Source organism: Microbacterium memoriense (assembly GCF_025398275.1).
Taxonomy (GTDB): domain Bacteria; phylum Actinomycetota; class Actinomycetes; order Actinomycetales; family Microbacteriaceae; genus Microbacterium; species Microbacterium memoriense.
The window spans coordinates 1-174,355 of the sequence record NZ_JAODOR010000009.1 but is presented as its reverse complement, the minus strand read 5'-3'; the positions used below and the strand labels follow the sequence as shown (position 1 = coordinate 174,355).

The following is a 174,355-nucleotide window of genomic DNA, read 5'->3' as shown; positions in this document are numbered from 1 at the left end:
GCCGGATGAAGGATGCCGCGATCGGGCGTCAGTCGATCAACAGCCGGTAGCCCCTGCCGGATTCGGTCAGCACGTGCCTCGGGGTCGCGGGATCGGCCGCAGATTTCCTTGAGCAGCGTCTGGCGCGTGACCAACGCGCCCGGGTTGCGGGCGAGGAACACCGGTATCCGTCACCTCTGCCGTGGGTGACCCGTTCGAGGAACTTGAGCAACCGGGCGCAGGTGACGATCTCCACGCCCATCCGGGCGGATGCCTCGTCCCCGCCCAGCAGGGCGAGTCATTCGCGCCGGTGTTGTACGGCGGGTCGACGTAGATGCAGCGTCTCCAGCGCATCGTAGTTCTCGCCCTCGATCACGACGTGCGCCGGCTTTTCTCCACCTCGGTTGATCTCGCCGAGCGGCGCCAGGCCGGGATAGATGGGGACGCTGAAGTCCTCGACCACGACCAGCTGACCTCGAGATCCTCCGGAAGGTGGCGCGTCGTCCTCGGCGGGTCGTGACACTCGATGTCGTGTCTCTGAGTGCTTGTGTCACTCAAAGCGGGTCTGTGTCGTCGCAACGCGTTCCCGACAGGCGTGTGTCGGGAACGCGGCGAGATGACACTGGATGTCACGTCTCCCCGGGGCTTCGGGTGCGCGCGGGGCGTCTTTGTCGTGACACTTTCCCGCTTGACGCTCGTGCTGGCTTGGCGGATCGCTAGGACGAGTTCGGTCGGGTGTCCGGCGTCAAGCCCGTTCGTGACGAATCATTGACGCTTGGATGGCCGCGACTGACGGCGGTTTCTCGTCCTCCCACACCTCTGCGTACACGCCGGCGACCAGAGGCCAGATTGTCTGGATACCGTCGGCAACAGTGTTGATCGCGTTGATCACGTGTCCAGTGAGAACGAAATCATGAGGAATGATCCGACCTGCGGCGTCCGTTCGGCCGAGTGGATCGGGAAAGCGCAGCGCCAACTGTTTGCCGCTGCGGCGGCAAAGCGTCGCTTCGTTCTCTGCTCCGACGAAAGCGCTGTCGTACGCCGACAATGGGTCTGGTTGCCCACCGTCGAGCAAGAATCGAAAGCCCCAGGATCGCCCTCTAGTCGCCCAAATAAGAGCTACCACTGGCTCTTCGCCAGGACACGTTCCTGGACACCGCGATCGAGGTCAAGCCGAAACTTTGTGACGGTGGCGGTGAGATAGTCCTTGTGTGCCAGCGACTGAGCATGGAGCTCCTCAAGCTTGTCCGTCCCCAGTTTGACCGCCAACGTGATGGCAGGAATGGTGCCAGGGGCAAGAATTGTCCCAACGTACGGAATCTTGGCGACGAGTCTTGCAACGGCTGGTGCGACCGTGACAGTGAGCACCTTCGCAATGTCATCAGCGCGGTTCACCAGCCCACCCAGCATCTTGATCGGGACGTTGAACCTGTCTGCCCATTGGGCCACCCGCTCAAGCGGAAGCAAGATCGCCACCGGCAGCACGAGGTCGAGGCCAACCCGCTTTGTGACCTCGATTCTGCCGGGCTCGAATCTCGCTGACGACAACAGAATGAAGTCTTCTCCCATAGACAGGGCTTCGGGAACCTGCACGAAACCCTTGACCGTCTCGTGCAGGGCCGCGAGATCACCGGCGGCGTTCTGGATGATTAGGTTCTCAAATCCGTGCACGTCGAGGGCGGGATGCAGATCAGCCTTTGACAGCGCGACGAGCCAGATGCGAGGAAACCGCGCCAATGGGGTCCCATCGACGAGGATGTCCTCCTTGAGCTTCTCCAGTCCTTCGCGGATCCCCCAGAACAGGGACTTGAGGTACTTTTCCTCCTCGCCCGCAAAGTCGATCAGCTTCTGCCCGTCGACGAGGAGGAGTGCGACGTCCGACTTCAGAAGGTTCCTGAACGTCTCGATCCGGCGAGACGCCTCTTCATCCGTGCCCGGCTCCTGCGTGAACCATTCGCCGGGGTAGTCATGCCAGACCAGGCCCAACTTGGTGGCCTTCGCCGCGTTTGGGGCGTCGTTCTCCTTCGGTTTCACGATGAAGGAGTAGGGCTTCGCTTGAAAGACTGTTTGCCGTGGGGCTTCCCCCTTCTCGCTCATCCGCAAGTAGTTCTGCCGCAGACTGTGACCCTGGGACGTGTCGTCCGCGAGCACACGAAACGAATTCTCGTCTCCGAATGAGGGTTCTTGTGTCGCACCGTAAAACGACGAGAGTAGAACGGTCTTTCCGCTTCCGCTTTCGCCGAAGACGGCAATCTCCTGCACCTTCACCTTCGATGCCACGCTAGATCCTGCCACCTTCGATAAAGAGCGATTGAGCCATGACAGAAGTATGGTGCACCGCTCCGACGCGCCAGCGCGGCTGTCCGGTTGTCGATCTCGTCGCCTCTGAGGCGCAGCACGGCTTCCTCCCGAGTGCGCCGTGTTCGAGACACCCACGACAGGGTCATCGGAACTGCCTCGCCTGCGTAGCCGTAATCGATGCCACCAGCTCCGAAGGCAACTCAACCACGACGACCTCTACGCCGAAATCGGCGATCGCACGAGCACCCCAGCCTGCACCGCCGGTGAACGGCTGCGCGGCAGCCTGATCGGCCATCAGGAGCAGCAGGCGTGCCGGGCGTGGCTGGATGTGCCCAGCGATCCAGGAGAGCTTGAGCGCATCTGTCAGCACCTTCTTGTGGTGCGCTGGCTTGGGGATACCCAACCGCGCCCACGACTCCACGAGCACTGTCCTTTCGGCGTCAGCGCCGTCGAGCTCGACTCGCGTTCCATCGTTCAGGCGGATCGTCGCCGGAGCGAGCACGACGCCGAGTTGCTCCGAGAGTATCTGCATCATCACGGCCTCGGCGGCGCGCTGAACGCCGCTATCGCTCGCGTGCGCCACTATGTCGTCGACCATCAGTCGCGGTCGCTCCGGGTGAGCTACTGCTTCTCCATCTCTACGGTCATCGTCACGCCCATCGCGGTCAGTTCGTACTTCAGCTTCCCGTCCTCGTAGGTGAACTTCTTCGAGTCGTCTCCTGAAGCCAGCAGCCCGGTCTCCATCTGTGCAACGTCGCCAGCGGATAGCCATGTGAATGTCTCGACAGCATCCGTGGGCGACTCGTACGTGCCGACCCAATACAGCGCCGTCGTGGAGTCCGTCTCATTGACCCAGTTGACCGTGATGAGGTCGCCGGCGATCGTAGCGGCCTGGTATGAGTCTGCCGAGTTCGAGTTCGTCTGCTTCCAGTCGCCTGCGAGATTCAGCGGCTCGGCCGGAGGAGCCTGTTCCTCGGCAGGCGCCGAGGCGGTGCTGCCACCCCCGCTGCTCTCAGTAGCCGAGGTTCCCGGGCTGCTCGAGCAGCCGGTCAGCAGGAACGCGACGATCACGAATGGGGCGAGGGCTCTGTGCTTCATGCTTTGGATACTATGGGCGCCCGGCGACGCTCCTCAGCATCGCGCGCATCCCGCCGCTGATCGTTCTCCAGCTGAGTCGCAGACCAGATCCCTCCACGCCAGGCGACGTCTGAGCCAACCGATAGCGTGGGGTTCATGCGAACTACTGGGGGATTGGCGGCGATTATCGCCGCGACGCTTCTGCTCACCGCGTGCGGCTCATCGAGTGAGCCGGCGGCGGTTGAGCCCGACACAGTAACCTCGGCGCCCGCCGAAGAGCCGGCGGCTACAGAGGTCGAGCCCTTGCCGTTCAACGCCAGCGGCTACCTCGGCGGCACGGCACAGCCCAACCTCGACGCGGGAGAGCCCGACGAGGTCTCGGTGGTGCAAATCGGCCCACTCGACTCGGCCAGCGGAACGCTGATCTTCGCGTTCCGCAACAACACGAGCGAAAGCATCTCGCACGTCGACTGGACCGCAACCGCACGCAGCGGCGGATCCATCGCGGCGACCGGAAGCAGCCAGGGCACGACGCCGGCTCAGCTTCAGCCGGGCGAGGCGGGCCTTTCCTACATCTACTTCGACAACGCCGACGCCATCCCGGCCGATGCCGAGTACGAGTTTCAGGTGAGCACGAGCGCTGCCGACACCAGCCCCTACAACACCGCGCCGCTGACCGTAACCGAGGCAAACGTGTCCGGCGACTCCATCGTGGGCGGCGCGACGAACGAGACGGGGGCCGAGACGACGGGCCCGTACAGCGTCGAGGTGTATTGCTTCGAGGGTGACACCCTCCTATCCAGCATGATCACCTTCGCTGAGCAGACCGATGAGATCCCGGACGGCGGAACCGTCACGTTCTCAGCGAACCTATTCGGCGATTCCTGCCCAACCTTCGTCCTCGGCGTCAGCGGATACTTCGCTTAGCAGCGCTCGTCCCACGGATGCTGCGTTGAGAGAACTGCACCAGGACTTCCACCCGCCGTCCACCGGGGAGTGGACGACACTGCTCGCCGCACCGACAGTTCCCGCACGTGAGCTGGGCCGCGCCGAGTTGCCGGATGCTCCGGGGGTCTACCTCTGGCAGAGAGACGGGCGACCGGTGTACGTCGGCATGTCCGCGAGCCTACGAGGCCGTGCGTGGGGCAAGCACCTCGGGGGCGGTGTTAGCCTCGCTGGCTCTTCGCTTCGTCGGAACGTGTGTTGGTTGCTCTTCAGCATTCCGCCGAACATCACGAGCGGGCCAGCCCGTCAGAAAGTCACCGCAGAGCAAGCGGCTGCGATCCGCGACTGGCTGCTTGGTTGCGACCTGTCGTGGCTCGAGGTTCCTTCAGTGACCGCAGCAGATGAGCTCGAGCGGCGTCTCAGAAGCGAGTACCTTCCAGACCTGAACCGCGTCTGAACCAGGTCTACATCGCGGGGCGTTCGTTGTGAGGGCGTCCGTCCTCGTCGGTAGGGTTCCAACGTGGGCCACAAAGAACCGATGACCATTGCGACGGCGCTGAAGCTGATCCAGAAGAACGAGCTGATCCTGCCGGCGATCCAGCGTGAGTACGTGTGGAAGCCGTCGCAGGTGATCAAGATCTTCGACTCGGTACTGCGTGGCTACCCGGTCGGCAGCTTTCTGTCCTGGAAGGTGCTCCCGGAGACGGTGAGCTCGTTCAAGTTCTACGGGTTCATGAGGGACTACAGCGGCTACGACAAGAAGCACAACCCGGTCGTCGACATCCCGACCGATCGCGAGGTGATCGCGGTACTCGACGGCCAGCAACGCCTCACTTCGCTGAACATCGGCCTTCGGGGCACCTATGCGTACCGGAACCCGCGTGCGTGGGCGAACAAGGCATGGTCGTATCCCGAGCGGCGGCTTCACCTGAACCTCCTCGGCGAAGCGCCGGAGAACGAGGCCGGGTTGAAGTATCACCTCGCGTTCCTCACGAAGGAACAGATCGAGCAGGCCGCAGCTGACGAAACCAAGAAGTGGTTCCCGATCAGCGACATCTTCGAAGCCGGCGAGGCCTTCCAGATGGCGCAGATCCCGGTGAAGTACGGCGTCGGCAACAATGCAAAAGCAGTCGAGATGATCAGCCTTCTCTGGCAGGAGGTGCATCACAATCAGAGCCTCCACTTCTACGAGGAGACCGATCAGGACATCGAGCGGGTCCTCGACATCTTCGTTCGCGTCAACTCGGGAGGCACAGTCCTCTCCTACAGCGATCTCCTGATGTCGATCGCGACTGCGCAGTGGAAGGAGAAGGACGCGCGAGCAGCAGTCCACGACCTCGTGGACGCGCTCAACACCACCGGCCAAGGTTTCGACTTCTCACAGGACACCGTCCTGAAATCGGGTCTCGTGCTCGCCGACGTCGGAGACGTCGGCTTCAAGGTCAAGAACTTCACAGCTGCCAACATGGCGACGCTCGAGTCCAAGTGGGACGAAATCAGCATCTCGCTACGCATCGCCGCCGAACTCCTCGCCGACTTCGGTCTCTCCGGCGGCACCTTGACGGCAGACAGCGTGCTCATTCCCGTCGCGTACTACGTGCACCGCCGCGGTCTCCCGCCGACGTACCGCGGGTCAGACAAGAAGCACGACCGCGAGGACCGCGCTGCGCTCCGATCATGGGTGCTACGTTCCCTCATCGCCCGCGGCGTCTGGGGGTCAGGCCTGGACACGCTCCTGCGCGACCTGCGGGACATCATCCGACTGGAGGGCGAAGAGGCATTCCCGCTTGTTCCGATTGAGCGAGCGATGGCACGTCGCGGCAAGTCGCTCGACGTCAACGACGCCCTCATCGAGGACATCCTTGGACTCGCATACGGCGGAGGCCGCACCTGGGCCGTCCTGGCCACACTGTTCGATCACGTCGACACGCGAATGCAGTACCACGTAGACCACATCTTCCCGAAGGCTCAACTCGATCAGCGCACACTAAGAGCGCTCAAGAGTGCGGACGGCACCCGTCGACTCAGCGATGCTGCCATCGACGACTTCGTGGGGAAACGGGATCTTCTCCCGAACCTGGAACTGCTTCCCGGGCCCGAGAACATCGGCAAGTCCGATGCCGCACCCGACACATGGCTCGTCGACCACTATCCCGGCGCCGACGAGTACGCTGCATTTCTCAAAGCCAACGCACTGCCGAACTCGCTACCGCACGACGTCGGCGACTTCCTCGCGTTCTTCGACTCCCGACGAGACATGCTCATCGCTCGCATCAAGAGCAAGCTCCAGACCCAGGGCGGCGTGGCCTCGGTCCCTGCGTTGCCGATCGACATCGACGCCGAGCTGGGTGAAGGTGACCTCGACGACTGACGGCGGCAGGTGTCAACACGCCACTTCGCGCATTCATGACATTGGCTGTCTCGTTGCCAACCCCGTGTTTCGCGTAGGGCGGGCGCAGACGCCTGTCTGACGCTGTAGCGCAAGTACCCTGCCGCGAGCGTGCGGCAGTGCGTTCGCTTTCGTGGTGCGGCTGCGCGTCCGGTGTCAGCGTGAACGTGTCATGGCGACCTGCTTACCGACGCCCGTTGTGTTGTACCGGAACCGAGCCATCTCCACCGTGACTGAGTACTGGTCGGCGATGGCGTCGACGCTGGCGCCGCGCCGGGCGGCAGAGACGAGCAGGTCGAGGTTCCGCGTCGCAAGCGTGTCGTGACCGGTGAGCACTCGGTAGTGCCAGCCGAGCGTCTCGCAGGTCTTAGCGGTTTCGTCGAACTGTAGACGCGTCGCGAGCTTCAGACGTTCCTCTGGGCGGACATCGAACAGCCCGTAGCTGCCGTCTGTGAACTGAGCCAGGAAGTCGGGGACGTGCGAATACCCCGCAAGGCGCGAACCGTGCCCAAAGGCGATCGCCATCGGCTGCGCCCACAGGCGCTCCACCTGTGCACCGAAGTCGAGCCATAGCAACTCCCAGCGCTCCTCCTGAGACTCGCACCAGACATGGCTACGCGTCCGCTGCCAGAAGTACATCGAGTTGGTGAAGCGATGCCGGACACCCTTCGATGTGCGGACACGCATTGGATCAATCGACGCCCAGTCCCGCTCTCCAACGTCTCGTGTGACGATCGCGTAGTCCTGGCGAACGGGGGATCGGACCGTGTCATCGATCGAGCGGGGCATCCAGTGGGTCTCCGTGTACGGCGAGCGACGCCGCACCGTGATCTGCTTCGCAGTTTCGACTGGACGCACCGGGACCTCCTGGCACCGGTCTATATGCGGAGAGGCGGGCGACGCGCGCGACTCGCGGAGCAAGTGACATTCCATGTCATCGAGCTCATGCCGTATGTCACGTAAAGAGCCGTTGTGTCACGCAAACGCGTTCCCGACAGGCGCGGGGGTTGACAACCGGCATCCATGGTCTTAACGTGCAACCAAATGGTTGTAGAAAGATTCCCACAGAACACCGAGCTGAGCGATGACGACACAGACCGTCTCTTTCACGCTCTCGCCGCCGCGACGCGACGCGATATCGTGCGCCGCACGCTCGTGGACGAGCAGTCCGTTTCCGCTCTCGCGGCAGAGTACGACATGTCGTTCGCGGCTGTCCAGAAGCACGTCGCCGTGCTCGAGGCGGCGCACCTCATCATCAAGCGGGCCGAGGGGCGCGAGCGCCTCGTCCGTGCAGACCCGACCATGATCGCCCGCGCCCGGGCACTTCTCGCCCGCTACGAAGACCTCTGGCGTCAGCGCATCGATCGCCTCGACGCGTTGCTCGCTGATCCGCCACTCGCACCATCCACGACTGGAGACTGACATGCCCGTCACCGATATCTCGACCGATGCCGAAAACCTCACCATGACCCTCACCGCCGACTTCGCGGCGCCGGTGAGTCGCCTCTGGTCGGCATTCACCGACCCGCGCCAGCTCGAGCGCTTCTGGGGACCTCCCGGATGGCCGGCGCGTTTCACCGCGTTCGACCTGCGCCCCGGCGGCCGCGTCGACTACGCGATGACGAGTCCGCAGGGTGAATCGTCCCGCGGTGCGTGGGAGGTGCTCTCGGTGACAGACGGCACCGGCTTCGACGTGCTCGACTCGTTCGTCGACCCCGACGGCAATCCGATGGAAGCGTTCCCGGCGATGCGCATGACCTTCGCCTTCGACGCGACGGATGCCGGCTCCCGCCTGACGAATGTCACCTACTTCACGTCGGCGGAGGCCCTCGAACAGGTCGTCGCGATGGGCGCCATCGAAGGCTCGCGCATGGCGATGAACCAGCTCGACGCTGTCCTGCTGTCCCTCCGGGAATACGCGCAGGGCAAGGGCACCCGCACCGAATTGCTCGACGACCAGCACGTGCGCATCACGCGGCTCATCGAGGGGCCGCGCGAGCTCGTGTGGCGTGCGCACCACGAGCCGGAGCTCATGCAGCAGTGGCTGCTCGGGCCGGACGGCTGGCAGATGGTCGAGTGCAAGCTCGGCGAGACCTACCGCTACATGTGGCAGCAGGGCGACGACGAATCCACGCGCTTCGGCTTCGAGGGCGAAACCGTACTGAGCGAGCCGACGTGGCGTGCCGTGACGACCGAGCGGATGATCGGGATGGATGCCCCCGGTACCCTCAATGACCTGCAGCTGTACGAAGAGGACGGCGCGACGCTGCTGACGCTCGTTATCGAATATGCCGATAAGGACATGCGCGACATGATCCTCGCGACCGGCATGACCGAGGGCATGGAGACGTCGTACGCGCGCCTGGAGGCGGTCCTCGCCGGGGTCTGACGCCCGCTCGAACCAGGCCGCGTGACCGGAGATCAGGCTTGCAGGCGGGCCAGCGCACTCACCGGCAGGGAGAGCAGGAGACCGAGGATGCCTCGGACCTGCTCTCGCTCGCCGCACTCGTGCGTGTCGTCCGGGGTCGTGTCGTCGTGTCGCATGTCGGCCAGGTTCGACAGCTCGGGGGATCTTGAAATGTTCTCGGCTTCGGGTGTCGAATCGGTCTCGTGCCGTTCGTTGTCTGGGTGACGTCGATATTCGGCGGCCACGAAAAGGAGCCTCCGTGCCATGACGACCGTCGACACGGCTCTCACCGTCACACACCGCGAGGAATGGACGCGCATCGTCGCGGGCCTCGCGCGCCGGTTCGGAGGGATCGACATCGACCCTTCCGCTCGTCGCGCTCCCGTGGGAACAGGAGAACTGACGGCGCCGAGCGCGCTGGTTGTCACCCCGATGGCCCCCTGCGCGCAGCGTGTAGGGGGTGCAGTCGGCGCGAACCGGCGCACTCGGCGCCGGGTGTGAGAGGCGACCGGTCAGGCCGGCGGCGCGATCGGTACGGCGGCGGCGTCGGCCTGGGCGGCGGGCGTCGCCGGCGGGCGGCGCAAGCGCTGGGCTTTCGAGGGGCGGATGGCGGGTACATCGCCCACGATCGGCACCGGCGTCCGGTAGAGGCGGAAGCCGTAGCGGACGAGCAAACCCACCATCACCATGACCTTGTTGCGCGGGCCGAGCAGGCTCGTGATGTGCACGAACAGCCACGCGAACCACGCCGTGAGTCCCGTCAGAGTGATGAGTTTCCGCAACAGCGGGATGCGTCCGATCCCCGGGATGCGGCGCAACACCGGGAGATTCGCGATCCCGGGCACCTCCCCGACGGCGGAGCGGCGACCGATGATGGCGAGCTGGCCCTTGTCGTAGTACTCGAACGGGACCGTGCCCTCCCCCTGGATCAGCCGCTGGATCTGGCGCGCAATGTGCTCGCCGCCTTGGATAGCGGGTTGGGCCAGTTGCGGGAGATCCTGAGGGGCAGCCGCGATGTCCCCGGCGGCGAAGATGCCGGGGAGGCCCTCGACCTGCAGATCGGCGCCGACGCGGATGCGGTCACCCTTGTCCAGCGGGAGATCCCACTGGCGGACCTCTTCGTGCGGCGCGACGCCGGTGGCCCACACCGTGAGCTCGGACGGGAGCACGGTCCCGTCGGCGAGGACGACGCTGTCGGGGCGTACTTCGGCGACGCCCGTCCCGAGCCGGAGCTCGACGTCGCGACGGCGAAGCTGCTCCAGCGCGTAGCGCCGCAGCTTCGGGGTGAACGGCTTCAGGATCTCGTCACCCCGTTGCAGCAGGGTGATGCGGAAGGCGTTGCCCTCGAGCTCGGGATACGCCGGCTCGAGCCCTTGGTCGCGAAGCTCGGCGAGGGCGCCGGCCATCTCGACACCCGTCGCGCCGCCGCCGATCACGACGACGCTGAGCCCTTTGCGCCGGTCGCCCTGCTGGGTCGCGCGCTCGAGACGCGTGAACAGGGTGTCGCGGATCGCGAGCGCCTGCGACCGCGAGTACACGGCGAAGGAGTTCTCCTTCGCGCCGGGCGTGCCGTGATAGGCGGTCGTGACACCGTTCGCCAGCACGAGATAGTCGTACGCGAGGGTTTGGCCGTCCAGCATTCGGACCGTGCGGCCCGCCGTGTCGATCTCCATGAGGTGTTCGTGGATGACATCGAGATTGGGTTGGCGCACCCGGAGGCTCCGGAGGAAATGCGTCACGTCGCCGGGGTTCAGCCCGCCGGTGGCGACCTGGTAGAGCAGCGGTTGGAACGTGTTGTACACGCGGCGGTCGATGAGGCTGACCCGCACGGGCGCCTTCCGGAGCGCCCGAGCCGCGCTGATACCGGCGAACCCGGCGCCGACGATCACGACGTGCGGGACGGATGCCGTCATGCGCGCACGAGGGCGTCTTCGAGAGCGACCCAGGCGAGCATCGCGCACTTGACCCGAGCGGAGAACTTCGAGACGCCGGTGAGGGCGGCCGCGTCCCCATAGACGTCTTCGTCGAGTTCGAGCTGTCCGCGCGAGCGCAGCGCTTCGCGGAAACCCTCGATGAGCGTCCGAGCTTCGTCGCGGGTGATGCCCTCCATCAGGTCGGAGAGCATCGATGCCGAGGCTTGCGAGATTGAGCACCCCGACCCTTCCCACGTCACGTCGCGGATCGTGTCGCCATCGGTCGCGACGCGTGCGCGCAGCGTGATCTCGTCGCCGCACACCGGGTTGCGCTGATGCGAGGTCGCCGACGCGCCCTCCTCGGCGGCGAGGCCGAAGTGCTGCGGATGCTTGGAGTGATCGAGGATCAGCTCGCGGTACAGGGTGTCGAGGTCGCTCATGATCCAGCTCCGAAGTAGGGACGGATGCCGCGGACCGCATCGATGAACTGCTCGATGTCGTCCTCGGTGTTGTACAGGGCCGCCGAGGCGCGCACCGACGCGGTGATGCCGAATCGGCGGTGCAGCGGGGCCGCACAGTGGTGACCGACGCGCACGGCGATGCCGAGCGAGTCGAGGTATTGGCCCGCGTCGTGCGCGTGGACGCCGTCGACGTCGAAGGACCAGAGTCCGACGCGCTCCACACCGGCGGCGTCGCCGAGGAGACGGATGCCGGGGATGTCGCGGAGCGCATCCGCCATCCGGTCGGCCAGAGCGCTCTCGTGCGCGTGGATCTGCTCCAGTCCCACGCCGTCCAGGTACTGGACGGCGGCGGCCAGGCCGATCGCCGGACCGATCGGCTGGGTGCCGGCTTCGAAGCGCTGCGGCGGCGGAAGGTATTCGGCGCTGTCGAGGCTCACGGTCGTGATCATCGATCCGCCGGTGAGGAACGGCGGGAGGGCTTCGAGCACGTCGGCCCGGCCGTAGAGCCCGCCGACGCCGTAGGGTCCGAGCATTTTGTGACCGCTGAAGACGGCGAGGTCGACGCCGAGCGTGGGAAGGTCGAGCGGCAGGTGCGGTGCGGACTGGCAGGCATCCATCACCGTCAACGCGCCGTGCGCCTGCGCCAGCGCGATGATCTCCGCGACCGGGTTCACGATTCCCAGCACGTTGGAGACGTGCGTGAAGGCGACGATGCGGGTGCGCTCGCCGATGATCTCGGCGGCGGCCTCGAGATCGAGCGTGCCGTCGTCGCGGACGGGGATGTGGCGGAGTACGGCGCCGGTCCGCGCGGCGAGTTCTTGCCACGGGATGAGATTGGCGTGGTGCTCGATCGCCGTCGTCACGATCTCATCGCCGGGCTGAAGGGCGAAGCGCGACGGGCCGCGGCCGAGCGTCGCATTGCCGATCGAGTAGGCGATGAGATTGAGTCCCATCGTCGCGCCGCTGGTCCACACCAGCTGCTCCGGCGCTGCGCCGACGAACCCGGCGACGGTCGCGCGGGCGTCTTCGAACAGATCGGTCGCTTCGCCGGCGAGCGTGTGTGCGCCGCGGTGGACGGCCGCGTTGGCGTGGGTGAGGAAGTCGCGCTCGGCATCGAGCACGGCGGTCGGCTTCTGACTGGTCGCCGCCGAATCGAGGTAGACGAGGGGATGCCCGTTCACGTCGACGCCCAGGATCGGGAAGTCCGCGCGCAGACGCGCGGCATCCAGTCTCGGCGCAGCGGTCTCGGGGTTCGCAGTGCTCACCTGTCTAGGCTACGCCCCGCGGCACGCCGGGGGTCCGGGTCAGGGCTCGTCGTCGGTGTGGGCGACCAGGCCGTAGGACGTGATGCGCCCTGCGCGGTCGTCGCCGGGGAGGGGGCGGGAGCGGCGGCCGTAGATCAGCTCGGACGAGTCGAGGAGCCACGGCACGAGGGTGATCGAGACGCCGTGGACGAGCATGAGCTGCTGTGCGATGCGCCGGGCGCGGCGGTTGTGCAGCAGGCTCTCCCACCAGTGACCGACGATGTACTGCGGCAGGTACACCGTCACGATCGACGAGCCGTGCTTCTGGCGGTACTGGGCGATGAACTCGGAGAGCGGACGCGCGTATTGCCGGTACGGCGACTCGATCGTCAGGAGCGTGATCGGCATGTCGTGCAGCTCCCAATCGGTCTGCACGGCGTCGGCTTCTTCCTGAGTCACGGCGATGTGGACCGCGATGGTCTTGCTGTGCTTGGCCGCCAGCGCGTAGTCGACCGCCTTCGCGACAGGCTTCTGCAGGCGGTTCACCAGGACGATCGCGACATCGCCGGTCGAACCGTAGTGGACGCTGTCGTCCATCTCGGTCTCGTGGCTGACATCGCGGTAGTAACGGTTCACGCCGATCATCAGGATCGAGAGGACCGGAATGGCGAGGAAGACGAGCCAGGCGCCGTGCGTGAACTTCGTGACGGTGACGATCAAGAGCACGAGCACCGTGAACGACGCGCCGAGTGAGTTGATCGCGAGCCCGATCTGGGCCTCGCGCCGCTCGGCTCCCTTCACGAAGCGGAGCTCCCGCCGCCAGTGCTTGACCATGCCGATCTGGCCGAGCGAGAACGACACGAACACACCGATGATGTAGAGCTGGATCAGGGTCGTCAGCTGCGCTTGGTACACGATCAGGACGATCGCGGCGGCGAGGCCGAGGATGATCATGCCGTTCGAGAAGACAAGCCGGTCACCGCGGGTGTTGAGGGCCTTCGGCGCGTAACCGTCGCGGGCGAGCACCGAACCCAGCAGCGGGAAACCGTTGAAGGCCGTGTTGGCCGCGAGGAGGAGCACACAGGCGGTCGCCGCCTGGATGATGAAGAACGGAATCGACCCGGCACCGAAGGTCGCGGCGGCGACCTGGGCCATGAGGCTCGGCTGCGGGTTCGTGCAGTCGAAACCGATCAAGTGGCACGGGTTCTCCGCGTAATGGACACCCGTCACGAGCGCGAGGGTCGTGAGGCCGGCGAAGAGCAGGATGGCGATACTGCCCATCAACACGAGCGTGGTCTGGGCGTTCCGCACTTTCGGCTGCCGGAACGCGGGTACACCGTTGCTCACGGCCTCGACGCCGGTGAGGGCCGAGCATCCGCTCGAGAACGCCCGGAGGATCAGGAGGATGACGGCCACTTGCGTGAGATCCTCGGCCTGCACCGAGTACTGGGCGCTCGCCGCGACGGGGGTGTCGCCCAACCCCCAGCGGACGAGTCCGGTGACGATCATGATCGCGACGGAACCGATGAACACGTACGTCGGGATGGCGAAGGCTTGCGACGCTTCGCGGACGCCGCGGAGGTTCACGACGATGATGAGGATGACGAAACCGACCGCGAGTTCGACGCGCCAGGGGTTCAGGTCGGGGAGGGCGGAGATGATGTTGTCGACGCCGGATGCCACCGATACGGCGACCGTGAGGATGTAGTCGACCAGCAGCGCCGACGCGACGACGACGCCGGACTTCTCGCCCAGGTTCGTCCGTGCCACCTCGTAATCGCCGCCCCCGGACGGGTAGGCCTTGATCAGCTGGCGGTAGCTCAAGACCACGACGATCAGCAGGGCGATCACGGCCGCGGCGACCCAGGGGCTGAACGCCAGGAACGCCGTCCCGCCGATCAGCAGGATCATCAGCAGCTCCTGTGGCGCATACGCGACCGAGGAGAGTGCGTCGGAGGCGAAGATCGGCAGCGCCATCTTCTTCGGGAGCAGCTGTCCCTCGAGTTCCTCCGTCGTGAGGGGGTCGCCGATCAGGATGCGTTTGGCGATCGGCGTCTCTTCGGACGCTCCCCGGCTTTCTTCAGTCACGGCGGGCGACACTACGCCTGGTGGCGGGTTCGCGCAATCCAATCCGCCGGGAAGTATCGACGCGCGTGAGGTTAGCCGCCCGGCGGAGTGAACCGGTAGATGACGTCGGTGACCTCGGTGCCGTCTGTGACGACCCGCACGCCGTAGGTGCGCGCACCGTCGACGAAGAAGGTGTCGCGATCGGTGCCGAAGAAGAGGATCGGGGGCGCGGTCGTGGATTCGCCGTCGGGGCCGAGGGCGCGGGCATCCGCGAGGCTCATGCCGATGTTCAGCCCGAACTCGGCGACGATCTTCACGTCGCCGACCTCGTTCGAGGAGAACGCCGCATACGTGGGGGTGTCGACCTGGTCACGCGGCTTGTTGCCCTCGCTCAACAGCACGTCGGCGAAGCGGAAACCATCCCAGCTGTACACCGTGTACGCGTAGGTACGGGAGTCGCCGGATTCGACGTCGGTCGTCGGTTCTGCGCCGATCGCCGCGGTCAGCGCGGCGATGGCGGGTTCGGCGGCATCCGCCCAGGAATGGGTGAACTCCGCACCGTCTTCGTTCTGCAGGGTGAAGCCGGTGGCGGAGAGTTCGAGGGTCGAGGTCGTGGCCGGCACGGAAGGGGTCGCGCTCGGTGTGCTGCTCGTCGCGGGCGGCGGGGGGACGGGGTTCGGCTGTGTGGTGCCGGCCGTGTCGGACGGACGCGTGAGGGCGATGCCCACGACGACGGCGACGGCCACCGCGAGGATTCCCGCGATGATGCTGAGGATCAGGGTCGATCGCGAGCGCGGCTCGCCCGGTTCGCGTGGTTCCCGCGCGGCTCGCGGTTCGCGCGGGGGCTTCGGTTCGCGCGGAGGTCGCGGTTCGCGCGGTTTCTTCGGTTCACGTGCGGGCTCCGGCTCGGAGGGCTCCTGCGGCCCGAAGAGATCGTCGAGGCTCATGCGAGGAACTCCTTCGCGGCGACCACCAGCGCATCCACTCCGCGCTCGATCGTGGGGTGCAGGATCGGCGCGAAGAACGGCGAGTGGTTCGTCGGGATGTCTTCGTTGACCGTGCCGCGGGCGACGGCATCCGCGTACTGCTGCGGATCGAGGCCGCCCCAGAACCAGAATACGAGAGGGACGTCCGCTGCACGGGCGAACCACGACACGTCCTCGCTGCCGGTGAACATACCGGGGTCGATCACGGTGCCGTCGCCGAACGCCCGATCGAACGCGGCGGTCAGGCGTGCCGTCGCAGCGGCGTCGTTGATCGTGGGTGGCAGCGAGTGGTCGACGCGGATGGTCGGGGGCTGCTCCGCACCGGATGCCGCGGCCTCCGCTCGGATCACCCGCTCCACCCGCGTGAGGACATCGGTGCGGGCCGGCTCGTCGGGGTAGCGCAGACTGAGTTCGAGCGTGGCCTCAGCGGGGATGATGTTGTTCTTCAGCCCCGCATGGATCGAGCCGACGGTCACGACGGCCATCTCGCGCGGATCGACCTCGCGCGAGACCACGGTCTGCAGGCGCATGACGGTCGCCGCCGCCATCACGATCGGGTCGATCGTCGCGTGCGGACGCGATCCGTGGCCCCCGCGGCCGTGGAGGGTGACCGTGACGCCGTCGCTCGCGGCCATCTGAGTGCCCGGACGCACGCCGATCGTCCCCGCGGGAAGGGGGGTGAGGTGCTGGCCGAGCACGATGTCGGGGCGAGGGAAGGCATCCAGCACGCCATCGGCGATCATGGCCTGCGAGCCGGCGCCGTATTCTTCGGCGGGCTGGAACACGGCGACGACGGTGCCCGACCACGCGTCGCGCGTCGCCAGGAGCTTCTCGAGCGCGCCGAGCAGCGCGGTGACATGCATGTCGTGGCCGCAGGCGTGCATCACCGGGACGTCGGTGCCGGCCGGATCTGTGCCGCGCGCTGTGCTGGCGTAGTCGAGTCCGGTCTGCTCGGCCACCGGCAGGGCATCCATGTCGGCGCGGAGCCAGACGATCGGTCCATCGCCGTTCACGATGCTCGTCGCGACGCCGGTCTTGCCGAGCCCTTCGACGAACTCGAGTCCGAGGGCGCTGAGCTCACGGGTGATGACCCCGGCCGTCCGCGTCTCCTGGAACGACAGTTCCGGGTGCCGGTGCAGGTCGATGTAGAGGGCCTCGAGGTCGATGCTCATACATCCGAGCCTACGCGTCGCCCCTGGGTCATCGCCTGTGGGCGCGGTCGGGCGGGGTCAGGTCGGCGGCGCGGTCGAGGCGCGGACGACCAGTTCGAACGGCAGCGCCGGCGCGGGTGCCGTGACGTCCTCGCCGACCGCGGCGAGCGCCGCGTCGGCCGCGGCCATGCCCTGCGCGTGCGGGAACTGCTCGATCGTCGTCAGCGCGAAGAAGCCGCTCAGATCGTGACCGTCGACGCCGATGACCGAGAGGTCGCGGGGGACCTCCTGCCCGAGCTCGCGCGCCGCGAAGACGGCGCCGAACGCGAGTTCGTCGGATGCCGCGAAGATCGCCGTCGGCCGTTCCGATCGCGACAGGAGTTCGTGCGCCGCGCGGTGGCCGCCCTCGATGGTGAAGTCCGCCCGCGCGAATCCGGCTGACTCGACCCCGGCATCGGCGAGGGCGGCGACGAACCCGCGATGCCGCAGCGTCGGGATATCGCCCCCGGCGTCGCGGGGATACGCGGGACCGATGTGTGCGATGCGGCGGTGTCCGAGGCCGAGCAGGTGTTCTGTCGCCGCGCGGCCGACGGCGACATCATCGACGCGCAGAGTTGCCAATTCCAGGATCGGCGTGCCGAGGCCGATGATCGGCAAACCGAGGGCCCGGAGTTCGTCGGTCTCCTCAGCCGACATCGCCAGCGACAGAACGATGACCGCATCCACCCGCCCGCGGCGGAGCGATGTTCGGAAGAGGTGTCGGCGCTGCGCGGGATCGTCCGTCGCGTTGTACAGCGTGATGTCGTAGCCGAGCGGCGCGAGCCGCGTCGCGATGCCGTCCAGCACTTGCGCGAAGAACCACTGGTCGACGAGCGGCACGAGCACGCCGATTGACCGCGTGCGTCCCGTCGCCAACGAGGATGCCGCGGCCGACGCGACGTAGCCGAGATCGGCGGCCGCCCGTTGCACGCGCGCCCGAGTCGCGTCGGACAGACGCCCGCGTCCGCTGAGCGCGCGCGAGGCGGTCGCCGCCGACACCTCGGCGCGGCGGGCGACCTCCTCGAGACTCGTCATCTCAGGCGGTCACGAGCCACACGGCCGTGTCGACGGGGAGCTCGGCGCCCGTGAACGGCTCGCTCGCCGCCAAGACCGTGCCGGCGGGCAGATCGACGGGTGTCGTGCCGGCGTTCGCGATGACGGTGACGTGACCGTTGCGGAAGGCGAGAACATCGTCGCCGTATCCGTCGAGCCATTCGAGAGTTCCGGCGCCGAGGCCCTCCGCGCGGCGGACGGCGAGCAGAGTCCGGTACACCCACAGGGTCGACTCGGGATCCGTCTCCTGCGCAGAGCGGGCGAGAGCGGCCCATTCGGCCGGCTGCGGCAGCCAGGCGGCACCGGTCGGGCTGAAGCCGTACGCAGGCGCGTCCGCACTCCACGGGATCGGGACACGGCATCCGTCGCGCCCGTAGCGCTCACCGTCGGTGCGGAACCACGTCGGGTCTTCGCGGGAGTCGTCCGGCAGGTCGACGACCTCGGGGAGGCCCAGCTCCTCGCCCTGGTAGAGGTAGGCGGAGCCCGGAAGGGCGAGCATGAAGGTCGTCGCGGCGCGCGCGCGACGCAGGCCCACGTCGGCGATCGGCTTGCCGGGCGACGACGGTCCGATGCCGTGACCCTGCGGATTCTCGGCCGTCAGGGCGAGACGCGAGGCGTGCCGCACGACGTCGTGGTTGGAGAGCACCCACGTCGCCGGCGCCCCGACGGCGGGGAACGCGCGCAGCGACTCGGAGATGACCTCGCGGATGGCGGCGGCATCCCATCCGGTCATGAGGTAGGGGAAGTTGAACGCCTGGTGCATCTCGTCCGAGCGCACCCATTCGGCGGTCCGGTCGACGGTCGGCAGCCACGCTTCGGCGCAGAGCGCGCGGTCGCCGTCGTACTCGGCGAGCACGCGGTTCCAGTCGCGGTAGATCTCGTGCACGCCGTCTTGACCCCAGTACGGCGCCTCGTCGTGGCCGCCCATGCTGTCGGCGTCGATCTCGGGGAGGTGGTCGGGCAGCCCGTCGGTCTTCACGAGACCGTGGGCAACGTCGACGCGGAACCCGTCGACGCCCCGGTCGAGCCAGAACCGAAGGATGCGGCGGAACTCTTCCTGCACCTCCGGATTCGACCAGTCGAAGTCGGGCTGGGTGGAGTCGAACAGGTGCAGGTACCACTGGCCGTCCGGCACGCGTGTCCAGGCGGGGCCACCGAAGACCGACTCCCAGTTGTTCGGCGGCAGGTCGCCGTTCGGCCCCGAGCCGTCGCGGAACATGTAGCGCGCGCGCTCGGCGCTGCCCGGCGCCGCCGCCAGCGCCGCCTGGAACCAGGTGTGCTGGTCGGAGCTGTGGTTGGGGACGAGGTCGACGATGACGCGGATGCCACGCTCATGCGCGGCGCTCCGAAGTGCGTCGAAGTCGTCGAGCGTGCCGAACAGCGGATCGACATCGCAGTAATCGGCGACGTCGTAGCCGGCATCCTTCTGCGGCGAACGGTAGAAGGGGCTCAGCCAAATCGCGTCGACCCCGAGCGAGACGAGGTGATCGAGACGGCTCGTAATGCCGGGCAGGTCGCCGATGCCGTCCCCCGACGCATCCGCGAAGGAGCGCGGATAGATCTGATAGATGACGGCGGTGCGCCACCATTCGGCGCCGGGGCGGCTTTCGCCGATCGGGGCACGCGTGCCCGCGGGCAACAGTTCGGTCTCACTCATGCGACCAGCGTAGCGCAAGCGCTTGCGCACGCTGCGATGCTCTCCGACGACTAACCTGGACCGGTGACTCCCGAGCTTGCGCACGCCTCTTCGCTCATCGCGTCGATCCCCGACTTTCCGGAGCCCGGCATCCTGTTCCGCGACATCTCACCGCTCTTGGCGGATGCCGCAGCACTGCGCACCGTCGTCCAGGCCGTGATCGAACCGTTCACCGGCAGTTTTGACGTCGTGGCGGGTGTCGAGGCGCGCGGGTTCATGCTCGCCGGTGCCGTCGCGATCGCCGCCGGCGTCGGCATGGTCCCGATCCGCAAAGCGGGGAAGCTCCCGCGTCCGGCCGCGGCCGTTTCGTACGATCTCGAGTACGGCACGGCCGAAATCGAGATGTCGGATGATCTGCCCGCCGGCACACGCGTACTGCTGGTCGACGACATCCTCGCGACCGGTGGTACCCTCCGCGCCGCGCAGGAGCTCCTCTCGCGCCTCGACTATCCCCTCGCCGGCACCGCCGTGCTGATGGAACTCGTGGACCTGGGCGGTCAGCGCGTCTGCGGCCCGGTGCACACGGTCTTCCGCGTCTGAGGATCTTCTCCGCCCCAGGCGGATTTCCGGCCGTGCGGCCAGTGTTTCAGCGGGGGAGCGGCGCATCCGGATGCGATACTCGGATGGCCTGAGACCGACAGAGAGGGCCCGCGTGACGACCACGACGTACGAACCGATTGTGCACATCACCTCGAGCACGGCAGCCGAGCTGCACGTCGGTGGCGATGTCGACGAGCTCTTCGCGTCGACGCCCGAAGGGCTGCGTGATCGCGTCGTCGAAGCCGTCCGCCTCCTGGCCGCGTCGGCCGGTGAACCGGTCACGGCGACCCTCGTCGACGGGGCTGCCCGCTGGCCGCTCATCGTCCACCCGGACGGCACCTACCTCGAGGCCCCTTCATTGTCCGATGCGCCGGTGCCGGATGCGTCGCCGATGTTCGAAGCGGATGCCGACCTGACCGTGCCGGCTTCTCCGGTGGCTGCCGCGACCGTCACGGCCACACCGGTCGATCTGACGCGCGAGCCGGAGTTCGACGCGCCGGAGCCAGTGGCGCCCGCGGTCTCTGAACCCGCCGCTCCGACCGGAGCGCTCCGCGGCTCCGGCATCCGTCGCGACCCCACTCAGCGAGTCACGCCGACGGTCGAGGACCTGCTCAACTCCCGCACGGATCGCACGCGCGAGCGCGCCACCGAGGGGTGGCAGGGCGCCGTGCGCCGCATGACGGGTGGGGCGATCTCGCCGCGACCCGGTCAGGTCGAGCGGTCTCGGCTCGACCGCGAGCGCACGGTTCAGCGGCGCCTCGACGCGCCGCGCACGATCGTGATCCTGAACCCCAAGGGTGGCGCGCACAAGACGACATCGACGCTGCTGCTGGCGGCGACCTTCGGCACCCAGCGGGGCGGGGCGACGCTCGCGTGGGACAACAACGAGACCCGCGGCACGCTCGGGTGGCGCGCGCAGAACGCACCGCATCACCGCACCGCGGTCGACCTGCTCGAACACCTCGACGGCTTCACCGAGCCGTCGCAGGCCAGCCTCGCCGCCCTCGACACGTACGTCCGCACCCAGGTCGACGCGCGCTTCGACGTCTTGGCCTCGGATGAGGATGCCGCGGCATCCTCCACGATCGACGCGGCCGCATTCGACCGGCTGCACGGGGTGCTCTCGCGCTACTACCGACTGCTCATCGTCGACACGGGCAACAATATGCGCGCGTCGAACTGGGTCGCCGCGGTCGCGGCCGCCGACCAGCTCGTGATCGTCTCGACGATCCGCGAAGACACCGCGGCCAGCGCCGCGTGGCTGCTCGACGGTCTGCGCGAGAAGGGATTCGATCAGAAGATCGACGACGCCGTGACGATTCTGGCGGCGCCGTCCGCTCGCCCCGACCGCAAGCTCGCCGAGCGACTGGAACGCCACTTCGCGCAGGTGACGTCGTCGGTCGTGCATGTTCCCTTCGACCCGGCGCTCGTCGACGGCGGGCCGATCGACTTCGACGCGCTGTCGGCCGAGAGCCGTGACGCCTGGCTCACGGTGGCCGCGGCGGTCGCCGAGCGGCTCTGAACCGGCACGCCGCCGTCGAGGACTCCGTGGGCGAACAGTCTCCGCTGGTCGAACCCGGCCGGCCGCTCACGGCGGACGAACGGGCGCGCTATCAGCGGCAGTTGGTGCTTCCCGAGATCGGTGAACTCGGCCAGCGGCGGCTCGTGAATGCACGTGTGCTCGTTGTGGGGGCCGGCGGACTCGGTTCGCCCGTACTGACGGCGCTCGCCGGCGCGGGCGTCGGAACCCTCGGTGTCGTCGACGACGACACCGTCGCGATCAGTAATCTGCACCGGCAGACGATTCACGCCGGCGCCGCGGTGGGCACCGCGAAGGTGGATTCGGTCGTCCGCGCCGTCGGCGAGCTGAATCCGCTCGTGACCGTCATGCCCTTCCGCGAGCGGCTGACGGCAGACACCGCTCGCGCGATCGCCCGCGGCTTCGACCTCATCGTCGACGGGGCAGACACGTTCACGACGCACGCCGATGTGGCCGCCGCGGCGGACGAGCACGGCATCCCGGTCGTGTGGGGATCGGCGCTCGGCTGGGACGGTCAGGTCGCCGTGTTCGACCGCACCGCCGGTGGCGTCGGGCTGGAAGATCTGTACCCCGTACTGCCGGCCGATCAACCCGGCGGCGCGTGCCAGGTCGAGGGGATCGTCGGGCCGGTATGCGGCGCGGTCGGATCGGTCATGGCGATCGAGGCGATCAAGCTCATCGTCGGCACTGGCCGGTCGCTGCGGGGGCGGATGCTGGTTCTCGACGCGCGCGACCAGACCTGGCGCGAGGTCGCGATCCGCCCGCGCTGACCCCCCGCGCCTCGCCGCGCGTCAGCCGACGGCGGGCGATGGGCGGGCGGGGGTCACCCGCCGGCGAAGGGGGGGAGGACGTCGAGCGCGCTTCCGGCGGGCAGCATCGTGGCTGGATCGGTCGTCGCGCGCGCGTCGACGAGGAAACTGCAGCGGGCGAAGACGCGAGCGGCGGTCGCCGGGTCGCGTGCGATCTCACTCACGTGGTGGAGGGCATCGGCGATCGAGCCTCCCGCGGGGACGTCGGTCTCCGGCATCCCGACGGCGGCCTTCGCCGCGGCGAACAGGCGCACGCGCACAGTCTCGGACACGCTCATCCTCCGATCTCGCTCATGCTCCGCGCGGGCGGCGCGAATCCGACTTGGTCGATGCCGTGCCCGAAAGGCTTGGCCCACATCGCACGCCGCCAGAGCCCTGCCAGCTCGTCATCGCCGGCGCCGGCGCGCAGAGCGGTCGTGAGCGACACTTCGTCGTGCGAGAAAAGGCACGCGCGGACCGTCCCCTGCGCGGTGAGTCGGGTGCGTCGGCAGTCGCCGCAGAACGGCTCGGTCACCGAGGCGATGATTCCCACGGTCCCGAGGGATGCGGCATCCGTCTGGCCGTGAGGATGCACGTGCCAACGCTCGGCCGGAGCACCCTCGCGGGGGGCCGCATCGGGCACGAGGGCGTAGCGCGCCGACAGGCGCTCGCGCACCGTCGCCGCCGTGACGAGGCCTGCCCGCCGCCAACTGCGATCGGCGTCGAGGGGCATCTGCTCGATGAAGCGCAGCTCGTGTCCGCGCGCGAGCGCCCACTCCAGCAACTCGGCCGGGTCGACATCGACATCCGGCACCAGCACCGCGTTGATCTTCACCGGGCCGATGCCCGCCGCGACCGCCGCGTCGATGCCCGCGAGCGTCCGGTGCAGCAGCGGCCGGCGGGCGATGCGCGTGAACGCGGCGTCGTCGAGAGCGTCGAGCGACACGTTGATGCGATCCAGGCCCGCGTGACGCAGGGCGACGGCACGGGACTCGAGCCCGATGCCGTTCGTCGTGAGGGCGATTTCGGGGCGCGGCTCGAGCGCGGCCGTGCGGGCGACGATCTCGACGAGATCGGGGCGCAGCAGCGGTTCGCCGCCGGTGAAGCGCACCGACGTGACGCCGAGCTCGCGCACCGCGATGCCGATCAGCCGCACGATCTCATCGGCCGACAGCAGGTCATCGGCGGGCGTCCAGGGCAGACCGTCCGCGGGCATGCAATACGTGCATCGCAGATTGCACCGGTCGGTCAGTGAGACGCGCAGGTCGGTCGCCGCGCGGCCGAACCGGTCGATCAGTCCCGGCGCAGCCGGTCGCGCAGCGGGGTCGATTGCGGGGCGGATTCCCGGCATCCCCAGCACGATGCTCATGCCCGGCACCGGTCGTGCCGTGCGGGCAGAGCGGGCATCGTGCCTCCGAAGGCGAGTGAGGGAGGTTCCACGGTAACAGCGCCACCGGGTGTCGGCGACGCGGGGGCCGGCGCCGGACGGCGGTACTCTCCGTGCATGAGGATTCGCCGCATCCGCGTCGTCGCCGCCCTCGCGGCAGCGGCGCTCGCCCTGACCGGGTGCACGGTCCCGGCCACCGCCGCGGCGGAGCCGACCCGAACCCTCACGGTGTTCGCTGCGGCCTCGCTCGGGGGCACCTTCACGGCGCTCGCCGCCGCGTTCGAGGCCGCGCACCCGGGCGTGCGAGTGAGTCTCGTTTTCGACGGATCGTCGGGGCTCGCGTCCCAGATCGTCGAGGGCGCGCCGGCCGACGTGTTCGCCGCCGCCAACCTCGTCACGATGCAGTCGGTGGTCGATGCGGGCCTCGCCGACAAGCCCGAGACGTTCGCGTCGAACGTGCTGGAGATCGCGACCGCGCCGGGAAACCCTGCCGGAATCTCGTCGTTCGCCGATCTCGCCGACCCGGGCCTCGTGCTGGTCGTGTGCGCACCGGAGGTCCCGTGCGGCGCGGCGACCGCCGCGATCGAGACCGCTACGGGCGTCGCGCTTCGCCCCGCGAGCGAAGAGAACTCCGTGACGGACGTGCTCGGCAAAGTGACCTCGGGCGAAGCGGATGCCGGTCTCGTCTACGCGAGCGATGTGCTTTCGGCCGGCGACGCGGTCACCGGCATCCCGTTCCGCGAAGCGGAAGGTGCCGTCGGTGAGTACCCGATCGCGGCGCTGCGCGAGGGGCCGCAGCCGGCGCTCGCGGCGGCCTTCGTCGAGTTCATCCTGGGCACCGAGGCGCAGGCGCAGCTCGCCGCAGCCGGGTTCCGGCCGGCGCCATGAGCCGACGCGATCGCGCCGCCGGCCTGCCCGGCTGGCTGTATGTTCCCGCGGTGATCGGGCTGTTGCTGGTCACGATTCCGCTGCTGGCGCTCGTCCTCCGCGCCGACCCCGCGCGGCTGTGGTCGTTGCTGACGCTGCCGAGTTCACAGGACGCGCTGTGGCTGAGCCTGCGCACAGCGGCGGCCAGCACCGTCGTGTGTCTCGTGCTCGGCGTGCCGCTCGGTCTCGTCTTCGCCCGCGCGCGGTTCGCCGGGCGCAACGTGCTGCGTGCGCTCGTGCTCGTGCCCCTCGTGCTGCCGCCGGTGGTCGGCGGCATCGCGCTGCTGTACACGTTCGGCCGACGCGGCCTGCTCGGCCAGGCGCTCGACGTGGCCGGCATCCATCTTCCGTTCACGACGATCGCCGTCGTCATGGCGCAGGTGTTCGTCTCGTTGCCGTTCGTCGTGCTCGGCATCGAAGGCACGGCCCGGAGCGCGGGCGAGCGGTTCGAAGGCATCGCCGCGACCCTCGGCGCCTCACCCTCCCGCGTGCTGCTGCGGGTGACGCTGCCGCTGATCGTGCCCGGACTCGTGTCCGGCGCCGTGATGGCGTTCGCCCGGAGCCTGGGTGAGTTCGGTGCCACGCTGGCGTTCGCCGGCAGTCTGCAGGGGGTCACCCGTACGCTCCCGCTGCAGATCTACCTGGTGCGCGAAAGTGACGCCGACGCGGCCGTCGCCCTCGCTCTCGTGCTGATCGTCCTGGCGATCGCGGGTGTGGCGTTGGCCTATCGGCCGGCGCCGCCACGCCGGGAGACACCGTGATCCGGTTGCGGGCGCGCATCGCCGCGCGCGACATCGACGTCGACCTCACGCTCGATGAAGGCGTGACAACGGCGATCGCCGGCCCCAACGGTTCCGGCAAATCGACCGTTCTCGCCGTGCTCGCGGGCTTGCTCGTGCCCGACGAGGGCGAGCTTGTGATCGGCGACGACGTGCTGATGGATGCCGGTGTCTTCACCGCCCCGCACCGCCGCGGGATCGTGCTGATGAGCCAGCGCGTGCTGCTGTTTCCCCACATGAGCGTGCGCGAGAACGTCGCATTCGGCCCGCGCAGCCAGGGCCGCTCCCGGGCGGATGCCCGCGCCGCTGCCGACCATTGGCTCGAGGAAGTCGGGATGACGGCGTTCGCCACGCGACGTGCGACGGCGCTGTCGGGCGGTCAGGCGCAGCGAGTCGCCCTGGCCCGGGCGCTCGCGGCCGAGCCGCGTATTCTGCTGTTGGACGAACCGTTCGCGGCCCTCGACGCCGCCAGTGTTCCGCCCATGCGTGCCTTGCTCGCGCGGGAGCTCGCCGATCGCACCGCGGTGATCGTCAGTCATGACACCGCGGATCTGGAGGCGCTCGCGGTGCGTACCGTCCGCCTGCGCGCTGGCCGAGTGACAGCGGACACCCCGATTTCCCCGCCGACGCAGGAGGACGTATGAGCAAGCCCCGACGCTCGGTCGCCGATCATCGCGCTGCCGTGGCGGCCCTGCTCGTCGCGGCCGGCCTTGACCCCGCAGCCCCCACTCGGTTGGGCGCCGAAGACCTGCCGCTGACCGCGTGCTCGCTCACGGGGGATCCCGCGCGGTGGCGGGGCCGCATCCTCGCCGACGATATTGCCGCGGCGACGTCGCTGCCGCTGTTCGACAACGCGCAGATGGACGGCTACGCGGTGCGCGCCGCCGACCTGACCGGCGCTACCGCCGATGCTCCGGTGAGCCTTGACGTGCGCCCCGCGAGTGTCGCCGGGGAGCCCGCGACCGGGCTCCAGTCGGGCCAGGCGGTGCCGATCATGACCGGTGCACCCCTGCCGGCGGGCGCGGACGCCGTGGTTCCGATCGAACACACCGATCCGCCGCGGTTCGGGCCGCACGCGCGCGTGCGGATGGCGGCATCCGTTATGCCAGGCACGTACGTGCGGCGTGCGGGGAGCGATGTCGCCGCCGGCGAGCTGCTGCTGCGCGCCGGTGATGCCCTCACGCCGGCCGCGTTCGGCGTGCTGGCTGCCGTCGGCGCACGCACGGTTTCGGTGCGCCGCCGCCCGAAAGTGCTGCTGACGGTGACGGGCCACGAAGTGCGCCAGCCCGGAGAGACGCTCGCTCCCGGGCAGATCTACGACGCCAACAGCTTCTCGCTGTGGTCGGCCCTGACGGAGGTCGGCGCCGATGTCGTGGTCGCCCCGTGCGAGAGCGACGAGCCCGAGCGGCTCCGCGCGGTCTTGCAGGAGCACCTGCCGGGCGCTGATTTGCTGATCACGGTCGGCGGGGTCAGCGCGGGTGCCCGCGAAGTCGTCCGCGACGTTCTTGCGCCGCTCGGGGTGTGGTTCGGGTCCGTCGCGATGCAGCCGGGAGGACCGCAGGGGCTCGGCACGGTGCCGACCGATGGTGGCGTGGTTCCCGCGATCTGCTTTCCCGGAAACCCGGTGTCGTGTCTAGTCTCGTTCGAGATGTTCCTGCGCCCGCTGCTGGCTGCGCTCGCCACCGGGTTCCCGCCCGCCGTACTCGCCCGCCCGGCCGCGCACGTGCCGTTGGCCGAGCCGCTCGTGTCGCCGCGCGACATGCATCAGGTGCGCCGTGGCATCGTGGATGCCGAGGGACGCGTTCGCGCACTCGGTGGCGCCTCGTCGCATCTGCTGCACGCGTACGCTCGCTCGAGCGTGCTCATTCACGTGCCGGCGGGGGTTGAGCACCTGGCCGCCGGTGATGATGTGGAGACCTGGAGGATCGATGGATGCTGCTGACGAGCACGGGCTCACCCACCAGCGCGCGGACGGCGCCGTGCACATGGTGGACGTCTCGGCGAAGCCGACGACCCGACGCGAAGCGACGGCGCAGGCTGTCCTGACGACGCGACCCGACGTGGTGGCCCGCATCGCCGACGGCGATCTCCCCAAAGGCGAAGCGATTGCGGTGGCCCGGATCGCGGGGATCATGGGCGCTAAGCAGACCTCGAACCTCGTGCCGCTGTGCCACCCGCTGCCGATCAGCGCCGTCACGGTCGAGATCACGCCGCGCGCGACCGACGTCCTGATCGAGGCGACCGTGGTCACGACCGGTCCGACGGGCGTCGAGATGGAGGCGCTGACGGCCGTCAGCGTGGCCGCGTTGACTCTGTACGACATGATCAAGGCGGTGGACCGCGCCGCCGTGATCGGGGAGATCGCGGTCGTCGCAAAAGACGGAGGCCGCTCGGGCTCGTGGCGGCGGCCGTGACGATCGCTGTCGTGCTGGTGTGCTCGACGCGCGCCGCCGCGGGGGAGCGCCCCGATCGCACGGGACCGGTGCTGGCGGGGTGGCTCACCGATCGCGGGTGGGACGTGGAGACCCGTGTCGTGGCCGACGGTCCGCCGGTCGGCGCCGCGCTGGCGCACGCTCTCGAGGGCGGCGCGCGCCTGGTGATCACCACGGGGGGCACGGGCGTTTCCCCCACCGACGCGACGCCCGAGCAGACGGCGCCGCACCTCGCGCGGCTGCTGCCCGGCATCGCCGAAGAACTGCGGCGCCGCGGCGCCCACGCGACTGCGCACGCCCTGCTCAGTCGCGGGCTTGCCGGAGTCACCGCGTCCGGGGCGATCGTCGTGAATCTGCCCGGTTCGCCCGGTGGCGTCCGCGACGGCATCGCGGTGCTCGATCCCCTGCTTGATCACCTCGTCGAGCAGATCGCCGGCGGTGACCACGCATGAACGCGCCGGAGCGCGTCTTGCGGGCGGAGATCACGGACGGCTCGATCGACGTGCGCGCCGTCTCGGACCTCGTCGCCGACGCGGCAGCCGGGGCTGTCGTCACGTTCGAAGGCGTCGTGCGCGATCACGATGGGGGCCGCGGGGTCGCCGCGCTCGACTACACCGCTCATCCGGCCGCGTCAGACGTCATCGCGACCGTGTGCGCCCGCATCTGCGCGGCACACGAGGGCGTGCGCGTGGCCGCCGTGCACCGCACCGGCCGGTTGCGCATCGGCGACACCGCGATCGTGTGCGCGGTGTCATCGGCTCACCGCGCCGCGGCATTCGCGGCGTGCGCCGAGCTCGTCGACGAGCTGAAGGCGCAGCTGCCGATCTGGAAAGAGCAGTACTTCACCGACGGCACGACCGAGTGGGTCGGGGCGCTCTGATCGCGCGCGCCCGTCACCGCTCGATGTCGGCGGTGAGCGCACGGATGATGCGGCGCGCGCTCACCGGGTCGTGATCACCGGTCGCGGCGACGCCGGGGGACGCGGGGGTGTCGAAGGACACGGCCTCCTCCCTGGCTCAGTCGACGCGCGCTCGGCTCACGTGGTGAGCAGTCCGGCGCCGAGCTCGACCGGGCTGCCGTCGATGTTGCCGACGATGCCACGGATGATGGCCGCACCGTCGGCGCCGCGCAGGCTCTCGTACCAAGCGGACGTGGCCTCGGGGTCGAACGCGTGCGTCTCGTACCCGCGCCGCCGGGCCCGCAGCACGAGGTCACCGGCCCGCTCGACCCGGATCTTCTCGTAGCGCTTCAGGGTATCCACGACGCTCACTGTGTTCGTGGCGAACGCGATGCCCAGCGCGAAGGCGTCTTCGAGTGCCGAGCAGGCGCCCTGCCCGATGTCGGGCGCCGTGTTGTGCGCCGCGTCGCCGAGGATCGCCACGCCACCTTTCGTCCACGTCTCGAACGGGGTGATGTCCCAGATCTCGACGCGGTTCAGCGACGTCGCCGGGTCGATCCCGTCCAAGAGGGCCTGCACGCCCGGTGCCCACCCCGCGAATGCGTCGCGCAGCGGCGCCGCACCGTCGGCGCGGTCGTAGGCGAGCCCCGCAGGCTGGGGGACGTCGAACCAGAAGTAGAAGCGGTCGTCGGCGACCGGCATGACCGCGGCGCGCTTGCCGTCGGCGACGTACGTCGTCCACGCGGTCGGGCGACCGATCGCCGGGTCGACCGTGACCAGGCCGTTGAAGTTGGTGTAGCCGGAGTATTCGCGCACGATCTCGGGAGCCCCGTCGGGCTGGACGTAGGCGCGGGTCAGCGACCGGGCGCCGTCGGCGCCGATCAGCAGATCGGCCGTGTCGGTGCTGCCGTCGGCGAACGTGACGGTGACCTGCTCGCCGTCGTCGGCGATCGCGACCATGCGCATGTTCAGTCGAATGCGGTCGAGACCGAAACGGTCCATGAGCGCTGCCTGCAGGTCGGCCCGGGCGACCGGGTACGGCTTCTGTCCGGAGACGGCCGTCACCGGAGCAAGCGAGAAGTCGCACAGGGTCTCGCCGCTGAAGCCGTCGAGGTAGACCATGTCGGCCATGTCGCCGCCGAGCCGGGTGACCTCGTCGGCGAGTCCCAGCCAGTTGAGCACCTTGACGCCGTTCGACCACAGTGACAGGGCGGCCCCGACGGGCTTGTTCTCGCGCATCTGGTCGTAGATGACGACGTCGTGCCCCAGCCGGGCGAGCGCGATCCCTGCGCTCGTGCCGCCGATACCTGCTCCGATGATGATGACCTTCATGCGCTCAGGCTAGGGCTCGGTTGTCAACGCCAGGTTTCGTACGGATGCCGTGACACCTCTCGTCTCACGAGCCGCGGTAGGTCGAGTAGCCGAACGGGCTCAGCAGCAGTGGCACGTGGAGGTGGGGGCGGTCTGCAACCGTGAAAGCGATCGTGACGTGCGGGTAGAACGTCTCGATCGCCCGCGCCGCGAAGTAGGGCCCGGTGGCGATGGTCAGCGAGTAGTCGCCCGGCGTGAGCACGTCGGGGCCGAGCGCGAGGCGCCCGTCCGCGTCGGTCGTTCCGGCCCCCAGCGCCTCACCGTCCGCGCTCGTGAGCGCCACCTCGACGCCGACCGCGGGTGCGCCGGCCATCGCATCGAGGATGTGAGTTGTCACATGGGTCATGTCAGTCCTCCAGGGTCGTGCGCAAGCGCAGCAGCGCGATTTCACGCAGTTGGCCGAGCGCCTCGGCCGCTTCGGTCTCGTCGTCGTTCGTGAGTCGTCGTCGTGCCTCCCCGAGCATCTCCTCGGCCGAGCGCCCGGCCGCGCGGATGAGGAAGACGCGGCCGAACCGCTCTTCGTAGTCCGCGTTCGCGTGCGCGATCGCCGCGGTGATGTCGTCGGATGCCGTGGACATCGCCGCCTGCTCGCGCCGGGAGGCATCGGCTTCCGCTCCGGCATCGACCACGCGCGCTCCGATGCGGGGATGGTGGGCGAGCGCCGCATCCAGATCGCTCCGCGACCACGCGCGCGCGAGCGTGTCGGCGCGCTCCGCGACGGCATCCACCGTCGCGTACGGCCGGGCGGCGGCGACCGCTTCGGCCCACGCCGGGATGCGGGCCCACACCGCGACCGTCTCGGCGGCGGTGGCGTCGTCGGCGGAATTGAATTCGGTGAGCTGCATGCCCCCGACGGTAGCGGTACGCGGTTTCACCGAGGTAACGAGCGGACCCAGCGAAACACGCGGGAAACGCAGTGTCGCTAGCGTCGAGAACGAGTTCCGAGATTTCCGAGAGGCGGTTCCGTGTCGCACGAGATCGTGGTGCGCGCTGAGCGCGCGTGGGTCGACGGCTTCTTCCAGCCGGCCGATGTCGTCGTTCGCGACGGGCGGATCGCGGATGTGCGCCGGCCGGACGGGCCAGCACGCGACGTGATCGAGGTACCGGCAGATGCCGTGCTCCTGCCGGGGCTGGTCGACTCGCATGTGCATGTCAACGAACCGGGCCGAACCGAGTGGGAGGGCTTCCGCTCCGCGACGCTCGCGGCTGCGGCGGGAGGCGTCACGACGATCGTCGACATGCCGCTGAACTCCATCCCGCCGACGACGACCGTGGCGGCCTTGGAGATCAAGCGAGCGGCGGCGGCGGCATCCGCTCACGTCGACGTCGGTTTCTGGGGCGGGGCCGTGCCCGAGAACCTCGGCGCCCTGGGACCGGTGCACGAGGCGGGCGTCTACGGGTTCAAGAGCTTTCTCGCGCCGAGCGGCGTCGACGAGTTCGGTCACCTCGATCGGGAGCAGCTCGATCGGGCGATGGCGGAAGTCGCGCGCCTCGGCTCGCGGCTGATCGTGCACGCCGAAGACCCCGACCTTCTCACCGGCGACGGCGCACTCGGCCCCGGATACGCCGCGTTCCTGGCCTCCCGCCCGCCCGCAAGCGAAGAAGCGGCGATCGACGCGGTCATCGCGGCTGCGCGGCGGCACGGCGCGCGCGCCCACATCCTGCACTTGAGCGACGCGCGGGCGCTGCCGGCAATCGCCGCGGCCAAACGGGACGGCGTCGACCTGACGGTCGAGACCTGCCCGCACTACCTCACGATCACGGCAGAGGAGATCCCCGACGGAGCGAGCGAGTTCAAGTGCTGCCCTCCGATCCGCGAGGCGGGCAACCAGGACCTCCTCTGGCAGGGGATCGTCGACGGCACGATCGACGCGATCGTCAGCGACCACTCGCCGTCGACCGTCGAACTCAAGCGATCGGGTGACGGCGACTTCGGGCTGGCATGGGGCGGCATCGCCGGGCTCCAGGTGGGGCTGTCAGCGGTGTGGACCGAGGCGCACACGCGCGGCATTTCACTCGAGACGCTGCTGCCGCTGTTCACGACCGGACCGGCGCGCGTGGCCGGTCTCACCGACGTCGGCGAGATCACGGTCGGCGCGCCGGCGCACCTGGCGGTCTTCGGCCCCGATGACACGCTGCGCATCGACGCCCACGCCCTGCAGCACCGCAACCCGATCTCCGCGTACGACGGCAGGCTCGTGAGCGGCCGCATCCGCGACACCTGGCTGAGCGGTGTGCGCGTGTACGACGCGGGCGCGAGCAGCGCCGGTGGAGCACCATGGTTTCGTCGGCTCCCCGCCGGACGGCTGCTGTCGAGAGGAACCCCGTGAGCGAAATCCTGCACCCCGGAGTCGGGCCGATCCCCGGCGACCACTATGTGCCCGCGTCGCCGGCGACCGTGCTGTGGGGCCGGCTCCCCTGCGAGACAGACGCCCCGGTGCTCACGGTGTCGGCGGGCGCGACGGTGACCTTCGACACCGTCAGCCACGAGGGAATCCTCCCCGATCAGGGCCAGGATCCTCTCGGCTACTTCACGGCGCACGGCGTGCCCCCCGAAGCGGTGCTGGCCGATGCGATCGAGATCGCGGCATCCGTCCCGCGTGATGCCGTCCACGACGGCCCCCACGTTGTCACCGGCCCGGTGTTCGTGGAGGGCGCGGCCGTCGGAGACCTCCTGAAGATCACGGTCGTCTCGCTCCAGCCGCGCGTGCCCTACGGCGTCATCTCCAACCGGCACGGCAAGGGCGCGCTCCCCGGGGTTCTGCCGCGCACACCCGAGAATGTGTCGGTCTTCACTCCGGTGACGGAGGGATCGGGCACGCTGCCGCTCGTCGAAGGCGGCGAGCGGGTCGTCACCTTCCCACTCGCGCCGTTCCTGGGCACGATGGGGGTCGCCGTCGCCGGCGGGGAGCGCCCGCACTCCGTGCCGCCCGGCGCACACGGCGGCAACATCGACATCAATCTGCTCGTCGAGCGCACGGTCTTGTATCTGCCGGTGCAGGTGCCGGGGGCCCTGGCCTACGTCGGCGATCCGCACTTCGCGCAAGGCGACGGAGAAGTGGCCCTCACGGCGCTGGAAGCTTCGCTGCGCGCCACGCTGCGCTTCGACGTCGTGCCGCGCGCAGCGGCGCTCGCCGCCTTCGGCGAGGTCACCGGTCCGCTCGTGCGCACGAGCGAATACCTCGTGCCGACCGGCCTGCACACCGATCTCGCCGAAGCGATGCGCCTGGCCGTCCGGGCCGCCCTCGACCTGCTGATCGCCCGTTACGGCATGGACGAACACCTCGCGTACGCGTACCTGTCCGCGGCGACCGACTTCGACATCTCCCAGGTCGTGGACATCGTCTGCGGTGTGCACGCCCGCATCCGCGAGTCGGACTTCGCGGCCGTCGAGACGGCGGACCCCGCATGAGCGAGATGCCGGCGGACCTCGCCGAGGCGTTCGAGGCGTACGAGCGGGCAATCCTCGCCGACGACCTCGATGCGCTCGACGCGGCGTTCGCGTCGGGGCCGCGGACGCTCCGCGGTGACGGGGCGGGGCTCCTCGTCGGGCACGACGTCATCAGCGCGTTCCGCAGCGTGCGCGGTGGAGTCCCGCCGCGCACGATCGAGCGCATCGAATACCGGCCGCTGGCCGAGGGCGTCGCGCTGATCGTGTCGGTCTCGCGCTACCGCGGCGGCGGCACGGGCCTGCAATCCCAGGTGTGGCAACTGATCGACGGATGCTGGCTGATCACCGCGGCGCACGTCTCGCCGCGCGCGCAAGCGCTCGACCGCTCGGTGTGGCGCGCGGTCGGCGACCCGCTCTGGCAAGGGGCCTGGGAAGGGCCGCTTTCCGGCCTCACCGTCGCGGTGAAAGATCTGTTCGCGATCAAGGGCTACCGCATCGGTGCGGGCAACCCGTCCTTCCTCGACTCGGCGCGTGCCGAGACGACGACTGCCCCGGCGGTGACCGATCTGCTGCGCGGCGGTGCGTCGCTGCGCGGCATCGCCCGCACCGACGAGTTCGCCTATTCGATCGCGGGCGACAACGCCCACTACGGCACGCCGCCCAACGGCGCTCTCCCCGGCGCTCTCCCCGGGGGATCGTCCAGCGGCCCCGCGTCGGCCGTCGCGACCGGCCAGGCCGACATCGCCCTGGCCACCGACACGGCGGGCTCCGTGCGAGTACCCGCGTCGTACCAGGGCCTGTGGGGCCTGCGCACGACCCACGACCTCGTTCCCCGGCAGGGGATGCTGCCGCTCGCGCAGAGCTTCGACACGGTGGGGTGGCTCGCCCGCGACGGCGACACGCTGCAGCGCGTCGCCGACTGGTGCCTGAGCTATGACGGGTCGGAGTCGACCGAGTCGGTGTACGGCGCATCCGCCGGGGATCTTCCGTGGCGGTTCGTCGTGCCGGTCGAGGCTCTGGACGCCGTCGAGCCGAACACCCGCGAGGCTTTCGAGGCGCTGGTGGCGGCATGCGACCTGCCCGTCGAACGCGTGCAGATCGGTGACCTCGACGACTATCTGACCCCGTTCCGCACGGTGCAGGGCGCGGAAGCGTGGCGCAACAACGGCGACTGGCTGCGGGCGCACCCCACAGCGGTCGGCCCGGCCGCCGCCGCGCGGTTCCGTGCCGCGGCGGCGATCACCGCCGACGACGAAGCGGCCGCGCGCGCGGCCCTCGCGCCTCTCCGCGACCGGCTGCAGGGTCTCGTCCACGACGCGGTGCTGCTGCTGCCGACCGTGCCGGGCCCGGCGCCGCTGCGCACGGCGCAGGGCGAGCGCGTCGATGCCGTCCGTCAAGCCACGCTGCGCCTGACCGCGCCGGCCGCCGTCGCGGGGCTCCCCGCACTGTCCGTCCCCCTTCTCACGGTCCCCTCGTCGCTCGGTCCGGCTCCGGTCGGCGTGTGCCTCGTGTCGCGGACCGGCACCGACATCGCCCTCGTGCGGCAGGGGATCGCCCTGCACGCTCGAGCAGCCAGAACGGAGTCCTCATGATCCCCGGCCCCCTCGACCCGCCCGCCCGCCTGCTGATGGGTCCGGGGCCGATCTCGGCGTATCCGAGCGTGCTGCGCGCCATGAGCGCGCCGCTCGTCGGCCAGTACGACCCGTTCATGACGTCGGCGATGGCCGAGACGCAGGAGTTGTATCGCGGCGTGTGGAACACCGCGAACGAGGCCACGGTGCTCATCGACGGCACGAGCCGCGCGGCGATCGAAGCCGCGATCGTCTCGCTCGTGCGTCCGGGTGACCGGGTCCTCGTCCCCGTCTTCGGCCGATTCGGGCACCTGCTGGCGGAGATCGCCGAACGCGCCCTAGCCGAAGTGCACACGATCGAGACGGACTGGGGTCAGGTGTTCCCGGCATCCGTCATCGAAGAAGCGATCGTGCGCGTCAAGCCGACGCTGCTCGCGCTCGTGCAGGGCGACACGTCCACGACGATGAATCAGCCCCTCGAAGACATCGGCGACATCTGCCGCCGGCACGGCGTGCTCTTCTACTCCGACGCGACCGCCTCGCTCGGCGGTAACGCGTTCGACGCCGACGCGTGGGGTCTGGATGCCGCGACCGCGGGCCTGCAGAAGTGCCTCGGCGGACCGAGCGGTTCGGCGCCGATCACCCTCAGCCCGCGGGCCGTCGAGGTCGTCACGGCCCGCCGGCGGATCGAAGCCGGCATCCGCGAAGCAGGCGACACGTCGTCGGCCGACTTCGTGCGCTCGAACTATTTCGACCTCGCGATGATCCTCGAGTACTGGGGCCCGCGACGCCTGAACCACCACACCGAAGCCACGTCGATGCTGTACGCCGCGCGCGAGTGCGCGCGCGTGCTGCTCAGCGAAGGGCGCGACGAGGTCGTCGCGCGGCATGCACTCGCCGGGCGCGCGATGCTCGAGGGCGTGCGCGGGCTCGGGCTGACGGTCTTCGGCGACGTCGCGCACAAGATGAATAACGTCGTCGCGGTGGAAATCCCCGACGGCGTGCCCGGCGATGCCGCCCGAGCCGCCCTGTTGGCAGACTTCGGGATCGAAATCGGCACGTCATTCGGGCCGCTTCACGGGCGGGTGTGGCGGATCGGCACGATGGGCTACAACGCGCGCAAAGACGCCGTGCTCACGACGCTGGTCGCGCTCGAGGCCGTGCTGCGCCGTTTCGGCGCTCGTGTTCCGGTCGGCGGCGGCGTCGAGGCTGCGGCGGGCGTCTACGCCGGGGCGGCGTGATGGCGCCATCCCGACTCCTGGCCGCAACGCCCGACGCCGTGGCGGCGGCCGCTCGCCGCGTCATGGCGCGCTGCGAAGAACTCGCCCGCGTCAGCGCGACGCCCGGCCAGATCGAACGCGTCTACTTGTCCCCCGAGCACGCCCGCGTGAACCGGCTCGCGGCCGAATGGATGCGTGAACTCGGCATGCGCACGTGGCAGGACGCGGCCGGTAACCAGGTCGGCCGCATCGGCGACCCCGCCGCGCGGGCGCTGCTGCTCGGGTCGCACCTGGACACCGTGCTCGATGCCGGGCGTTACGACGGCATCGTGGGGGTGCTGATCGCACTCGAGGTCGTGCGCCTGCTGCGCGTGCCGGCCGAGGACGGCTGGACGATCGATCTCCCGTTCGCGATCGAGGTCGTCGCGTTCTCCGACGAGGAGGGCACCCGCTTCGGCACGGCCTTGCTCGGCTCGTCGGCGGTCGCGGGCGCGTGGAACGACGCCTGGTGGACCCTCACCGACGCCGACGGTGTGACCTTGCGGCAGGCGTTTCTCGAGTTCGGACTCGACCCGGCGCGTGTGGGCGAAGCCGCCCGACGGCCCGATGAGCTGGTCGGCTATCTGGAGGCGCACATCGAGCAGGGCCCCGAGCTCGATCGCGCCGGAGAGCCCCTCGCCGTCGTCTCGTCGATCGCATCGGCACGCCGCTTCCAGTTCGTCGTCGAGGGCGAGGCGCGTCACGCCGGCGGCACGCCCTACGACATGCGGCACGACGCGCTGCTCGGAGCGAGCGAGGCGGCCCTCGCGGTCGAGCGCATCTGCGCTGCCGAACACCACATCATCGGCACGGTCGGGCGGTTCGAGGCGTTCCCCGGAGCCGTCAACGTGATTCCGGGAGAAACGCGGTTCTCGCTCGATCTGCGCGGCGAGTTCGACGGAGAGCGCGATCGCGTGTGGACGACGCTCGGGCTCGAACTCGACGAGATCATGGGCCGCCGGGGACTGCGCTGGCACGCCCGCGAGATCCACCGGGCCTCCGCGGTGTTCTGCGCGCCGCTCCTGCAAGACGTCGTGCGCGCGGGGATCACGGCGACTCTTCCCGCGCGCGCCGAGGACCCGCCCGTGATCTTCAGTCGCGCCGGTCACGACGGCATGGCGCTCGGCGCGATCACGAGCGTCGGCATGCTCTTCCTCCGAAACCCCGAGGGCATCAGCCACCATCCCGACGAGTCGGTAGGTGCGGGCGACGTGGCACACGGCATCCGTGCGCTCACCGAGTCGGTCCTGCACCTCGCCGCCGAGCCGCGCTGAGAACCGTTCCCGTCAGGCCCGCGCCGCGCCGTCAGGGGCGCACGGGTAGCGAGAGCGCTCCGGTCATCTCGGCACCGGGGGAAGCGTCGCTGCGCGTGGGCGGCACATAGTCGCGCAGCCGCGCGAGGGCTTCGCCCGGCTCGGTGGCCACAACCAGCATGTCGGTGTAGCGGGGGTGGGTGAACCCGCGGTCGCGCATGTTGGCAACGAAAGCCAGCAGCGGATCGAAGTACCCGTCGACGTTGAGCAGGCCGACCGGTTTGTCGTGGATGGCGAGCTGCGCCCACGTCCACTGTTCGGTGAGCTCCTCGAGGGTCCCGGGGCCACCGGGGAGCGCGAGGAACGCGTCGGCGCGATCGGCCATCAGCATTTTGCGCTCGTGCATCGTGTCGACCAGGACCAGTTCGGCGATGTTGTGGTTGACGTCTTCCCGGGCCTGCAGGGCCCGGGGGATCACGCCCGTGACGTGGGCTCCGGCCTCCACCGCGGCATCGGCCACGGTGCCCATGAGGCCGACGTGACCGCCACCGTAGACCAGCTGCATGCCGGATCGGCCGATCGCCTCACCGACCGCGCGGGCCGCCTCGACGTAGACGGGATCGAACCCGGGCGAAGAACCGCAGAAGACCGTGACCGTGAACCGTTCCATGGATCGACGCTAGATCCGTCGTGTTTCCGGCCCGTGACAGGGCGGAAACATCCGCTGGTTAGCCTTTCGAACATGTCTCTCCTGGTCACTCATGCACGACTCATCACCATCCCGGCGGGCACCGATGATCCCGGTTACATCGACGACGGGTGGATGCTGGTCGAAGACGGTCGCATCGCCGCAATCGGCTCCGGGACTCCGTCCGTCACAGCCGAGGAGACTCTCGACGTTGCGGGCGCATTCGTCGCACCGGGGTTCGTCTCGAGCCACTCGCACTTGTTCACCTCCGGGCTGCGCGGGCTCGGTGTCGCCGACACGCTCTACGGCTGGTGCGACTCGATGCTCGGCACGACGGCACACATGACGGCCGAGCAGATGTACTGGTCGACGCTGCACGGCAGCCTCGATTTCCTGTCGCACGGGGTGACGACCGCATACAACTTCACCGATCCGCTACAGGCGTGGGAATCGATGGTCGACGGTAAGCGCGTCGGCAACGCTCCGCTGCGGACGATCGAGTACCACACGCGGCAGGCCGACGGGTGCCTCGACGCCGGCATCCGTTTCGTCGATGCGTCCGGCATGGATGTCACCGTCGGCACGCGCGGCGACGTCTTTGACCGCTTCGCCGCCGAAGTCGCCCACACGCGCACGCTCGACCCCGCTTACGCGCTCGGCGCCTCGATCATGGGCCAAGTGCAGTGGTCGCCCGATCCCGAGGCCGCCGAACTCGAAGTCGAGGCCATGCGCCGGTTCGGCGTGACCAATCAGGCGCACTTCCTCGAGTCGCCCGAGGCGATCGAGCACCAGCAGTCGAAGTTCGCGCTGTATCGCGACGCCGGGGCGCTCGGCCTTGGGCTGATGTTCGGTCACTTCATCCAGACAACGCCCGAGATCATCGCCGAAGCTGTCGCGGGCGGCGCCTCGATGTCGTGGCAGCCGGCATCGAACGGACGCCTCGCTTCGGGCGTCGCCCTCGTTCCCGAAATGATCGACAGCGGCATGCGGGTGGGTGTCGGTCTCGACGATCAGGCCTGCACGGATGTCAGCGACCCCTGGCAGAACATGCGGATGGGCATCTACATGCAGCGGGCGCGCACGAAGGATCCGCTGTCGATGATGCCGGAGCGGATGCTGCGCCTGCACACGCTCGGCGGCGCCGAGATCATGGGCGTCGATGACCGCGTCGGGTCGCTGGAAGTGGGCAAGTTCGCCGACTTCGTCGTGGTCGACCCCCGTCACCCGGACGTCGGTCCGCTGTGGCATCCCGTGCGCTCGTACGTCCTCGCGATGAGCCCCCGCAACCTCGTCGGGGTGTACGTCGGCGGCACGCTCGTCAGCGACCGGGGGGTGTCGACCAACCCGCTCGCGGAGGAGGCATCGGCGCGTCTGCACGAACTGCCGGCGCAACTCGTCGGCCGCGGCCACCCGCACTGACGCCCGTCCCCACTGCTCACGATGCATCGGGCAGGCACAGACCGCACATAGCAAACGCATGGATGCGGGTGGTCGACTCTTCTCAGCCAGAGAAGGGCACAGACCATGAACCGACCGACCAAAATCACCGCGATGGTCCTCGCATCCACCTTGCTGCTCGCCGGCTGCGCCGCGACCGCCACCGACGATCTCGTCACGAGCGCGCAGACTTCGGACTCGAGCACGACCGCGACGACCGAGTCGACGTCGTCGACGACGTGGAGCGATAGCTCCGCCGACATCGACTGGAGCGCGCTGCCCACGACCGACGTCACCCTGACCGACGACGGGCTAGCCATCACCGAAGCCGGCACGTACGTTCTCACCGGCACGACGTCAGGCCAGGTGACGGTGAACACCGACGGCAACGTCCGCATCATCCTCAACGGCGCGACGATCGACAGCACGGTGGGCGCCGCCATCCAGGTCGACAACGCCGAGCTCACCGTCATCGAGCTGGCCACCGGCACGACCAACAGCGTCTCCGACGCGACGACCCGCAGCGACGAGGAGATCGACGGCGTGATCTACTCCGCCGATGACCTCTACCTCACCGGCGACGGCGCGTTGACGGTCACCGCGAACTTCGCCGACGGAATCGTCGGCAAGGACGACCTGTCGATCTTGTCCGGCACGATCGCCGTCACGAGCGTCGACGACGGCATCCGCGGCACCGATTCGCTGACCGTGGTCGGCGGCCAGATCACGGTGGATGCCGCCGGCGACGGCCTGAAGTCGACCAACACCACGGATGTGGGCGAAGGGCGCCTGACCGTCTCGGGCGGTCAGCTCACGATCACGACGGGTGACGACGCGATCAAGGCGGAACAGTCGCTGAGCATCACGGGCGGCACGATCGACATCACCGAGTCGGTCGAAGGCATCGAAGCGCCGGTCATCGCCATCGAAGGAGGCGAGATCTCGATCGTCGCTTCGGATGACGGCATCAACGCAGCGGTCTCGGACATCGTGACCTCGGGGCTCGCCATCACGATCTCGGGCGGCACGATTGACATCGCCATGGGATCGGGTGACACCGACGCGATCGACAGCAACGGCGACGTCACGATCTCGGGCGGCACGATCGCTATCACCGGGCAGTCCGGACAGTCGGGCGTCGACTTCGACGGCACCGGCACCCTCAGCGGAGGCACCGTCACGGTCAACGGCACGCAGGTCACCGAGCTCACCGGTCAGATGATGGGTGGCGGCGGCGGTCGCCCCTGACCCCACCACATGACACGACGGCCCCGGAGGACTCCGGGGCCGTCGTTCGTGCGGGGTGACTCAGCGGGGCGTTGTCATTCCCATTCGGGTGAGCACGATGTTCTCGACGATCTGGACGATGTTGTACAGCAGCAGCGTGATGATCGTGATGAGGGCGATCGAGGTCCACAGCTGAGCGAACTGCGCCTGGGCGTTGAACTTCATGATCGATCCACCGATCCCCGTTCCCGTCGACAGCCACTCGGCCAGGAGGGCACCGGTCACCGCTCCCGGCACCGACACGCGTGCCGCAGCGAACACGGAGGGCAGCGCGCCGGGCATGTTCACTTTGCGGAGCGCCGTGAACCGGTCACCACCGAAGACGTGCACGACGTCGAGACTCTGCTGACTGGACCGGCTCAGCCCGAACAGCACGTTGGCCAAAGCCGGGAAGAGCACGACGATCGTGCCGATCACCGCGACCGAGGCCGTCGTCCCCCGCCCCGTCATCAGGATGATCACGGGGGCGATCGACACGAGCGGGATCGTGCGCAGGAGCAGCACGAGCGGCATGACCCCCGCCTCGACGGCCCGCGACAGGCTGAACACGACGGCCAAGATGATCGCGATGAGCATGCCCACGGCGAAGCCGAGCGAGGAGTCGACGAGGGTCTGACCGACCAGCGGGAACATCTGCGCCCGGTGCTCGGCGGCATCCTCGTCCGTGACGAGGAACGCCCAGACATCCAGCGGACCCTTCGCGATATAGGGCGAGATTCCCGTGAAGCTGACGACCACTTGCCAGATCACGACGAGCACCAGGAAAGTGATCGCCGCGTTGCCGACCGAGCGGCGGACCGTTCGCCGCAATGCCCGGCGTCGTTCGGTTTTCAGTCGTGCCTGAGCGGCGGCATCCGCCGCGATCATGAGCTGCTGAGTCGGTTCGCTGGGCGTATCGGCGGAGACCGTCAGGCGCCGCGGCGTCATGTCGACTTCCCTGCCACCCACGGGGTGACGAGTGTGATCACCAGGCCGAACAGGCCGTAGGCGACGAGGGCGAACACGGCGCAGAGCAGGAACACCGACCAGACGCCCGCCGAGTCGAGCTGGCCCTGCAGGCGGATGAGGGTGGGCCCGACACCGGCCGTGATCGAGCCGAGGTATTCGCCGAGCACGGCGCCGAGGAAGGCGGTCGGCACCGCGATCTGGAGCGCGTTGAGGATCGCGGGAAGCGCGGCGACGACGCGGACCTTGCGCAGCTGCGTCCAGGCGTTGCCGCCGAAGACACGAACGACGTCCAGCGAAGCCCTATCGGCCGATTTGAAGCCGAGGATCGCGCCGACGACCGTCGTGAACACGCACACGAGCGCGGAGAGGAAGATCGCCGTCGCCGACGGATCACCGGGGTTCTTCGCACCGCCGAGGACGACGATCGAGATGCCGCCGACCGCCACGATCGGCAGACAGTAGGTGACCACGGCGATCTGGCTGATGACCGTCTCTGCGCGCGGGAAGACCAAGACGAACGTCGCAAGGACGAGCGCGATCCCGTTGCCCCACAGGTAGCCGAGACCGGCGGCCGTGATCGTCGGCTGGAACACGTTCCACGCGCCGGCGATGTTCCCCTGCACGAAGAGCCAGTCCACAACCGCCCACGGGGACGGAACGGGCGTGAAGGCTGTCCCTTCGCGCTGCTGAAAAGCCAGGAGCGAGAACAGCCACCACGCGAGAATCAGCGCTGCGGCGCCGATCACGGTGGCCAGCCACGCCGGGATGCGGGCCCGGGTCACCTCACGCCTCCGCTTCGGCGTGTCCGTCCGCGCCGAACAACAGCTCGGAGGCACGGTCGACGAGCGCGTGGAACTCGGGAGTGCGCATCATCTCGGGCGTGCGCGGGCGCGGCAGGTCGACCTCGATGATCTCCTTCACACGGCCGGGCCGGGGCGACATCACCGCGACGCGGTCGGCGAGGAAGATCGCTTCGCTGATGCCGTGCGTCACCAGCAGTGTCGTAGCGGGCTTCTCCGTCCAGATGCGCAGGAGTTCGAGGTTGAGGTTCTGGCGCGTCATGTCGTCGAGCGCGCCGAACGGCTCATCCAACAGCAGGACGGACGGCTTCAGCACGAGAGCCCGCGCGATCGACGCGCGCTGACGCATGCCGCCGGACAACTGTGCGGGCTTCGCGTTCGCGAACTCGCGGAGACCCACGAGGTCGATGAGCTCGTCGACGTACGCCGTGTCGACGGGGCGGCCGGCGATTTCAAACGGCAGCTCGATGTTCTTGCGGATGCTGCGCCAGGGCAGCAGCGCGTGATCTTGGAACGCGATGCCCAGCTCACTGTTGGCGCGCAACTGGTCGGGGGTCTCGCCGTCGACGACGACCGTGCCGGTCGTCGGGTGGTCGAGCGCGGCGAGGATGCGCAGAATCGTCGACTTGCCGCAGCCGGAGGGGCCGAGAAGGGCCAGGAACGAGCCCTTCTCGGTGTGCAGATCGGTGTCTTGCAGGGCGAGCAGCGAGCGTCCTCCGCGCAGGGCGAACGACTTCGATACTCCGGAGATCTGGATGCCGGTGCCCGAGCGGACACCGGCATCCAGGGTGTGTGTGGCGGTCATCTGGTTAGGGCAGGTAGTTCTTCAGTTCGGGGTTCTCGGCGTAGATCTCGTCGATGATCGTCGTGTCGAACAGGTCGTCGACCGACAGGTCCCATCCGGAAGCGGCGAGCGACGCGAGGGTCGACTCCTTCAGATCGTCGGAGATCGTGAACAGGCCGTTGGCCTCGGTCTCGCCGGTCGAAATGAGTTTTGCCTGCGCCTCGAGCCCGGCCCGAACCTTCGCCGGGTCGAGGTCGCCGAAGGTCAGGTCACCGGCGGCGGCCGACGCGTTGTAGTGCTCGACGACCTTCTCGATGGTGTCTTCGATCGGCTGCGTGAAGGTGTCGGTCCAGCCCTTGATCTCGGCGATCAGGAACGCCTTGATCAGCTCGGGGTTCTCGGCGAGGTACTGGTCGGTCACCGCGTACGACTCGGCGACGTAGGGCAGACCGTTCTCGGCATAGGCGAGGTTGGTGACCTCGTAGCCTGCCATCTCGACCGTGATCGCCTCATTGGTCAGGTAGGCCATGAAGCCGTCGACGTCGCCGTTCATCAGCGGAGTGGGGTCGAAGTCGACCGGAACGATCGTCAGCTCGTCTTCGGAGATGCCGTTGGCGGCCAGCAGCGCCTTGAAGACGGAGGCGTTGGAGTCCTGCACGCCGATCTTCTTGCCGATCAGGTCTTCGGGCGTCGCGATGTTCCCGCCGTCCTTGAGGGAAAGGATCGTGAAGGGGTTCGCCTGGAAGGTGGTGGCGATGATCTTCAGGGGCGCATCCTGTTCGGCAACGGCGGCGCCGATCGAGGCGGCGTCGCTCAGGGCGAACTGCACGCTGCCGGAGAGGAGCTTGGCGACGCCCGTGTCGGGCCCGGCAACACCGGTGACCGTGGAGAACCCGGCCTCGTCGTAGTAGCCGTTGTCCTCGGCGTAGTACTCGCCGGCGAACTCTTCGTTCTTGATCCAGGAGTACTGGATGCTGACTTCCCCGAAGTCGGCGGCTTCACCGGAGGTGGACGCGGCCGGCGTTGCGGTGTCGGACGAGCAGGCGGACAGCATGAGGGCGGCGGTTGCCGCCAGCGCCAGAACGGCCGCGCCGCGTCGGCGGGGCCTGTGAAGTGTGTGCATCGGGTCTCCCTGTGTGTAAAGGTGCACCCGCGACGTTAGGCCGTTCACATTTCGGGAGCTTGCGCGGTCCTGTTTCCGAGATGTGACGCGAGGCGCCAGACGCGGTCCCGACGGAACGGCAGCGTGTACAGACGAGCTCCGAGTGCGCGGGCGATCGCATTGCCGATTGCGGGGGCCACCGGGTTGTAGGGCGACTCGCTCATCGACTTCGCACCGAACGGGCCGAGATCATCGCTCGTGTCGGCGAAGTAGACCTCGGTCGTGGGGACGTCGGCGAACTGCGGCACGCGGTAGGTGCGGAACACCGGGTTCTCCACACGTCCCTCCGGGCCCACCATGACCTCTTCGTACAGGGCGCTGCCGATGCCCTGCGCGGCGCCGCCCTCGACCTGGCCCCGGCACTGCGCGGGATTCATCACGAAACCGGCGTCGGCCGACTGCACGGACTGCAGAATGCGGACCGTGCCGGTCTCGGGATCGATCGCGACCCGCGCGGCGTGCACATTGAAGGCGAGGGAGCGCTGATCGCCGAGCTCGCTGCCATCGGCGGTCAGCTCGCCGTCGGCCGTCAGTGCGGCGAAGCCGACGGTGCCCGCTGGAGTCTCGACGCCGTCCGGCCCGAGCCGGGCGTCCCCGACCGCCGTGCCGGTGAGGCTCGCCGCGCGCTCCCGCATCGTGCGCGCGAGAGCGAGGCAGGCCGCGTGCAGTGCTTTGCCGGCCACCGTGATCCCCGCCGAGGCGAAGGCGCCGGTGTCGTGGGCCACGGCATCCGTGTCGGCATGCCATAGTTCCAGCCGGTCGAAAGAAGCCGACAGGTCGGTCGCCGCGATCTGCCGGAGCACGGTCGTCGTGCCGTTGCCGAATTCGGCCGTCCCGGCACGCAGCAGGTACGTGCCATCGGCGCGGAGGGTCGCGGTCGTGTGCGCGATGTGGCCGAACGGGGCCATCGTCGCGATCATCGACGCCGCCATGCCTTCGCCGACGAGCCATCCCTCGGGAGCGGGAACCCCGTTGCCGCGGCGGAGGGCGTCTTGGGCGAGGTCGAGGCATTGATCCAAGCCGTAGCTGCCCCAGACGAGGTCGACGTCGTCGGGGTCGGCATCGGGATGCAGCGCATCGCCCTCGCGCACGGCGTTGATGCGGCGCAGGTCGAACGGGTCGATCCCGAGGCGCTCGGCGAGCAGGTCCATCGCCGATTCCACGGCGAAGATCACCTGGCCGAGCCCGTACCCGCGGAACGCCCCCGACGGCACGTTGTTCGTGTAGACGACTTCCGCGTCGATCCGCCGTGCGGGCACCCGGTAGAGCGTCGTCGACTCGGCGAGCGAATGGAACATGACGCCGCGCGAGTGATTGCCGTACGCGCCGGTGTCGCTGAGGAGATCGACGCGCAGCGCCGTCAGACGCCCGGTCTCGTCGGCGCCGAGATCGACGCGCACCCGCATCGGATGCCGGACGGCGGCCCGCACGAACTCGTCTGTGCGGGAGAACTCGTAGGCGACCGGCCGCCCGGTGCGCAGCACCGCGAGGGCGACGAGATCCTCCGTGAAGATCTCCTGCTTGCCCCCGAATCCGCCGCCGAGCCGTGCCGCATGCACGCGCACGCGGTCGCGGTCGAGGTCGAACAGGTAGGCGATCTCGTCGCGCGCGAGGAAGGGCACCTGGGTCGAGGAGCGGATGACGAGCCGGCCGTCGTCGTCGAGCCACCCGATCGATCCGTGCGTTTCGAGCTGGGCGTGGGTGACCCGTGCGCTCTGCCACGTGCCCGAGACCGTGACGGCGCTCGCTGCGAGGGCGGTATCTGCATCGCCCGTGCGTTCGTGGACGGCGGCGATGACATTGCGGTGCGCCTGATCGACCCGGTCCTCCGGCGTGCGGTCGGGGTGCAGCAGCGGCGCGCCGGGCTGACGTGCTTCATCGGGGTCGAAGACGGCCGGAAGCACGTCGTACTCCACCCGAACGAGTCGGCGGGCCGCGTCGGCGGCTTCGGCCGTCTCGGCAATGATGGCCGCAACGCGCTGACCCACGTGCCGGACGACCGTGTCGAGCATCATGGTGTCGTCCGGATCGTCCGTGCGGTGTTCGTGCCGCCCCGACGAATAGCGGCGCTGCGGAACGTCGTCGTGCGTGAAGATCGCCACGACGCCCGGCACGGCGCGGGCCTCGGTCGTATCGATGTGAACGATGTTCGCGTGCGCGTGTGGACTCGTGACGACCCGCAGCACGAGCGCCGCGGCCGCCGGATGATCGGGCGGCAGGTCGAACGTGAACGGCTCGCGACCCTGCACGATGCGTCCCGCCGCTTCGGGCCGTACGGAGTGCCCGACCGTCTCGGCCTCGGCCGCGGGGGCGGGTCCCGTCTCGCGGACCGCACCCAGGATCGCCTCGCGGATCGGGCGGTAGCCCGTGCACCGGCAGAGGTTGCCCTTCATCCGCCGATCGAGGTCGTCGAGATCTGACGCGCACAGTGTGGATGCCGTCACGCTCATCCCCGGGGTGCAGAACCCGCACTGGAAACCGAAGCCCGAAGCGAGTGCCTCCTGCACAGGATGCAGGTCATCTCCGGGCGCGAGGCCCGCAGCCGTCGTGACTTCGCGACCCTCGACACGCACGGCCGGAATCAGGCAGGAGTGGACGGGCGCGCCGTCGAGCAGCACCGAGCACGCGCCGCAGTCCCCGGCATCGCACCCCTTCTTGACCTCCGTGCGCCCGTTTTCACGCAGGAGCGTCCGCAGGCACTGACCCGGACGAGGGTCGGCCTGCACGGGTGCTCCGTCGACCGTGAATCTCATGACAGCTCCGTCCGGATGCGTTCGGCCAGCACGCCGCTGACGGCACGCCGCCAATCGGCCGAGCCGAGGGGATCGGTGTAATAGCCGTCCGCGGACAAGACCGCATCGGCCAACTCGTCGGCAGAGGGCAACTCGGCAAACCGCAGCACCGTCGGGGTGAGCGTCGCGGCGGTGACGGTGAAGACGCTCGCGCCGGAGTCGTCGACGCGGCCCGTGACGACCGCGCCGGAGCGGCCGAGCTCGGCCAGAGCGATCTTGTGCAGCGACGCCCGCGAGCGCAGTGCCGCCGCGGGGAGGAACACGGCGCGCAGCACGTCACCGGCGGCGAGGGACGTCGTGCCGTTGCCGGTGATGAGCTCGCTCACCGGCATCCGTACGTCGCCGCCTGGGCGCCAGATCTCCGCTTCGGCGTCGAGCGCGACACAGAGCGAGACCATCGCGGCGGCGGCGAACGCACGGCAGATGTTGCCGCCGACGGTCGCGGTGTTCCAGATCTTGAATGAGGCCAGCAGGGCATTCGCCGCATCGGGGACGAGCGAGGCCGCCCGCCAGTCGGGCGGCGCGTGCTGCGCCCAGGCGACCAGCGTCGCGATCGTGCAGGTCGCCGCGATCCGCAGGCCCTCCGCGGTCTCCTCGAGGTCGGGCCAATCCATGCCGGTCAGGTCGACGAAGGCGGTCGTCTCGGGCTGCGGCTCGCTCATGAGCCACGTGCCCCCGGCCATCAGCGTCTCGCCCGGCGCACACGTCAGGTCGGCGCGCGTGCGGGCGACACGGTACGTGCGCACCGTCGTGATGTCCATGACGACTCCTGGTCTGCACACCGGGCAGATCCCGGCGTGAAACGAGTGAAACAGACGTCCATTTCGCACGTGTTTCACGCATCGGCAACAGCCCCGCAACGTCGGACACCTACCGTGAGGGCATGCGTGAAATCCTGCCCGTCGCCGCCGAATGGGCGCGCGCCGGAACACCGTTCGCGGTCGCGACGGTCGTCGGCGTGGCCGGCAGCGCACCGCGCGACGTCGGCGCGAGCATGATCGTCTCGGTGGGCGGTGAGGTCTTCGGAAACGTGTCCGGCGGCTGCGTCGAGGGGGCCGTGTACGAACGCTGTCTCGAGGTGATCGATTCCGGAGATGCGCTCGTCGACCGCTTCGGCTACGGCGACGCCGACGCGTTCGCGGTGGGGCTCACGTGCGGCGGAGTGATCGAGGTGCTCGTGCGCGCCGTCCCGCCCGCTGGCCCGGCCGCCGCCGACCTGGTGCTGCTCGCCGAGCGGGACGCCCGAGCGATTCCCACGTCGTTCTCTCTCGTGACGGGCGGCCCGCACCTCGGGCGCGGCTATGTCGACGGAGGCCTCGATGCGGACGCCGAGGCCGTGACGGTGCACGTCGGGACGCCCCCGCGACTGATCATCGTCGGGGCCGTCGAGTTCGCCGTCGCGCTGAGTCGACTGGCCGTCGCCGCAGGAATGAAGGTGGATGTCGTCGACCCGCGCGATGTGTTCGCGACGGCGGAGCGCTTCCCCGGCGCCGAGGTCAGCGTCACCTGGCCCGACCGCTACCTGGCCGCGCAGCAGCTGGACTCCCGCACGGCGGTGTGCGTACTCAGTCACGACCCGAAGTTCGATGTGCCGGCGCTCCGCGAAGCGCTCGCCTCATCCGCCGGCTACGTCGGGGCGATGGGCAGTCGACGCACGCACGAAGACCGTGCGTGCCGGCTGATCGAGGCGGGCGTGTCGACGGCGGCGCTCGCGCGTCTGCGCTCGCCGATCGGGTTGGACCTCGGCGGGCGGACGCCCGAGGAGACCGCGCTGTCGATCCTCGCCGAGATCGTCGCCGACCGGCATGCCGCCACCGGCGGGCGCCTGTCGGAAGGATCGGGCCCCGTGCACGCGGCGTCGCCCCCTGCCGTCGGCCTGGCGCCGTCACCGTCCGTCGAGTGCACCTGGTGAGCATCTGCGGCATCGTCCTGGCTGCGGGCGCCGGCACGCGCTTTGGCGGGCCCAAGGCCCTCGCGCGCGACGAGACGGGTCGGCCATGGATCGACAGGGCCGTCTCGACGCTGTCTGCGGCGGGATGCGCCCCGATCATCGTGGCACTCGGGGCCGGCGCGGCGGATGCGACGCCGCTCGTCCCGGGCGGCGTGACGATCGTCACGGTCCACGATTGGGCCGAGGGTCTGTCCGCGTCGGTGCGCGCGGCTCTCGCGGTTGCCACCTCGACGGATGCCGCTGCCGCGCTCGTGATCCCGGTCGATGTGCCGGAGCTCCCGGCATCCGCGTGTCGTCGCGTGATCGCACATGCGGGGGAGGGAGACCCGGGTGCTGCGCTGTCCCAGGCGACCTATGCGGGGGCGCCGGGGCACCCTGTGCTCATCGGGCGGCAGCACTGGCCGGCGTTGACGGCCGGGCTGGCGGGCGACCGCGGTGCGGGGCCCTATCTGCGCGCGCAGGGCGCGGTGCCCCTGGAGTGCGGCGACCTCTGGCACGGCGGCGATGTCGACCGGCCGCGTCCGGTCGATCAGGTGCGGACGACGATGTTCTCTGGTTCTTCGCCGGCCAGCAGGTGACCGATCTGGCGCCGCACAAGCGCCGCGATCCGCGGGTGCATCGCGCTCGAGGCGCCGCCGACGTGCGGTGAGATGAGCACGCCGGGCGTGTTCCACAGCGGGTGATCCTGCGGCAGTGGCTCGGGATCGGTGACATCGAGCCCGGCGCGGATGCGGCGGGCGCTCGCGTGGCGCACGAGAGCGTCCGTGTCGATCAGCGGTCCGCGGCCCACGTTGACGATCAGCGCGCCGTCGGGGAGGGCCGTGAGCTCCGCCTCGCCGATGATGTGCCGGGTCGACTCACCGCCGGGGAGGCTGAGGATCACGATGTCGGCGGTGGGCAAGAGGTCGGCGAGTTCATCGATTCCGTGCACGTGGATGCCGTCCTCATCCCGCGCTCGCGACGCCACCGGCACGATCTCGGCCTCGAAGGGGGCCAGGCGGGCGGCGACGGCCTTGCCCACGCCGCCGTAGCCGAGGAGCACCACTCGCCGATCGGCCAGGCTCTGCGCGAACACGGGAGCCCAGGTTCCCGATTGCCCGTCCACCGCGAACGCGTCGAGATGCCGCTGGACGGCGAGCGTGAGCGCGACGGCAAGCTCGGCCGTCGACGTCTCATGCACCGTCGCGGCGTTGGCGAACGTGATGCCGGTCGGCAACATCTCCGCGATCCCCTCGTATCCGATCGACTGCCCCTGCACGAGGCGGGTCTGCAGATCGGCCAGCAGCGGCAACGCGCGATGGAGCGCCATATAGGGCGGCACGACCAGATCGATGTGCTCTCGCGGTGGTGCGGCATCCATCGGCCAGACGATCACCTCGACACCCTCGGGGAGCGGTTCGAGATCACGGGCGAGTTCGGGACGCGGCACGGAGACGAGAAGGGTCACCCTTCGACGCTACCCGGAGTAGCCTCAGCGCAGGAGGCGGCGATGATTCCCGAGATCAACTATTGGGCTGTGCTGATCGTGACGGTCCTGAGCATGGGGCTGGGGGCGCTCTGGTACTCACCGGTGATGTTCCTGAACCGGTGGGCGCGACTCGCGCGCATCGACCTGGACAAAAAGGGCGCACCGGTCGTGATCCCGATGATGGTGGCGTTCGCCGTGACGTTCTTGACGGCGTGGGTGCTCGCCGGATCCGTCGCGATCGCGTGGCATTTCTACGGCGGCGCGTACTTCGGATCGGCGGTCGTGACGGCGCTGACCCTGTGGGCGGGCTTCACGGCGGCACGGTTCATCACGCACGACGTGTTCGAGGGTCGCCCGTCGCAGCTGACGGTTCTCAACATCGGATTCGAGTTGGCGACGATCCTCATCATGGCGATCGTCATCGGGCTCTGGCCGCCGGTCGGCACGGTCTGACGCAACCGCAGCCGCAGCCGCAGCCGGCAGCGCGAGTCCACCCGCGCACCAGAATCGGATGGATGCCGCAGAACCGGCCGTGAAAGCGCCTTCCGGTCCGAATCCGCTGCCACCATCCGAATCCGCGCACGCGCAGGCGAGACGAGGGGATGCCGGAGAAGGGGCGCGCGGGGGCCCACCGCGTGCGGGCGGATAGGGTCGGAGCGTGACGCACGCGAGCATGCCATGACGCCGCCCCGTCGCACCGTGACCCTCGAGGCCGTCGCCCGTCAGGCCGGGGTATCGATGAAGACGGCATCCAACGCGGTCAACGGCACCGGGCGCATGGCGCCGGATACCCGCACGCGTGTCTTGGCCGTCGTCGACGAGCTCGGGTACAAAGCCAACGTCGCCGCGCGCAACCTCATGCGCGGGCGGACCGGCGCGATCTCGCTCGCCGTGCCGACGCTCAAGGCCGCGTACCTCGCCGAGCTGGCCGAAGCGGTGATCGAGGAGGCGCGCGCGCTGGACCTCGTGGTCTACGTGACGACCTACCCCGACGACGGGGTGAGCGGCTCGCGAGACTATCTCGCGCAGTTCAATCCGCAGCTCAGCGACGGACTGCTGCTGTCGATGGCCGAGCACGAGAAGCTCACCGAGACCGACCTGGATGTGGCATTCCCGCTGGTGTGTCTCGGCTCGCGCACGACGTTCGGCCGCGCCGATCGTGTCGCCAGCGACGACGTGATCGATGCGCGGACCGCGACGGAGTATCTGTACACGCGCGGTGCGACCACGATCGCGGTCGTCGGCGCGCACACGCCCTTCGATCCGGGAGCGATCGTGGATGCCACGCAAGGCAACGCCGAGATGCGCCTGCGCGGTGTGGTCGAGGCGGCGACCACGGCCGGACGTGCGATCGACCCTCGCCTGGTCGGTGTCACCGGGTATGACTGGACCATCGGGTCCGGCATGCGGGCGGCGCGGGCGATCATCGACGCGGGCGTCCCGTTCGACGGCCTGGTGTGCCTCAACGACGGACTCGCGATCGGCGCGATCTCCGCTCTCCGGGAGAGGGGAGTGCGGGTTCCCGAGGACGTGCAGGTGATCGGCTTCGACGACATCGACGAAGCGGCATTCCTCACGCCGCCGCTCAGCACGATGGACTCGCGCATCGACTGGATCGCCCGCACCGCGCTCGAACGTCTGGTCGCGCGCATCGACCGCAGCGACCAGGCGCCGATGGATCTGCTCGCGCGGTCGCGGCTCGTCGCGCGCGGAACGACGCGCTGACCACCCCTCTTGTTATCGATCACCCGAAGGCGCTATCCTCGCTGATACAGCGCTGTACCACCCTGCAACGACGGAGGACCGTTCAATGACGACCTTGACTGCCAGCCACATCCGAGGGAAGGCCGTTATCGCGGTCCTGCTCGCGGCCGTGCTCGTGATCTTCGGGCAGACGCCCGTGCACGCCGCGGTGACCGAGACGACGTCGGTGTCGTTCACCGACACCACGACGGTGCGCGGCACTCCGCTGAAAACCTTCTACTCCGGCACGTGGGGGAAGAACAGCACGCACACCTGGGCCAACGCCGGCGCGTCTTTCGAGATCGCGTTCACGGGTGAGACCGTTGTGCTCCTCGGACGCAAGGACGTCAGCAACGGCACCGCCGATGTCTTCGTCGACGACGTCAAGATCGGCACCGCCAATTATCAGGGCAGCAAGTCGAGCACGACGGTCGAGATCGCCCGCTTCGCGGGGCTGCAGCCCGGCGCACACGTGCTCCGGGTCGTCACGGTCGGCTGGATCAACCACGCCCGCGTCGATTTCACGACGACCGTCCAGATCGACGAGCGGGCGCTGCTGACGTCCGCCATCGACGGCTACGCCGACGCGGATGCCGCGGACTTCACCGCCGTCTCGTGGGCGCCGTTCGCCGCCGCCCTGTCGGCAGCCACGGCCGCACGCGACGATGCATCGGCGACGGATGCCGCGCTGGCCGCGGCACGCACGGCCCTGGAGAGCGCGGCATCCGACCGCGTGCAGATCTCGGGACTCCGCGACATCCTCGACCAGTACCGCACCCGCGTGCCGAGCGCGTACACCGCTGAATCGTGGGCGTCGTTCGCCGCCGCGATCGCCGCCGCCGACTCCGTCGCCACTGATGCGAACGCCACGGCAGCCGCCGTCGCCGCCGCGAAGACGACCGTCCAGAATGCCGCCGCGGCGCTCGTCGTGCTGAGCGAAGGCACCGCGGGATCGATCGAGAACAACCAGTTCTGGCTCGACACCGATGGCAACCCGATCTTCTCGCAGGGTGGGGGCATCTTCCGCTTCGGCGACACGTACTACTGGTACGGCGTGCAGTACACCGCTTCGCAGTACTACTACGACAACCCGAGCCGTATCTACAACCGCGCCGGCGACGTCGACTTCGAGGCCGTGACGGCCTACTCATCCACCGACCTCGTGAACTGGACCTTCGAGAACAACGTCGCCACGCGCGACACGAAGGTGAACATCCCGACCTCGAAGAACAAGCCGGGAACGACCTACTTCTCCGACATGAAGACGCTCGCCGATTCGGTCTGGATCGGCCGGCTCGGAGTCGCCTACAACGAGAACACCGGCAAGTACGTGCTGCTCACGCAGTTCGAGAACCCCGACCCGAACCGCGTCGACAACGCCGGCGTGCTCTTCCTCACGGGCGACTCACCCACCGCCGACTTCGAATACGGCAACCTGCAGACGGTTCTTCCCGGGGTCTACGACAACGGGTCGGGCTGGAACAAGGGCACGGGGGACCAGACGGTCTTCACCGACGACGACGGTCAGGATTACCTCGTCTTCTCGTACCGCAACGGCCGCGGCCGCACGTACGTCGCGAAGATCAGCAACACCGATTCGCTCTCGGTCGAGACGGCGACGCAGGTCTTCAGCGGCGCCGGCCGCGAGGGCAACGCGATGTTCAAGCTCGACGGGCAGTACTACGTCGCGAGCTCCGACCTGCACGGCTGGAACACGTCGCAGACGTACGTCGTCCGCTCGCTGAACGGCGAGATCCAGGGCGCGTACTCGAGCATGTACGTGATGCCGGGCACCGAGAAGGATTACAGCCACGTCACGCAGAGCGGCTTCTTCGTCACGGTGAAGGGCACCGAGCAGGACACCGTCATCTATGCCGGTGATCGCTGGGCGAACTTCGCGTGGAACGGTCTCGGTTACAACCAGTGGCTGCCGCTCAGCGGCACGGGCGCCGATGTCTCGTTCAACTCGCTGAGCCACTGGACGCTCAACGCGACCACGGGCACGTGGGATGTCGGACAGAACAACAACTACATCCTGAACCCCGATTTCGCTGCCGACCGCATTGCGGTCACGAGCGTGACCGGGTGGACGCAGGCGACGGATGCCTCCTCCTCCACCTCCGCGTTCGTCTCCAACCCGGGTCCGGGCGCCGATTCGAGCCGCTTCGCGTTGCGCCTGGGTTCGCCGAGTGCGTTCGCCGGAGATGTCCACCAGGACAACGAGGTTCCGGCCGGGATCTATACGCTCGCGCTGAAAGCCAACTACGCCGGTGGACTCGACGCGGCACAGGTCATCGTGACCGGTGCCGACGGCGTCGAGCACGTGCTCGAGATCCCCGCGGCCTCCGGCTGGGCATCGGCGAGCCTCGCCGACATTCCGCTCCCGGCGGGCACCGCACGGGTTGCCATCCGAGCCGCGGGCACGGGTGGGCAGTCGCTGACGGTCGACGGCCTGTCGCTGCGGCGCCAGGTGGTCGACGACTCGGCGCTGCGCGCACTGTCCGACGAGGTTGCCGGCCTGGTCGCCGACGACTATTCGGCGACGAGCTGGGCTCCCTTCGTCACGGCGCGTGATGCCGCGACCGCGGTTCTCGGCGTGCTCAGCACGCAGGCGCAGATCGACGCCGCCACGGCGACCCTCACCAGCACGCGCGACGCGCTCGTCAGCGCACTGCGCTCGGTGACCGTCGCACCGGGATCGCTCCTGGTGCCGCTGGGCGGGACCTTCGATCCGGCATCCGTCGTCGTCACCGGTACCTTCGCCGATGGCTCGACGCGGGCGCTGACCTCGGACGAGTACACGGTCGCCGGGTTCGACACGGCAACGGTCGGCGCGCGCACCGCGACGGTGAGCGCCGCGGCGGGTCTTGCCGCGACGGATGCCGCCGCGGTCGAGGTGGCGCTGCCGATCGAGGTCCTCCGGGTCTGGGCTGCGACCCAGACCTACAACACCGGTGAGGCCGTCATCTACGACGGCACTCGCTGGGTTGCCTCGTGGTGGACCAAGTACCAGAAGCCCGGCGACGTCTACGGGCCCTGGCAGCAGCAGATCACGGCATCCGACGGCACCGCCGTCTGGACGGCCTCGCGGATCTTCGTTGCGGGCGACGTCGTGGTGTCGGGCGATGCGCGCTACACCGCGAAGTGGTGGACGCGCGGTCAGACGCCCGGTGACGCGAACGGCCCGTGGCGTGTGATCGGCTGACGAGCTGGACAGCGGCGGTCGGGGTCTCCCTCGGCCGCCGCTCTCGTGCGCCCGCCCGCGCCGCGCCGCCGCGCCCGCCCGCCCGCGCCCGTGCATCAGATTCGGATGGATGCCGTGGATTCGGGCCGGAAGGCGCTTTCGGACCCGAATCCGGTGTCAATGTCCGAATCCGGTGGCGGTGGAGGTGATCCGGTGGCGGCGGAGGTGATCCGCAGCGGAATCGGGGTCAGACGGCGGCGGAGACCACCGCGGCGATGGCCGAGGTGAAGAACGTCAGGCCGTCGACACCCGATCGCATGGCGTCGGGAGTGTTCGGGCCGAAACCGGCCTCGACGGCGTGCTCGGGGTGCGGCATGAGGCCGACGACGTTGCCGCGGGCATTCGTGAGTCCGGCGATGTCGTCCAGCGATCCGTTGGGGTTCACGCCGACGTAGCGGAAGGCCACGAGGCCGTCGCCCTCGATCTGCGCGAGCGTCTCGGCGGAGCAGATGTAGCCGCCGTCGGCGTTCTTCAGGGGAATCGTGATCTCCTGGCCGACCTCGAATCCGCTCGTCCACGCGGTGGACGCGTTCTCAACGCGCAGACGCTGGTCGCGGCGGATGAACTGCTGGTGCGCGTTGCGGATGAGTCCACCCGGCAACAGGTGTGCCTCGACGAGCATCTGGAAGCCGTTGCAGATGCCGAGGATGGGCATGCCGGCGGATGCCGCATCCTTCACTTCGCTCATGATCGGGGCAAGCGCGGCGATCGCGCCGGCGCGGAGGTAGTCGCCGTAGCTGAAGCCACCCGGCAGGACGAGCGCGTCGACACCGTCGAGGTCGTGCGATCCGTGCCAGAGGGCGACTGGCTCCCCGCCGGCGAGACGGATGGCGCGCTGCGCGTCGCCGTCGTCGAGCGATCCGGGGAACGTGATGACCCCGATGCGGGCGGTCACTCCACGACCTCGATGCCCACGACATCCTCGATGACCGCGTTGGAAAGCACGTCGTCGGCCAGCTGACGCACCGTCGCGAGCGTCGCTTCGTCGGCGGTTTCGACCGTCAGCTCGAACCGCTTGCCGATGCGGACAGAGGAGAAGCCTTCGACACCGAGTCGGTGAAGCGCACCGGAGACCGCCTTCCCCTGCGGGTCCAGCAGCTCAGCCTTGGGCATGACGTCGACGACGATGGTGGGCATGAAGAGCTCCGAATAATCGCGGGAACGGGGACGGTGCCCATTCTACGGGGCGGACACCGCGATTCCCGATCTGCGTCGTTGCGGGCTGTTACCGAACCGTGACCGCATCATGGGAGCGCTCCCTTGACATTCGTGGGAGCGATCCCATAGCGTCGAGATCGTCCGGTGAGAACGCTCCCAGAAAGTCCTGGGGACAGGGCGCGCAATCCATGCACCAGCAACACACCACAAAGGAGTGACACGTGAACACACGCGCACTGCGTCGCATCGGCCTCGTGGCCGGCGTCGCGACCACGTCCGCCATCGTCCTGGCCGGCTGCGCCGGAAGCAGCGACGCTGCCCCGTCCGGCGACGCGGGTTCGGGAGAGAAGATCGAGCTGACCCTCGCCACCTTCAATGACTTCGGGTACACCGATGAACTCCTCCAGGAGTACATGGACGCGAATCCGAACATCACGATCGTGCACAACAAGGCTGCCGAGTCCGGTGACGCCCGCGCGAACTACTTCCAGAAGCTCGGCAAGGAAGGTCTGGCCGACGTCGAGGCCGTCGAGATCGACTGGTTCGCCGAGGCGATGCAGTACTCCGACCTGCTGGCCGAGGTTCCCGACAGCGCCAAGGGCCGCTGGCTCGACTGGAAGGAAGCTGGCGCCACCGACGGCGACGGTCGTCTCGTCGGCTTCGGCACGGACATCGGGCCGCAGGCCATCTGCTACCGCGCCGACCTCTTCGAGGCGGCCGGCCTCGCATCGGCTCCCGCCGACGTCGCCGCGCTCTTCGAAGGCGACTGGAACAACTTCTTCGACGTGGCCGACCAGTACAAGGCAGCCACCGGCAAGCCCATGATCGACGCGGCGAACTCGGCGCTTCAGGGCATCGTGAACCAGATGGAGTTCACGTACACCGAGCCCGACGGTACGGTCATCGCGACGGAGAACCAGGAGATCGAGGACGCGTACAACCTCGTCGTCGAGCGCGCGATCCCGAACGCCGCATACTCGGGCCAGTGGAGCGACGACTGGAACGCCTCCATGGCCAACGGTGAGTTCGCCGCCATGCTCTGCCCGGGCTGGATGCTGGGCATCATCTCCGGCAACGCACCCGAGGTCACCGGATGGGAGATCGCCGATGTCTTCCCGAACGGCGGCGCCAACTGGGGTGGTTCGTACCTGACCGTCCCCGCGAACGGCAAGAACGTCGAGGCCGCGCTGGCACTCGCCGACTGGCTGACCGCTCCCGAGCAGCAGGCCAAGACCTTCGTCAACGCCGGCCAGTTCCCGAGCGCGATCGACGCGCAGAGCGACCCTGCGATCACCGACTCGACGAACGAGTTCTTCAACAACGCGCCGACTGGTGAGATCTTCGCTGCCCGTTCGGAGGCCATCACGGTCACCCCGTACAAGGACGCGAACTACTTCAAGTACCACGACGCACTGCAGAACGCGGTGAACCGCGTCTTCGACGGAACCGAAGACCAGACCACCTCGTGGAACACCTGGGTCGCAGAGGTCAACGCCTTCTGATGACCTGAGAGCGCGGGTCGCGCCCTCCGGTGCGACCCGCGCTCTCTTCTTTCTCCCTCACCACGCCGACAACGGAGCCTCACGTGACTGCGACCGAAACCCGCCCCGGGAAGACACCCGAGAAGCGCCCTGCGCCGGATCGGCCAAAAACCACCATGCCGTTCTCGCAGAAGCTGAGCCGGTGGGACCTCAAGTTCTCGCCCTACCTCTACATCTCGCCGTTCTTCATCATGTTCGCGATCATCGGGATCTTCCCGATCGGCTTCACGGCCGTGATCTCGTTCCAGGAATGGGATCTCGTCCGCAACTCCGGCACCTTCGTCGGGTTCGACCAGTACGCCTGGATCCTGAACGACCCCAAGTTCTGGACGGCGCTGCGCAATACCTTCAGCATCTTCTTGCTTTCCACCGTGCCGCAACTGATCCTGGCGATCTTCATCGCCGCGATGCTCGACCGCAACATCCGCGCGAAGACCTTTTGGCGCATGAGCGTTCTGCTCCCCTTCGTGATGGCGCCCGTCGCCGTCGCGCTGATCTTCAGCAACATGTTCGGTGACAATCACGGTCTTGTGAACAACACCCTCACCAACATGGGCCTCGACCCGATTCCGTGGCACAAGGACCCGTTCTGGAGCCACATCGCGATTGCGACGATGGTCAACTTCCGCTGGACCGGCTACAACGCCCTCATCCTGCTTGCCGCGATGCAGGCCGTGCCCCGCGAGTACTACGAGGCCGCGACGGTCGACGGCGCGAACGCGTTCCGCCAGTTCCTCAGCATCACGCTCCCGTCGTTGCGCCCGACGCTCATCTTCGTCATCATCACCTCGACGATCGGTGGCCTGCAGATCTTCGACGAGCCGCGCATGTTCGACAACACCGGTCAAGGTGGGTCGGCACAGCAGTGGCTGACGATCACCCTGTACCTCTACAACATTGGTTGGGGCGAGTTCAACTTCGGCCGGGCGGCTGCCCTCGCGTGGATCCTGTTCATCATCATCGTCGTCATCGGTCTGATCAACCTGTTCATCACCCGTCGCCTCGTCCGTGACGAAGGCACCCGAGGCGCCTCCGCGTCCCGCCGCGCACGGAAGGGAGCCCAGCGATGAGCTCTGTCAGCACACCGCCCCTCGCCATCGTCGACGAGGGCATCCCGAATGCCGCCGGCCGCAGGCGCAACGAGCGCACCACGAAGATCCGCGGCGTCCGCGCCGGGTTCTGGGTGTACATGGGTCTCGGCGTCGTCGCGGTGTCGGCGATCTTCCCGTACTACTGGTCGTTCCTGATCGGTTCGGGGGATGCGTCCACGATCAACGATCCTGATATGTCGTGGATCCCCGGCGGCAATTTCATCGACAACGCGCTCTCCGTCATGAACGACCCCGCGGTCAACTTCTGGTTGGCCCTGTGGAACTCCATCTTCAGCTCGACGGTCATCGCCGCCTCCGTCGTCGTCTTCTCGACCCTCGCCGGCTGGGCCTTCGCCAAGCTGAAGTTCAAGGGCGGCACGTGGCTGCTCGCGTTCGTCGTCGCGACGATGGCGGTCCCGATGCAGCTCGGTGTCGTGCCGCTCTACATCCTGTTCTCCGACCTCGGGTGGACCGGCAACATCGGAGCGGTCATCGTCCCCGCGCTCACGAGCGCGTTCGGTGTCTTCTGGATGACGCAGTACATCGGCCAGGCGGTGCCGGATGAGCTCATCGAGGCGGCGCGCGTCGACGGGGCCTCGCAGTTGCGCACCTTCTGGACCGTCGGAGTGGTGGCGGCGCGACCGGCTGCCGCGATGCTCTTCCTCTTCACGTTCGTCGGAGCGTGGAACCAGTTCTTCTGGCCGTTCATCGTGCTCGACCGTCAGAGTCCGACGCTCCCCGTCGCGCTGTCGCTGCTGCAGGCGAACTACTTCGTCGACTACTCGATCGTGCTCGCCGGCGTGCTGCTCGCGACGATTCCGCTCATCCTGCTCTTCGTCTTTGCGGGGAAGCAACTCGTCAGCGGCATCATGGCCGGCGCGGTCAAGGGCTGAGCGCGGGAGACGATTCCATGAGCACCATTTCACGCGAGGAGTCTGCGCTGATGTCGACCACCGCGCCACGGTCGTTCCCGACCGGGTTCCTGTTCGGCGCAGCAACAGCGGCGTACCAGATCGAGGGCGCGGCCTTCGAGGACGGACGTACGGCATCCATCTGGGACGCGTTCAGCCGCGTGCCGGGCGCCGTCATCAACGCGGACAACGGTGACGTCGCGTGCGACCACTACCACCGCTCCCGCGACGACGTCGCCCTGATGAAGGATCTCGGCCTCGACACATATCGCTTCTCCGTGTCGTGGTCGCGCGTGCGCCCCGACGGGGGTCCGGTCAACGCGAAGGGGCTCGACTTCTACAAGCGGCTGGTCGATGACCTCCGCGGCGCCGACATCATCCCGTGGCTGACCCTCTACCACTGGGACCTGCCGCAGGCGATCGAAGAGCGGGGCGGCTGGACCGTGCGTTCGACCGCCGAGCAGTTCACGGAGTACGCGCTGTCGGTGCACGATGCCCTCGGTGACCGCGTCGAGAACTGGACGACCCTGAACGAGCCGTGGTGCTCGTCGTTCCTCAGCTACACGGCCGGTGTCCACGCTCCGGGACGCTACAGCGTCACCGACGGTGTGCTCGCCGCGCATCATCTCCTTCTCGGGCACGGGTCTGTCCTCCGCGAACTGCGCGAGCGGGATGCCGCCCTGAAGCTCGGGGTGACGCTCAACCTCACGGTGGCCGAGCCGGCAGATCCTGCCGTGCCGGGCGACGTCGATGCCGCACGGCGGATCGATGGGCAGTTCAACCGTTGGTTCCTCGACCCGATCTTCCGCGGGCAGTATCCGGCCGACACGATCGAGGACATCCGCGCGGTCGCACCCGAAGCGATCGATGCGCTCGACGCCGCCACGTTGCCGGGTGACCTCGAGACCATCTCGCAGCACCTCGACGCGCTGGGGGTGAACTACTACCACGGTGAGTTCGTGGGGGCGACGCCCGACCCGAAACCCCCCTTGCCGGGCGATGCGCCCACCGACCGCGTGGCGGCATCCCCCTTCCCGTCGCACGAGCACATCTTCTGGCACGAACGGGGCCTGCCGCGCACGAGCATGCACTGGGAGGTGCAGCCGGCCGGTCTCACCGAGCTGCTCCAGCGGGTCTGGACCGAGTACGCGCAGCCGGTGGGGACCGCGCTGTACGTCACCGAGAACGGCGCCGCGTTCGACGATGTGCTCGAGGGAGATCGTGTGCACGACGCAGAGCGCGTCGACTTCCTCCGTGATCACCTCGGTGCGATCGTCGATGCGGTGGATGCCGGAGTCGACGTGCGCGGATACTTCTACTGGTCGTTGCTCGACAACTACGAGTGGGCGTGGGGGTACGAGAAGCGCTTCGGGATCGTGCACGTCGACTACGACACCCAGGTGCGTACGCCCAAGGACAGCGCACTGGAGTATCGTCGGGTCATCGCCGCCCGAGCGATCGACGTTCCTCCACCAGTGAAGTAGCCACCCGTGACCATCGACACTTCGCGCCCTGCCGCAACGATCGAAGAGGTCGCGACGGCGGCCGGCGTGTCTCGGTCTACCGTGTCGAGGGTGGTGAACGGGTCGACGTCCGTTTCGCGGGCGGCGTTGGATGCCGTCACCCGCGCAATCGCCGACCTCAACTACGTGCCCAATCGTGCAGCCCGTTCGCTGGCATCGCGGGCCACGATGGCGATCGCACTCGTGGTGCCCGAAGACACGACACGCTTTTTCGGAGACCCGTTCTTCGCCGCGGTCGTTTCGGGCATCAACGCCCGGCTCGGGAAGTCCGACTACGTCCTGAATCTCATCATCGCGAGCGATGATCCCCGTGACAAGACGACCGCGTACGTGCGCAGCGGAGCGGTCGACGGGGCGATCGTCGTCTCGCACCACACGAGCGACACGTTCATCGATCGGATCGCCGCCGCCGTCCCCGTTGTCTACGGCGGGCGGCCCGTGCGGGAGCGTGAGCGCGACTTCTACGTCGACGTCGATAACGCCGCCGGTGCCCGTGATGCCACTCGCTACCTGCTGTCGAAGGGGTATCGGCGCGTGGCGACGATCACCGGTCCGCTCACCATGCCGGCCGGCGTCGACCGTCTCGAGGGATACCGCGAGGCGCTCGCCGAGGCGGGCCTTGAGCCGGTTGCCGTCGCCGACGGCAACTTCACGACTGATGGTGGTGCGGCAGCGATGCAGCAGATCCTCGACGGGGGAGCCGAGTTCGATGCGCTCTTCATCGCGAGCGACCTGATGGCCCGCGGTGCGCTCGCGGTCCTCGGTCGTGCCGGCATCCGCGTGCCCGAAGACGTCGGCATCGTCGGCTTCGACGACTCGCCCGTCGCCACGAGCGTGAACCCGCAGCTCACGACGATGCGCCAGCCCTCGCGTGAGCAGGGCGAAGAGATGGCCGACATCCTGCTCTCGCTCCTCGCCGGCGGCACGCCGCCGCATGTGACGGTGCTCGAGACCGAACTCGTGGTGCGCGCCTCGGCGTGAGGATGCCGGGCGGTCAGCCCACGTTCTCGGGGTCGCCGCCGAGGGGGCCGATCGGCACGATGGGGCCTCCGTCGTCCGCTCCCGTCCGGCGCGCCCGCGCGATCGCGTTGCCCACGTGGTAGATCACGAGCGCTGCGACCGTGGCGATCACGATCGCACCGAAGCTGAGCGTGCCGAGGTTCATCGTGAACCCGGCGATCGCGATGACGAACGCGACCGCGACCGTGTATTGATTCACGGGGCGCGAGAAGTCGACCTGATTGTCGACCCAGATCTTGATCCCGATGACACCGATCAGGCCGTAGAGCGCGGTGGTGATGCCGCCGAGCACACCGGCCGGCATGGCGAAGATGACGGCGCCGACCTTGGGGGAGAACGCCAGGAGGATCGCGAATGTGCCCGCGACCCAGTAGGCCGCCGTCGAGTAGACGCGCGTCGCTGCCATGACACCGATGTTCTCGCCGTACGTCGTCGTGCCCGAACCGCCGAAGCCGCCCGCGATCGTCGTGGCGATGCCGTCGGCGATGAGCGCACGGCCGGTGCGCTTGTTGACGGAGGGGTCGCCGGTCATCGTCGCGACGCCGCGCACGTGGCCGACGTTCTCGGCGATGAGCACCAGGATCACCGGGAGGAACATGGGCAGCATGCTCCACCCCACCGGGTCGCCGAACGCCGGCACGTGGAACTCGGGGAGACCGATCCACGCGGCACTCTCGACACCGGAGAAGTCGACCCGGCCCAGCAGCGCGGCCACGACGTAGCCGAACACGACGCCGAGGAAGATGGAGATGCGTCCGAGGAATCCGCGGAAGAAGACGGCGAACAGGATGCTGGCGGCCAGCGTGATGGTGCCGAGCAGCGCATCCTGCTGGAAGTTCTGCCAGGCCACGGGCGCGAGGTTGAGCCCGATGAGCGCGACGATCGCGCCGGAGACCACCGGAGGCATGAGTTTTTCGATCCAGCGCGTCCCGGTCGCCTGCACGAGGAATCCGACGCCCGCGAGCAGGACACCGCTCGCGAAGACACCGAGGAGGGCGCGGCTGATCTGCTCAGGCGAGTCGAGAGCGGCGCCGTCGCCCGGCCCGAGCGCGAGGATCGGCGCGATGAAGGCGAACGACGACCCGAGGTAGCTGGGCAGGCGATTGCCGGTGAGGACGAGGAACAGGAGCGTGCCGATGCCGGAGAACAGCAGCGTCGTCGACACCGGGAACCCGGTGAGGAGCGGCACGAGGAAGGTGGCGCCGAACATCGCGACGACGTGCTGCGCACCGATCGCGATCGTGGACGGCCAACCGAGCCGCTCGTGCGGCTTGACGACGGCGCCGGGTGCGACGGTGCGGCCGTCTCCGTGCAGGGTCCAGGTGGGCATGCGAAAGCTCCTCGTTCGATCGGGGGATGGCCTGAGATCAGGCTATCTGAGAGCGCGCTGTGAGCCCGGGATCGCCGCTCCTATGCCGTGAGCTTCTCCAGCAACTCGCGGTACTTCGCCGCGGTTCGCTCGACGATCTCCGCCGGCAGCTCCGGCGGGGTCCCCTGCTTGTCCCAGTGCGCGGCGAGCCAATCACGCACGATCTGCTTGTCGAAGCTCGCCATCCGCTCGGCCGGAGTCGTGCCGGTACGCCAGGCCTCGGCATCCCAATAGCGCGACGAATCGCTCGTGAGCACTTCGTCGGCCAGGGTCAGGATCCCGGCATCGTCCAGACCGAACTCGAACTTGGTGTCGGCCAGGATGAGTCCCCGGGCCTCGGCGACGCGAGCCGCACGGAGGTAGATCTCGAGCGAGACATCGCGGAGCTCCGTCGCCCGCTCGAGGCCGACGAGCTCGATCGTCTGATCGAACGAGATGTTCTCGTCGTGCTCGCCGAGCGGCGCCTTGTAGGCCGGGGTGAAGATCGCTTCCGGCAGGCGGTCGCCATCGGTGAGCCCCGGAGCGAGGGGGATCCCGCACACGGTGCCGTTCTCCTGGTACTCGACCCAGCCCGACCCCGTCAGATAACCGCGCACGACACACTCGATCGGCAGCATCTCCAGGCTCTGCACCAACATCGCGCGCCCGGCGACCGCGTCGGGGATGAGGTCCTCGACATCGTCCGAGGTCGGCGAAAGGCGGTGCGACGGCGCGAGGTGGTTCGGGATGCGGCGTCCCCCGTCGGCGCCGGCGAGCTGATCGAACCACCACAGGCTCAGGGTGGTGAGCAGTTCGCCCTTCTCCGGGATGCCGGGGGAGAGCACGAAGTCGAACGCGCTGACGCGGTCGCTCGCGACCACCAGCATCCGACCGGCGGTGGCGTCGTCGCGCGCGCCAGGGCGGTAGAGATCGCGCACCTTGCCCGAGTACGCGTGGGTCCAGCCGGGCAGGTCAGCAGTGGTGGTCACCCGTCCATTATCTCGCGACACCGGCCGCAGCGACCGGCGTCGTCATGCACCCGTGACGACGACCTTGCCGACTCTGTTCGTCCTCTGTCCTCGCGCATAGCCGCCGCATAGTCACCCCGCTCACACTGAACGCATGTTCCCCGAACCCGACGAGACTCCGCACGGCCCCGCATATCAGGGGCGACTGCTCCCTCGCCCCGAGGACGAGGTCGTCGATCAAGGTGCCGGATTCGACCTGCAGACTCTGGTGAGTCGGCGGGGCATCCTCGCGGTCGTCGGGTTGGGGCTCGGCGCCGCGACGCTCGCAGCCTGCTCCGCCGGGACCTCCGCCGCGGTCCCCACCGCGACCGCAACGCCGACGCCGACCGGAACCCCCACGGGCGGGGCGACCGCTGTCGCGACCGCGTTGCCCGGCGCCGAGATCCCGGATGAGACCGCGGGACCCTTCCCGGGAGACGGCTCCAACGGGCCCGATGTCCTGGAACAGTCCGGCATCGTGCGCAGCGACATCCGCGCCAGCCTGGGCGGTGGAGCGAACGTCGACGGGGTGCCGCTCAGCTTCACTCTTCGGATCACCGATATGCACAACGGCGATGCACCGTTCGTCGGCGCTGCCGTCTACGCCTGGCACTGCGACGCAGTCGGCCGGTACTCGATGTACTCCGACGGCGTGACGGAGGAGACCTTTCTCCGTGGCGTGCAGGTCGCCGATGCCGACGGTCAGGTGACCTTCACCTCGATCGTCCCCGGGTGCTACACCGGGCGCTGGCCGCACATCCACTTCGAGGTCTACCCGAGCGTGAGCGACATCGCCGACGCGACGAAAGCCATCGCCACGTCGCAGCTGGCGGTGCCCGAGAGCATCCTCGGCGGCGTCTACGCACTTCCGGTCTACGACGGTTCGTCCCGCAATCTCGCCCAGATCTCGCTCTCGAGCGACAACGTGTTCGGCGAGGATGGCGGTGCGTTGCAAGTGGCGACGGTCACCGGAAGTCTCGAGACCGGCTACGCGGCCGCGCTCGTCGCCCGCGTCGATACGGCGACCGCTCCTGCGGCGGGAGGGATGCCGGGCGGCCAGCGCTGACGATCCGAAGGGAGCCTCCCTCGATCGCTACCCGGGCCCCGGGCCTCGCGGGCGCCGAGCGCGCTGGTTCCTGCCGACCGCACCGGATGCGTGCGGAGCCGGACCGGCGCACTCGCGCGCAACCGGCGCACTCGTCGAACGGGCGGGGAACCCTCCGGGGTGATCAGGTGGCGACGCGAGCCGCGATGTCGGTGCGGTGGTGGGAGCCCTCGAGGGTGATCTCGCCCAGCGCATGGTAGGCGCGTTCGCGCGCTTGTCCGAAGGACTCTCCGGTGGCGACGACGCTGAGCACACGTCCGCCGGTCGCGGTCAGCGTGCCGCCCTGCACCGCGGTCGCGGCGTGGGCCAGGTGCACTCCCGGGAGGGATGCCGCGGCATCCGTCCCGCCCAGCGGCCGACCCGTGAGGGGGGATTCGGGATAGCCCTCGCTCGCGAGGACGACCGTGACCGCCACGTCCGACGAGAAGGTCGGCGCCGGCTCGTCTTCGAGGTGCCCGCTCGCGGCCGACATGAGCAGGCGTGAGAGCGGCGAGCTCAGCCGCGCAAGGACGACCTGCGTTTCGGGGTCACCGAAGCGCGCATTGAACTCGATGACCTTGATACCGGCATCCGTCAGGATCAGACCTGCGTAGAGAAGCCCCACGAACGGGGTGCCCTCGGCGTCGAGCGTGCGGATGACCGGTTCCGCCACCGTCCGGGTGACCTCCGCGACGAAGGCCTCTTCGCTGCCGAAGTCGTCCGCCAGCCAGGGCAGCGGGGAGTACGCCCCCATCCCGCCCGTATTGGGCCCGGCATCGCCGTCGTACGCACGCTTGAAGTCCTGCGCGGGGCTCAGCGCGCGCACGGTGTCACCGTCGCTGACGAAGAACAGCGAGACCTCGGGTCCGGAGAGGAACTCCTCCACGAGGACCGGGCCGGTGACGAGGTACGTGTCGGCATGCGCGAGTGCCGCGGTGCGGTCGTCGGTGACGATGACGCCCTTGCCCGCGGCGAGGCCATCGGCTTTGACGACGTACGGCGCGCCGTACTCATCGATCGCGGCCTCCACCTCGGTGCGGGTCTGCGCGCGCACGGCGCGGCCGGTCGGGACGTGCGCGGCATCCATGATGCGCTTCGCGAATGCCTTGGATCCCTCGAGCTGGGCGGCCGCGCGGCCGGGTCCGAACACCGGGATGCCGCGCGAGCGGAGTGCGTCGGCGACGCCGGCGACGAGGGGCGCCTCGGGGCCGATGATCACGAGGTCGATGGCCTGGGTGTTGGCGTATTCGGTGACGTCGGCGGGGCTGTTGGGATCGAGGTCCGGAACCAGGGTCGCGTCGTCCGCGATGCCCGCATTGCCGGGAGCGGCGAACAGGGCGTGCCCGGCATCCTCACCCTTCAGGGCGAGAAGGATGGCGTGCTCGCGAGCACCGGAACCGAGGACGAGAATGCGCACGCGCCCAGCCTACCGACGGGTGTCCCGATCGCGGCGGCGCCTCCAGGGCTCGGCTCACCGCTCACCACGTCCCGTATTCAGTCCGGACGGGCGCCGCCTCGACCTGAATCCGCGGAATCCCGGGGACCCCGTGCCGAGCCCGAAGCGGCCGGACTGAACACGGTTCAGGGCTAGCGTGGGAGACATGGCGCGAATGATCTCAACCGAGGACGGCCGCGCGGCGCTCGCCGCCGTCGCGAGCACGGAGGCGCCCGCCCGGACCGACCTCGCGACCGCCGTCCGCTACCTGCTGCAGTTGTTGGTCGAGAAGGCCCCGGGCAACTCGGTCGAGGTGCGCGTGCCGCCGTTCGGGGCCGTCCAGGTCGTGGAGGGCCCGCGCCACACTCGGGGCACTCCGCCGAACGTCGTCGAAACCGACCCGCAGACCTGGATCGCCCTCGCGACCGGGGCGCAGTCGTGGCCGGATGCGGTGGCCTCCGGCCGGGTGGTCGCATCGGGCACACGCGCGGATCTCACCGGGCTCGTGCCGCTACGGCCATAGCTCGCACGACCGCTTCGCTCGCGCCCGCCGCGCGAGCCCCGCGGGGTGGGACAATAGGGGCATGACCTCGTCCGCGACCCACCAGATCGAGTCGGCACAGCTGCGCCGCAGCCCCCGCTACGGGGTATTCCTGGCGCTCGGCGTGGTCGTCGGCATCCTGGCCGCCCTCATTCTGACCTTCGCGTTCGGTGACGGCGAGGGGACGAGCGCCGCGACCGGCGTCAGGTACACCACCACGCAGGTGTTCGGGTTCCTGTGCCTTTTCTGCATCCCGATCGGGATGGCGCTGAGCGCCGGCGTCGCCCTGATCTTCGACCGTGTGCTGTCACGCCGCGCCCGTGACGTGCGTGTGTCGCACGACCGGATCCACGTCGAACCCGAGGGCACCGACGCCGTCTGATCAGGCGATATCGGCGATGATCGGGCCGATCGCCGCATCGAAGGCCGCGATGTCGCTGCGGAGGCCATCGGTCACCGCGACCGTCAGTGACCCGATCCACCACACGCCGCGTTGCGTCAACGGCAGCACCTGGACGTTCAACTCGAACGAGTGCGCGCGGCGGCCGACGTGCCGCTCGTGCTGGGCGATCGCGCCCGCGTAGGCGCGATACGACGTGCCCGTCCCGGTGCCGAGACTCGCCCGGTAGCGGTCGTGAGCACGGCGGGCGTAGGCGACGGCATCCTTGCCGTGCGGCAGGATCGCGGCGTGCAGCTCGGCGAAGCCCTCGGTGGGGAGCGCGATGAGCATGTCGAATCCGTCGACCAGCTCCAACGGCACGGGCGACGGATGCGCTTGCGGCTCGACGGTTAGTTCCCAGAACCCGCGCCACTGCTGCTCGAGCGTCGAGGTGTCGTCGAACTCGTGCGGATCGCGCGGTGCGAGCCCCCGCAGATGCGGCAGTTCTTCCGGAAAACGGATGCCGAGGACCTGACGCAGATGGAGCGCAATCAAGACGGGCAGGCCGGCGTCTTCACGCACAACCCACTCCGGTCCCCCCGCCGCGCTCATGCCAGCCATCCTAGGGCGGGGGTGCGTCGCGCGGCGGGCTCCCGCTCAGCGACGGGACGGTAGGCTGGCGGTGTGGCACAGGCCTCCGCGAACCCCTATTCCGAAGCTGGCGTCGATACTGCGGCGGGCGATCTCGCCGTCGAGTTGATGAAGTCGGCCGTCCGACGCACCCATGGGCCCGAGGTCCTGGGGGGAGTGGGCGGTTTCGCCGGCCTCTTCGACGCGTCGGCGATCCGCTCCTATGACAAGCCGCTGCTGGCGACGTCGACCGACGGGGTCGGGACGAAAGTCGCGATCGCCCAGGCGATCGACAAGCACGACACGATCGGGCAAGACCTGGTCGGGATGGTCGTCGACGACATCGTCGTGGTCGGCGCGCGGCCGCTGTTCATGACCGATTACATCGCGTGCGGCAAGGTGTTCCCCCAGCGCATCGCCGACATCGTCCGCGGCATCGCCGAGGGCGCAACCGCGACGGGCACCGCGCTCGTCGGTGGCGAGACGGCCGAGCACCCGGGTCTCCTCGGCATCCACGACTACGACGTCGCCGGGGCTGCCACCGGAGTCGTCGAGGCCGACAAGATCCTCGGCGCCGAACGCGTACGGACCGGAGACGTCGTGCTGGCGCTCGCCTCCAGCGGTCTGCACTCCAACGGCTACTCGCTCGTGCGGCACATCGTCGCCGGTGCGGGCATCACGTACGGAGATCACGCGTCGGACTTCTCACGCACGTGGGGCGAAGAGCTCCTCGAGCCGACGCGCCTGTACACCCTGCCGCTGCTGCGGCTCATCGATCAGTTCGGTGACGCCGTGCACTCGCTCAGCCACGTGACCGGTGGCGGCATCGCCGCGAACCTCGCACGCGTCCTGCCGCGCGGGACGTGGGTCGACCTCGACCGCGCGACCTGGTCGCCGCCCCCGGTCTTCCGCGTGCTGGCCGACCTCGGGTCGCTCTCGCTGGAGCAGACCGAGGGCACCTGGAACCTGGGCATCGGGTTCCTCGCGGTCGTTCAGGCCGAGCAGGCGGATGCCGCGGCATCCGCCCTCACCGCCGCGGGCATCACCACCTGGCAGGTGGGCGTCGTCGGTCACGGTCCGCTGCCGGACGGGCACTTCGAGCAGGGCGCCAAGGGCGTCGACGGCGGCGCTGTCCGCCTGGTCGGCGCATACGCAGAAACGGACTGAGCTACACCCATGTGCGGAATCGTCGGCATGGTCGGTCAGGGACCGGTCAACCAGGAGATCTACGACGCTCTGCTGCTCCTGCAGCACCGCGGGCAGGATTCCACGGGCATCGCGACAGCGGAGCCCAACGGCATCTTCCACCAGTTCAAGGCCAAAGGGCAGGTCCGCGAAGCGTTCCGCACCCGCGACATGCGCGCTCTCCTCGGGACGATCGGCCTCGGCCACGTCCGCTACGCCACCAAGGGCACGGCATCCAGCGAGGAAGAGGCCCAGCCCTTCTACGTCAACGCGCCGTACGGAATCGTGCTCGTGCACAACGGCAACCTCACCAATACGCGTGAATTGTCGGAAGAGCTCTTTCGCACCGACCGGCGCCACCTGAACACGAGCTCGGACACCGAGCTCCTCGTCAACGTCCTCGCCAACGAGCTCCAGTCGGCCATTTCCGGCCCCGAGCTCGACCCCGCTCAGGTGTTTCAGGCGGTCGAACGCGTGCATCAGCGCGTCGAGGGCTCGTACGCGTCGATCGCGCTCATCGCGGGGTACGGCCTGCTCGCCTTCCGCGATCCCTTCGGCATCCGCCCCCTGATCCTCGGCACGCGGAAGGATGGCGACGGAAAGTACGAGTGGATCGTCGCCTCCGAGTCGCTCGTGCTCGAGAACGCGGGGTTCGAGGTCGTCCGCGACGTCGAGCCCGGCGAAGCGGTCTTCATCGACCTCGCCGGCAATCTCCACACGCGCCAGTGCGTCGCGAACCCGCAGCTCGTGCCGTGCTCGTTCGAGTATGTGTACCTGGCCCGTCCGGACAGCGAGATGAACGGCATCTCGGTGTACGAGGCGCGGCTCCGCATGGGTGATCGCCTCGCCGACACGATCGCGAAGTACACCCCGAAGGGGTCGATCGACGTCGTCATGCCGATTCCCGATTCCTCGCGGCCCGCCGCGATGCAGGTGGCCCGCAAGCTCGGGCTCGAGTATCGCGAGGGCTTCTACAAGAACCGCTACGTCGGCCGGACGTTCATCATGCCCGGCCAGGCGGTGCGCAAGAAGAGCGTGCGCCAGAAGCTCAACGCGATGTCGAGCGAGTTCAAGGGCAAGAACGTGCTGCTCATCGACGACTCGATCGTGCGAGGGACGACCTCCAAGGAGATCATCCAGATGGCGCGTGATGCCGGAGCGGCTTCCGTCACATTTGCCTCGGCCGCCCCGCCGGTGCGCTTCCCGCACGTGTACGGCATCAACATGCCGTCCCGGCACGAACTCGTCGCCCACGGCCGGACGATCCCCGAGATCGCCGAAGAGCTCGGCGCCGACTACCTGGTCTACCAGGAGGTCGAAGACCTCAAAGCGGCGATCCTCGACGGCTCACCGGACGTCGAAGACCTCGATATGAGCTGCTTCGACGGCCGGTACATCACCGGCACGGTCTCGGAGGAGTACTTGGCCTGGGTCGAGGGGTCGCAGGAGTCCTGACCGCCCGGTCTCGCCGCCCGGGCGTACCGAAAGCAGGCTGGATGTGCCCTTCACGGACCCCTGCCCGGGGTGGGCGTCAATCGAGCCTGCTTTCCGCACCGCGGGGCGACGTTGCCGGGGCGGCGATCTGCGCGATGGGCCCGCGTCGGCGGGGCAGTTGCAGGCTGGATCGCGCCTTCCGGCCGCTCCGGGCGGAGCGAGAGTCGATCGAGCCTGTCACCCGCACCGAAACACGTCACGCGGCGCGCATAGACTCGAGCGAGTGACATCTGAACACGCCCGCCCGCTGTGGCGGGGGAGGGCTCTGGCTCTCGTCGGCATCGTCTTCGTCGCTTTCTCGCTGCGGTCGGCGGTCGCCTCGCTGTCGCCGATCCTCGCGGAGATCCAGGCCGACATCGCCGTGCCCGCCTGGGTCGTCGGACTTATCGGCACCGCGCCACCGCTGTGCTTCGCTCTCTTCGGGATCGTCACACCCGCTCTCGAGCGGCGATTCGGCCTCGAACGGCTCGCGATCACCGCGATGGTGGTCGTCATCCTGGGGCTCGTCGGCCGGGCGGTCGCTCCGGATGCCGGACTCCTCCTCCTGGGGACGGCCGTGCTGTTCGCGGGGGTCGGGGTCGGCAATGTCGTCGTACCTCCGCTAATCAAGCGATACTTCCCCGATCGGACCGGCCTGATGACCGGCCTCTATTCCGCGACCCTTGCCGTCGCCGCGTTCGTCCCGCCGCTCGTCGCGGTGCCGGTCGCCGACGCGGCCGGGTGGCGATTCTCGCTCGGGATGTGGGCGGTGTTCGCCGTCGTCGCGGTCATCCCGTGGTGGGCGATGCTGCAGCGCGAGCGCGTTGCGGCGGAAGGAGTGGCACCGGCTGTCGTGGAGGAGCCCGCACCGCGCGTGCTCGGGCGGCTCTTCCGGTTACCGATGGCGTGGGCGCTCGCGGCGACGTTCGTGTTGTCCTCGACGAGTGTCTACGCGAGCTTCGCGTGGCTGCCCGTCATCCTCGTCGATATCGCCGACGTCTCCCACGCCACGGCCGGAGTCTTGTTAGCGCTCTTCGGCGCTATGGGAATCCCCCTGTCGATCCTCGTGCCGATCGTGATCACGCGGTGGCGGCGGGTCGGCATCCTGTACGCGGGCGCGCTGATCGCCGGATTGACAGCGGTCGCAGGGCTCCTGCTGGCGCCCACCACGGCAACCGTGGTGTGGGTCGTGCTCCTCGGCATCCCACAGGGCCTGTTCCCCGTCGCGCTCGTGCTGATCCAGCGGCGCACGCGCACGCATGAAGGCGCCGTTGCGCTGAGCGGCTTCGTGCAGAGCTTCGGCTACTTGTTCGCCGCGACGTTCCCGCTGTCGTTCGCGCTCATCAATGACGCCACGGGACAGTGGACCATCCCGTTGCTCATGCTCGGCACGCTCATGCTGCTTGCCGTCCCCGCGGGGATCGTCGCTTCGCGAGCGCGCACGATCGAAGACGAATGGGAGCACCGCCATGGAGCATGGCGGTGAGCGAGACAGGCGTCAGGCTGTCTCGAGCTCCTCGTCGTCGTCGGCGTACTGATCCGCCCACTTGTCGACGTACTGGTCGTCGCCGGGGTGACCGAGTTCCTTTTCGAGCGCGGAGTAGTTCACGTTGTACGTGTCGTACTTGAGTTCGCGAGCAATCTTGGTGTGCTTCGCCTTTTGACGGCCACGCCCCATGCGAGACCCCCTCATTTCTGAGTCACGGACTGTGTGCACTGCCTGTGCCCACGGTCCGGTGCATTCACGATGCATTCACGATCCGGCACGAAGCCGGGAAGAGTAGCATTCAGGATAACACGGTGCCCCCGGACCCTCGCGGATCCGGCCGCTGACGGAGGGTTGACGATGACCGACGCCACGCATGACACGCCCGATTACGAGGCTGTGCCCCAAGGGGCGGTGATCGTGGGGGCTATTCCCGACCAACCTTCGCGCGTCCTGACCGAAGCCGCGCGCTACGCGCGTCTCTTCGGCGCGCCGCTGATCATCGCGCACGTGGATGTCACGCGCTTCATCACGTATGAGGACCCCGACGGCTACGTGCACTCCGCGCCGATCGACATGGACATCGCCTCAGGCGAGGGTCAGTTGACCTCGGTGAAGGATGCCGCGGCATCCGTCCTCGCCGACGTCGCCGTCGACTGGACCGTGTCGCAGCTTGTCGGCGATCCCGCGATGGCGATCAAACAGCTCGCCGAGCGGTCGCATGCGCGCTTGATCGTCGTCGGCACCCGCCGACGGGGCTTCGGCGAATCGATCCGCGAGTTCTTCACCGGATCGGTGGCTGCGCGTCTCGCGCACCGGCAGTCGCGCCCGGTGCTTGTCGTGCCGCTCGAAGAGCCGGCCGCCGACGACGAGGCGCTCTGGCCCGAGGGCTGACCCACACCCCCGTGTCCCACTTAGGGCGCGTCTTGTCCCACTTGTGGCTGGTTTCAGCGGTCAAAACCAACCACAAGTGGGACAAGGGGGCGCGTCAGCTGCGCAGCGCGCGCGTGACCTCGCGGGCCGCGTCGTCCAACGCGCGGACGAGGTCGTCGACGAGGGATGCCGACACCGAACCGCCGCGTGCGAGATGCGTGCGGAGGTCCGCGCGGATGTTGGCGCGGAACTCCGACACGGCAGCGTCGGCTCGGTGTAGTTGCTCGCGCGACGACACACGAGATTCGTCCACCGGGGGCGGGGAGGCTTTCGCCGACGAGCGCTCCTCGCGGGCCGCTGCCGCGAGGTCTGCACGCAGACTCTTCATCGCCTCGCGGACATTGCCCCGTACCTCATCGGCGATGAGGCGCACGCTGTCGGTGAGTCCAGCCTCGATCCCCTCGAGCTCGCCGGCACGCGCGCGGACTTCGGCCCGACCGGCATCCGTGATCTCGTAGACGGTCTTGCGCCCGTCGACGGACTTGGTCACGAGGCCTTCTTCTTCGAGCTTCGCCAGGCGCGGATAGATCGTTCCGGCGCTCGGGGTGTAGGTACCGCCCGTGCGGTCGGCGAGCGCCTGCATGAGGTCGTAGCCGTGCCGAGGCGATTCGTCGAGCAGATTCAGGAGGTAGAGGCGTAGGTCGCCGTGCGAGAAGACGGGCGCCATCTCACGCCTCCTCGGCGGATGCCGGCTGATCGCCCGCGTCGCCCTGACCTGTCGCCGGGGTCTCGGCGGATGCCGGCTGATCGCCCGCGTCGCCCTGCTGCTCGGCTGAGGTCGCCGGCGAAATCTGCTCGGCTGAGGCGGTTGCCACCGGCTCCGCCGAGGTCACGCGCCGCAGCACCGTGATCTCACCCGAGACGGAGTTCACGCGCACATCGGCGAACTGGCCGCTGAGCTCGCCGACGGAGTCGACGTAGTTGGTCGGCGTCGCGGTCGACCGTTTCACGCCGTCGACGTGGACTCGACCGCTGACGCTGCGCAACACGAAGTTCGCGGGGTATCCCTCGTCGAGCCGCACGGTCGTCCCGCCGCTGACGGAGTTGAGGTTCACGGTGCTCAGGGGCCCCGTCGAGTCGACGAGCATCGTGCCCGAGACGGTGTCGATGGATGCTTTACGGATCGTGCCGGTGGCGGCGACATCGCCCGAGACCGAGTTGGCCGAGAGCGCCCCGCTGAGCGCGCGCACCTGGACATCGCCGGAGACGGCGTTGACACTGAGGTCGCCGGAGAGGGTGTCGACGATGATGTCGCCGGACACGGTGTTGAGCCGGGCGCCAGCGGAGAGGCCCGACACGAGAGCGCTCGCCGAGACGACACCGAGGGTCAGTGCGATCTCCCGCGGGACGGCGACACTGATCTCGGCCTTGGGCCCGCCGGTGCCGAAATTACGGAACACCTCGAGGAAGTTGTCCCAGCGCAGCTGCGGGTGGTCGATTTCCACGACGTCTCCGGTCGCTTCGATGCGGAGGTCCTTGATCGTGACGCCGTGCACTTCGATGCGCACGCCGGGCTCGTCGTGCGCGACGACGTCGACCTGGCCGCCGACGAGGCCGACCTTCAGTGTGCGGATGCCATCGAGGTCGATGACGCGGGTTTCGCCGGGGTGGATGATCCACTTCTCGAGGCTCATGGTGCTCCTTGGTCTCAGCGCGAATCGAGATATATCGCGTCATGCGACAATAACACGATATATCTCGAGTTTGTCAAGACATCGCGCCTGATCTGGTTCAGCCTGCTTGCGGCACGCGCTGTCGAACCGTCCGGCCCACAATGGCGGCAGACGCAGAGAAGGGCCCCGCCGAACGGCGGGACCCTTCTCATGCGATGCGGGGGAAGGTCAGACCTTGCCGCCGCGCATCACTCGCAGCAGGAAGGCGATCAGCGCGATGACGCCGACGATGAGCGCAACCCACAGGAGCCAGTTGAGCGCGCTGCTCATGCCTCCGACGATGGCCAGCACGATAGCGACGACGATGATGATGATAAGAGCGATGTTCATGGCGGTGCTCCCTTTCTCCGGGTTCTCCGGGATCCGATGACCCCCCGACGATAGCGGGGGTTCGCAGATCGCGCGGACCCCCTTGCCCTCGCCGGTAAAAGTACGATAGGGCCGTTGTATGCCCTCTCGCCATACCCCCCGTATCTCTCCGTGCCGCGCCTGACGATCGTCCGTCCGGGTGAGGATGCCGGGTTCCGCCGCGCACGAGCCGGATCCGGCTTCCGCTACCTCGACGCCGAGGGCGCGGCCGTCACCGGCGCTGACGCGGAGCGGGCCCGAGCACTGGTGATCCCGCCCGCCTGGACCGACGTGTGGATCAGCGCCGACGCGTTCGGACACATCCAGGCGACCGGGATCGACGACGCCGGCCGGCGTCAGTACATCTACCACCCGCAGTGGTCCGCGCGCCGCGACAAAGGCAAATACGCCCGCGCTCTCGCGCTGGCCGAAGCCCTGCCCAGGGCACGCGCGCGCGTCACCACGTCGCTTCGTCGCCCGGACCTCGATCAGGAGCGCGTGCTGGCCGCCGCCTTCCGGCTCCTCGACAGCGCGGCGCCGCGGGTGGGATCGGAGACGTACCTGTCCAAACACGGGAGCCGGGGGCTCACGACACTCCGCCGGCGGGATGCCCTGGTCGACGGCGCCATGACGAGCCTCGACTTCCCGGGGAAGAGCGGCAAGCGTCAGAATCTGCACATCGACGACGCTGACCTTGCGGCCGCAATCGAACTGCTCGCGGCGGGACGGCCGGCGTCTCCGCTCTTGGCGTACCGCCGCGGCCGGCGGCGCGTGCCGCTGACGCCGAAGGACGTCAACGTGTATGTCCGCTCGATGACCGGCGGGAAATTCACCGCGAAAGACTTCCGGACGCTCCGGGGGACGATTCTGGCGGCCGACGCCCTCGCGCGCATCGGACTCGTGGATACCAAGACCGATCTGAAGCGGGCCGAGGTGCTGGCGGTGAAGGCCGCGGCGGAAGCGCTCGGGAACACCCCGACGGTCGCGCGCGGGTCCTACATCGATCCGCGGGTGTTCAGTCGGTACCGCCGGGGAGACCTGCTCGACACCGCCATCTCGCCGGAATCGGCGATCCGTGCGCTGCTCCTGGGGTGATCCGGCTCTAGCGTGAGGGCATGGCGTCGCCGCGATGGTTCTCGGGGAGGTCGCTGCTGCTGGTCATCGTGGGCGGCGCGATCGGTGTGGCCCTGCGTGCACTGGTGCTCGTGCCGCTCGGAACCGACGGGCATCCGCTCGTCGTTCCCGCCGTGACAGTCGTGATCAACCTCGCCGGCTCGTTCCTCCTGGGTGCGGTCGTCGGGCGGCTGGATGGCCGGCATCCTCACGTGCGGATGTTCTTCGGCACCGGAGTGCTCGGCGGCTTCACGACCTACAGTGCTTTCGCCGTGCAAGCCGTGACGACCGGCACGGCGGCACCCGTGATCGGACTGCTGCTGATTCTCGTGTCGCTCTTCGTCGGGGTGCTCGCGGCAGCGCTCGGGCTCGTGGTCGGGCGGCGCGCCGCCGGTGCGCCCGAGGACCGGGAATCTCCGGAGGGCGCCGAATGAACACCCTGGAGCTCGTGGCGCTCGTCGTCGGCGGTGGTCTCGGCGCAGGTGGGCGGTACCTCGCAGACGGCATCGTCATGAAGGGGCGGAAGGATGCGTTCCCCCTCGGCATCCTGCTCGTCAACATCGCCGGGTCGTTCGTACTGGGTCTGCTCACCGGCCTCGGCGCGGCGATCGCCCCGGCGTGGATGGCCATCGTCGGCATCGGCGTCTTGGGCGGCTTCACGACCTTCAGCACGGTGTCGGTCGAAACGGCGCTCCTGGCCCGACGTGGACGTCGGGACTGGGCCTGGATGAACCTCATCGGCACGGCGGTCCTCGCCATCGCGGCGGCGGCGCTCGGAGTCATGCTGGGCGGTCTCTTCCCGCGCTGAGCGCGCGTGATCACCGGCCGAAACCCCTGATCGCGCGTGCGAGAATGACGTGGATACATTTCTGTATCCACCCGCCCTGCACAGCAAAGGCCACTCGTGTCGAATCTCGCCGTCCTGAGCTTGAAGAACCGCGCCCTCATCGCGCTGATCACGATCGTCGCCGCGGTGTTCGGTGGCCTCGCCCTCACGAGCCTGAAGCAGGAACTCATCCCCTCGGTGGAGTTCCCACAGCTGTCGATCCTGTCGACCTACCCGGGTGCGTCTCCGGACGTCGTCAACAATGACGTGTCGACGCCCATCGAGTCGGCCATCCGTGGCATCCCGGGGCTCGAGTCGACGTCGGCGACCAGCACGACCAACGCGTCGATCATCACGGCGTCCTTCACGTACGGCACGGATCTCGCGACCGCCGAACAGAAGATCCTGCAGGCGATCAACCGCATCAGTTCGACGCTTCCCGAATCCGTCGAGCCCACCGTCGTCTCCTTCTCGATCGACGACCTCCCCGTCATCGCGCTCGCCGTCACCGGCTACGACGACGAGCAGACCATCCAGGCGCAGCTCGAGAACAGCGCGATCCCCGACCTCGAGGATGTTGCCGGCGTCAGTGCGGCATCGATCGTCGGCGGTCAGGGACAGCGCGTCACCATCACTCCCGACCAGGCAGCGCTCGCGGCGGCCGGATTCAGTCAAGCCGCCATCACCGACGCGCTCGACCAGAACGGCGTGCTCTTCCCGGGCGGCACGGTCACCGAGGGCGACCAGACCCTCACGGTGCAGACCGGCACGAAGATCACCTCGATCGACGAGATCACGGCTCTTCCGCTCGTGCCCACGTCGGCTGATCAGATCGCCGCCGGTGCCGTGACGATCGGTGACGTTTCGACCGTCGAGCTCGGTCAGGACCCGGTCACCTCGATCTCGCGCGTGAACGGCGAGCCGGCGCTCACGATCTCGATCACGAAGCTCCCGTCGGCCAACACGGTCGATGTCAGCCGCTCCGTCACCGCGCTTCTGCCGCAGCTGCAGGACTCGATCGGCAGCGACGCGACGTTCACGGTCGTCTTCGACCAGGCGCCCTTCATCGAGCAGTCCATCGAAGCGCTCGCGCAGGAAGGCCTGCTGGGCCTCTTCTTCGCCGTCCTGGTGATCCTGCTCTTCCTGATGTCGGTGCGGTCGACCCTCGTCACCGCGATCTCGATCCCGACGAGCGTGCTGATCACCTTTGTCGGCCTGCAGGCGTTCGGATACTCCCTCAACATCCTCACGCTCGGCGCCTTGACGATCGCGATCGGTCGCGTCGTGGACGACTCGATCGTCGTGATCGAGAACATCAAGCGCCACTACGTCGGCGATGCCGACAAACTTGCCTCGATCCTGCTCGCCGTGCGCGAGGTCGCCGCGGCGATCACGGCATCCACCATCACGACCGTCGCCGTCTTCTTGCCGATCGCGTTCGTGGGCGATGTGACGGGCGAGCTCTTCCGTCCGTTCGCGATGACCGTCACGATCGCGATGGTGGCCTCGCTCCTGGTGGCGCTCACGATCGTCCCGGTGCTGGCGTACTGGTTCCTCCGCCCCGGCAAGCCGATCCTCGACGAGCAAGGCAGAGCGATCGACCCGGAAGACCCGGCCGCCCCGCCGTCGAAGCTCCAGAAGGCCTACCTCCCGGTGCTGAACTGGACGCTGAAGCACTCGTGGGTGACGTTGCTGCTGGCCGTCCTCGTGCTCGCCGGAACGGCCGCTCTTGCGCCGCTCATGAAGACCAACTTCCTCGGCGACTCCGGTCAGAACACGTTCACCGTCTCTCAGGACGTGACGCAGGCGGCCAGCCTGGATGCCGAAGACGCGGCCGCGCAGCAGGTCGAGGCGGTGTTGCAGGGTATCGACGGGATCGAGACCGTGCAGACCTCGATCGGCTCGTCCGGTTCGGCGATCCGTGATGCGTTCTCCGGTGGGGGAGCCGGGATCACGTACTCGATCACGACCGACTCCGGTGCCGACCAGATCGCCGTCCGCGAGGACGTGCAGGCGGCGCTCGCCGAGCTCGACGACGTCGGCACGCTCACCGTGTCGGCCGGTCAGGGCGGTTTCGGGTCGAGCGACATCGAGATCGACGTGACGGCGCCGAGCGCCGACGCCCTGCAAGCCGCGACGGATGCCGTGGTCACCGCACTCGACAGCAAGGATGGGATCGGTCAGGTGACCTCGAACCTGTCGGCCTCGCTCCCGTTCGTATCGGTGTTGGTGGAACGCGATGCGGCGTCCGCACTCGGTCTGTCCGAGGTCGCGGTCGGCGGGCTCGTGGCCAACACGATGCAGCCGCGCCAGGTGGGCTCGGTCGAGATCGACGACACGTCCCTCACCGTGTATCTGAAGGCGTCCTCCATCCCCGCGACGATCGACGAGCTCAAGGGGCTCGAAATCGCCTCGGCGGCCGGCCTCATCCGCCTCGATCAGGTGGCGACGGTCGAGGAGAGCCAGGGGCCGATCTCCATCACGACCCAGCGCGGTCAGCGGACGGCCACCGTGACGGTCACCCCCTCCACCGACAACCTCACGGCCGCCTCCGCGACCGTGAACACGGCACTGGCGGACGTCGATCTGCCCACCGGCGCGGACGCCGAGCTCGGCGGCGTCGTCACGCAGCAGCAGGATGCCTTCGGCCAGCTGGGGCTCGCGATGCTGGCGGCCATCCTGATCGTCTACATCGTCATGGTCGCGACGTTCAAGTCGCTCCGACAGCCGCTCCTGCTCCTCGTCTCGGTGCCGTTCGCGGCGACCGGCGCGATCCTGCTGCAGATCGCGACCGGCGTCCCGTTGGGGATTGCGTCGCTCATCGGCGTGCTCATGCTGATCGGCATCGTCGTGACGAACGCGATCGTGCTCGTCGACCTCGTCAACCAGTACCGTGAGAAGGGGTTGAACGCGCACGACGCGACCGTCGCCGGCGGTGCGCGGCGCCTCCGGCCCATCCTCATGACGGCGCTGGCGACGATCTTCGCGCTCACGCCGATGGCGCTCGGAATCACGGGCCACGGCGGGTTCATCTCGCAGCCGCTCGCGATCGTCGTGATCGGCGGCCTGATCTCGTCGACCGTGCTCACCCTCCTCGTCCTCCCGACGCTGTACAACCTCGTCGAGGGAGCCAAGGAACGGCGCGCGGCTCGCCGCACCCAGGGTGACGTGGACCTCACGCCGGTCGAGACGAGTGACCTGCATCCGCGCCGCGCGGCGCGCGAGTCGCAGGGCGACTGACGTCGCGGGTCAGTCCTGTTCGGGGTCGGAGACACCCAAGAAGCGGATGAACACGGCCAGCCAGCCGAAGATCAGGGCGAAGACGATGATCTCGAACGCGGTGAGTCCGAAGTAGCCGATCGCGAACAGCACGATCGATACCAGGAGTGCGCCCAGGAACGCCCACGATGCGAGAAAGTAGGCGCGCGGGAGGCGGGTGAGGATCCACCGGCCGCCGACGAGCAGCAGCAGGTACATGAGGGCCATGCCGGATGCCGACAGATTGTGCATCCACATGTTCACATCGACCGGGAACACCCCGACGAGAGCGAGCATGACGCCCATGATCGCCAGGGCGACTGAGACGATGCGGGTGCCGCGCGCCGATTCGCCGAGGACGCCGAGGTCGTGCGCGACGTAGAGCGTGAACGTCGTCACGAGCAGGCCGCCCGCGATCAGCGTGCCGTTGAACAGGAAGCTCGACAGGTCGCCGAACGTCCCCAGCTGACTGAAGTGCAGGTGCCACCACTCCGGGTCGGAGGTCGTGATCATCGCCGAGAGCGTCCCGATCGCGATGAACGCGACGAGCAGAGAGGTGAGTCGCTGGGTGGTCATGCGAGACGAGGACAGGTACGACAGCCACCCGGCCATGCCCGTGATCACCGCCATCAGTACCGTGGTCCAGAACGTGTTGAGCTCGAGCCCGATGAACGCGCGGGAGAGGAGGGCGAAGAGGGCGAGTGTCGCGATCGCGGTGAGCGCGACGTGGGCGATGACGACCGACGCGGTGGAGATCACATAGCGGATGCTGGTGATCTCACGGCGCCATTCTTGACCGTCCGTCGTGCGGGAACGCCAGTATCCGAGCGCCGAGCTGACGCCGGCGGCGGTCGCGGCGGCAAGGGCCGTCCAGGCGGCGAAGCTCCACTCACCCCAGAGCGCCGTCGCGGCGCCGGTGAGGCCGATCACGAGACCCACGGCACCGCCGGCGATCCCGGAGATGCTCGCGGCGAGCAGAGCTTCGGCCTCCGCGCGCAGCGTGGGGTTCGGGGCGGGTGCGGCGACGTCGGGAGCGCTCATGGCGTCAGTGTAGAGCCGCCGGTGGGTGGGCCCGAGCTACAGCGCGGCCGTGATTCCCCACTCGAGTGTCCAGGTCTCGCCGGGCTCGATCCAGTGCAGATCCTCGCCGGAGTTGAAGGCATTGGCAGGCGCCGTCATCGGCTCGATCGCGAGCGCCACCGGCTGGCCGGGGTAGCGGTCGGTCGTGAACAACTGCAGCCGCGTGAAGTCCGGCCCCGCCCACAGCTCCACTGTCCGGCCGTCGGGCGCCGCGAGTACCGCGCGCACGCGACCCTCCGCATCCCGAGGCATGCCCGAATATGCCGTGTTGAGATCGAGGTCGCCGATACGGCGGGGCGTGCGCAGATCCGTGGCCTCGTCGACCGGATCGTCCGCGATCGGGATGAGCCGGTCGTCGATCACCGCGCGCAGCGGCGCGTCGAGCTGCACCGTGACGTCGGCCGTGTCGACGCCGCCGATGCACAGGTACGGATGCGTGCCGAGCGCGACCGGCGCGGGCTCCGCGCCGAGGTTCTCGATCGTGTGCGTCACCGTCAGGGCACTGCCGGAGAGCGCGTAGGTCACGGTCGTGCGCAGGTGGAACGGGTATCCGGTCTGCGGGACGATGTCGGCCGTCAGGGTGACGGCGTCGGATGTCTGCGACACCGGCTGATAGGACGTGAACCGCAGCAGGCCGTGCGAGGCGGCGCCGGTGGCCGGCTCGCTGACGGCGAGCTGATAGCTCTTCCCGTGCTGGGTCCAGGCGCCCTCGGCGACACGGTTCGGCCAGGGGACGAGCACGACTCCGGATGCCGCGGGTGTGGCGATCGTGTCGGCGTAGCGGGGAACGAGATCCACGCCACTGACCTCGAAGGCGCGGAGCGCGGCGCCGACGGTCGTGACTTCGACGCGGGCGTCGCCGTCGGAGAGGTGGAAGCGGGGTCCGGTGGGATCGGCGAGCGTGACTGTCACGGTGTCAGCGTACGCCGTGCCCGGCGCTCTCCCAGGAGCGACCGGTACAGTAGTGCGGTCGGCTCTGGACACCGCGCACGCGCGGATGGGTTTGTGAGTCTGTGGGGCCGATGGTGAGCGCCGCTCGGCGCGCATGAACCATCACTGAATGGCCCCCGGCCGACGAACGTCCGGGTTACTCCACGCCGCAGTTGCGGCCGCGCCGTTGCGCGCGCCAGGAGGCTGTTCTCGCCAGAACAACCCAGAAGGACACCACCATGCCCAAGAACAAGAAGCCGGCCGGCGGGCGCGCTCAGAACTTCGAGCCCCGCTACGGCAAGAAGACCTCCTACCAAGATGCCAAGCGTCGCCCCGGTCAGGCGTCCGCCGGTACCGCCGGCAGCAAGAGCCCGAGCCACCGCGGTTATCGCCCCGAGGCCGAGGACACGGCTCCCACCAAGCAGCGCTGGAACGCGCAGGAGCGTGCCGGCCGCGCGGAAGCCCGCGGCATCCGTGCGCACGCACAGGGTGACCGTCCGGCGCGTGATGGTCGGCCTGCTCGTCGTGACGACCGTCCCGCGCGTTCATACGACGACCGTCCCGCGCGCCGTGAGGCGCAGCCGCGCGACGACCGCCGGACGTTCGGTGATGCGCGTCCCTCGTACCGCGACGACCGCGCCCGTCGGGATGACCGTCCGGCCCGGTCGTTCGATGATCGTCCGCGTCGGGATGAGCGTCCTGCTCGGTCGAACGATGACCGCTCGTCCCGCTCCTATGGCGACCGCCCGCGTCGCGATGACCGTCCCGCCCGCTCCAGTGACGACCGTCCGGCCCGGTCGTTCGACGACCGCCCGCGTCGCGATGACCGCCCGGCCCGTTCGGCCGATGATCGTCCGGCCCGCCCGTACGGCGATCGTCCCACCCGTTCGTTCGATGACCGCCCGCGTCGCGATGACCGTCCGGCTCGCTCCAGTGATGACCGTTCGACCCGCTCGTATGGCGATCGTCCGGCGCGTCGCGACGACCGCCCGGCTCGCTCGTTCGATGACCGCCCGCGACGGGATGACCGTCCGGCTCGCTCCAGTGATGACCGTTCGACCCGCTCGTATGGCGATCGTCCGGCGCGTCGCGACGACCGCCCGGCACGCGCGTTCGATGACCGGCCGCGTCGCGATGCCGGCGACCGTCGTCCTGCGGGTGGCGGAGGAAACCGGTCGGATTGGCACGCCGACACGAAGGCGAAGGCTCACCGCGATCACGTGGACGTCGTCCACGAGAAGCTGCAGGCCGAGGCCGTCCAGGCCGAAGCGACCGAGGGTGTGACGTTCGGCGACCTCGGGCTGGGCGAGAACATCGTCCGGGTCCTCGCGGATCTCGGCGCGCCGTCCCCCTTCCCGATCCAGGCGGCCACGATCGCGCCGATCCTCGCGGGCAAGGATGTCCTCGCCCGTGGCCGCACCGGCTCCGGCAAGACCATCGCGTTCGGTGCCCCGCTCGTCGAGGCGATCCTGCGCAGTCAGACCGCCGGCAAGCGTCGCGAGTTCGGACGCACGCCCCGGGCCCTCGTGCTCGCGCCGACCCGTGAGCTCGCGCTGCAGATCGACCGCACGATCCAGCCGATCGCGCGCAGCGTCGGTCTCTTCACGACGCAGATCTACGGCGGCGTGCCCCAGGCGCGCCAGGTGGGTGCGCTTCGGAAGGGCGTCGACATCATCATCGGCACCCCCGGCCGCATCGAGGACCTGCAGGCACAGGGCAAGCTCAATCTCTCCGACGTGGAGATCGTCGTGCTCGACGAGGCCGACCACATGAGTGAGCTCGGATTCCTGGAGCCCATGCAGCGCATCCTCCGGCTCGTCAAGGACGGCGCGCAGAAGCTCCTCTTCTCCGCCACCCTCGACCGCGAGGTCGCGGCGCTCGTCGACGAGTTCCTCGTGGAGCCCGCCGTCTACGAGGTCGCCGGTGAAGACCAGGACTCGGGCACGATCGACCACCGCGTGCTCGTGATCGACCATCGTGACAAGGCCGAGATCCTCACCTCGCTCGTCGATCGTGCCGGCAAGACTCTGGTCTTCGCCCGGACTCGCGCGTACACCGAGATGCTCGCCGAGCAGTTCGATGATGCGGGCATCCACGCGGTCGCCCTGCACGGTGACCTGAACCAGGCCAAGCGCACACGCAACCTCGAGCGCCTGACGTCGGGGCGCGTCAGTGTGCTGGTCGCGACGGACGTCGCCGCGCGCGGCATCCATGTCGATGACATCGATCTCGTGATCCAGGCCGACGCGCCTGACGAGTACAAGACCTACCTGCACCGCTCGGGCCGCACCGGTCGCGCGGGTCGCACGGGAACCGTCGTGACCCTCATCACGCGCCAGCGCGAGCGGCGCATGACGGAAATGCTCGATCGCGCAGAGATCGATGCCCCGTTCGACAACGTCCGTATCGGCGACGATCTCCTCGAGGAGATCACCGGCCGTCAGGTGGATCCCGTCCGCGCCTGACCCCTGCCCGACCCGAATCGCCGCCTCCGCTTCCGCGGGGCGGCGATTCGCGTCGGTTCGCCGCGTCGGCCGCGCCGGTCAGACCTGCCTTATCGACTGCCCCCCTGAACAACTCCTGCAGCGCGCCCGGGCGGCAGCAGGCCGCGCTGCGGAATTCCCTGGCGCGGGCGCCGGGTCTGCCGCCCGCGCCGCGCAGCCTGCAGGAGTTGTTCAGGCGACCCGCCGCACACCCATCAGTTGACACGGAGTACTTTGGCGCTGTTCACGTCGGCCACCACCGAACCGCTCAATCTCCTCTCGGCGACCGCGCTGGCCGTGGTCACCGCGATCCCGTCGATACTGATCGGCGTCATCGTCGGCACCGCGTGTGGCCCGAAAGCGGCCATCGCGGTGACGCAGGTCGTGATGTTCCTCCTCGCGTTCGGCGGCGGGCTGTTCCTGCCGCCGGTCGTGTTCCCCGACTGGTTGAACACCGCGTCGATGTTCCTGCCGGTGCGCCAAGCGCGCGAGATAGTCATCGCGGCGGCGCTCGGCGACACGATTCCGGGCTGGGCGATCCTCGGCATCCTGGCGTGGGTCGTGGTGCTCGCGGTCGTGGCGATCTGGCTGTCACGCCGCGACGAGGGTCGTCGGTACCGCTGAGCCGTCGGCCCGGCCTGCTGATCCGACGCAGATTGTCGTGCCAGCCGTCTGGGGGAGGACCGTGTGCATCGGGTCGCCGTGCGGTGACGGGCCCGGCTCAGAAGAGGAGGGCCGGCGCCGGCCCCGTCGCGCGTACCGGACCGGGCGTGGCAGGGCGGATCTCGACCTCCTCCTCGACGCCACCGGCCATGGCGTACCGACGCAGGAGCGGCCGCACACGCGCGGCGAGGAGCTTTCGGTAGCCGACCGGCGCGTAGGCCGACACCCCCGGGTATAACCCGCGGTAGACCGGCAACAGATCGGAGCGCTCGCGCTCGAGCCAGCTCCAGAACCACGCTTTCGCGCCGGGGCGGAGGTGCAGCGCGCCGAACACGACCCGGGAGGCGCCAGCATCCTTCACCCGCCGCACCGCGTCCTCGAGCTGCCTCGGGTCATCGGTGAGGTGCGGCAGGATCGGCATGAGGAACACCGTCGGCCGGAACCCGGCGTCGGCAGCCGCGCGCACGGTCGCCAGCCGCGCCGTGGCGCTCGGCGTTCCCGGTTCGAGCAGCTTCTGCAGGTCGTCGTCGAAGACCGCTATCGACATCGCGATCGACACGGGAACGGATGCCGCGGCATCCGCAAGAAGCGGCAGATCGCGGCGCAGCAGTGTGCCCTTCGTGAGCACGGAGAACGGGGTCCCCGATTCCGCCAGCGCCGTGATGATCCCCGGCAGGAGCCGGTAGCGACCCTCGGCGCGCTGGTACGGATCGGTGTTGGTGCCGAGCGCCACCGGTTCTCGGTTCCACGTAGGGCGTGCGAGCTCGCGCCGCAGCACCCCGGCGACGTTGGTCTTGACGACGATCTCGCTGTCGAAGTCGCGCCCGCTGTCCAGATCCAGGTACTCGTGGGTCTTCCGCGCGAAACAGTAGGTGCAGGCGTGACTGCACCCTCGATAGGGGTTCACCGTCCAGTCGAACGGCATCGATGATCCGCCCGGCACATGGTTGAGCGCTGACTTCGCGAGCACTTCGTGAAATGTCATCCCGTGGAACTCCGGCGTCGTCACCGTGCGGATCAGCCCGCTGATCCCGGCGAGGGATTCGAGGCCGGGCAGGGCCGCATCGTCGACGTCACGTGTCGTCTGTCCTTGCCACCGCATCCCGACAGTAGAACATAGTAACGACAGTGAGGCAAACGCGAGACATCCGACATGGTACATTCAGCCGGATCCGACATTCGACGCGAGGATCGGGCGAGAATGGGACCATGCCGGATCCCGAACCGACACTGTCTCGTCGCGCCGCCCGGGTGCAGATGCGCACGGACGCCGCCGAACAGGCGCAGCACGCCCGGTCGAGCGTGACCGACCGGGTGCGGCGGGGTCTCGTGCTCGTCGCGGCGGCCATCCTGTTGGTGGGTGGTGCGGGCGCGGTGACAGCCGCCGTCGCCGGACCCCCGATCGTCGGAGAGGCCGCGCTCGGCGCCGAAGAAACCACGCCGCCGCTCCCCTCCGCCGCCCCGGCGACGTCGATCCCGGTGCCGGCGCAGAGTGCTGTGGCCGCGGCATCCTGTGACGATCCTGCGGTCGCGGCAGCTCTCGATGCGGGCACGGATGCCGACGTCGTCGCGGCGTTCGGGGGCGCGTCGGCGCTGCGTGATGCGGTTGCGAACGGTCGTGCGCCGTGCGTCTCGCTGTCGGATGCTGATCGCATCTGGGTTGTCGTCAACAAGCTCCGGCCATTGGATCCTCTCGAGTACGTGCCGGCATCCGTCATGCCGCCCGAAGGCATGCGGCGCACCGCAGACGTGCGCCTCCGGCCCGACGTTGCGGCCGCGTTGACCACCCTCGTGACCGCGGGTGCGGAGGAGGGCGCGGGTGAGATCGGGCTCAACAGTGCGTACCGGTCGTACTCCTCGCAGCAGCGCATCTACCGCGGATACGTGAACTCGCTCGGGCAGGCTGCGGCCGACCGCACGAGTGCTCGCCCGGGGTACAGCGAACACCAGACCGGGATCGCCGCGGACCTCGTCGCGTGCGCCCGCGGATGCGGGGGGATCGAAGCTTTCGGGGGCACGCCGCAGGCCGACTGGGTGGCCGAGAACGCCTGGCGCTTCGGGTTCATCATCCGCTACGAGGACGATCAGACCGACATCACCGGATACGAGTGGGAACCGTGGCACGTCCGCTACCTCGGTGTCGAGCTCGCCGCCGCGTATCACGACGGGGGGTTTCGCACGCTGGAGGACTTCTTCGGATTGCCCGCCGCCCCTGACTACGCGGGCTGAAACCCAGTACCATGGACGGTGGGATGCAATCCCACATTCTTCAACACTCGAGGACGAGAGGAAGGCGCACCATGGAGCGCGAGATCTATGACGAGGACCACGAGGCGTTCCGCGACGTCGTCAAGGAATTCCTGAAGCGGTATGCGACCGAAGAGAAGCGCAAGCAGTGGGATGCCGACGGAGAAATCGACCGGGCCACCATGCTCGCCGCGGGGGAGCAGGGCCTCATCGGACTCAGCGTGCCGGAGGAGTTCGGCGGCGCGGGGATGCTGCAGGACTATCGCTTCCGGGCGATCGTGCTCGAAGAGACGATCGGCGCCGGGCAGGGCTCACTCGCGGGTGCGTTCGGCATCCAGGACGACCTCGCCGTGCCCTACATCGTCCACATGGGCACGCAGGAGCAGAAGGAGAAGTGGCTGCCGGGGATGGCGACCGGCGAGATCCTCGGTGCTCTCGCGATGACCGAGCCCGGGGCCGGTAGCGACCTGCGGGGCATCAAGACGACCGCGAAGAAGGTGGAAGGCGGCTACATCGTCAACGGCGCGAAGACCTTCATCTCGTCGGGCAAGACTGCCGACATCGTCGTGACGTTCGTCAAGACCGGCGAGGGCAACCGTCCGGATGCGTTCAGCCTGCTGATCCTCGAGGACGGCATGGACGGCTTCGACCACAGCAAGAAGCTCGAGAAGATGGGCTTCCACGGGTGGGACACCGCCGAGATGTCGTTCGTCGACGTGTTCGTCCCCGAGGAGAACCTCATCGGCGGCAAGGAAGGGCTCGGTTTCATCCAGCTCATGATGAATCTGCCGCTCGAGCGCCTGTCGATCGGCGTCGCGGCGGCCGCGGCCGGTGAGGCGGCGTTCGTGTGGACGCGCGATTACGTGCTGAGCCGCGAGGCATTCGGCCAGCGCATCGCCGACTTCCAGAACACGCGGTTCCTTCTCGCGGACATGGCGACCACCGTCGATGTCATGTGGGCCTACAACGACCGCGCGATGATGCTCTACAAGGATCAGAAGCTCACCGCCGAGGAAGCAGCGAAGGTCAAGTTCTGGTCGACCGACCGCGAGGCCGAGCTCCTCGACACCGGCGTGCAGCTGCACGGTGGCTACGGCTACATCACGGAGTACCCGATCGCCCGCGCCTACCTCGATGCCCGCGTCCACCGCATCTACGGCGGCACGAACGAGATCATGCGCGACATCGTCTCGCGCCAGATCGTCGGCAAGCGCTGACCCTCTCTCGGTGAGCCACCCCGGATGCCGGGCGTTCCGTGAGCGGACGCTCGGCATCCGTCGTGTGCGGGCTCGATCCTGTGGCAGTTGCAGGCTGGATCGACCCGCAGCGTCCTTTTCGCTACCGAAAGGGACGAATCAGCCTGCTTCCAGCACGCGTCGGCGGCGAGGGGCGGGCAGCATCAGCCGAAAGTCCACGGGAAGAAATACCAGAGGACGCCCGCCGACGCTGCCCAGAACGCCAGGACGAACACCGTGTCGCGGGTGCGCCACGGCACGAGATAGCGCTCGGTGCGGTCGGGATGGGCGCCGAAGGCGCGGGCATCCATCGCGAGTGCGACGCGCTCGGCATGGCGAATGGCCCCGGCCAGCAGCGGCACGATGTAGCCCCACCAGCGCGCGAGCGCGGCGAACGGGCCCCGCCCACCGTGGGCTCCGCGCACGCGGTGAGCTTGGCGGATCACCTCGAGCTCATAGCCGAAGCGCGGCACGAAGCGGAAGGCGGCGAGCGCCGTGTACCCGATCCGATAGGGCACGCGCAGCTGCTGCACGGTCGAGCGCACGAGGTCGGGTCCGGTCGTGGTGAGCCCGGCGATGAGGGCGAGCGCGATGATCGCCGCGAGGCGCACACCGGTCGCCAGCCCGACCTCGAGCGCGCCGCCGTAGAGCGTCCAGCCACCGATCGTCAGCACGGCCACCGAGGTGTCGATGCGGGAGGCGTCCGTCCACAGCGCCATCCCGAGCCCCACGACGGCCGCCGCGACCGGCAGCGCGAGCAGAAGCAGCAGGGCGATGCGAGCGGTCAAGCGGGCACCGATCAGCACCACGAGATACGCGAGCGCGACGAAAGTGAGCGGCGTGGCCAGATCGCGCGCGAACACCAACAACGCCATCGCCGGAAGCGGCGCGACGAGTTTTGCGAGCGGATTGAGTCCGTAGAGGAACCTCCGCGACGGCGGGGCCGAGACCCAGGGGTCGATCGTCACGGCGCTCATGCGATGGTCCTGCGGGAATCGGTGGCGCGGGGGAGATCGCGCAGCCGGGTCACTCCAGACAGGCCGGGATGCCGGATGTCCGCGAACGCGCGCCGGAGCGGCGGCTGGCGCAGTCCTGCCGAGCGGAGGAGCGCGTCATCCGCGAAGATCGCAGCGGTCGAGTCGTCGGCCACGATCCGACCGTCGCCGACGACGATCGTGCGGTGCGCGTACTCGGTGACGAGCTGCATGTCGTGTGTGACGACGAGGATCGTGGTGCCCGCCTCGCTCAGCTCCCGCAGCAGGTGCATGAGCTCGTCGGCGCGTGCCCGGTCCTGCCCGAACGTGGGCTCATCGAGCGCGAGCACGGGCGCACCGGCGACGAGCGCCGTGCCGACCGACAGGCGACGCTTCTGCCCGCCGGAGAGCAGGAACGGGTGGATGCCGGCCTTCTCCTGCAGCCCGAAACGCTCCAGCATCCGCTCGGTCTGCACGCGCACGGCCGCGTCGTCGAGCTTCTGCCGGCGGAGCCCGTGCGCGAGCTCGTCGTACACGGTGTGCGCGATGAACTGGTGTTCGGGGTTCTGGAAGACGAATCCGATCTTCCGGGACAGGGTGCGCAGATCGGTGCGCGCGATGTCGATTCCGTTCACGCGGACGCGTCCTCGCGGCGGGGGGACGACCCCCGCGATCGCCTGCAGGAGAGTGGTCTTTCCAGCGCCGTTCGCCCCCACGATCGCGATGAACTCGCCCGCGCGCACGGTGAGATCCACGCCGTGCAGGATCTCGACACCCCCGCGGCGGATCGTCAGGTCCCGCACCTCGATCTGCGGTTGCGCGTCGGCGAGGACAAGGGGAGAGGAAATGTGCGCAGCAGAGGGCGAATTCGCGGGAAGCGAACCTCCCGAGGCGCCATCTCCTCCGGCGGGGTACGCGGATGCCGGCGGTTCGGCGGCGTCGAGCGCCGCGCGCAGTTCCGTGGGATCGAGGGGGAGCGGGTCGAGGTCCCAGCCGGCCGCGCGCAAGCGCAGCGCCGCGAGCGTCGCGACCGGAAGCCACACGCCGATGCCGTGCAATTCCGCCGCGCGGGAGCGCAACACGGCATCCACCGGGCCGTCGGCGATCGTGCGTCCGTCGTGATCGAGCACGACGACCCGGTCGGTGATCGCGATCGCCGCGTCGAGGTTGTGCTCGACCAGCAGGATCGCGCGATCGCCCGCGGCGACGAGCTCGCCCAGTGCCGCGTAGACCTCCTCGATCCCCTGCGGATCGAGATTCGCGGTGGGCTCGTCGAGGACCAAGAGCGGCGAGCCCATCGCGAGCGCGCAGGCGATCGCGAGGCGCTGCCGCCCGCCACCACTCAAGCGATCAGGGTTCTCGTGGCGGCGGTCCCAGAGGCCCACGCGACGCAGCGCGATCTCGGTCCGTGCGAGCACCTCCTCGACCGGCAGTCGCAGATTCTCGGGGCCGAACGCGACTTCATCGAGCAGCGTGCCGGTGACCAGTTGCGCATCCGGGTCTTGGAAGACCATCCCCACCTGGGTGCTGAGCTCAGCGACCGGCGTCGACGCGGTGTCGTGGCCCGCGACGCGCACGGCGCCGGTCATCGTCGCGGGGACCGCATGCGGGATGAGGCCGTTGAGCGCGAGCGCCAGAGTGGACTTGCCGGCACCGCTCGGGCCGAGGAGCAGGACGACCTCGCCACGAGCGACTTCGAACGTCGCCGATGCGGGTGCCGCGACGGTCGCGCCGTCGTGACGGATGCCGAGATCTTCGACGCGCAGCAGAGGAGCGGGCGCGGAAGTCACCCCTTTAACTTAGCCTCCCCTAACTCCGGGCGGGCATCGTCAGGCGCGGGCTGCCACCCCGGCCCGCCGCAGCGACGCCCCGATGCCGAGACCGAGCGCGGTCCAGATGACCGGTCCGAGCACCGAGATCGCGAGGTAGGCGATCTGCGCCCAGGGGGCGAGCTTGCCGAGATCGGCGACGAAGAAGACGACGACGGCGACGAGAGCGCCGATGATCACCGCCGAGATGAAGAAGCGCCAGGCACCCCACGCGCGATACCGCGTGAGCGCGGCGACACCCTCCTGGATCGCGCCGAAGAGCAGTGCCGTGCCGAGGAAGCGACCGATCCATGCCGGGTTGAAGGCGCTCGCGACGAGCGCCGCCATCAGGTGCGCGATGAGAGCGACCATCGGCCGCCGCAGGACTTCCTGCGCGATGATGCCGGGCAGCACGTGCGCGCCGAGCACGAGTCCGTACGCGAATGGCGCAGCCGCGAGGACCACGGGAGTCACGACTCCCGCGATGCCCCCGACGATGCCGGTCGCGACACCGATCGCCGCGCACACGAGGAGCAGGCGCGTCGACAGGAGCGTGCTTCGGGTCACCTGCTCAGACTAACGGGGCGCCCGACGCCGTCGGCCGTGAGAAAGCCTCAGGACAGGCCGAGGACGACGCGCCTGGGCGCATCAGTCGCGGCGTCGGCGGGGAGTGAGCCGGACGCCGGGGAGCGGTGGCGCCGGAATGCGCTCGTCGCCGTGGCCCACGACGTGGCCGAAGCGCTCGGCGGCCGCCTCGCCTTCCCAGTCCTCGCGGGCGGCGACGATCTCCTCGTGCGTGCGACCGACGAAGTTCCACCACATCACGATGTCGGACTCGAACGGCTCCCCGCCGAGCAGGAACAGCGTGACGTCGCGCTCGCCGGCATCCACGTCGATGGCGTCCCGACCGGTGCCGAGGTACAGCAGCGACTGGTCGGGAACCTGGGCGACGCCCGGCACGTCCGGATTGCCGGATACCGCGACGATCGCGTACTCCCAGGTCGCATCCAGCGGCAGGCGCACCCGCTCGCCGGCCGGAATGCACACCTCGGCGCCGGCGATCGGCGTATGCATCGTCGCGGGCGAGGCGACCCCGGCAAAGGTTCCCACCACGACGGTCGCGGTGGCGCCGCCGGACAGATCGACCACCGGCAGATTCTCATGGCGCTCGAAGTCCGGCCCGCCGTGGCGGCGCGATTCGGGCAGGGCGACCCAGAGCTGCAGGGCGTCGAGAGGCACCTCGCCGTCGCCGACGGAGTACTCCGAGTGGGCGATGCCATGCCCGCTCGTCATGATGTTCAGCACTCCCGGCCGCACGATCACGTCGCTGCCGAGGATGTCGCGGTGGCGCACCTCCCCGACGAACGGCCACGTCACCGTCTGCAACCCGATGTGCGGATGCGGCTCGACGCGCATGCGCGCGACCTGCGGGCCGAACCGGTCCAGGAAGCACCACGCACCGACCATCGGCAACGCGCGGTGCGGGAGGCTGCGGTGCACCTGCATCCCGCGGATGCCGCCGAGCGGCACGTCCCGCGCCTCCAGCAACAGGGCACGCGGACCGTCACCGCCGGACGCGGCCTCGCGCTCCGGCTCGGCCGGCGCGTCGAGCCGTGTCATTTGTCGGCGGCATCCACGCGGTCGCTGCCCGCATCGTCGGCTGTCGGCCGCCAGGCCACATCGAGGCCGGGGACGTCCGTTCCCCGCAGGTATTTCACGACGAACGAACACACCGGCACCACGGTCTCACCGCGCGCGGCGACGTCGGCCATCGCCTGCGCGACGAGCGTGCCGCCGAGGCCCCGGCCCGCGAAGGCCGGATCGATCTCGGTGTGCGGGAAGACGAGGCGGCCGTGGTCGTCGACATGGAACTCGGTGTACCCCGCGACCGTGTCGTCGAGGTGGATCTCGTAGCGGCCTTTGTCATCGTTGCGTATGACGGTGGGAGTGACGTCGCTCATGCTTCCACCGTAGGCAGGAGTGCGCCGTTCTGCCAGCATGGATGCCGTTCATCGCGGCATCCATGCCGTTCGTCGCACGCGGAGCGCCCCGCGGCACGGCCCTCGAACAGCGCTTCCTACCCTGAGGAGCACGCAATGACGCGCCCACAGGAGATCCAATGACTGCATCAACGCCTCCCCGCCCCGATCGGGGCGCCGCCGCCGTGGCCGGTGACGGCCCCGACTTCGCCACTGATTCGACGCTTCCCCCCGTCGCGGTGACCCCCGAGCAAGAGGCCCGCGACGGCCGCTGGACGCCGCTGAAGGTGATCATGTGGGTCGCGATCGCTCTCCTGGGTGGTGTGGCCTGGGTCATGCTCGCGGTCGTCCGCGGCGAGACCGTCAACGCGATCTGGTTCGTCTTCGCCGCGGTCTGCACGTATCTGATCGGCTACCGCTTCTACTCGAAGGTGATCGAGCGCTACATCACCCGCCCCGACGATCGACGCGCGACGCCCGCCGAAGTGAAATCCGACGGCCGGGACTACGTTCCCACGGACCGCCGCGTGCTCTACGGCCACCACTTCGCCGCGATCGCCGGCGCCGGACCCCTCGTCGGCCCCGTCCTTGCCGCGCAGATGGGCTACCTCCCCGGCACCATCTGGATCATCGTCGGTGTGGTCCTTGCCGGCGCGGTTCAGGACTACCTGGTCCTCTTCTTCTCCATGCGCCGCGGTGGCCGCACGATCGGGCAGATGGCGCGGCAGGAGCTCGGCCGTATCGGCGGCACCGCCGCGATCATCGCGTCGCTGCTGATCATGATCATCATCGTGGCGATCCTGGCGCTCGTCGTCGTCAACGCTCTGGGGGAAAGCCCCTGGGGCGTCTTCTCGGTGTCGATGACGATCCCGATCGCCCTGTTCATGGGTGTCTACCTGCGCTACCTCCGCCCCGGCAAGGTCAGCGAAGTCTCGATCATCGGCTTCGTGCTGCTGATGGCGGCGATCGTCGGTGGCGGCTGGGTCGCCGGCACCGAGTGGGGTCAGGCGATCTTCCACCTCGACAAGACCACGATCGCGTGGGGGATCATCATCTACGGCGCGATCGCCGCGATCCTCCCCGTGTGGTTGCTGCTGGCTCCGCGTGACTATCTCTCGACCTTCATGAAGATCGGTGTGATCGGTCTGCTCGCGGTCGCGGTGATCATCGTCCGCCCCGAGATCTCGGTTCCCGCCGTGTCGATCTTCGGCCAGAACGGGATGGGGCCGGTCTTCGCCGGACCTCTCTTCCCGTTCCTGTTCGTCACGATCGCGTGCGGCGCGCTCAGCGGCTTCCACGCTTTGATCGCTTCGGGCACGACGCCGAAGCTCATCGAGAAGGAGCGCCAGACGCGCTTCATCGGCTACGGCGGAATGCTCATGGAATCGTTCGTCGCGATCATGGCGCTCGTTGCCGCGATCTCGATCGATCAGGGCATCTACTTCGCCATGAACGCTCCGGCCGCCGCGACCGGCGGCACGGTCGAGGGCGCGGTCGCTTTCGTCAACTCGCTGGGGCTGACGGGCGTGAACCTCACGCCGGAGATGCTCATCGGCACCGCCGCCGACGTCGGCGAGGAGTCGATCGTCTCGCGCACCGGTGGCGCACCGACGCTGGCGCTCGGGCTCGCGCACATCATGCAACAGGCCCTCGGCGGTCAAGCGATGATGGCGTTCTGGTACCACTTCGCGATCATGTTCGAGGCGCTGTTCATCCTCACGGCGGTCGACGCCGGCACTCGCGTCGCACGCTTCATGCTGCAGGACACGCTCGGTCACGTGTTCCCCAAGTTCCGTGACGTCAGCTGGCGCCCCGGTGTGTGGATCTGCACGGCGATCATGGTCGCCGGGTGGGGCTACATCCTGATCCTCGGCGTGACCGACCCGCTCGGCGGCATCAACACGTTCTTCCCGCTCTTCGGCATCGCCAACCAACTGCTGGCGGCCATCGCCCTGGCGGTCGTGCTGTCGATCGTCGCGAAGCGCGGAAAGAGCTACGTGAAGTGGCTCTGGATCGTCGCGTTGCCGCTCGCGTTCACGGCCGTCGTGACGATCACGGCATCCTGCTACAAGATCTTCTCGCCCGTCCCGGCGATCGGTTATTGGGCGAACCACTTCAAGTACCGTGCCGCGCAGGATGCCGGGACCGACGAACTGGGAACCCCCGAGGTCGTCGCCGCGGTCATCCGCAATACGGCCGTGCAGGGCACCCTGTCGATCATCTTCGTCACGCTCTCGATCGTCGTGATCGCTGCCGCGCTCGTCGTGACCGTGAAAGCGCTCCGCGCCGGGGGTGGCGAGAACACCGAGGACACCCCGGTCGCCTCGCGTCGCTACGCGCCGGCCGGTCTCGTCCCCACCGCCTCGGAGCGCGAACTCGAGAAGCAGTGGGAGCCGATCCTTGCCGACGAGCGCAAAGCTCTGGCCCGACGGTCGCACTGACATGACCGACCACGCGGATCCGGTGACCCCCCGGACACCCGCGCGACGCACGCTGGACAGCGTCGCGCGGGTGGGCCGCGGTATCCGCTGGTACATGTCGAATCTCATGGGCGACAGTGCTTATGCGACCTACGCGGCGCATCACGGGCGGCACCATCCCGACGAGGCGCCGTTGACCGAGCGGCAATTCTGGCGACAGAAGATGGATGACCAGGACCGCAATCCCGGTGCGCGGTGCTGCTGACCCCGTTCGTCGGAGGCGACTGCCTAGGCTGAGCCTGTGACCGATGCCGCCGTCCTCGCCGCTGTGCTCGGCGTTGTCGGCGGCGTCGTGCTGACGGTCCTGCTTTTCCTGGCCCGGCGCCTGGCGAAAGGCCAAGCGGATCTCGGCGGCGACGCGGAACAGGCGACCTATCGTGCGCTGCACCTCGCGAGCCTCGCGGCTCCGCACTTGCGTGGGGGGCTCGGCGGACCCGATGTCCCTCGCGCCACGCGTCATCTCCGCGTCCTTCTGGGCGCCAGCGCGGTCGCTCTCGTCCGCGGTGACGAGGTCGTCGCCTTCGACGGGCACGGCGATGCCGCGTCGGAGGCGCTGGGCTCGGCGGCTGCACGCATCGCCGCGCAGGTGCGGGCGACCGGCCGCCGCCAGGTCTTTCCGAGGGCGACGGGTTCGACGGAGGGGCTCGAGGCCGTGGGCGCGCCGATCACGGTCGACGGAGAGATCACCGGGGTCGTCGTCGCTTTCGCCGCGCCCGTGCGAGCTCCGCTGGTGCGCGCGGTGGGGGAAGTTGCCGACTGGTGCGCCGCGCAGCTCGAGCTCGGCGAACTCGACGCATCGCGCAGCGCACTGGCCGAAGCTGAGCTGCGGTCGCTGCGCGCGCAGATCTCGCCCCACTTCATCTACAACGCCCTGACGGCGATCGCCTCCTTCATCCACACCGAACCCGAACGTGCGCGCGACCTGGTGCTCGAGTTCGCGGACTTCACCCGCTACTCCTTCCGCCGGCAGGGGGAGTTCACGACCGTCGCCGAGGAACTCGGCAGCATCCACTCGTATCTGGCGCTGGAGCACGCCCGTTTCGGAGACCGACTCCGCGTCACTCTGCGCATCGCCCCCGAGACGCTCGCGACCGTGATCCCGTTCCTCTCCGTCCAGCCCCTCGTCGAAAACGCCGTCCGTCATGGCGTCGAACCGGGCGAGGGTGGTGGCACGATCCTCATCGCCGCAGAGGATGCCGCGACCCACACCGAGATCACGGTCGAAGACGACGGTGTCGGCATGGATCCCGAGGCGCTGCGGGCGCTGCTGGGCGCCACCGACACGGGTGCCCATGTCGGGCTCCGCAACGTCGACACGCGCTTGCGGCAGCTGTACGGACCGAACGGAGGGCTTGTCGTGGAGACCAACACCGGCGCCGGGACGCTCGTGCGGATGCGGATCCCGAAGTCCCAACCCCAACATGAGGCGGCGCCGGCATGATCGATGTCCTCGTCGCCGACGACGAACGCCCCGCCCGCGACGAACTCGCCCATCTGCTCCGCGCCGACGCCCGGATCGGCGACGTTGTGACCGCGGTGTCCGGCGCGGACGCGCTGGAGTTGTTGTCGACGCGGGTATTCGCGGTCGCTTTCCTCGACATCCACATGCCGGGACTGTCGGGACTCGACCTGGCGCGCGCCGTCGAGACGCTCTCCACGCCCCCGCTGATCGTCTTCGTCACGGCCGATGAAGCCCGCGCGGTGGATGCGTTCGACCTGCGCGCGGCGGATTATCTGCTCAAGCCGGTGCGCGTCGAGCGGCTGCGCCGCGCGATCGACCGCGCCGTCGAGCTGAGATCACCCGCCGACGCGGGGGCGGATTCCCTCTCCGTCGATGAGGTTCTTCCGGTCACGGTCGGCACGACGGTGCGCTTCGTCCGCCGCAGCGACGTGCGGTGGGTACAGGCGCAGGGTGACTACTCCCGGCTGCACACTGACGACGGGACCGGACACCTCGTCCGGATCCCCATTTCCGAGCTCGACCAGAGATGGACGGGCGCCGGGTTCGTCCGCGTGCACCGGTCGTACCTCGTGCAGGCGGCATCCGTCAGCGAAGTGCGACTGACGGGCGCCGAGCCGACAGTCACGGTGCAGGGCATCGCCCTACCGGTGAGTCGGCGGCTGCTCCCGACCGTCCGCGAGGCCCTGGTCGGGGGTGGGCCGCGGTGAGTGATGCCCCCAAGCGCGTGCGGGTCACGGCGGCCGACGGCCCTCGGCGGCCCGCACCGGTCACGCGCGGTATCGCCGTACCGGATGCGCCGGTCGCGGAAGCGGATGCCGTGTATGCCCGGGCGCTCCGCACGAGTCAGCTGCGGCTCGCGCTCGGCACGATCGCCGGATTCCTGATCGTCACGGTCGCCGTCGCCGTCGCGATCACCGCGATCCCCGAGCTCGACCGCGTCACGCTCGCGGGTGTTCCGCTCTCCTGGCTGCTGCACGCGTTCGCGTTCTACCCCGTCATCGCGATCTTCGCGGTGCTCTACACGCGGGGAGCCACCCGCAACGAGCGCCGCTACCGGGCGCTGCGGGAGCGAGAGTGAACGCGACGCTCGACATCCTCGCCGTCGCGCTCATCGCCGCGGCGACCGTCCTGATCGGCATCTACGGGCTGCGTATCTCGCGGACCACGAGCGATTTCTTCGTCGCGTCGCGCACCGTCCGTCCCATCTGGAACGCGTCGGCCATCAGCGGCGAATACCTCTCCGCCGGGACTTTCCTCGGCCTCTCGGGGCTGGTGCTCCTCGATGGGGCCCGCGGATTCTGGTTTCCGATCGGGTATGCCGCGGGATACCTGCTCGTCCTCGTGTTCATCGCCGCGCCGTTGCGGCGGAGCGGCGCGTACACGATCCCCGACTTCATCGAAGCGCGACTGGACTCGACCGCCGCGCGCCGACTCACGAGCGTCGCGGTACTCATCATCGGCTGGCTCTACATCGTCCCGCAACTGCACGGGGCGGGCCTCACCCTGATGGTCGTCGCCGGGCTGCCGACGTGGGTCGGCGCGGTGCTCGTCGCAGTGCTGGTCGCCGGGACCGTCGCCGCTGGGGGGATGAAGGCCATCACCTACGTGCAGGCTTTCCAGTACTGGCTGAAACTCACGGCGCTCCTGGTGCCGGTCGTGCTGATCGGCTTCGCGGTGTCGGGCGGCCCCTACGAGCCGGATCCGCTCGTGGTCTTCCCACCATCGGCGGGACCGGCGGGCATCGACGCTTACGAGACGGCATCCCTGCTGTTGGCGTTGCTGCTCGGGACCATGGGGTTGCCCCACGTCCTCGTGCGGTTCTACACGAGTCCGACGGGTGTCTCCGCGCGGCGGACCACGGTGCTCGTGATCATCATGGTGAGCGTCTTCTACATCGTCTCGAGCATGATGGGGCTGCTCGCGCGTCGCCTGGCCCCCGACCTCGCCGAGCCGGGCCTGGCCGACACCGTTGTGCTCGTCCTGCCTTCGCGGGTGTTCCCCGGACCGGTCGGGGAGGCGCTGACGGCGCTCGTCGTGGCGGGCGCGTTCGCGGCCTTCCTGGCGACCTCCGCCGGACTCGTCGTGTCGCTGGCCGGTGTCGTCAGTCAGGATGCCTTCTCGGGCTCGGTGCGCTCGTTCCGCCTGGCAGCCGTCATCTGCGCGCTCGTGCCGTTGTCGATCGCGCTCCTCACGCAGCCCGCCGGGCTCGTCGCCAGCGTCGGTGTCGTGTTCGTCTTCGCCGCCTCGAGCCTGTCTCCCGTCCTCCTCCTCGGCGTGTGGTGGTCGCGCCTCACCGCGCGGGGGGCGATCGTCGGCATGCTCACCGGCGCCGTCACGTGCGGGCTCGCGCTGATCGTGCACTCGGCGATCGGCGGCGTCGGGCTGGCCGCGCCGTATCTCGCCCAGCCGGCTGCCTGGACGATCCCGCTCGCCACCGCGGCGACGGTGTTCGTCTCCCTCGCGGATCGTCGCGGCGCACCGGCCCGCGCCGAACGCTTCCTTGCCCGGCTGCACGCCCCGGAACGCACGGGCTGAGGTGGCGCCCCGCGGCGCGACCCGAGAGGATGGCCGCATGCGATGCGTCAGGGCGGTTCTCGCGCTGGGGCTCCTGGCCCTCTCCGGATGCGCGGCGGCGCCGCCGGCGCCCTCTCCGTCCGCGACGGCGGCATCCACCCCGACGCCGACCCCGACGCCCACACCGACTCCTGAGCCGGTCGATCCGCTCACCCTCGAGCAACAGGTCGGGCAGGTGTTCATGGTGGGCACGGACGTCTCGTCCGCGTCGCCCGACACGCTCTCTGCCGTGAGCGACCGACACGTCGGCAGTATTTTTCTGCACGGTCGGACGCAGGGCGGCGCCGCTGCGGTCACGCCCGTCGTCGCACAGTTCACGTCGCTCGTCTCCCCGCAGGCGACCGGCGGGATACCGCTCTGGGTCGCGACCGACCAGGAGGGCGGTGAAGTGCAGGTGATCCGCGGCCCCGGTGTCGACGACATCCCGTACGCGATCCGTCAGGCCGACGATCCGGCATCCGTCCTTCAGCAGAACGCCCAGCGCTGGGGTGATGGGCTCGCCGCCGCGGGTGTCGACATGAACCTCGCGCCGGTCGCGGACATCGTCACGAGCCACGACACCCGGTTCGACAATCCGCCGATCGGAGCCCTCGGACGCCAGTACGGCTACGACGCGCAGACCGTCGGCGCCGACGCGAGCGCGTTCGCCGCGGGAATGCGGGCCGCCGGCATCCTGCCGACGTTCAAGCACTTCCCCGGCCTCGGGCGCGTGACGGCCAACACCGACACGACGGCGAACGTCGTCGACGATGTGGTGGGGGCCGATTCGCCCGATGTCGAGGTGTATCGCGAGCTCATCGCCGGGGGCCCCTGCGTCGTCATGGTCGGCACTGCGATCTACTCCCGGATCGACGGGGCCAACCCGGCCGCGTTCTCGCCGACGGTCGTGACCGGGATCCTCCGCGAGCAGATCGGGTTCACCGGCGTGATCACGACCGATGACCTGTCCGCTGCCGCGCAAGTCCAAGGGACCCCGCCCGCCGACCGCGCCGTGCGCGCGATCGAGGCGGGGGTCGACCTCGTCCTCGTGTCGGCCGACCCGTCCCTCCTTCCGGTCATGTACGACGCCGTGCTGGCGCGCGCGCATGCTGATCCGGCCTTCGCCGCGCAGGTCACCGCATCCGCCGCGCGCGTGCTGGCAGCCAAGGCCTGGCGCGACTGACGGCGCGTGCCGCGGCTCCACCTGAACAACTCCTGCAGACCGCACGGGCCGCGCGGGTGGCCGGCCGGGACCGCGCGGCGGCCGTGCGCCGCCAAACCACCGGTGCAGGACTTATTCAGGTCGGGTGCATGTCACCCACCCCGCGTTGATGCCGCAGACTCGGAGGATGACCGAATCGCGCGCGCTCATGGAGGGCCTGGGGCCCGACACCTCTGCCGACGACGTCTACGACGCATTTGTGGGCTGGGCGACCGATCGCGACATCGCCCTGTATCCGGCGCAAGACGAAGCCGTCATGGAGCTCGTCTCGGGGGCGCACGTGATCCTGTCGACCCCGACCGGCACCGGGAAGTCGCTCGTCGCGATCGCGGCGCACGCGGTGTGCCTGGCCGCCGGGGGCCGCTCGTATTACACGGCGCCGATCAAGGCGCTCGTGAGCGAGAAGTTCTTCGCCCTGGTCGACATCTTCGGCGCGGAGAACGTCGGGATGGTCACCGGCGACTCGTCCGTCAACCCGGACGCTGCGATCATCTGCTGCACGGCCGAGATCCTCGCGAACATCGCGCTGCGGCAGGGCGAGGATGCCGTGGTCGACCAGGTCGTGATGGACGAGTTCCACTTCTACGGCGATCCCGACCGTGGATGGGCCTGGCAGGTACCGCTGCTGATGCTCCCGCGCGCACAGTTTCTGCTCATGTCGGCCACGCTCGGCGAGGTCTCGGACCTCGCCGCCGATCTCGAACGACGCACCGGTCGTCCGGTCGCCGAAGTCACCGGCGTCGAGCGCCCCGTGCCCCTGCACTTCTCGTACGAACGCCGCCCGGTGCACGAGGTGCTCGAGGCTCTGATCGAGCGCGGTGAAGCGCCCGTCTACATCGTCCACTTCGCGCAGGCGGCCGCGCTCGAGCGCGCGCAGGCGCTCGCCTCCGTGAAGCTCACGACGCGCGAGCAGCGGGACGCGATCGCCGAGGCGATCGGGGAGTTCCGCTTCACCACCGGGTTCGGCAAGACGTTGTCGCGCCTCGTCCGGTCGGGAATCGGCGTGCACCACGCCGGGATGCTGCCGCGCTATCGCCGTCTGGTCGAAACCCTCGCCCAACGCGGGCTGCTGCGGGTGATCTGCGGAACGGACACGCTCGGCGTCGGTATCAACGTCCCGATCCGCACCGTGCTGATCACCGCTCTGTCCAAGTACGACGGAACCAAGATGCGCCAGCTGAGCGCCCGAGAGTTCCAGCAGGTCGCCGGCCGCGCCGGCCGCGCGGGGTACGACCCGTACGGGAACGTCGTCGTGATGGCCCCGGAGTGGGAGATCGAGAACGCGGTCGCGCTGGCCAAAGCCGGCGATGATGCCGCCAAGCGGAAGAAGATCGTCCGCAAGAAAGCCCCCACCGGCGTCGTCAACTGGGGCGAGGGGTCGTTCGAGCGGCTCATCGTCGCCCAGCCCGAAGCGCTCGTCCCGCAGCTCAAACTCACCGCGGCGATGCTCATCAACGTGATCGGTCGCGGGGGAGATGTCTTCGGCCACGTCCGCTCGCTCGTCTTCGACAACCACGAGCCGCGCGCGCGTCAGTACGCCCTCGCGCGCCGCGCGATCGCGATCTTCCGGACGCTGGTGACCGCGGGGATCGTCGAGGTCGGTGACCACGGGATCCGGCTCACCGTCGACCTGCAACCGAACTTCGCGCTCAACCAGCCGCTGTCGCCGTTCGCGCTCGCCGCGATCGAACTCCTCACACCCGAGAGCGACCTCACCGTCGCAGAACGGCACGAACTCCACACCGATACGGCCGAATCCGGCGGAGATGGCGACATTCTGCGGACATCGGGCGGCATCGGCACGGGGCACTACGCGCTCGACGTCGTCAGCGTCATCGAAGCCACGCTCGATGACCCGCGCGCGATCCTCAACCAGCAGGAGTATAAGGCGCGCGGTGAGGCAGTCGCGGCGATGAAGCGCGACGGTATCGAGTACGAGGAGCGGATGGCGCTGCTCGACGACGTCACATGGCCGAAGCCGCTCGCGGGCTTGCTGGCACAGGCATTCGAAACGTTCGCGTCGAGCCAGCCGTGGGTGCGCGATTTCGAGTTGAGTCCGAAGTCCGTCGTTCGCGACATGTTCGAGCGCGCGATGTCGTTCGCCGAGTTCGTCTCGTTCTATCAACTGGCGCGGAGCGAAGGGCTCGTGCTCCGCTACCTGTCGGATGCCTACCGGGCGATCCGCCAGACCGTGCCGGCAGAGGCGCGCACGGACGAGCTGCTCGACGTCATCGAATGGCTGGGCGAGCTCGTCCGTCAGGTTGATTCGAGCCTGGTCGATGAGTGGTCGGCCCTCGTGAACCCCGCCGCCGATCCGGATGCGCCGATCGTCCCGCCCGCCCCGCCGTCGGTACTCACGAATCGACGGGCCTTCACCGTGCTCGTGCGCAACGAGCTGTTTCGTCGCGTGCAGCTCGCGGCGCTGCAGGACGATGACACCCTGGTCGCGCTCGATCCCGACGTCGACTGGCCGGCGAGGCTCGACGCGTACTACGACGAGCACGACCAGGTGCTGACCGGCGGTCCGGCCCGCTCGCCGCACTTGTGCCAGATCACCGAGGCTCCGGATGCCTGGCGCGTCGAGCAGACGCTGGATGACCCCGACGGAAACCACGACTGGCGGATCCGCGCCGAGGTGGATCTCGCGGCATCCGTCGAGGAAGGCACAGCGGTCGTCCGTGTCGTCGAGGTCGTGCGGTTGTAGCCCGGTCGGCGAGGCCGGTGCGCTGACCGGAGGCCGGCGCCGGCGCGCGCTCGCACGTCGGCCCCCGGGTGCACGTCGGCCCCCGGGTGCACAATGGCCGAGTGACGACCTACCTCGCGTTCCTCCGCGCCATCAATCTCGGCGCGAAGCGGGTGTTTCCGAAAGACGACATCCGCACGGCCGTCGAATCGGCGGGCTTCGACAATGCCGCGACCCACATCAACACCGGGAACGTCCGCTTCGACACGCGGCTGCGCTCCCGCGCGAAGATCGAGGAAGCCCTGGAGCGCGCCTTCCTCGCGGACCGCGGCTTCGAGGTTCCGACGATCGCGTTCTCGGTGGCCGAGTTCGCCGCGGTCGCGGCAGAGGGGGCCGCGTTGGATGCCGCGCATCCCGGCCTCGCTCGCCACTACGTCTACTTCGTCAAGGAGCCCCTTGACGAAGCACAGGTCGCAGCGGTCGAGGGCATGGCGTCGACGCACGGACAGATGGTCATCCGCGATCGCGCCGTGCACGCGCTGCTGACTCCCGGGTATCAAGACGGCGTCGTCGATCCCCTCCGCGCGGCGAAGCTGCTCGGTGTCACCACGAGCCGCGCCATGACGGTCGTCACGGCGCTCGCGGCCAAGTGGTGCTGAGTGGACTGATCACCAGGCATCCCAGGTGCCCGGCCGCGGTTGCGTGCGCTTCGAGCCGCTGAACGCGGGATCCATCGGGAAGCGCCCTCGGCGGTCGGCCCACGAGAGTTGCAGGAGGGGCACCGATGCTTCGCGTGGCCGTTGATAGTGCCGGTTGGCACCGAACGCGATGTCGCCGGGGTTCGGCACCTCTTCGACGAGAAGGCGTCGATCCCAGCGGGTGAGTTCGATCTCCATCCCGGGAAGCAAGCGCGCCCCGTCCAGGACGAGGCTCGCCGCCTCGTTGAGAACGGTAGCGAGCACCGGCATCCGGAGGCCGACGACCACCAACTCCGGATGCGCGATCCCGAACAGGCCGATCGTGTACGCGAACGGGAGTGAACCCTCGGTGGAGCACCCGCATCCGGGAACTGCACACGTCCCCCCGCCGATGATCTGCAGGCACACGCCGTGACAACGGATCGTGTCGGCGACGTGAGCGTCTTCTTGAGCGAGCCACGCCTGTTCCTGCGCGGTGAGGGGAGGTGGGGAGATGTCGGTCATGGTGGACCCCTTTCTTCGGTGAACGACACGGTAAGTGGGGCTTCCGACACGGAAAGGTAGAAAAGAGGAATGAAAGGGTAGAATCTCCACCATGAGCCTGAACATCAAGAACGAGGACGTCCACGCGGCCGTCCGGGAACTCGCAGATCGCCTCGGGGTGAGCCAGACGTCCGCCGTCGAGATGGCCGTTCGCGAGAAGCTGGGAGAACTCGAATCCGGAGACCTGCGCGCGGAGCGGTCGCAGAAGTTCCGCACCGCCCTGGCCGAGGCGCAGGAGGCGTTCGACGGTGTCGATCTGCGTCGTATCGAGGCCGAGCTCTACGACGAAAAGACGGGCTTGCCTCAGTGATCCTCGATTCCTCTGCCCTGATTGCGATGTTGCTGCGCGAGCCGAACGCGGATGCGCTGGCGGACGCGATCGATCACGCCGCGCACGTCGCGATCTCCGCTGCGACTCTTGTCGAGGCCGCGATCGTCGCCGACGGAACCCGCGATCCCGTCCGCTCGGCCCGTTTCGACGCGATCATCGACGGGTTGGCGCCGGAGATCGTGCCGCTCTCGGCGGAACACGCGGCACTCGCCCGACAGGCGTACCGCGACTACGGGCGCGGATCCGGGCATCCCGCGCGCCTCAACCTCGGAGATTGCTTCAGCTATGCGCTCGCGAAGCAGCGCCGCGAGCCGTTGCTCTACGTCGGGGAGGACTTTGCCCACACCGATATCGCGTCGGCGCTCGCCTGATCCTCCGCGGCGGGCGGATGCCGGTGTCCCCGGTCCCGGTTAGCCTGGACCGGTGAGTATGTCAGCCGATCCCTACGCCGATGTGCCGTGGGACGTCGACGATCTGACGCCTCCCGATGACCATGAGGCCCCGCCACCGCCGGAATTCGACGGCTACGGCGCTGCCCTCGCTCGCGTGACCCGCGATCAGCCCGCACCCGCGCGTCGTGAACAGCGTCCCGCGAGCTCGTCGCAGAAAGCCGCGCGCGTCTCCGTGACGGCGCCCGCGCGGCCAACGCAGCCCGATCGCCGTCCGCACACGGGTGCCGATCCGCGCGCGGTGTTGAAAGAGGTCTTCGGCTACGACGCGTTCCGCGGCGATCAGGACGACATCGTTCAGCACGTGATCGCGGGCGGCGATGCGGTGGTTTTGATGCCGACCGGTGGCGGCAAGTCGATCACGTATCAAGTGCCGGCGCTCGTGCGTCCCGGCACGGGGCTCGTGATCAGCCCGCTCATCGCCCTCATGCACGATCAGGTCGACGCCCTGGTCGCGAACGGTGTGCGCGCCGCCTACCTGAACTCGACCCAGTCCGCTCCCGAGCGGGCCGAGATCGAGCAGGCCTACCTCGCGGGCGAGCTCGATCTGATCTATGTCGCTCCCGAGCGCCTCAGTTCCGCCGCGACCACCCGTCTCCTGCAGCAAGGCCAGCTCAGCGTCATCGCGATCGACGAAGCGCACTGTGTGAGCCAGTGGGGTCACGACTTCCGGCCGGACTACCTCGCACTCGGCGATTTGGCCGAGCGGTTCCCCGGCGTCCCGCGGATGGCCTTGACTGCCACCGCGACGCGAGAGACGCACGCCGAGCTGACCGAACGCCTGCGGCTCCCCGACGCCCGCCACTTCGTCGCGAGCTTCGACCGGCCGAACATCCAGTACCGCATCGAGCCGAAGGTCGATCCGCGGCGCCAGCTCGTCCAGTTCGTCCGGTCCGCCGGCGAGGGCGTCTGCGGCATCGTCTACGCGCTCAGTCGCAAGTCGGTCGAGCAGACTGCCGAGTATCTCCGGACGCAGGGGATCGACGCGCTGCCCTACCATGCGGGGCTGGATGCCAGCATCCGTGCCCGCAACCAAGAACGCTTCCTGCGGGAAGACGGCGTCGTGATGGTCGCGACGATCGCGTTCGGGATGGGGATCGACAAACCCGATGTGCGCTTCGTCGCACACATCGACCTGCCGAAATCCGTCGAGGGCTACTACCAGGAGACCGGTCGCGCGGGCCGCGACGGCGAGCCCGCGGTGGCATGGATGGCCTACGGACTGGGCGACGTCGTCCAACAACGCCGTCTGATCGATCAGTCGCCCGGCGATCGCAGCTACCAGCAGCGCATGGGTCAACACCTCGACGCCATGCTCGCCCTCTGCGAAACCGTCGCGTGCCGACGGCAGAACCTGCTCGGGTACTTCGGGCAGTCCTCGGACCCGTGCGGCAACTGCGACACGTGCCTCACGCCGGCCGACACATGGGACGGCCTGGTGCCGGCGCAGAAGCTGCTCTCCACGATCATCCGACTCAAGCGCGAACGCAATCAGGCGTTCGGTGCGGGTCACCTCGTCGACATCTTGCGGGGAGCCTCCACCGAACGGATCCGGCAGCAGGGGCACGACAAGCTCAGTACGTATGGGCTGGGCTCCGATCTGAGCGACCAGGATTGGCGCAGCGTCATCCGGCAGCTCCTGGCGCGTGGCATCATCGTCGCGCAGGGCGACTACGGCGTGCTCGCCGTCGGTGACGAGGGTGCAGCGGTGCTGCGTGGCGAGTCGGCGGTGCCCCTGCGACGGGACGTGCTCGGGCGGGGTGGCGGGGCTGCGCGGGTGCGCAAGGCCGCGGCATCCGCCGACGTGGCCGAGGGGGACGTCGACCTGTTCGAAGCCCTCCGAGCGTGGCGCGCGGGCGTTGCGAAAGAGCAGGGGATGCCGGCATACATCATCTTCGGCGATGCGACTCTGCGGGCCCTCGCGGAGGTCCGTCCGCGGACTCTCGACGATCTCGACGGCATCACCGGGATCGGCGCGAAGAAGCGCGAGGCCTACGGCGAGGCGGTTCTGGCGGTCGTCGCCGCGGCGTGATCAGCCCTCGTCGGTGGTACTCAGTGTCACGAGCCATGGGTGTGGGTCTCATACAACGAACGCTGCGCACGGGTGCGCACCCGATTGTGAGGATCGGCAACGCGCTTGCTGGCGTGTTGTGCGACTCCTACGGTCGAGAGTGATCTTGTCTGCCCGCTCCCACAGAGAGTTCCGCCGATGACCGACGCCGCCGTCCGCCCGAAGAAGCCCGCCACCAACAAGCGCACGCCCGCCGGCGGGGCGCCGACCGCCGCGCATTCGGCCGCGGAGGCGCACGAGGCCCGTATCGACGTCGACACGGTGACCGATCTGCTGCTCGGCACGTGGGGCGACGTGCGCCTCGAAGCCCGGGAACTCATCAAGGACCCGGCGTTCTGGCGTATCGAGGGCCAACCGATGGCAGAGCACCGCGAGCGCACGCTCGGGCAGCTGCGTCTGCTCGTCGAGAACAACGGCTCGCGCCGCGCGTTCCCCAAGGAGTACGGCGGGCTCGAGAACAGCGGCGGCAACCTGGCCGGATTCATGGACTTGGTCCTTGCCGACCCCAGCCTCCAGATCAAGTCGGGCGTGCAGTGGGGCCTGTTCGGCTCCGCCATCTATCAGCTCGGCACCAAAGCGCACCACGACAGGTGGCTCCGCGATGTCATCGAACTCGACCTTCCGGGCGCGTTTGCGATGACCGAGACCGGTCACGGATCGGATGTCGCGGCGATCGGCACGACGGCGACCTACGACCCCGAGACCGAAGAGTTCGTCATCCATACGCCCTTCCGCGGCGCGTGGAAGGACTACCTCGGCAACGCAGCCCTGCACGGCAAGGCCGCGACGGTGTTCGCGCAGCTCATCACCGGCGGGGTCAACTACGGCGTGCACTGCTTCTTCGTGCCGCTGCGCGACGACGACGGCGCCTTCCTCCCCGGTATCGGCGGCGAGGACGACGGTGTCAAGGGCGGTCTCAATGGCATCGACAACGGTCGACTCCACTTCGATCACGTCCGCATCCCGCGGTTCAATCTGCTCAACCGCTACGGTGACGTCGCGGCCGACGGCAGCTATTCGAGCGAAATCTCGAGCCCCGGGCGACGCTTCTTCACGATGCTCGGCGCGCTCGTCCAGGGACGCGTTTCGCTCGACGGCGCGGCCACGACGGGCACCGCACTCGCGCTGTACATCGCGCTCACCTACGCGGGTCAGCGCCGCCAGTTCGACTCGGGATCGGGGAGCGATGAGGTCGTCCTCCTCGACTACGGCAAGCATCAGCGCCGTCTGCTTCCGCTGCTCGCGCAGAACTACGCCCAGTTCTTCGCCAACGACGAGCTGCTCCGCAAGTTCGACGCCGTCTTCTCCGGCCGCAATGACACGGCGGAGGAACGCGAAGACCTCGAGACTCTCGCCGCCGCGCTCAAGCCGCTGTCGACGTGGAACGCCCTGGACACGATCCAGGAATGCCGCGAGGCGTGCGGCGGTTCCGGCTTCCTCGCCGAGAACCGGCTCGTCGGGCTGCACCAGGACCTCGATGTCTACGTGACCTTCGAGGGGGACAACAATGTGCTCCTCCAACTCGTCGGGAAGCGCCTGCTCGCCGACTTCGCGAAGCAGTTCAAGGGAGCGGATGCGGCGAAGCTCGCGTCGTTCGCCGCGCGCCAGACGGCCGGCAAGGTCTTCCACGGTGCGGGCCTGCGCCAGTTCGGGCAGGCGGTCGCCGATTTCGGCTCGACGGCACGTTCGGTCGAGCTGGGGCTTCGCGCCGACCAGCAGCACGACCTGCTGGCGGGTCGTGTGCAGCAGATGGTGGAGGATATCGCCGGTCGGTTGCGCGCAGCATCCAAGGCGTCGCCCGCCGACGCGGCCGCGATCTTCAACGCCAACCAGGCGGAGCTCATCGAGGCGGCGCGGGCGCACGCCGAGCTGCTGCAGTGGGAGGCTTTCACCGATGGCCTGACCGCTGTCGAGGATGACGGAACCCTGCAGGTGCTCACGTGGCTGCGTGACCTGTTCGGGTTGTCGCTGATCGAGAAGCACCTCGCGTGGCACCTCATCCACGGGCGCCTGTCGACGCAGCGCGCGGCGTCGGTGTCGAAGTACATCGACCGCCTGTGCCTGCGGCTCCGCCCGCACGCGCAAGACCTGGTCGATGGCTACGGTTTCGCTCCCGAGCATGTGCGCGCGCCGATCGCCTCCGGTGCCGAGCAGGCGCGCCAGGACGAGGCCCGCGCCTACTTCGCCGCGCTGGCCGCGTCGGATGATGCGCCGGTGTCGGAGAAGTCCCTGAAGAAGAAGTAGCCCCCGGCCCGGCCGCCGGGGGATGCTGCCCCACCATCTCCGGCATCCCGCCCCGCCGTCCGGCACCATCTCCGCAAAATGTTGCGATCTCCGCAGCGATGAGTGGGTTGTGGTGCGGAGATCGCGACATTCTGCGGCGCTCGTGCGCGGGATGCCGGAGCCACGCGCGGGTGTCGCACCACGCCGCTAGCGTGGCGGGATGAGTGACCTGCTGATCGGACCGGATGGCCTCGCGCGCTGCGCGTGGGTCGGAGATGACGCCGAGTACCGCCGCTATCACGACGAGGAGTGGGGCCGTCCGCTCCGTGGGGATCGCCCACTGTTCGAGAAGACGGCGCTCGAGGGCTTCCAAGCGGGGCTGTCGTGGATCACGATCCTGCGCAAGCGCCCGCACTTCCGCGAGGTGTTCGCCGGGTTCGAGCCCGACGTGGTCGCGGCATTCGGCGACGACGATGTCGAGCGTTTGATGGGGGATGCAGGCATCATCCGCAACCGGGCGAAGATCCTCGCCACGATCTCCAACGCCCGGCTGCTTCTCGACATGGAGCCCGGCGAGTTCGACGCGCTGATGTGGTCGTTCGCGCCGGCATCCCACTCGCGTCCCGCATCGTTCGCGGAGGTTCCCGCAACCACACCGGCATCCGACGCGATGAGCAAAGCGCTGCGGAAGGCCGGCTTTCGCTTCGTCGGGCCCACGACGATGTACGCCCTCATGCAGTCTGCGGGCATGGTCGACGATCACCTCACGGGGTGCCATCGCGCGGACGCCTGACTCCACCGTGATCACACGGTGCGGATGTCGGCACCGGCGGGCAGACTGTGCGCATGGCCTCAGAGCACATCGCTGATTCGCACGAGATGATCCGCGTCATCGGTGCGCGGGAGAACAACCTCACGGGCGTCGATGTCGAGATCCCCAAGCGGCGCCTGACGGTGTTCACCGGAGTCAGTGGATCGGGAAAGTCGAGCCTCGTGTTCGGCACGATCGCGAGCGAATCCCAGCGGCTGATCAACGAGACGTATCCGACGTTCGTGCAGCAGTTCATGGGGCAGCTCAGCCGCCCGGATGTCGATGCGCTCGAGAACATCAGTCCCGCGATCATCGTCGATCAGGAGCGGATGGGCGCGAACGCCCGCTCGACCGTCGGCACCGCGACCGACGTCCACGCGATGCTTCGGGTGCTGTTCAGCCGGATCGGACAACCGCACGTCGGCTCGCCGCAGGCGTTCTCGTTCAACGTCCCGTCTGTCTCGGGAGCCGGCGCGGTGACGATCGCCGTGGGCAAGGACAAGGGCAAGAAAGAGCGCCGCTCATTCGAGATCACCGGCGGCATGTGTCCGCACTGCGAGGGCCTCGGCCAGGTGAGCGACATCGACCTCGACGAGGTGATCGATCGGTCGCGGTCGCTGAACGCCGGGGCGATCACGGTGCCGGGCTACAACGCCGACGGCTGGATGGTGCGCGGCTTCTCGGAGTCCGGATTCTTCGACGCCGACAAGCCGATCGCAGATTTCACCGAGGAGGAGCTGGCGGACCTCCTCTACAAGGAACCCGTCAAAGTCAAGATCCAGAACATCAACATGACCTATGAAGGGCTGATCCCCAAGCTCACGAAGTCGATGATGCAGAAAGACCGCGACAGCCTGCAACCGCATATCCGCGCGTTCGTCGACCGCGCCGTGAAGTTCATGCCGTGCCCGGAATGTGACGGCACGCGACTGAACGAGGGCGCGCGATCGTCGAAGATCGGCGGCGTCAACATCGCCGATGCCGCCGCGATGCAGATCACCGATCTCGCGGCCTGGGTTTCTGCAATCGATGACACCTCCGTCGCGCCGCTCGTCTCCGGACTCCGGCAGACGCTCGACTCATTCGTGGCGATCGGGCTGGGGTACCTGTCGCTCGACCGGTCCAGCGGCACATTGTCGGGCGGCGAGGCGCAGCGCACCAAGATGATCCGCCATCTCGGATCGAGCCTCACTGATGTCACGTACGTGTTCGATGAGCCGACCGCGGGGCTGCACCCGCACGACATCCAGCGCATGAACGCGCTGCTGCAAGGTCTGCGCGACAAGGGCAACACCGTCCTCGTCGTCGAGCACAAGCCCGAGGTGATCGAGATCGCCGATCACGTCATCGACCTGGGTCCGGGCGCCGGGCGCCACGGCGGGCGGATCATGTTCGAGGGTGACGTCGCGGGGCTCCGCGCCTCCGACACGGTGACCGGCCGGCACTTCGATCATCGCGCATCGCTCAAACCGCAGACCCGCGCCGCTACCACCCACCTCGAGATCCGCGGAGCGCGGCAGCACAACCTGCAGAGCGTCGACGTCGACGTGCCCCTCGGCATCCTCACGGTGATCACGGGTGTGGCAGGTTCCGGCAAGTCCTCGCTCATCCACGGCAATGTTCCGAGGTTCGACGATGTGGTGGTCGTCGATCAGGCGCCGATCCGCGGGTCGCGGCGCAGTAGCCCAGCGACCTACACGGGCATCCTCGACGACATCCGCAAGAGTTTTGCGAAGGCCAACGGAGTCAAGCCCGCCCTGTTCAGCGCGAACTCGGAGGGCGCGTGCCCTGCGTGCAAGGGCCTTGGCGTCATCATCACGAACCTCGGGTTCACGCAGAGCGTCGAGACGCGGTGTGAACTGTGCGAGGGCAGCGGATTCAGTGACGATGTCCTCGAATACACCCTCAACGGCAAGAACATCGCCGAGGTGCTGGCGCTGTCGGCCTCCGAAGCGGCGGACTTCTTCCCGACGGGCCCCGCGCACACGACGCTCGGGCGGATGGTCGATGTCGGACTCGGCTACCTCACACTCGGTCAGTCCCTCAACACACTCTCCGGCGGCGAGCGGCAACGGTTGAAACTCGCGATCTCCATGGCCAAGAAGGGGGCGATCTACGTTCTCGACGAACCGACGACGGGGCTCCACCTCGCCGACGTCGACAACCTCCTGGCGCTTCTGGACCGATTGGTGGATGCCGGCAACTCGGTCATCGTGATCGAGCACCATCAGGCGGTCATGGCCCACGCGGACTGGATCATCGACCTCGGTCCCGGCGCCGGCCGCGACGGCGGACGGATCGTCTTCGAGGGCACGCCCGAAGACCTCGTAACCGGCGGCGACACGCTGACCGCGCAGCACCTCGCGGCGTACGTCGGCCGCTGATCGGCCATGCGCAGCGCTGAGATCGGCGCATGGGCAGTTCTGCCCATCCTCACCGGTTGGGAGAGCACGCAACCCTGACGTAGTCTGTCTGAGTCATCGACACACCCAGTGTGCGCCTGCTTCAGCAACAGGTCCCGACGCCACGCAACTGACCGCCCGGGGGGAGCGAGCCCAAGTGAAGGCCTTTGCGTGGCTTCGCGCGCGTCCGCGCGCTGTTGTCTCAACGTCCGTCGTCACCGTGGCGGCGCTGACGGTCGGATTCTTCGCCGTGACCTACGACGGCAAACCGACCACCGAAGTCGACCTCAACGACGGCGGTGTCTGGCTGACCAAACAGTCGAGCCTGCTCGTGGGGCACTTCAACAACGAATCGCGCCTTCTCGACGGCGGCCTCCGGACCGCCTCAGCGACCTACGACATTCAGCAGTCCGCGGCGGAAGTCCTCGTCGTAGACACTGCCGATTCGACCATGACCGCCGTCGACCCGGTGCGTGTCGCGCTGAGCGACAACGCTGACCTTCCCTCCGGCTCCACCGTCGCGATGAACGGTGGCGTCGTCGCCGTACTCGACGCAGACGGGGCCCTCTGGGCCATGCCGTTCACGGCGGTTTCCGGTTTCCAACCGGCGTCGACCGATCCTCTTGCAGAACTCGGCAAGGGCGCTCAGGTCGCCGTGGGCCTCGACGGCGTGGTCCACGCGGCGTCGGCCGAGAAAGCGACGGTCACGACGTACGGCCCGAGCGGTGACGGCACAATCGCGCAGACTTCTGAGCGCGGTCTTGAGGGCGTCGCGAAGAACGCGACGCTCACTGTCACGGCGCTCGGTCCGGCCGGATACGTGCTCGACAGCGAGGCGGCGACCCTGTACGGCGAAGACGGCTCGCGCCGCGAGGTTCCGAGGGACGCGACCCTGCAACAGCCCTCCGACACGACGGACTCCCTCACGCTCGCCACCCCGACGGCTCTCGTGCGCGTGCCCGTGAACGGCGACGGCGAGCCCGTCACGGTCGACACCGGCGGCGCCGAGGGCACGGCCGCGACTCCGGTCTACGTTGCCGGGTGCGCATACGGCGCGTGGTCGGGGTCGGGTCGCTACGTCCGTGATTGCGCGGGCGAGACCGACGACCGCGCCGACGAGGTGCCCGGGATCGAGGCGACCAGCATCCTGCGCTATCGCGTGAACCGCGACGTGGTCGTGCTCAACGACATGTTCGGCGGCGCCGCCTGGATGGCGAGCGACAGCATGCAGCGCGTCGACAACTGGCAGGACATCACCCCGCCCGAAGGCGACGGTGAGGAAGAAGAGGAGACGACCGAAGAGACGGTCCAGACCACTCTCCCCGAGCGCACCGAGCAGAACACCGTGCCGATCGCCGTCGACGACCAGTTCGGCATCCGTCCGGGTTCGACCACCGTGCTCACGGTGCTCGACAACGACACCGACGCCGACGGTGACGTGCTCGTCGCCGCGGTCGAGAAGGTCCCCGGCTTCGGCCGTATCGAGCCGATCAACAACGGTGCGGCCCTCCAGATCACGGTCGATGAGGATGCGACCGGATCGACGAGCTTCACCTACGTCGCCGACGACGGGCGCGGGGGAACGGCGACCGCGAGCGTCACCGTGACGGTGAGCCCGTGGGAGGAGAACTCCCCGCCGGTGCAGAAGCGCACGACGCCGATCACGGTGGAGACCGGCGGAACCGCGTCGTACAACATCCTTCCCGACTGGATCGACCCGGACGGCGACGATATTTTCCTGCTCGACGTCGTTCCCGACGGCGGCGACGAGGCCGACTTCACGTCGGACGGGCAGATCACATACCGCGCGATCGGCGGCCTGCAGGGCCGCAAGGATGTCCCGGTCATCGTCTCCGACGGCGCGAACGACGGCAACGGCAACGGCGCCGGCATCGCGCGCTACGACATCCGCCCGCTCGGCACGACCCTCCCGGTCACGAACGCCGACCACGTCGTGACCCGCGTCGGCCGCTCGGCGACCGTCACGCCGCTCGTCAACGACACGAGTTCGGGCAGCGAACAGCTCCGCTTGACGCGCGTCGATGAGGTCGAAGGGGCGACGATCGTCCCCGACTTCACGGACAAGTCGTTCACGTTCGTCTCCGACATTGCGGACACCTACTACGTTCCCTACCTCGTTTCGGCGGGCCCGAACTCGGTGCCCGGTCTCGTGCGGGTCGATGTCCTTCCCGAGACCACGGAAGAACTCCCGCCGATCGCTGTGCGTGACATCGCGCTGCTGCCGGCGGGCGGCGAAGTGCTCGTCAACGTGCTCGCCAACGACACCGATCCGTCGGGCGGCATCCTCGTGGTCCAGTCGGTGGCGGTGGATGCCGGCTCCGGCGTGGCCGCTGCCGTGCTCGGGCACGAGACGGTGCGCATCAGCGACCTCGCATCGATCGATGCGCAGGTGCGGGTGACGTACACGATCTCCAACGGCGCGCAGTCGACATCGGGCGAGATCGTCGTCATCCCGATCCCCGCACCCTCCCGGCTGCGGCCACCCGTCGCCAACGACGACGAGGTGATCGTTCGCGTCGGCGACACGGTCACGATCCCGGTGCTCGACAACGACTACCACCCCAACGGCGACACCATCCACGTCGATCCCGACCTCGTCGAGCCTTTCATCGACCCCGCCGACGGCGAGGCGTTCGTGTCGGAGGATGCCGTCCGCTTCCGCGCCGGGCCCGAACCGAAGACGGTGTACCTGACCTACCAGGCCGTCGACTCGACCGGCCAGCGCGACGCCGGATACGTGACGATCCAGATCCTCCCGCGCAACGATGAGGCCAACGCCGCGCCCCGCCCGCGCGACCTCACGGCGCGCACGCTCAGCGGGTCGCGCGTGCAGATCCCGGTCGCGCTCGACGGCATCGACGAAGACGGCGACTCGGTCGAGCTCGTCGGCCTCGACCAGGCGCCGTCGAAGGGCCGGATCTCCGAGACCGGACCGAACTTCTTCGTCTACGAGGCGTTCGACGAGGCGTCCGGCGTGGATGCGTTCAGCTATCGCGTGCGCGACGCGCTCGGCAAGGAGGGCACGGCATCCATTCAGGTCGGTATCGCGCCCGCCTCGACGAACAATCAGGCGCCCTACGCCGTGCGCGACTCGGTCGTCATGCGGCCCGGACGTCAGGTCGCCCTGCCGGTGCTCGCCAATGACTCCGACCCCGACGGTGACGAGTTCGGATTCGCTCCCGATGACGCGCTCGCACTCCCCGAGGTGACCGGTCTCGACGCCGAGGTCGGGGGCGAGTATCTCTTGATCACGTCTCCCGACGAAGAGATGAACACGTCGGTGCAGTACTCGATCACCGACTCCCGCGGTCTGCGTGCGACGACGAGCGTGCAGATCACCGTGGATGAAGACGTACCCCTCTTGCGTCCGATCGCGCGCGACGATCGGGTACGCGCCGAAGACGTGCAGGAAAACGGTACGGCGACCGTCGCGGTGCTCGAGAACGACGACGACCCGGACGGCACCAAGAGCGCACTGGAGGTCACTCTCGGCACCGGCTCGGGCACCGCAACCGTCGGCCGCGAGGGCGTTGTGAACGTCACGGTCGCCGATGAGCCGCAGCTCATCACCTACACGGTGACCGATGAAGACGGCCAGACGGCGTCGGCGTTCGTTCGGGTGCCGGCAGTGCGCGAGCTCCCGCCGGCGCCGATCTCGACCACACCGGTCGAGGTGAACAGTGGCGAGACGATCGAACTGCCCCTCGCCGACTACGTGCGTGCCGCCGGCGGCAAGAGCGTTGTGATCACCGAGGCGGCGAAGGTCTCGGCGGTGCACGCGAACGGCGCGAGCCTCATCAAGGACCAGTCGACGCTCGTGTACACCTCGGCCGACCGTTACTTCGGCTCGGACGCCCTGACCTTCGAGGTCACCGACGGCACCGGACCCGACGACCCCGAGGGTCGCAAGGCCACGCTCACCATCCCGATCACGGTGCTGCCGCCCGACAACCGGCCGCCGACGATGGTCGGCGCGTCGATGAGCGTCGCACCGGGGGAGGATGCCGCCTCCCTCGACCTCGCGTCGCTCGCGACCGACCCCGATCCCGAAGACCAGGGCAACCTGCGCTTCACCCTCGTCGGCGGGGCCCCTGCCGGGCTCACCGCATCGGTCGACGGCACCACCCTCAAGGTCTCGGCGACGGCGGAGACGAAGAAGGGCACCCGGGCGCAGCTCACGGTCACGGCGGACGACGGCGAGACCGAGCCGGCGCGGGCGACCATCGCGGTCGAGGTCACGGCTTCGACCCGCGAGCTGGCGAGCGCGAACGACGACGTCATCGCCGAATCCGCGCAGGGCTCGACCGAATCCGTGCCGGTGCTCGCGAATGACGTGAACCCCTTCCCCGACACGCCCCTGAAGATCGCCGGGACAGTCCTGGAGACGGGGAGCGCCACGGTGCGACCGAATGGCGATCGGGTCGAGGTCACCAGCGCAGCCGACTTCGTGGGCACGGTCGTCGTCCGGTATCAGGTCCTCGATGCGACCGAAGACGTCGATCGCGCGGTCGAGGGGCGCATCCGGATCACGGTGCAGGGACGCCCCGACGCGCCTGGGAAGCCCGTCGTCACGACGGTGCAGAGCCGCACTGTGATCCTTGCCTGGACGCCACCGATCGACAACGGCACCCCGATCACGGGCTACACGGTGAGCTCGGTCACCGGTGGCTATACCAAGCAGTGCGCGTCGACGACCTGCACGCTGGACGGCTTGACCAACAACGTCGAGTACAACTTCGTGGTCACCGCGACGAACAAAGTCGGTGTCTCCGAGTCGTCGGTGCCCTCCGAGACGGCGCGCCCCGACGTGCGTCCCGACCCCCCCGCCCCGCCGACGCTCGCGTTCGGTGACCGGAGCCTCGACGTGTCGTGGACCGCACCCCGGACCGAAGGCTCGCCGGTCGAGACCTACACACTCGAGATCTCGCCCGCACCGCCGTCCGGCGTCGTGCAGAAGACCGGTGTCGTCGGCACCCGCACCGTGTGGGACGGCCTGGAGAACGGCGTCCCGTACCAGGTGCGCGTGCGCGCCCACAACCGCGCTCCCGAGCCCAGCGAGTTCAGCCCGTGGTCGTCGTCGATGGTCCCGGCGGCCCCGCCGGCGGCACCCGCCGCGCCGACCTCGAGCCTCATCGATCCGGTTGGCGAGCAGGCCCAAATCCAGGTCAACTGGAACCAGCCCGCCGCCAACGGAGATGCCATTTCGGGGTACGAACTGCGTGTACTCCAGGGCGTCGCGATCGTGGACACGATCGCGGTCGCCGCGGGGCAGACCAGTCAGGCGGTCGTCGTCGGCACCTCGACGACGAACTACACGTTCGATGTTCGCGCGCACAACAAGGCCGGGTGGGGGTCCTACAGCCCGGCGTCGGCGCCTCGGCGTGGCGTGACCGCTCCGACGGCGCCCACCGGTGTCGCCGCGAGCGAGGGCAACAATCAGGTCGGGGTCACGTGGACGGCCGGCGCGAACAATGGCGCCGCCTCGGGAGAAGTGCGGTACGAGTACTCCGTCGAAGGCGGCGGATGGCGCAGCGACTGGGTAAGCGGCGGCAACGGCGGAGTAGGCACGATCGGCAACGGGCAGGTGAACAACAACGCGACCTATACGATCCGCGTGCGCGCCGTCTCGACGGTCGACGGGTCGACGTTCGCGAGCGGCGCCTCGAACACGTCCAACGCGGTCGCGCCGTACGGTCCGATCGGCAACCCCGCCGCCGGCGCCTCGGCGAGCGGCACCAGCATCACGTTCTCGTGGAGCTCGCCGGGTCGCAACGGGCGCGACATCACAACGCAGGTCAACATCAACGGCGAAGGATGGAAGACCGTCGGCGCGAGCGGCAGTGAGACGCGCAACGTCGGGTACAGCGCGACGCGCGGGATCGACGTGCGCACCAGTGCGGCCGACCAGACGACGACGGCGAGCGCGTCCGCGAGAACGCAGGATGCGCCCCCGCCCCCGCCGCCGCCCACCCCCCGCGCCTACGTGACGCGCGGGGGCGGCGCTCCGGCCGGCAACTACTTCCTCGTGAACACGCAGGACTTTGCCGCCGGCAACTACACCTATAAGTGCTACGGCGACGGGTCGCAGTTCAACAACTGGGAAGGCCCGGTGTACCTGCCGGCCAATGGCAAGACCCAGCTGCAGTGCTATTGGGGCTATCCCGGCAAGAAGGTCTGGGTCGTCCTCAACGGCACGAAGTACGAAGAGACCATCTGGTGATCACCCCCCTCATTCCCCTCGCAATCAAGGACACGAAGACATGAGCATGACCCCCGACCAGGCAGCCTGGTTCCGCGACACGTTCACGCGTCTCGTCGACAACGTCGACATCGCCGTCATGGGCAAGCGCGAGGTCGTCGGCCTCGTGTTGTCGGCCATGTTGGCCGAAGGTCACGTACTGCTCGAGGACGCGCCCGGTACCGGAAAGACGAGCCTCGCGAAGGCGCTCGCCGCGAGCGTGCAGGGCACGAGCAACCGCATCCAGTTCACGCCCGACTTGCTGCCCTCCGACGTCACCGGCGTGACCATCTACGACCAGAAGAACCACACGTTCGAGTTCCACAAGGGCCCGGTGTTCGCCTCCATCGTGCTCGCGGACGAGATCAACCGTGCCTCGCCGAAGACGCAGTCGGCGCTCCTCGAGGTCATGGAAGAGTCGCGGATCACGGTCGACGGCGTCGCGCACGACGTGGGGCGCCCGTTCCTCGTCATCGCGACGCAAAACCCGATCGAGCAGGCGGGCACGTACAAGCTGCCCGAGGCACAGCTCGACCGCTTCATGATCAAGACCTCGATCGGTTACCCGTCGCTCGCGATCGCCGAGCGGATTCTCGCCGGCGCCGTCGACCGCAACCCCTCGGCGCAGCTCACGCCTGTGATCACGACCGGTGCCGTCGCCGACATGGCCGACCTCGCCGCCACCGTCCATGTCGACTCGGCCGTCGCCCGGTATGCGGCGCAGCTCGTCGAGGCGACGCGTGCCTCCGAGGCCACGCGCCTCGGCGTCTCGGTGCGCGGGGCGATCTCGATGATCCGCATCGCGAAGGTCTACGCGGCGTCTCAGGGGCGTCACTTCGTCGTGCCGGATGACATCAAGACGCTTGCGATGCCGGTGTGGACGCACCGCCTCGTGCTCGACCCCGAGGCAGAGTTCTCCGGGGTCAGCGCCGAGACCGTCATCGAACGCGCCGTGGCTTCCGTCGACGCGCCGCTCGCGAGGGCGTCGGCCTGATGGCGGCGCCGCCGCAGACCGAGACCCCGACGCGCCGCGCGCGCCGGGCTTCTGTCGCGCCCGCGGTGCCCACCCCGTCCGAGCCCGAAGCACCGGCTGAGGACGAGCGCGAGCGCCTCGTCTCGGCGGCCCCGCCGACGCGCGCCGAGCAGTGGCGCGAGCGCACCGAAACCGCCCTCGGCATCGCGTGGCGCGGCATCCGCCGGGTGACGGATGTCATCCGACCGCTCGGCTGGATCGTGCTCGCCCTGATCGCCCTGCTCTGGATCGTCGCTCTGACGCTCGGCTGGAAAGAGGTCATGGTGGCGGCCGCGGTCGCCAGCGCGATCGCGGCGCTCAGTATCGCGTTCCTGTTCGGCCGGACGACCTACGACATCCAGCTCGATCTCACCCGCAGTCATGTCGTCGTGGGCGAGCGGGCGGTCGGCGCGCTGACCCTGCACAACGCCAGCACGCGCGCGATGCTCCCCTCTTCCGTCGTGCTCCCCGTCGGGTCCGGTCGCGGCATCTTCCAGGTGCCACGACTCGCCGCCGACGAGACACACGAAGAGTTGTTCGCGATCCCGACGACGGCCCGCGGCGTGCTCACGGTCGGTCCCGTGAGTGTCCTCCGCGGCGACCCGCTCGGCCTCTTCGAACGCACACACGATCGCCGCCAAGCGGCCCTGCTCTACGTGCACCCCCGCACGCTCTCGCTCGACGGGCTCTCGCTCGGGCACCTGCGCGACCTCGAGGGGCTTCCGTCGCAGCAGCTCGCGCGCGACGACGTCTCCTTTCACGCGCTCCGCGAATACCAGCCCGGCGATGATCTCCGCCACGTGCACTGGAAGTCCACGGCTCGCGTCGGCAGCGTCATGGTGCGCCAATACGAAGAGACCCGGCGCTCGCACTTCATCGTCGGCCTCTCGACGGATGCCGCCGAATACCGCACGGACGACGAATTCGAGCTCGCGATCTCGGCCGCCGGGTCTATCGGCCTGCGCGCCATCCGGGATTCGCGGGTCCTCGAGGCCCGCACGCAGCACGGCGCACTCCGCGCACCGACCGGCCGCCGGTTCCTCGACGGGCTTTCGGCCCTCGAACACTCCCGTCCGCGCCAGGGGGGGATCGTCGCGCTCGCCGGATCGCTGGCCGCCCACGCCCCGCAGGCCGCGGTCGCCGTGCTGATCACCGGTGCCAACGCCGACGCCGCCGATCTCCGCATCGCGTGCGCGCGCCTGCCCTACGGTGTACGGGTGCTCGCGGTCGTCACGGATTCGTCGGTCGACTCACCGGGCCTTCGCCGCATCGGCGACGCGGACGTCGTCACGATCGGCGCTCTCGACCAGCTGCCGAGCGCAGTCCGGAAGGTGCTCTCGTGAACGCCCGGCCTCTGCTGCAGAGGGTCATCGATGTCGTCGCCATCGCCCTGCTGGTCACCGTCGCCATCATCGGCTTCGGCCCGACCTTCGACGGCCCGCAGTATCTCGTCGCGGGGTTCGGCGCGCTCGCGCTGGGACTCGCGATCGCCTGGTTCGGCGCCCGGTGGCGCTGGGGCGTCCTGCCGATCGCGGGCGCTGCCGTCGGGGCCTACTTCGTCTTCGGCGGCGCGCTCGCGCTGCCGCACACGACGTTGCTCGGCGTCATCCCCACCCTCGAGACGTGGCGTCAGCTCGCGGTCGGTGTCGTCACGTCCTGGAAGCAACTGCTGACGACCGTTCCGCCGGTCGCGGCATCGGACGGGCACCTCATGGTCCCCTTCCTCATGGTGTTGCTCGCCACGGTGATCGCGGCATCCCTCGCCCTCCGCATCCGCCAGGGCGCGTGGGCGTTGCTGCCGGCCGTCGCCCTGCTGGCCGGCCAGATCCTCCTCGGCGTCGCGACGCCCGCCGCCCCGGTGGTCCAGGGCATCCTGTTCGCCGCGGTCGCGGTCGTCTGGCTGGCGCTCCGCCACGCCTGGACGAACGACAGCGCCGCCGTCCGCATCGACACCGAAGCCGCCGATCCGGCCGCGACCCGCAGTTCCCGCACCCGTCGACTGGTCGCCGGCGCTGCCGTGCTCGCGATCGCGGCAGGAGCAGGCATCGCCACCGCGGCCTTCGCCACACCGCCCGTGCAGCGTTACGTCTTGCGCGACTTCGTCATTCCCCCGTTCGACATCCGCGACTATCCGAGCCCGCTGCAGGCGTTCCGCGGGATCGTCCGCGATGACGCCGACACGTCGCTGTTCACGGTGTCGGGTCTGCCGGAAGACGCCCGCATCCGCCTCGCGACGATGGACGCCTATTCCGGTGTCGTCTACAACGTCGCCGATGACGGCGCCGGGTCCTCCAGCGCGTTCACGCCGGTCCGCTCCAACATGTCGCCCGAGGCGGAGGGAGCCGAGACCACACTGCGCGTCGAGATCGGCGAGTGGAGTGGTGTGTGGTTGCCCGACGCCGGCGCGGTCCGCGAGTTCATCTTCGACGGTGAGCGGGGGAGCGAGATCCGTCGCGCCGCGCACTACAACGACGCGACCGGCACGGCTGTGACAACGATCGGCCTGCAGCCCGGCGACGGGTACACGATCGAGACGGTGATCCCGAAGATCCCGAGCGATGCCGCTCTCGCCGAAGTGCCCTTCGCGCCGCTGAAGATGCCGAAGCAAGAGGGCATCCCGGAGTCGCTGGCCGACCTGGCATCCAAGGCCGTCGCCGATGCCGAGACGCCGATCGAGCGTGCCCGCGCGCTCGAGAGTTCGCTGCACACCGACGGGTTCTTCAGCCACGGTCTCGCCGGCGATGTGCTCTCTCCCTCCGGTCACGGTGCCGCCCGCATCAGCGCGCTCTTCGCGGGCGATCAGATGATCGGCGACGACGAGCAGTACGCCGTCGCGATGGCGCTCATGGCGACCCAGCTCGGCATGCCGGCGCGCGTCGTGATGGGCTGGCATCCGAACGAGAACGATCAGGCCGGGAGCGTCTTCACCGCGACCGGTGACAATGTGCACGCCTGGGTAGAGATCGCGTTCGACGGCGTCGGCTGGGTACCCTTCGACCCGACGCCCTCCGAAGACAACGAACCCAACGACCAGTCCACGAAGCCGCGCGCCGACCCCAAACCGCAGGTGCTGCAGCCGCCGCCGCCCGCGCAAGAGGCCGCTGACCTGCCCCCGTCGATCGCCGACGACCGTGAACAGGAAGAGGACGAGGATGCCGGTGTCGATTGGCTCGGTCCGCTGCTGCTGTTCGGGGGGATCGGTGTGGGGATCCTCGCTCTGCTGGCGGCACCGTTCATCGTGATGGGCCTCATCAAGGGGACACGTCGCGCCCGCCGGCGGGCGGCGGCTCGCACCGCCGACCGCATCTCGGGCGGCTGGGACGAGCTGGTCGATTCGGCCGTCGACCTCCGCGCCCCCGTCGTCGTCGGAGCGACCCGCGCCGAGAGCGCCGCCGTCGTCGGCGCGGCGTTCACGCAGCCGCGGGTGGCGACTCTCGCTGAGCGCGCGGATGCCGATGTCTACGGTCCGGGTGACCCGTCACCGGAGGACGTCGAAACGTTCTGGCGCGAAGTGGACGATATCGTCGGTGAGATGAAGGGTTCCACGTCGTGGTGGCAGCGCGTGCGCGCTCGCCTCAGCCTGCGGTCGTTGCGTCGCGGAGGAGCGTCGTGAGCGTCGACCCCACCGGGTTCGCACGCCCCGCCGTGCTCGGCCGACGTGTCGGTGCGTACCTGATCGACGGCGCCGTCGCGTTCCTGATCTTGCTGGTGACGGCCGGCATCCTCGCCGGAATCTCGTTCGCCACCGAGGGGGCGTTCCCGGTGGTGCTGGCCAGCGTCGGCGCTTACGTCGTCAGCGCCGCGTGGTTCCTCGCGTACACGTTCATGCAGGGCGGCAACGGGTCGATCGGCATGCGGATCATGGGCCTCCGCCTTGCGCATGAATCCGACGGTGACGCCCTCGGATTCGGCCGCGCACTCGGGCGCAACATCGTCTGGGCGCTCGGCGCGGCGATCATCGTCGGCATGTTCTCCGCGCTGTTCGACGGGTCTCCGTGGCGCCGCGGCTGGCATGACAAAGCCGCGGGCGCAGTCATGACCGACATCGCCGGACGTAGCCCGATGGTGGCGCCGGAGCCGGTTGCCGAGGAACCCGTTCCGGCCTTCACCTCCGCCTCACCCACCGTCCTCCCCGAGGGACTGATCCTCCCGACACAGGCCGATCCTCAGCTCGACGGGTGGACCCCGGCATCCGCCCCCGCACCGCGGCCCGTCGTGCCTGCGGATGCCGGCGTCATCTCGTTCGTCCCCGGAGTCAGCGCCGCGGCGTCGGCAGCACCCACTCCGCGCGGCCCCGTGACCGACCCGATCGCCTCGATCGACGAGACGCGCCTGTCGACGGGCGAGCGACCGGTCGCACGACTCGTCTGGGATGACGGGACGAAGCAGGCGCTGTACGGACGGACCCTGTTCGGGCGGAACCCCGCGCCCGAGACCGGCGCCATGATCACTCCCGTGCGCGACGAGACACTGTCCCTGTCGAAGACGCACTTCGAACTCGCCCCCGACGCCGAACGCGCGCTGTGGGTCATCGACCGCCACTCGACGAACGGCGTGACGCTCCTGCGCGGAACCCAGCGTCAGGCGGCCGAACCGGGCGAACGGGTCCGCGTGCACGCGGGGGACGTGCTCGAGTTCGGCGACCGGAGCGTCCGCATCGAGGTCGCATCGTGAGCGATGCACCGATCGAGGTGCGCGCCGCCGCCGTCAGCCACACGGGTCTTCGCCGCCGCATCAATGAGGATTCGTACCTGGCCGAGGCGCCGCTGTTCCTCGTGGCCGACGGGATGGGCGGCCACGACGCCGGGGACCTCGCCAGCGCCGCCGTCGTCGCGGAGTTCTCGACGCTCGCGGGAGCCGCGAGCCTGGGCGTCGATCACGTGCGCGCGGCTCTCCGCCGGGCGCGAGCCCGGGTCGACGCGATCGACAGCGGCAGCCGCGCGGCCGGAACGACCCTCACCGGGGTCGTGATCGCCGAGGTCGGTGGCCTCGGATACTGGCTGACCGTCAACGTCGGCGACTCCCGCACGTATCGGTTCGCGGGCGGTCGCCTCGAGCAGATCAGCGTCGACCATTCGGTCGTGCAAGAACTCATCGATGCGGGGCTCCTCGACGGGGCGGATGCGGCCATCGACAGCCGCCGCAATGAGATCACCCGGGCGATCGGTGCCGGCAACGACGGCCAAGCCGACTACTGGATGGTGCCCGCCGAGCCCGGCGACCGCATTCTGGTGTGCTCGGATGGACTGTCCGGCGAGCTCGATCTCGACCGGCTCCAGACGATCCTCGCGGAGGAAGTCGACCCGCAGGATGCCGCGACGCGCCTGATCCATGAGGCGCTCTTGCACGGCGGGCGCGACAACATCACGGCGGTCGTTGTCGACGCAGTGAGCGTCGGCGGCCACGACGACCTGTATGACACGGCTCCGGCCGGTGCGCGGCGGGCCGATGCGGACGGCGATACGCGTCCCCGGCCACAGACAAGGGGAGACCGATCATGACCCAGGTGCGCTATCGCCCCGCCCCCGCGGACGTCACGGCGTGGCGGGTCGCCGTCGAAGGTTCGGCCCTCGCGGTGTTGTCCCCCGAAGTGACGGATCAGACTGCCGAAGCCGTGTGGCGTCGTGTGGGCGACGGCGGAATCGGCGCGGTGCTCGAAGCGCTCACGGGCGCGTTCGGCACGTCGCTGAGCGCGATCCCTCCGTTCGCGTTGGCCGTCGTCGAACCCGCCGGCGTGCGCGTCGCGGTCCGCGGCCCGGTCGAGATCATCGTGGACGACGAGGGCGGCACGCAGGGAGTCTCGGGCGAAGGCGTCGCGACGTGGACCGAGCGGTTCTTGCCCGGCGCGCATCGGCTCACGGTCCTCGTGGGCGCCGCGACCCCCGACGGCCCCGACCTCCCGATCCGTTCCGGCGTCGTGACCGCGAGCGCCGTCACCGTCACGCTCGACGCGGTTGCCGCGGTCTCTCCGCCCGTCGCCCCGCCGACGCGCGAGGTCCCGCGGCCGGTTGTCCCGGCATCCGTGCCGCCCGCGGACGCGCCACCCGCCCCGCCTGCGGAGGTTCCTGAGGAGACGGAGGTTGTCGAGGAGGCTGCACCGGCGATTCCCTCCTCAGAATCCGACATCTCCTCAGAAGGCGACGTCGAGGACGCCGAACCCGAGCTCGAAGCAGCATCCGCAGCGGCCATCGTGACCGAGGTTCCGTCGTCGCTGCCGCCGGTACCGGCCAGCGCCGACACGTGGATGCCGGCGGCTACCGAAGCCCCCGTCGTCGAGACACCGGCCGACGAATACGACCTGCTCTGGGGTGAGACCGTCGCCCGGCCGATCACGGCCGCGGCCGTCGTCGTTCTGGAGGCGCCGGAGGAGGGCGAGCCCGCCGCCGAGGCCTCCCCGGCCGCGCCGCTGCCGGCGCTCGGCGACCACGACGGGGAAACCGTCGCCGTCGCCGATGTCCGCGCGATGCGCGCGGCGGAGCGCGCGACCTTCGAATCGACAGACGCTGTCCCGGGACGGCGCCCTGCGCGCGGTCGGATCGTCCTCTCGACCGGACGGGTCGTCGAACTCGAGCGGCCGGTCGTCATCGGCCGACGCCCCAAATCGACCCGCACGTCCGGCGCGGAACTCCCGACGCTCGTCGCCGTGGACAGCCCCGAGCAGGACATTTCGCGCAGCCACGTCGAGATCCGCGCCGAGGGTGAGCATGTCCTGGTGACCGACCTCGACACCACGAACGGCACGCTGCTGCTGCGCGTCGGGCAGGATCCCGTGAAGCTGCACCCGAACGAGCCCACGATGGTCGTCTCCGGCGACGTGCTCGACATCGGCGACGACGTCACGGTGACCTTCGAGGAGATTCTGTGAGCGGTAAGCGCGCGCCCGCGGCGCCGCCACAACTGCCCGGGTTCACGTACGTCGACATTCTCGGCTCGGGTGGGTTCGCCGACGTCTACCTCTTCGAGCAGCAGCTTCCGCGCCGTCGCGTGGCGGTCAAGGTGCTCCTCCCCGATCGGATGGCCGGCGGCTCGGCCGAGCAGTTCGCCGCCGAAGCGAACGTCATGGCGCTGCTGTCGACGCATCCCGCGATCGTCACGATCTACCAGGCGGGAATGTCGGACGACGGGCGCCCGTACCTCGTCATGGAATACTGCCCGCGGCCGAACCTGCAGGTGCGCTCGCGATCGGGGGCTTTCTCGATCGCCGAGGCGCTGCGGGTCGGCGTGCAGGTCGCCGCCGCCGCCGAGACGGCGCACCGCGCCGGCATTCTGCACCGTGACATCAAACCGGCCAACATCCTGGTGACCGAGTACAACCGGCCGGCGCTCACCGACTTCGGCATCGCGACGACGGCCGAATCCGCGGAGTCCTCCGGCGGCATGTCGATCCCGTGGTCGCCGCCCGAATCGTTCTCCGACGACCCGGAGTCGGGCGTCGCGACCGATGTCTACGCGCTCGGCGCGACCGTGTACACACTCCTCGCCGGACACTCGCCGTTCGAGCAGCCCGGTGGCCGCAACGGCGGCGCCGACCTCATCCAGCGCATCGAGGGGCAGCCGCTGCCGCGTCTCGTGCGCACGGATGCGCCGGTGTCGCTGCAACTCGCGCTCGAGCGGGCGATGGCCAAGCGGCCCGGGGACCGCTTCGACAGCGCCGTCGCGTTCGCGCGCGCCCTCCAGCGCGTGCAGATCGAGCTCTCGCACTCGGTGACCCCGATCGACATCCTCGACGATTCGCCGCTCGCCGAAGAGGATGACGAGGCCGACGGCGAACTCACGCGCGTCCGCGGCATCGTCAGCATCGAGCCGCAGACGCATCCGGCAGCCGGACAGACGCGCAAACGTGTGGATGAGGTGCCGTCCTTCACGGATGCCGCCACCACCGCGATGGGGACGACCGGCGGTGCCGAAGAGACGATCCTCCGCGGCGGACGGGCGATCGCGTCCGTTCCGGTCGACGACACGACATCGTCGACCGTGCAGCGCGCGCGCCCGGCACCGGTCGAGGATGCCCCCGCCCCAGAAACCCCGGCATCCGCCCCCCGCTCGCGCCGTGCCCTGTGGATCTGGCTCGCCGTCGCGGCGGCGGCCCTCGTCGCCATCGTCGTCGGGGTGAGCCTCCTCGGCGGAACGCCGCCGCCGGCACCGCAGACACCGTCGACATCCGCGAAACCGCAGGACCCCGTGTCGGGCATCGTTCCGTCGCCGATCGATCTCGCCGGCACCGTCAGCGACAGCACGGCGACCTTCACCTGGACCAACCCCGAGCCGGAAGACGGCGACATCTACATCTGGTATCCCTACACGCTGACCGGCAACGGGGCATCCGACAGCGTCGATGTTCCGACCGTGACGCTGCCGGTCGACCCGTCCGGCACGACCTGCATTGCCGTGCAGCTCGTCCGTGCCGACGGGCGCGGCGGAGACGAAGAGCGAGTGTGCACCCCGTGACCGACGTGAACGAGACCATGCCCCCGCGCGCGGAGAGTCCTGCCCTCACGATCGAGTTCGCCGGTGAGCTGTTCACGGTGGCCCCGGGCGACCGCTTCACGATCGGCCGCGAGGGTGACCTGTCGATCGACGACAACCTGTTCTTGCACCGGCATTTCCTGTCGATCGAGCAGTCCGGCGATCTGTGGTGGCTCGTGAACATCGGCAGCCGGCTTTCGGCGACCGTCACCGACACCGACGGCCGGGTGCAGGCGCAGCTCGCGCCGGGCGCACGCCTGCCGATCGTCTTCGGCGTCACGACCGTCGTCTTCAGCGCCGGCCCGACGACCTACGAGTTGACCGTGCACACCCCCCAGCCCGCGTTCCGCGACACCCGGCCCGAGGCCCTGGGCGATGGGGAATCGACGATCGGATCGGTGCCGCTGACGCTCAGCCAGAAGCTGCTGATCGTCGCGCTCGCCGAGCCGGTGCTGCGCCGAGAGGGAACCGGGATGAGTGAACTGCCGACGTCTGCGCGGGCCGCCGAGCGGCTCGGTTGGACCCTCACACGCTTCAACCGCAAGCTCGACAATGTCTGCGACAAGCTCGACCGCCAGGGCGTGCCGGGGCTCCGCGGTGGGGTCACCGCATCGGCGACCAACCGTCGCGTGCGCCTCGTCGAGCACGCTGTCGCTTCCCGAGTCGTCACGCGCGACGATCTCGCCCTGCTCGATAGTCCCGGCGTCGCGGATGCTGCATCCGCCGACGCGGCCGATCGCCCGAAGGACGATGCATGAAGCTACGCACGACGCTCGTGAGGAGTGGCGGAGACGCCGAGGACGTCGTCATCACCGCCGACGCCGACGCCACGGTCGGAGACCTTGCCCGCACGCTCGTCGAGAACGACCCGCGCGGCGGAGGGAGCGTCGGCACGGAAGTGACCCTCGAGGCGTTCGGCACGATCGCCCAGGGCGCCGGGGAGGTCCTCGACGCCGAGGCGACGATCTCGCACGTGCAATTGGGCGCGGGCTCGGCCATCCGCGTCGTCCCGGCGGACTATCAACCGCGCCATGCGCTCGGTGAGGTGACGATCGTGTCGGGTCCCGGCGCGGGAACCGTGATCTCCCTCGATCGCGGCGTCATCACGATCGGTCGCGATCCGGACTGCGACGTCGTGCTCGATGACCCGCTCGTTTCCAAACGGCATGCGCGCCTCGAGATCGGCCAGGGCCGCGTCGAACTCGTCGACCTGAACTCCGCCAACGGGATCCTCGTCGGCGGGGCCCCCGTCACCTATCTCACCGCGACCGACGGTCGCATCGATGCGGCCCTCGGCGACACCCGCCTGCGGATCGTCGCCCGCACCGACACGGCCACCGCTGCTCCCGCGACCTGGCGTCAGGTGCGATTCGTGCGCTCGCCGCGCGTCGAAGCCCGCTATCTCGGGGAGGAGCTGCCCGGTACCGACCTCCCGAGCCCGAGCCAGCCGCAGGTTTTCCCGTGGCTTGCCATGATCGCGCCGGCGATCATGGGCCTCGTCCTCTTCCAGGTCACGGGGTCGACGATGTCGCTCGTGTTCGTGGCCGCCTCGCCCCTCCTCATGCTCGGCACCTGGCTCACGAGCCGCCTGCAAGCCCGCGCACAGCTGAAGGCCGCGAAGGCGCGCTTCGAACAGCAGATCACCCGCCTCCGCTCCCGACTCGAATCGGAGCGCGCCGCCGAGCACGACGTGCGCCGGGCCGAGGTGCCCGAGCTCGATCCCGTGTGCGCCGACGCGCTGGCGGCCGGTCCGCTGGTGTGGACGCGGCGACCGGAACACTGGTCGTTCCTGCACGTGCGACTCGGCGACGGCACCGCCCCGAGCCGCAACACCGTCGCCGAGTCCGCCCAGCGCGATGCGGCCATCCCGGAGTACGTCGAGCGCCTCGACGAGACCGTCGCGGAGTTCCGCACGGTCGATGACGTGCCGATCCTGGAATCGCTCGCCGAGGCCGGCGCGCTCGGTCTCGCCGGCGATAGCGCTCGGGTCTCCGACCTCGGGCGCGCGCTCATCGCGCAAACAGCGGGACTGCATGCACCCGCGGACGTCCGGATCGTCGCGTTCGTCGGTCCGAACTCGAAGACCGAACTCGGTGACCTGAAGTGGCTCCCGCACGTGTGGGCCGCCGAAGACATGCTCGGCACGGTGCCGGTCGCCGACAACGCCGCCACGGCGTCGCGGTTGTTGGCGCAGCTCGAAGAACTCGTCGATTCCCGGAGCAAGGCGCAGCAGCGATTGCGTGCGCTGAAGGCGACGGATTCCGCGACGTCCGCCGGCGCCGAAGTGGGGGAGTCCCGCGGTTCGCGCGACGACGTACCGCTTCCCGCGGTCGTCGTCGTGATCACCCCGGATGCCGCCGTCGACCGCGGCCGACTCATCCAGCTCAGCGAGCGGGCCGCGGGCACCGGCATCCTTCCCGTGTGGATTGCGCAGAGCGCCGCCGCTCTCCCCGCCGCGTGCCGCACCTGGGTCGAGGCGCCCGCCGATGCCCCCGCGAGCGCGCACTTCGTCCGTCTCGGCACGAGCGTCGCGCCACTGCGGGTCGAGGCTCTCGACGCCGCCCGGTTCGGCGTCGTCGCACGGGCCCTCGCCCGCCTGACCGACATCGGCGATGTCGCGGAGGATGCCGGCGACGTCCCCCGCACGATCCCGCTCCTGCAGCTCCTCGGGTCCGAAATGGCCACGAGCGCCGATGCCGTGATCGACCGGTGGACCCAAAATGCGTCGATTCGCGCGACACGTTCGGGCTCCGGCTACCAGCCGAAGCTCCGCGCGCTCGTCGGTCAGGGCGCGCAAGGCGCGCTGCACCTCGACCTCCGCCAACAGGGTCCGCACGCGCTCGTCGGCGGCACGACCGGTTCGGGCAAGAGCGAGTTCCTGCAGGCGTGGGTGCTCGGTATGGCCGCCGAGTACAGCCCCGAGCGGGTCACGTTCCTCTTCGTCGACTACAAGGGCGGATCGGCGTTCGCCGATTGCGTGAGCCTGCCGCACTGCGTGGGACTCGTGACCGACCTGAGCCCGCACCTCGTGCGCCGTGCCCTCACGAGCCTCCGCGCCGAGCTCCACCACCGCGAGCACCTCTTCAACCGCAAGAAGGCGAAAGACCTCCTCGAGCTCGAGAAGGCCGCCGACCCCGACACCCCGCCCGCGCTCGTCCTCGTGATCGATGAGTTCGCGGCGCTCGCGAAAGAGGTGCCGGAGTTCGTCGACGGTGTCGTCGACATCGCCCAGCGCGGGCGATCCCTCGGCATCCACCTCATCATGGCGACCCAGCGGCCCGCGGGTGTCATCAAGGACAATCTGCGCGCCAACACGAACCTGCGCGTCGCGCTGCGGATGGCCGACGAGACCGACAGTGACGACGTCATCGGCTCGAAGGAAGCCGCCCTGTTCGACCCGGGGATCCCCGGTCGCGGCATCGCCAAGACCGGCCCCGGGCGGATGAGCCTGTTCCAGTCCGCCTACGCCGGCGGGTGGAGCCTGCGAGCCGAGCCCGAAGCCACGGTCGAGGTGCGTCCGTTCCGTCTGGGCGACGCCCCCGCGTGGCAGAGCCCCGACACCGGCGAAGTCTCCAGCGACACCGAGGACCTCGGCCCCAACGACCAGCAGCTGCTCGTGGCGCGCTTCGTCGACGCGGCCGAGCTCGCCCGGATCGGCGCGCCCCGACGCCCGTGGCTCGACGAGCTCGCGACGACGTTCGACCAGACCAAGCTCACCCAGCGCACCGACGCGCGGCTCGTCATGGGCGTCGTGGACGTGCCCGAGCGCCAAGACCAGGTGCCGTTCTTCTTCGAACCCGACACCGAGGGACACCTCGCGATCTACGGCACGGGTGGCTCCGGCAAGAGCGTCGCGCTCCGTACGCTCGGCGTCTCGGCCGGCATCACTCCGCGCGGTGGCCCCGTCCACGTCTACGGACTGGATGCCGCCACCGGCGCGCTCCGCATGCTCGAGTCGCTGCCGCACGTCGGCGCCGTGATCTCGGGCGATGACACCGAACGCATCGAGCGGTTGTTCGGCATGCTGCGGGTCGAACTCGACCGCCGGGGCGACACGTACGCCGCCGCCGGGGCGTCGACCCTCACCGAGTACCGGATGCTGGCCGGTGCACCCGACGAACCGCGCATCCTGCTGCTGGTAGATGGTTTCGCCGCATTCCGGACCGCGTTCGAGGGCGTCCCCGGACGGGCTGACACCTATCGCCTGTTCCAGCAGGTGCTCACCGACGGCCGTGGCCTCGGCATCCACGTCGCCCTCACCGCCGACCGCGGCCAGAGTGTGCCGACGTCGCTACAGGCGACGATCCAGCGCCGCATCGTGCTGCGGATGAGCGACGAAGACGCGTACGCGATGCTCGGTGTTCCCCGCGACATCCTCGGGCCCACGGCGGTACCGGGCCGCGCGATCATCGATGACCACGAAGCGCAGATCGCCGTGATCGGGGGGACCGCGAGCACGAAGGAGCAGGCCACCGCGATCGACCGGATGGCCGAGGCTATGCGGCGTCGCGGCACGGCCGAAGCGCCCGGCATCCGGTCGTTGCCTACCGAATACCGCGTCGAGGAGCTCCCCGCCACGACGCCGAGCGGCGTCGCGATCGGATTGTCCGACCTCGACCTCGGGCCTTTCGGCATCGAGCCGACCGGCACGTTCATCGTGGCCGGCACGCCCGGGGCGGGTCGCAGTAACGCGGCGGCCGCGATTGCGGTGCAGACCCGCCGCGCGCATCCCGATGCCGCCGCGTTCTATCTCGGTGACCGGCGCTCTCCCGTCTTCACGGCGCTGGAGTGGACGGCGACGGCGGATGCCGGATCTGCCGCGATGGCCGTGCTCTCCGCCGCGGACGAGGCGGCCGACAAGGTCGCCGACGGCGGGCCGGTGCCGATCGTGGTGCTGGAAGGGATCGGTGAATTCGCGACCTCGATCGTTGAGATGACGTTGTCGAGTCTCGTCAAGCGCGCCGGTCGCGGCGAGGTGTTCTTCGTCGTCGTTGGCGAGATCTCGGAGTGGACCAGCAACTTCGGCCTGCTCGGTGAGATCAAGGCGGCCCGTCGCGGCGTCGTCCTCCAACCGGAGACGATCGACGGCGAGGTCGTGCTGAAGACCCCGTTCCCGCGCTTGGTGCGAGGAGAGCTGCCGGTGGGTCGCGGCATCCTGGCGCACCGCGGCAAGACCGTCCGCATCCAATTCCCGCTGATCGGGGAGGCATGAGGGGTCATGGGGAGTTCTCCCCATGGGTTTCTTCGCCGGCTCCGCATATCGTCGTAATCACAACAGACCTCCCGGCACATTGCCGGGCCAGATGAAGGGGGCCCTCATGGCCAATTTGAATGTCACCTATGACCAGATGAGCGGTGCCGCCGGACGCCTGCGCGACGGCCAGGGCGAGCTCGAGGCGACCCTGCAGCGCCTGCGTCAGCTCGTGGCCCAGCTCGTCCAGGACGGTTTCACCACGACGCGCGCCTCCGGCGCCTTCGACTCGTCGTACACCGAGTTCACCACCGGCGCGACCAAGACCGTTCAGGGCATCGAGGGCATGGCATCCTTCCTCGAGAAGGCCGCTCAGGCTCTGCAGTCCACGGACGAGCAGCTCGCCAGCCAGCTCGGCTCCTGAGGCTTTCCGCTCTCCGAGCGAGTCTCACCCGAAGGCGCTCACCGAGATCGGTGGGCGCCTTCGTCGCGCCCGGTGTGGTTCAGCGATGGGCCGAGGGCTCGCGCAGGCGAGCACGCTCAGGCGCGGGTATGGCCGAGCACCTTCACGATGACGCCGCGGCGGCGCAGCTCGGCGATCGTGCGAGACTCCTCGTCGACCGTGCGCCCGAGTGCGTGCTTGTCGGCGACGACGACGACATCGCCCGACTCGAGCCGCCCGAACAGTCGGGTGAGTCGCTCTGCCCAGCTTTCGCCGGTTTCGGGCGCGGGATGCCGGAAGCCTTCGATCGGCACCCCGAAGTCGGCGAGCGCATCGCGCTGGGCGATCACGCTCGGCAGATCGTCGCGGGCGACGACCAGGCCGACGAGCCGTGACCCGGCGGGGCGGGCGGCCCACCAATCGGTGCCCGACACGATGACCGGCACGGCTTCGGTGAGGGTCGGCAGGGACACCGACTCGGCGTAGTCGGCGGGTGCGCGGTCGTCGTCAGCTGGCATCGACATGCAGGCTCCTTCGTCGGGATGATCCATTGTCACAGGTCCCCGCGATCATTGCGGGCCGCAATTGTCGCGTGAGCCCCCTGGTGGCGACAGAAGCTGCCCGGTGTGCGTGTGCCGCGGGCGCCGCGGGTTGCGCATCAGCAGCGCCGACGTCCCGCTCAGTCGTCTTCGCGCAGCCGCAACTCGGTGCTCAACTGGTGGGCATCGAGCTCGGCGAGGCTGTGCCGGAGCGACCGGGTGCTGAACGTCCCGCCCGAACTCAGCGTGTCCAACCGTGTGCGCATGGCTTCGATGATTGCGATGCGCAGTTCGAGCATGTCCTGCGCGCCGACGGAAAACTCCTCTGTGATCGGCTGCGCGTAGCGCTGCCGCATCCGTTCGACGAGGTCTGAATCGAAAGCCGTGCCATCGCGACGCCTGAGCGCGGGGTCGTCGAGGGCGGATGCCGCGGCTGCGCGCAGCTGTTCCTCCAGGCGGTCCTTCTCGTCGTGGTCGTCCGCCGACTCATCGCCACGGTCGAGTCGGAGCTTCCGCACGACCCAGGGCAGGGTGAGCCCCTGGAGCATGAGGCTCACGAGCGCCACGAGGAACGCGATGTAGATGAGGGTCGGCCGCTCCTCGACCGACCGGGGAATCGTCTGTGCCGCAGCGAGGGTGACGACACCACGCATCCCGGCCCACACGATGATCGAACCGTGTTTCCAGCCGAGGGGTGAGGCCTGGTAGTAGTCGATATCTGCCAGAGCGCGCGCCACCCGCCGGCGCATGAGGCCGGTGCGGCGCTCGATCCGCTCCGGGGAGGGCTGTGCGCGAACCGGCGAACCGGGTCCCCCGCGCGAGGGGAAACCGTTCTCCGCGAAGGAGTCCAATCGGGCGTCGAACTCTTCGAACCGGGCGCGATCGGTGCCGTGCCGGCGCGCCCGACCGGCCCAGAGAAGGAACGCCACGTAGGCCGCCCGCACGACGAGCACGATCAACAGCGCGGCCAGCGCGACGAGCGTGGGGGACACGATGCCTTCGTGGCGGGCGAGGACGTCTTCCACGATCTGGTCGAGCTCGAGCCCCATGATCAGGAAGATCCCGCCCTCGAGCACGAGTTCGACGGTGCGCCAGTTCACTTCATCCGACAGGCGTTGCCCCGGTGTGAACCAGCGCTGGGCGCCTTGCCCCGCGACGATGCCGGCGACGACGGCCGCGACCAGGCCCGATCCGTTGAGATGCTCGGTCGGCAAGTACGCGAGGAACGGCACCGTGAATCCGATCGCCGTGCTGGCGCCCGAGCTGCCGACCCATGAGCGCAGCCGCAGCGCGAGGACGCCGACGACCGCCCCGATCACCAGGGCGATGAACACGGCCCAGAGGAAGCTCAACACCGCACCGCCGAACGAGAACGTGCCGGCGACCACGGCCAGCAGCGCCGTCCGCAGGAGCACGAGCGCGGTGGCATCGTTCAGCAGGCTCTCGCCCTCGAGCATGGTCGTGACCCGCGGCGAGATCCCGAGCCGTTTGGCGATGCCGGTCGCCACGGCATCGGTCGGGGAGAGGATCGCCCCGAGCGCGACGCCGAGCGCGAACTCGACGCCGGGGATCACAAGCGAGAAGAACCACCCCAGGATGAGCGCGGTCACGACGACCAGCACGACGGCGAGACCCGTGATGGGAGCGAGGTCCCGGCGGAACTCGATCGCCGGCAACCGCACGGCCGACGCATACAAGAGGGGCGGGAGGATGCCGACGAGGATGAGTTCCGGGTCGATCTCGGGCACGTCCACGAACGGCAACAGCCCGACGCCGAGGCCCAGGGCGACGAGCAACAGCGGGCCGGCCACACCGAGGCGCTGACCGAGCGCCGTGACGACGGCGACGGCGATCACGCCGAGCAGGATGACCAGCAGGAGATCCATCGGTCAGAGTGCGCCGAGCGCGCGCACGGCATCCCGCTCTGCGACGAGTTCGGCGACCGACGCGTCCAGACGCCCGCGCCCGCGCGCGTCGAGCTCGAGGCCCTCGACGATCCGATACCCGGAGCCGTCGCTCGTCACCGGGAAGGACGAGACGAGACCTTCGGGCACGCCGTACTCACCGTGCGAGACGACGGCGGCCGAGGTCGAGCCGGCCGGCGTGCCGAGGATGCTGTCACGCATGTGCGCGATCGCCGCGTTGGCCGCGGACGCCGCCGAGGAAGAGCCGCGGACGGCGATGATCTCGGCCCCGCGTTGCGCGACGCGGGGCACGAACTCGTCGTCCAGCCACGCGGCCGCCTGGGCTGCTCCGCCGAGGGCGTCGGCCAGCGCGTCGAGCGCGGGTCGACCGTCGACGGTCGCGTGCGCGACATCGGGGAACTGCGTTGCGGAGTGGTTGCCCCAGATCGTGAGGTCCCGGATCGCCGAGGGCGCCACCGCGAGCTTCGCCGCCAGTTGGGCGACGGCGCGATCGTGGTCGAGGCGGGTGAGGGCCCCGAACCGGTCCGAGGGGATGCCGGGGGCCGCCGCGGCGGCGATCAGCGCGTTCGTGTTCGCGGGATTCCCGACGACGACGATGCGCACATCATCCGCGGCAACGTCGCCGAGCGCCGCCCCCTGCGGCCCGAAGATACCGGCGTTCGCGGCCAGCAGATCGGCGCGCTCCATCCCCGCCGAGCGGGGACGCGCGCCGACGAGCATCGCGACGTTCGCACCATCGAACGCGACGCGCGGATCATCTGTGATCTCGACATCCTGCAGAAGCGGGAACGCGCAATCCTGGAGCTCGAGCGCGGTGCCCTCGGCGGCCTTCAGGCCCTGGGGGATCTCCAGCAGCCGCAGACGCACCGGTCGGTCGGGTCCCAGCATCGCGCCCGACGCGATGCGGAACAGCAGCGCGTAGCCGATCTGCCCTCCGGCGCCGGTGACCGTGATGGTGGTGGGCAGCGGGGGCAGCGAAGCGGCATCCATAGTCCTGAGCCTATTCCTCCCGCGAGACCGCACGCCGGGCCATTCCGGGCAGGTGGCGGGCCCACGCGGTACGGTGAGCGCATGACTTTCAACAGCAATGCCAACGTCGGGGGCAGCGGCGCGAAGAGGCGCGGACCCGGCGGTGGCGCGATCGCCGGAGGTGTGGGTGGCCTCGGCGCGATCGCCGTGATCCTCCTCCAGATCTTCACCGGTGGCGACTTCTCGAGCCTGTTGGGTGGCGTGGGCGGTGGGGCTCCGTCGGCGGGGTCGGAGACCGAGATCACCGACTGCGAGACGGGTGCGGACGCGAACGCGAACATCGACTGCCGTCTGGCGGCAGGCTCGAAGGCCATCAACCAGTTCTGGACCGGCGAGGTACAGGGCTACCGCCCGCCGCAGCTGATCATCGTCGACGGGTCGACGTCGAGCGCGTGCGGCACGGCATCCAACGCGACGGGTCCGTTCTACTGCCCGCCGGAGGAGACCGTGTACATCGACCCGACCTTCTTCGACGTGCTCGAGCAGCAGTTCGGCGACGATGCGGGCCCGCTCGCGCAGCTGTACGTGCTGGCGCACGAGTATGGCCACCACATCCAGCAGATCGCCGGAATCATGGATGCCCACCCCAGCAACGGCACCGGGCCCGAGAGCAACGGGGTGCGCATGGAGCTGCAGGCCGACTGCTTCGCCGGAGCGTGGGTCGCCGGCATGACCCGGCAAACCGATGAGAACGGTGTGCCTTTCCTCGAGTCGCCGACCGAGGAGCAGATCCGCGATGCGCTGGATGCCGCCGCCGCCGTCGGGGACGACCACATCCAGGAGCAGTCCTCCGGCCGCGTCAGTCCGGAGAGCTGGACGCACGGCTCGAGCGAGCAGCGTCAGCGCTGGTTCACGACCGGGTACCAGGGCGGCGTCGGTAGTTGCGACACGTTCGGCGCCCCGGGGAACGCACTGTGACCGTCGCCGATCTGGACGCGATCCTCTATCCCGAGATCGAGCCGTACGAGACCGGATTCCTCCTCGCCGGCGACGGCCAGCGCGTGTACTGGGAGCAGTCCGGCAACCCTGAGGGCAAGCCGGTCGTCTTCCTCCACGGCGGGCCCGGCGGCGGCACATCGCCCTGGCAGCGCCGCTTCTTCGACCCCGCGGTGTACCGCATCGTCTTGTTCGATCAGCGTGGATGCGGCAAGTCGACGCCCCACATGAGCGCTCCCGACGCGGACCTGCGCTTCAACACGACGTGGCATCTGGTCGCCGACATCGAGCTGCTGCGCCGCAATCTGGGGATCGAGCAGTGGCAGGTCTTCGGCGGCTCGTGGGGCTCGGCCCTCGCCCTCGCCTACGCGCAGAGTCACCCGTCGGCCGTGACCGAACTCGTCCTGCGCGGTATCTTCACGCTCCGCCGCCACGAGCTCGAATGGTTCTACGAGGGGGGCGCCGAGGCGATCTTCCCCGACCTCTGGCAGGACTTCGTCGCACCGATCCCGGTGCTCGAGCGCTCGCGCCTCATCGAGGCCTACCACCGGCGTCTCACCGACCCCGACCCGGCCGTGCACCTGCCCGCCGGGATGGCGTGGACGACGTGGGAGGCATCCACCCTGACGCTCCGGCCTGACCCCGACCTCGTCTCGGCGATGGCCACGCCCGAGGCGGCGGTCGCGTTCGCCCGCATCGAGAACCACTACTTCATGAACGAGGGGTGGTTGCGGCCCGGACAGTTGATCGAAGACGTTGCGGCGATCCGCGGCATCCCGGCGGTCATCGTGCAGGGTCGCTACGACGTGTGTACGCCCATCATGACGGCGTGGGACCTCCACCGAGCGTGGCCCGAAGCCGACTTCGTCGTGGTTCCGGATGCCGGGCACTCTGCGAGCGAGCCGGGCATCGCCGCAGCCCTCCGCGCAGCCACCGACCGCTTCGCCTGACCTGTCCTCCCTCGTCCCACTTCGGGCAGGGCTTGTCCCACTTCTGCCAGGGTGTGTCCCACAAATGGCTGGCCAGGCGACCGAATTGCGACCACTTTTGGGACATGGAACGCGGCGCTGCAGCGGCCGCGGCGGGCTGACCAGGGTGGCGACTGCTAGACTGGTCCCACTTGTAGCGCCGATCCTGGCGCTCTCGCGTCGTAGAACGCTTCCCTCGCCGCCCGGCTCTGACCGGATGATCGGCTGACATTCTTCGTACGGCGACCCTGTGCGCATCCGCGCAGAGGCCACCGATCCGGGCTTCGCTGCCCAGAAATCCGCCATGACTGATACTTCTTTCCGCACGCTCGGCGTGCCCGCCCCGCTTCTCGAGGTCCTCGCGAAGGACGGCAAGACCGAGGCGTTCCCCATTCAGGTCGACACCCTTCCCGACACCCTTTCCGGCCGCGACGTCCTCGGCCGCGGCAAGACCGGCTCGGGCAAGACCCTTGCCTTCTCGATCCCGATGGTCGCCCGCCTCGGCGGCGTCCTCGCCGGTGGAGCGCGCCGCCAGGGCCGCATCCTCGGCCTCATCCTCGCGCCGACGCGTGAGCTGGCCACCCAGATCAACGCGACCCTCGAACCGCTCGCCGCGGCCTACGGCCTGAAGACCACCACGATCTTCGGTGGTGTCAGCCAGACCCGCCAGGTGCAGGCTCTCAACGCCGGCGTCGACATCGTCGTGGCGTGCCCCGGCCGCCTCGAAGACCTCATGAAGCAGGGCTACGTGAAGCTGGATGCCGTGGAGATCACGGTCATCGACGAGGCCGACCACATGGCCGACCTCGGCTTCTTGCCGTCGGTCACCCGCATCCTCGACAAGACCCCCCGCGACGGCCAGCGCATGCTCTTCAGCGCGACGCTGGACAACGGCGTCGACAAGCTCGTCAGCCGCTTCCTGCAGAACGAGGTGTTGCACTCGGTCGACGAGGCCAACTCGCCCGTCGCTGCGATGACCCACCACGTGTTCCACGTCGAGGGTGCCGACGCGAAGAAGGAGCTCGTCCGCACGCTCGCGTCGGGCACCGGCCGCCGCATCCTCTTCATGCGCACGAAGCACCACGCCAAGAAGCTCGCCCAGGCGCTCACGGCGCAGGGCATCCCCTCGGTCGACCTGCACGGCAACCTTTCGCAGCCGCAGCGCGACCGCAACCTCGCGGCATTCTCGGCCGGCACGGCCAAGGTGCTCGTCGCGACCGACGTCGCCGCGCGCGGCGTGCACGTCGATGATGTCGAGCTCGTGATCCACGTCGACCCGCCCATGGAGCACAAGGCATACCTGCACCGTTCCGGTCGCACGGCGCGTGCCGGCGCCGAGGGGTCGGTCGTGACCGTCGTCCTCCCCGGCCAGGAGAAGGACGTCAAGGATCTCCTCCGCAAGGCCGCGATCACCGTGACCCCCACGCGCGTCACGCCGACGTCGCCCGAGGTCGCTGAGCTCGTCGGCCAGGTCGCCTCCTACGTCAAGCCCGAGCCGAAGGTCGAGCAGCCCCGTGGCGGCGGCCGTAGCCAGGGCGCCAACGCGCAGCGCAAGCGCGCGGCGCGCGATGACAGCGGACGCGCCGGCGGTCAGGGCCGTTCCGGCCAGGGCCGCTCGGGTGGACGCGGCGCTGGCGCTGGTCGTGACAACGCCGGTCGCTCGGCCGAGTCGCACGGTCGTCCGGCTGCAGAGCGCGCGGCGCGACCGGCGCAGCAGCCCGCGGCATCCGGCAACGCCCGGACCACGGGTCGCCGTGCCTCGACCGGCGGTGGCAGCAAGCTTTCGGTCGGCTCGGTCGTCCGCAGCAACGGCGGCGGTCAGCGCCGGGGTCGCTGACCTCTCACCTGAACAACTCCTGCAGCCGGCTCGGTTTCCGAGCCGGCTGCGCTGTGTTTCCGGGGCGCGCGCCGCGCGTTGAGACGCGGCAGCAGGAGTTATTCAGGCCGCGGACAGGAGCCAAGAGCGGTGTCCGAAGTCCGGTGCCCAAGTCCGGTGTCCGACCGCCGCCGCGTACCCAACGCAGGAGAACCTCCAGCTCGCCGAGCTCGCGTGGCCAATAGACCGTGCGTCCCTCGAGCGCGGACTGCGGCACGGTGTCGTAGTTCCAGTCGTAGCGGCCGCGGAACAGCTTCGAGAAGGCCGCGGGAATATGCAGTTCGACTGCGCGGTCTGAGGGACCGGCCTCGAGCAGCAGCACGCTGACCGTCGGGTCCTCGCTGAGGCGGGCGGCGAGCGCCGCCCCGGCCGAGCCGGCACCGACGACGACGTAATCCGCGTCGAGGGTGCGGGCGCTCACGCGCCGAACGCCTTGACGAGAGTGACCGCTATCTTCGGCCAGTTGCCGTCGATGCGGAACCGGGTGAAGCCTTCGCACACGGCCGCGCCGGTGCGTGAGGTCACGAACCACGGCGGCTTCGGCAACGCGGAGAAGGTCCCCCGTCCCAGCGAGCGCGGGAACGGCCGGAAGGGTCCGCGCACGACCGTGCGTTCGACCCCGTCCAGCAGGAGGGCGTTGTGCACGATCCCGATACCGCTCGGGGCATCGTCGAGCGTCCCGCCGGGAAATGCGCCCCAGGTCGCCGTCGGGGTGAGGAATCCGAAGGCCGTCCAGGCGTTGATCGCGACCGTGCCGTAGCGCAGCTCGACGATCGCCCGCTCGAAGTCCCTGCCGAGAGCGGCATGGGTCGCAGGGTCGATCAGGACGTTGGCACCCAGGGTTCCGGTCAGGCGCTCGTTCGCGTGCGCGATCGCCCTGTCGAGGAACTCCTGCCCGGTGCCCGGCAGATCGATGATCCCGAGCACGGGGGCGAAGTATTCCGTCGTCTCGAGCGCCGTCGCATCGGCGCCGTCCGTCTGGATGAATGCGCGTGTTCCGTCGCCGCACCATGTGGCGTCCGGGTAGGCGTCGCGCACGGCATCCATCTTTCCGTCGCTCTGCGGGTACCAGACCGGACGTCGCGGCGCGCGGTCGTAGGCGGTGCGCAGAGCCCGCAGGAACTCCTCGCGTTGCGGCCAGTCCGCGCTCAGCAGCACGACCTGACCGGCGATGCAGTTGTGGCCGCTGTTGTGCAGACGCATCGTGGCGATGTGCTCGGCCTGGTAGGTGAGGTCGGCCGGCGACCACTCGCCCGGGACCACGATGATCGGTGCGACGCCGCCGAGTTCCGCCGAGATCGGGACCTTGAGCTTCGGGCGTGACGGACGTTTTCCGGTGCCCCACACGATCGCGCGGAAGGTTGCTTCCGACCCGGTGATGTGGACGTGGTCGATGTCCGGATGCTGGGTCAGATACCCGCCCACATCCCCGCCGCCGCGCACGATGCGGAGGAACCCGGGTTCGATCAGCGGCGCGAGCGCACGTTCGAACACCGGCACGAGCGCGTCCTGCGTGGGGTTGACCTTGAGGATCGAGACCCGGTTGAACGCCATCAGCTCATAGAGCACGTCGAGGTACGGGATCGAGGTGATGTTGCCGGCGCCGAGCACGAGACCCACGCCGCCGGACGTGGCCGGTGCGCGCTGCGCGAGGCCCGCGGTACGGACCGCATCGGCCGCCGTGACACCGGGCGTGAGCCACACTTCGGTCGTGTAGCCCGACAGCAGCAGCCCATCCGTCGCGGAGAGCGGCGATGTGTGGACGACGGTCCGCCCACCCGGCGCGGTCCCGATCTTCACGGTGTCGAGCGGGCTCCCTCCGGCCACGAGCGCGGTGAGGGTATCGGCGTAGGCGTCGAGCGCGACGAGCGCGGCGTACGGCCCCGACAGCCACTCTTCTCCGCGCAGCGGATGCCCCGGTTCCAACCCCTTGGAGGTCGCGGCGACGTCGGCCCACTCCTCGGCGACGGCGGCTGCCGCCGCGCGCAACCGTCGCAGGAGCGTGCGGCGCTGATCGAGCGTCAGCAGGCTCCACGCGCGGGCGCCGGACCGGACCGCCGAGACCGCGTTATCCAAGGGCTCGCGCACGTCGCTGGTCAGATCTACGGGGGCGGTGGTCGTTGCAGCAGGGGTCACGGCGCTCTCCTTCGGGCGGACATCTCAGCATACGTCCCGGTGGTACGCCGTTCCGAGATCGGTGCTACTCGATGTCGTCGCGGCGCAGCCGGTAGCGCCCGAGCCAGACAAGACTCCCGAGCACGAGCGCCGCGGGCACCACGCTGAAGCTCAGCACGATCCCGGAGATCGCGGCATCCGGCTGCGTGGGGCTCTGGCCCGCGACGCTTTCGATGTACCCCGTTGCGGCGAGCGTCACCGCCAACACGGTGGCGCCGAGCGCGAACCCGGTCGTCTCACCCGCCGTCCACATTCCCCCGAATGCGCCCGCACGGCCCGGGCCGTGTCGCCGCGCGTCGTGACTGATGACGTCGGGGAGCATGGCCATCGGCAAGGACTGCATTCCGGCGTAGGCGATCCCGACGGTCGCGACGGATGCGTAGAGCCACGCGCCGGGTGCCCACAGGGCGAACACGGTCGTCAGCGCGGCGAGCGTGAACAGCACGCTGGCCGCGGCGAACGCCCGCTCTTTGCCGACCCGCCGCGCGGCGATGCCCCAGAGCGGCGCGGCGAAGAGCGCCGGCGCGATCAGGGCGACGAACAAGAGCGTGACGGCGTCCTCCGATCGCAAAACCCAGGTCGCCAGGTACTGCGCGCCGGCGAGCATGAGCCCTGTGGCGATCGCCTGCAAGAAGAAGGTGCCGAGCAGTGCGCGGAAGGGCTGGCTGCGTCGCAGTGATTCAAACCCAGCGCGGAAGTTGTCGCGGACGCCGCCGCCCGGAGTCGAGGCGTCCGGGCCGACGGGACGGATCGGTGTGTCCCCGACGGACTCCGCGGCGAGCTCTGCCGTTTCGGCCGCGCTCGTGCCGGCGGCGGCCATGGCGGAGCGCGGCCGGAGGCCCTGGCGCGCGACGGCGGTGGATGCCAGCATCCCGAGGCCGATGACGATACCGGCCACGATCCCCATCAGCAGATAGCCGGTCGTCGGGTCGCCGGTGGCACGGCGGAGGAGGGGGCCGCCCGCGCCGAAGAGCAGGATCGCGAACGTGAGCACGACGACGCGCCACGTGAGGAGTCTCGTGCGCTCGTCGTATCGGTCGGTCAGCTCGGCGGGCAGGGCGATGTAGGGCACCTGGAACAGGCTGAACGCGGTCGCCGTCAGCAGGAAAGCGATGAGCACCCAGATCGCGCCGACGGCGGGAGCGAGCCCCGGCGGCACAGCGAACGTGAGGGCGAACAGCACCGGCAGTGCGATTGCACCGATCACCATGAGACGTCGGCGTGATCCGTGCCGGGCGAGATCGCGATCACTCAGAGCGCCGATCACCGGGTCGACCAGGACGTCCCAGATCTTCGCCGCCGTGACGATGACGCCCGCCATAAGGGCGGCGACGCCCAGACTGTCGGTCAGGTAATACGTGAGGACGAGACCGGGGAGCGTCGCGAAGCCGCCGGTGCCGATCGATCCGGCCGCGTAGGTCGCGATGGTTTTTCGCGACAGCGGCGCGGCGGGGGTGGTCGCGGCATCCGTCCTCATGCGAGTCACGATAGCCGGGTCGCCGTGCGTTCCCGCTGACGGCGCGGGGTCAGATCAGTGCGAGTTCGCGCAGCTTCGACTCGACGTCGGCGTTCGACGGTTCGACGTGGTGCGACGCGTCGGGGTAGACGACGACGGGGATGTTCGTGCGGCCGGAGATCTCGCGCGCGACGTCCGCGGCATCCGGCTCGGCCACGAGGTCGACGTAGGTGTACGAGACACCCAGCTCGTCGAGCTGCTTCTTCGTGCGGACGCAGTCGCGGCACCAGTCGGCACCGAACATCGTGATGGTGGGCTCAGAGGAAGTCATACCTCTATTCTCCCCCCGCTGGGCAGCGTCGGCGCTCAGCCGATCAGTTCGGTGAGGTCGGCGACGCCCATACCGAAGTTGATGCGGATGCAGGGGAGCGCGAGCTTGTCGGAGCCGACCGAGACGTAGCCCTGCTCGATCGTGCGGGCCATGTCGAAGCCTGCCGCACGCAGGCCCTCCTTCGAGCGTTCGTCGTGGTGACCGAAGGGGTACGCCACGACCTCTTTCACGCCGCCGAGCGCGTCGGCCGATGCCTCCATGTCGGCGGCGATCTCGGCGGGCGTGAGATTCACCATTTGGCCTTTGCCGTTGGCGCCCGCGGTGTGCATGTTGTGGGTGTGCGAGCGGGGCAGGATGAACCGGTTCTGCTCCGCGACGCCGTCGCCCGTGATATCGAACGAGGTCGCCATGAGCTGTAGCTGCTCGTTGATCGGCGCGGCCATCGTGAGCCAGGTCGGGTCGGCGTCATCGTCGGTGATGATGACCGCGTGGTCCGGGAGGAAGAGGACACCGTCGATGAAGGCACTGAGCTCATCCCAGGTGGGCAGGTAGAACGCGCCGTCCTTGATGTGGTGCATGTGCGCGCGGTAGTCCTCGACGTACGCGAAGTTGCCGCGCAGCCAGCCCTCTTCGCCGCCCGGCTTGTCCGTGAACTGGTGGTACATGAGGAGCGGGACGCGCGCATTCTCCGCCGTGACGGCCTCCGGCGTCGTCCAGGCTCCGTAGAGCGTGGTCTGCTGCGCTGTGCACGCGACGAGGTCGGCGCCGTTGACGCGGGTCGCCGGGTTGCCGGCGTTCGCGGCCGGGTCCGCGGATGCGGCCGTCGCCGCGGTGGTGTCGGCGTACCAGCCCGCGAACACCCGCCCGTCTGCGCGCGGAATCGGCAGCAGCGAATAGAGCGCGTCCTGGGTCTGGAGTTGGGGATCGAGCGTCGTGCCGTCGAGGACGAACGACACGGCGCAGGCCGCCGGGTCTCCGGCATCGGCGAGCAGCTGTTCTGCGGCGGTCAGCGGCATCGGCGTCGGCGTCGGCGTCGTGGTTTCGGCGACCGGAGTGGATGCCGGCACCACCTCCGTCGCACAGCCCGTCACCGCGAGCAGCGATAGCGCCGCGCCCACCATCGCGATCCGCGCCAGAGCGCGCGTCATCGTCCCCATGTCGTGCCCTTTCGCAGTCCCGGGATCGACCCTATCGGGGGGCGGGCCGTTGCCTGTGAAATTGGACACCTGCGCGACCGGTCGGGGTGTAAGGATAGACGGGCTCGTCACCATGACCCGGCGAGTGATCTCGTTTCCCAGGGGGACACCATCAACCTGTCGATCATCGTGCCGACCTACAACGAAGCTCCCAATGTCGCGGAGCTCGTTCGGCGCACCACTGCGGCTGTCGTCGGGATCGACGCGGAGATCATCTTCGTCGACGACAGCATCGACGACACCCCCGACGTCATTCGGGAGGTCGCCGCGGCGGCCGCGATTCCGGTGCGGGTGATCCACCGTGATCAGGCGACAGGTGGACTCGGCGGCGCCGTGCTCGAGGGCTTCCGCGCCGCCTCGGCCGAGGCGTGCGTCGTCATCGACGGTGATCTGCAGCATCCGCCGGAGAGCATTCCGGACCTCTTCGCCCGGTTCGGCCAGGGCGATGTCGACGTCGTCGTCGCCTCGCGCTACGCCGCCGGCGGCGCGGCGCAGGGCCTGGCCGACAAGACCCGGGTGTTCGTGTCGAAGGCAGCCACGGCCGTCACCAAGGCGATGTTCCCCATTCGCCTGAAGGACACGACCGACCCGATGACCGGGTTCTTCCTGATCGACCGCAACGCGATCGGTCTCGAGGGTTTGCAGCCACGCGGGTTCAAGATCCTCCTCGAGATCCTCGCGCGCAAGACGCTGCGGGTCGCCGAAGTGCCGTTCGCCTTCGCCGACCGCTTCGCGGGTGAATCGAAGGCGTCCCTGCGGCAGGGCATCCACTTCCTCGCCCAGCTCACGGCGCTCCGCTTCGGCAAGATGTCGCTGTTCGCCGTCATCGGCGGTCTCGGCGCCGTCGCGAACGTCGCGATCGTCTGGGCGCTGACCTCCGCCGGAGTCGGGTACATCACCGCCGCCGTCATCGCGGCGGAAGTGACGATCATCGTGAACTTCCTCCTGATCGAGCGCTTCGTCTTCCACGACATGCGTCATGAGGCGTCCGGCGTCGGATCGCGGTTCGCCAAGTCGTTCCTCTTCAACAATGCCGAAGCCGTCATCCGCATCCCCATCGTCGCGCTGATGGTCTCGACAAGCCATATCTCGGCGGTCTTCGCGACGGCGATCACCCTCGTCGTGGCGTTCTTCGTCCGGTTCGTCTTCCACTCGCTCGTCGTCTACGCGCCCAAGAAACCGGGCGCGGCAACCTCGCCCGCCCGCGCCATGATCGTAAAGATCGACGAGCAGGCCATGCAACCCGGAGAACTGTAGGCACGGTGATGGATGCCGTGGCCACGCTCGTCGTGCAGGTCGCCATCACGAAGATCGACGCGCTCGCCGTGATCGCCCTCGCCGCAGACAGCCCGGTGCTGTCGCCGGGATCGGCGCGGCCCCGTGTGGCGCTGGACGGCGGGGCGTGGGCCGAGGTCGACGTCCCGAAGTTCGGTGAACCACCGCCGCTCGCGATCGATGTGCGCTCGCCGCTCGGCCTCGAGCACGCCCGACTCTCGGCGCTCACCCTCGCTGCCGCGCTGGAGCGCGAAGCCGGCTGGGTCGTGCACCCGGACTTTCCCGTCGCCTCCGGTCGCTGAAGCGCTACGACGCAGCGAGGGCGGCGCGGAGCGCGCGTTCCTCGTCATCGGAGAGCCCGGCCGGCCGCGGACCGGTGCGGAGATTCTCGAACGCGAGGGCGTCGGCGAGGGTGTCTTCGAGCGGGCGCGTGCGCAGCCCCGCGCGGATCGCGGCGGAGGAATCGGCGGTCGCGAAAAAGCGCCACTCGGGGTCGTCGATCCAGAGGGGGAGCGACGGAGAACCCATCCAGGCCGAGATTCCCTGCGCGGCCAGAACGGCTGCGGGGACAGGCCGTGCCGCCACGTCACTGTGGGCGACTCGTGCGGCGGTGGTGAGCACGTCGCCCAAGGCCACGGTCGGACCGGTCGCGTTGAACGTCCCGTCGAGACGGTGTGTTGCGGCGTGGACGGTCCATTCGGCGAGGTCGTCCACGTGGATCAGCGCACACGGAAATGTCGGATCGTCGGGGACGAGGACATCCGCCCCGGTGGGGTGAGCGAATCGCCACGGGTAGTAGCCGCTGCGGCCTGACGTGTCGCCCGGACCGGAGATGAGCCCGGAGCGGATGATCGTCGCGGGCGCATCGGCGGCCCGCACGATGTCTTCGCAGGCGACCTTGGCCGCACCGTAGGCCGACATGTCTTCCATGACGTCGCCGCTGAGTGGCGCGAGCACGGGAGAATCTTCACTCTGTTCTCGCCGGTCGAAGGCGGCGTAGACGTTCAGCGAGGAGATGAAGGCCCAGTGCCGCGTACGGAGGTCCCGCACGGCGCGTCGTACCTGCCCGGGATGCCGGGAGACGTCGACGACGGCATCCCAGATGCGGTCTGCGACGGGGGACAGCCCGTCGTCGTCATCGCGGTCGACAGTGACGAAGGAGGTTCCCTCGGGCGCAGGGGCGGTCCCGCGCGCGGCACACGTCACGGTGTGTCCGGAACGCAGTGCCGCCTCGGCGATCGCGCGGCCGAGCAGGGCTGTTCCCCCGAGGATCAAAATATCCATACCCGGAGTCAACGCCATGCCGGGGGCCCAGACCAGGGCGGTTCGCTGTCGGCTGACGCTCGTACTCTTCGGCGGACCCCGGGTCAATCCCCTTCAGTGCTTCACGCCCCGCGCGCACACTGAAGTCCTGTCGATGGGGAGGACCACATGACTCACGCACTCGTGCTCAACTGCACACTCAAGCCCTCGCCCGCCGCATCCAGTAGCGAACTTCTCGCCCAGCAGGTTCTCGACGCGCTCGCGGCCTACGACGTCTCGGGAGAGATCGTCCGCGTCGTCGACTTCGATGTGAAGCCGGGTGTGGAGGCCGATATGGGCGAGGGGGACGAATGGCCCGGCATCCGCGAGAAGGTGCTCGTGGCCGACATTCTGGTCTTCGCGACGCCGACGTGGATGGGCAACATGTCGTCGGTCGCTCAGCGCACGCTCGAACGATTGGACGCGGAGCTGTCCGAGACGGATGCCGAGGGTCGCCCGATCCTCGCCGGCAAGGTCGCGGTCGCCGCGGTCGTCGGCAACGAAGACGGCGCCCACGCGATCACCGCGGCGCTGTACCAGGGACTCGGCGACGTCGGCTTCACGATTCCGAGTCAGGGTGGCGTGTATTGGAACGGCGAAGCCATGCACACGACCGACTACAACGACCTTCCCGAGACTCCCGACAAGGTGCCGGGCACCACGCAGACGGTGGCCCGGCACGCCGCTCACCTCGCGAAGCTCCTCGCCGCTCAGCCCTACCCTGCGCCGAAGAACGGCTGAGCGCGCGGGACTACGGCGTCGGCATGCCGCCGTTGACGTTCAGCGTCTCGCCGAGCACGTAGCTGGATTCGGCGGACGCGAGGAACACGTACGCGGGAGCGAGCTCTGCCGGTTGCCCCATGCGTCCGAGCGGAGTGTTCTCGCCGAAGTGGGCGAGCTTCTCCTGCGGCTGTCCGTCGGTCGGCTGCAGCGGCGTCCAGATCGGTCCGGGCGCGACCGCGTTCACCCGAATACCCCGCGGCGCGACCTGCTGGGCCAATGCCTTCGTGAACGCGTTGATCGTGGCCTTCGTCGACGCGTAGTCCACGAGCACATCCGAGGGGGAGTACGCCTGGATCGAGGTGGTGTTGATGATCGTCGCGCCGGGCTTCAGGTGCGGCAGGGCCGCTTTCGTGATCCAGAACATCGCGTACACATTCGTCTTGAACGTGTCGTCGAACTGCTCGTCGTCGAGCGTCGTCAGGTCTTCATTGAAGATCTGCTTTCCGCCGTTGTTCACCACGATGTCGAGGCCGCCCAGGGTCTCGACAGTCTCGGCGACGAGTGCGCGGCAGTACTCCGGGTCCTTCAGATCGCCCGGGTAGGTGAGCACGGTCGCGCCGGCCTCCCGGAGAAGCCCCGCGATGCGTTGTGCATCTTCCTCTTCGGCGGGAAGGTAGGAGATCGCGACATCGGCGCCCTCGCGGGCGAACGCGATCGCGGTCGCCGCTCCGATCCCCGAGTCGCCGCCCGTGATGAGGGCCTTCCGGCCCGTCAGTCGGCCGGTGCCGCGATACGTCTCTTCGCCGAGGTCCGCCTTCGGTGTGAGTTTCGCGTCGAGCCCGGGCTCCGGCATCCGCTGCTTCTGCGGTTCGATGTCGGCGTAGAGCTTCGCCGGGTCGACGAGGGTGTACTGGTCGCGAGTCATGGTTCTCCTTCTCGTGGCGGTGCGGATGTTCAGCTGTCGCGCAAGGCGGCGATCAGCTCGCTCTTCTTCTGGCGGGAGTAACCGGTCAGGCCGATCTCCTTCGCCCTTTTGCGAAGGTCGGGGACGGTCCAGTCTTCGTAGTTTCCGGATTCGCCACCTTTGCGACCGATCGTCGAACGGCCTTCGGCCGCTGCGGCGTTGCTGATGCGCGCCGCCTTCTGCTTGCTGGCGCCGTCGTCCCGCAACTTCTCGTACAGCTCGGGGTCCTTCAGGCTGGCGTTGCGTCGTCCGGGCATGGCAGCTCCCTTCGATGACGTTGGGGATCTCCGTCGTCACCGAAAATACGGCGCGGGCGCGGCGGAGTGGAGGGGATTGCCAGGGTGCGATGAGGGTGCTAGCCACCGGCGTGCGCCAGAAGAATCCTTCATCGTCAAGGGGGCGCGGACGCCCCGGACACAGGCGTACGCTCGTCGTGTCAACCCGGCGAAGGGAGCTCTCGTGATGCGTTCGCTGCGAGGTGTGTGCGGTGCGCTCGCCGCGGCTGTGGCCGTCACCGTGCTCGCCGGATGCGGCATCAGCGTGCCGACCGATCCCCGCGGCACATTGGACCGCATCACCGGAGGAGAGCTGCGTGCGGGCGTGTCGCCGAGCGACGGGCTCGCGGTCGCCACGGGCGTCGGTGAGGATGCCGAGGTGTCCGGACCGCTCCCGTCGGTGATCGAGGAGTTCGGGGCGGACCGGGAGGCGACGGTGACCTGGACTGTCGGCAGCGAAGAGGACCTCGTCGACCTGTTGGAACGCGGAGAACTGGATCTCGCGATCGGCGGGATGACCGACGCGACGCCGTGGTCCGAGCGTGTGTCGGTCACGAGGGGGTACCCCGACCTGCCCGGAGCGGACGGCCGGCGAGTCGTCGTCTTCGTGCCGCTCGGGGAGAATGCGATGCAATCGGCCGTGGAGACCTACCTCGATCGCGAGGTCAAGTGATGCAATCGATGGGTCGTACCGACCTGCCGGCGGAGCAACGGCGGGCGCTGACGAGCGCGATCCGCTGGGAGTGGTTCACGATCGGCTACACCGTTGTCACGATCGCGATCATCGCGTTCGTGGTCGGCGGTTCGCAGGCGATGAAGACCGCGTGGATCGAGGACATGCTCTCGCTCATCCCGCAGATCGCGTTTCTGCTGTCGCTGCTGGTGATCCGGCATCCGCCGTCGCGGAGATTTCCCTACGGACTGCACCGGGTGATGGGTGTCGGTCACCTCGTCGCGGGTGTCGCGCTACTCGCGATCGGCGGAAGCCTCGCGGTCGAATCGGTGATCGGACTCGTCACGGCGGCGCATCCCGCGATCGGCACGGTGTCGCTCTTCGGGCACACGATCTGGCTCGGGTGGCTGATGGTCGCCGTCATGGTGCTGGTCGTGCCGGGGCCGTTCTTCTACGGGCACGCGAAGGCGAAACTCGCCCCCACCCTGCACAACAAGGTGCTCTACGCGGATGCCGACATGGCCAAGGCCGACTGGACGACCACGGTCGCCTCGATCGTCGGTGTGCTCGGCATCGGGATCGGTTGGTGGTGGCTGGACGGCGCGGCCGCCCTCTTCATCTCACTCGGCATCGTGTGGGACGGCGTGAAGAACTCCCGCTCGGCCGTGCTCGATCTGATCGACCAACGCGCGCGCACGCACGACGACACGAAGCCGCACCCGTTGGCCGATCGCATCGTGCGCGACCTCGAGGCACAGCCGTGGGTGCGGGCGGCATCTGTGCGGATGCGCGATATGGGCCAGGTGTTCCATGTCGAGGCCTTCGTGGTCCCCGAACGGAGCCGGGTGCGTCTCGACCAGATCGAAGCGGCCCGCCAGCACATCGCCGACCTCGACTGGAAGGTGCAGGATGTCGTGGTGATCCCGGCATCCACGCTCCCGCCGGAGACGCAGCGAGCAGCGTCTGGCGTGGGTGGTGGTGCTCCGTCCAGGTGAACGGGGAGCACGTTCACGCGCGACGGCCAGAAAGCACTCCCAGCGCTGCGGCAAGAGCGCCGAAGCCGGCCGGCGGCATGTCGAAAAGCCCCGCGGGGAGAGGATCAGTGACGTTCCAATCCACGCGGCGTCGAACGAGCTCCTCGTAGGCAGTGTCATGGGCGCGCAAGACGCCCAGCACGGTTTCCAGCGCCTCGGTGTCATCCGCGATCTCACGGAAGCTCGACCCCAGCGAGCGCGACGGCAGAGCCGCATCCGCCGGTGCCGCGATGACCCACGCGTGCGTCCCCGCGCCGACCTCGGCCGTTGTCCCGTCCGGCAGGTGCACCTCGGCGGTGGCGTGCGGCGCCGCCGATGTGCTCGCCCGGTTCGCGGGTCCGGAGGCGATCCACCTGAAGCACGCGCACGCGTTCACACCCGCCTGATCCGCACGCGTTTCGGTTCCCGTCGGCTGATGTCCGATTCGCCTGTGTGAGGGGTACCCCCGGAATACACCTCTCCGGAGGGACTCCCTCGAATGGTGACGAGGCGCTTTGCTGGAAACCATGACCCACACCGAACCTGCTTCCCCGGCGAAGGCCGGGATTATTCGCTATCTGAGGCAGAACCCGAACGTCACTCGCAAGTCGATCGCCGACGCGCTCAACCTCCCGCCCACGACCTTCATCGCCTACCTCGGAGATCTCGAAGATGAGGGATTCCTAATCGCGGATCCGCCCCGACCCAGCCGCCGAAAGGGTGAATGGCCCTCGTATCGAGTCAACGACGCGATTGTCACAGCGCTCTATTTGAGGCTCGGCCAGGAGATCGGCGAGATCTAGCGTGATCTCGGCGGGCGGTGCCCTTGGCATCGGACACTCGTTTGCGCTCGATGGTGGGGGTTGCTTGCAAAGCGTTCCGCCGGTGTCCCGCGCCGGACACGACGGAGCCGAGATTATCCAGGTGATCCGTTTGGTCGCGCGCGGAAGCTACGACGGCGTCGTGCGAACGGAATCCCCACGCCTGAGGTGAGCGCGGGATTAGTGCGCATCCAGGTCAAGTCGTTCAGAGTCAACGATTCCGAAGTGATTAGCGCGACAGGCGAATCCCCGTAGGGTTTCACTTCCCCCGCATCCTCGGCATCGAATGCATCGGCGTCCCCGACGCTGCCACCGAGAGCAGCACGCTGAAGGCCGGCGAGCCGGTCGCCACGACGATGGGGAGGGGTGGGTCGCGAGATCGATGGCAGCTACGCCGACGACGACGGGCTCGTTTCGGGAACGAAGGTGTTGCCTATGCGGCCGTACCTGTCGCAGACTGTGAGCTTTGCAAAGCGCCGGCGGAGTGCAAAGCGCGCCGTCCTCGCAGTCGAAGACCGGTGGTGGGTACCAACGCGACGTCGTCCCGGAATGACGTGATCCCCTCCGCCGCTCTTCGCCCGTGGACGCCTGCGAGGGGCGCTCACGACCCGCAGTCCGAGCGCCAGGGCAGGCGGAGCGGTGTGCGCCCATCACTCCGCGCAGGCCTGCCGGGCCGAAGGTCGCTTCACGCAGACGCCGGTCTGCGCTCTACCGATGAGTGCTCGGCGCTGGCATCGCCGCGGCCGAGGACGAACCGGCGGATGCCTAGTACTGCTGCTCCTCGGCACCATTCCTCGTTCGTTCCGGGCACCAATTCGATGCGGACTTCAGATGCGCGGGCGTCGCGATGCTCTGCCAGGCCGCGATGGATGTCGGCGCGCGCCACCTCGGCGAGCTCCACCCCCTCGCCGCCGATGACCACGAACTCGGGTGCCGTCAGGTTCGCCACCGCCGCGATGAGCTGTCCCAGCGCTCGGCCGGACCGGGATAGAAGCCGTGTGACGGTCTCATCTCCTCGTCGAGCCCGAGACATGATCTCCTGCCACGTCACGTCCTCGCCAGTGGCGAAGTGCACAGCGCGCTCGATGGACGGGATCGTCAACATCGCCTCCGCGCAACCCTGGTGGCCCTGTCGGCACAGGGGGCCGAGCGGATCGAGCGGCCAGTGCCCGACGAGGCCGACTCCCGAATCGGGGCTAGTCAGCGCCCGGCCATTTGCGATGCACCCGTAGCCCACGCCGATCCCCAGAGTAAGCGCGGCGAAGTTCGAGTGACCCGAGCCGACGCCGAACCAGTGCAGCGCGTCGACGAAGGCCTCGAGATCGTTCGCGCAGACGGTCGGACGCCCCACCGCATCCGCCGCCGCCGCCGCCAGCGGGACGTCCGTCCAACCGAGGAACGGTGCGGAGGCGATCGTCCCGTCGCCGTCGACGACCCCGCCGACGGCGATGCCGACCCCGTCGATAGGATGCCGCGACTCGGCGTCGTCGACGAGCGCGCCGATGATGCCGACGACGTCCTCGGGGGCTCCGGAATGCCGTCGTTCCCCGAGAGTGCGTACGACGTTCGCGCGCAGATCGGTGACCACGGCGAACAGGGAATCGCTGGCGAGCTTCACCCCCAGGAAGTGATGCGCTGCCGGGACGACGTCCAGGGGAGTGGTCGGTCGCCCGCGCCCCTCTATGACCTGGGAAGTCTCCGTCACGATCCCCGAGCGGATGAGTTCGGAGCTGATGCGCGTGAGTGTCGCGGGGGCGAGATCGAGCCGTCGAGCCAACTCTGCGCGACCCAACGGGCCGTGCAGCAGCACTTCGAGTGCGACGTCCTGCGTGAGCTGATCGCTCGGTTGCCACCCCATCGTGATTTACCTCCGTAGCCGAATATATCGCGCATCGAAGTCAGCGAGAAATTGGATCTTGCGCACGGTTTACTTCGTGTGCTCAAATAAATCATCGGCAACGACTGCCGCGTCGGAGAGGGCATCCCTCCGAGTACCACCTGATACTGGGAGATCTGCAATGAGGCATTTTCGTTCTGCGACGACGGTCGTCGCTCTGGTGGCGGCGGGTGCTCTGCTCGCCGGCTGCAGCGGTGGCGGCTCGCCGTCCGCGTCGGACAACGCGGTTACCCTCACTTTCTGGGGCACATACGGCAACGGCGGAAACAGCGCCCAGACCGACGAACTGGAGAACGAGTTGATCCCCGCGTTCGAGAAGGAGAACCCGGGCATCACCGTCGAGTACGTCGACATGCCGTACGACGGTTTGAAGCAGAAGCTCACGACCTCCGCGGCCGGCGGTGAACTGCCCGACCTCATCCGATCGGACATCGGCTGGGTCGCGCAGTTCGCCAAGCTCGGGGTCTTCAAGCAGCTCGACGGCACGATGCCCGGTTTCCAGGACCTCGCCGACGCCGTCTACCCCGGCACTTTGGAGACGACCTCATGGAACGGGCATTACTACGGCATCCCGCTGAACACCAACACCCGCGTGCTCGTGACCGACGCCGCCACGCTGCAGAAGGCAGGCCTCTCGGCGCCGCCGGCCACCTTCGACGATCTCGCGAAGCTGGCGGCGGGTCTGGACGGGTCGGGAACGTTCGCCTTCGCCGACAGTGGTCTGAGCGCCTGGAACGTCATGCCGTGGATCTGGTCAGCCGGCGGTGACATCGCCGATGCCGACCTGACCACGTCCACCGGCTACCTCGACAGCCCGGAGAGCGTCGCCGGCGTCCAGCTGCTGGTCGACCTGTATCAGAAGGGGCAGATCCCCAACCTCATCACCGGGAACACCGGCGCCACGGGCACAAGCGACGGGCTGCCGGGCGGACAGTACGCGTCGATTCTCGACGGTCCGTGGATGCAGGACATCTGGGCCGGACAGTACCCGGATTTCGCACCGGTCTATTCGCCGATGCCCTCCGGCGACGGCGGGTCGATCAGCGTCGTCGGCGGTGAGAGCCTTGTGGTGACCGAATCCACCGCGCACGCCGACGCCGCGTACAAGTTCCTGGAGTTCAGCCAGAGCGAGACCTTCCAGCTCGGCATGGCAAAGGCCGGCCAGATGTCCGTCAAGCCAGAGTTCGCGCAGAAGCAGGCTGACCTCGTGCCCTACTTCGCGACGTTCTCCGATCAGCTGGAGACCGCCCGCGCGCGCCTGCCCATTCCGCAGGCCGGCGAGGTGGACACCATCCTGAACGACGAGCTCGTGCCCGCCTTCGAGGGCAAGGTCACGGTGGCGGATGCGCTCACCGCTTCCGCGAAGAAGATCGACGCGCTCCTGGCCGACAACGGCTGATGACCCTCACCGCCGGCTCGCGCGAGGCAGCCACCGCTGCCTTGCGCGAGCCCTTCCCTCCGCGCCGTCGGCGCAAGCCGAACCTCACACCGTGGCTGTTCATCGCGCCCGGGGCCATCCTGTTCGGGGTGTTCATCCTGTACCCGATCGTTCAGGCGCTGCAGATGAGCCTGTACGACTGGAATATCCTGCGCGGTGCGGCGAGCGAGTTCGTCGGACTCGATAACTACGCACGCGCCGTGCAGGACGACCGCTTCTGGCTGAGCCTGTCCAACAGCGGCATCTACATGCTGTTCACCGTCCCACCGCAGATCATCCTCGGGCTCGCGGTGGCCATGCTGCTGCGCTCCAAGGCGCCGGCGCAGCCGCTGTTCCGCGTGCTCTTCTATCTTCCGGTCGTCACCAGCTGGGTCGTCGTCTCCCTGCTGTTCAAGTACCTGTTCGCCGATCAGGGCCTCGTGAACTGGGCACTCGGCGACATCCTGCCGCTCACCGACGGCAGCACCTCCTGGCTGTCGGGGCGGTGGACGGCGCTCGTCGCGATCTGCGCGCTGGGGGTGTGGAAGGGCGTGGGCTGGTCCATGATGATCTTCCTCGCCGCGCTGCAAGGCGTCCCGCAATCCCTCGAAGAGGCGGCCGCGCTAGACGGCGCGAACTGGTGGCAGCGGTTCCGTGCCGTCACGATTCCGGCGATCTGGCCGGCGATGCTGTTCGTCGTGGTCATGCTGGTCATTGGCGGCTTCAACGTGTTCACGTCGGTTCTGCTGATGACGGCCGGCGGACCGGGCGGTCAGACCGAGGTGGTCTTGACGTTCATGTACCAGCAGGCGTTCTCCAACCTCGACTTCGGGTACGGGGCCGCCATCGCCGTGCTGCTGACCATCGTGGTGTTCATCTTCTCCGTCGTGCAGCTTCGCGTGTTCCGCGACCGTTCCGACGAGGAGGCGTGATGAAGCGCTCGAGCGTACAGCGCCGCGCCCTGACCGGGATGCGGCTGGTCGCCCTGATCGTCGGCGCGATCGTCATGGTCACGCCGTTCCTGTACATGGTGTCGACGTCTTTCAAGCCGCAGGCCTACGTGCTGACGACGCCCCCGCAGTTCATCCCCGACCCGTTCACGTGGGCAAACTACGTGCAGGCGTGGACGAGCCAGGACTTCTCCCGCTACGCGCTGAATTCGGTGATCGTCGCCGTGGTCTCCACCGCGCTGTCGGTGCTGATCAGCTCGATGATGGCCTATGGCTTCGCCCGGTTCGAGTTCCGCGGCCGCGAAGTGATCTTCCGCATCATGCTGATCGGCCTGATGGTGCCGGCGATGATGCTGATCATCCCGCAGTTCGTGCTCGCGAAGTACTTCGGCCTCTTGGATTCGCTCGCAGGACTCATCGTGTTCTACGTGGCCGGCTCGCTGGCACTGAACGTGTTCCTGCTGCGCGGGTTCTTCGCGGCGATCCCGGGTGAGCTCGATCAGGCGATGCAGGTCGACGGCGCGAACGCGTGGACCCGATACTGGCGGCTGGCCATTCCGCTCGCCAGACCGGCCCTCGCCACTGCCACGATCTTCACCTTCCTCGCCAGCTGGGACGAGTTCGCGTGGGCCCTGACCATCATCAACAGCCCCGAGAACCGCACCCTGCCGATCGCGATCCAACTCTTCCAGGGACAGAACGCGACGCAGTGGGGTCTCGTCTTCGCGGCGTCCGTCATCGCGGTGATCCCGGTGATCGTCGTGTACCTCATCTTCCAACGCCACTTCGTACAAGGCCTCACCTCCGGGGCAGTCAAAGGATGACCGTGACCGACCTGACACTCCTGCCCGCCCGCGCCAGCTTCGCGCCGGGCGAGAATCTGCACGTGGAGATCCGCGGAGCGGCGCCGGTGGACGGCAGCCTCTCTGTGTGGCGGCTCGGCGAACTCGTCCATCGCCAGCCGGTCCGCCCCGGCGCTCTCCAGACGCTTCCCGACCTGACGCCCGGATGCTACGGCGTCGACCTCGAGCATGCGGGCGGCGTCGTCCGCACGGCGATCGAGGTCACGGACGATGCGCGCGCCCGGCTGCGCTATGGGTTCGTCGCCAGCTACGCGCCCGGCAAGGACGTCCACGCCGTCGCCGACCTCGCGCGCAGACTCCACCTCAATGGCATCCAGTTCTACGACTGGGCGTACCGGCACGCGGATCTTCTCGGTGGCGGCGAGCAGTACGACGACGCGCTGGGCCAGCCGATCACTCTCGAGACGGTCCGGGCGCTCGTGGACGCGCTGCGCGCAGCGGGTGCGGCTTCGTACGGGTACGCCGCGGTGTACGCGGTCGGTCCCGAGGAATGGCCGCGGTGGCAGCAGCACGCGCTGCTGCGTCCGGACGGGGAGCCTTATGCGCTCGGTGACTTCCTCTTCATCCTCGATCCCGCGTCACCGCCCTGGCTCGCCCACTTCGCACAGGATCTGCGCGCGTCGGTGGAACAGGTCGGCTTCGACGGTTTCCACCTCGACCAGTACGGGTACCCGAAGCACGCCGCCACCCCGGACGGCACCGCGATCGACGTGGCCGAGTCCTTCCATCGGATGATCGACGTGGTGCGCGACAACCTGCCGGACGCGCGGCTGATCTTCAACAACGTCAACGACTTCCCGACGTGGGACAGCGCGTCGGCGCCGCAGGACGCGGTCTACATCGAACCGTGGAAGCCGGTGCTCACACTCGGCGCGCTTGCTGCCGTGGCGACACGGGCGCGCGCGGTAGCCGGGGACAAGCCCGTCGTCCTGGCCGCCTATCAGCACGTGTACGACCAGGCTCCCGCCGACGCATCCGATCGTGCGACGGCCTTCACCATGGCGACCCTCCTCTCGCACGGGGCCACCCAGCTGCTGGCCGGTGAGCACGGCAGGCTGCTCGTGGACCCGTACTACGTCCGCAACCACGACGCCGAGCCGCGGACGCTCGAGTTCCTCACGCGCTGGTCGGATTTCGCGCTCGAGCACGATTCCCTGCTGCTGGATCCGCAGATCGTCGACGTGACCGCGTCGTACGTCGGCGACTACAACGACGACCTCGACGTGGCCTACGCCGACGTCGCCGTCGCCGAGACGGCGGTAGCGGGGGCGGTGTGGCGGCGGGTCACCCGTGCCGCCGACGGTCTCGTCGTGCACCTGATCAACCTGGCGGGGCAGGAGGACACCTCCTGGGATGCGCCGCGGAACGAGCCGGCCGCCACCGGCGACGGGGAGCTGCGCTTCCGACACATCCGCGGCCGGATGCCACGCGTGCGCGTCGCCGATCCCGACGCCGGCGGGCGCTTGAGCGATCTCGAGGTGCGTCTCGAAGAGAACCACGCCGTGGCCGTCCTGCCGCCGGTGCACATCTGGCAGGTCGTCCATGTCGCTCTCTGAGGTGCTCTTCCCCGGTGCGGACGTGCCGGCCTCGTCGCAGTGGTGGAAGAGCGCGGTCGTCTACCAGATCTACCCGCGGAGCTTCCAGGATTCCGACGGCGACGGGATCGGCGATCTGCAGGGTATCCTGCAGCGCCTCGATCATCTGGAACGGCTCGGCGTGGACGTGATCTGGCTCTCGCCGATCTACCCATCGCCGCAAGCCGACAACGGCTACGACATCAGCGACTACCAGGGCATCGACCCGGTCTTCGGCACCCTCGATGACTTCGACGAACTGCTGACGGCGTTGCACTCTCGCGGCATGAGGCTCGTGATGGACCTCGTCGTCAACCACACCTCCGACGAGCATCCGTGGTTCGTCCAGTCGCGGTCCTCGATCCACAGCGCCAAGCGGGACTGGTACATCTGGCGACCGCCGCGAGCGGGGCACGCCCCCGGCGAACCCGACCGCGAGCCCACGAACTGGGAGTCCTTCTTCTCGGGGCCGACGTGGACGCTCGACCCCGAGACGGGGGAGTACTACCTGCACCTTTTCGCGCGGAAGCAGCCCGATCTCAACTGGGAGAATCCCGAAGTTCGTCAGGCGGTGTACGAGATGATGCGCTGGTGGCTCGACCGTGGGGTCGACGGCTTCCGGATGGATGTCATCAACCTCATCTCCAAGAACCCGGACTATCCCGACGGACCCGTCCGCCCGGGTGCCGAGTACGGCGACGGATTCGCGCACTACTCCGCCGGCCCCCGCCTGCACGAGTATCTGCAGGAGATGCGCCGCGAGGTCTTCGACGGGCGCGGTTCACTGCTGACCGTCGGCGAGACGCCGGGCGTCACGAAGGACGCGGCGCCGCTGTTCTCCGACCCCGCGCGGCGCGAGCTCGACATGGTCTTCCAGTTCGAGCACGTGAGCCTCGACCACGGCAACGGGAAGTTCCGTCCCCGCGCGCTCGAGCCGGGGGAGTTGGCGGCATCCTTCACCGAATGGCAGGACGCGCTCGCCGACGCGGGATGGAACAGCCTGTATCTCGCAAACCACGATCAGCCCCGCCCGGTGAGCCGCTTCGGCGATGCCGGCGAATGGTGGCGGGAATCGGCCACCGCGCTGGCCACGGTCCTGCACCTGCAGCGCGGCACCCCGTACGTCTACCAGGGCGAAGAGCTCGGCATGACCAACGCACCCTTCCACGCGATCGAGGACTACCGCGACGTCGAATCGCTCAACTACTACGCGGACGCCGTGACGCGCGGAGAGAAGCCCGAAAGGGTGCTTTCGGGGCTCATGAGGATGAGCCGCGATCACGCGCGGACGCCCGTGCAGTGGGACGCCAGCGCGAACGCGGGATTCTCGACGGTCGTCCCATGGATTGCCGTCAACCCGAACCACCGTCACGTGAACGCGCAGGCGCAGTACGGCGATGCCGCTTCGGTGTTCTCCCACTACCGGGCGCTGATCGCTCTGCGACACCGGCTTCCCGTGGTCGCTGACGGCGACTTCGAGCGACTGGACGTCGGCGCGCCGGCCGTGTTCGCCTTCCGGCGCACCCTCGGCGCCCAGCGCCTGCTGGTGATCGCGAACCTGTCCTCGTCGGCGGTGACCCCGCACCTGCCCGAAGCTGAGCGCGAATATTGGCGCGACGAGCGTCTGATCTTGAACAACGTGGACGGCGAGGATCGTGCCGATGCCGCCCTGAGTCCGTGGGAGGCGAAGGTGTACGCCCGCTGACGTCGCTCCGGCGGGGACCAGCTCACCGGGTATGCCTCCAACGACGCCGGCCCGTGCCGCGCACCGATGCGCGGGAACCGCCCGGCCGTTCGAGCGGGACTCGACCAGTCAATCCATGACATAGATACGACTAGTATCTATGTCATGGATACGTTGGAGAGCGGCATCGCCGCAAGCTCGACCCGCGCGGTCGACACGCGCTCCGCGGCGGAGATCGCGTATCAGGTCGTCAAGCAGCGGATTCTGGACGGAGAGCTGCCCGGTGGGTCGATGGTCAGTGAGGGCTCGATCGCCGAGGCGCTCGGGATGAGCCGCACGCCCGTGCGTGAGGCATTCTTGAGCCTGCAGGCCGAGGGGTGGATGCGGCTGTATCCCAAACGCGGGGCCCTCATCGCCGAAGCCCAGCCGCGCGAACTCGAAGACGTCGTCGACGCCCGCGTGCTCATCGAGACGGATTCCGTGCGCCGAGTCGGTCGCGACAGCGAGCGGGCGCAGGGCCTCGTGGCCATTCTCACCGCCATCATCGAGCGGCAACACGCGGCCTTCGTCGCGCAGGATCTCGACGGACTCGCCGAAGCCGACACCGCCTTCCATGCCACCATCGTGGAGGCGGGTGAGAACGCCCTGCTGGCCGGATTCTTCGCGACGCTGCGGGACCGTCAACGACGGATGGTCACGCGCTCGCTCTGGCGGCGAGAGGATCGCACCGCGCAGGTGCTCGCCGACCATGAGCTGCTCGCACGCCTCATCGGCGATCGTGACCCGGATGCCTTCGAGGTGGCGCTCGCGCGGCACATCCGCAACACGCACCGGGATCTGCTGTCGTGAGCGCAACCGCCGAGGTTCCGACCGCCGCCGCCGCGTCCCGCGCTGCCGCGTCCCGCGCTGCCGCGCCGTGGCTGAGCGTGGGCGCCGCGCTGTTCACCGTCGCGTGGGGAGGGAACGAGTTCACCCCGCTGCTGGTCATGTACCGGCAGATCGACCAGATGAGCGCGCTGACGGTCAACGTCCTGCTCGGCGCCTACGTGCTCGGCATCGTGCCCGCGCTGCTGCTGGGCGGTCCGCTCTCAGACCGCTACGGCCGGCGCCCGCTCTTCGTGCCGGCACCGCTGATCGCCGTCGCCGGCAGCGCTCTGCTGGCGGTCGGCGCGGCCTCGGCGCCCCTGCTGTTCGCCGGCCGGGTGCTCTCGGGCGTCGCCCTGGGCCTGGTGATGGCGGTGGGGACCAGCTGGGTCAAGGAGCTCTCTGAGGCGCCGTTCGAACTCGACAGCGTCGACGGCCGCGGCGCGTCGCGTGCCGCGCTCGCGCTGACGTCGGGCTTCGCGCTCGGCGCCGGCGTCGCCGCCGCGCTCGCCCAGTTCGGCCCGCTGCCGGCGGCAGCTCCGTACGTGGTGCACATCGCCATCACCCTGGCCGCCTTCTTCGTGCTGCTGCGGGCGCCCGAGACCCGCCGGCGCCGCGTAGACGCCGCGCCGCTGCTCGATGACCTGCGCATCCCGACCGCAATGGACCGGCGGTTCCTGCTGGTGGTCGCGCCCATGGCGCCGTGGGTATTCGGCACGGCCGCCAGCGCCTACGCCATCCTGCCGGGGCTGATGATGTCGCAGGTGCCGGGCCTGGAGGTGGGGATCTCGGGCCTGCTGTGCGTGGTCGCCCTCGGCTGCGGCGTCGCCGTGCAGAAGCTCGCCGCCCGGATCGACTCGCCGCGCTCCGCGCGCGGCGTCGTCGTCGCGCTGGCGGTGACCGTCCCCGCGATGTGCCTGGCCGCCGTCGCCGTCGGCCTGCACTCGCTGCCCTGGGCGTTCGTCGCGGCCGCCGCGCTGGGCACCGCCTACGGCATGCTGTTGGTCGGCGGTCTGCGCGAGATCCAGCGCATCGCAGGACCCGACGACCTCGCGGGGCTCACCGCCGTGTACTACTCGCTGACCTACCTGGGCTTCTTCGTCCCGGCCATCCTGGCGGCGCTCGGAGCGTGGATCACGTACTCGACGATGTTCCTCGCGGGCTCCCTGATCGCAGCCCTCAGCCTCGGCGTGGTCGCCATGAGCGGGCGTCGCCACCTGCCGACCGGCTGATCCGGCGATCGCGGTGCAATGCCCCTGTGAGCCGCGGCGATCACACGGGTGCGAACCTGCCGAGCGCGAAGGCTTGGATCGCCAGGACGGCCGCTCCGCGCGCCCATTCGAGGTTGTCGCCGCTCGACAGGTCGATCGGGGGAGTGTGTGCTTGGGGTGCCCGGTGATCGCGGACGGACTGCAGCAGCGTCTGCCACCCGACTTCGGCGAGGCGCACGCCCTCTCCGGCAATGATGATGCGCTGCGGGAGGGTGAGATTGCACACCGCCGCGATCAACACTCCGAGACCACGTGCCGCGTCCTGGACGATCCGCAGCGCGGCGGGGTGGTGCTGGGCGGCGAGCTCCACGGCATCATCGAATGAGGTGTCGGCACCGAGTGCTTCGGTGGCGTAGCGGGCGATCGCGTCCGAATTGAGGAGCGCGGCGGCGCATCCGCGGTGTCCCTGCTGACAGAACGGCCCTGAGGGATCCATCGGCCAGTGCCCCACGAGGCCGATGCCGTAATCCTCACTGACGATGGGCTGTCCGTTGACGACGAGCCCGAAGCCGGTCCCGATGCCGAGCGTGATGACGGCGAAGCGGTCGTCCTTGCTCGCGGCGCCGAACCAATCCTCATACTCGCACAGCGCCACCACGTCGTTCTCGACGAGCGTCGGTGCTCCGGTCGCCGCCTCGATGAGGTCGGCGAGTGGCACGTCGCTCCAATCCAGGAATCCGGCGCTGATGACGGCACGTCGCTCATGCACGGCTCCGCCGATGCCGATCCCGACGCCAGTGATGACCCGTTCGGCTGATGCCGCGAGGTGCTGGGCTCTCACGAGTCCCACGACCGCTTCCGGTGTCCGCTCGTCCAGTGGCGCGATCGAGTCGGCCACGATGTCGCCGCGCATGTTCGTGACCGCGGCGATGATCTCATTCTCACGGATCTTCAGGCCCAGGAAGTGGTGCGTAGAGGCATCCACATCGAGCAGCCGCGTGGGCCGGCGCTCAGGCTCTCATCGGGGCGTCGCAATAGAGGTCAGGTCGCGATCCGCCACCGCATCAGCCGCGGGACGACATTAACTGCCGCGACGACCGCGCCAGTTTTCGCCGCAAGTTACACAGGTGATCGCAATCGGTGGCAAGACCGTCGAAATCGATCGTTTTTGGCAGGCGCATCAAGTTCTCGTCGGGCTCGCACCGCTAGAAGGACCGAGTCACGCGGGAATGCGCGAACCGACCTTGAGTTAGATACCCCCAGGGGGTATCTTTTAACCATGAACGGGTACAGCGACGGCAAGGCAGATCTCGCTAAGCGGTTGAGTCGCGTCGAAGGTCAGGTGCGAGGAATCGCACGGATGGTCGACGAAGACAAGTACTGCATCGACATCCTCACGCAGGTATCTGCAGCGACGAGAGCGCTCGAAACGGTGGCGTTGTCGCTGCTGAGCGATCATCTAAGTCATTGCGTGGCCGAGGCCAGCGCCGAGGGTGGCGAGGTTGCGGCAGAGAAGGTCCGCGAGGCTAACGAGGCCATTGCCCGTCTGGTCCGTTCATGACCGCCACATCTGTCTATTGAAGGAGCACACGATGACTGATCGCATTGAACTTGGCCTAAAGGACGCGAACGCTGGCTGCGCGTGCTGCGCCGTCCCATCGAACACCGAGGCGTCCGCACCGGCTGCGGCCTCATCTTCGTCCTCCGAAGAGGTTTTGGTTGCGGGGATGACGTGCTCGCATTGCGTGTCGAGCGTCAGTGAAGAACTGGCGGCTGTGGACGGTGTCGAGTCCGTCGACGTCGACCTGAACGCCGGCGGCACCTCCCGCGTGACTATCCACAGCGCAGCACCGGTCGATCCTGCCGCTGTGAGAGCTGCGGTCGAAGAGGCCGGGTATACCCTCGCGACCAGCCAGGCCTGAGTCGCTAACCTTCTGCACCCGGGCTCAACCGGGCGCATCTGAGCAAGGAATTCCGATGAGCCAGCACGACGAACACAGCCATCGCGCCGCACACGAGAACCACGGCGCGGCGCCGACAACGGAGCATGACCACGCGGCGATGAGCCACGATCACGACGCTTCGCCAGAACATGGCGGCCATGGTGGGCACGGCGGACATGGTGGGCACGGTGATCATGTGGGCCAGTTCCGGCGGTTGTTCTGGATCATGCTGGTCCTTGCGGTTCCGGTCGTCGGGTTTTCGATGATGTTCTCGATGCTGCTCGGATACCCGCTGCCGGACGCTGCGTGGGTCGGTTGGGTGTCCCCGGTTCTCGGAACGGTCATGTATGTGTGGGGCGGGGCGCCGTTCCTCACCGGTGCGGTGAGCGAACTCCGGGCCCGCAAGCCCGGCATGATGCTGCTGATCGCTCTCGCGATCACGGTCGCGTTCCTCGCATCATGGGGCGCGAGCCTGGGCCTGCTGCACCACGAACTGGACTTCTGGTGGGAGCTGGCCCTGCTGATCGTGATCATGCTGCTCGGTCACTGGATCGAGATGCGTTCCCTCGCGCAGACGACCTCAGCGTTGGATTCCTTGGCTGCGTTGCTGCCTGACGAGGCGGAAAAGATCGAGGGCGATACAACCGTCACGGTTGCCCCGTCTGATCTGCTGGTGGGTGACGTGGTGGTGGTGCGCCCGGGCGGGCGGGTCCCCGCAGACGGGCGGATCGTGCAGGGCTCGGCCAGCATGGACGAGTCGATGATCACCGGAGAATCCCGGCCCGTGCGCCGCAGCGACGGCGACCAGGTCATCGCCGGCACCGTCGCGACCGACTCCGGTGTGCGGGTGGAGATCACCGCGATCGGCGAGGACACTGCTCTCGCAGGTATCCAGAAGCTGGTGACCGAGGCGCAGAGCTCGTCGTCGCGGGCGCAACGGCTCGCTGACAAAGCTGCCGGGTGGTTGTTCTGGTTCGCGCTCGGCGCTGCCGCGATCACCGCGATCGTCTGGACGGTTGTCGGCATGCCCGACGCCGCGGTGATCCGCGCGATCACCGTGCTGGTGATCGCGTGCCCGCACGCTCTGGGCCTGGCGATCCCGCTCGTTGTGTCGATCGCGACGGAGCGGGCGGCTCGTGGGGGTGTGCTGATCAAGGATCGTCTCGCGTTGGAGAGTATGCGCACCGTCGACACCGTCTTGTTCGACAAGACCGGCACGCTCACCAAGGGCACCCCCGCCGTCACCGCGATCGACCCCGTGTCCGGCACCGATTCTGACCAGCTGTTGGCCTGGGCCGCGGCTGCGGAAGCCGACTCTGAGCACCCGCTCGCTCGCGCGATCGTCAACGCGGCGAAGGAGAAGAACCTCACGGTCCCTGCCTCGTCCGAATTCGAGTCCTCGCCGGCGGTCGGGGTCCGTGCGCGTGTCGATGGGCACATCGTGCAGGTCGGTGGGCCGTACATGCTCGAGCAGGAGAACGCCCAGGAGCTGGCGGTTGCCGATGAGTGGCGCAATGAGGGTGCGATCATCCTCCACGTCCTCGTCGACGGTCAGGTCGCGGGCGCACTGCGATTGGCGGATGAGATCCGCTCAGAGTCGCGTCATGCCGTCGAGGCCCTCCACGAGCGGGGTGTGCAAGTCGTCATGATCACCGGTGATGCCGACGCGGTGGCCGCCTCCGTGGCGGGCGAGCTGGGTATCGACCGGTACTTCGCCGGGGTGCGACCGGAGGACAAGGCCTCGAAGGTGAAAGAACTGCAGGGCGAGGGCCGCAAGGTCGCGATGGTCGGAGACGGCGTGAACGACGCCCCCGCGCTCGCGCAGGCGGATGTCGGTATCGCGATCGGCGCGGGAACGGACGTCGCGATCGCCTCGGCCGGGGTCATCCTCGCCAGCGACGACCCTCGGTCGGTGCTGTCGGTGATCGAACTGTCACGGGCCAGCTACCGGAAGATGAAGCAGAACCTCTGGTGGGCCGCTGGCTACAACCTGCTCTCCGTCCCGCTCGCGGCCGGCGTGCTCGCCCCCATCGGGTTCGTGCTCCCGATGTCCGTGGGGGCCGTGCTGATGTCCCTGTCGACCATCGTCGTCGCGCTCAACGCGCAGCTGCTGCGCCGGCTGGATCTCCGCCCGGACGCAGTAGCGGGTAAGTAGCAAGAAACGGTCAGGGTGACGGACGTAGGCTGAGGAGAACGGGAGGTGAGTATGTCGCTGATCAACGTCGCACAACAGGTGCGGGGACCGCGCACGCTCACCCATACCGTCTTGGCCGTCCTCGCGGTCGCGGTGGGCGTCATCGCGGGTCTGCTGGCGATGCACTCCTTCAACTCGCACGCGACAACTGCCGGCCACCACGACACCGTCGCTGTCAGCACGCAGGCCGATGTATCTGCCCATCACCACGACACGTCCGAAGCCGCCGCCGTGCCGGACTCACTTACGGCGGATGCGGGATGCGCGACGTGTGGGGGCGGGGACCCAATGACGTGGATGGCGTGCGTTCTCGCGCTCCTAGTCGCCACGATCCTGCTCGGGCGGATCGGGCTCGGCTGGCGGCACGCGACACTGATCGCAATACTTACGGCCGCGACCATGCGCTGGCCCGCCCGTGCCCACGCCCTTCCGCCACCCCCCTCTCTCACGGTTCTCTGCATCAGTCGCACGTGATAACGCGCTAGCCCGCTCTGCGGGCACGCACCCCTGGCACCGGCAGCAGCCGGGCCTCATCACCGACCCTTGGAGAACACTCATGAAGATTCGACCCGCGGCGATCGCCGCACTCACCCTCACTGCCCTTCTTGCCCTCACGGGCTGCGCCGGAAACACCGGTTCTGGCAACGGCATGGAAGGTATGGACCACGGCGGCAGCTCGTCCGCACCCGCCGAAACAGCGGACGCGAACGACGCCGACATCATGTTCGCCAGCATGATGAAGGAGCACCACGCACAGGCCATCGAGATGTCCGATGTCGTTCTCGGCAAAGACGGCGTCGATGAGCGCGTCGTCGCCCTCGCGGAAGAGATCAAGGCCGCTCAGGAGCCGGAGATCCAGAAGATGGATCAGTGGCTCGAAGACTGGGGCGCGGATATGGACAGCATGGAGGGCATGGATCACGGCAGCGGCATGATGTCCGAAGAAGACATGCAGGCCCTCGAAGATGCCACCGGTCCCGATGCTGGCCGTCTGTTCCTCGAGCAGATGATCCAGCACCACGAGGGCGCTGTCGACATGGCGCAGGACGAAGTCGACAACGGTCAAAACAGCGACGCCATCGCACTCGCTGAGACGATCATCGACACGCAAACCGACGAGATCGCCACCATGAAGGAGATCCTCGCAACTCTGTGATCCCCGGGGTGGGGTGCGGGGCTCCCGCACCCCACCTCGTGATCTGTTGCGCACACCATCATGCGAACCCTCAAGAAGCTCACGTTGCCCACTTTTCGACAGCGACACCGAGCGGCACTCACGCTCTCCACAACGATCGCGGCCAGCATTGTGCTGGCCGGCTGCACGGCACCCGCCGAGCCCACCACCGGGCACGACCACGCCGCGTCCATCAGCCACGTCCACGCGATCGTGCCTAACCCCTCCGAGGACGGATACCTCCTGGGTGCCCATGACGGGATCTACACGGCCACACCGGATGGGGAGGTCGGCTCGCGTATCGAGACGACCGACTTCGACGCAATGGGCCTCATCACTGTTGGTGATGCTCTCCTCGCGTCCGGGCATCCCGGACCGACCACGGCCCCAGAACTCGGCTCCCCCAACCTCGGAATCATCCGGAGCGACGACAGCGCCAGATCTTGGACGCCTGTCTCATTCACCGACGAGAAAGACTTCCACGTGCTTGCCGTCGGGAAGAACGACACCCTCTACGGGATCGCCTCGGACTCTGCGGAGCTCCTCCGCACTGACGACCTCGGTGAGACCTGGTCGGCGGTCGGAGAAATTCTGGCGTTCAGCCTCGTCATCGACAGTGAAGGGCAACTGATCGCCGCCACCCCAGACGGGGTGCAAATCAGCACTGATGAGGGCACCACTTTTACACCTCTGAACGAGGCGCCTGCGCTCTATCTACTCGCCGTGTCACCTGACGGCAAACGGCTTGTCGGTGTCGGTCGCGGCGGACAGATCTGGGCCAGCACAGGATCCAAAGCCGAGTGGGTTCCAGCCGGCGTCACTCATGGCTCCGCGCAAGCGCTCGCGACCACGAACGACGGTGACATCTTGGTCTTCGATGACAGCGGCCTGGCGGCAATTGCCAAGTAAACGAGGGGACGATATCTCCAGCGAAAGACGCTCACCTGTCCCGCTACACGCCGAAACTGTCTGCCGATACGAGGTTTCGGCGAACCATAGCGGCACGCCTCAAGCTGTGGAGTTCGGCACCTCTTGGCGCCCTTTTGTGAGTGCTTAATGTCACTGGTTCCGACGACGAGCATGTCGGGGCTAAATCTCCTCGCGAAAACGCGGGCTGCGCGTTGCGTGGCGGGGTATGGTCAGAGCCCGCCCTTGACAACACCGTAATCTTCCACCGCGCGCGTGGGCGCTCCTCACGTTTCGGCCAATGCGCTGACCAGAAGACGATCAATCCGCCGAGCGGTACCGCGATGATCGCGGCGCTCCAGACGAGCTTGGCAAACCAATCGCCCGGTCCTCGGTGCAGGACTTGTAGCCGGTCGTCGAGGCCGCCGCCAGCATCCTCGTGATCGGTAACTAGCGACACTGAACGATCACAGAACACCGCCAAAGAGCGACGAACTCCACAGGCACGGAGTTTCGGCACGGCGTGTCGACGTCGCGGCGCTGCACCTGGTCGACGTGCCGCAATCGATCAGTTTCGAGCGATTGCGGGAACCTACAAAGAGAACCACGTGCCCGGCCCGGTGCGTTGCCTACCTCGGCCGATAGATTGAAAGCGTGACAACACCTCGCGCACGCCTCCTCCGACTTCGATGGGCGAGCGGCTTGCTGATCGCCCAGGGCGCGCTGATGGAGCTCTCAGTTGTCATCGGCGTTGTAGCACTGCTCGCGCTGGGCGTCCCTCAGGGCTCGATCACCGATCGGGTCGACATCTTCGCGCTGCCATACCTAAACGAGCACCTCTACCTGATGATGGCGATGAGCGGCGTGTTCGGAGTGCTTCGCATTACCGGCGCCATAGCCATGGCCCGAAACCGCATGTGGGGATTGGTGCTCTCCCTCTTCAATTGCGGCGTCACCCTGGTGCTGATGATCTTCCTCTTGCCCCCCGGTCTACTAGACGGCATCCTCACCGGCACGGCTCTGGTGCTGATCCTCTCCGGCTGGCTACAGCTCCGCCCCATCGTCGACCGCGCTGAACCCACCGAGCAGACAGGCCGAAACTCCGACCCGAAACTACTCGTCCCGTAACCGAGTTTCGATACGGGCCGCGTTTCTGGTGGCTCTACTTGTGGAGTTCGGCACCTCTTGGCGCCCTTTTGTGAGTGCTTAATGTCACTGGTTCCGACGACGAGCATGTCGGGCCTAAATCTCCTCGCGAAAACGCGGGCTGCGCGTTGCGTGGCGGGGTATGGTCAGAGCCCGCCCTTGACAACACCGTAATCTTCCACCGCGCGCGTGGGCGCTCCTCACGTTTCGGCCAATGCGCTGACCAGAAGTGTCATCTCGCAGGACA

158 protein-coding genes are annotated in these 174,355 nt (G+C 68.8%); 97 read left to right on the top strand and 61 right to left on the bottom strand.

Annotated elements, in window-relative coordinates; genetic code table 11:
• Positions 1-277: 277 nt before the first annotated feature.
• The 5 genes from N4R40_RS08230 to N4R40_RS08210 all read right to left on the bottom strand — a co-directional run bounded on the left by N4R40_RS08230 (position 278) and on the right by N4R40_RS08210 (position 3,378).
• Positions 278-442 carry a hypothetical protein gene (locus tag N4R40_RS08230; protein ID WP_261606886.1) on the bottom strand — a complete coding sequence of 55 codons (165 nt, stop codon included), beginning with the start codon at positions 440-442 and terminating at the stop codon, positions 278-280.
• Between the two features lie 282 nt (positions 443-724).
• Positions 725-1,027, bottom strand: a complete 303-nt coding sequence (locus N4R40_RS08225; RefSeq protein ID WP_261606885.1) for a hypothetical protein — start codon at positions 1,025-1,027, stop codon at positions 725-727.
• A 71-nt stretch (positions 1,028-1,098) separates the two neighbouring features.
• Positions 1,099-2,259, bottom strand: coding sequence for a TRAFAC clade GTPase domain-containing protein (locus N4R40_RS08220; protein ID WP_261606884.1), 1,161 nt, complete (start codon positions 2,257-2,259; stop codon positions 1,099-1,101).
• Between the two features lie 163 nt (positions 2,260-2,422).
• On the bottom strand, positions 2,423-2,863 hold the full coding sequence (locus tag N4R40_RS08215; protein WP_261606883.1) for a hypothetical protein: 441 nt from the start codon (positions 2,861-2,863) through the stop codon (positions 2,423-2,425).
• Positions 2,864-2,901: 38 nt separating this feature from the next.
• Positions 2,902-3,378 carry a hypothetical protein gene (locus N4R40_RS08210; RefSeq protein WP_261606882.1) on the bottom strand — a complete coding sequence of 159 codons (477 nt, stop codon included), beginning with the start codon at positions 3,376-3,378 and terminating at the stop codon, positions 2,902-2,904.
• A 135-nt stretch (positions 3,379-3,513) separates the two neighbouring features.
• Between N4R40_RS08210 and N4R40_RS08205 the strand changes: the two genes are divergently transcribed.
• The 3 genes from N4R40_RS08205 to N4R40_RS08195 all read left to right on the top strand — a co-directional run bounded on the left by N4R40_RS08205 (position 3,514) and on the right by N4R40_RS08195 (position 6,673).
• Positions 3,514-4,284, top strand: coding sequence for a hypothetical protein (locus N4R40_RS08205; protein ID WP_261606881.1), 771 nt, complete (start codon positions 3,514-3,516; stop codon positions 4,282-4,284).
• Between the two features lie 25 nt (positions 4,285-4,309).
• On the top strand, positions 4,310-4,759 hold the full coding sequence (locus N4R40_RS08200; RefSeq protein WP_261606880.1) for a GIY-YIG nuclease family protein: 450 nt from the start codon (positions 4,310-4,312) through the stop codon (positions 4,757-4,759).
• Between the two features lie 81 nt (positions 4,760-4,840).
• Positions 4,841-6,673: a DUF262 domain-containing protein gene (locus N4R40_RS08195; RefSeq protein WP_261606879.1), complete on the top strand. Its 1,833-nt coding sequence runs from the start codon at positions 4,841-4,843 to the stop codon at positions 6,671-6,673.
• 174 nt (positions 6,674-6,847) lie between these two features.
• On the opposite strand, the gene N4R40_RS08190 is transcribed toward N4R40_RS08195, so the two are convergent.
• Positions 6,848-7,378 carry a hypothetical protein gene (locus N4R40_RS08190; protein WP_261606878.1) on the bottom strand — a complete coding sequence of 177 codons (531 nt, stop codon included), beginning with the start codon at positions 7,376-7,378 and terminating at the stop codon, positions 6,848-6,850.
• A gap of 357 nt (positions 7,379-7,735) precedes the next feature.
• Here N4R40_RS08190 and N4R40_RS08185 point away from each other — a divergent pair, with 357 nt between their 5' ends.
• The gene (locus N4R40_RS08185; RefSeq protein ID WP_261606877.1) at positions 7,736-8,113 is read left to right on the top strand and encodes an ArsR/SmtB family transcription factor; all 378 of its coding nucleotides are present in this window, start codon (positions 7,736-7,738) and stop codon (positions 8,111-8,113) included.
• Position 8,114: 1 nt separating this feature from the next.
• Positions 8,115-9,080: an SRPBCC family protein gene (locus N4R40_RS08180; protein ID WP_261606876.1), complete on the top strand. Its 966-nt coding sequence runs from the start codon at positions 8,115-8,117 to the stop codon at positions 9,078-9,080.
• 32 nt (positions 9,081-9,112) lie between these two features.
• Here the strand turns inward: N4R40_RS08180 and N4R40_RS08175 are convergent, their stop codons facing one another.
• Positions 9,113-9,343: a hypothetical protein gene (locus N4R40_RS08175; protein ID WP_261606875.1), complete on the bottom strand. Its 231-nt coding sequence runs from the start codon at positions 9,341-9,343 to the stop codon at positions 9,113-9,115.
• Positions 9,344-9,362: 19 nt separating this feature from the next.
• Between N4R40_RS08175 and N4R40_RS08170 the strand changes: the two genes are divergently transcribed.
• A complete protein-coding gene (locus tag N4R40_RS08170; protein WP_261606874.1) occupies positions 9,363-9,599 on the top strand; it encodes a hypothetical protein in 237 nt (78 codons plus the stop codon).
• 11 nt (positions 9,600-9,610) lie between these two features.
• Here N4R40_RS08170 and N4R40_RS08165 read toward each other — a convergent pair whose 3' ends face one another.
• From N4R40_RS08165 to N4R40_RS08130, 8 genes are read right to left on the bottom strand one after another with little or no spacing between them, the layout of a single operon-like run.
• Positions 9,611-11,011, bottom strand: a complete 1,401-nt coding sequence (locus N4R40_RS08165) for an NAD(P)/FAD-dependent oxidoreductase (protein WP_261606873.1) — start codon at positions 11,009-11,011, stop codon at positions 9,611-9,613.
• On the bottom strand, positions 11,008-11,451 hold the full coding sequence (sufU, locus tag N4R40_RS08160) for a Fe-S cluster assembly sulfur transfer protein SufU (protein ID WP_261606872.1): 444 nt from the start codon (positions 11,449-11,451) through the stop codon (positions 11,008-11,010). Before sufU ends, N4R40_RS08165 begins: the two co-directional genes overlap by 4 nt.
• Positions 11,448-12,737: an aminotransferase class V-fold PLP-dependent enzyme gene (locus N4R40_RS08155; RefSeq protein ID WP_261606871.1), complete on the bottom strand. Its 1,290-nt coding sequence runs from the start codon at positions 12,735-12,737 to the stop codon at positions 11,448-11,450. The genes sufU and N4R40_RS08155 overlap by 4 nt, the downstream gene beginning before the upstream one ends.
• A 39-nt stretch (positions 12,738-12,776) precedes the next feature.
• A complete protein-coding gene (locus N4R40_RS08150; protein WP_407665852.1) occupies positions 12,777-14,816 on the bottom strand; it encodes an APC family permease in 2,040 nt (679 codons plus the stop codon).
• A gap of 59 nt (positions 14,817-14,875) precedes the next feature.
• Entirely contained in the window at positions 14,876-15,730 is an 855-nt protein-coding gene (locus tag N4R40_RS08145; RefSeq protein WP_261606869.1) for a hypothetical protein, read from the bottom strand.
• Positions 15,727-16,941: an amidohydrolase gene (locus N4R40_RS08140; protein WP_261606868.1), complete on the bottom strand. Its 1,215-nt coding sequence runs from the start codon at positions 16,939-16,941 to the stop codon at positions 15,727-15,729. The genes N4R40_RS08145 and N4R40_RS08140 overlap by 4 nt, the downstream gene beginning before the upstream one ends.
• Before the next feature lie 57 nt (positions 16,942-16,998).
• Positions 16,999-17,994, bottom strand: a complete 996-nt coding sequence (locus N4R40_RS08135) for a LacI family DNA-binding transcriptional regulator (protein WP_261606867.1) — start codon at positions 17,992-17,994, stop codon at positions 16,999-17,001.
• Position 17,995: 1 nt separating this feature from the next.
• On the bottom strand, positions 17,996-19,669 hold the full coding sequence (locus tag N4R40_RS08130) for a glycoside hydrolase family 13 protein (protein ID WP_261606866.1): 1,674 nt from the start codon (positions 19,667-19,669) through the stop codon (positions 17,996-17,998).
• A 63-nt stretch (positions 19,670-19,732) separates the two neighbouring features.
• On the opposite strand from N4R40_RS08130, the gene N4R40_RS08125 reads away from it, so the two are divergent.
• The 3 genes from N4R40_RS08125 (at position 19,733) to N4R40_RS08115 (ending at position 22,558) form a co-directional block, all read left to right on the top strand.
• Entirely contained in the window at positions 19,733-20,248 is a 516-nt protein-coding gene (locus tag N4R40_RS08125; RefSeq protein WP_261606865.1) for an adenine phosphoribosyltransferase, read from the top strand.
• 112 nt (positions 20,249-20,360) lie between these two features.
• Entirely contained in the window at positions 20,361-21,770 is a 1,410-nt protein-coding gene (locus N4R40_RS08120; RefSeq protein ID WP_261606864.1) for a MinD/ParA family ATP-binding protein, read from the top strand.
• Positions 21,771-21,796: 26 nt separating this feature from the next.
• Positions 21,797-22,558: a HesA/MoeB/ThiF family protein gene (locus N4R40_RS08115; protein ID WP_261606863.1), complete on the top strand. Its 762-nt coding sequence runs from the start codon at positions 21,797-21,799 to the stop codon at positions 22,556-22,558.
• A gap of 53 nt (positions 22,559-22,611) precedes the next feature.
• Here the strand turns inward: N4R40_RS08115 and N4R40_RS08110 are convergent, their stop codons facing one another.
• Both N4R40_RS08110 and moaA read right to left on the bottom strand, forming a co-directional pair.
• Positions 22,612-22,869, bottom strand: coding sequence for a MoaD/ThiS family protein (locus tag N4R40_RS08110; protein WP_261606862.1), 258 nt, complete (start codon positions 22,867-22,869; stop codon positions 22,612-22,614).
• 2 nt (positions 22,870-22,871) lie between these two features.
• Entirely contained in the window at positions 22,872-23,945 is a 1,074-nt protein-coding gene (gene moaA / locus N4R40_RS08105; RefSeq protein WP_261606861.1) for a GTP 3',8-cyclase MoaA, read from the bottom strand.
• Positions 23,946-24,080: 135 nt separating this feature from the next.
• On the opposite strand from moaA, the gene modA reads away from it, so the two are divergent.
• The 7 genes from modA to N4R40_RS08070 are packed head-to-tail and all read left to right on the top strand — an operon-like array spanning position 24,081 to position 28,981.
• A complete protein-coding gene (gene modA, locus N4R40_RS08100; protein WP_261606860.1) occupies positions 24,081-24,851 on the top strand; it encodes a molybdate ABC transporter substrate-binding protein in 771 nt (256 codons plus the stop codon).
• Positions 24,848-25,651: an ABC transporter permease gene (locus N4R40_RS08095; protein WP_261606859.1), complete on the top strand. Its 804-nt coding sequence runs from the start codon at positions 24,848-24,850 to the stop codon at positions 25,649-25,651. Before modA ends, N4R40_RS08095 begins: the two co-directional genes overlap by 4 nt.
• Positions 25,648-26,313: an ATP-binding cassette domain-containing protein gene (locus N4R40_RS08090; RefSeq protein ID WP_261606858.1), complete on the top strand. Its 666-nt coding sequence runs from the start codon at positions 25,648-25,650 to the stop codon at positions 26,311-26,313. The genes N4R40_RS08095 and N4R40_RS08090 overlap by 4 nt, the downstream gene beginning before the upstream one ends.
• Positions 26,310-27,611 carry a molybdopterin molybdotransferase MoeA gene (locus N4R40_RS08085; protein ID WP_261606857.1) on the top strand — a complete coding sequence of 434 codons (1,302 nt, stop codon included), beginning with the start codon at positions 26,310-26,312 and terminating at the stop codon, positions 27,609-27,611. The genes N4R40_RS08090 and N4R40_RS08085 overlap by 4 nt, the downstream gene beginning before the upstream one ends.
• Positions 27,598-28,083, top strand: a complete 486-nt coding sequence (moaC, locus tag N4R40_RS08080) for a cyclic pyranopterin monophosphate synthase MoaC (protein WP_261606856.1) — start codon at positions 27,598-27,600, stop codon at positions 28,081-28,083. Before N4R40_RS08085 ends, moaC begins: the two co-directional genes overlap by 14 nt.
• Positions 28,080-28,553, top strand: a complete 474-nt coding sequence (locus N4R40_RS08075; protein WP_261606855.1) for a MogA/MoaB family molybdenum cofactor biosynthesis protein — start codon at positions 28,080-28,082, stop codon at positions 28,551-28,553. Before moaC ends, N4R40_RS08075 begins: the two co-directional genes overlap by 4 nt.
• A complete protein-coding gene (locus N4R40_RS08070) occupies positions 28,550-28,981 on the top strand; it encodes a molybdenum cofactor biosynthesis protein MoaE (protein WP_261606854.1) in 432 nt (143 codons plus the stop codon). The genes N4R40_RS08075 and N4R40_RS08070 overlap by 4 nt, the downstream gene beginning before the upstream one ends.
• Positions 28,982-29,137: 156 nt before the next feature.
• Here N4R40_RS08070 and hpxO read toward each other — a convergent pair whose 3' ends face one another.
• The 3 genes from hpxO to uraD all read right to left on the bottom strand — a co-directional run bounded on the left by hpxO (position 29,138) and on the right by uraD (position 31,215).
• The gene (gene hpxO / locus N4R40_RS08065) at positions 29,138-30,331 is read right to left on the bottom strand and encodes an FAD-dependent urate hydroxylase HpxO (RefSeq protein ID WP_261606853.1); all 1,194 of its coding nucleotides are present in this window, start codon (positions 30,329-30,331) and stop codon (positions 29,138-29,140) included.
• 64 nt (positions 30,332-30,395) lie between these two features.
• A complete protein-coding gene (uraH, locus tag N4R40_RS08060; protein WP_261606852.1) occupies positions 30,396-30,716 on the bottom strand; it encodes a hydroxyisourate hydrolase in 321 nt (106 codons plus the stop codon).
• 1 nt (position 30,717) lies between these two features.
• A complete protein-coding gene (gene uraD / locus N4R40_RS08055; RefSeq protein WP_261606851.1) occupies positions 30,718-31,215 on the bottom strand; it encodes a 2-oxo-4-hydroxy-4-carboxy-5-ureidoimidazoline decarboxylase in 498 nt (165 codons plus the stop codon).
• Positions 31,216-31,335: 120 nt separating this feature from the next.
• Between uraD and allB the strand changes: the two genes are divergently transcribed.
• From allB to N4R40_RS08030, 5 genes are read left to right on the top strand one after another with little or no spacing between them, the layout of a single operon-like run.
• Entirely contained in the window at positions 31,336-32,700 is a 1,365-nt protein-coding gene (gene allB / locus N4R40_RS08050; RefSeq protein WP_261606850.1) for an allantoinase AllB, read from the top strand.
• Positions 32,649-33,782: an acetamidase/formamidase family protein gene (locus N4R40_RS08045; protein ID WP_261606849.1), complete on the top strand. Its 1,134-nt coding sequence runs from the start codon at positions 32,649-32,651 to the stop codon at positions 33,780-33,782. Before allB ends, N4R40_RS08045 begins: the two co-directional genes overlap by 52 nt.
• On the top strand, positions 33,779-35,353 hold the full coding sequence (locus N4R40_RS08040; RefSeq protein WP_261606848.1) for an AtzH-like domain-containing protein: 1,575 nt from the start codon (positions 33,779-33,781) through the stop codon (positions 35,351-35,353). Before N4R40_RS08045 ends, N4R40_RS08040 begins: the two co-directional genes overlap by 4 nt.
• Positions 35,350-36,573, top strand: a complete 1,224-nt coding sequence (locus tag N4R40_RS08035; protein ID WP_261606847.1) for a pyridoxal-phosphate-dependent aminotransferase family protein — start codon at positions 35,350-35,352, stop codon at positions 36,571-36,573. Before N4R40_RS08040 ends, N4R40_RS08035 begins: the two co-directional genes overlap by 4 nt.
• On the top strand, positions 36,573-37,865 hold the full coding sequence (locus N4R40_RS08030; protein ID WP_261606846.1) for an allantoate amidohydrolase: 1,293 nt from the start codon (positions 36,573-36,575) through the stop codon (positions 37,863-37,865). Before N4R40_RS08035 ends, N4R40_RS08030 begins: the two co-directional genes overlap by 1 nt.
• A gap of 31 nt (positions 37,866-37,896) precedes the next feature.
• Here the strand turns inward: N4R40_RS08030 and N4R40_RS08025 are convergent, their stop codons facing one another.
• The gene (locus tag N4R40_RS08025) at positions 37,897-38,514 is read right to left on the bottom strand and encodes an LOG family protein (protein WP_261606845.1); all 618 of its coding nucleotides are present in this window, start codon (positions 38,512-38,514) and stop codon (positions 37,897-37,899) included.
• A 72-nt stretch (positions 38,515-38,586) separates the two neighbouring features.
• Between N4R40_RS08025 and N4R40_RS08020 the strand changes: the two genes are divergently transcribed.
• Both N4R40_RS08020 and N4R40_RS08015 read left to right on the top strand, forming a co-directional pair.
• Positions 38,587-39,951 carry an amidohydrolase family protein gene (locus tag N4R40_RS08020; protein ID WP_261606844.1) on the top strand — a complete coding sequence of 455 codons (1,365 nt, stop codon included), beginning with the start codon at positions 38,587-38,589 and terminating at the stop codon, positions 39,949-39,951.
• 105 nt (positions 39,952-40,056) lie between these two features.
• Entirely contained in the window at positions 40,057-41,217 is a 1,161-nt protein-coding gene (locus N4R40_RS08015; protein WP_261606843.1) for a carbohydrate-binding domain-containing protein, read from the top strand.
• Between the two features lie 60 nt (positions 41,218-41,277).
• Here N4R40_RS08015 and N4R40_RS08010 read toward each other — a convergent pair whose 3' ends face one another.
• Genes N4R40_RS08010 through N4R40_RS07985 form a run of 6 tightly spaced genes read right to left on the bottom strand, consistent with a single transcriptional unit; the run spans position 41,278 to position 48,503 of the window.
• Complete coding sequence (locus N4R40_RS08010) at positions 41,278-42,183, bottom strand: ABC transporter permease (protein ID WP_261606842.1); 906 nt, start codon at positions 42,181-42,183, stop codon at positions 41,278-41,280.
• Positions 42,180-42,986 carry an ABC transporter permease gene (locus N4R40_RS08005; RefSeq protein ID WP_261606841.1) on the bottom strand — a complete coding sequence of 269 codons (807 nt, stop codon included), beginning with the start codon at positions 42,984-42,986 and terminating at the stop codon, positions 42,180-42,182. The genes N4R40_RS08010 and N4R40_RS08005 overlap by 4 nt, the downstream gene beginning before the upstream one ends.
• A gap of 1 nt (position 42,987) precedes the next feature.
• Positions 42,988-43,809, bottom strand: coding sequence for an ABC transporter ATP-binding protein (locus N4R40_RS08000; RefSeq protein ID WP_261606840.1), 822 nt, complete (start codon positions 43,807-43,809; stop codon positions 42,988-42,990).
• A 4-nt stretch (positions 43,810-43,813) separates the two neighbouring features.
• A complete protein-coding gene (locus tag N4R40_RS07995; protein ID WP_261606839.1) occupies positions 43,814-44,911 on the bottom strand; it encodes an ABC transporter substrate-binding protein in 1,098 nt (365 codons plus the stop codon).
• 44 nt (positions 44,912-44,955) lie between these two features.
• A complete protein-coding gene (locus N4R40_RS07990) occupies positions 44,956-47,703 on the bottom strand; it encodes a molybdopterin-dependent oxidoreductase (protein ID WP_261606838.1) in 2,748 nt (915 codons plus the stop codon).
• Complete coding sequence (locus tag N4R40_RS07985; protein WP_261606837.1) at positions 47,700-48,503, bottom strand: FAD binding domain-containing protein; 804 nt, start codon at positions 48,501-48,503, stop codon at positions 47,700-47,702. Before N4R40_RS07985 ends, N4R40_RS07990 begins: the two co-directional genes overlap by 4 nt.
• A 122-nt stretch (positions 48,504-48,625) precedes the next feature.
• On the opposite strand from N4R40_RS07985, the gene N4R40_RS07980 reads away from it, so the two are divergent.
• Complete coding sequence (locus N4R40_RS07980) at positions 48,626-49,654, top strand: XdhC family protein (protein ID WP_261606836.1); 1,029 nt, start codon at positions 48,626-48,628, stop codon at positions 49,652-49,654.
• Positions 49,651-50,271 (top strand): nucleotidyltransferase family protein, encoded by a 621-nt coding sequence (locus tag N4R40_RS07975; RefSeq protein WP_261606835.1) that lies wholly within the window; start codon positions 49,651-49,653, stop codon positions 50,269-50,271. Before N4R40_RS07980 ends, N4R40_RS07975 begins: the two co-directional genes overlap by 4 nt.
• Here the strand turns inward: N4R40_RS07975 and N4R40_RS07970 are convergent.
• Positions 50,223-51,140, bottom strand: a complete 918-nt coding sequence (locus N4R40_RS07970) for a 2-hydroxyacid dehydrogenase (protein ID WP_261606834.1) — start codon at positions 51,138-51,140, stop codon at positions 50,223-50,225. The genes N4R40_RS07975 and N4R40_RS07970 overlap by 49 nt on opposite strands.
• Positions 51,141-51,182: 42 nt before the next feature.
• Between N4R40_RS07970 and N4R40_RS07965 the strand changes: the two genes are divergently transcribed.
• From N4R40_RS07965 to N4R40_RS07955, 3 genes are all read left to right on the top strand, one after another.
• A complete protein-coding gene (locus tag N4R40_RS07965) occupies positions 51,183-51,614 on the top strand; it encodes a DUF1761 domain-containing protein (RefSeq protein ID WP_261606833.1) in 432 nt (143 codons plus the stop codon).
• 225 nt (positions 51,615-51,839) lie between these two features.
• Complete coding sequence (locus N4R40_RS07960; RefSeq protein ID WP_261606832.1) at positions 51,840-52,886, top strand: LacI family DNA-binding transcriptional regulator; 1,047 nt, start codon at positions 51,840-51,842, stop codon at positions 52,884-52,886.
• Positions 52,887-52,971: 85 nt separating this feature from the next.
• Positions 52,972-56,109 carry a family 43 glycosylhydrolase gene (locus N4R40_RS07955; protein WP_261606831.1) on the top strand — a complete coding sequence of 1,046 codons (3,138 nt, stop codon included), beginning with the start codon at positions 52,972-52,974 and terminating at the stop codon, positions 56,107-56,109.
• Positions 56,110-56,335: 226 nt separating this feature from the next.
• Here N4R40_RS07955 and purQ read toward each other — a convergent pair whose 3' ends face one another.
• Together purQ and purS are read right to left on the bottom strand one after the other, a co-directional pair.
• Positions 56,336-57,043 carry a phosphoribosylformylglycinamidine synthase subunit PurQ gene (gene purQ, locus N4R40_RS07950; protein WP_261606830.1) on the bottom strand — a complete coding sequence of 236 codons (708 nt, stop codon included), beginning with the start codon at positions 57,041-57,043 and terminating at the stop codon, positions 56,336-56,338.
• Positions 57,040-57,285 carry a phosphoribosylformylglycinamidine synthase subunit PurS gene (purS, locus tag N4R40_RS07945; RefSeq protein WP_261606829.1) on the bottom strand — a complete coding sequence of 82 codons (246 nt, stop codon included), beginning with the start codon at positions 57,283-57,285 and terminating at the stop codon, positions 57,040-57,042. Before purS ends, purQ begins: the two co-directional genes overlap by 4 nt.
• Positions 57,286-57,527: 242 nt before the next feature.
• On the opposite strand from purS, the gene N4R40_RS07940 reads away from it, so the two are divergent.
• The 5 genes from N4R40_RS07940 (at position 57,528) to N4R40_RS07920 (ending at position 63,353) form a co-directional block, all read left to right on the top strand.
• Positions 57,528-58,808, top strand: coding sequence for an ABC transporter substrate-binding protein (locus N4R40_RS07940; RefSeq protein WP_261606828.1), 1,281 nt, complete (start codon positions 57,528-57,530; stop codon positions 58,806-58,808).
• An 83-nt stretch (positions 58,809-58,891) separates the two neighbouring features.
• Positions 58,892-59,917 (top strand): carbohydrate ABC transporter permease, encoded by a 1,026-nt coding sequence (locus N4R40_RS07935; protein WP_407665850.1) that lies wholly within the window; start codon positions 58,892-58,894, stop codon positions 59,915-59,917.
• Positions 59,914-60,831: a carbohydrate ABC transporter permease gene (locus tag N4R40_RS07930; protein WP_261606827.1), complete on the top strand. Its 918-nt coding sequence runs from the start codon at positions 59,914-59,916 to the stop codon at positions 60,829-60,831. The genes N4R40_RS07935 and N4R40_RS07930 overlap by 4 nt, the downstream gene beginning before the upstream one ends.
• A 17-nt stretch (positions 60,832-60,848) precedes the next feature.
• Complete coding sequence (locus tag N4R40_RS07925) at positions 60,849-62,333, top strand: GH1 family beta-glucosidase (protein WP_261606826.1); 1,485 nt, start codon at positions 60,849-60,851, stop codon at positions 62,331-62,333.
• Between the two features lie 6 nt (positions 62,334-62,339).
• Complete coding sequence (locus N4R40_RS07920; RefSeq protein WP_261606825.1) at positions 62,340-63,353, top strand: LacI family DNA-binding transcriptional regulator; 1,014 nt, start codon at positions 62,340-62,342, stop codon at positions 63,351-63,353.
• 13 nt (positions 63,354-63,366) lie between these two features.
• Here N4R40_RS07920 and N4R40_RS07915 read toward each other — a convergent pair whose 3' ends face one another.
• On the bottom strand, positions 63,367-64,722 hold the full coding sequence (locus N4R40_RS07915) for a uracil-xanthine permease family protein (RefSeq protein ID WP_261606824.1): 1,356 nt from the start codon (positions 64,720-64,722) through the stop codon (positions 63,367-63,369).
• 80 nt (positions 64,723-64,802) lie between these two features.
• Complete coding sequence (locus N4R40_RS07910) at positions 64,803-65,729, bottom strand: phosphoribosylaminoimidazolesuccinocarboxamide synthase (RefSeq protein WP_261606823.1); 927 nt, start codon at positions 65,727-65,729, stop codon at positions 64,803-64,805.
• A gap of 133 nt (positions 65,730-65,862) precedes the next feature.
• On the opposite strand from N4R40_RS07910, the gene N4R40_RS07905 reads away from it, so the two are divergent.
• Positions 65,863-66,813: an intradiol ring-cleavage dioxygenase gene (locus N4R40_RS07905; RefSeq protein ID WP_261606822.1), complete on the top strand. Its 951-nt coding sequence runs from the start codon at positions 65,863-65,865 to the stop codon at positions 66,811-66,813.
• A gap of 163 nt (positions 66,814-66,976) precedes the next feature.
• On the opposite strand, the gene purD is transcribed toward N4R40_RS07905, so the two are convergent.
• Entirely contained in the window at positions 66,977-68,248 is a 1,272-nt protein-coding gene (gene purD / locus N4R40_RS07900; RefSeq protein WP_261606821.1) for a phosphoribosylamine--glycine ligase, read from the bottom strand.
• 184 nt (positions 68,249-68,432) lie between these two features.
• On the opposite strand from purD, the gene N4R40_RS07895 reads away from it, so the two are divergent.
• The gene (locus tag N4R40_RS07895; RefSeq protein ID WP_261606820.1) at positions 68,433-68,789 is read left to right on the top strand and encodes a sterol carrier family protein; all 357 of its coding nucleotides are present in this window, start codon (positions 68,433-68,435) and stop codon (positions 68,787-68,789) included.
• Between the two features lie 61 nt (positions 68,790-68,850).
• Entirely contained in the window at positions 68,851-69,189 is a 339-nt protein-coding gene (locus N4R40_RS07890; protein WP_261606819.1) for a potassium transporter Trk, read from the top strand.
• On the opposite strand, the gene N4R40_RS07885 is transcribed toward N4R40_RS07890, so the two are convergent.
• Positions 69,190-69,798, bottom strand: a complete 609-nt coding sequence (locus N4R40_RS07885; RefSeq protein ID WP_261606818.1) for a zinc-binding alcohol dehydrogenase — start codon at positions 69,796-69,798, stop codon at positions 69,190-69,192.
• A 72-nt stretch (positions 69,799-69,870) separates the two neighbouring features.
• Here N4R40_RS07885 and purM point away from each other — a divergent pair, with 72 nt between their 5' ends.
• From purM to N4R40_RS07870, 3 genes are all read left to right on the top strand, one after another.
• Entirely contained in the window at positions 69,871-70,983 is a 1,113-nt protein-coding gene (purM, locus tag N4R40_RS07880) for a phosphoribosylformylglycinamidine cyclo-ligase (RefSeq protein ID WP_261606817.1), read from the top strand.
• 9 nt (positions 70,984-70,992) lie between these two features.
• Positions 70,993-72,456, top strand: a complete 1,464-nt coding sequence (gene purF, locus N4R40_RS07875) for an amidophosphoribosyltransferase (RefSeq protein WP_261606816.1) — start codon at positions 70,993-70,995, stop codon at positions 72,454-72,456.
• 262 nt (positions 72,457-72,718) lie between these two features.
• Positions 72,719-73,960, top strand: a complete 1,242-nt coding sequence (locus tag N4R40_RS07870; RefSeq protein ID WP_261606815.1) for an MFS transporter — start codon at positions 72,719-72,721, stop codon at positions 73,958-73,960.
• A gap of 12 nt (positions 73,961-73,972) precedes the next feature.
• On the opposite strand, the gene N4R40_RS07865 is transcribed toward N4R40_RS07870, so the two are convergent.
• Positions 73,973-74,152: a DUF3073 domain-containing protein gene (locus tag N4R40_RS07865; protein WP_261606814.1), complete on the bottom strand. Its 180-nt coding sequence runs from the start codon at positions 74,150-74,152 to the stop codon at positions 73,973-73,975.
• Between the two features lie 168 nt (positions 74,153-74,320).
• On the opposite strand from N4R40_RS07865, the gene N4R40_RS07860 reads away from it, so the two are divergent.
• Complete coding sequence (locus tag N4R40_RS07860; RefSeq protein ID WP_261606813.1) at positions 74,321-74,854, top strand: universal stress protein; 534 nt, start codon at positions 74,321-74,323, stop codon at positions 74,852-74,854.
• Between the two features lie 94 nt (positions 74,855-74,948).
• Here N4R40_RS07860 and N4R40_RS07855 read toward each other — a convergent pair whose 3' ends face one another.
• The 3 genes from N4R40_RS07855 to N4R40_RS07845 all read right to left on the bottom strand — a co-directional run bounded on the left by N4R40_RS07855 (position 74,949) and on the right by N4R40_RS07845 (position 76,896).
• Positions 74,949-75,560, bottom strand: a complete 612-nt coding sequence (locus N4R40_RS07855; protein WP_261606812.1) for a PadR family transcriptional regulator — start codon at positions 75,558-75,560, stop codon at positions 74,949-74,951.
• 1 nt (position 75,561) lies between these two features.
• A complete protein-coding gene (locus N4R40_RS07850; protein WP_261606811.1) occupies positions 75,562-76,527 on the bottom strand; it encodes a DUF4097 domain-containing protein in 966 nt (321 codons plus the stop codon).
• Positions 76,528-76,734: 207 nt separating this feature from the next.
• Positions 76,735-76,896 carry a hypothetical protein gene (locus N4R40_RS07845; protein ID WP_261606810.1) on the bottom strand — a complete coding sequence of 54 codons (162 nt, stop codon included), beginning with the start codon at positions 76,894-76,896 and terminating at the stop codon, positions 76,735-76,737.
• A 150-nt stretch (positions 76,897-77,046) separates the two neighbouring features.
• On the opposite strand from N4R40_RS07845, the gene N4R40_RS07840 reads away from it, so the two are divergent.
• The 4 genes from N4R40_RS07840 to N4R40_RS07825 all read left to right on the top strand — a co-directional run bounded on the left by N4R40_RS07840 (position 77,047) and on the right by N4R40_RS07825 (position 82,093).
• Complete coding sequence (locus tag N4R40_RS07840; protein ID WP_261606809.1) at positions 77,047-78,009, top strand: DNA topoisomerase IB; 963 nt, start codon at positions 77,047-77,049, stop codon at positions 78,007-78,009.
• Between the two features lie 20 nt (positions 78,010-78,029).
• The gene (locus tag N4R40_RS07835) at positions 78,030-78,461 is read left to right on the top strand and encodes a fluoride efflux transporter FluC (RefSeq protein ID WP_261606808.1); all 432 of its coding nucleotides are present in this window, start codon (positions 78,030-78,032) and stop codon (positions 78,459-78,461) included.
• Complete coding sequence (crcB, locus tag N4R40_RS07830; protein ID WP_261606807.1) at positions 78,458-78,835, top strand: fluoride efflux transporter CrcB; 378 nt, start codon at positions 78,458-78,460, stop codon at positions 78,833-78,835. The genes N4R40_RS07835 and crcB overlap by 4 nt, the downstream gene beginning before the upstream one ends.
• Before the next feature lie 96 nt (positions 78,836-78,931).
• Positions 78,932-82,093: an efflux RND transporter permease subunit gene (locus N4R40_RS07825; protein ID WP_261606806.1), complete on the top strand. Its 3,162-nt coding sequence runs from the start codon at positions 78,932-78,934 to the stop codon at positions 82,091-82,093.
• Positions 82,094-82,102: 9 nt separating this feature from the next.
• Here the strand turns inward: N4R40_RS07825 and N4R40_RS07820 are convergent, their stop codons facing one another.
• Together N4R40_RS07820 and N4R40_RS07815 are read right to left on the bottom strand one after the other, a co-directional pair.
• A complete protein-coding gene (locus N4R40_RS07820) occupies positions 82,103-83,152 on the bottom strand; it encodes a DUF998 domain-containing protein (protein WP_261606805.1) in 1,050 nt (349 codons plus the stop codon).
• A 36-nt stretch (positions 83,153-83,188) separates the two neighbouring features.
• Positions 83,189-84,103: an aldose 1-epimerase family protein gene (locus tag N4R40_RS07815; protein ID WP_261606804.1), complete on the bottom strand. Its 915-nt coding sequence runs from the start codon at positions 84,101-84,103 to the stop codon at positions 83,189-83,191.
• A gap of 257 nt (positions 84,104-84,360) precedes the next feature.
• Between N4R40_RS07815 and N4R40_RS07810 the strand changes: the two genes are divergently transcribed.
• Entirely contained in the window at positions 84,361-86,586 is a 2,226-nt protein-coding gene (locus N4R40_RS07810; protein WP_261606803.1) for a DEAD/DEAH box helicase, read from the top strand.
• Between the two features lie 237 nt (positions 86,587-86,823).
• On the top strand, positions 86,824-87,228 hold the full coding sequence (locus N4R40_RS07805; RefSeq protein WP_261606802.1) for a hypothetical protein: 405 nt from the start codon (positions 86,824-86,826) through the stop codon (positions 87,226-87,228).
• 97 nt (positions 87,229-87,325) lie between these two features.
• Here N4R40_RS07805 and N4R40_RS07800 read toward each other — a convergent pair whose 3' ends face one another.
• Entirely contained in the window at positions 87,326-88,369 is a 1,044-nt protein-coding gene (locus tag N4R40_RS07800; protein WP_261606801.1) for an Rv2578c family radical SAM protein, read from the bottom strand.
• Positions 88,370-88,476: 107 nt separating this feature from the next.
• Here N4R40_RS07800 and N4R40_RS07795 point away from each other — a divergent pair, with 107 nt between their 5' ends.
• Together N4R40_RS07795 and N4R40_RS07790 are read left to right on the top strand one after the other, a co-directional pair.
• Entirely contained in the window at positions 88,477-89,496 is a 1,020-nt protein-coding gene (locus N4R40_RS07795) for a M15 family metallopeptidase (protein ID WP_261606800.1), read from the top strand.
• A gap of 71 nt (positions 89,497-89,567) precedes the next feature.
• Positions 89,568-90,731, top strand: a complete 1,164-nt coding sequence (locus N4R40_RS07790; RefSeq protein ID WP_261606799.1) for an acyl-CoA dehydrogenase family protein — start codon at positions 89,568-89,570, stop codon at positions 90,729-90,731.
• Between the two features lie 182 nt (positions 90,732-90,913).
• Here N4R40_RS07790 and N4R40_RS07785 read toward each other — a convergent pair whose 3' ends face one another.
• The 5 genes from N4R40_RS07785 to N4R40_RS07765 all read right to left on the bottom strand — a co-directional run bounded on the left by N4R40_RS07785 (position 90,914) and on the right by N4R40_RS07765 (position 95,492).
• A complete protein-coding gene (locus tag N4R40_RS07785; RefSeq protein ID WP_261606798.1) occupies positions 90,914-91,726 on the bottom strand; it encodes an energy-coupling factor transporter transmembrane component T family protein in 813 nt (270 codons plus the stop codon).
• A complete protein-coding gene (locus N4R40_RS07780) occupies positions 91,723-93,513 on the bottom strand; it encodes an ABC transporter ATP-binding protein (protein ID WP_261606797.1) in 1,791 nt (596 codons plus the stop codon). The genes N4R40_RS07785 and N4R40_RS07780 overlap by 4 nt, the downstream gene beginning before the upstream one ends.
• 39 nt (positions 93,514-93,552) lie before the next feature.
• On the bottom strand, positions 93,553-94,098 hold the full coding sequence (locus N4R40_RS07775) for an ECF transporter S component (protein WP_261606796.1): 546 nt from the start codon (positions 94,096-94,098) through the stop codon (positions 93,553-93,555).
• 81 nt (positions 94,099-94,179) lie between these two features.
• Complete coding sequence (locus tag N4R40_RS07770) at positions 94,180-95,151, bottom strand: pirin family protein (RefSeq protein ID WP_261606795.1); 972 nt, start codon at positions 95,149-95,151, stop codon at positions 94,180-94,182.
• Positions 95,148-95,492, bottom strand: a complete 345-nt coding sequence (locus N4R40_RS07765) for a GNAT family N-acetyltransferase (RefSeq protein ID WP_261606794.1) — start codon at positions 95,490-95,492, stop codon at positions 95,148-95,150. The genes N4R40_RS07770 and N4R40_RS07765 overlap by 4 nt, the downstream gene beginning before the upstream one ends.
• A 158-nt stretch (positions 95,493-95,650) precedes the next feature.
• Between N4R40_RS07765 and N4R40_RS07760 the strand changes: the two genes are divergently transcribed.
• The 9 genes from N4R40_RS07760 to N4R40_RS07720 all read left to right on the top strand — a co-directional run bounded on the left by N4R40_RS07760 (position 95,651) and on the right by N4R40_RS07720 (position 106,569).
• The gene (locus N4R40_RS07760; RefSeq protein ID WP_261606793.1) at positions 95,651-97,951 is read left to right on the top strand and encodes a carbon starvation CstA family protein; all 2,301 of its coding nucleotides are present in this window, start codon (positions 95,651-95,653) and stop codon (positions 97,949-97,951) included.
• A gap of 1 nt (position 97,952) precedes the next feature.
• Positions 97,953-98,195 carry a YbdD/YjiX family protein gene (locus N4R40_RS07755; RefSeq protein ID WP_261606792.1) on the top strand — a complete coding sequence of 81 codons (243 nt, stop codon included), beginning with the start codon at positions 97,953-97,955 and terminating at the stop codon, positions 98,193-98,195.
• A 36-nt stretch (positions 98,196-98,231) separates the two neighbouring features.
• Positions 98,232-99,431 (top strand): sensor histidine kinase, encoded by a 1,200-nt coding sequence (locus N4R40_RS07750; protein ID WP_261606791.1) that lies wholly within the window; start codon positions 98,232-98,234, stop codon positions 99,429-99,431.
• Complete coding sequence (locus tag N4R40_RS07745; RefSeq protein ID WP_261606790.1) at positions 99,428-100,159, top strand: LytR/AlgR family response regulator transcription factor; 732 nt, start codon at positions 99,428-99,430, stop codon at positions 100,157-100,159. Before N4R40_RS07750 ends, N4R40_RS07745 begins: the two co-directional genes overlap by 4 nt.
• On the top strand, positions 100,156-100,530 hold the full coding sequence (locus tag N4R40_RS07740; protein WP_261606789.1) for a heavy metal transporter: 375 nt from the start codon (positions 100,156-100,158) through the stop codon (positions 100,528-100,530). Before N4R40_RS07745 ends, N4R40_RS07740 begins: the two co-directional genes overlap by 4 nt.
• The gene (locus N4R40_RS07735) at positions 100,527-101,987 is read left to right on the top strand and encodes a sodium/solute symporter (RefSeq protein ID WP_261606788.1); all 1,461 of its coding nucleotides are present in this window, start codon (positions 100,527-100,529) and stop codon (positions 101,985-101,987) included. Before N4R40_RS07740 ends, N4R40_RS07735 begins: the two co-directional genes overlap by 4 nt.
• A 37-nt stretch (positions 101,988-102,024) precedes the next feature.
• The gene (locus N4R40_RS07730; RefSeq protein ID WP_261606787.1) at positions 102,025-103,188 is read left to right on the top strand and encodes a glycoside hydrolase family 3 N-terminal domain-containing protein; all 1,164 of its coding nucleotides are present in this window, start codon (positions 102,025-102,027) and stop codon (positions 103,186-103,188) included.
• A gap of 166 nt (positions 103,189-103,354) precedes the next feature.
• Positions 103,355-105,931 carry a DEAD/DEAH box helicase gene (locus N4R40_RS07725; RefSeq protein ID WP_261606786.1) on the top strand — a complete coding sequence of 859 codons (2,577 nt, stop codon included), beginning with the start codon at positions 103,355-103,357 and terminating at the stop codon, positions 105,929-105,931.
• Positions 105,932-106,032: 101 nt separating this feature from the next.
• On the top strand, positions 106,033-106,569 hold the full coding sequence (locus tag N4R40_RS07720) for a DUF1697 domain-containing protein (protein WP_261606785.1): 537 nt from the start codon (positions 106,033-106,035) through the stop codon (positions 106,567-106,569).
• Positions 106,570-106,578: 9 nt separating this feature from the next.
• Here the strand turns inward: N4R40_RS07720 and N4R40_RS07715 are convergent, their stop codons facing one another.
• Complete coding sequence (locus N4R40_RS07715; RefSeq protein ID WP_261606784.1) at positions 106,579-107,112, bottom strand: DUF4262 domain-containing protein; 534 nt, start codon at positions 107,110-107,112, stop codon at positions 106,579-106,581.
• A 91-nt stretch (positions 107,113-107,203) separates the two neighbouring features.
• On the opposite strand from N4R40_RS07715, the gene N4R40_RS07710 reads away from it, so the two are divergent.
• From N4R40_RS07710 to N4R40_RS07630, 17 genes are all read left to right on the top strand, one after another.
• Positions 107,204-107,461, top strand: coding sequence for a type II toxin-antitoxin system VapB family antitoxin (locus N4R40_RS07710; protein WP_261606783.1), 258 nt, complete (start codon positions 107,204-107,206; stop codon positions 107,459-107,461).
• Positions 107,458-107,853: a type II toxin-antitoxin system VapC family toxin gene (locus tag N4R40_RS07705; protein WP_261606782.1), complete on the top strand. Its 396-nt coding sequence runs from the start codon at positions 107,458-107,460 to the stop codon at positions 107,851-107,853. The genes N4R40_RS07710 and N4R40_RS07705 overlap by 4 nt, the downstream gene beginning before the upstream one ends.
• Positions 107,854-107,911: 58 nt before the next feature.
• On the top strand, positions 107,912-109,963 hold the full coding sequence (recQ, locus tag N4R40_RS07700; protein WP_261606892.1) for a DNA helicase RecQ: 2,052 nt from the start codon (positions 107,912-107,914) through the stop codon (positions 109,961-109,963).
• A 177-nt stretch (positions 109,964-110,140) separates the two neighbouring features.
• A complete protein-coding gene (locus tag N4R40_RS07695; protein WP_261606781.1) occupies positions 110,141-112,246 on the top strand; it encodes an acyl-CoA dehydrogenase family protein in 2,106 nt (701 codons plus the stop codon).
• A 199-nt stretch (positions 112,247-112,445) separates the two neighbouring features.
• Positions 112,446-113,018 (top strand): DNA-3-methyladenine glycosylase I, encoded by a 573-nt coding sequence (locus tag N4R40_RS07690; protein WP_261606780.1) that lies wholly within the window; start codon positions 112,446-112,448, stop codon positions 113,016-113,018.
• Positions 113,019-113,071: 53 nt separating this feature from the next.
• Complete coding sequence (locus tag N4R40_RS07685) at positions 113,072-115,420, top strand: excinuclease ABC subunit UvrA (protein ID WP_261606779.1); 2,349 nt, start codon at positions 113,072-113,074, stop codon at positions 115,418-115,420.
• A gap of 175 nt (positions 115,421-115,595) precedes the next feature.
• Positions 115,596-121,679, top strand: coding sequence for an Ig-like domain-containing protein (locus tag N4R40_RS07680; RefSeq protein WP_261606778.1), 6,084 nt, complete (start codon positions 115,596-115,598; stop codon positions 121,677-121,679).
• 40 nt (positions 121,680-121,719) lie between these two features.
• Positions 121,720-122,691 (top strand): AAA family ATPase, encoded by a 972-nt coding sequence (locus tag N4R40_RS07675; protein ID WP_261606777.1) that lies wholly within the window; start codon positions 121,720-121,722, stop codon positions 122,689-122,691.
• A gap of 65 nt (positions 122,692-122,756) precedes the next feature.
• Complete coding sequence (locus tag N4R40_RS07670) at positions 122,757-124,052, top strand: DUF58 domain-containing protein (protein ID WP_261606776.1); 1,296 nt, start codon at positions 122,757-122,759, stop codon at positions 124,050-124,052.
• The gene (locus tag N4R40_RS07665; RefSeq protein ID WP_261606775.1) at positions 124,049-126,322 is read left to right on the top strand and encodes a transglutaminase-like domain-containing protein; all 2,274 of its coding nucleotides are present in this window, start codon (positions 124,049-124,051) and stop codon (positions 126,320-126,322) included. Before N4R40_RS07670 ends, N4R40_RS07665 begins: the two co-directional genes overlap by 4 nt.
• Positions 126,319-127,383 carry an RDD family protein gene (locus tag N4R40_RS07660; protein WP_261606774.1) on the top strand — a complete coding sequence of 355 codons (1,065 nt, stop codon included), beginning with the start codon at positions 126,319-126,321 and terminating at the stop codon, positions 127,381-127,383. Before N4R40_RS07665 ends, N4R40_RS07660 begins: the two co-directional genes overlap by 4 nt.
• Complete coding sequence (locus N4R40_RS07655) at positions 127,380-128,210, top strand: PP2C family protein-serine/threonine phosphatase (protein ID WP_261606773.1); 831 nt, start codon at positions 127,380-127,382, stop codon at positions 128,208-128,210. The genes N4R40_RS07660 and N4R40_RS07655 overlap by 4 nt, the downstream gene beginning before the upstream one ends.
• Positions 128,207-129,574 (top strand): FHA domain-containing protein, encoded by a 1,368-nt coding sequence (locus tag N4R40_RS07650; RefSeq protein ID WP_261606772.1) that lies wholly within the window; start codon positions 128,207-128,209, stop codon positions 129,572-129,574. The genes N4R40_RS07655 and N4R40_RS07650 overlap by 4 nt, the downstream gene beginning before the upstream one ends.
• Positions 129,571-131,157, top strand: coding sequence for a serine/threonine-protein kinase (locus N4R40_RS07645; RefSeq protein WP_261606771.1), 1,587 nt, complete (start codon positions 129,571-129,573; stop codon positions 131,155-131,157). Before N4R40_RS07650 ends, N4R40_RS07645 begins: the two co-directional genes overlap by 4 nt.
• The gene (locus tag N4R40_RS07640; protein ID WP_261606770.1) at positions 131,154-131,933 is read left to right on the top strand and encodes an FHA domain-containing protein; all 780 of its coding nucleotides are present in this window, start codon (positions 131,154-131,156) and stop codon (positions 131,931-131,933) included. The genes N4R40_RS07645 and N4R40_RS07640 overlap by 4 nt, the downstream gene beginning before the upstream one ends.
• On the top strand, positions 131,930-136,387 hold the full coding sequence (locus N4R40_RS07635) for an FtsK/SpoIIIE domain-containing protein (protein WP_261606769.1): 4,458 nt from the start codon (positions 131,930-131,932) through the stop codon (positions 136,385-136,387). Before N4R40_RS07640 ends, N4R40_RS07635 begins: the two co-directional genes overlap by 4 nt.
• A 106-nt stretch (positions 136,388-136,493) precedes the next feature.
• Positions 136,494-136,790 carry a WXG100 family type VII secretion target gene (locus tag N4R40_RS07630; protein ID WP_203190459.1) on the top strand — a complete coding sequence of 99 codons (297 nt, stop codon included), beginning with the start codon at positions 136,494-136,496 and terminating at the stop codon, positions 136,788-136,790.
• A gap of 116 nt (positions 136,791-136,906) precedes the next feature.
• On the opposite strand, the gene N4R40_RS07625 is transcribed toward N4R40_RS07630, so the two are convergent.
• The 3 genes from N4R40_RS07625 to N4R40_RS07615 form a co-directional block, all read right to left on the bottom strand.
• A complete protein-coding gene (locus N4R40_RS07625) occupies positions 136,907-137,332 on the bottom strand; it encodes a recombinase family protein (RefSeq protein ID WP_407665847.1) in 426 nt (141 codons plus the stop codon).
• A 155-nt stretch (positions 137,333-137,487) separates the two neighbouring features.
• Positions 137,488-139,233, bottom strand: a complete 1,746-nt coding sequence (locus N4R40_RS07620) for a cation:proton antiporter (protein WP_261606768.1) — start codon at positions 139,231-139,233, stop codon at positions 137,488-137,490.
• Positions 139,234-139,236: 3 nt separating this feature from the next.
• The gene (locus tag N4R40_RS07615; protein ID WP_261606767.1) at positions 139,237-140,262 is read right to left on the bottom strand and encodes a malate dehydrogenase; all 1,026 of its coding nucleotides are present in this window, start codon (positions 140,260-140,262) and stop codon (positions 139,237-139,239) included.
• Positions 140,263-140,343: 81 nt separating this feature from the next.
• On the opposite strand from N4R40_RS07615, the gene ypfJ reads away from it, so the two are divergent.
• From ypfJ to N4R40_RS07600, 3 genes are all read left to right on the top strand, one after another.
• Positions 140,344-141,219 carry a KPN_02809 family neutral zinc metallopeptidase gene (ypfJ, locus tag N4R40_RS07610; protein ID WP_261606766.1) on the top strand — a complete coding sequence of 292 codons (876 nt, stop codon included), beginning with the start codon at positions 140,344-140,346 and terminating at the stop codon, positions 141,217-141,219.
• Positions 141,216-142,187 carry a prolyl aminopeptidase gene (pip, locus tag N4R40_RS07605; protein ID WP_261606765.1) on the top strand — a complete coding sequence of 324 codons (972 nt, stop codon included), beginning with the start codon at positions 141,216-141,218 and terminating at the stop codon, positions 142,185-142,187. The genes ypfJ and pip overlap by 4 nt, the downstream gene beginning before the upstream one ends.
• A 322-nt stretch (positions 142,188-142,509) precedes the next feature.
• Positions 142,510-144,042, top strand: a complete 1,533-nt coding sequence (locus N4R40_RS07600; protein ID WP_261606764.1) for a DEAD/DEAH box helicase — start codon at positions 142,510-142,512, stop codon at positions 144,040-144,042.
• Between the two features lie 4 nt (positions 144,043-144,046).
• Here N4R40_RS07600 and N4R40_RS07595 read toward each other — a convergent pair whose 3' ends face one another.
• From N4R40_RS07595 to N4R40_RS07575, 5 genes are all read right to left on the bottom strand, one after another.
• Positions 144,047-144,502: a lycopene cyclase family protein gene (locus N4R40_RS07595; RefSeq protein WP_261606763.1), complete on the bottom strand. Its 456-nt coding sequence runs from the start codon at positions 144,500-144,502 to the stop codon at positions 144,047-144,049.
• Positions 144,499-146,217, bottom strand: a complete 1,719-nt coding sequence (locus tag N4R40_RS07590) for an aldehyde dehydrogenase family protein (RefSeq protein WP_261606762.1) — start codon at positions 146,215-146,217, stop codon at positions 144,499-144,501. The genes N4R40_RS07595 and N4R40_RS07590 overlap by 4 nt, the downstream gene beginning before the upstream one ends.
• Positions 146,218-146,281: 64 nt before the next feature.
• A complete protein-coding gene (locus tag N4R40_RS07585) occupies positions 146,282-147,733 on the bottom strand; it encodes an MFS transporter (protein ID WP_261606761.1) in 1,452 nt (483 codons plus the stop codon).
• A 49-nt stretch (positions 147,734-147,782) separates the two neighbouring features.
• Complete coding sequence (locus N4R40_RS07580) at positions 147,783-148,043, bottom strand: glutaredoxin family protein (RefSeq protein ID WP_261606760.1); 261 nt, start codon at positions 148,041-148,043, stop codon at positions 147,783-147,785.
• A 35-nt stretch (positions 148,044-148,078) separates the two neighbouring features.
• The gene (locus tag N4R40_RS07575; protein WP_261606759.1) at positions 148,079-149,200 is read right to left on the bottom strand and encodes a xylanase; all 1,122 of its coding nucleotides are present in this window, start codon (positions 149,198-149,200) and stop codon (positions 148,079-148,081) included.
• 150 nt (positions 149,201-149,350) lie between these two features.
• Here N4R40_RS07575 and N4R40_RS07570 point away from each other — a divergent pair, with 150 nt between their 5' ends.
• The gene (locus N4R40_RS07570) at positions 149,351-150,496 is read left to right on the top strand and encodes a glycosyltransferase (protein ID WP_261606890.1); all 1,146 of its coding nucleotides are present in this window, start codon (positions 149,351-149,353) and stop codon (positions 150,494-150,496) included.
• Between the two features lie 8 nt (positions 150,497-150,504).
• Positions 150,505-150,816, top strand: a complete 312-nt coding sequence (locus N4R40_RS07565) for a hypothetical protein (RefSeq protein WP_261606758.1) — start codon at positions 150,505-150,507, stop codon at positions 150,814-150,816.
• Positions 150,817-150,820: 4 nt separating this feature from the next.
• Here the strand turns inward: N4R40_RS07565 and N4R40_RS07560 are convergent, their stop codons facing one another.
• Positions 150,821-151,798 carry an NAD-dependent epimerase/dehydratase family protein gene (locus tag N4R40_RS07560; RefSeq protein WP_261606757.1) on the bottom strand — a complete coding sequence of 326 codons (978 nt, stop codon included), beginning with the start codon at positions 151,796-151,798 and terminating at the stop codon, positions 150,821-150,823.
• A gap of 147 nt (positions 151,799-151,945) precedes the next feature.
• On the opposite strand from N4R40_RS07560, the gene N4R40_RS07555 reads away from it, so the two are divergent.
• Positions 151,946-152,557: a flavodoxin family protein gene (locus N4R40_RS07555; RefSeq protein WP_261606756.1), complete on the top strand. Its 612-nt coding sequence runs from the start codon at positions 151,946-151,948 to the stop codon at positions 152,555-152,557.
• Between the two features lie 10 nt (positions 152,558-152,567).
• Here N4R40_RS07555 and N4R40_RS07550 read toward each other — a convergent pair whose 3' ends face one another.
• Together N4R40_RS07550 and N4R40_RS07545 are read right to left on the bottom strand one after the other, a co-directional pair.
• Positions 152,568-153,464, bottom strand: coding sequence for an SDR family oxidoreductase (locus N4R40_RS07550; RefSeq protein ID WP_261606755.1), 897 nt, complete (start codon positions 153,462-153,464; stop codon positions 152,568-152,570).
• 29 nt (positions 153,465-153,493) lie between these two features.
• Positions 153,494-153,760: a Rho termination factor N-terminal domain-containing protein gene (locus N4R40_RS07545; protein WP_261606754.1), complete on the bottom strand. Its 267-nt coding sequence runs from the start codon at positions 153,758-153,760 to the stop codon at positions 153,494-153,496.
• Positions 153,761-153,965: 205 nt separating this feature from the next.
• On the opposite strand from N4R40_RS07545, the gene N4R40_RS07540 reads away from it, so the two are divergent.
• Both N4R40_RS07540 and N4R40_RS07535 read left to right on the top strand, forming a co-directional pair.
• On the top strand, positions 153,966-154,451 hold the full coding sequence (locus N4R40_RS07540; RefSeq protein WP_261606889.1) for a substrate-binding domain-containing protein: 486 nt from the start codon (positions 153,966-153,968) through the stop codon (positions 154,449-154,451).
• Positions 154,451-155,446 carry a cation diffusion facilitator family transporter gene (locus N4R40_RS07535; RefSeq protein ID WP_261606888.1) on the top strand — a complete coding sequence of 332 codons (996 nt, stop codon included), beginning with the start codon at positions 154,451-154,453 and terminating at the stop codon, positions 155,444-155,446. The genes N4R40_RS07540 and N4R40_RS07535 overlap by 1 nt, the downstream gene beginning before the upstream one ends.
• A gap of 13 nt (positions 155,447-155,459) precedes the next feature.
• On the opposite strand, the gene N4R40_RS07530 is transcribed toward N4R40_RS07535, so the two are convergent.
• Positions 155,460-155,861 carry a hypothetical protein gene (locus N4R40_RS07530; RefSeq protein ID WP_261606753.1) on the bottom strand — a complete coding sequence of 134 codons (402 nt, stop codon included), beginning with the start codon at positions 155,859-155,861 and terminating at the stop codon, positions 155,460-155,462.
• Between the two features lie 130 nt (positions 155,862-155,991).
• Between N4R40_RS07530 and N4R40_RS07525 the strand changes: the two genes are divergently transcribed.
• On the top strand, positions 155,992-156,267 hold the full coding sequence (locus N4R40_RS07525; protein WP_261606752.1) for a winged helix-turn-helix domain-containing protein: 276 nt from the start codon (positions 155,992-155,994) through the stop codon (positions 156,265-156,267).
• A 703-nt stretch (positions 156,268-156,970) separates the two neighbouring features.
• On the opposite strand, the gene N4R40_RS07520 is transcribed toward N4R40_RS07525, so the two are convergent.
• Positions 156,971-158,143 (bottom strand): ROK family transcriptional regulator, encoded by a 1,173-nt coding sequence (locus N4R40_RS07520; RefSeq protein ID WP_261606751.1) that lies wholly within the window; start codon positions 158,141-158,143, stop codon positions 156,971-156,973.
• A gap of 160 nt (positions 158,144-158,303) precedes the next feature.
• On the opposite strand from N4R40_RS07520, the gene N4R40_RS07515 reads away from it, so the two are divergent.
• From N4R40_RS07515 to N4R40_RS07485, 7 genes are all read left to right on the top strand, one after another.
• A complete protein-coding gene (locus N4R40_RS07515; RefSeq protein WP_261606750.1) occupies positions 158,304-159,581 on the top strand; it encodes an extracellular solute-binding protein in 1,278 nt (425 codons plus the stop codon).
• A complete protein-coding gene (locus N4R40_RS07510) occupies positions 159,581-160,531 on the top strand; it encodes a carbohydrate ABC transporter permease (RefSeq protein WP_261606749.1) in 951 nt (316 codons plus the stop codon). Before N4R40_RS07515 ends, N4R40_RS07510 begins: the two co-directional genes overlap by 1 nt.
• Positions 160,531-161,373 carry a carbohydrate ABC transporter permease gene (locus N4R40_RS07505; protein WP_261606748.1) on the top strand — a complete coding sequence of 281 codons (843 nt, stop codon included), beginning with the start codon at positions 160,531-160,533 and terminating at the stop codon, positions 161,371-161,373. The genes N4R40_RS07510 and N4R40_RS07505 overlap by 1 nt, the downstream gene beginning before the upstream one ends.
• 2 nt (positions 161,374-161,375) lie before the next feature.
• Positions 161,376-162,968 (top strand): glycoside hydrolase family 66 protein, encoded by a 1,593-nt coding sequence (locus tag N4R40_RS07500; RefSeq protein ID WP_261606747.1) that lies wholly within the window; start codon positions 161,376-161,378, stop codon positions 162,966-162,968.
• Positions 162,955-164,691 (top strand): alpha-glucosidase, encoded by a 1,737-nt coding sequence (locus N4R40_RS07495; RefSeq protein ID WP_261606746.1) that lies wholly within the window; start codon positions 162,955-162,957, stop codon positions 164,689-164,691. The genes N4R40_RS07500 and N4R40_RS07495 overlap by 14 nt, the downstream gene beginning before the upstream one ends.
• 144 nt (positions 164,692-164,835) lie before the next feature.
• Entirely contained in the window at positions 164,836-165,519 is a 684-nt protein-coding gene (locus tag N4R40_RS07490; RefSeq protein ID WP_261606745.1) for a GntR family transcriptional regulator, read from the top strand.
• Positions 165,516-166,766 (top strand): MFS transporter, encoded by a 1,251-nt coding sequence (locus N4R40_RS07485; RefSeq protein WP_261606744.1) that lies wholly within the window; start codon positions 165,516-165,518, stop codon positions 166,764-166,766. The genes N4R40_RS07490 and N4R40_RS07485 overlap by 4 nt, the downstream gene beginning before the upstream one ends.
• Positions 166,767-166,806: 40 nt before the next feature.
• Here the strand turns inward: N4R40_RS07485 and N4R40_RS07480 are convergent, their stop codons facing one another.
• Complete coding sequence (locus N4R40_RS07480) at positions 166,807-167,730, bottom strand: ROK family protein (RefSeq protein WP_261606743.1); 924 nt, start codon at positions 167,728-167,730, stop codon at positions 166,807-166,809.
• A gap of 294 nt (positions 167,731-168,024) precedes the next feature.
• Here N4R40_RS07480 and N4R40_RS07475 point away from each other — a divergent pair, with 294 nt between their 5' ends.
• The 7 genes from N4R40_RS07475 (at position 168,025) to N4R40_RS07445 (ending at position 174,090) form a co-directional block, all read left to right on the top strand.
• Positions 168,025-168,306 (top strand): metal-sensitive transcriptional regulator, encoded by a 282-nt coding sequence (locus tag N4R40_RS07475; RefSeq protein WP_261606742.1) that lies wholly within the window; start codon positions 168,025-168,027, stop codon positions 168,304-168,306.
• Positions 168,307-168,337: 31 nt separating this feature from the next.
• Complete coding sequence (locus N4R40_RS07470; protein WP_201468907.1) at positions 168,338-168,667, top strand: heavy-metal-associated domain-containing protein; 330 nt, start codon at positions 168,338-168,340, stop codon at positions 168,665-168,667.
• Positions 168,668-168,722: 55 nt separating this feature from the next.
• Complete coding sequence (locus tag N4R40_RS07465; RefSeq protein ID WP_261606741.1) at positions 168,723-170,843, top strand: heavy metal translocating P-type ATPase; 2,121 nt, start codon at positions 168,723-168,725, stop codon at positions 170,841-170,843.
• A gap of 51 nt (positions 170,844-170,894) precedes the next feature.
• A complete protein-coding gene (locus tag N4R40_RS07460) occupies positions 170,895-171,356 on the top strand; it encodes a DUF6153 family protein (protein WP_261606887.1) in 462 nt (153 codons plus the stop codon).
• Positions 171,357-171,438: 82 nt separating this feature from the next.
• Positions 171,439-172,038, top strand: coding sequence for a DUF305 domain-containing protein (locus tag N4R40_RS07455; protein WP_261606740.1), 600 nt, complete (start codon positions 171,439-171,441; stop codon positions 172,036-172,038).
• Between the two features lie 84 nt (positions 172,039-172,122).
• Complete coding sequence (locus N4R40_RS07450) at positions 172,123-172,965, top strand: WD40/YVTN/BNR-like repeat-containing protein (RefSeq protein ID WP_261606739.1); 843 nt, start codon at positions 172,123-172,125, stop codon at positions 172,963-172,965.
• Positions 172,966-173,664: 699 nt separating this feature from the next.
• Positions 173,665-174,090: a hypothetical protein gene (locus N4R40_RS07445; protein ID WP_261606738.1), complete on the top strand. Its 426-nt coding sequence runs from the start codon at positions 173,665-173,667 to the stop codon at positions 174,088-174,090.
• Positions 174,091-174,355: the final 265 nt, after the last annotated feature.

Bases quoted from the DNA above. Each gene is read 5' to 3' on its own strand.
- N4R40_RS08210 (WP_261606882.1), bottom strand. From the start codon at position 3,378: ATGAAGCACAGAGCCCTCGCCCCATTCGTGATCGTCGCGTTCCTGCTG.
- N4R40_RS08205 (WP_261606881.1), top strand. From the start codon at position 3,514: ATGCGAACTACTGGGGGATTGGCGGCGATTATCGCCGCGACGCTTCTG.
- N4R40_RS08195 (WP_261606879.1), top strand. From the start codon at position 4,841: ATGACCATTGCGACGGCGCTGAAGCTGATCCAGAAGAACGAGCTGATC.
- N4R40_RS08190 (WP_261606878.1), bottom strand. From the start codon at position 7,378: ATGCGTGTCCGCACATCGAAGGGTGTCCGGCATCGCTTCACCAACTCG.
- N4R40_RS08185 (WP_261606877.1), top strand. From the start codon at position 7,736: ATGGTTGTAGAAAGATTCCCACAGAACACCGAGCTGAGCGATGACGAC.
- N4R40_RS08180 (WP_261606876.1), top strand. From the start codon at position 8,115: ATGCCCGTCACCGATATCTCGACCGATGCCGAAAACCTCACCATGACC.
- N4R40_RS08170 (WP_261606874.1), top strand. From the start codon at position 9,363: ATGACGACCGTCGACACGGCTCTCACCGTCACACACCGCGAGGAATGG.
- N4R40_RS08165 (WP_261606873.1), bottom strand. From the start codon at position 11,011: ATGACGGCATCCGTCCCGCACGTCGTGATCGTCGGCGCCGGGTTCGCC.
- sufU (WP_261606872.1), bottom strand. From the start codon at position 11,451: ATGAGCGACCTCGACACCCTGTACCGCGAGCTGATCCTCGATCACTCC.
- N4R40_RS08145 (WP_261606869.1), bottom strand. From the start codon at position 15,730: ATGAGCCTCGACGATCTCTTCGGGCCGCAGGAGCCCTCCGAGCCGGAG.
- N4R40_RS08140 (WP_261606868.1), bottom strand. From the start codon at position 16,941: ATGAGCATCGACCTCGAGGCCCTCTACATCGACCTGCACCGGCACCCG.
- N4R40_RS08135 (WP_261606867.1), bottom strand. From the start codon at position 17,994: ATGACGAGTCTCGAGGAGGTCGCCCGCCGCGCCGAGGTGTCGGCGGCG.
- N4R40_RS08130 (WP_261606866.1), bottom strand. From the start codon at position 19,669: ATGAGTGAGACCGAACTGTTGCCCGCGGGCACGCGTGCCCCGATCGGC.
- moaA (WP_261606861.1), bottom strand. From the start codon at position 23,945: ATGAGCATCGTGCTGGGGATGCCGGGAATCCGCCCCGCAATCGACCCC.
- modA (WP_261606860.1), top strand. From the start codon at position 24,081: ATGAGGATTCGCCGCATCCGCGTCGTCGCCGCCCTCGCGGCAGCGGCG.
- N4R40_RS08095 (WP_261606859.1), top strand. From the start codon at position 24,848: ATGAGCCGACGCGATCGCGCCGCCGGCCTGCCCGGCTGGCTGTATGTT.
- N4R40_RS08085 (WP_261606857.1), top strand. From the start codon at position 26,310: ATGAGCAAGCCCCGACGCTCGGTCGCCGATCATCGCGCTGCCGTGGCG.
- moaC (WP_261606856.1), top strand. From the start codon at position 27,598: ATGGATGCTGCTGACGAGCACGGGCTCACCCACCAGCGCGCGGACGGC.
- N4R40_RS08070 (WP_261606854.1), top strand. From the start codon at position 28,550: ATGAACGCGCCGGAGCGCGTCTTGCGGGCGGAGATCACGGACGGCTCG.
- hpxO (WP_261606853.1), bottom strand. From the start codon at position 30,331: ATGAAGGTCATCATCATCGGAGCAGGTATCGGCGGCACGAGCGCAGGG.
- uraH (WP_261606852.1), bottom strand. From the start codon at position 30,716: ATGACCCATGTGACAACTCACATCCTCGATGCGATGGCCGGCGCACCC.
- uraD (WP_261606851.1), bottom strand. From the start codon at position 31,215: ATGCAGCTCACCGAATTCAATTCCGCCGACGACGCCACCGCCGCCGAG.
- N4R40_RS08045 (WP_261606849.1), top strand. From the start codon at position 32,649: ATGGTTTCGTCGGCTCCCCGCCGGACGGCTGCTGTCGAGAGGAACCCC.
- N4R40_RS08040 (WP_261606848.1), top strand. From the start codon at position 33,779: ATGAGCGAGATGCCGGCGGACCTCGCCGAGGCGTTCGAGGCGTACGAG.
- N4R40_RS08035 (WP_261606847.1), top strand. From the start codon at position 35,350: ATGATCCCCGGCCCCCTCGACCCGCCCGCCCGCCTGCTGATGGGTCCG.
- N4R40_RS08030 (WP_261606846.1), top strand. From the start codon at position 36,573: ATGGCGCCATCCCGACTCCTGGCCGCAACGCCCGACGCCGTGGCGGCG.
- N4R40_RS08025 (WP_261606845.1), bottom strand. From the start codon at position 38,514: ATGGAACGGTTCACGGTCACGGTCTTCTGCGGTTCTTCGCCCGGGTTC.
- N4R40_RS08020 (WP_261606844.1), top strand. From the start codon at position 38,587: ATGTCTCTCCTGGTCACTCATGCACGACTCATCACCATCCCGGCGGGC.
- N4R40_RS08015 (WP_261606843.1), top strand. From the start codon at position 40,057: ATGAACCGACCGACCAAAATCACCGCGATGGTCCTCGCATCCACCTTG.
- N4R40_RS08010 (WP_261606842.1), bottom strand. From the start codon at position 42,183: ATGACGCCGCGGCGCCTGACGGTCTCCGCCGATACGCCCAGCGAACCG.
- N4R40_RS08000 (WP_261606840.1), bottom strand. From the start codon at position 43,809: ATGACCGCCACACACACCCTGGATGCCGGTGTCCGCTCGGGCACCGGC.
- N4R40_RS07995 (WP_261606839.1), bottom strand. From the start codon at position 44,911: ATGCACACACTTCACAGGCCCCGCCGACGCGGCGCGGCCGTTCTGGCG.
- N4R40_RS07990 (WP_261606838.1), bottom strand. From the start codon at position 47,703: ATGAGATTCACGGTCGACGGAGCACCCGTGCAGGCCGACCCTCGTCCG.
- N4R40_RS07985 (WP_261606837.1), bottom strand. From the start codon at position 48,503: ATGGACATCACGACGGTGCGCACGTACCGTGTCGCCCGCACGCGCGCC.
- N4R40_RS07980 (WP_261606836.1), top strand. From the start codon at position 48,626: ATGCGTGAAATCCTGCCCGTCGCCGCCGAATGGGCGCGCGCCGGAACA.
- N4R40_RS07965 (WP_261606833.1), top strand. From the start codon at position 51,183: ATGATTCCCGAGATCAACTATTGGGCTGTGCTGATCGTGACGGTCCTG.
- N4R40_RS07960 (WP_261606832.1), top strand. From the start codon at position 51,840: ATGACGCCGCCCCGTCGCACCGTGACCCTCGAGGCCGTCGCCCGTCAG.
- N4R40_RS07955 (WP_261606831.1), top strand. From the start codon at position 52,972: ATGACGACCTTGACTGCCAGCCACATCCGAGGGAAGGCCGTTATCGCG.
- purS (WP_261606829.1), bottom strand. From the start codon at position 57,285: ATGCCCACCATCGTCGTCGACGTCATGCCCAAGGCTGAGCTGCTGGAC.
- N4R40_RS07930 (WP_261606827.1), top strand. From the start codon at position 59,914: ATGAGCTCTGTCAGCACACCGCCCCTCGCCATCGTCGACGAGGGCATC.
- N4R40_RS07925 (WP_261606826.1), top strand. From the start codon at position 60,849: ATGAGCACCATTTCACGCGAGGAGTCTGCGCTGATGTCGACCACCGCG.
- N4R40_RS07915 (WP_261606824.1), bottom strand. From the start codon at position 64,722: ATGCCCACCTGGACCCTGCACGGAGACGGCCGCACCGTCGCACCCGGC.
- N4R40_RS07905 (WP_261606822.1), top strand. From the start codon at position 65,863: ATGTTCCCCGAACCCGACGAGACTCCGCACGGCCCCGCATATCAGGGG.
- N4R40_RS07895 (WP_261606820.1), top strand. From the start codon at position 68,433: ATGGCGCGAATGATCTCAACCGAGGACGGCCGCGCGGCGCTCGCCGCC.
- N4R40_RS07890 (WP_261606819.1), top strand. From the start codon at position 68,851: ATGACCTCGTCCGCGACCCACCAGATCGAGTCGGCACAGCTGCGCCGC.
- N4R40_RS07885 (WP_261606818.1), bottom strand. From the start codon at position 69,798: ATGAGCGCGGCGGGGGGACCGGAGTGGGTTGTGCGTGAAGACGCCGGC.
- purF (WP_261606816.1), top strand. From the start codon at position 70,993: ATGTGCGGAATCGTCGGCATGGTCGGTCAGGGACCGGTCAACCAGGAG.
- N4R40_RS07865 (WP_261606814.1), bottom strand. From the start codon at position 74,152: ATGGGGCGTGGCCGTCAAAAGGCGAAGCACACCAAGATTGCTCGCGAA.
- N4R40_RS07860 (WP_261606813.1), top strand. From the start codon at position 74,321: ATGACCGACGCCACGCATGACACGCCCGATTACGAGGCTGTGCCCCAA.
- N4R40_RS07855 (WP_261606812.1), bottom strand. From the start codon at position 75,560: ATGGCGCCCGTCTTCTCGCACGGCGACCTACGCCTCTACCTCCTGAAT.
- N4R40_RS07850 (WP_261606811.1), bottom strand. From the start codon at position 76,527: ATGAGCCTCGAGAAGTGGATCATCCACCCCGGCGAAACCCGCGTCATC.
- N4R40_RS07845 (WP_261606810.1), bottom strand. From the start codon at position 76,896: ATGAACATCGCTCTTATCATCATCATCGTCGTCGCTATCGTGCTGGCC.
- N4R40_RS07835 (WP_261606808.1), top strand. From the start codon at position 78,030: ATGGCGTCGCCGCGATGGTTCTCGGGGAGGTCGCTGCTGCTGGTCATC.
- crcB (WP_261606807.1), top strand. From the start codon at position 78,458: ATGAACACCCTGGAGCTCGTGGCGCTCGTCGTCGGCGGTGGTCTCGGC.
- N4R40_RS07820 (WP_261606805.1), bottom strand. From the start codon at position 83,152: ATGAGCGCTCCCGACGTCGCCGCACCCGCCCCGAACCCCACGCTGCGC.
- N4R40_RS07810 (WP_261606803.1), top strand. From the start codon at position 84,361: ATGCCCAAGAACAAGAAGCCGGCCGGCGGGCGCGCTCAGAACTTCGAG.
- N4R40_RS07800 (WP_261606801.1), bottom strand. From the start codon at position 88,369: ATGCGGTGGCAAGGACAGACGACACGTGACGTCGACGATGCGGCCCTG.
- N4R40_RS07795 (WP_261606800.1), top strand. From the start codon at position 88,477: ATGCCGGATCCCGAACCGACACTGTCTCGTCGCGCCGCCCGGGTGCAG.
- N4R40_RS07790 (WP_261606799.1), top strand. From the start codon at position 89,568: ATGGAGCGCGAGATCTATGACGAGGACCACGAGGCGTTCCGCGACGTC.
- N4R40_RS07785 (WP_261606798.1), bottom strand. From the start codon at position 91,726: ATGAGCGCCGTGACGATCGACCCCTGGGTCTCGGCCCCGCCGTCGCGG.
- N4R40_RS07770 (WP_261606795.1), bottom strand. From the start codon at position 95,151: ATGACACGGCTCGACGCGCCGGCCGAGCCGGAGCGCGAGGCCGCGTCC.
- N4R40_RS07765 (WP_261606794.1), bottom strand. From the start codon at position 95,492: ATGAGCGACGTCACTCCCACCGTCATACGCAACGATGACAAAGGCCGC.
- N4R40_RS07760 (WP_261606793.1), top strand. From the start codon at position 95,651: ATGACTGCATCAACGCCTCCCCGCCCCGATCGGGGCGCCGCCGCCGTG.
- N4R40_RS07755 (WP_261606792.1), top strand. From the start codon at position 97,953: ATGACCGACCACGCGGATCCGGTGACCCCCCGGACACCCGCGCGACGC.
- N4R40_RS07745 (WP_261606790.1), top strand. From the start codon at position 99,428: ATGATCGATGTCCTCGTCGCCGACGACGAACGCCCCGCCCGCGACGAA.
- N4R40_RS07730 (WP_261606787.1), top strand. From the start codon at position 102,025: ATGCGATGCGTCAGGGCGGTTCTCGCGCTGGGGCTCCTGGCCCTCTCC.
- N4R40_RS07725 (WP_261606786.1), top strand. From the start codon at position 103,355: ATGACCGAATCGCGCGCGCTCATGGAGGGCCTGGGGCCCGACACCTCT.
- N4R40_RS07715 (WP_261606784.1), bottom strand. From the start codon at position 107,112: ATGACCGACATCTCCCCACCTCCCCTCACCGCGCAGGAACAGGCGTGG.
- N4R40_RS07710 (WP_261606783.1), top strand. From the start codon at position 107,204: ATGAGCCTGAACATCAAGAACGAGGACGTCCACGCGGCCGTCCGGGAA.
- recQ (WP_261606892.1), top strand. From the start codon at position 107,912: ATGTCAGCCGATCCCTACGCCGATGTGCCGTGGGACGTCGACGATCTG.
- N4R40_RS07695 (WP_261606781.1), top strand. From the start codon at position 110,141: ATGACCGACGCCGCCGTCCGCCCGAAGAAGCCCGCCACCAACAAGCGC.
- N4R40_RS07690 (WP_261606780.1), top strand. From the start codon at position 112,446: ATGAGTGACCTGCTGATCGGACCGGATGGCCTCGCGCGCTGCGCGTGG.
- N4R40_RS07685 (WP_261606779.1), top strand. From the start codon at position 113,072: ATGGCCTCAGAGCACATCGCTGATTCGCACGAGATGATCCGCGTCATC.
- N4R40_RS07675 (WP_261606777.1), top strand. From the start codon at position 121,720: ATGAGCATGACCCCCGACCAGGCAGCCTGGTTCCGCGACACGTTCACG.
- N4R40_RS07650 (WP_261606772.1), top strand. From the start codon at position 128,207: ATGACCCAGGTGCGCTATCGCCCCGCCCCCGCGGACGTCACGGCGTGG.
- N4R40_RS07635 (WP_261606769.1), top strand. From the start codon at position 131,930: ATGAAGCTACGCACGACGCTCGTGAGGAGTGGCGGAGACGCCGAGGAC.
- N4R40_RS07630 (WP_203190459.1), top strand. From the start codon at position 136,494: ATGGCCAATTTGAATGTCACCTATGACCAGATGAGCGGTGCCGCCGGA.
- N4R40_RS07625 (WP_407665847.1), bottom strand. From the start codon at position 137,332: ATGTCGATGCCAGCTGACGACGACCGCGCACCCGCCGACTACGCCGAG.
- N4R40_RS07620 (WP_261606768.1), bottom strand. From the start codon at position 139,233: ATGGATCTCCTGCTGGTCATCCTGCTCGGCGTGATCGCCGTCGCCGTC.
- N4R40_RS07615 (WP_261606767.1), bottom strand. From the start codon at position 140,262: ATGGATGCCGCTTCGCTGCCCCCGCTGCCCACCACCATCACGGTCACC.
- ypfJ (WP_261606766.1), top strand. From the start codon at position 140,344: ATGACTTTCAACAGCAATGCCAACGTCGGGGGCAGCGGCGCGAAGAGG.
- N4R40_RS07600 (WP_261606764.1), top strand. From the start codon at position 142,510: ATGACTGATACTTCTTTCCGCACGCTCGGCGTGCCCGCCCCGCTTCTC.
- N4R40_RS07585 (WP_261606761.1), bottom strand. From the start codon at position 147,733: ATGAGGACGGATGCCGCGACCACCCCCGCCGCGCCGCTGTCGCGAAAA.
- N4R40_RS07580 (WP_261606760.1), bottom strand. From the start codon at position 148,043: ATGACTTCCTCTGAGCCCACCATCACGATGTTCGGTGCCGACTGGTGC.
- N4R40_RS07575 (WP_261606759.1), bottom strand. From the start codon at position 149,200: ATGGGGACGATGACGCGCGCTCTGGCGCGGATCGCGATGGTGGGCGCG.
- N4R40_RS07565 (WP_261606758.1), top strand. From the start codon at position 150,505: ATGGATGCCGTGGCCACGCTCGTCGTGCAGGTCGCCATCACGAAGATC.
- N4R40_RS07560 (WP_261606757.1), bottom strand. From the start codon at position 151,798: ATGGATATTTTGATCCTCGGGGGAACAGCCCTGCTCGGCCGCGCGATC.
- N4R40_RS07555 (WP_261606756.1), top strand. From the start codon at position 151,946: ATGACTCACGCACTCGTGCTCAACTGCACACTCAAGCCCTCGCCCGCC.
- N4R40_RS07550 (WP_261606755.1), bottom strand. From the start codon at position 153,464: ATGACTCGCGACCAGTACACCCTCGTCGACCCGGCGAAGCTCTACGCC.
- N4R40_RS07545 (WP_261606754.1), bottom strand. From the start codon at position 153,760: ATGCCCGGACGACGCAACGCCAGCCTGAAGGACCCCGAGCTGTACGAG.
- N4R40_RS07540 (WP_261606889.1), top strand. From the start codon at position 153,966: ATGCGTTCGCTGCGAGGTGTGTGCGGTGCGCTCGCCGCGGCTGTGGCC.
- N4R40_RS07535 (WP_261606888.1), top strand. From the start codon at position 154,451: ATGCAATCGATGGGTCGTACCGACCTGCCGGCGGAGCAACGGCGGGCG.
- N4R40_RS07525 (WP_261606752.1), top strand. From the start codon at position 155,992: ATGACCCACACCGAACCTGCTTCCCCGGCGAAGGCCGGGATTATTCGC.
- N4R40_RS07520 (WP_261606751.1), bottom strand. From the start codon at position 158,143: ATGGGGTGGCAACCGAGCGATCAGCTCACGCAGGACGTCGCACTCGAA.
- N4R40_RS07515 (WP_261606750.1), top strand. From the start codon at position 158,304: ATGAGGCATTTTCGTTCTGCGACGACGGTCGTCGCTCTGGTGGCGGCG.
- N4R40_RS07510 (WP_261606749.1), top strand. From the start codon at position 159,581: ATGACCCTCACCGCCGGCTCGCGCGAGGCAGCCACCGCTGCCTTGCGC.
- N4R40_RS07505 (WP_261606748.1), top strand. From the start codon at position 160,531: ATGAAGCGCTCGAGCGTACAGCGCCGCGCCCTGACCGGGATGCGGCTG.
- N4R40_RS07495 (WP_261606746.1), top strand. From the start codon at position 162,955: ATGTCGCTCTCTGAGGTGCTCTTCCCCGGTGCGGACGTGCCGGCCTCG.
- N4R40_RS07490 (WP_261606745.1), top strand. From the start codon at position 164,836: ATGGATACGTTGGAGAGCGGCATCGCCGCAAGCTCGACCCGCGCGGTC.
- N4R40_RS07475 (WP_261606742.1), top strand. From the start codon at position 168,025: ATGAACGGGTACAGCGACGGCAAGGCAGATCTCGCTAAGCGGTTGAGT.
- N4R40_RS07470 (WP_201468907.1), top strand. From the start codon at position 168,338: ATGACTGATCGCATTGAACTTGGCCTAAAGGACGCGAACGCTGGCTGC.
- N4R40_RS07465 (WP_261606741.1), top strand. From the start codon at position 168,723: ATGAGCCAGCACGACGAACACAGCCATCGCGCCGCACACGAGAACCAC.
- N4R40_RS07460 (WP_261606887.1), top strand. From the start codon at position 170,895: ATGTCGCTGATCAACGTCGCACAACAGGTGCGGGGACCGCGCACGCTC.
- N4R40_RS07455 (WP_261606740.1), top strand. From the start codon at position 171,439: ATGAAGATTCGACCCGCGGCGATCGCCGCACTCACCCTCACTGCCCTT.